We start from the raw sequence: 230,686 nt of genomic DNA, 5'->3' as shown, positions 1-230,686 counted from the left end.
TCGGCGATGATCTTGGCGGCGGCAGCGAGAATGAGGTCCAGCCTCTGGATGCTGCGCTCCTGCTTCGGCTTCCTGCGCAAGCCGATGCGTTCCATGCTTTCCGCGCCCATGTCGTTCCCACTCTTTTTGTTCACGGCGAAAGGCATGTGCCAAACCACCGCGTCGAGCCGATATGACATGCAGGCCTTCATCCGCGGTAAATGGAAACACTCGCATTTTAACGGCTGGGAAAAGCGTGCGAAAACGGTGCGCTATCGTACAATTCGAAGTGCTACGGCGTCCTGTGCACGACTGAAACAGACGCTCGGCGCCGCACGCATATCGAGTCAGAATTTCACCGGCAGCGCCGCCTGCGCCCCATGCTGCTGTGTGTTGTCTGCGATCTTGGGAATGGCCCACCGTGCGGCGGCCATCTTGCCGCCGATGCCGGCATGTTCGGTCGTCGCGCTGCAGCACTTTGAATTGCTGCAGATCTTATCCTTAGATCGATCCCGATTTAAGGAATTATGTAGCAGGTGGCGGGCAAGTGATGGGGCGGTAGCGCCTGCCGCCTCAACTCATTACCATCCATGCGCCGAGCCAGACCCACATGGCGGCAAGCACCAGGTAACCGGCGGCGAAGATCGGGCTGCGATAACGCAGGTCGTTGCTGGTGACATGGATGGCGGCGTGGGCGTAGCGCAGGGCGACGAAGGCCCAGGCGAGGCCGGCGGAAACGAGATTGTCAGCCTCGGTGATATAGAGAAGAATGCAGCAGGCGTAGAAGAGAACCGGCAGTTCGAACTGGTTGGCGAGACAGTTCTTGACGGCAAGGCTTTCGGCCGGCTCGCGGCGGTTTTCGCGATAATCCGATTTCGCGATGGTGCCGGCGCGGACCATTTTTGCGCGCCGAAGCCCAAGAAGCGCATACAGACCATAGACCAGGGCCACATGGGCAAGGAGTGGCCAGAATATTTGATAGCCGGTCATATGGCCGCTTCCTTTCTGCTTCCGCATTTGTTGCGCGTATGACAGCGCCGCGCGTCTTTCCGGCACGCAAAGGACGCTGTAATACCTTGAGTTGCTGCATAATTTTCTCCTTAAATCGATTCCGAATTAAGGACTTATGCAGTAGCCGAAAGGAGAACCGGACACCAGCGCCGCTCAGGCCGAAGGCGGCCTCAATCCTGGCGCGGCGAGAGCCAGCGACCGATGGCAAGCCGGACGATGAGGATGAAACAGATGGCGAGGCTTGCGAATTTCAGCCGCGTCATCCATGGCAGTAGCTGCGTTGCAACAGCAGAGGGCGCACCGTTGCCGAAGGCGATGAGGCTCGAGATATTCTCGCCGTAGTCGGCAATGCCGTAGATGAACGGCAGCAGGTAAACCGCTTTGCCAATGACCGGATGCAGCGATTGGCCGAACCACGAACCAACAGGACCGAGCTTGAGGAAGGCGAAGAACAGCAGCGCCGTCAGCAGTGCCGGAAAGATCAGCTCCGGCCCGAAATACATGGCGCGTAGCAGCCTGGTCGCTGTCTCGTTCTCATCGAGCAGCTTCTGCATGTGGAAGACGGCCGACTCGTCGTAACCGGCGAAATAGGTGTCGAGCACCGCCTGGCCGGTTTCATGCTTGAAGGGAACGACGAAGCCGAAGGTCGTCCAGGCAAGCACGGCAAGGCAAAGGGCTGCGAGCAGCGCGACGATCCAGAGAGGAATCCCACTGCCCGCTTTCATGATCAGAGGCCAGCGCCCGGATAGTTCGGGCTCTCGCGGGTGATCGTCACGTCATGGGCGTGGCTTTCGCGAAGACCGGCACCTGAGATGCGCACGAACGTGGCGCGGTCCTGGAATTCCTTGAGGTCCTTGCCGCCAACATAGCCCATGGCCGCCTTGAGGCCGCCGGCAAGCTGGTGGATGACGCCCGAGACCGGCCCTTTGTACGGCACCTGACCTTCGATGCCCTCAGGCACGAGCTTCAGCGTGTCGCGCACCTCAGCCTGGAAATAGCGATCAGCGGAGCCACGGGCCATGGCGCCGACGGAACCCATGCCGCGATACGCCTTGAAGGAGCGTCCCTGGTAAAGATAGACCTCGCCCGGGCTCTCATCGGTACCAGCAAGCAGCGAGCCGATCATGACGGCGGAAGCGCCGGCGGCGATCGCCTTGGCAAGATCGCCGGAGAACTTGATGCCGCCATCGGCGATGACGGGCACGTCTTGATCATTCGCCGCCTGCACCGCCGACATGATCGCGGCGAGCTGCGGCACGCCGACGCCGGCGACAATGCGCGTCGTGCAGATCGAGCCCGGACCGATGCCGACCTTGACGGCATCCGCACCGGCATCGATCAGCGCCCTGGTGCCGTCATAAGTGGCGACGTTGCCCGCCATGATGCGCACCGAGTTGGAGAGCTTCTTGACGCGGGAGACGGCATCGAGGACGCGCTGCGAATGGCCATGGGCGGTATCGACGACCAGAAGGTCGACGCCGGCTTCGATCAGGCGCTCGGCGCGCTCGAAGCCGTCATCGCCGACGCTGATGGCGGCGGCGGCGCGAAGCCTGCCCTGCGCATCCTTGGAAGCGTTCGGGTTCAGCTGCGACTTCTCGATGTCCTTGACGGTGATGAGGCCGACGCAGCGGCCCTCGGTATCGACGACCAGCAGCTTCTCGATGCGATGCGAATGCAGCAGGCGCTTGGCCTCCTGCTGATCGACGTTTTCCTTGACGGTGACCAGATTGTCCTTGGTCATCAATTCGTGGATCTTCTGTTCGGGATCGGAAGCGAAGCGGACGTCACGGTTGGTCAGGATGCCGACGAGGCGGCCGGACTTCTCGACGACTGGGATGCCGGAGATGCTGTAGGACTTCATGAGCGCGAGCGCATCGGCAAGCGTCGCATCGGGGCCGATCGTTACCGGATTGACGACCATTCCGCTTTCAAACTTCTTCACCTGCCGGACCTGCTCGGCCTGCTCGATCGGCGTCAGGTTACGATGAATGACGCCGAGCCCGCCGGCCTGGGCCATGGCGATCGCCAGGCGGCTCTCGGTGACGGTATCCATGGCGGATGAGATGATCGGGATGTTGAGTTCGAAATCGCGGGCGATACGGGTGGAGATATTCGTCTGGCCGGGCATGACCTCGGAATGTCCCGGCTGCAGCAGCACGTCGTCGAAGGTAAGCGCGTCTGCGCCGGTTGCCGTTTCAATGATGCGTGCCATGGCCAAATTCCTTCATTTAATAAAAATGCGACCCTGTCCGGAAACGAATCGTCCGCCCCGTCGGTCTGCATTGGGTTGCTTGGAAGTTGGCGAGGGCTGGTAACACGTCTATGACAGGAAGGAAATAGCAAAAAGCCCGGCATGTCAGCCGGGTTCGTCATGGGTGCCATGCGCGAGGAGCATTGCGGGAAAAGCGCTAAGCATTTTTCGGTCCGGAATGGTTTAAATACAATATGTTATAGCGGTATGTTATAGCGGTCAGCGCTTTCGTGAAAGCCTGAACCGCTTCGGATCAGATGTCGAACTGATAAGTCTTCGGTACGAAGCGATAACCGCCATCCTACCTCTCGACGAAGCCGACTGCCGGGAACGGCATGTGGTAGCCAAGGAAGGCGATCTTTTCGGTCGCGATCATCTCGATAGCGGGCATTCTTGAAGGCAGCCGCCCCGCCAGCAAGCCAAAGCCTGCGGCGAAGACGGCGCGCCGCTTCATTCGCGTCGAAATTGGCATATATCCATTCTCCCATGACGCGCGGTGTTCGCAGCCCGGCCTCGATGACATTTCCGGCCGGATTTCTTGCCCCGGCCAAGTAAACATATGTCAATCTGACGGGCGACGTTGATGCGCAAGCCGTCTCACGCAGACGTGAAGCAAAGGTGCCGTCGACCCGGATTTGGGGATTGGCAGAACTCGCAGCTGGGACTAAACAGCACGGGCCTCTCCAGCTCCAATCCGCTGCCCCATCAAGGCTCCCGCCTATGAATCGCATCGTCCCGCTGATCCTTGCCGTCGCCCTTTTCATGGAACAGATGGATTCGACCGTCATTGCGACGGCGCTGCCGGCGATTGCCGCGGATTTGCATGTCGGGCCGATCACGCTGAAGCTGGCGCTGACCTCCTACATGGTGGCGCTGGCGGTGTTCATCCCGGTCAGCGGCTGGATGGCCGACAGGTTCGGCGCCAAGAAAATCTTCCGCCTTGCCATCTCCGTCTTCGTCATCGGCTCGATTTTCTGTGCCGTCTCGTCCAACCTCGTCGAATTCGTGTTTGCCCGCTTCCTGCAGGGCATGGGCGGCGCGATGATGACGCCGGTCGGCCGGCTCGTGCTGGTGCGCACGACTAAGCGCAGCGACCTGGTCTCGGCCATGGCGCTGCTCACCATCCCCGCGCTTGTCGGCCCACTCACCGGCCCGCCGCTCGGCGGCTTCATCACCACCTATTTCAGCTGGCACTGGATCTTCCTGATCAACGTACCGGTCGGCATCATCGGCATCTGGCTTGCGACGATCTTTCTGCCGGAGGTGGAAGCGACTGCGCCGCCTCGGCTCGATTTCACCGGTTTTGTGCTGACCTCGCTATCGGCTGCGGGCGTCGTCTTCGGTCTGTCGGTGGTCAGTCTGCCGGCCCTGCCCCCGATCATTGGCGTCACCGCCACCGTAATCGGCCTCATCTGCGGCTTCCTCTACGTGCGCCATGCCAAGCGGCATCCGGCGCCGATCCTCAACCTCAACCTGTTCAAGAACCCGACGTTTCGGTCCTCCACCTTGGGCGGCACGCTGTTTCGCATTTGCGTCGGTGCCATGCCCTTCCTGACGCCGCTGATGCTGCAGCTCGGCTTCGGGCTGACGCCATTCCAATCCGGCCTCATCACCTTTGCCGGAGCGATCGGGGCGATCACCACCAAGTTCATGGCAAAGCGCGTCTTCGCCGCTGCCGGCTTCCGCACCACGCTTCTCGGCGCCGCCATGGTGACGACCCTGGTGACTGTCATCACAGGCCTTTTCACGCCGTCGACGCCGCACCTCGTCATCATCGGCGTGCTGCTGCTCGGCGGCTTCTCCCGCTCCTTCATGTTCACCGGCGTCAATGCGCTTGCCTTCGCCGATATCGATGATGCCGAGGCGAGCCAGGCGACATCGATGAGCTCGGTGATGCAGCAGGTCAGCCTGGCGCTCGGCGTTGCGGTTGCCGCCGCGATCCTGGAGAGCTCGATCCATATCAGGGGCGAAGCGCTACAGGTTGCCGATTTCCACCTTGCCTTCTACATCATTGCCGGACTGACCGTCATTGCAACCATTCCCTTCGTCAGAATGGACCGCAATGCCGGCGCAATCGTTTCCGGCCACCGCTCCAAGTCGATGACGGCAGCAACGGTCGAAGCAGAACAGCAGGCGGTGAAATAGGCAACCGCTACTCCGGGTTTTCGCAGACGGCAGAGAGCTTGTTGCCGTCGAGATCACGGATATAGGCGGCATAGAAATGGGCATGGTAGGAGCGCAGGCCGGGCTCGCCCTCATCCACGGCGCCTGCCGCAATCGCCGCGGTATGGAAGGCATCGACATCCGCCCGCGTTTCGGCCGCCAGCGCGATCATGGCGCCATTGCCTGAGGTCGCCCGGCGGTGATTGAACGGCGTCACCACCCAAAAGCGACAGCGCGTATCGCCCTCGGCGGAATAGCCGATTTCCTCTTCGGAAGAGCGCTGGCGGCGATAGCCGAGGGGAGACAGCACGGCATCATAAAAATGCCCTGCGCGATAAAGGTCGTTGGTTCCGAGCGTGACGTAAAGAAGCATGGGATCAGCGGTTCAAATCCTCACAGCGCCGCGCGACCTTTCGGACACGCAAAGGACGCGGCAACGCTTTCCATTGCTGCCTACCTTATCCTTAAATCGATCCCGATTTAAGGAATTATGCAGCCGATCGCCATCATCCGTCAGGACCGGCTTGAAGATCAAGCTTCTTCTGCTTGGCCTTCGGCCTTGCGCCCCTTGAACCCCTTGGCCAGCAGGAACATCTCGACCGATTCGGCGCGCGACGAGTTCGGCTTGACATGAACGACCTGGCGGAAGTTCTGCTTGAGCATGGCGAGCAGCTCACGCTCGGTTCCGCCCTGGAAGGTCTTGGTGAGGAAGTGCCCGCCTTCCCCCAGCACTTCGACGGCGAAATGCGCTGCCACTTCGCAGAGATGCATGGTGCGCAGATGGTCGGTGCGGTGGTGGCCGGTGGTGGGTGCTGCCATGTCTGAGATCACGAGATCGGGTGTGCCGCCGACGGCTTCCAGCAGCTTTTCCGGCGCAGTCGGATCGAGGAAATCGAGCTGCAGGATCTTGACGCCCGGCAGCTGGGTCATTTCAAGGAAATCGATCGCGGCCACACGGATGTCCTCATCGGTCGAGCCGGTGACCTTGGCGGCAATCTGCGACCAGCTGCCGGGGGCAGCGCCGAGATCGATGATGCGCTTGGCGCCGCGCAGGATATGATGTTTCTCGTCGATCTCCAGCAGCTTGAAGGCGGCACGGGCGCGATAGCCTTCAAGTTGGGCGCGCTGAACATAGGGATCGTTGATGTGGCGCTGCAGCCATTGGCGGGACGAGGCCTTCATCTTCTTGTTCTTGACGCGCTGGCCGAGCTTGCGGCCGGTGCGGTTTCCGGCGATCGGTGCCTTGGTCATGCCTTTTTCCTATCTCGCGCGCTGGCCGCGGCGGTTGCGATTGCGCCGCCACACGCCGTCATCGGCCATCATGTCGGTGAGCAGGCCTTCTCTCAAGCCGCGATCGGCAACGCGCATGCGCGGGCTTGGCCAGCGGCGGCGGATCGCCTCGAGAATGGCGCAGCCGGCGAGCACCAGATCGGCCCGGTCCGGCCCGATACAGGGATTGGCGGCGCGGCTTGCGAAATCCCAGGAGAGAAGCTTTGCCTGCATGGCGGAGACCTCGTCATCGGACAGCCAGATGCCGTCGACCTTGCGCCGGTCATAACGCGGCAGGTCGAGATGGACGCCGGCAAGCGTCGTCACCGTGCCCGATGTGCCGATCAGGTGGAAGTCGCCGGTCTGGGCGACCTCGATCTCCGGGCAATCGAAGCTTCCAAGCATGCCTTCGACTTCGCGCACCATGCCTTCGAAGGCCTCCGGCGTGACGTCGTGCCCGCCATGGCGCTCCGACAGCGTCACGACGCCGACCGGCAGCGAGGTCCAGTGGGTGATGTGATTGGCGAGGCGGCTGAAGCGATTGTCGCCGATGCGGATGACGGCGATCTCCGACGAGCCGCCGCCGATATCGAAGAGCACGACGGAGCGCGTCTCGCGACCGACCAGCGACGAGCAGCCGGAGACCGCAAGCCGCGCCTCAGTCTCACGATCGATGATTTCGAGCACAAGGCCGGTTTCGGCAACGACCCGGCTGAGGAAGTCCTCGCCATTGATCGCCTGGCGGCAGGCTTCGGTGGCGATCAGCCGCATGCGGCGGATTTCCCGGTTCCTGAGCTTGGAGGCGCAGATCCTCAATGCCTCGATCGCCCGCTCCATCGCCTCATCGGACAGACGGCCGCTGGCCGCAAGGCCTTCGCCGAGGCGTACGATGCGGGAAAAAGCGTCGACGACACGGAACTGACCAGCACGGGTCGGCTGGGCAATGAGGAGACGGCAATTATTGGTGCCGAGATCGAGAGCAGCGTAGAGCTCCTCCGGCCACACATACTCGCCGCCCTGGCGGTCACCCTGATAACCGGGATTGATATGGCCGTCTTGGCGGCCCTTGCGGCTGGCGGCCGCGCCGTTCTGCGTTTCGCGCGGGACGGCGACGCGCGCCGTCTCTTCCGCGCGGCTTTCCTGCTGCGGGACACCTGCTGGTTTTGCCGATGTCAGCGGCCGGCCCTGCAGACCGCGCTTGCCGCGATGCTTGCGGCGGTTGCGACGGCTCGGCGCCGAATCGCCATCGGACCGGGCGGCATGATCTGCCGCTCCGGCCTGTTCCAACACATGAGGTTGAGGTGAACCGTCCTGCGCAGCGCCATGGCCGCCACGACGGCGACGCTTGCGCTTGCGAGCCGGATTGCCGGCTGCATCTTCCATCGGGCGCGCAGGCTGTCCGGCACCGCCGGAAGGCTCATGCGAAGCGGGATGAGCCGCGTTGCGGGATTGCCCGCCACGTTTGCCCTTGCGGCGCCTGGACTTCTTGCCGTCCTTGCGCCCTACCGCCGACGCCCCGTCAAATTGCGGTTTTACGCCGCCTTCGGGGTCTTCCACGTTCTTTTTCCATCGCGCCGCGCAAGTCCTGGGATATGCAGCAGGCGCTCATTCGATTTTTGCGTTGCCGCAAGAATATCAGCGCCCGCCGAAATCGCCAAATTCTTTTTTGGACAGGGGATTTGCGACGGTTTCACCCTTCCGCGGCAGTACCGATTTTTTTCAAAACAGCTATTTGCAATTCCCCGGCTTTTGGTTATAAGCGCCGCACACCAGCCGACCGCCCGCCGGTTCGCTTATGCTGGGGAATAGTTCAATGGTAGAACGACGGACTCTGACTCCGTTAATCTTGGTTCGAATCCAGGTTCCCCAGCCAATTCTCCCTAAATCCCCTTAATTCCTTGATTTTCCAGTCGTGCCGGATCCCGTTTTGGCATCATTGGCGACCTGATGCCCAGAACTGATGCCCAAAGGTGATGCCCAGCCGAAATCGGCGCGGTTGAACCTTCGGGCTCGATACAGGGTCTTTTCGCCATGGCTGTGCGCCACGAGGTCGAGAATCTCATCCGCCGAGGAAACATCTTCTACTGGCGCCCCCGGGTTCCGGCCGCCTTCGTTCATTGCCAGCCCGGCAGCCGGCTTTCACTCAGCCTTCACTGTTCCGACCATAGAAAGGCTCAAGTCATTGGCCGGAAGCTCAATACGAGGCTGGCCGACTTGAAACTGCATTCGAAGGAAGCGATGTCCAAGCAGCAGCTCCAGAAACTGTTCGAGCATGAGCGCGACAAGGAGCTCGAACGGCTCGACGACATCAATATGATGGCCCGCCGCAACGGGCGCGGCGGCGATGTCGTTGAGATGGAACTTGATCTCGAAGCAGGCCGGGCCTGTCAGCTCATCGCGAAGTTCGGGAACCGGACGGAGCTGACGCTGGAGAGTGGCTGCGCGGGCTTCACCTATCTCATGAACAATGGCGTTCCGATTTCGCATATTGACGCCATCAGGGCGAACTACCGGGGCGAACTGGCCATCGCTCGCAGCCCCGGCTTCGAAGACGGCATCCGACGACTGATCTACAATTTCGAAATCGACGACACTGTCGTCAATCGCCAGCGCGCCATGTCGAAGATCTTCGAGGGTCGTGCCGCGGCTCTTCTTGATATCGACGATCGACACGAACTCGTCGACCGGACTTCAAGCGAATTCACAGGCGGCGGCAGAGCGAGCACGTCGATGGTCAGGGAGAAGCCTGCTCAAGTCGAACCTGCTGCCTCTCACTCCTCGATACTGGGCAAAGAGAGCAAGCCGGCACCGACTGTAAGGCATATCAAGGGGGCCGAGGAAATCGCATACCTCGACCTCTCGCCACGCGCAGAGCCGAAGGCAAAGGCAGCGATTGCTGAAGCGCAAGGTGCGAACCAGCGGGTCGTAGCGCTCGAAGAGTTCGAGCAGGAGTGTGAGAAGCTCATCAAGAACATGGGTGAAGATTGGACAACCGAAACCGGACGAGATGCCATGGCGCTGGTTCGGATGTTCAAGTCGGTGCTCATCGAGCATGGGGTAGAGCATTCCGGGCAGATCGAACAATACCACATTGGACAGTTGCGTCAGCACTTCAATCACATTCCGACGGACTGGGGCCGAAGCAGCAAGATGCGCGTCATGTCAGCGCCGGAACTTCGTGCTGAAGGCGACACGCTGCGTAAGGCTGCGGAGATTTCAGGAAGCAAGGCGAAGGTTGGCCTAGCTGCCGGAACGATCCGAAAGCACTTCGGAAATCTACAGCACTTCCTGAAGCATCTGAAAGGCCACGGGTTCGAAATCGAAAACTGGACCTTTGAAGGACTGCGCCCACGAAAGCCCAAAGCAGGAGACATCCGTCACCAGCAATACAAACCGAAGCCTGAAGACATCGCTCCGATTTTCGCAAGTCCGATCTATACGGGCTCACAGGATCATCTACGCGGAAAACGGAGGAAACCGGGCAAGCATGTCTTCCACGATTCGCTATACTATCTGCCTATCCTGTTCACTTACCTGGGTCCTCGACGCAAAGAGTTCGCGGGGCTCGCAGTCGACGACATTGCAAAGGACGAGGACGGATATGTCATCCTCCTTCGCACGAATGGCATTAGGCGATTGAAGACCGCGCAATCAAAACGACTGCTACCAATGCCCGACGAATTGGTTCGATTGGGCTTCCTCGACTACTATCAGGCGATCAAGGGACTCGGATACGAAGCTCTCTTCCCGGACCTGTTCTCGGATAAGACAGAAAACGATCCGGGAGATCGTTTCTACGACACTTTCACCCCTGTCATGCGGGGCGCGCTCGGCGAAAAAATGTGGGAGCGATCCATTCATGCCCTTCGCCACGGCATGGCAGACACCCTGAAGCAGGCCGGCGTCCCGTCTGAAGTGATCGATGACATTTCGGGGCGATTGAGCGAAGGCAGTGAAACGAACACGCGATACACAAATCCGGCCGGCCTTCCATTGATGCGAAGCGCGCTCAAACACTATCCGATCATTACGTCGACCGTCGAACCGAAGCCGCTGCAACTTCTGCCATGGATCGAGAACAAGCAACCGCCGCCATGGGCGCGAGAAGGCAAGAAATGAAGCCCGGGGCGGAAATGATTTCCGCCCCGGCATGCTGCGTGACTAGGCTGCTTCCCAAACCTGATTGAGAATTCGTGCCGCCAATGCCGCCTTGTCCTGCGGAAGGAAACGGCCGTAGTGCTTTGCCACCATGTCCGCCGTATCCTGGATGGCATAGCTCGCCTGCTCGTATGAGCCGGTCTGCTTCAGGATGTGGGTCGCCAGCACATCACGAACGTTGTGAGGCCCATGGGGCAACAAACCTTTGATCGCCCCACGGCCGGTGTATGGATTGTAGATGCCGTAGCGCTGGATGGTGAGCCGCCATGCCTCATAGAAGCTGGTGATGTCGTAGGCGGCGTCGGTACTTGTTGTCTTGACCGTCTTCACGAAAAACGTCCCGGGATCGACAGCACTTTTAAGAAGAACCGAACGGTGCCGCTCGACGTAATCATCAATGTGGCGGTAGAGGTCGAGCAGATCGGGCAGCACCAGCCTGAATGGTTTGTCTCCAAAGAACGACGAATGGGCGTTCTTGAAAGCCACCGCCGGGATCAACACCTCCCAGCCACCATCTCGGTCACTCCAGCGGAGTTCACCGCGCTTGAGCTTTTCGAGCATGCGTTCCGGGCGCGGCATCTGTCCGCGTGGGCATAGCATCAATTGCCGAAGATTTTTCTGGCGAAGCCCCAGATGCAATCCCAGCCTCAACATGAGGAACGAGCGAACCGCCTCGGCAGCCGGACGCGGATAGCGCTCCTCATCAGGCATCAGCCTGATGATCTCCTCGGTGATCTTTCGATATTCGCCGACAGGACTGTCAGCTTCGAGGACCGGCATGATGGGCTCGAACGGATCTCGATGGACCCTGGCGATGCGCTGGATTTCCTTCACACGGTGAGAGGCATGTTTGTGAAAATCCTCGCAGGCGCCGTGCCAATCCTCACGGGCAAAATCGATTTCGTTCTGCGAGACGAGACCGGCAATGGGCTGCACACGCGACAAGAGTTCCGGATGCTGTCGAAGCCACCCGGTGCTTTCCTTAGTGATTGCCAAGGCTATCCGCAGCATGTCGACTTCCCACGCCGTGTAGAAACCCCGGCGGCTTTCGCGCCATTGCAGATACCAGTCCCATACGCCCGGAAAGATGAGCAGTCCGAAGGTCAGTTGGCGCAGCGGCACCCCATATCCCTTGATCTCTCCCGCCTTTGACGCCGCAAGAGCGCCAAACATCAGACCGAGATGCTCGATCTTTTGGGAGGCGGTTTCCTCACCCCAGACACCGTTTCGCTGAAATCCGATCGAGGTCAATGCGGAGGTCTTAAAGCGAACCAGATCGGCCATCTCCATGGCAAGCGTCGGCGGCGCATCGATAACGCCGGACAGGAGGTCGGGATCCTCGATCCAGGTTTCTTCATAATTCGTCGGTACCGCGATCTTTCCATCACGCGGCGCGCGTCCACCATAGGATACGCCGGGAAACCGGATGGCGTAGCGCTGCTTCGCCGCGGCAGCCTGGAACTTGCGGTAGTCTGTCGACCCACTGATGATGACACGCCGGACCCAATCCAAAATCTCCTCGCGCTTGGCGAAGGGAAGCGAATTGAAGTCATCGGGTAGATGCCACGCGATCCTGCGTCTCTCAGCAGGCTCGATGCCCGAGAGATTGAACCCGGACGCCGATCGCGACTGATGTGGCAGCTTCGCTTTGAAATAGCCTTCCGGGAGGCGGTAACGGCGCTCGATACGACCAAGCACGTCGAAGCTATCAGTGCTCCGCGGCACGCGCCGGCCTTCGATCCAACTCAGTAGCGTATTCTTGTCCATGGGCTCATCAGGTCGCACCACTGATCGATAGAGAACCCAGTAGGTCTCACCGTGGCGACGCATGTGAAGCTGGAGTGCCTCGGCGAAATCGGCCGGGTCATCCCACTCGCGAAACAAGGGCTCTGGAAACTCTCCTTTCACGCCAGGCTTAGGCTCCGCCGAGGCGAGGTGAGGACGTGCCGTCTTCGAAGGCGCGGACTTGATTGTCGGTTTCGTCTTCTCGGCGGGGGTCCTTTTTGCCCTTGTCGCGCCTTGAGGCTTGCGGGTGGCCCCTCCTGCCTCTCCGGCTGTTTCCCCGCCGTCCTTGTTCCAACGAATGATGGCGTCGAACCCGGGATCGATCAAACGGTGATGCGAAGCAAGCGATCGAGCATCGATCCCTGTCGTGCGAGCAACGACATCCCATTCGGTACGGCCTGCCGTTCGAGGTGGCGCACACCGTCTTTCGATGAGCCGCCGCATATAGGCATTGAGGGCTTCGGCTTCGTCGCTGGAGAAGACAGTCGAGAGACGCAGTTCGCAATAGGCGTCGATCTTACGTTGGAAGGCTTTGATTGCAGTTAGCTTGGTCATTTCACTTCATCATGTTCGTTACTTGGACCCTCATTGCGAGGGGCCGGCCGAGCTAAGCGAAGCGAATTAACGAAGAATTGGAGCCATCTGATTCTCTGTAAATCCGATTCAGAATCAAACGGCGTTTTCGGGAGTAATGGGGGGAGAAGTCGTAAAGGAAACAAACGCCGTTAGGCGTTGGTCGGCATCGTCGAGCAAGCAGATCCGATAACAACAGACCAAGTGGACAGCGGGCGCTCAGATCTCATGGTCGGGGCCGTCGGGATAGATCAGGTGGATTTTCCTGCGAAACGGCGAGCCGCCCGTCCGGTACTTGGCGACGAGATCGTCGAACACTACGTCGCATTCGCGCTCATCGAACCCCTGATCCGCCAGCATCGAGACGATCTTGTTCTGGAATTTCTCCAGCTCCATCTGCTGACCCTTCTCGATCGCTCGCCGGATCAACCAGAACAGCGCCACCCGGGCCACATCATCTCTGTCAGGCCGCTTCGCCCTTCTGTTGGTGTCGCGAAGCGCCTTCTGTCGCTGCCTTGCTGCCTTCAGGTTCATGTCGCTCCTCCAGATCCTCGATCTCTTCAATGGTCAGGGGACCGGCCCACCGGCGCAAGCCTTGTTCGGCGGAATCGGAAATATCGAGCTTTGAATCGGCGGCGCAGAACCATGAATCAAATGACCGCAATTTGTTTCGAGTTGCGGGCACGTCATCTCACGTCAAGACGACCTATCTGGCCGCGAACGGCGTTGATGAATCATCGTATTCGAGTTCCGAATCAAAAATCCGGAATTCGGAATCAAATGAGCGCAATTTGTTTCAGGTTGCCGGAAACCTATGGTGAGTTGCCGACAACGTGCCGCACCTCGTCTTAGGTCACGTCACATCAACACGATGGTGTCCGACCAGCCTTCCCATTTGTGCACGGCAGCGATTGCCGGAATGCCTTCACCCCGCCGGCCGTCGACGACATCGAGCATGCCCAACAGTCCGATGGTAGCATCGAAACGATCCTCGTCCGCCCTGTCCGCGTCGAATCCATCATCGATGAACGGCTTAAGCAGATCGGTATCGAGATCCCGCCGCGCTGCAAGCCATGGCAAGATACTCTGTCCCATCCGTAGCCGGTCTGCCTGACGTCGCTTGCTCCAACCACTTCGGGGCATGCCGATCTGACGGTACACATCGCCAGGATAGGTCTCAGTGACGACGACTGGCTTGCAGTTGGCGAGATCGACCAAGCTTCCATCGAACGGCCACAGCCCAATCTCGTGCAGTCTCGGCACGATGATTTCCCGCTATCCCCAGATCGCACCTTTGCCGACCTGATTGCCGCCGAGTGTCCAGAACAACATGCAGGCGGCCTGCCGATCTGCGTTCGCCCGTTCGCAAACACGCAGAAGAGACGACGCATCAGAAATGCCGAGAGCCTCGAAAAGATGGGCGCGCGCCGTGCCGTCAGGGCGCGTGGGATAGAAAGGGCGATGCAGCGAGATCTGATCGCGATGATCGGCGACACTGTACCAATCTGACCAGATCCCGGTGCCGAACAATTTCAGCGCCTCGCGGAAAGAGCCAAGTCCGACTGCTCGTGCATAGGCCTCCGGTAGGCCGATGGGGAAGTCGAACCCGATGAGAAGCGAGCCAGGCTCGACGGCGCGACACCGCAGCCGGTCGAACAAGTTCGATGTATCACCGACGAGTTCCGGCTGAACATACCATCGTCCGCCGCGTTTGGTGGCCACAGCCATCCAGCGCTTTTTCTGCTCCATGCTCCAATCGCAATGGGCGACGACCGCGACACTCATCCTACACTCCGGTTCTCGTCATCATCCGCATGACTATCAGCTTCAGGGCGTCGGCTCACCGTTCGCCAAGATCTGCAGCACCGCCGCCTCATCCATTGCCTGGGCATCGAATAGGGCCTTCGCCAGCGCATGGAAGATCGGCTTACGCCTCCTGAGGATCACCGCCGCCCGGTCAAGCGCCGCTTCCAGCTTGGCATGAACACGAGCCGCCAGCTCGGGTTCACGATCCAGAACCGCGCCCGGATCGCGATGAGGACGGTAGAGCAGCGGATGTTCGGTCCCGAAGCCAAGCGTCCGCTCCATGTCGTAGGCAAGTCGCGTGGCCCGCGCCAGATCGCTGTCGTCGGCGCCCCCAGAGCCGCTAGAGACGCGCTTGAGCATCAATTGCTCGGCGGCCCGCCCGGCCATCAGCATGGTCAGCATGTTTTCGTACCAGTCACGGGTGTCGGCGGACCAGACGTGGAAGCCGACAAGATTGTAGCCGCCCTGCCCGGTGTCGATATTGAGACCGCGAACAGGTCCGAGATCAAGTGCATGATGGACGACGGCATGACCCGCCTCGTGGAACGCGAAACGCCAGCGCAGATTGTAAGGCACCGGCGGCCGATTACGGCGGATGCCGTCTTCGATGTCCTCATAGCGGATCGCCCGCTTGCCGCGGCGTGCTTTCAACCGTGCTTCCCTGACGATGCGTTCGATATCGGCGCCCGTCAGCCCCATGGCCCGCGTGGCAAGTCGCCTCAGAATGTCATTGACGGAGTGGGCATGCTGGCCGGCTGCTACGGCCGTGTTGGTGTTCTGCGGCTCGGTCATCGGCTGGCTCCTTTCCGTTCCTCTTCTGCTTCTTGCTCCAGATGATCGGCGACGATCTTCCCCAGCGAGAACCCATCATCGTTTTCCGGCTGGACGTCCGTTGCCGGCTCCGGGATCAGCGACATCGCATCGTCACCGAGGTGATGGGCAAGAATTTCCGCGAGCGTCGGCACGTCGGGCTTGGGGATTTCGATATGGGTCTCCAGCCGTCCGGATCGCTTGATGGCCTCGTCGATATCGTCAGGGCGATTGGTGGCGCCAACGATGATCAGGCCCTCGCTCCTCACAGCACCGTCGAGCAGTTCCAGAGCCTTGTTGACCACGGCATTCCAATAATCCGCATATTCGCGCTCGGCAGGCTGCCGCTTGCCGATGCCGTCGATCTCATCGATGAACAGGATCGCCGGCGCCATGGCCCGCGCCTCTGCAAAGGTCTTCGACATTTTCTCGATCACGTCGTTGAGATGTCCGCCCTGAAGCCAGGTGGACACGGACGTGACGACCAGAGGAATCTGCAGGCTGTTGCACAGCGCCCGGGCAAAGGTGGTTTTGCCGGTTCCGGGCGGGCCTGACAGCAACAGCTTGGTGCTCATCTCCGACCAAGCGAGGATGCTGGCCCGATAGTCGTCGAGGTCGGCCTTGAGATCGAGCGCCCAGTTCTTCGCCTTGCCATATCCGGAAAGGGTTTCGACGGTCAGTGGCGGCTTGTGGCCAGTCTCGTCAGGCATCGGCGAAGGATATGGCTGGATCACTTCGGCGCCCGACGGCTTGTCGCGCTTCCAGCGACCGCTGCCATCGCTTTCGGACGACTTCGGCTTTTCATCCGATCCCGACGCCTTCTCCGTGGATGAAGTGGAAGGCTTCGATCCCGATGCCTTGTCGCCACCCCCGCCGCCGCCGCCATCGCCGTCCTCTTCCTCGAAGTCGCCGCGATTGCGTTCGATGAGGATTGCAAGGACGTGAAGCACGTCTCTGATATGGCGCCCCGGACGGAAGGCAAGGACCAGATCCTCCAACGACAACCAGCGTGCATCGGAATCCGATGGCAGGCCCAGCATCTCGATTGCCTCCCGCGGGTAGAGCACCTCGACCAGATCGGTGACGAAGCTGCGATCGAGCTTTCCCGTTTCCAGCGACAGGTCGGCGGAGATGCGCAGGAGGGAGGGAATGTCCGACCGCTTTTCCGCGACGGCGAAAATTGGGAAGCCGCGGGAAAGCGCGCTAAGCATCCGCCGACGCAGAGCATTGCCGGTGACACGATGAACGCCCGCGCCCGAGAAGGTCATAAGACGTTTGCGAACCTCCCCTTCATGAACATCGAAGTGGTTGTCGTCGAACATCTGGTCCGCATCAATGATCGCGAAGGGACTGCCCGGCACCAGCCGGGATTTCTCCAGCAGCCGGAGCACTTCCCGCTCGAAGCCGTCGAGCGGCGCGTGGAGGGTGACCACCGGTGTGACACGGGTCAGCGTATAGACAAGCTCCCGAAGGGATCTTCCTCCATCCTTGACCATGCGTGCCAGAACCAGGGCAGACACGACATGAGTGACCAATGGCGCGGCGGCTGCCTGATCGACCAGGCCAACGGCGTAGCTACGCCGATCGATACCATTGCCCAACAATGCGCCCTGCACGATTGCGCCGCCGCGGTTGCGGGGAAAGGCAAACAGCGGTGAGGCCGGCAGCGCGTCGATGGCCTCCATCGCCACGACACCGTTGCCCGCAAAGCGGGTGCTTGGCGTGCTCGCCTCCTTCCGCGCAACCAACCCCGCACCAAAGTCCCGCCGGAACCAGATACCGTCACGGATCGGATCGCCGCTCAGCCTTGTCGTGTCAAAGGCCGGTGTATAGCGGCAGAGCATGTGACCATCGACCTCGACCATCTTCGCCTCGAGCAGACCGTTGCGCAGTGCGGTCCGGCGCGCCTCGCGGCGGGCGAGATGCCGAAGGCGGTGAACAAACAGACGAGCGAGCTTATCCATCGATGCGGCCTCCCTTCTGCGCGGCAATAATTGCCGTGATGGAGTTCTGCACAGGATCGCGGGGCCGCGTCCGGCCCCGCCGCCGTCCGTCGTCGGCACCAAGTTTCGTGACCTTCGCCAGCACACGCTCGCGCGGCGAACGGCGATGCCAGCCGGTATCAACCGCCGCAGCGATGACCGGGGCTGGCCTGGTCAAATGCTTGCTCGGGGACCGGCCGAGATCCCGGTTGCGGTTGCGCATCCAGTCGAGCAACAGACGGCATGCCGCATTGCCGCCGTGGGCAAGTGCATGCAACCGCAGCATCAGAGGTTCCGGCACAAGGCCATCCAGCAGGGGGCCTTGCCGAACGCAGGCGAGCGCCAGGCCGATGAGAACGGCCGGATCGTCGCGATAGCTCGAACCGTGCCTAAGGCAGGCGGATTGGATATGAGAGAGATTCGCAGACTTGCCGTGAACGCAGGGCAACGCGACGGTTTCGGTCGTGACTGCTTCGCAACGGAAGCCGGCCACAGACGGGCTGTGGATATCGATGGACATGACTGTCTCCTCGCCGGAGCGCATCGGCATCCGGCGTTCATGGAATGGAAGGATGAGGGATGCCGGCCACGCGCGTCACGGCGCGGCCGCGATCAATGCCGGGCCGGCGGCCTGTCAGTGCCGGCGCGGACGGCGGGCAAAGCCGACCCGGATGCGGACCGGTTCCGGTTCTTCGTCGTGATCCTCGTCGAAGCAGCCAAGATCGTAATGGCCATCATCGTCGTGCGGCGCGACCATCGCCTGCTCTTCTTCGTAAGCGCGAGACGGTCCGTTCAGAGCGATCAGCGGGTTTGCGACAATGGCAGCGGCAGGTGCCGTATCCGAGATGGCCATTGCCACCACACCCAGTGCCTTACGGGCTTCTGCCTCGAGAAGCTGCTGCACGCGGCGGCCGAAGCGGAGGCGCAGTTGGGCCATGCAAGCGGCAACACCGTCGATCTCCAGCAGGTCATCGATCTCGCACAAGGCCCAGATGCCGGTCGTGTGATCGCTCGGGCGGCTGGCGCCATCGACGATGGCCACTTCGACCGTGTCGACCATCATGCGCTTGTGGTGCTTGTACAGCCAGTCCGGCAGGACCATCGCCGAGGCCATCATCTTCATCTTCAGTTCTTCGAGACGGCTGGTGTCGCCATACGAGGCGAGCGACCGTTTGACGTCGAGGATATAGGCGGTGTGCCGGGCGCGGTTCACGACGATCAGGTCCGGCGTGTAGCTGCCCTTGGCGGGGGCTTCGCAGTCGAGCTTCACACCATCGAGGCTCTGCCAGTCGTTTCCGGACACGGCTTCAAGCGCCGCCTTGACCAGCGGCAGTTTGAGCGACTGCGTGAGTACGGTGATATTCGGATTGGCCTTCGCTAGACGCTCGACCGCCTGCTCCAACAGCTTGCCTTCGCGGAACGACACGGCGCGGACGAGCGAGGCAATGTGGACATAGTGCCCGAGGATCTCGTCCTCGATCGGCTCGCCGTCAGCGATTGCCGCGATGGCGCGATCGATCAGCAGGTCGAGATCGGCCTCGACATCACAGAAGCGAACGATCTGCGCATGGCGGCGCAGCGCTGCCGGCTCGATGGCCGGCGCTGCGGAACGAGCCGAAGCGCTGCCGAAGCCGAATGGGCGCTGGTTCAATCCGGAAGCCGAGGCGACTGCTTCGGTGTTGATGGTCGAATGGAGAACTTTCCCGATGGGGAGTGCAGATGTAAACGTGCTCATAGCCCGATTCCTTTGTACGAAGGTTGAGGGTCAGGCCCTTGTCGATGTTACCAGCATCGGCTTGGGCCGCTTTGTGTCCGGTCATCCGAACGGCCCTAACCTGGCAGGACCGGCGACCGGGCTCAAGGACCCGGAAGAGCAGAATTGGAACAAAGCCGGTACAAGGTTAACGATGGGCTCACGGGGGTACGAGGCCGATGAATGCCTCCAGCAGTCGACGCGAACCTGGCTGCGCGTTTCCGGTCGCCGTCCGGAAGCAAAAAGAAAAGGGCCGACATGCGGCCCTCTCGAGTTTGGCGGGAAGGCCGGTCCCCGGCCTCCAAGCCCGCGCTATCGCTAGGCTGCAGATGCGGCTCCGTCGTCGGCTTTGTTGGCGGCTGCCTTGGTGCGGTCAAGGAAGGTGGGTCGTTTGAAGGCTTTCGGCGACTCAGCCAAAGCTTCGGCCAGAGACGGGATAGAATCGTCCGACACGACCTGCCTGGATACCGCCGGCGATTCCATCGTGACTTCGGCCCCGAATGGCGCAAGCATCGCTTGAAGCCGTTTCACGGTTTCGTCTTCGACCGAGCTTGCCTTGCAATCGGCAAACTCGGAGGTCTCGTTAACTTGGCGCTGTTGCTGATATTCAGCCACCGAGCTTGCTTCGACAGACGCGAGGTTTGGCGAAGTCGATGCTGTGCCACCCAGGGGCCAGACAGGATCCTTGGTTTTCGCCGAAGCCCACTCCAACAGTGGCAAGACTTCGTTTTCAAGCCATGTCCGGAGTTCCCCCTTTTCCGGCCAGGTGTCCGTGCCACCGATCTTGTGAAGCAGATTTCCGACGTCATTCCACCGGGTGTTCGCCGGAAGCTTGGTCTCCCAGATCACGTAGTCAAAGTTCGGATTGGGCATGACAAACTGGGCAAGGCTTTCAAGCTCCTTGCGGGCAAGGCGGGCAGTCAAATGGATCTGAGCCGCAAGCGTCTTTTTGATCAACCGCTTCTCCAGAAGCGCCTCACTGACATGCGCGCGGATCTCTTCGAGGTGTCCGACGAAGGATTTGATGCCATCCCGGACCTTGATCGCGATGATTGCCTTGAGCCCGTCAAGGCCGCCGACATCGTGCGGATGGATCTGTGGCCGTGACTCTGCTTCGCTTTTCGCGCCGGCCATAATCGTTGCGACGTCCTGCACCCTGAGCTTACCGTTCTGGGCGGCAAAGCCGATAACCTGCTCGATCTGCTCGGGCTCGGCGGTACTCAGCTTTCCAAGAACCGTCGGACCGACAGCCAGTTCCACCAGAATATCCTTGTAGCGGGCCAGGTTGCGGAACACCGCGCGCTGGGTCCGGACATGGCGCGCCGTGTAGCCGCAGCGCTCCACGGCCCATTTTTCCAGTGTTCCTTCCGGGAGCAGCCCGGCTGCGCGCTCAAGATGCTCGCCCAACTTGAAGGTCTCTTCGGTCGAACGGCGCGAAACGCCGATGAGGAACGTGGCCGTCTCTTCGAGCTGGCTCTTGGTGTCCTCGGCGAGCGAGTAGGCTTCGTAGAACATGCGGGCGGCGGACGGGAGGGTGAATGCGTCGGCAGTCTTGGCCATGATTATCTCCATGCAAAAGTTATGACCGTAAAAGCACAACCGCTTTTACCCATCTATTATCTCAGAACAACTCACAAAGTTAAAGCAATCGTAAGTTTTGCAATAAATCTTATCCAAGAATAGTAATGACTAATACATCGAACAATTCTTTACGATACTATAAAATGCCTCAAATAAGCGGCGAATCGAAAAATTTTCATTTCCATGAACGCAAGCAACTGCCACAATTAATACGTGCACGCTTTCAGCTAAAGCGAGGGCTGACACGTCGGGAGTGTCCGGGCCTTTTCAAGTCAGCCTTCTGCCTGGTACCAAGATGCCGGCAACCTGATTTACAGAGGGAGCACGTCCGTCCCATGGCGAAGGCCATACTGACCACCAAGGTCGATCCGACCTACGACGACCTGCCGGAGCAGCGGTATCATTTCCCGCGCACCTATCTGCGTCAGGTCGAGGCGGCCCGCGGGGACTGGATCGTCTATTATGAACCGAGGCGTCCGAGCGGCGACCTGATGAAGACCGGCGGCAAACAGGCGTATTTCGCTACGGCGCGAATTGCCGACATCATCGAAGATCCGTCGAAACCTGACCACTTCTACGCGCTGATCGAGGACTTCCTGCCCTTCGATCATGCCGTCCCGTTCAAGGAGGCGGATCATTACTACGAGAGCGGCCTGCGCAAGGAGGACGGCTCGACGAACAAGGGAGCGTTCGGCCGCGCTGTCCGGAACATCCCCGACGCCGAGTATGACCTCATCCTCGCCGCGGGCTTCGCGCATGTCCTCGGGAAACGTGACCGCGAACGCCCGACGCCGGATCCGGCCGAAGAAGCCCGGATCGGATTTGGCGACAATCCGCAGATGCCTTACGAGATTGAGAGCATCGATCGCCGTATCGTCACGCAAGTGCTCCAGCGCCCCTTCCGCGACCATGCCTTCTCCGCTGCCATCAAGACGGCCTATCATGACACCTGCGCCGTCACCGGCCTCAAGCTGATCAATGGCGGCGGACGATCAGAGGCCCAGGCAGCCCACATTCGTCCCGTCGCCGACGGCGGCCCAGACAGTGTTCGGAACGGGCTTGCGCTTTCCGGCACGGTGCACTGGATGTTCGACCGCGGGCTGATTTCGGCTGATGACGATTACGGCCTGCTGATCGCGAGCGGCGGCGTGCCGGACACGATCACCCGGCTCATCAATCCCGAGCGGCGCCTGCTCGTCCCACTAAGGCCGGACGAGCGACCGCATTCACAGTTCCTGCAATATCATCGCGAGCGAGTGTTCAAGGGGTGAGGTTGCGGAAATGATTTCCGAAGCAGCACCTTACGGCTAATACATCCAATAGAGGACAACAATCTCAGCCTTGCAATCAATCGATGAGTCAGGAATGTATTCTCCCTGACAGGGAGAATTCACATGGCCAAATCATGGATGGTTCGCGCCGAGCGCAACGGCCGTTTGTTCGACGCCTTCAACGAGAAATCCGTCGTGGCGTCTGCTAATCGGATACAGCCCCAAGAAAACCATCCGTTGACCTTTTCTGTTCAAATTTTTCTTTTCTATTTCAAATTTTTCGGAGAGGTAGTTAGGGTGTGCACGGGACAAAGCCGGAGCACGCCTTTTTTGCCCGGTCACGGGGTTAGTCTGGTTGGTTAGTAGTACAATCTTGAAGGTCGCGGACCTGTTTGCAGGAGCCGGAGGGTTTTCGCTCGGTGCTATCGACGCCGGGTGCGAAGTCGTCTTCGCGGTCGAGTTCAACCCGCACGCCGCCCTAACCTACAAGAACAATATCGGCAAACCCTCCCGCGCTGAGAACGTGACGGTCTACAACGAGGACATCACTAAGCTCGATCCTACAGAATTGGCGAGAAAGCACTTTTCCGCCAGCGTGGAATGCGATCTGCTGCTGGGCGGCCCGCCATGTCAGGGCTTCTCGCGTCATCGTATCAAGAACGCTGGCGTTGCAGATCCGCGCAATGCCCTTATCCATGATTATTTCGGATTCGTGCGAGCCTTGAAACCCCGAGCCTTTTTGATGGAAAACGTACCGGGGATGCTCTGGCCGCGCCACAAGGACTACCTGGACGAGTTCTATGCCCAAGCCCACGCAAGCGGTTATATGATCTTCGATCCAATAAAAATCGATGCGCGGGACTACGGAACGCCGCAAGGACGCCAGCGCGTGTTCATTCTCGGGTTGCGTCAGGATGTCGCGACAGAGGGCTTCATCTGGCCACCGAAGCCGACGCATGGTGAGCGGCGCGAGAATATGTCTGCCGGTCTAACCGCTTGGGTGGATTGTAGCCAGGCTTTCCTGCCCGCCCCGGCCAATGATCCCAACGATGTCCATATGCGACATGGACAGACATTGATCGACGCCTTCGCGAGCACGCCGCACAACGGCGGTAGTCGCAAGGACTCCAACCGCGAACTGGAGTGCCACAAGGGCCATGACGGCCATAAGGACGTTTACGGCCGGATAAATCCGGCAAAACCGGCTCCCACAATGACTACCGCCTGCATCAACCCGTCGAAGGGTAGGTTCGTCCATCCCGCTCTCGATCACGGTATTACTGCACGGCAGGCCGCACGCATCCAGACGTTTCCTGACGACTTCGTCTTTGAAGGAGGTTTGATGGCTGCAGGGCAACAGATCGGTAACGCGGTTCCCGTGCTCCTCGCCAGAACGCTCGTCACACATATTAAAAACCTGCTCACGTCCAAGGAGAACATTCCCGGTCAGGCACACCTACCGATGGCGAAGGTGGGCTGATGGAGACCGTCAGCTTCAAGACACGCGCCCGGACGGTCGACCATCTCGGACGGGAGCAGATCGCGGACGTTCCCACCGCCATTTCGGAGCTCTGGAAAAACTCGTACGACGCCTACGCCCGGCAGGTCAGTCTGACGGTTTTCGATGAGTCTCCGCTTGTCATCGCCATCACAGACGACGGCCACGGGATGAATTACGAGGAGCTGGTTGACCGCTGGCTCGTCGTCGGAACCGAGTCGAAGCTCTTCGAGGACTCGCGCAGCAAGTCCGACATGGACGGGCTGCCAGCGCGCTCAAGACAAGGGCAAAAGGGGATCGGCCGTTTGTCGTCCGCCCATCTCGGACCGGTCATGTTACTGATCAGCAAGCGGCGCGACCAGCAGACTGCTGCTGCTCTTATCGACTGGCGGTTGTTTGAAAACCCGTACTTGATCCTATCAGACATTGAGATACCAGTTGTTTCGTTGCCCGATGCCAGGTCAGTCTTGGCTCGCTTACCGGAAATGGTTGAAGCCTTACTTCGAAATGTTGGCGTAGGGGGCAAGGATACTGATCGAGATCGTCGAATTCTTAGCTCCTGGACCAATTACGATCACGTCTCACGGTCGAACTCAAGCGACAAGAATTTCGTCGAGCCTTCCAAATTGATCATCGACGCATGTCGATCGTTTAGAATCAAAGATCATCACCTCGCCCTTTGGCCGGTATGGACCGGTGAGCTCGACCACGGAACCGCAATGGTTGTGTCGGGGGCGAACGAGGAGTTCTCAGTATTCCTTCCGGCCAACAAAGATCTGAAGATCGCCGAGAGCGACAGATCCCGGTTCGTTTCGACGCTCGGCGGGTTCGTCGATCCATTGTTCGACCCGAACCGTCCGGACCTTGAGGCAGTCCGTCCGGAGTTCGACTATAGGGTAGACGTATACTCCGCGGGCTCCCGCACTCCGATCATCGGTTCCGAAGATGATTTCAATCGGAAATTGACCGATCAGATGGAACACATCGTTGACGGTCGTATCGGTGCAGACGGCGTATTCCGTGGGCAAGTTAAGTCATTCGGCAAGTGGCGTAAGACCGGCAGCGACTACGTGATTCCGCCGCCAAAGGAGCTCGAAATTCCACTGGGTCCAGCGTCGCGACTGGGTTCGATGGACATTTATTTCGCGACCTTCGAACAGCAGGTTGAGAACTCCACACACACGCCCGGTGAAATCGAGCGATTCAAAGAGCATTCCATCGGCCACGCAGGCCTCATGATCTATCGGGATAGCCTGCGAGTATTGCCGTACGGACGCGAGGACAACGACTTTTTCGAATTCGAGAAACGTCGCAGCATCAATGCGGGCCGCGAATATTGGAACGCACGTCGTATTTTCGGGCGTATCGCAATCACTAGGGCAGGCAACCCGAACCTGAAGGACAAAGCGGGTCGAGAAGGTTTCATCGTCAACAAGGCTGCGAAGACGCTCAAGACCCTGGTCGTGAACATACTGACCTCCGCCGCCTATGACTACTTCGGTTCGAATTCGCCCGACAGAAAGGTTGAGATCGAAGTCACGCGACGCAATCACGCCGAGAGATTGGCGAAAGAGAACCAGGAAAAGCTGCGGAAAAAGGTACGAAACGTTTTCCGAAAGACCTTGAAAGCGAATCTAGCTTCTATCCCCTCCATCTCGGAAAATATCCGGTCCGAATTAGCCAACCGCCGGATTGAGACGGTAGATGACATCTCGACCTCACAGGAGGCCCTTGAGATCGCTCAGGCACGATTGGCCGACCTTAGGTTGCCACCTGTTCCGTCTTCGCTGGGCTCGATGGAAAATGACTACCTCAAGTACCGGGGAACGCTGAGGGAGCTCGGCCAATTCGTGGCCGGGTACGCGGAAGAGGTCGCCGCGGCTGTCGAGCGCATCGAGCCGCCATTACCCCAAGAGGTGCTTCTCAAGCAGATTCAGCGAAACGAGGCTCAGTTGGCTTCGCGGGTTAGTCGGTGGGCACGTGAAATACGCGGCCTGCAGGAGCAGGAGAGAGAGCGCATAATTGCCTTAACTGGCGAGCGCAATAAGTTGCTCAGGCAGGAAACGGCGCCGCTTCTGCAACAGGTGGAGTCCAAGGTCTTGAGCCTGACTGCTGCGTCGAAGTCCGTATCGGATGCCAAGGAACGGATCGACACGGACAACGAGCTACTGTTCAGAAACTATATTTTTGCACTCGAGAATCTGAGAGAGAGCATCGACCTTCAGGCGATCGCGGTTTTAGGCGGCGAGCAGAACGCCGAGCTCAGGCGCGAAGTCGACCGGCTGAATGGTTTGGCCCAGCTAGGTATAACCGTCGAGTTTCTTGATCACGAATTCAGAGGCTACGATCGCAGCATAGGCTTCGGCTTGGACCGATTGGCCAAAGACGCCGGCGACAGGGCCGCTCTAAATCAGGTTGAGACGGCCTATGCCGGCCTGAAGCACATTATCGACTTTCTTAGCCCGTTGCGTATGGCTGGCCGGATCGAGCCGCGAAACATCTCGGGACAATACCTTTTCGACTACGTCTCGGATTTTTTCGAAAGAATTATAAAAGACAACGGCATCCGGTTTAAAGCCGGGGAGGCGTTCTTGAAGTTCACCGTCTTCGAACAACCATCGAGACTACTACCGGTGTTCCTGAACCTTGTGAACAACAGCATCTATTGGTTGATCAACGCACGGATTGAGAACCCGACGATACTGCTCGATGTCAAGGACGGCTTGGTCATCGTCGCCGACAACGGTCCCGGTATCGACGAAATCGACGTAAAACGGCTCTTCACCTTGTTTTTCACCCGCAAAGTGGACGGTGGCCGCGGGGTCGGCCTCTATCTCTGCCAAGCGAACCTAGCCGCGGGTGGGCATCAGATCAGCTACATGCAAGACGACGACGGACTGCTTCCGGGAGCGAACTTTGCAATCAAGTTTCGAGGGGCGAACTTTAATGAATGATGTTATGGCGGCTGCCGAGCCAATTGCGAATCTTCCAATCTTGGTGCAAGAAGCATTCATCGATCCCATCCGCTCGGTTCTGATCATTGACGACCGTTATCCCACCTGGGACACGATCTTCGGGAAAGAAGGTTACGAGCGGAATGATAAGCGTTGGGCGCCCCCCGAACAGATGCATCGGGTCGTCCAGCAGTTCCGCGACAAGTCTCCCGCACTGACAGTCGATATCCACGACGGTGGCGACAATGCTGAGATCAGTCGTTACCTGCACCAATCCGACCTGTTGGTCCTCGACTATCAGCTCGAGCCAAAGGAGCCGTACGGCATCAAGGCGTCGCAGATTCTCGTGAAGTTGCTCGCCAGTACCCATTTTAATCTCGTGGTCGTTCACACCGATACCGACGACTTGGTAACCCCATTTAACACAATTCTACTCTCGTTGTTGTCGCCTATCGCAAGTGACGGGAGCAAGGTCACCATGGGATCGAAACTTCTCGAGAAGGCGCAGGAAGAGGGCGACTGGGAAGATATCGAGGCCGAAGTTGAAGAGGCGATGCGGGAGGGCTCCTACTTGGCCTATCGACGGGCACTCGATAAGAATGTCTCACCGTCTCAATTCATCGACGATTATCCCGAAGCAGCTAAGTTTAAGGCCATCTGCGAAAAGGCAGGTTGGAAAGCGGGTGAATGCAGGCTCGCGTTATACTGGGCGCTTTCCAAGCATGAAACTCGCATGGTCAAGACCGATGGAAAAACCCAATTCAGGTGGAGCTCTCCCGGAGAGTCCGACCATGCGTGGATAAGGACCAGTGGCGGTTTCATCGCGTTCGCCAAAAAACAAAACACGCAGCTTCTCGACACCCTTAGGGATGCCTTGGCCGACTGGAAGCCATCCCCCTCCCGAATGATCTCATCACGAATCCGGGCCGAAATCAGCTCGCTGGGTGTCATGGCAGAGGACACGACCTTCAGCGACCGCAGGGCATATTGGAAGTACTACCAGGAACTGTTGGCCTCCGACGTGACCGGGGAGGCTGGCGACAGTCAACGCAGAACTCTCATCGAGGCACACGCTGCGAGACATACGGAACGATTGCTCGACAAGGTCGGCGCCAAGGCTGTGGAGTTCGGGCTCAAACTCGTCAAATGCGACCCCACCTCTTCCGATCCGGCTGCACCCGGCTTCGCTTCCCACTACGAAGTGCCCCCGAGCGCTGAGGGCGGCACGGACCTCACAATCAACCACTACAACGCCTATATTTCTACTAAGCCGGTGTCGGGATGGCATCTCCAGCCCGGACACCTCCTGAAGCTCGGCCGTGAGCTTTGGGTTTGCGCTTCTCCGGCGTGCGACCTTGTGCCCGAGCAGAAGACTCAGATCGGGATAACCGGATCTTCGAAAGCCAAGACGAAGCCATTCCTCGCCGTGAAGCTGCATGTCCGAGACGACGTCGGCCGCGCGGACGTGAATTCCAACACCATGGTTTTTCTGCTCGACGAGCAGAAAAATGAGGTGGCTACTTATAGTGTTTTTGAAAAGAGCGGAGAAAACGCCTCTCCGGTATGGCGCATGATGTTTGCCGACAATTTCGGCAAGTTCAAAGTTCAGGACAAGGTTGCTGACCTGGGCATCAGCGTCATCAGCGGCGAAAGCGGTACCCTGGAGGTGAAGCCCATAAAGGCGACAATCGTCGGTCAGTTGAGATATGAGTACGCCCTCAATCTCATCAATAAGCTGGGGATCGAATTCACCCGTATCGGCTTGGATTTCGTCGCTCCGCCGGACAAAGCTATTGCGACTGCAATCGCTGCAGCTATCGTTGAGCCGGTGAAGGACGAGGCAGGTTTGAAGGATGTCGCGGCAGTGGCCGGATAAAGTTAGGGAACCCGGAGTGAAGGATGACCACGGTCTTCCGGTTTCGGCCCAGCGAAGCAGCAACATGCGCGCGGTGCGGAGCGGTGACACAAACCCCGAGCTCATCGTTCGCAAGTTGCTACACGCATTGGGCTTCCGTTTTCGCCTCAGGCGCGCCGACCTTCCGGGGAAACCGGACATTGTGCTTCCGCGCTATCAAACTGTGATCTTCGTTCACGGTTGTTTTTGGCACCGGCACACCTGTAAAAGGGCCTCGACACCGAAAACCAGAACCGAATTCTGGGAAGCCAAGTTGGCTGGGAACGTCGCCCGAGACCGACGGGTTATCGACGAGCTTCGGGCTTTAGGATGGCGGGTCGTCGTGATCTGGGAGTGCGAAACGCGGTCGCCCCTTGTCGTCGCCGAGCGAGTTATGGTGGCTACCGGCAGGGCCTGCGCTGACCCGGCGCTTCCGGCGATTGTCTGCAGAGCTATTCCGTAGCCTGGACTGACCTTGAATCAGGTATCCATCCAGCGAACCTCGGTCGCTAGGTAGTTCCAGATCACCGAGCGCACGACCAGTCCACCGTCTTCCTCGAGTGAATAGCGGTAGCGTTCCGGCTGGACGACGATCCATCCTCCGAGCATGTCTTGACCGGTAACGATGTGCTGCATCAATCGGCTTCCCGCTTCAGGCCAGCTCGCCAATGCTCCCTGAACCGCCCCTCGCTCGAACCAGACGCGAACCTGTTCCGACAGGGTCGGCAGCGGCACGGCGATGATGCTTACAGGAGCATCGGTCACGGGTTCGCCCCGCTCGAAGAAGGCATGGCCGCGCGCGTTCTTGAGTAAGACCCTGTGCACCCGCTCCACATCCGGCGACCATGTCGGCGCAGCATCCTCCCGATTTGGATCGGTCGACCTCGCGTTTTCGATCGCAGCACGCAGAGATGGACTGCTCCTAAGAGAGCGCGCGGCACTTGCAATGAATTGAACCTCAGGGTCCGTACTGCCGGCCATCACGCAACTCAGGAAGGTGACGAAATACTGCTCGTCCTTGGAGAAGCTGTTGTTGCATGCGGCGCATATCTTGATCACCGGCAAATGGTGGGGACGAGGCTTCGGCAGGAGGCTTTTGGTAGGAACGTGATCTTCAGTCCAACCGACCTTCGAAAGGTTGTCGCCGCAATGGATGCACCATGACTTTAGCCGGACATCAGAGTAGTCTTCCGTTTCTTCCATCGTCCTCTCCCAAGTTCTTCGATACACGCAACCCTAAGATGGTGTTCTGATCGGCGACCTCTTTTGCTAACATGCCGACTCAAACAGAGGTAGGCAAAGAATGGAACATTTTGATAAGCCAGCACTCGCGAAGGTGGAGATCGTTCGGGAGCTGAACATCGCTGCCATCGGACACTTAGACGATGAGCTGGCGGCCTCCGAGGACGGCATCGCGCTAAACCTCGCATATTTCGATATGCGAGGTTGGAGCGTATCGGACGCCGAGCTGATCTGTGAACAGGAGCGCGAATATCTTGGAGAGTTGGCGGAGGCGGGCTGGACCACGGACAAGGCCGAGGAAATCATCGACGAATACATGTCCGACGCGAACGAGTTGAACGGATTTGACCCCGGCATGGCGGGTGCGGTCGTTGCCCTGTCCGCAGCGGGCGCGACGCCGATCAGCTCGTGTAACGGGGGTACGATCGGGTCCAGCCATCACTCCAGCGAAGTCCCACATATTCTCTTCGCAGCCTCGGGCACTGCTGATGTCAAAGCCATCCAGCACGCGATAGAAGTGGCTGATCTGGGGTCGGTCGCCAACGGATTTTATGGTGAGATCTATGCCGATCAGGTACTGAAATTCCACGCGTTCGCCTCGTCCTTAATCAAGGAATTGCAACGAGGAAGTTGATTATTCAGGAAAAACTGGCCACTTCACGAAGTTGTCCCCTAAAAGCTTCAGTGCGAACCGAGCCGCTTTGGCTTTGATTGAATATTGCTTCGCCCATAGTCACCGACTACGTTCGACCAACGCATGGGGAATGGCGGGGAAAACGGGGGGAAGCCGTGGCGGACAGGAGGGAAGTTCCGGCGAGTTCGGCGTCGGCAATCGCGAGTGCCAAGGCTTCTCGGCCAGTGAGAAAAGCAAGGGGCACATCTGCGCTGGATCTCGTGATTGACGAACCTGACTATGTGCCGCCCGATTATGGTGCCAGCCGGCGCACGCGCATTGGTTCGAGTGTCATCGAACAATTCGTGGCAGGCCACGACGCCGGCGACGTTCTACGGGAGCTCGTTCAAAACGAGTATGACGGCGGTGGTGACAAGCTCACGCTGACGTTCGGGAGCAAATCGGTCGAGGTGATCGGTTCGGGTCGCAAGATCGAGCGCAGCGGCTGGGAGCGGCTCTCGGTGATCGTCGGGACCGGCAATGTCATGGGCACTCGCGGCGCTGAAGTCGTCGCGCCGAAGGATAATGGAATAGGTTCAAAGAATTTCGGACTGCGGTCGCTCTTCCGCTTCGGGGATGAAATCCACGTCCGATCTTCCGGGCAGGTAGCTCTCCTCGATCTGCAGACGCAAGAGACTGGTCGCGCCCCCGATCCAGAATCACGGGGTGCGAAGGGCGTCCGCCTGTTCGTGCCCTACAGGGCGCGATCGACCGAAATCTTGGAGGCGTTCACTGCAGAGCGAGAGGCGCATGCGCTGGAGCTGATGGCGACCAGCATGCCGGATACACTGCTGAAGCTGGCGCATAGCGGGAAAAAGTCTGGCCTTCGCGAAGTCAGCGTTCGTTCGATTCGAACCGGGCGCGGCCTGCGCTGGCGACAAGAGGCGTCGCCAAGTCGCTGTCGTACATCCGGAGTGTCGATGATCTCCCGCCGCGGCCGGATGACTGATGGCGGCGCCCACGTCATCACTTTCCAGGAAGAGGAGTTCTCGCGAACCGTCGAATTGCCAGCGGAATATGCGGCTCGACGGTTCCCATCGTACTACAAGGCCGCGGGCGGCAGGGTGAGGATCGCGGTCTCGGTGCCGATCACGCGACGCAAGATCGATATCGGCCATAACGGCCACTTCTATTATCCATTGAAGGCTCCGGCCTCGCGAACCGGTTGCCCGGTCAGCGTGAGCGCTCCGTTCGACCTCAATCAAGATCGCAGCGGCCTCAACGATCTCCGGTGGAACGACTGGCTAATCGATCAGGCGATCGAATTGGTGATGGACCTTCTTGTTTCCGACTGGTTCGTGCGGTACGGCGCTGATGCCTACACAATGCTTGTGGGTACCGGCACCGCCACGCCCGATCGGTTCGCGACTACGTTGGCGAAAAGGCTCAAAGAAGATGCGTGCTGGCCAACGCGCGCAGGAGGCGACAAGCGATTTGCCAAAGCGGGTGCGATCGTGCTGCCGAGCGACGACATATATGCGGGCTTCCTCAGCGACGAGCGCTATCTCGATCCCGCGCTTAGCGCTAACGAGAATCTACGCAAGCTTGCGGAGAGATGCGGGGCGGAGCGCTTTACCGTCGCATCCCTCGTTCGGCTGCGCTGCGCGGATGAAAATGAGAAGCCCCTGAAAACCACGATCGAGGGAACTGCGAACTATCATTTCACCAACTATGACAAGTCGACGCGCGAGCTGGACATGCAAAAGCGCCAAGCATCGGCGCTTTCGGCGTTCCCGCGACGGCTCTCAAAGCAGATGCGGTTCGATCTCGGCAACACGGCCTCAACGCTCAGTGCAACAGGCGACCTGAGACCAGCCATCGAGCTGATGATCGTCGACCCGGACCTCTGGGCTGATTGCCCAGAACCCGAGGCAAACCGAATTCACCCCGATCTTGTGCCGTTCAAGGCGATTTCCGAGCACTGCCGCGTCTTCGACGAAGAGCAATGGCTGATCGACGCTTCCAAGCGCGCCGCGGACGCGGCGCCGGACGACCGGGAGCGCGAAACGCTCTACCGAAAGCTGCACCGAAAGCTGCTCGCACGTGAGGCGCCGATTAGCCGAGCTGCCCTGTCGGCATTGCGCAGCAATCCTGTGGTGAAAAACCAACGTGGCGACTGGGTCGCCCCGGTGGAGATGGTCAATCTCAAGAAGACGCTCGCCCGTTTCCTTGATCCCGCGATTGACGGACCGTCCAAGGAATTGCTTGCAGCACCAAACCTGATGGCGCGCCTGCGGATCCGTGAAAACCTGAGCGGTGCCGATCTCGTTCGCTTCGCCGGCCTCGTCGAGGATCGGCCGGAGACCGCCGAGCGCTTCGAGAAGCTGCTCACCGAGAATCTCAAACTGCTGAGCACCGCGATCGTCAAAGAACTGCGCGAGATCTCCTGGCTTAGGACCAGGTCCGGACGACTCGCCGCACCCGAGACTCTCCACATAGATACTGCGACCAACCGGCTCTGCATCGGTAACGACGACTCGATTGTCGCCAGCACGAATGAGCTTCTTCAACACAAGCTCAAACTGAAGACCGCGCCGGACAGCGATACGCTGCTCGAGATCATCGAGGCGCATCGCGATCGGACCGAGCCGCTGCCGCGGCCGGACCTCGTTTATCCTGCCCTTGTCGCAGCGATCGGACGCGAACGACGCGCAAGGGCCGAGTTCGCGGACCAAAGCGTCTGCTGGGTACAAGACGACTATCACGCCCCGTCGGATATCTTGGTCGGCCCGCGGATCCCCCCGCTGTTGGCCGAAGCAATCCCGGTCTTTCGGCACGCCGACGTTGTCGGACAGGCCTATCAGGCCCTCGGCGCGCCAGCGTCGCCAACGGACGAGCATTGGACGCGCTTCTTTGAATTTGTCGATATCGAGTGGGAAATCGAGGGATCGATCGACCAGCGCCGACGTCGTATACTGCTCGAAGCATATAATCTTCGCGGTCTATTGGGATTGCCGGCCGGCTTGGAGAATGTCAGTTGCTTGCTCGACGATCGTTCTCGTCTGTTCACGCTTGCCCAGCTCCGGGCGGGGCAGCTAGTCGAGCCCGACTTTGCAGCGCTCGAACAGGAATTGCGCGCGACCCATAGCACGATCGGCATCATCGAGCGCTCAGAGCGATCGCGGGTTTTCTTTACCGCCCTCGGTATTCGACCGCTATCGGCCATCGCCGGAACAGGCCTGCCCGAGCTTGGGTTACCCGGACGACCGCATCTCTGGTACAAGCCAAAGCATACCGAGCGCGTTCTTGCGATGTTGCATCGGCCGCTATTTGCCCGCGCGCTCTATGAGGTCGCATTCCGCAACCGCCACGGGCATGCGGGGTTCGTTCCGGCGAGCCGCAGCGAGGTCGCCGAGCGCTTGGCGACGATCACCGAGATTGCGTTCTTTCAGTCGATGGGACGTCGCTACTCGGTCGGCGGCGCCAGCGTGCTGATACCGGCGCAAGTTGCCGTCAGCGAACAGCGTATCGAATTTGTGGCGCCAAAAACCAAGGGTGGCTTCCAGCTATTGCTGGCCGAGGCGCTCGCGGAGGTCGCCGGCGCGACCAGCGTGGGAACGATGCGCAGTCTTGCCAATGCCTTCCTTCCATTGGTCCTCGCAGGGACACTCGAAGAGCTTACCGACTATCTTGATCGCATGGGGATCCCGCGCGGGCGGGAATGGGAGCTCGAAGACGACGGTGATGGTGATTTCGAGGAGGAGGATGGCGACGACGACGCGGAGGAGATCGCGCTCCGCCAAGTTTTCGACAATCTCGACACCGATTGGGACAGGAGCGACTCCGAGCCGCCACCGGTCGAGCCCGCACCGCCTCCTCCCCCTAATCCCGCATCGCCACCTACGCCACCGCCTGCGTCGCCACCGTTCAAGCTTCCCGACATCGATGAAGTAGATCTGACGGTCGCGCCCGCAAAGGGAAGTCGGATCGAGCCGCAGAATTCGTCGGGCGGCGGCAGCAGCTCCGGCACGTGGCTGCCGCCGACGCTGGCGGAGGTCGAGCGCGCCGGTCTGCTCGGCAGGCGCGGCGAGGAACTGATCTATCGGATGGAGCTGAAGAAGGTCCGCGAGTTCGGCTACGACGAGCCGGAGCGCTATGTCATCTGGACCTCTTGCGACGAACCCGGTGCCGACCATGATATCCGTTCGATCGATGCGGAAGGGCGTCCGCGATGGCTCGAGGTCAAGGCCACCACTGGGACCGATGGCCGATTTGATTGGTCGCGCAAGGAATTCGAAAAGGCGTTCCGCGAGCGCGATCGTTACGAGCTGTGGCGGGTCTACCGCGTCGCGGATCAGGCGCCGATCGCGAAGTGCTTTCCTAATCCTGCGAAGATGCTCGGGACGCGACAAATACTGCTCGAGCTCGGTTTGCTGCGTGCCAAGATTGAGGATATCGGCTGAGCGCCAACATTGTCCGGCCGCGTCCCACGTCTAAGAGGCGCAAAAACCGGCGCACTGGTGAGAGAACCCGCGACGCATGCTGAGGCACCTGCTGCGGCAGCAGCAACGGCGCGACCAAGCGGCCAGCTTTCGCGATTCGAAAAGGGCGATCTTGCCGGCCTGAAGGCATTGATTAACCGCCACGCTATTTCGCGTTCCGCTGTGAGGTGGTCGCTATGCTATCGGGCATCGGGCATGCGAATCTCGCTCGGCAATTCCTAAACGTGCTGGATGCCACCGAGCTACGGCTACTTTCAGGAAGTAGTCAACCGCGGTTGAGCGACCAAAATAGCGGAGTAAGGCTGCCGAGCGCTTTATGGCCGCTCAACGCAGACTTGATGTCTCAAAGCGGAAATTATTGCCGCTCGCCCGCCCTGTTGACTGATGCCCAAAGCCAGGGCACAAAGGTGGCATCCACGGTCGCTCGCGATGGGAAAATACAGGGAATTTAAAGGGCTATTTCGCTAAGCCTCTGAAATCATGTGAGAATCCAGGTTCCCCAGCCAATTCTCCCTAAATCCCCTTAATTCCTTGATTTTCCAGTCGTGCCGGATATCGTTTTGGCGTCATTGGCGACCTGATGCCCAGAACAGTAGCCCGCAGGTGATGCCCACGCGCGAACAAGCGCGGCGGCGTCGCAGGTGGCAGGCAAGGGCAAACACCTTATGGCGGTCCGCCACGACGTCGAGAACCTTATTCGCCGCGGCAACATCTTCTACTGGCGCGCTCGTGTTACTACAACGCGACCAAGGATGCCGCCGTCGACGCGCTGGCCGAGCATAAGAGCCGGCCGAGATTGATGCGGATCGATGCTTTCGAAGCTGAAGACGAAGACGGCACGCCACTATTATTGAGGGCGAGGTCGGACCGTCTTCGGCGCGATCGGCCGCAGCTTCCGCTGCCGCTACGATCGCCGAAGACGCCTGGTCGCTGATGAGCCGGAACTCGCTGCCCTGCTGGCGACCGAGCACGATCATACCGCCGAGCAGGCCGCCGACTACCGGATCATTGCCGGGATTGGTCTTGATAGTGAGCGCCGATCCGCCGTTGAAGGCAACCGTGACAGGCGTGGTCGTGTTAGTGGCAAAAATCGGAAGCCAGATCAGCGCCGTTTCGGAGATCGGAATGTCCGTCGTCGCCTGGATCGCGCTAGCCGTGCCGGCTCCGACGTTCGAAGCCGGGATGAACGGGAACGGCAGATCGGCGACGCGCGCCCACGTGCCGAGGCCGGAAGCCCCAGACTTCTGATAGAGGCCGTTATATGCGGTCGTCGGGTCGGCGATGACCCACGCCATCGTGTTATCGTCGTGGGCCACATCGGCAAGCAGAAGAGCATTCGTCAAAAAAAACTGGGCTTTTGACGACTGATGATCCTGTGATGAAGCTTTCGAGGTAGGTGCCCCAAGCTCGGACATCCGGTTTTGATGGCTTGTGGTTTCCAGACGCCGGAATGCCGTCCGAAACGAAGTCGCGCCAAACCTGCCTTGCAGTTAATGGCATTCAATTCTCCATGAAAAAAGCCGCGCAGAGGCGGCTGTGAAACTGTGATTTTGGTGACGTGGCGTTGGGCTATGCCCAGCCGGCTCCGTCGCTGAAGGTGGTTTCGTCGTCGAAGGGAATGCCCGTGTCTTCTGTCGCCTCGGCAGGCGGCGGGTTTGTTTCGTCTTCAGCTTCGGGCGCAGGTTTTGGGTCGCTCGTTGGGGCGGTGGTGATTGTCATGGGATTTCCTTTGATTAAACTGCGAAGAGGCTCAAGCGGCCCGTGACCCCTTGGCGGGGACATGCTGAAGAAGCGACCCATGCTGGTCCAAGCCTTTTTACGGGAAATTGACGACCGACCGGGGGTGTGCGACTTTGGTGTGAAACGTGAGGGTCCGACAATGGTCGACATAGTCAGAGAAGGCTCTTTTAGAGATGGTTTCGAAGTTGGCTACAGAACCGTACGCGGGACAGCCGTAGCCCTTCCTAGTATTCCGGAACAACCTGTCACTCGCGGCAACAGCACACCGTTTCTGATGGGAGTGCGCAGAGGCATTGAGGGTGCCTTGGGTAAGGATATCGACGACTCGTCGCAGGACTAACGCCCAAAGCCACCCACGCTCTTGATAGCCTTCCGCCTGGAGTTGACTAACGACGCCGCTTGCCGCGGCGAACTGTCGGCTGCCCGAACTCTTTCAGCGCCCACGGCTCGCCTTGCTCAGGGTGGCGCGGGATTTCAAGAAAGGAGTCACCAAGTCGGCGCCAGGCTGCCTCAGCAACATCGATCGATGGACGGTGGTAGGCATTTGTCTCGATTCCGAGCTCTGCCAGTTCGTCGAAGAAATCGTGGCCGCTGGAGAACACGAAAAACCACTGATCGAGCCCATCGATCGAGCGGCGCTTGCCAGCTTTTCGTCTGACTGGCATATCCGATGCCGAATATGACGTGATCCTTGCTGTCGGCTTCGCGCATGGGAGGCGAGATCGCGAACGGCCGGCGCCGGATCTGGTCGAGGAAGCGCCCATCGAATTAGGGAGAACCCGCAGACGCCCTACGAAAGTGACATTTTTGATCGCTGTGGATCGTCTCCCAGGTTCTGCAACGCCTTTCCGGGACCGAGCGCTCTCCGCGGCCATCAAGTCGGCTTCCAGGACACCTGTACCGAGGTCATGCTTACCTATCGCATTAGCGGTGTTCCGGTCATCGACGATGCGGGTTGCCTCGTCGGGATCATCAGTGAGGGTGATCTGCTGCGCAGAACGGAATTGGGGCGGGGAACCATCGCCGAACTCGGAACGTCAGTACTTACCGCCGGGGAGCAAGCTACAGATTACGTCAAGAGTAACTCGTGGCGGGTTGCAGACGTCATGAGCCGCGCGCCAGTGGTCGTGGAAGAGGACGCGTCGCTTGGACGGGTTTCCGGGTTGATGCAAAAGCATGGCATCAAGCGCATTCCCGTTATGAGAGAGGGCGTGCTGGTCGGCATCATCAGTCGTGCAGATCTTCTGAAAGTGATTGTTAGAGCCGACCTAGACGAAACCGCGCGAGGTGACGAAGCCGTCCGTCGCAGCATCGCGATACGGCTCAGCGAAAATACGGGTCTTCTCGGAAGAGACGTGACCGTAGCCGTAACCGACGGTGTGGCTCATCTATGGGGAAACGTTGACACGGCAGAGTGCAAGAAGGCGGCGCGCGTTGCTGCCAAAAGTGTTCGCGTCGTGAGAGGAGTGGTTGAGCATTTCTCCGAAGATCCGAAAAGATCTGCGATCGCGCGTTCGGATTAAACGTCAGGCACCGTCGATTTTAACTGTGCTTCGGATGCATTTCGTGCGAGTATTAGAACGCGTGAATATTTGCAAACTGGGACGAAGCTGTTTTGGATAGCCGAGCGGGACATATGCTGGGCGATAATCACGGACGCGCCAGCGTTTCATGCTGATGTCCAAACATGCTGCTGTGGCAATATTCGGTCGATAACGACTGCGCTACGAACTGTGCCCTTGCGGCCAGCATCCCAATGCCAGGGCGTTCGCCCCAGTCGCTAGCAGTTTTGAAAATTCGACGATTTCTCACCTTGAAAGATCTTACCGCAGCAATCTGGGCTCAGAGGAGGAGGCACCCATGGTTTCGCTCAAGACGGCAGGAGACGTAAAGGTCGCCATGAAGGAGAACACGGCAGCGGGCGGCCCCCTTTCGGCGGAAGAATTGCAGTCGATGGATGCCTACTGGCGGGCATCGAACTATCTGTCGGTCGGACAGATCTATCTTCTCGACAATCCTTTGCTGAAAGAACCGCTAAAGCGCGAGCACATAAAGCCGCGACTGCTTGGTCACTGGGGCACGTCGCCAGGCTTGAACATGCTCTACGCCCACCTCAACCGCGTTATCAAACGCGATGATCTCAACATGATCTACGTCATCGGGCCGGGACATGGCGGGCCATCGTTGGTCGCGCACGCCTATCTCGAAGGCACCTACAGCGAAGTCTACCCTAACATTGGCCAAGACACGGAAGGCATGAAGAGGCTGTTCAAACAGTTCAGTTTTCCAGGCGGCATCCCAAGCCACGTTGCTCCGGAAACACCCGGCAGCATTCACGAGGGCGGGGAACTGGGCTATGCCCTCAGCCACGCCTACGGCGCGGCGTTCGACAACCCGGATCTAATTGTCGCCTGCGTCGTCGGCGACGGAGAAGCCGAGACGGGGCCGCTTGCAACAGGCTGGCAAAGCAACAAGTTCCTGAATCCTGCTCGCGATGGCTGTGTGCTGCCGATCCTGCACCTGAACGGCTACAAGATCGCCAACCCGTGCTTTCTAGCCCGCATTCCCCGCGACGAGCTAAGGAAATTTTTCGAAGGCATGGGTTACACGCCATATTTCGTCGAGGGCGATGAGCCCGCGAGCGTGCACCAGCATCTGGCAGGCGCCCTTGATACCGCAGTGGCGGATATCCAGGAGATCTGGGCAGATGCCCGCGACAGGGGCAACGTGAAGCGTCCCATGTGGCCGATGATCGTTTTCCGCACACCGAAGGGCTGGACCTGCCCGCCTGAGATAGACGGCAAGAAGTCGGAGGGCTATTGGCGGTCGCACCAGGTGCCGATGGGCGACATGGACAAGCCGGAACACCTCCGCATTCTCGAAGCATGGATGAAGAGCTACCGCCCCGAGGAACTGTTTGACGACGGAGGCCGGTTCAAACCGGAGCTGGCAGCGCTTGCCCCCGCAGGGCATCGTCGAATGAGCGACAACCCGCACGCCAACGGCGGATTGCTGCTGCAGGACCTGAAGATGCCCGACTTCCAGGACTACGCGGTATCCGTGCCGAGCCCTGGAGCAACCATCGCCGAATCGGCGCGGATGATGGGGGCGTTTCTCCGCGATATCATGAAGATGAACATGGAGAGCAACAACTTCCGCCTGTTCAGCCCTGACGAAAACAACTCGAATCGCTGGCAGGATGTGCTCGAAGTCACCAACCGCTGCTACATGGCGGATATCTATCCGGAGGACGATCATCTGGCGCCGGACGGACGGGTGATGGAGGTGCTCAGCGAGCATCAATGCCAGGGCTGGCTGGAAGGCTACCTGCTAACCGGCCGGCACGGCTTCTTCTCCTGCTACGAAGCGTTCATTCACATCATTGATTCGATGTTCAATCAGCACGCCAAATGGCTGAAGGTCTGCCACGAGATCCCATGGCGGCGGTCGATCGCCTCCCTCAACTACTTCCTGAGCTCCCACGTCTGGCGGCAGGATCACAATGGCTTCAGCCACCAGGATCCGGGGTTCATCGATCATGTGGTCAACAAGAAGGCAGATGTTGTCCGGATTTATCTGCCGCCGGACGCCAATACGCTGCTCTCCGTGACCGATCACTGCCTGCGCAGCCGCAACTACGTCAACGTCATTGTCGCCGGCAAGCAGCCTGCCCCGCAGTGGCTCACGATGGATCAGGCCATCAAGCATTGCAGTGAGGGCCTTGGCATTTGGGAATGGGCAAGCAACGACAAGGGCACCGAGCCTGACGTCGTGATGGCATGTTGTGGGGATGTTCCAACACTTGAGACGCTGGCAGCGGTCGAGCTAATCCGGGAGCATCTGCCGGAGCTGAAGGTCCGCGTCATCAATGTGGTTAACCTGATGAAGCTGCAGCCGCCGGAAGAGCATCCGCACGGGCTGCCGGACCGCGATTTCGATGCTCTGTTCACCAAGAACAAGCCGATAATCTTCGCCTTCCATGGCTATCCTTGGCTCATCCACCGGCTCACTTACCGCCGCACCAACCACGGCAATCTGCACGTCCGCGGCTACAAGGAAGAAGGCACGACGACGACGCCGTTCGACATGGTGGTGCTGAATGAGATGGATCGCTTCCATCTGGTCGAGGACGTGATCGACCGGTTGCCGCAACTCGGTGCGCGCGCAGCCTATTTCAAACAGGCTATTCACCATAAGCTGATCGAACACCGGCAGCACATCGAAAAATATGGCGACGACGTGCCCGAAATCTCGAGCTGGACGTGGGGACAGTCGGCTGCCTTGGGAGAGCTGCGATCGACAGAGGCAGACAACGTCTGAGCCAGGAGGGCTGGACGTGAAAGTATTCGTGATCAGGCATGGGGAGACCGAGTGGAGCCTAAGCGGGCAACACACGGGCATGACAGACGTCCCCTTGACCGACAACGGACGACAACAAGCGGAACGGATGCGGCCATTGTTGGCTCGGCAAACATTCGCGCTCGTTCTTGTGAGTCCGCTGCAGCGGGCACGGGAGACGTGTGACTTGGTAGGCTTCGGCACCAAGGCCATCATTGAACCAGGCCTGATGGAGTGGAACTACGGCGAATATGAGGGCCTGCTGCCCCAGCAAATTCAGGCGAAAAGACCGGGTTGGTTGGTTTTCCGTGATGGATGCCCCGGAGGCGAGACGCCGGGGCAAATTGGTGCTCGGGTGGATCAAGTCGTGGCGCGCACACGGGCTGCAGATGGCGACGTTGCGTTGTTCGCGCATGGGCACGTGCTGCGCGTGCTTGCAGCACGATGGATCGGCCTGCCACCGGGTGCCGGACAGCATTTTCTCCTGAATACCGGCACGTTGAGCATCCTTACCTACTACCACGAGATACCGGCAGTGAGGGTCTGGAATGGACAAGTCTATGAGTAGTGTGCGGGACAGCTGCCAGCAGTTGGTGATGGTCTTGCTTTCGTGGTGGGCGTCGTCGTTCTAAGTGGGAAAACGTTGATGGTAAAATCAATTCACGGCCACAGAAACCCCGAGGCGGCGGCGAGACACGATAGCGTCGCGGAAATGGCGGATCCGAGTTCCGCTGTCGCGTTGCTTTCCAACGATCGGTACAGTGTCCTGGTTACAGCCGCCGGGGCGGGTTACGGAACATGGCAAGGGCTCGACATCACCCGGTGGCGCGAGGACAGCACCCGTGATTGCTGGGGCCAATTTTGTTACGTTCGGGATCTGACTGACAACGAGCTCTGGTCCATCGGAAAGCAGCCATTGTTTCGGTCCTCGAATGTCTATGAGCACGCCTTTTACGGAGACAGGGCCGAATTCCGCTGTCATGCCGGTGACATTGATATCCTCACGAAAATCTGTGTCGTACCCGATCTGGATGCGGAAGTGCGTATGCTCACGGTCACGAACCATGGCACACGGGAGCGAATCCTCGAACTGACAAGCTATGCCGAAGTTTGCCTGAACAATCGTCGCGCGGACATGGCGCATCCGGGTTTTGCCAAGCTTTTTGTCGAAACACGATATGACGAGGCGACAGGCGCCTTATTTGCGCGCCGCAGGCCCCGTGCTGCCGAGGAGAAAGCCACATGGGCAGTTCACGTTTCTTCATCGAACCTGCCGTCTTCCCAAGCGGTCCAATATGAAACCGATCGGCTGAGATTTCTTGGCCGGGGCCGGACAACGGCCAACCCCGTCGTATTCGACGCGGGTGCATCGCTCTCCGGAACGACTGGCCCCGTCCTCGATCCGATTTTCTGTCTGCGGCGGACGGTTCGTCTGGCGCCAGGCGCCAAGGCACGCGTGGCCTTTGTCACAGGCGCTACAGATGACAAGTCAGCCGTGCAACTCATCGCCGAAAGATATGCCAAGTTCGACACCGTCGAGCGAGCGTTCTCCGACGCTTCAGAGACATACGAAAATGAGCTTCGCACGTCGAACCTGAAATCTGGCGATGTCTCGCTGTTCAATCGGCTGGCCGGGAATGTCGTATTCGCGAACCCGGCCATGCGGCAGGCGGCTGGGCAGCCCCAGAGAGATCGATTGGATCGAACCGCTCTGTGGGCCCATGGTATCTCCGGCGACCTTCCGATCGTGCTTCTCCGAGCCATTGGCGACAGGGATGATGCCTTGGTTAGCCAAGTGACGATGGGCCACGATTTCGCCGGTCGTAGGGGCCTGAGATTCGACCTGGTACTACTCGACGACAGCGCAGCCAGCGCCAAGCGACAGACTGAAACGCTGCAGTCAGGCCCGCACGCCGAAATGATCGGTAAACCTGGCGGAATCTTTGTCCTTTCCGAACCCGATACCGAAAGCGATCACGTGGCGACCATCGCCGCGGCAGCGCGCATCGTCCTGCTGGGAAGCAGCGGCACACTTGCCCATCAGCTCAACCTGCCTTCCCCCGCTCTGCCACCTCTTTCACAGACGTTAGCCGTTCGGGTGAGCGGGCAACCTGCGGCCCCACATCCCGACGCGCTCGAGGATTTACAGCACTGGAACGGATTCGGGGGCTTCACGCCCGACGGACGCGAGTATGTCGTGCGCGTGGATGCGGTCAGCCCCAGAGCCCCCGCCTTGCCACCGGCGCCTTGGACCAATGTGATCGCAAATCCTAATTATGGCTGCCTGACAACCGAAGCCGGTCTTGGCTACACCTGGTCAGAGAACAGCCAGATGAACCGGCTGACGCCGTGGTCGAACGATCCGGTTACGGATGCACCGGGCGAGGTCCTCTATTTGCGGGATGAGGAAACCGGCGATGTCTGGACGCCGACGCCCCTACCGCTCGGTCCCGGTGCGGTCGTGACTGTTCGTCACGGCCAAGGTTACAGCCGGTATGCAAGTTACAGTCGTCATCTCAAGCAAGAGCTGACGGTATCGGTCGCGCCTAACGATCCGGTCAAAATCATGCGTCTCAGGCTTAGCAACGAGGACACCCGCGTTCGGCATGTGACCGCAACCTATTTCGCCGAGTGGGTGCTTGGGTCGCAGCGCGAAGAGACAGCAACGCGGATCGTCTGCGAGCGGGATGCCAGATCCGGTGCGATCGTAGCCAACAATCCCTGGGCCGGCGATTTTGCCGGAAAGCTGGCGTTTGCAGGCGCCAGTCAGCCGGCAAGGTCGGCCACGGCCGACCGTAGAGAGTTTCTCGGCAAATATGGTTTCGTGTTTCAGCCGTCGGCCCTGGAGCGAATAGATCTGGCGGAACGTTTTGGTCCGCTACTGGATCCCTGCGCCGCGCTGATGGTCGATATCTCCCTGCCCCCCGGCGAAAGCAGAGAGGTTGTCTTCGTCCTTGGAGAGGCTGCCGGCCTCGATGAGGTCCGTAGGCTCGTCCATGAGCATAGCGACCTCGAGCGCGCAGCCGCGAGCCTGTCGGCTGTCTGCCGCCAGTGGGATGACATTCTGAACACAATTCAGGTCTCGACGCCGGACGCGGGCTTGAACTTGATGATGAACCGCTGGCTGTTGTACCAGGTTTTGGCATGCCGCGTATGGGCGCGCACGTCCAACTATCAGTCTGGCGGCGCGTATGGATTCAGGGACCAACTGCAGGACGTGATGGCACTGGTCTACAGCGTGCCGAGCGAGGCCCGCTCACACATCCTGCGATCGGCGGCGCGCCAATTTGAGGAGGGGGATGTCCAGCACTGGTGGCACCCGCCATCTGGCGTCGGCGTTCGCACCCGGATCACCGACGACTTGTATTTCCTGCCTCTCGTCGTTCACCATTATGTCTCCACGACGGGCGACGTTCAACTGCTTGACGAGACTGTTCCCTTCATCACGTCACCGGTGCTGAGAGACGACCAGGAGGAAGACTTCAACCAACCAGCGACCAGCGAACAGTCCGGCACCATCTACGAGCATTGCGTCCGGGCGCTGGAGCATGGCTACCGTTTAGGCAGTCACGGACTTCCCCTTATGGGAACAGGTGACTGGAACGATGGCATGAATAAGGTCGGCGCCGAAGGCAAGGGCGAGAGCGTCTGGAACGGCTGGTTCTTTCTCACGGTCCTAAATTCATTTGCCACGATTTCAGCGTCACGCGGAGATGAAAGCCGTGCCGCCTGGTGCCGCGAACGAGCCGAGGCCCTGCGCATTGCCTTGGAAGCCAAAGCCTGGGACGGTGGCTGGTATCGCCGGGCATATTTTGACGATGGCACGCCGCTTGGGTCATCCCTGAACGACGAATGCCAGATCGACGCCATTCCGCAAGCCTGGGCCGTCATCTCCGGCGAGGCCGATGTGAAACGCACTTCGCAGGCAATGCGTGCGGTCCACGACCGGCTGGTGCGCCAGCAAGACAAGCTGATCAAGTTGTTCGACCCGCCTTTCGACGAAGGCGTGCTGCAGCCCGGTTACATCAAGGGCTATGTCCCCGGCATCCGTGAAAATGGCGGGCAATACACGCATGCGGCAACCTGGGTTGTCTGGGCGACGGCCTTGCAGGGCGACGGCGATCTCGCGCTAAAGCTTTGGAACCTGATCAATCCGATTTATCACGGTGCAACGAAGGATCAAGTCGAACGCTACAAGGTCGAACCATATGCGGTCGCCGCCGATATCTATGGCGCGCCTCCGCACACGGGGCGCGGTGGATGGACCTGGTACACTGGATCGGCCAGTTGGTTCTATCGCGCGGCGCTCGAGGCGATCCTTGGGTTTCGCCAGCAAGGGCGGTTGCTGCGGTTTGAACCGTGCGTTCCGGAAAGCTGGCCATCCTATGAGATCACATACCGAGCTGGATCGACGACCTATCGAATCCGTTTCGACAACACAAAGGGCATCGGCCGAGGCGTCCATTCAGTCACGCTGGACGGTGAACCCGTCGCGAACGGAGCCGTCCGGCTTGCGGAAGACGGACGTACGCACGATGTCCACGTCATAGTCGGTTAGCGGCCATGCCCGAAACGCTCTCAACCGACGCCGATCTCGACCGCATGCCAACCGACCAGGATCTCGGTCGGCTGCAGTTCACCACTGTCTTATACTATCTCCACTGCACCAATCCGGACAACGGCCTCGTCCGCGACAAGACAGAACCGAACGCCCCGGCAAGCATCGCGGCGATCGGCATGGCGCTGGCGACCATCCCCGTGGTTGTGGAGCGCGGCGTCCTCATCCGCGAATTTGCGGCAAAGATCACCCGCAGCCGCCTGAGATACCTGATGGCATGCCCGCAGGGACCTGAGCCGGATTCATCAGGTTACAAGGGCTTCTTCTATCATTTTCTGGATATCGAAACGGGCCGCCGAGTTTGGCAATGCGAGCTGTCGACAATCGACTCCGCTTTCCTGTTTGCGGGCGCCTTGACCGTTGCCACCTACTTTGATCGGGATACGGCCGATGAGGCGGAAATCCGCGGGCTCGCAACGGCGCTTTACGAGCGGGCCGATTGGAATTGGGCCCGCGACGGCGGCGCAACCTTGACGCATGGCTGGCGTCCGGAGAGCGGCTTCATCCCCTATCGATGGCGCGGCTATGATGAAGGCCTGCTTCTCTACATCATTGGTCTCGGATCCCCAACTCACCCGCTGCCGCCCGAATCTTACGCCGCCTACACCGAGAGCTACGAATGGAGGAATATCTACGGCCGGGAACTGCTATATTCGGGACCGCTCTTCACCCACCAGCTGTCACATATGTGGATAGATTTTCGAGGCATACGCGATGCGTTCATGCGCGAGCATGACACCGATTATTTCGAAAACAGCCGGCATGCGACATATGTCCAGCAGGAATACGCAATTCGCAACCCGATGAACTTCGCAGGCTATGGGGAGCATTGTTGGGGATTCACCGCCTGCGATGGACCCGGCTGGGGCAAGCGAACGATCGATGGGGTCGATCGGGAGTTCTTCGACTACATTGCCCGAGGCGCCCCCTTCGGACCTGATGATGGGACCGTGGCGCCCTGGGTCGTTGTCGCCTCGCTGCCGTTCGCGCCGGAGATCGTCGTGCCGACGGTGGGCAATTTTGCGCGGATGAATCTCGGCATGAGCCGGCTTTACGGTTTCAAGCCGTCGTTCAACCAGACCTATTCCATGGAAGCCAGTCCGACCGGATGGTGGGTAAGTCCCTATCACTTTGGCATTGACCAAGGACCGGTGGTGCTGATGATCGAAAACTATCGGACCGGCTTGCTCTGGAACATCATGCGCCAATGCAAGCCCATTGTGACCGGGTTGCGCCGAGCAGGTTTTTCGGGGGGATGGCTCTAGGTCGGATGTGTGTATCGTCTCGCGCGGATAGAGCCGACTACCGCCCTCGTTTCAAAGCAGAGGATGGGCTTCAGGTGAGGCGCCCGATTTCGAGGGGTCGAACAACGCATCGCCGGCTATTTCGTTCACCACGAAATCCCGTTTTTCGGCTCCAAGCGAAAGGAAGGCGCTCTCTTGGCTAGAGACTGGTCATCGTTGACATGGCTGCGGGACATATTCCCCGCGGCTGCCCTGTTTTGCGCGCTCGGCCTTATTAGTTTGCGCCAATTAATCCCTCATGAAAATTACATGCTGAACCGCTGGGCCACGTTTATCCGGTTCCTCGATGACGGCCGCATCTGCTCGTCGAATTATTGAGCAGAGCGATCGCTGCGCGGCGTGGCTTTGGGAAGAAAAGCATGGCTGTTTGCCGGTTCTGACCGCGGTGGTCAGCGGGCCGCGATTTATAGCTTGATCGTCACAGCGAAAAATGAACCACATAATCCGCAGGCTTGGCTTGCCGATGTACTTGCCCGTATCGCCGACCATCCGGCCGGCATGACCGACGATTTTCTATCGTGGAATTGGAAGGCGCAAGGCCGGCAGCTATTGCTGCGGCCGCGTAAACAATTCCCGAAACAGCTCCTCTGACCGTTGCAGGCCTTCTTGACCGTGATTGGTCGGTAGTTCTTGCGGGCCATTTCAGTAAAGATCAGACTCGGTTCGGTGCCCACGTCCAGCGACCATCCTCACTGTACTCAAGGACCGCGTGATACAGATCACGCGCGTCGTTGGCTTCTCCGCTATTGATGCAGGTGATCGAACGGTCGGAAAGGAGGCGCAGGATCTTGCGGAGTTTTTCGGACCCCAGTGTCGTGTCGACTCGATCCAGGAAGACGACCTGCGGCGGCGCGAGCAGAACTTTCGCAACGGCTAAGAGCTGCTGCTCAGTCAGCGAAAGCGACATTTCCCAGCCTTGTTCCTTATCCAACCCGCCCGCCTGGCTCACGACCCGTTCGAGATCAAGTTCGCGCAACACCTGGAACATTCGGTCATCCGAAATTTCGCCTGCATTCTCCAGAGGCACAAGAATCTGGCGCAACGTCCCTGGCGGCAGATAAGGGCGTTGCTTGAGAAACACGATGTCGTTGGAACCAGGGCGAATTATGCGCCCTGTGCCGGGCGTCGGAATGCCCGCCGTCGCTCTGAACAACGCCGTCCCCGGAGCCTGGCTAGGTCCGGTGAGCAACACGAGGGTCCCGAGCGGGATCGATACCGACAACTCCTTCAGCAGAGGAGTGCCGTTTGATGACAGCAAGGATAGCCGCTCGTAGGCCAAACACCCCCCTCGCTCGACAATCTCGATGGTCGACTCCGCGGTTGTTTGTGATTGTTCGATTGCCTCCAGTAAGGAGTTGAGCCGAGCGACCAGTACGGCAAAGTTCGAGATAGAGTGGAACTGGGTGACAATCAGCGAGAACGCGCCTACGAGCATCGCGAAGGCTGCGGCCGACTGTGTGATCACGCCAAACTCGATGTCTCCTCTTATGAATGCCGGAGCGACGATCAGAGCCGGAATAATCTGGATTAGCCAGTTATAGCCGGTGGTGAAGAACCCCACGTTGCGATTGACGGCCGTAATTCGGCGAAAGTTTGCGACCACATCGTCAAGTCGATGCGACAGGAGAATTTGCTGTCGCCCCTCGCCGCGCTCCAGGATGATCGACTCGGCGTTTTCCCGAACATGAATGAGGCTGGAGCGGAAGTTGGCCTCCTTGTCGAGTTGATCGTAGTTCAGATTGATCAGCGGCCGTCCGAGCAGAACCGTCAGATAAGAGCCGCTAGCCGCATAGAGGACAGCCACGACAAACAGCAATGGGCTGATTGACCACAGCACGCTGGAAAAGGCCACTATCGTCAGAGTGCCGTTGAACAGTAACAGGACAAAGGAGAGCGTCGTGCTGGTGAACGCGCGAACGTCATCCGCGATCCGCTGGTCCGGGTTGGTAAGTTGCCCCGAGACATCCAGGCGGTAATAGGTGCCATTGGCGAGATAAAGTGTCACAGCGCGCCGGGCTATGAATTCGCGCCAAAGTAGTGCCAGCCGTTCTTCGACAAATCGTGCGATGACCGAAAAAACTGTCAATGCAGCGAACACACCGACGTAAAAGATCGCTTGCCGGATGAACTCGGGGGTCTGGCGGTCTGCAATCGCGGTCATGAAGTTTCGGCCGACGTAGCTGTTGACAACGTTGAGGCCGCTTACGCCGAATAACAGCGCAGCGAGCCCCGCAAACATCAAATTGGCCTTCTTGCCGACATCGGAGCTCGAAAAATCCCGGATCGCGCGCGCAAAGCGAACTGCTGTTACCTTGAGCGGAATTTTCTGGCTATTCATGTCATCCTCCCTTTGGCAAACTCAATGACTTACGACCCAGCTGCAACCGGCGAACGATCGTCTTAACTTGAAATCGTCTTGCCGCTGCTTGACCCTAGGTCTCTATCGCGATTAGCCAGCATTCGACTTACGGAATTCCCGTCTGCTGTCATTTGCCCGCTCTGCTGTCCCATCGACTCCGCGCTCGAGCGAAGAACTGCTCCTCTGGGTTTTGCGGACCTTCCCGGGCAGCAACACGAAGGTCAGGATCGGGTCGAGAGCGGCTGAAGAAGCCGCCAAGCGCAATCCCAGCGTTTGCTTTCAGGACGTTGTGATGAGCGCAAGCGTATGGCGCGCGATCATCAGTTCCTCATCCGTCGGCAGAACATAGAGTGCAACGCGGCTTGCCGGAGCGGAAATGAGAGTCGCGCCCGCTTCATTGGCCGCGGGATCGAGTTCGGCGCCGAGCCAAGCAAGCCGTTCGCTGATGCGGGCGCGAATCTGGGCTGAGTTCTCCCCGACGCCGGCTGTAAACACGAATGCGTCGAGACCTCCGAGCGCGGCGGCAAGCGTGCCGACACTCAGCCCACAGCGATGGACGAAGTGATCGATCGCGAAGGCGGCACGCGCGTCGGCGCTGACAAGAAGATCGCGCATATCACCTGAGAAGCCGGAAAGGCCCTTCAGGCCGGACGACCTGTAGAGGAGATCGGTCACCTCCGCTGCGGTCATGCCCTTTTGATCGATCAAGTACAGCACGACACCGGGATCCATCTGTCCCGGCCGGGTGCTCATCGGCAAGCCGTCGAGCGCAGTGAAGCCCATCGTCGTCTCCACGCTGCGCGCCTCCTTCAGCGCACACATGGAGGCGCCGCTGCCGAGGTGGGCAACAATAACGCGTCCACCTGCGATGCCGGGCGCGACTTCGGTCAACCGCTCGGCGATATATTCGTAGGACAGGCCGTGGAAGCCGTATCGGCGCACGCCATGATCGTAATAGGTCGATGGCAAGGCGTAACAATCCGTATGCGGGGCGTGACCGCGATGGAAAGCCGTGTCGAAACAAGCGACCTGCGGCAGATCCGGATTGATCTCCATGGCGAGCCGGATGGGCGCCAGATTGTTTGGCTGGTGCAGCGGCGCAAGCTCCTGGAAAGTGGCGAGCGTGTCCAGGATGTCGTGGTTGATCAGGATCGGTTTTGCGTAGTCCGGACCGCCATGGACGACACGGTGACCAATTGCCCGGAGCGTGAACCCCTCGAGGGTCTGCAACCAGGCACGGGTTTCGGAGATGGCCGCCGGCAGGTGGTCGACCACGTCTGGCGTATATCGGCGATCGACTAGGACCGTTCCATCGGCGGCGCTCGCCACGAGACGAGGTCGTATGCCGATGCCATCGATCTGGCCCCGGATGCAGCGTTTGGGGCCAGTGTCGGCGATCTCGAAGATCTGAAATTTCAGGCTCGACGAGCCTGCATTGATGACAAGAATTGCGTCCATAGCTCAGGCCGCCACTTCTATTTTACGCCGACGGGCGGCGGCGTAGAGCGTCGTGAGCGAGCACGATGCCAGTCGGCTGCGCACGGAAACCCGAATGCAAGATTAGCACAATTCCCGCGGCGTCGGCATGCCTCCATTGATCGTTGATCAGGGTTCTCATCTTACCGGCTGCTTTTTGTCACCGCGCATCTAAGTGGTCTCCCGGCCAGATAGTTCTCGAGGATTGGACTTGTGCCAAATGCCGGCCGCTTTTTGCGCGAAGTTGCTCCCCGTACGATGCGGAGCCGGGCTTTTATATTTGCTGAGGTCGCAGTAACGCTTCGGGTTTCGACCAATCCGCGCTACAATGAGGATACATGCACTTATCTTCTGCCCCATTTCGGGCTGCTCAGAAGGAGAGAGCTTGATGGCACGCATTACATTAAGACAGTTGCTCGATCACGCCGCAGAAAAATGCTACGGAGTGCCAGCATTCAATATCAACAATATGGAACAGGCCCTCGCGATTATGGAGGCGGCCGATTCGCTCGACGCGCCCGCGATCATGCAGGCTTCTCGGGGCGCCCGAGCCTATGCCAACGACATCATGCTGAAGCACATAATGGATGCCGTCGTCGAAATCTATCCCCACATCCCGGTCTGCGTGCACCTCGATCACGGCAACGCACCGTCCAGTTGCATAACCGCCATTCAAGCCGGCTTCACATCCGTCATGATGGACGGCTCGCTGAAGGCGGATGCCAAAACACCGGCCGATTGGGACTACAATGTCGGGGTCACCAAACAGGTGACGGAGATGGCTCATCTCGGCGGCGTTTCCGTGGAGGGAGAACTCGGCGTCCTAGGTTCGCTGGAGACCGGCATGGGCGAAGCCGAGGACGGCCACGGAGCCGAAGGCAAGCTCTCGCAAGATCAGCTTCTGACTAATCCGGACGAAGCTGTCAAATTCGTCCGCGAAACCAGGGTCGATGCGCTTGCGGTTGCGATGGGCGCATCGCACGGCGCCTACAAGTTCAGCCGCAAGCCGGACGGGTCGGTGCTGGCGATGAACGTCATCGAAGAAATTCACCGTAAGCTCCCGAACACACATCTCGTCATGCATGGCTCGTCCTCGGTCCCGATCGAACTGCAGGAGATCATCAACCAGTACGGCGGTCAGATGAAGCCGACATGGGGCGTGCCGGTCGAGGAAATACAGGGCGGTATCAAGAATGGTGTTCGCAAGATCAACATCGATACCGATGTCCGAATGGCGATGACCGGCCAGGTCCGGCGTATTCTGCAGGAAGACCCCAGCGAATTCGATCCACGCAAATATCTGAAGCCGGCGATGACGGCGCTGACGAAGCTCTGCAAGGAACGGTTCGAACAGTTCGGAACGGCGGGCAAGGCTTCGCAAATCCGGCCGATTCCCCTTTCGGAAATGGCAAAGCGTTACAACTCAGGCGCGCTAGACCCGACTTTTTATTGATAGCGAATGGGCAGCGGACGCCGGAGCGTCCGCTGCCCTGCCCTCTGCTATTTCATCCAGGCTCTGGCCATGGAAGTCTTCAACGACGTCACGACGTCGATCTCCGCGGCAAGTCGCTGTTCCGTCCATCAGAGCCCCGCTGCGGCAATCCCGCAGACCTCGCCCAAGCCTTCCATCCTCAGCGTTCCCTCAATCGCACGCGTGCTGCGCCTGAGCACGATGTCGGACAGGTGGACGACGAGTTCCTGCGTGACGGCCACACCGATCTCGCCACCTCATTGCCGCGGTGACTCGTGAGTGCCATCATGAATGCCATGTGTGTACGCAGTGTCGCTTGCATCCGGGTGGGCGAATGAGGTTAGTGCCGCGGCAGTGGTCGCTATCTCAAAAAAACAAGATAAAGTACATGCCAACATCGATGGCACGCAGCGGTAATTGACACCAATCGAATTCATGCGTCTCCAGCTAATCCTGAACTGATGCCGGATTATGTAAGGACATGACCATCAGTTCCCACTGCAATCAACAATCATCGTCAGAGCGGTCGCCGTCACGCGTCTCTCATGGCTCGCCATGTGTCAGGGCCGACAATGGCCCCTCGATGCAGAGCGCAGGTGAAGGGTAAGCATGCACCGGGGGCATTCTTGGTACGGCAACGGACAGGAACGCAATGCCGGGGCCGTTTTTCCCGGCGAGAATTCATCGGTTCTTGGGACGAGGACACGCGATGAACCTGCTCGATACCCTTATACCGGCTGTTCAGAAATCCCGAGCACGCTCTACCGCGGCGATACCGTAAGGCGTGGCAATCGTCGGAAATGCCAGCCGTGCAAGGGCCAGTTTCAGATCTGGCGGTTGGCCTGACTCAGTCGGTCGGTCCAGCAGGCCAGCAGACTGCTGCAAGACGCTGCCACGAGAAACAATCTGACGCCTCAGGCATCGCCAGTGCGGGCAAGGTGGGGCAAAAGTGCCCTTCAGCGAACGTGTCTATAAAGTCCGCTTTGGGTCGAAAGCGGAAATAATTGCCGCAATAGCCTTCCTGTTGACTGAGGCCCAAAGCCAGGGCACAAAGGTGACATCCACGGTCGCTCGCGGCGGGAAAACAGAGGGTATTTCGATAAGCCATTGACATGATGTGAGAATACAGGTTCCCCAGCCAAATTTTAAGCGTTGATTTTTCCAGTGAAACGCTTTTGCTTTTATCTGCCCTCCCCGTCCCTTCCTCCAATGCCTGCTTCCTTTTCTGCCCTGATCATTTAAATCGACGGGCGCAAGATGTCAGCGGAGCTGACATCTTGGCTCGGGCGAGCATTTACGCATTACACGCGCTTATTTCGATTTCTATTGATTTCGGCTTCGGCCTGACGTCTTGTCGCTTCTGGAACGGCCCGTAGACAAAATTGGTCAGCGACTGGGAAAACAAATGCAGACTAATGAGGTTCCGGAATGCTGATTTACAACAGCACTGATAATAAAGATTGAAATCGGCCGCGCCCGCAGATCTTATCAGGCTATACTGTTCTCCCTCCAGGATCTCTGTGTTAGGCAGCCCAAAAGCGCCAATGTTGGGCGCGACAACGTTACGCTCTGGATATCGAAGGCAGGCGCTAGCATTGAAGGTTCACAGACCAGAGATCGATGGCTTAAGGGCCATCTCGGTGATCGCGGTTATTCTGTATCACGCCGAGTTCACGGTTGCCGGCCACACGTTGCTGCAGGGCGGATACATCGGCGTCGATGTGTTTTTTGTGATCAGTGGCTTTCTGATCTCCCAAATTCTGCTGACAGAAATCGAAGCAACGGGGCGTATTGATTTCCTCAAATTCTATGCTCGGCGTGCGCGAAGAATTCTGCCGGCGTTGTTTGCAGTCGTTTTCGCGACAATGCCCTTTGCATATTACCTTTTATTACCATCGGAACTTCTGGATTTCGCGAATTCCATAGGTTCGTCGCTCCTATTCGGATCGAATATCTATTTCTATTTTACTGCGGCCCAGTACGGGGAGCCCAACACCCTTCTCAAGCCCTTTCTTCACACCTGGTCGTTGAGCGTCGAAGAGCAATTTTATATCGGGTTTCCCCTCTTATTGCTGATCGTGCGCCGATACCTGAAATCAAGGTTTTTGCCATGCGTGTTGCTTGTGGCATCCCTCAGCTTTGTGTTGTGTGTCGTGACGGTACGGTATGATCAGCAACAAGCCTTTTACTCGCCACTCACCCGCGCTTGGGAACTGCTGGCCGGAACGCTTCTCGCCTATCACGAGGTGGGGCGTGGACGAACTCGCCCTCGGCCGTTACTCGCGGCGGCCGGGCTTATCCTCGTTCTTGGTTCGCTCATCTTGTTTAGAAAGGACACGATTCATCCTGGCTTGGTAACTGTGATCCCGGTCATTGGGACCTGTCTGGTGCTCGCATTCACCAGTCAGCAGGACGCGGTCGGGCGCCTGTTGGCTTCTCGACCTGCGGCGCTCACCGGATTAGTATCCTACTCTTTATATTTGTGGCATTATCCGGTCTTCGCCTTCGCGCGGCTGACAAGCTTGAATTTCAACAATGGCGATAAGCTCCTCGCCATCGCAGCGACGGTCTTGGTCGCGGTGGTCAGCTTTGTCGTTATCGAAAAGCCCCTTCGCCGCACCAGGAGAAGCCGCGCTCTCTGGATCTACCTAAGCTCATCAGTTGTAACCATCACGGCTGCTGTTGTGTCAGCAGTCTCTATGGCCGGTTTTCCTCACAGGTTGGATCAAGTTTATCCATCTCTCGCGCAGACGAACGAAGCACGACTCGAAAGCACTTTTCTAAGCTTGAACAACAACATTCAAGCCGGGAAGCCCGTTATCTTCATAATTGGTGACTCGTACGCCAGAAACTGGTCAGTCGCGCTGAAAAGTTACATCGATGCGGACCGATATCAAGTCGTGGCAATCAGCTACTTAAACTGCATGGTGGAGATCAAGAACGATATTGTTAAGGCCCCCTCTCGCGCCAGCATTTACGACAAATACTGCATTCCCTTTGAAAAATATATCAACGACAAGTCATTGCTCAGCCGAACGAAAGCGATATTCCTGACGAGTCATCGGCCTTTTGAGTACACTGTCAACCCGTTTAGGTTTGAGCTTCTTTCCTGGATGAAAAGCCACTCGGATAACGCGCGAATTTACGTCTTCGGAGATTATTTCCAGCTAGACGACTTGCACTCGTGCCTGGGGCTAATGCTTCAGACAAAATCTGATGCCTCTACGTGCCTGCGATTGGCGACCTATCCACCAGCCAACCAGACCATAGCGCAACTGCCATTTTTCCCTTCTGATCTTGCATTCAACTACGTCGATATCATCAAGCTTCACTGCGACTACGACAAGGAGAAATGCCTCACCAGCAGCGGGGGTGTTCCGTTTATGACAGACTGGACCCATCTGACGGCAGAATTTCTGACGACCTTGATTGGTGACATTTTGGAAAAGAGAAGCGCCGACCTACGGGGCGGCGGTCTCCTCAATTTCCTGGTACTGCCGCACGCCAGGCAATCCGAACGAACTGCAAGTTCTCAGCCGAACGCTGGTCGAACGTCTTCCACCTCTCCATCAGATTAAGCGGCCAGACGCCGGGAAGACGGTGAACTACCCCATCGACTCGGTGAGTTGGTTCTCATCGCGCATGAACTGGAAGCAGACAATGAGCGCCTTCCACTTCCCGTCCTCATACCAGACGTCGCTGAGCTCGATCGAGCCGGCGTGCATTTGGGTCACGTTGATCAGACAGCGGTCGCATAGTTGCCCTGCAGCGCATCCCTGAGCGTCAGCGTGCCCGGGATTGCGTCAATGACGTTCATCTGCCAGCCTTGACGGCACGCCCGTGTAATAGAGGACGATGGGAGCGCCAACCTCTTGCTGCTATTCAAACAGGATGAGGCTTGCCGGAGTTGGCGGCAAGGGTTTGACGATGACGCCGGCAAGACCGGCCAGTCCTGCCATCTCAGTCAGTTCACTTTGCGTATAAGCCTGGCCCGCCGGCGTGCTGGCGAGCATCTCCCAAGAGAAGGCCGCAGGAAAAGGCGGCGACACGCCATCTTCGTTCGGTACGAAATCTACCGCGACGATCCGACCACCCTCTGCAAGGCTCGCGACGATCTTTCGTAACAGTTGGGCACAGGTCGGCAGATCGAAATGGTGCAGAAAATTCGGGAGCAGGACAAGATCATAACCCGTGCTCCATTCCACATCAAAGGCACTGCCGGCAATTGTCTGGTACCGGTCAGACACGCCGGCATTTTCCGCATTCTGCCTCGACAGCTCCAACACGGCGGCCCAGTCGACCGCGACGATCTCCGCCGATGGAAGGGCCTTCGCAATTTCGATCCCGAAAAAGCCTGGACCTGCAGCAATGTCCAAAACTTTCTTGGGATGCCTAGTCCAGCCGGAGATTTCGTCAGCGAGTATTTTGGCGCTGAGCCCCGTGAAGGAGCCCATGCCGCGCGCAAACTTCAACCAGACGGGATTGTCCGCCGAAAGGTTTGCAAGTCCGGCCGAACCGCCGTTTCGCACGATGGCGGCCGGATCGCACAGAAAATTGTCGAGTATTTCGGGTGCAGCGACGAACTCGACGGCAGAGCCCATATAGGCTGGCGAATTGCGATCGAGGAACATTCTGGTCGAGGGCGTCATTCGGTACTGGCCGCTCTCCTTTGTCAGGAATCCGTGGACCACGAGATAGTCGCAGAGGATGCGCACCCCACGCTCCGAGGCGCTTGTCGCCGACGCCAGCAATGCGGCCGTTTTGCCCTCGCCGATATGAGTAAAGAGATCAAGCTCAATGGCCGCCCTGATCGCTGCCGTCTTCCGGCATGCAAACAGTGCATCGACCACGAGTTCGGGCGACACGACGCCAGCATGGGCGTCCTCGACGATTGTTTCCATGGGATCCCCCCAGAGGCCCGCGACCGGTCTTGTCTGGCAGCGCCAGTCGCAGAATATGCGCATATTCGCATATTCCACAATACTTACCGCGCTAGCCCTATCGGGCTCTCCCGCCTCAATGGCGGAACTGTCCTGCCGACCGCCGCTACTCGAGTTGCTCGTCGGCAAACTGCAGATCGAACCGCCCTCTCGGCCTGATCCCGACGGGTGGTGGAGCTTCAGGCTACAAGGCCATTCCGGACCTGCTGGCCATTCTGGCGGGCAAGCCCAGATCGCTTCTGTTCAGCCGGCTCAAGCAGTTTCGGCGCATCGCCACCCGTTACGACAAAACGGAAGGTCATTCGCTGCATTCCTCGCTCCGGCTGCCGTGCGGGTCTGCTGCCATCATTCACGGGATAGCCTAGGGAATGCCGGTCATCACCGACCTGGTATCAGACCGCTGGATCAGATCTGTTTTCGAACTCAAGGAACCAAGCGTAAGTAGCGCGGATGCCATCCTCAAGCGAAATGCGCGGTTTCCAGCCCATGTCCTGCAGCTTCTGATTGCTCATCAATTTTCGCGGCGTGCCATCAGGCTTGGAAAGATCATGAATGATCTCACCTTCGTAACCGACAACGCGGCATACCAAACGCGTCAATTCGATAATTTCGAGATCTGTGCCCGAGCCGACATTGACGTGCTGCGAGCCCGAATAGGTTTTGAGGAGAAACACCAACGCGTCGGCGCAGTCGTCGACGTGAAGGAATTCTCGGCGCGGGGTTCCTGTGCCCCAGACCACCATATGCGGGTCATTGCGAAGTTTCGCGGCATGCGCCTTGCGGATAAGCGCAGGCAGCACGTGACTGGAATTCAGGTCGAAATTATCGCCTGGGCCATATAGATTGGTGGGCATGGCGGAAATGTAATCGTGGCCGTATTGCTTACGGTATGCTTCCGCGAGCTTGATACCGGTGATCTTGGCAATCGCGTACCATTCGTTGGTCGGCTCAAGCGGACCGGTCAACAGAGCCTCTTCGGGAATCGGCTGCGGAGCGAGCTTGGGATAAATGCAGCTTGAACCCAGGAACAGCAGCCGGTCCACTCCCGCCCGGTGGGCGGCTTCGAAGATGTTCGCTTCGATAATCAGATTGTCATAGATAAATTCTGCGGGATAGCTGTCGTTCGCGAGGATACCGCCAACCTTGGCCGCGGCGAGAATGATCGCGTCAGGTCGGGTTGCTTCAGCAAATTTCTCGACCTCCTCCTGCCGCGTCAAATCGACCTCCCGGCGCGTGGCCGTGATGACGTTGCAATCTTCGGATTGAAGCCGACGCACAAGAGCACTGCCGACCATACCGCGATGGCCGGCAACCCAGATTTTCTTGTTGGACAGGTCGTACACTCAGATCTCTTTCCGGCTGTTTTGAGCCTTCCAGTGCTTGACATCCTCCCGTACCATTTCAGCGGCGAGCTCGCGAACCGGCGTCTTGTGCTGCCAGCCGAGTTTCTGACGTGCCTTGGTCGGGTCGCCAAGCAGAAGATCGACTTCTGTCGGGCGGAAATATCGAGGATCGATTTCTACAAGGCACGCACCGGACGCGGCGTCATAGCCCTTTTCATCGACGCCGGACCCCTTCCATTCCAAAGCAATGCCTACGTCGGCAAAAGCCCACTCCACAAACTGGCGGACACTCGTCGTCTCACCGGTCGCCAAGACGTAGTCATCCGGCTTGTCCTGCTGCAGCATGCGCCACATGCCCTCGACATATTCACGCGCGTGGCCCCAGTCACGCTTGGCGTCAAGATTGCCGAGGAAAAGCTTATCCTGTCGCCCCAGATGGATGGCAGCCACCGCCATCGTGATCTTGCGCGTGACGAAGGTTTCGCCGCGAAGCGGGCTTTCGTGATTGAAAAGAATGCCGTTCGACGCATGCATGCCGTAGGCCTCGCGATAATTCACGACGATCCAGTAGGCATAGAGCTTGGCTGCGGCGTAGGGAGAACGCGGGTAAAAGGGCGTCTTCTCGTTCTGCGGCACTTCCTGCACAAGACCGTAGAGTTCCGAGGTCGACGCCTGGTAGAATCGGGTCTTTTTCTCGAGCCCTAGGATACGGATCGCTTCGAGCAACCTCAACGTCCCGACGCCATCGGCATCCGCCGTATATTCAGGCGTTTCGAAGCTGACGCCCACATGGCTTTGTGCGGCAAGATTGTAGATTTCATCGGGCTGCGTCTGCTGCACGATCCGCAGCAGGTTGGTCGAGTCGATCATATCGCCATAGTGGAGGATGAAACGAGGATGTGTCTCATGCGGATCCTGATAGATATGTTCGATGCGGCCGGTATTAAAAGACGACGACCGCCGCTTGATACCGTGCACCGTATAGCCCTTGCTCAGAAGCAATTCGGCCAAGTAGGCACCATCCTGACCGGTCACCCCTGTAATAAGCGCGGTTTTCGTCATTTTTTCACATCGTCTTTCGATACAATCTTCGGGTCGTGTTTATGGAAACGGCCGAACGAGTGCAACCCCCATGTAACTGCGGCCAGGCTGGCGAAATGAGTATCGTCAATCTCCGCGGTTGACGTGAGATTGGCACACATCGGGCAAGAGGTCACCTTGCCCTTCAGTTTGCTTTCCCGCTCCAGATTTTGATGGCCATTCAAGCACCATAGAAGAAATTGTCGATCACCGTCTCGAGTTTGCAACGACACCCTCCACACAGGTCCAACTTTGCTTGTGACCGGGCCGTTGTGGGTGTTGTCGTGATCGCAGGATATGCTAAGGCGAATACCAGGAATTAATTAGGTGCAACTGAATGGATGACGCGGATGCCCCTCGCGCCAATTGGTGAGAGCGCCGTTTTGCGGATCTCCCTGACGATCAATTCGTGACAGCATCCGCTGGCTGTGACCCTCTTACAATGGGGACGAGAAATTGAGGAGCGAGATCCGCAGTGTCAGATTATCTGTGAAAAAACGACGCGGTTCTCCGGCCTGATCGAAATGTGAAGTAGCCGTCTGCTGGCGCAGACGCCGAGGTTAGTCAAAGCATGAAAATTGGCATCTTGTTAGAAAACCCGATTCAGGTCGGTGGCGGATTCAATCAAGCAATCAATGCGATAGTACAACTCCAGCGTATCATCGGAAAACAGCATGAGGTCGTGGCTTTCACGACGATCAAAGCCAATCTGCAGCATCTCAAGCGGCTTGAAGTTCCCGCAGAATACCTGCCTGCCGCCGGAAGGCTATCTCGAATTGCACTCGCCGTGTTGCGCCGCCTGAGCCGCAAGGAAATTGGCAAAGCGTGGATGGCAAGCAAAATCGAAAATGCGCTGCTGAAAGCAGGCATGGATCTAGCGTATTTCGTTACCCATTCCTCAACTCCGACCTATTTCCGCAAGCTCAACTACATCACGACCGTCCTTGATCTCTGTCATCGGGACGATCTCGAATTTCCAGAAGTGAGCTCCGATGGCAGATTCGAAGAACGAGAGCGGCACTTTTCCACATGCCTGCCACGTGCCGTCGCCGTCATGGTGGCATCACATCAGCTACTGAAGAGAATCGTCGTTCGCTACGGAATTGACGAAGAGCGCATGATTGCGATGCCGTTCGAGCCCTCTCCGTTCTTAAGTGAAGCGCATTCGATCGATCGGACAGCCGTGCTCGGCAATTACGGGCTGAGGGATGGCTATTATTTCTATCCCGCGCAATTCTGGCCTCATAAGAACCATATACGCATTCTTGAAGCGGTCTCGTTGTTAAAGAAAAAGACGGCCGTTAATTCCGACATACGCGTGGTCTTTTCGGGTGCGGACAGCGGTAATTTGGCCCGGATCAAGCAGCAAGCGCAGCGGTTAGGCGTCTCTGACAATGTGACGTTTCTCGGCTTTGTGCCGGTTGATCACATGCGCGCGCTTTACGAAGGCGCTCTGGCCGTCGTGATGTCGACTTATTTTGGCCCGACCAATCTACCGCCGTTGGAAGCCTGGGCAGTCGGCCGCCCGTTGATCTATTCGGCGCATCTCAATGAACAGGTCGGCGATGCGGCGTTGTTTGCCGACGCTAATGACGCAGAGCAGTGGGCCGAAGCAATGTTGCGCATTCGGGATCCTGCGGTGGCAGTTGATCTGATCGAAAAAGGGCGTAAGCAGCTAAAGGCGATCGACACGGAGCGGCTCGAAGCCGAGACCCTATTCGTGCATAGGCTCGAGCAGTTTGCGCAACGCAGGAAATGCTGGGAATAATCATGGAATGCGCACCAGTCATACTTTTTGTCTTCAATCGTCCCATGCATATGGCACGAACCGTCGCTGCATTGCAGGCAAACGAATTGGCGGAACAGACGCCGCTGTTCATTTTTTGCGACGGTCAGCGCAATGAAAAAGAAGCGGAACGCGTGCGCCAGGTCCGTGAACAGGCAAAGGCGGTAACGGGTTTCAAGTCGGTCACCGTCGTCGAACGTGAAAGAAATTATGGCCTTGCAGGTTCTATCATCGATGGCGTGGGCCGCCTGTGCGAACAATATGGCCGCGTCATCGTCGTCGAGGATGATCTGATAACTTCGCCTGACTTCTTGCGCTATATGAACCAGGGGCTGGATCTTTATGCAGATGAGGAGCGCGTCGCCAGCATTCACGGTTACGCCTATCCAGTCCCCAATGACGATGCTCCCGAGAGCTATTTCCTACGTGGGGCGGACTGTTGGGGATGGGCCACGTGGGCCCGGGCATGGAAACATTTCGAACCCAATGGGGCTAAGCTTCTGATGGGCCTGAAAGAGAAAGGCCTTGCCAAAGCTTTCGACTACGGTGGGAACGCCTTTTTCATCGCGATGCTGCGCAATCAAGTCAAAGGCAAGAATCAATCTTGGGCGATCAGGTGGCATGCCAGCGCTTATCTGGACAATATGCTGACCCTCTATCCTCGCCAGAGCCTTGTGGAGAACTCAGGGTTTGACGACAGCGGAGTCCACTGCAGCGATGTCGATTATTACGCGGGCAACCTCGGGCATGCGCCGGGGAAATTGCAAAAGATCGATGTTGAAGTTAACGAACAAATGCGACTGCGCGTGTTGGGCTTTTTCGCAAAGATGCGCCGCCGGCGGATGAATGATTTTTACAAGCTCGTATTCTCGGCCGGGGTCAAGCGCATACGCAAAGTAGTCGGTTTGGCGACATCCTGACGCATCGGTCGATTTGGGAAAGAGAAACATGATAGAAAAGATCACGAACGGTGGCGAACTGCAGGCCATGATATTGCGGTCGAACTACACGTTCGATGGCATCCAATTCTTCACGCCGGACGAATTTTCGCAGCAACTCGCCTATATGAAGCGACCGACGGGCTATGTCATCCAACCCCATGTTCACAACGCCGTCGCGCGCGAGGTTTTCTACACGAAGGAAGTCCTGCTTATAAAGTCGGGCGTAGTCCGCGTGGACTTCTATTCCGACGCGCAGGAATATTACGAAAGCGCCATACTGCGCGCAGGCGACGTCATACTGCTCGCCTTCGGCGGACATGGTTTTGAAATTATCGAAGAAGCTGAAATCATCGAAGTCAAGCAGGGGCCTTACGCCGGGGAATCCGACAAGACGCGATTTGTACCGTCAGTGCGCGAACTGAAGATAAAGGGTGCCGAATGATTCCGGTTAATGAGCCGCTGCTGAACGGTAACGAAAGTAAGTATCTGCTGGAATGCATCGAGACCGGTTGGATTTCCTCCGAGGGCCCCTTCATCACACGCTTTGAGCGTGAGTTTGCCGCGACTGTCGGCCGCAAGCACGCAATCGCCGTTGCGAATGGTTCGATGGCTCTCGACGCTGGCATGATGGCGCTTGGCCTGGAGGAAGGCACTGAGGTCATCATGCCGTCCTTCACGATCATTTCCTGTGCCGCAGCCATCGTGAGAGCCGGTTGTGTGCCGGTTGCGGTGGACTCGGATCCCCTCACCTGGAATATCGATCCGACGAAGATCGAAGCAGCTATCACTCCGAAGACGCGCGCCATCATGGTGGTACATATCTACGGCCTGCCCTGCGATATGACCGCGATCAACGAGATCGCCCGCCGCCACGACCTCAAGATCATCGAAGACGCTGCAGAAATGCATGGACAGACATATAACGGCCAGCCTTGCGGCAGTTTCGGCGATGTCAGCATTTTCAGCTTCTATCCCAATAAGCACATTACCACAGGCGAAGGTGGCATGATCGTCACCGATTCCGACGCCCTTGCCGACAGATCTCGGAGCCTGCGAAATCTCTGCTTCCTGCCTGCCCGCCGCTTCGTTCACGAGGAACTGGGCTGGAATATGCGTATGACGAATATGCAGGCGGCTCTGGGTTGCGCGCAGCTTGAGCGCCTTGCGGAATTCGTCGAGCGCAAACGTGCGATGGGCAAACTGTATACCGATCTGCTTCAGGACCTGCCCGGCATTCAACTGCCGTTGCCCGAAACAAGCTATGCCCGGAATATCTATTGGGTCTATGGCATCGTTCTGAAGGACGAGATCGATTTCGACGCAGCCGAAGCGATGAAACGATTGGCGGCTAAAGGCGTAGGCAGCCGTCCGTTTTTCTGGCCGATGCACGAGCAGCCCGTTCTGCAGAAGATGGGATTCTTCAAGGATGCAGGTCTTCCCATCGCCGCAAAGCTTGCGCGCCGCGGCTTCTATATTCCAAGCGGCATGGCGTTGAGGGAAGATCAAATTCGCGAAGTCGCGGGTATCGTGGCGGAGGTCATCCGTTGACGACCAGTTTCGGATTGTACTCCCAGTATTACGACCTTCTCTATAAGGACAAAGATTACGAGGGCGAAACAGCTTATGTGAAAGCTCTGCTGGGGCGTTATGCCACCGGCCCGATCTCGCAGATTCTGGAGCTAGGCTCCGGCACCGGCATTCACGCCGAGAAGATCGCAGAAGACGGATATGGGGTGCTGGGGGTAGAGCTGTCGGAAACCATGCTTGCGGCGGCCATGCCGAAGGCGGCACAGTCGGGCGGCAAACTTGATTTCACGCTGGGCGATGCACGCACATTCCGGACGGATCGGCGATTCCAGGCGGTCATCTCCCTTTTTCATGTTCTGAGCTATCAGACGTCCGATGCCGATCTCGAAGCGATGATGGAGACTGTCTCCCACCATCTCGAAGATGGCGGAATTTTCATATTCGACTTCTGGTACGGACCAGCAGTCCTTTGGCAGCGGCCGAGTACCCGCGTCAAGCGCTTGGAAAACGACGAGATTTCCGTCGTTCGCGTCGCAGAGTCGGTGGTGCATGACGCCGAGAATATCGTGGATGTCAATTACACGATCTTCGCGACGGAGAAGCTGAGCGCCAAGACCGAAATGGTTTGCGAAACCCACCGCATGCGCTACCTCTTCCTGAACGAGATAGATCGTCTCCTGACGAATGCTGGGATGAGCCGTGTGATTGCCGAAGAGTGGATGTCCAGTTCGACACCGGGGACCGAAACCTGGGGCGTCTGTGTCGTAGCGCGCAAGAACGCGGGCTGACTGTTGGCGATACATTTGGACAGCCGAATTACCTTGCGTCGGAAGAGGATTGGCTTCTATCTGGGAGTAAGCCGCCATGCCGGTGGTATGTTCCAGTACGCGCAAAGCCTCGTGCAGGCCCTGTCTTCAATCGACGGCACGGACGTGGAAGTCATCGTTGCCTATGGTGACGAAGCCTGGCGCTCTGAACTTGATGCCAGCCCGCTGAAGGCCGTCCCGCTGCAGCACTGGGAGCGGGGTGAGACACTTGCCAAGCTGTTCATGGTTCTGCCCGGGTCCGTAGCGCGCGTCGTCGCGAGATGGGTGAACCCAATCGTGCGTGAATTGGCATCTCTCCAATGTGATCTGTGGATTTTTCCGGCTCAAGACGTCCTGACCTGGCAGATCAAGGAGCCCTCGATCGCAACCGTTCACGATTTGATGCACAGATATGAACCCAGCTTTCCAGAAGCCGGAAGCTGGTTGCGATTTCAACTGAGAGAAAGCCGGTTCCGTCACCTTGCGAACCAGAGTGCTGCCGTGCTCGTCGATTCCGAAACCGGGCGGCGGCATGTCATGGAAAGCTACGGCACGCCAGAAGATCACATATGTCCACTGCCTTATATCGCTCCGAACTATCTGACAGATTCGGTTGAGACGTCCGCCTTCGCCGAACACTACCGACTTCCGGAAAAATTCTATTTTTATCCGGCGCAATTCTGGCCCCACAAGAACCATGTGCGGCTCATACAAGCGCTGGCAGCCGCGCGCAGGACTCATCCGGACATGGAACTGGTCTTGGCGGGCAACACAAAGCGCGAATATGCGGCCGTCAAAGCCATGGCGAGCGAGCTTGGCCTCTCCCAAGCGGTTCATTTCGTCGGTTATGTGCCGGATTCGGATCTGGCTGGGTTTTATCGTCGTGCCCAAGGGTTGGTCATGCCGACTTTTTTCGGCCCGACAAACATTCCGCCGCTTGAAGCGATGGTGTGCGGTTGCCCCGTTTTGATATCGGACAAGTATGGTATGCGTGAACAGTGCGGCGACGCGGCTCTCTATTTCTCGCCGCAATCCGTCGAGGAAATTCAAGGGGCAATGAACCGCCTGTGGGAAGATGAAGACCTACGTTCCTCTTTGATCAAAAAGGGGCTTGAAAGAGCTTCCTTGTGGAAGCAAGAAGATTTCGACCACCGTCTGAGAGAAATTTTGGGGCGTGTCCTCGATCGAGTCGCGTGATACATGGCGTCGGTCCATGCGGTCCCCTGAGGCCCTAGAAAATATGGCACGAGCAACGGCTAACGGAGAGTTTGAGCGCATTAATATGACAGGTCACGTGACAAAACAGGAAAGGGAAAGCGGCACCGAACCCTGGGATATAGTCATCAAGCCGTCCGGCACCATCAGCGTCGGGCTGACGACTGCGTGGAAATATCGTGAACTTATCTGGATGTTCTTCAAAAGAGATTTCACGACATTCTACAAGCAAACCGTGCTTGGGCCGATTTGGTATCTTATACAACCGATACTGACGACGATCACCTATTACATCGTCTTCGGAAAGATTGCCAATCTCTCCACCGATGGAATTTCCCCGCTTGTCTTTTATATGTCCGGCACCATTATCTGGAATTATTTCTCAGCTTGCCTCACCAATAACTCAGAAACATTTTCGAAAAACTCGAACTTGTTTGGAAAAGTGTATTTCCCCCGGCTAGTCGTACCACTCGCAGTCGCGATGAGCGGCCTGGTCGCATTTGCCATCCAATTCACGCTTCTGCTTACGATCTCGTTTGTTCTCTGGCTTAGCCAGGATGCTATAGTGATCAGCCTGCGTTTCGCTTTCGCGACACCATTGATTTTGCTATATGTTGCAACGCTTGGTGTGGGAATGGGACTCTTGGTTTCCGCGCTGACAGTTCGATATCGTGACCTGGTTTATGCCGTCGGTTTCGTTACGCAGCTTTGGATGTATGCGACACCCGTCGTCTATGCTTTCAGCCAGGTTCCCGAACGATATCAATGGTTTTATTACCTCAATCCGATGACGACTCCGGTTCAGGTATTCCGTTGGGCGCTTTTCGACGCGTCGCCGCTTCCTCTGAGCATTTGCCTGGCGAATGTCGCGGCCACTTTGATTATTATAATTGGCGGCTTGATACTTTTTGCGCGGGCTGAGGCAACCGCTATGGATACCGTTTGATGAATGATATCGTTATACACGCCGAGAATGTCAGCAAACACTATCGCTTGGGTATCATCAATCACGGCACCTTGTACCGTGACCTCCAAAGCTGGTGGGCGCGGTTGCGCAATCTGCCGGACCCCAATGCCTCCGTGTCGGATTACGCTTCCGACAGACAGAACAAGGCTCGACTTAAGAACGATATTTTTCACGCCCTGGATGATGTCTCCTTCGAGATTTCCCGCGGCGATATCGTTGGCGTCATCGGTCGCAATGGGGCAGGCAAGTCGACCCTTCTGAAGCTGATGTCTCGCATAACGCGTCCAACCTCGGGCTATATTGGCATTCGAGGCAGGATTGCGAGCCTCTTGGAAGTCGGAACCGGCTTCCACCCCGAACTCACGGGCCGCGAAAACGTTTACTTAAACGGTGCCATTCTTGGAATGACACACTCCGAAGTTCGCACGAAGTTCGATGAAATTGTCGAGTTCGCAGAAATCGGCGAATTCATCGACACCCCAGTCAAACGTTACTCTTCAGGCATGTATGTTCGACTTGCCTTTTCCGTTGCGGCACATCTGGAACCCGAAATACTTCTTGTCGATGAGGTTCTGGCAGTTGGCGACGTCAACTTCCAGAACAAATGTATGGGCCGAATGCGGGAGGTGACCAAGGCGGGCCGAACAATCATGTTCGTCAGCCATAATATGACGGCTGTAAGCAGTCTTTGCCCTCGATCCATTCTGTTGTCCGACGGTCGCGTTGCTGCCGTGGGCAGTACGTCCGATGTCATTCGCGCCTATCTCGACCGGCCTGAACTGAGCGGGAAGATAGATTTTGAAATCGACCCACAGGATGTCGACGGCAAGGCGGTGATCTCTCGCCTTTCCATCCGATACGAAGACGGCGAGCTAGCACAAACCGTTGAACTCACGAAGAATTTTATCGTCGAGATGGAGTATGAACTGCGCGAGCCACTGACAGGGCTTTCCGTCGGGCTGCAGATCATGATGGAGGATGGTTATTCCCCGATCATCAGCCTGTCCGATCCGGAACTCGACGTAAGCCGCCTCGACACCCGGCCTCCAGGTTATTATCGGGCGCGAGTAGTCATTCCGGCTGGCTTGTTGAACACCGGAATCTTTTATCTCCGCGCCGGCATTTCCAGCCGTTTTTCGATCTATTCGGTGGTTGAGGGTATTCGGTTCGAAGTCGAAGACAATGTCGGGATCATCCAGATGCTGGGCCAGCAACGAAAACCATCAATTTCGGCAATCCAGCTCCCCTGGGATGTAAAGATGCTCTACCGCCGCGATTCTGAGGGCTTATTGAAATGAGGAAAGTACTTGTGACCGGCGCGGACGGCTTCATCGGCTCCCATCTCGTTGAAACCCTGACAAGGGCAGGCGTCGAAGTCCGCGCCCTTTGCCAGTACAACTCGTTTTCCAGCTGGGGCTGGCTGGACCAGTCTGAATATCGCGGCAAGTTCGAGGTCATTCTTGGCGACGTTCGCGACCCGGCGCAAATGCGTGCCATCGCAAAAGGCGTTGACACGATATTTCATCTGGCCGCTCTCATCGCTATTCCCTATTCCTATCAGGCGCCGTCCAGCTATGTGGACACCAACATTAATGGCACGTTGAATGTACTTCAGGGCGCTCTCGATGCCAGCGTTGGCCGCGTCATTCAGACCTCGACCAGCGAGGTCTACGGAACGGCTCGCTTTGTCCCAATCAGCGAAAGTCATCCGCTGCAGGCACAGTCGCCCTATTCGGCGTCAAAAATCGGTGCTGACGCGATGGCATACAGTTATCATTCGAGTTTTGACCTACCGGTGACGATCGCACGGCCCTTCAACACTTTCGGCCCGCGACAATCTGCAAGGGCGGTTATTCCGACTGTGATTTCACAGCTTCTGAGTGGACGAACGACGCTGAAGCTTGGTGCGCTCTCGCCCACCAGGGATTTCAATTTCGTCCAGGATACATGCGACGGCTTTCTGGCGCTCGCGGCCTGCGACGAAGCCATCGGACAGACGGTCAATATCGGCTCGGGCAGCGAGATATCGATCGGCGATACCGTTCGGCTGATCGCCGACGTCATCGGCGTCAGCGTGGAGATCGAATGCGACGAACAGCGTTTGCGTCCGGCAAATAGCGAAGTGGAGCGTCTGTGCTGCGACAACAGCCTGATCAAGTCTCTGACAGGATTTTCGCCGCGTTACAGCTTGGAAGATGGTCTGAAAGCGACGATCGACTGGCTGCGTCAGCCGCAGAACCTGGCGAGATACAAGGCGGATATCTTCAATGTCTAGGCGCGCAGTCATTCTGGCGGGCGGAATGGGAACGCGGTTGCGGCCCTATACCGTCGTGCTTCCAAAGCCTCTGATGCCGATCGGCGACTATCCTATTCTTGAGGTGATCATTCGTCAGCTGATATCAGGCGGATTTCAGCATATAACACTTGCCGTCAACCACCAGGCTGAGCTGATCAAGGCTTTCTTCCAGGATGGCGACAGGTGGGGTGTACGCATCGATTATTCGCTCGAGGACGAGCCTCTCGGCACCATGGGGCCGCTGCGGCTGATAAAGGATCTGCCGGAGAATTTCCTAGTGATGAACGGCGACATTCTGACGGATCTCAACTATGCCGATTTTCATGATGCTCACGTCCGCGACGGGAATATATTCACGATCTCGTCCAAGACGCGTCAGCATCGGATAGACTATGGCGTTCTTGACACCGGCGAGGCCGGGCTGCTGACCAGTTTTCGAGAGAAACCGACGGCCGAATACAAGGTCAGCATGGGCGTCTACATGGTGTCTTCGAGGGCTGTCGAGCACATACCACAAGGTGGCGCCTACGGCTTTGATCAGTTGATGCTTGATCTTCTTGCGGCCGGAAAACCGGCCACGGTTCGAGATTTTGCGGGCTATTGGCTCGATATCGGACGGCCTGACGATTATGCCTTGGCGATCGAGCAGTTCGAATCCATGCGCTCTAGGTTCCTGAATGGTTGATGCCATCGTCACCGGTGCTGGCGGTTTTCTCGGGAGCCGTCTCGTCAGACGGCTCAAGGAGGCCGGTTTTGACGTGCTTGCGCTTGACCGAACACATGGAGATATTAGCGAAGAAAAGGTTTGGCAGGAGCTTCCCCCGGCGCGCACGCTGTTTCACCTTGCCGGCAGGACATTTGTTCCAGATAGCTGGAGCCAAGGACCGAGTTTCACGGCCGCCAACGTCCTCGGAACGCACCATGCTTTGAACTGGTGCAAGCGGCACAAGGCCAAACTCGTGTTCGCAAGCGCCTATGTTTACGGAGTGCCTGACCGGCTGCCGATCCGTGAAAGCGATCTGGTCAGGCCGAACAACCCTTATGCTCTTTCCAAACATCTTGCCGAACAGCTTTGTGAGTTCGCCGCCACGCACGAGCAGATACCGGTGGTAGTATTGCGTCTTTTCAATATATATGGCGCAGGGCAGCGCCCCGAATTTCTGATACCGACGCTTCTGAACCAGATACGGACCAAGCAGGAAATACAGGTCCTGGATCTCAATCCCCGGCGTGACTATATCTTCGTTGAAGACGTCCTGAGCGCCTTTACCAAGGCCATGGACGCCGTGGAAGGCTACCATTGCATCAATATCGGCTCCGGAATGTCGTATTCGGTGCAGGAAATAATCGACATCTTGCAAGAAGCTGCCGGCGCTGCTCTACCTGTGGTGTCATCTTGCACAGTTCGGCGGAATGAAATACCTGACGTGCGGGCCGATATCACGCGGGCTCGCACGGTTCTCGGATGGCGGCCGGAATGGGATCTGCCGGCCGGGATGCGCGCGATGATGAAGGAGTCGTAAATTGAACGAACGTTACGTTCCGATCAACAAGGGCAACTACTCGATGGACACGGACGAGCGCGAAGCCGCGTTCGATAAGTTCCGGGGCGAAGGGTGGGAAGCAGAATACGCGGATTACCGTCGCAAATGGTCGGAATATGCCCTGAACCAGCAGGTTTCGGACTATCCGCTTCTGGTCGATCTCGAGCTTGCGTCGATCTGCAATCTGCGCTGCCCGATGTGCTATACGATCAGCGACGAGTTCAAGAAAAGTGTGAACACGACGCGGATGGACTGGGATCTCTACTGCCGTATCATCGATGAGATCGGCGGCAAGGTTCCTGCGATCCGTCTGTCGCTGCGAGGCGAGGCCACGCTGCACAAGCGCTTCGCCGACTGTGTGCGCTATGCCAAGGACCATGGGATCAAGGAAGTCTCGACCCTGACGCACGGCTTCAAGCTCAACAGAGACTATTTCGCTCAGCTCGTCGATGCCGGCATCGACTGGATCACCGTTTCGATCGACGGCACCGGTGAGACCTACGAGAAAATCCGCAAGCCGATCAAGTTCGAGGCGCTACTCGACAAGATCAAGGACATCAAGAAGTACAAAGACGAGCGCGGGCTCCACCGTCCGGTCATTAAGGTGCAGGGCATCTGGCCGGCGATCAGGGAAAATCCGGATCTCTATTATGAAACTTTTGCGCCTCACGTGGATCTTGTCGCCTTCAACCCGCTGATCGACTACCTCGGGAACGATTCCGACGTTCAATATCTGGATAATTTCACCTGCCCACAGCAATACCAGCGCCTCGTCATCGGGGCCGACGGGCTTGTGATGAAGTGCTCGAACGACGAGGAAAATCGCGAAGTCATTGGTGACGCGACGACGGAGACGGTACACCAGATTTGGCACGGCGAAAAAATGAATGCAGTCCGCGCCTTGCACAAAGAACCGCAGGGCTTCTTGAAAAGCGAAGTATGCCGGCGATGCTACCTGCCTCGCCTGACGGATGACGAGCCGACCGAAATCTGCGGCCGGAAAGTGATTGTCCGAAATTACGTGGATCGGGCTCAGGAAATCGGAAAATAGAGAAGCGGCAGGGAGTCGTATACCGGTCATGTGCGGGATGACATCACACAGAACTGGACTGAGCTGTGTTACCGCTATTGGAACGCCGGCTGTATAGTGAATTGCGGGAGTAGCAGATGTTCCGGAACTACCGACCTGACCGGTGTTATATTATCGCCGAAATCGGCGGGAATTTTACGACTTTTGACCAGGCAAGACGGCTGGTCGACGAGGCAAAGTCGTCCGGCGTAGACGCTGTCAAGCTCCAGACTTATCGCGCGGAGACCCTCTCGAGCCGCAACGCCATGTTCGATATGGAAAACACCGGCGTTACCTCGCAATTCGAGCTTTTCCGCAAATATGAAATCGGTCACGAGCTTCACGAAGCGATTTTCCGCTATGCCGAGGAGCATGGGCTGGACTGGTTTTCGTCGCCCTCACACGAAACAGATGTCGATCTACTGGAGAAGTGCGGGGTTGGTGCCCACAAGGTGGGTTCGGACGATGCGGTCAACATTCCCTTTCTCCGCTATCTGTCAAAAACGGGAAAGCCGATAATCCTGTCGACGGGGATGTCGACGCTCGACGAAGTTCGGGAATCCGTTGCCGCAATCAAGGAGGCGGGTAATCAGAAGCTCATTCTGCTGCACGCCATCACAAGCTATCCGACGCATCCGGAAAATGTGAACCTGCGTGCAATGCAAACGATGATGGAGGCGTTTCCGGATCTCGACGTTGGCTATTCCGACCATACATTGAACCCTGTCGCGAGCCTTTGTGCGGCCGCGATGGGCGCCCGGGTCATCGAGCGGCATTTCACCTACGACAAGGCCGCCGATGGTCCCGACCACATGCTCTCGGCCGATCCGGCGGAAATGAAATGGCTTGTGGATGCGATACGCGCGTTCGAGGTGATGAAAGGCAGTGGTCGCAAGGAACCGGCTGCAAGCGAGGCGACAACCAGATTGAACAACCGCAAGAGCGTCGTTCTCAATCGACCGCTCAAAGCCGGTGAATTCATCTCCCCCGGCGACATTTCGGTTAAGCGGCCGGGGACGGGAATCGAGCCTAAGCATCTCGACACTCTCGCCGGGCGACGATTGATAAGGGATCTCGATGGCGATGCCGTCCTCCAGTGGAGCGATCTGGCGTGAGGCTTGGAATCATCATCCAAGCGCGAATGGGATCCACCCGATTGCCGGGAAAGGTGCTTCGCGACATTTCCGGCAAGCCGCTTCTCGCACATGTCCTTGGCAGGCTTCAGATGCTGAAGCGGCCGGCCAAGATCGTCGTCGCGACATCATTGGCCGGCGAGAACGACATTATCGAAACTTGGTGCCTCAAGCACGGCGTCAGCTGCTTTCGCGGAGACGAGGCCGATGTTCTCGATCGCTATTTCGAATGTGCGAGATCGCTTGGGATGTCGGATATCGTGCGATTGACGGCGGACAATCCCTTCACTGATATCGAGGAGCTGGAGAGGCTGATCGACCTGCACCAAAAGCAGGGATTCGACTACACGCACGCGTTCGGTCAGTTGCCCATCGGTGTCGGCGCCGAGATATTTACGTTCGAAGCGCTCTCACGCAGTCATCGAGAGGGGATGCTGCCGCACCATCGCGAGCACGTGAATGAATACTTCACGGATCGGCCGGAGTTGTTCAAGATTGGCCAGCTCGATGTGCCTCCAGCCAAAATATCCCCAAATCTGCGCCTGACGGTAGATACTGAGGAAGACTGGAGACGTGCTTGTGCTCTGGCAACGCGGGGGGGTGGGAACTGGGTTGGGACAGAAGAAGCGATCAGACTATGTTCGTCTTCTGCATAGAAAGTTCACATGCACGCGGCATGGGGCATCTGTTTCGGTCGTTGACGCTCGCCACCGAACTGCGTTCACGCGGTCATCCGGTCCTATTTTTAGCGAACGATCATCCGAATTCGTTGAGGGTCATCCGAGAGCGCGGCTTTGATGTGGCGCTTTATGATCTCGCCTCCGTGACCGGATGGGAGAATGGCTTTATTGAACCCGATGCATCATCTTCAGTCTGGATTAATGACCGCCTGAACACGCAGCGATGCCACAGCGAGGCGATTAAGCGTTTGGGCGCCAAGCTCGTTACCTTTGATGATCGTGGTGATGGCGCGGAACTTGCCGACATGAATATCTGCGCTCTCCTGTTCGAAGAGACTGAGGATCTCAAGGGCAAGGATGTTCGGCTGGGGGTGGAGTATATGATACTCAATCCTGAAATCGCTAGTTATCGCAGGCTTCGGCAAAGCCTTGCATCGATCCTTGTCACGCTCGGCGGCGCCGATACCTACGGAGTGACCGTCCGCGTTGCCAAATGGCTGAGCAGCAAGTCTTTTCCCGTCACCATCGTCACTGGCCCGAGCTTCCAACACATGAGGGAGCTTGAAGAGGTCGTCGCGACCGCTGCACCGGGTCGGTTCAAACTGCTCAACCAGGTGCCATCGCTTGCGGCAGAGATGCATGGGCACGATCTGGCGATTACCGGCGGCGGTGTTACCCCATTCGAAGCCTGTGCGGCGGGCCTGCCGTGTGTGGTGATCGCCAACGAACCTTTTGAAATCCCGGTCGGGCGTGCGCTCGAAGATCTGGGAGTGGCGTTCTTTGCCGGGCATCACTCGGCGTTCGATCTCGGCATCCTGGAAACGCCGATCCCCATCCGGAGCATGAGCGAGACTGCTATGACCAAGGTCGACCTTGGCGGGGTCGGCCGCGTTGCCGACTTGCTGGAAAGATTGGCTGCATGACCATTACAGCGGTTATCCATCAACCAGACTTCGCTTCATATCTCGGCTTTTTCCAGCGTTTTCTGAACGCCGACCTCTATATCGTTCTGGATCACGTTCAGTTTGTCCATGGCACGAGCAAAAGCTGGACGCATCGGGATAAGATAAAGACGGCGCAGGGCGATCGGTGGCTCACCGTTGGCATCAGAAAGCCAAGTCTCGGCACTGCGATCAATGCCGTGGAACTGGCGCCCGGCACCGGCTGGATAGACCAAAACCTTTCCCTGCTTCGCGAAAATTATCGCAAGTCTGCCGGTTGGAGCGAGGTCTTTCCCCGTATCGAGGCCCTCTACGGCAAGCGGTTCGAGCTGTTGGCCGATTTTAACATGCATTTCCTCGAAGGCATTCTGGAGATGCTTGAGATAACCATGCCGACGGTGCGGGCGAGCACGTTAAGCCCTGAGGGGCATAAGAATGAGTTGCTTGTCGAACTGCTGCGGAAAGTCGGAGCAACGCGTTACCTCTCAGGTCTGGGCGCGCGCGACTACATGCGGCCTGAGGTGTTCGAGGCAGCCGGGATCGAGATCGAATGGCAGCATTTCGTCCATCCCGTCTATCCGCAGCCCTTCGGCGAGTTCATGCCCTATCTCAGCATTCTCGACACACTGCTGAATTGTGGTATTGCAGGCACGCGTGACCTGCTCTGGAGTTGCAAATGAATATTCTCGCGATCGGTGCCCATTTTGACGACGTGGAACTGGGCTGTGGCGGTGCACTGGCACGTCATGCTGTAAACGGCGACACGGTGTATGTCTATGTCGCGACCGTATCCGGCTTTTCAAACCAGTATGATCAGTCCGTGCGCAGCAGCCAGGTCGCCAGAGCGGAAGCGGATGCCGCGATGGAAATTCTCGGCGTCCACAAAATGTTCTGCGGCGAGTTCAAAACGCTCCAGATCGAATTCGTCGACCCGCTGAATATCGAGATCCTCAAGCTCGTCCAGGATCTGAAGATCGATATGGTTTACACCCACTGGGTCGGAGACATCCACCATGACCATCTGGCCTTGTCGCGGGCGTCACTGCACAGCTGCCGCCATGTGCCCCGCCTCCTGATGTACCGCAGCAACTGGTATCATTCGACCGTCGATTTCAGGGGGAATTTCTACGTCGACATCACCTCCCATTGGGACCAGAAGGAGAAGGCGATCCTTGCCCATGAATCCGAGATGGAGCGCACGGGGCGGAAATGGGTGAGCTTCTTCCGCAACGAAGCCGAGAATGCCGGCCAGCGCATCGGTGTAAAATACGCGGAGGTTTTTGAGGTGGTAAAGTGGCTGCAGCTTTGAGGAAGATTTTGACCTTTGGCTCCATGCTGCTCCCCTATGGTGTGCATGAGCTGAAGCGCAGGCTAAAAAATCGTCACAATCTCTCTGCTGATGTCGCGAGTTCGCTGGCAGAAAATAGACAGCTTGCTGGTCTGCACGCGGGGCAGCGCTGTTTTATTTTAGGCAATGGCCCGAGCGTCAAGGGCCTGGATCTGTCGCAACTTCAGGGCGAAACCGTTATAACCGTTTCCAATGGTTACCTGCACTCCGATTTCGACAAGTTCCAGTCTCGTTATCATTGTGTTCCGCAAATTACCTACGTATCGATGACATCGGAGGATGTGATCGACTGGTTTAAAGAGATGCATTCGCACTTGGGCGCCGCGGAACTGTTTCTCAGTTCCACTGAAGCGGAGCTGGTTCGAAAACACAATCTGTTTTCAGGGCGAACGGTTCGGTATCTCGTGCTCGGTGAAAGCTTCGACGAAAGAACATCAGAGGAAATCGTCGATATCTCTCAACCGGTCCCTCGTGTCGAGTCGGTGCCGGTGATGGCCTTGATGATAGCGATGTATCTTGGTTTCAAAGAGATCATCCTGCTCGGCGTCGACCACGATCGTTTCCTGTCGTCAACCTATAGATACGCGTTCGACCTCAAGGTGCAAAAGGGAAAAGACTTCACCGTAAATGCGGACGGCACCTTGACGAGGACCCTTCACGATGAGTTCCAACAGCTGGCGCGACTGTGGCGGCAGTATCGAGCCATCTCAAATATTGCCAAATCGAATGGTATCCGCATCGTCAATTCCACACCCGGCGGAGCACTGGACGAATTTGAGAGGCGGCCTTTCCAGGCTTGGTTCGAAGAATGAAGCGCCTTCATCCTGCGTCAATACTGGTTGATAGAACAAACGCGCGGTTCGCTGTCACCGATGTGTCTTTTGTGCAACGGCCAGATTTCTGTTGGTTCGTAACGAAAGACGACAATATTTGATGCGTGTAAACGTCCTAGTTCCGGTCTTCAACCGACTTGAGCACACTCGCAAAGTCATAGCGGCCTTGAGGGCCCAAACGGTTGTCGACAATATTCGAATTGTTATCATCGATGACGGCTCCACCGATGAAACGGCTGAGTTCCTCGCGACGCAGCCTGACGTGACGAGCATAAGAGGCGACGGCAATCTGTGGTGGGGCGGAGCCATAGAAGTCGGCCTGAAGCGGGTTCTGCCCGACTGCGGCCCCGAAGACTACATCCTGTTCGTCAACAATGACACGTGGTTTGGCCCGACCTATGTCGAGACATTGATACGGTGTTCACGCGAAAATCGGGATGCTATTGTCGGCAGCGTCGTTCACGAGGAGGAGAGCGACCCGCCTTTGACGGGCGTTGGACCGCGCTTGAACATAAATCGCATTGCAGTATGGGACATTCTCGCCGAGTTGAGCGAAGGGGAGCGCCGGAATCCTAAGCCGCTCTATCAGGCGGATGCGCTCAGCGGTCGCGGAACGTTGTTTCCCGCGGAACTGTTCAAACGGCATGGAACCATGCGTCCGCGTTTCCTGCCGCATTATATGGCCGATTACGAAATATCCATGCGCTTCGCGCGAACGGGCGTACAACTGCTTGTTTCCAGCGAAGCCATAGTTTATTCACCGCCCGTCTACGGCGCTCACGTGTCGAATACGTCTTCGTGGAAGAAACATTTTGGCCGGCGCTCGCCCCACAATGTATTTCAGCGGGTCGCGTTCTATTCTTTGATCGGCACACCCTTGCAACGGATGACAGCGCCATTGCGCATGGGGGCCTTCATGATTATCCGGACGGCCCATGCTCTGCGAGCGAAGAAATGAAAAAGGACAATAACGACGCGATGAAGAGCGATCATCAGATGCAGTGTATTGCCTGCGGTTCGAATATGGAAACATTTATCGAGCGCATATCCGACGATCGATACGGCTGCCCCGGTGTCTATTCGATCGAGAGATGCGTGTCTTGCGGTCATATGACGACGACACCGCCGCTGACGGAAGAGGACCTACCTGGGCTTTACAGTACGTATTATCCACGCCGGGAAGTTGATTTCTCCGCCATAGAGCGAGAAGCTGCGCTGGTAAACAAGCCTTTCGCCGCTTTCAATCGTTGGATGGCCGGCACCGACCACCAAGGCCACTATCTGGCGCAACCTGGTGAGAAGGTACTTGATGTCGGTTGCGGCTCATGCATTTCACTCCTTGAAATGCGCAACAAGGGAATCGAAAGCTGGGGGATCGAGGCGGATCCGAATGTGCGGACGATTGCCGATCACTTTGGTTTGCAAGTCCATATAGGCAACATTTACGATCTGCCTTTTCCCGACATGAAGTTCGACCTGATTGTATTGAATCAGGTGCTCGAACATGTGCCGGATCCCTCGGCCATGCTGCAGGCGGTAAGAGAACGTCTCACCCCCCAGGGTCGCGTGATCATGGCGTTCCCCAATACGGGCTCGTTTCATCACAAGATCTGGAAAGACCGCTGGATCAATTGGCACATTCCCTATCACCAAAATCATTTCAACCGCACCTCCTTTACCAAACTCGCCGGCAAGTTTGGTTACAAGGTCGAAAACGTCAGAACGGTTACGCCTAATCTCTGGTCGGTCCTGCAATTACGCACCGCACGCGAGCGGAAGCAGGAGGGCAAGTCATCATCCACCTGGACGCACAATGCTGATGCAATCCAAGTCAGGCCACCGTTCTTCACTCGGCTGAAGAACGTAGCCCTATCGCGCGGCGCACGTGGGGCCGGGATGGTGATGGGATTGGGCAATCGAATTCTCGATGCCGCAGGCAAGGGCGACAGCCTTCTCTTCGTGCTAAGGCCGATCTAGAAATTCCAGCCCGCTCTCCCGCAAGGTCAGGCGATCGCACTTAAGAGAATTCAACGGAACGCTCCAACTGCGTAGGAGCGGATGTGCGGGCACGGGTGCAGTTCAAGCTCACGCCGCAAGGCCTGGATACAATGAGATATGGCGTGTCAAGAACCGGAAGAAGTTGCTTCGAAACGGCGAGGGGCGCGGGATGGAGCCGAGTGCTCGAGCCCCCGGCTAGCAGGATGCCCTTGCGCAGCTTTTTCTTCGAAGACAAGGGACCTTCTGCATTGATCAAGAATAATCTGCAGTACTGGATTGCGACGCCGCCTTTCCGTCTGCTACGGGTTGGCCAGATTTCGCCCCTTAGAATGTAAGCAAGACACCCGTCAAAATGGCTGCAGACACCGCCGATGCACGTACCCCCCGGATAAGCCTCATCACTGTTTGCTGGAACGCCGAGCGGACCATTGCCGATACGTTGCAGTCCATCGACACGCAAACCTACCGCGATTTTGAGCACATCATCATTGACGGTGGCTCAAGCGATTCCACGCTCGCCATCATCGCTTTGGCGCCGGCGGACAACCGCCGCGTACTTTCGGGACGGGACGGAGGTATCTATGAGGCCATGAACAAGGGGATTGGCCTTGCGAGCGGCGACATCATCGGCTTTTTGAATGCGGACGACACTTTCGAGAGCAGCGACTCCCTCGAAACCGTGGCGGCCGCGCTGGACGATGAAGCCTATGATGGCTGCTATGGCGATCTCATCTATGTTTCCAACCAGCATCCCGATCGCAAGGTCCGTTATTGGAAATCCTGTGCGTTTGAACCCGGTTTTTTTAGAAGGGGCTGGTGTCCGCCGCATCCTACATTCTATGTTCGGCGTCGCATCTATGAACGGTTCGGGACCTTCGATCTGCGTTATCGGCTGGCAGCCGACGTCGAACTTATGATGCGATTTCTGGAAGTCACGCGCATCAGGACCCTTTATATCCCCCGCGTGTTGGTGAGGATGCGCTTGGGGGGCGCCACAAACAAAAACATTCAGAACATATCGCGTCAGAACAAGGAAGTGCTGCGTGCCCTTGCTGATCACGGCTTAAGGGTCTCGACCCTCATGTTCTGGGCATCGAAGCTTGTGAACCGCCTCGGTCAGTTCCTGAAACGAAATCGATAGCAGGATTTGTCAACCCACGATTTCAGGCCGGGCCAATAGCAGGTCAGGCCGCCACCTTCCCCCGCACCCCTTCGGCAATTGCCGTCATCCTGTCCGCCGAGGCATGGCCGATCAGCATGAAGGCGTGCGTGCCGTTCGACCAGTAGACGACGTTCATGCCCTTGCGGCTTTCGAGATCCGGCGCTTTGGGACCGGCATCGGAGCGGACGATGCAGAGCGCCATCGGGCCAGTCTCGGGGTCGAGATAGGCGACCTGGGCAAGCGGTTTGCCGTCATATTGCAGCAGCAAAGCGCGCTTGAAATCGATCCCCGGGAGCGAGACGGCTTCGGGGGAGAGCCAGAGGCCGAGCTTTTCGTCAAGTGGGCCGAGCTGGGCGGCCTGGTCCTCCCTGCCAGGGACGGGGCCAGCGAGCGTTTCCGCGGTATAGTGCGAGATATAATCGGCGACCACGGCGCGCCATTCGCTGTTTTCGTCCTTTGCCGCGAAGCCTTTGCCGATGCCGATGACGGCGCGGTCGATCGCGATGCCGGCGACGAGCGAGGCGGCGAGCGCGCCGAGGAAGCCGCGACGGCTGGCGAATGGGGGCGTGGAGGCGGGTCTTGCGCTCGGCTGCGCCGGGATGGCGGCAAGCATCGTCTCCAGCTTCGCGCGCGGGGCTTCCGACAGCAGCGGGGCGAAGGCCTGCTTGAACGGCAGGCTGGCGCGCGCCAGGAATTCCAGCCGTTCGGCGGTGCTCTCGTCTTCGTTCACAATGGCGTCAATACGCGCGGCCTCTTCGGCCGTCAGTTCGCCGTCGATGAAGGCTGTGAGCTCCTCGTCGGAGGGAATGGTGTGTTTCGTGTTCATTGCCGTCCCCCTTCCGGTCCGGCGCCGGAGAGCTTGGCGCGGGCAGCAGCCAGCCGGCTCATCACGGTTCCGATCGGGATATCCAGTATGCCTGCAACCTCGCGGTAGGAAAGTCCTTCCACATAGGCGAGGAAAACCACCGTCCTCTGCGCCTCAGGCAGCGCATTCACCTGTTTCAGCACCTGATGGGCCATCACGTGCGTTTCGGTGTCGTGTGCGCCGTCGAAGGTCAGCGTCTCCCCGGCATCGACGAAACCCTGACCCTGCCGCACCCGGCGGGAGCGGATCTCGTTCAGCCAGATCGAGTGCAGGATCGAAAACAGCCAGCGGTCGAGCCGGGTGCCGGAGATGAACTGATCGGCGCGCTCCAGCGCACGAAGGCAGGTCGCCTGGACCAGGTCGTCGGCGACATCGCGCTGATGCGAGAGAACGAGACCATAACGCCAGAGCCTTGCCAGATTTTCCGTCAGGCCGCTTCTGATATCCGCTTCGCTCGCGATGGCCGCCTCCGCCAATCCTGCATCCCTCGGAACCGCCGGATGAACCGGCGATTCCATTCTCGCGCGACTATAGGCAGGAAATATGCTGCGCGCGACTGACATTCTTACATCCCTTTTGTGGTTCCGTTTTCCCGCCCGTGACCGGCCGATCAGATCTTCGAAGGGTCGAGGATCGCGGCGTTCAAGTCCTGATATTCCTCGCAATCGGTGCCGCAGATCGCCTTGATCGTGTTCAACTGGTCCTTGGCGAGATCGAGTTGGCCCTTGATGACATAGGCTTCGCCGAGATATTCGCGGACCTTGGCATATTGCGGGTCCATCTTCACCGATTGCAGGTAGTAGGAGATGCCTTCGTCAGTGCGGCCAAGCTTGCGGGTGGCATAGCCGCGATAATTGAGAACTTCCGCCGTGTTCTGGTCCTTGACGGTGTCGAGCACGGCAAGCGCCTCTTCATAACGACCGGCCTTGGCCAGCGAATAGGCATAATCGGCGCGGTTCTCGTCGGAGACGTTGGCGCTCTGCTGCTTGACGCATTTCTTGGTCTTCTGGTCGTAGATCTCGCCCTTCTTGCAGGTTGGCGTTGTGCTACTGTTATCGCCGATCGCAAAGACCGGGCCGGAGAAAACAGAAGCGACAAGGCAGCCGCCGAGAACGATGGAAGCGATGCGGGCTGGCGTGATCGTCATGGGGAAACTCCTCTAGAAGTGACGTTGCGAGGAGAGAACACCGCTGCTTCGGGCTTTATTCGGCTGCCCCTCGCATTTCTTTCATCACGGTTTCGTGAAGCACGCTGATCCGAATAATTTCGGCGTAGGCGTGTTTTCAGTCGTTGCGCCGGGAACGACAAGGAGACACCATGACTGATACCGTGAAACTCGTCAGCCTCGCCGTTGCGACACCCGAACATGTCATTTTCCAAAGACAGGCGGTCGAAGCCTCTGCCCGCCTGTTTGCCGACCGCTTCGAGGATTTCCGGCATCTTGCCCGCGTCTTCGACAGCGCCGGTATCGAAAAGCGTCATGCGGCGCGGCCGCTTGCCTGGTTCGACGAGCCGCATGGCTGGCAGGACCGGATGCAGGCCTTTGCAGAGGTGGCGGGCAGGCTTTTTGTTGAGGCTGCCAGCTCGGCCCTTCGCCAGGCAGGGCTTGAGGCCGGCGATGTCGACTGTGTCGTAACCGTCTCCTCCACCGGTTTTACGACTCCGAGCCTCGATGCGCAGCTAGCTGGCCGGATGGGTTTCAGGCCCGATATCGAACGCGTGCCTGTCTTCGGGCTCGGCTGTGCGGCTGGCGTGTCGGGTTTTGCAATCGCCTCACGGCTTGCGAAAGGCCGGCCGGGCACTGTTGTGCTTTTCATCTCGATCGAGCTTTGCACGCTCGCCTTCCGGCTGGACGAGCTGACGCGCCCGAACATCATCGCGACAGCGCTTTTCGGCGACGGCGCAGCCGCCTGCGTGCTGCGATCAGGCGAAGACGGGCTGGCGGAGGTGGAATCGACCGGCGAACATCTCTTTCCCGACACGCTCGATATCATGGGCTGGAAGATAGACGACGGCGGCTTCGGCATCGTACTGGCGCAATCGCTGCCGCCCTTTGCCGAAAAGGAGCTTGGCCCGGCGGTGGGTGCTATTCTGGCGCGCAACAGGTTGAAGCTGGAGGATATCGACCGCTTCATCTGCCATCCCGGCGGCACGAAGGTGCTGGCAGCGATGGAGAGCGCGCTTTCGCTGTCGCCGGGCACGCTCGAACACGAGCGCGCCGTGCTTGCCGAATATGGCAACATGTCCTCGCCGACCATCCTGTTCGTGCTGGAGCGGGCAATCCGCGCCGGGTTGCCGGCGCGCTCGGCGATGATCGCCATGGGGCCGGGCTTTTCGGCCAGCTGCGTGACGCTGCGGAGGGAAGCATGATGTGGCCGTCGATCGCGCTTCTGGCATTCGTGACGCTGCAGCGGCTGGCGGAACTCGCGCTCGCCCGGAGCAACACGGCCGCGCTTCTTGCCGGTGGCGCCAGAGAGGTGGCACCCGAGCATTATCCCGTCATGGTGGCGCTGCATGCAGGCTGGATCATCGGCCTTTGGCTCACTGCACCGGGCAGGCCGATCGCGCTCTTCTGGTTTCTCGTGTTTATGGGGCTGCAGGCGCTGCGGCTCTGGGTACTGGCGACGCTGAAAGGCCGCTGGACGACGCGTATCATCATCCTGCCCGGTGCGCCGCTCGTCAGCTCCGGGCCCTATCGTTTCCTCCGCCATCCGAACTATGCGATCGTCGTCGGCGAAATCGCCGTCCTTCCCCTCGCCTTCGGCCTGCCGCTTTACGCGATTGTCTTTTCCCTTTTCAACGCGCTTATCCTCCATGTCCGCGTGAAGGCTGAAAATGCCGCACTGAAAAGCGCAATGATTTTGAAATGAATGCGATTTTCCGTTTGCGTCGCCGTATCGGCGCGGGCATTTTCACCGCGTAAGACAAAGCGGAATGCAAGCGGAAATGACGAAAAACGCAATCGTGCTCGGCGCCGGTATCGTCGGGGTTTCCACGGCCATCCATCTTCAGCGGCGCGGCCGGCAGGTGACGCTGATCGACCGCAAGGATCCGGGCAACGAAACCTCGTTCGGCAATGCCGGCCTGATCCAGCGCGAAGGTGTCATGCCCTATGGCTTTCCCCAGCAGCTCGGGCTTTTGCTGCGTTATGCGCTGAATAACCGTATCGATGCACATTATCACCTGCGCACGCTACCGAGTCAGATCGCCTTTCTCGCCCGCTACTGGTGGAATTCCAATGCGCGCCGCCACGCCATCATCACCCGGGCCTATGCGCCGCTGATCGAAAATTCGGTTGTCGAACACAAGGATCTGATCGAAGCGTCGCAGGCCGAAGGGCTGATCCGCAAGGGCGGCTGGATAAAGATTTTCCGCACCGAAGCCAAGCGCGACGCGGCTTTCGCAGAGGCAGCACTTTGGCGGAATGAATTCGGCGTGGAGTATGACAGCCTGACCTCGGCCGACATCGCCCGCATGGAACCTGATATGACCGGCGATTTCGCCGGTGGTATTCGCTGGCGCGATCCCTGGTCGGTGCTCGATCCGCATGCGCTGACATCAGCCTATCGCCGCTATTTCGAAAGTATCGGCGGCCGGTTCGTCACGGGCGACGCCGCCTCGCTCGGTCCGTTCGGCTCCGGCTGGAAAATCATGACCGCGGAAGGTGCGCTCGAAGCCGACGATGCTGTGATGGCACTCGGCCCCTGGGCGGCCGTTGCGACGCGCCGGCTCGGCTATTCCTTCCCGCTCGGCGTCAAGCGTGGCTATCACATGCACTATGCCGCCGAGGGCAATGCCGTGCTCAACAACTGGACGCTCGATGCCGAACGCGGCTATCTCCTTGCGCCGATGAACCGCGGCATCCGCCTGACGACCGGGGCGGAGTTTGCAACGCTCGACGCGCCGAAGACGCCGGTCCAGCTTGACCGCGCCGAAGCCGTGGCGCGCACGATCTTCCCGCTCGGAGGCAGGCTCGATCCCGAACCCTGGATGGGCGCGCGCCCCTGCACGCCGGATATGATGCCGATCATCGGCAAGGCGCCGCGCCATCAGGGCCTGTGGTTTGCCTTCGGCCATGCCCATCACGGGCTGACGCTCGGTCCGGTGACCGGCCGCGTGCTTGCCGAACTTATCACCGGCGAGACGCCGTTCATCGATATCGCGGCCTATTCGCCGCAGCGTTTCAACCCGTAATGCCGAGTGTTGCGAGACCTTCGAGGGCCGTTGCTGCAATGCCGTCCACCGTGTCGTCGATATCGACCGTGACGACGCCCGACTCGCCTGTGGGCACCTCAAGCGTCGCCAGCTGGCTGTCGAGCAGCGAGACCGGCATGAAATGTCCCTTGCGCTCGCCCATCCTTTTCATCAGCAGCGCCCTGGAACCTTCGAGATAGACGAAGAACAGATTGCCGCCGGCAGCAACCCTGAGCCTGTCGCGATAGAGACGCTTCAGCGCCGAGCAGGAAACGATGATGCCCTCGCTCTTTTCCAGCGAGGCCTTCATCTCTTCGCCGATGCGGTCGAGCCAGGGCATCCGGTCGTCATCGGTCAGCGGAATGCCCTTCGACATCTTCTCGACATTGGCGGTCGGATGAAGCGCATCGCCCTCTATAAACTGCAGGTGCAGCGCTTCGGCGAGTTTTTCGCCGACGGAGGACTTGCCGCAGCCGCTGACGCCCATGACGACGATCGCATGGGGTCTGTTCATCTGCTCATCCGGCATGTTTGCTCCTCAGCTTATCTCCCCGCTCAGTCGAGCGGGAAATGACAGGCATATTGTTGTGCGCCTTCTCCACTTAATTCGGGAGAAACCTGGCGGCAATAGTCCTGCGCCTTCCAGCAGCGCGGATTGAAGTGGCAGCCCGTCGGCGGCTTCAGCGGCGAAGGCAGTTCACCCTGCAGGCGAATGCGGGTCTTCGCACGATCGGGATCAGCAATCGGCGTAGCCGACAGCAAGGCCGCCGTATAGGGATGGCGCGGCCGGGCGAAGACTTCGGCGGCGGGACCGGTTTCCACGGGACGGCCGAGATACATCACCATCACCTCGTCGGCGATATGATGGACGACGGAGAGGCCGTGCGAGATGAAGAGATAGGCAAGACCCATCTCCTTCTGCAGGTCCATGAGCAAGTTCAGCACCTGCGCCTGGATCGACAGGTCGAGCGCCGAAACCGGCTCGTCGAGCACCAGCACCTTCGGCCGCAGCATCAGGGCGCGGGCAATGGCGATGCGCTGGCGCTGGCCGCCGGAGAACATATGGGGATAGCGGCCATAATGCTCCGGACGCAGGCCGACGCGGGCCATCATCTCCTCCACCTTGCGGCGGCGGGCGGCGGCGTCGAGACTGGTGTTGATCTTCAGCGGCTCTTCGAGGATCGAGCCAACCTTCTGGCGCGGGTTGAGCGAGCCGTAGGGGTTCTGGAAGACGATCTGCACCTGGCTGCGCAGGCTGCGGTCGCCGACATGGGCAGGCTTGCCATCGATCAGCAATTGCCCCGAAGTCGGATTCTCGATCATCGTGACCAGGCGAGCGAGCGTCGACTTGCCGCAGCCGGATTCACCGACGACGGCGAGCGTCTTGCCGGAATGCAGGCTGAAGCTGACGCCGTTCAGCGCCTTGACGGTGGCATCAGCTTTGAAGAGGCCGCGGTCGACGGTGTAGAAGCGGGCGAGATCCCTGCCCTCGAGAACAGCGCTCGTCATACGAGGTCTCCTGCGGTTTCAACGGCCATGATGCCGGGATGCCCGAGCGGCTTGCCGTCCTTCAAGGGATAGTTGCAGAGCGCCAGTCCAAGCTCCGGTCCCTGGCGGACCACGCCACGGTCGCATTCGACGGTGGCAAAGCCGCAGCGCGGCGCAAAGAGACAGCCTGTCGGGCGACCATGCTGCCCGGGAACGACACCGGCGATCGAGGGAAGACGCTGGCCGACCTTGGCGCGCTCGGGCAGCGCTGCGAGCAGGGCTGCGGTATAGGGATGATGCGGGTCGCGGAACAGCGCCCTCACCGGCTGTTCCTCGACCTTCTGGCCGGCATATTGCACCTGCACCCGTTCGGCGGTTTCGGCAACGACACCCATGTCGTGCGTGATCAGCACCAGCGCCATGCCCTGCTCCTTCTGCAGGCGAACGAGCAGATCGAGGATCTGTGCCTGGATCGTCACGTCGAGCGCGGTCGTCGGCTCGTCGGCGATCAAGAGCTTCGGATTGCAGGCGAGCGCCATGGCGATCATGACGCGCTGGCTCATGCCGCCGGACATCTGATGCGGGAAGTTCGACAGGCGCTCTTCCGGCGCCGGAATGCCGACGAGGTTCAAGAGCTCGATCGAGCGTTGGCGGCGCTCCTTGCGGTTGAGGCCCATATGCACGCGCAGGGTCTCGCCGAGCTGGAAACCGACCGTGAAGCAAGGATTGAGGCTCGACATCGGCTCCTGGAAGATCATCGCCATATCCTTGCCGACGATCCTGCGGCGCTGGCGGGCGGAGATGTCGCGCAGGTCCTTGCCGTCGAACTGCATCCGGTCGGCGGTGATCTTCGCCGTCCAGGGCAGAAGCCCCATGAGGGCCAGCATGGCAACGGATTTACCCGAGCCGGATTCGCCGACGACCGACAGGATCTCGCCCTTGTCGCAGGCAAGCGATACGCCGTCGACGGCGCGGAAGAGACCGGAAGAGGTCTGGAATTCGACAGTCAGATTTTCAATCTCGAGGAGTGGCATCACGACCTCTTCAGTTTGGGATCGAGTGCGTCGCGCAGACCGTCGCCCATCAGATTGATGGCGAGAACGGTGATGAGGATGGCAAGACCAGGGAATGTCACCACCCACCAGGCGCGCGATATGAACTCACGGGATTCGGCCAGCATCGTCCCCCATTCGGGTGTCGGCGGCTGAGCGCCCATGCCGAGAAAGCCGAGGGCGGCAGCATCGAGAATCGCCGCCGAGAAGGCGAGCGTCGCCTGAACGATCAGCGGCCCAAGACAGTTCGGCAGGATCGTCTTGAACATCAACCGGAAGGTGCCGGCACCGGCAACACGCGAGGCGATCACATATTCCTTCTCGCGTTCTGAAATGACCGAGGCGCGCGTCAACCGGACGAAATGCGGCTGGTTGACCAGCGAAATCGCGATCATCGCATTGGTAAGCCCTGGCCCTAGCACGGCCACCAGCACCAGAGCGAGCAGCAGTGACGGGAAGGCCAGGATGATATCCATCAGGCGCATGATCGCCGTATCGACCTTGCCGCGGAAAAATCCGGCGACGAGGCCGATCAGCACGCCTGAAATGACCGAAAGCGTGACGACGACGACGCCGATGAACAGCGAAAACCGCGCGCCGTAGATCAGGCGCGAGAGGATATCGCGGCCGACGGCATCCGTTCCAAGCGGGAAGGAGGCGCTGCCGCCCTCCATCCAGAATGGCACGGCGAGCAGTACCGCACGGTTCTGCTCGTTCGGCTCATGCGGCGCAAAGAGCGGCGCGAAGACTGCGACGATCAGGATGATGATGAAAACCACCAGGCCGATGACGGCGCCCTTGTTGCGGGAGAAATAATGCCAGAAATCCGCAAGAGCGGATGGCTGGCCGGTTTTGACGGTGACCGTGCTCATGGACCGCTCCTAATGACGAATGCGCGGATTGATGAAGCCGTAGAGAACATCAACAATCAGATTGACCAGCATGATGACGCCGGCGATCAGCAGAAGACCGCCCTGGACCACGGCATAATCGCGCTTGAAGACCGAATCGACCATCCATTTGCCGATGCCCGGCCAGGAGAAGATCGTCTCGGTGAGGATGGCGCCGGCAAGAAGAACGCCGATCTGCAGACCGATCGTGGTGATGACAGGGATCATCGCATTGCGCAGCGCATGCACGCCGACAACGCGCAGCGGCTTCAGGCCCTTCGAGCGCGCGGTGCGGACATAGTCCTCGCCCAGAACCTCGAGCATTGCCGAACGCGTCTGGCGCGCGATGACGGCAAGCGGAATGGTCGCCAGCACGATGGTCGGCAGGATGAGATAGCTGACGGCGGAGGCGAAAGCCCCCTTTTGGCCTGACAGCAGGCTGTCGATCAGCATGAAACCGGTGACCGGCTTGAAGAAATACATCAGCGAGATTCGACCGGAAACCGGCGTCCAGCCGAGATAGCCGGAGAAGAAGATAATGAGCAGCAGACCCCACCAGAAGATCGGCATGGAATAACCGATGAGGGCAACACCCATTACGCTCTGATCGAACCACGTGCCACGCTTGACGGCCGCAAAGACGCCGGCGGGCACGCCAAGACAGACCGCAATGATGATGGCACAGAGCGAAAGCTCCAGCGTTGCCGGAAACAGGGTCAGGAATTCGCCGAGAACCGGCCGCTTAGTGACGATAGAGGTGCCGAGATCGCCGTGCAGCACTTTTACGAGGTAGTCGAAATACTGCACATACATGGGCCGGTCGAAGCCGAGATCGTGCATGATCTGGGCGTGACGCTCCGGCGCCATGACACGTTCACCCGACAGGAGCATGACGGGATCGCCGGGAAGCATGCGGATGAACGAGAAGGCAATGAGGGAAACGCCGAGAAATGTCGGGATCAGCACCGCGAAGCGGCTGATGAAAAAACGCAACATGGCAGGTATCCAATAGTTTCCGGCGGTCAGGAGACCCTGACCGCCGGCTGCGCCCAGCTCTGCCGGGCATTCTTACATTATTCTTGTTATTCGGATACGTCGACGCCGTCGAAGCGGTGAATGCCGAGCGGGTCCATCTGGAAGCCGGAGACCTTCTTGCTCATCGGAACGAAGACGAGCGAGTGGTCGAGGGTCGTCCAGGGAGCTTCCTTCTTGAAGATCAGCTGCGCCTGCTCATAGGCCTTCGTACGCTCGCCGACATCGGCCGTCAGCTTGGCCTTGGTCATCAGGTCGTCATATTCCTTGTTGCACCACTGAGCACGGTTGTTGCCGCCGACGGCATCGCAGCCGAGCAGCGTATCCATGAAGTTATCGGGATCACCGTTATCGCCCGTCCAGCCGAGGATGACGGCGCCGTCGCGCTTCACGTCGGAGGAGAGCTTCAGATATTCGGCCCATTCATGAGTGACGATCTCGACCTTGACACCGATCTTGGCGAAATCCGCCTGCATCAATTCGGCGGCGCGGCGCGCGTTCAGCATATAGGGGCGCGAAACCGGCATCGCCCAGATCTTCATGCTGAGATCCTTGACGCCGGCATCGGCGAGAGCCTTCTTGGCAGCATCGGGATCGTACTTGTCGTCCTGAACAGCGTCGTTATAGGACCACATCGTCGGCGGGATCGGGTTCTTGGCAACGGCGGCAGCACCCTGGAAGACGGCGTCGATGATCGCCTGCTTGTTGATCGCCATGTTGAGCGCACGGCGAACTTCCGGCTTGTCGAACGGAGCCATCTGCGTGTTGTAGGCGAGGAAGCCGACATTGAGACCGGCCTGCTCCAGCACGGTCAGATTGTTATCCTTCTTCAGCTCGGAGACGTCGGCTGCATTCGGATAGGGGATCAGATGGCATTCGCCGGCCTTCAGCTTCTGAGCACGGACAGCCGCATCAGAGGTGATGGCGAAAACCAGATCGTCGATCTTTTCCTTGCCCTTGAAATAGGTTTCGTTCGCTTTATAGCGGATGACGGCATCCGGCTGGTAGGCGACGAAGGTGAACGGGCCGGTGCCGAGCGGCTGCTGGTTCATCTGCGCCATCTTGCCGTCGGCGGCGAGCTTGTCGGCATATTCCTTGGAGACGATCGAGGCGAAGTCCATGGCGAGGTCGGCGAGGAACGGCGCTTCGGGATGGTTGAGCGTGAACTTGACGGTGAGGTCGTCGACCTTTGCGATCGACTTGATCAGTTCAGGGAAGCCCATGCCGGCGGCGTATTCGTAGGAACCGCCCTCGACATACTTGTTCCACGGATTGTCGGACTTCAGCTGGCGCTCGAAGGAGAACACGACGTCGTCGGCGTTGAAATCACGCGTCGGCGTGAAGAAGTCGGTGGTCTGGTACTTGACGCCGGGATGAAGCTTGAAGGTGTATTCCGTGCCGTCGGCCGAAACGCTCCAGCTGTCGGCCAGACCGGGCTCGATCTCGGTCCCGCCATGCTTGAATTCGACGAGGCGGCTATAGACCGTGCGCGACGACGCGTCGAAGGTTGTGCCTGCCGTATAGAGGCTCGGGTCGAAGCCTTCCGGCGAGCCCTCGGAGCAATAAACAAGGGTCTTGGACCAGGCCGACGTCGCCATGACGGAAATCAGGGCCGTCGCTGCCAGGAGGACAGAGATCTTTTTCATAATATTGTTTCCCGGTTGTTCTTCTTGATGTTTGGAGATCGTAGAATGCATCTCGATCGACGGTTGATGGAACGATATTTATCTACTGAAAGCAACGGGCTATGCAGAAAAATTTTCCAGCTGGACAATTTTAGAAATTTTCAGTCAAAAATCAGCCGCATTTGGAAATATTCGGACAAAAATGACCGAAATTTTGTCGCATTTGGTATAAAAGCGCGCCTATCGCGACATGCAACGGGCATTTTCCCAGCATTCGGAGGCCGATGAGACGTCCGCAAAAACAAAAAACCGCGGTTGCCAGGCAACCGCGGTTCAGAAGCAAATTCTGCTCTTTAAATCAGGCGGCGGGGGCAATGATCGCGGGCTTGCGATATGCCGGCTCGCCGGTAATGCCGAGAAGGAAATTGATCTGCGGACGCGCCTTAACGAGGTCGTCGATGGAATATTCCGACAGCACGGCGAAGAAGGCGTTGAGCGCCTTGCGCAGCGCCGAATTCAAACCGCAACTGTCGACCAGCGGGCATTCGACCTCACCGTCATCCTCGAAGCATTCGGCCATCGCGAAGCTGTCTTCCGTCACCCGAACGACGTCGAAAAGACTAATGTCGGCGGCCGGCTTGCCTAAGCGCACGCCGCCATTGCGACCGCGCACGGTTTCGACCAGACCCGCCTTGTTCAGCGGCTGGAGGATCTTGAAAAGAAAGAGCTCGGAAACGCCATAGGCCCTGGCGATTTCCGGAATCCGGCTCAAGTGCCCGTCATTGGCAGCACAATACATCAACATGCGAACCGCATAGTTCGTCTGCTTCGTCAACCGCATGCCATTCTCCTGACTCGTCTGTTCAGACCTATATAGGCGGTTTGCTAGTTTTGAACAATTCCAAAATATGAAATTCGCATTCAGCTTATGAGGCCATTTGCCGCGACGTCAATCCCGCTCCAATATCCCGACGTCATCGAGGATCGCCAGCCTGCGCTCGGGCGTGCCTTGCGCATCGGTTTGACCTCGGCACTGGGGAATGGAGATGGCGAACAGACTACGCCCTTGTCTCAGAATATCCTCGATGCCGGACCGATATCGCCGACAATCAGCATGACGAAGAAAAATTCGGGGGCCGAAAGGCCCCCGAATTGCAGATTGCAGATTGGAATGTGGTGACGATCACTTCATCGTCGGCATGACGAATTCCGCGCCGCTCTTGATGCCGGAAGGCCAGCGGGCGGTGACGGTCTTGGTCTTCGTCCAGAACTTGATTGAATCCGTGCCGTGCTGGTTGAGGTCGCCGAAGCTCGAGGCCTTCCAGCCGCCGAAGGAGTGATAGGCGAGCGGAACCGGGATCGGAACATTGATGCCGATCATGCCGATATTGATACGCGAGGCAAAGTCGCGGGCAGCATCGCCGTCGCGGGTGTAGATCGCAACGCCGTTGCCGTATTCGTGCTTCATCGGCAACGACAGCGCTTCCTCATAGTTGTTGGCGCGAACGACGGAGAGCACAGGTCCGAAGATCTCGGTCTTGTAGATATCCATCTCCGGCGTGACGTGATCGAACAGGCAGCCGCCGACGAAATAGCCGTCTTCATAGCCCTGGAGCTTGAAATCGCGGCCGTCGACCACGAGCTTGGCGCCTTCTTCGATGCCGCGATCGATCAACCCGCGAACACGGGTATAGGCTTCCTTAGTGACGAGCGGGCCCATGTCGGCCTTGTCGTCGGTATAGGGGCCAATGCGCAGGGATTCGATCTTCGGGGTCAGCTTCTCGACGAGGCGGTTGGCGGTCTCCTCGCCGACCGGAACGGCAACCGAGATCGCCATGCAGCGCTCGCCGGCCGAGCCGTAGCCTGCGCCCATCAAGGCGTTGACGGCCTGATCCAGGTCTGCATCCGGCATGATGATCATGTGGTTCTTGGCGCCGCCGAAGCACTGGGCGCGCTTGCCGTTCATCGCCGCGGTGCCATAGACGTAGCGGGCGATCGGCGTTGAGCCGACGAAGGAGACGGCGCCGATATCGGGATCGGTGAGGATCGCGTCGACCGCACCCTTGTCGCCATTGACGACGTTGAGGATGCCGGAGGGCAGGCCGGCCTCGATCATCAGTTCGGCGAGGCGGATCGGCAGGGAAGGATCACGCTCGGAGGGCTTCAGGATAAAGGCGTTGCCACAGGCGATCGCCGGCGCAAACATCCACATCGGGATCATGCCCGGGAAATTGAAGGGGGTAATGCCGGCGCCGATGCCGACCGGCTGGCGGATCGAATACATGTCGATCGCAGGCCCGGCGCCCTCGGTGAACTCGCCCTTGGCGAGATGGGGAATGCCGCAGACGAATTCGCAGACTTCGAGGCCGCGAATGACGTCGCCCTTGGCATCCTCGATGGTCTTGCCGTGCTCCTTGGAAAGGATTTCGGCAAGCTCGTCCATGTGCTTGTTCAGGAGTTCGACGAACTTGAAGAAGACGCGGGCACGGCGCTGCGGATTGGTGGCAGCCCATTTCGGCTGTGCAGCCTTGGCGTTTTCGACGGCAGCGCGCAGTTCCTCGACGCTTGCGAGTGCGACCGTCGCCTGTACTTCGCCTGTTGTCGGATTGTAGACGTTGCTTACGCGGCCGCTGGTGCCGGCAACCTGCTTGCCGCCGATGAAATGACCGATCTCACGCATGGGTGTTCCTCCTGTTTTTCGATGGCCGACAATCGCACTTCAATTTGCACAAATCAATGCGCTGATATAAGCAACCGTTGTGCGTAAATTATAGCCCCTATCATTGCATCGGGCGCTGCGGCTACTTCCAAACTTGGCACCGCGCGCCAACAAGTCAAATCCCAAGGGAGGTCAAACCGATGAGCCGGAAACCCATCGTCAGAATGGCGGAGTTGGAGATCGATCCGGACACGCTTGAAACCTATCGCGCATTGCTCACGGAAGAAATCGAAGCATCCCTAGCGCTGGAAGACGGCGTCCTTTCCCTGAGTGCTGTTTCCATCAGGGACAACCCGAACCAGATCCGTATTCTTGAAATCTACGCCGACCAGGAAGCATACGAGGCCCATCTGCGAACACCGCATTTCCTTAAGTACAAGAACCAGACGGCGCACATGGTGACATCGTTGACGCTGATCGAGGTCGATCCGATCGCGATGCGTGCCAAGCCATGAACTGGGACGATGTTCGTATTTTCCTCGCCGTCGCCCGCACCGGACAGATCCTTGCCGCCTCGAAGCGGCTGGGGCTCAATCACGCCACGCTCTCACGTCGACTGACGTCGCTGGAAGAGGCGCTGAAGACGCGGCTTTTCATCCGCCGGACGAATGGCTGCGAGCTGACGGCCGAAGGCGAAGTGTTCCTGGCATCCGCAGAACGGATGGAAACGGAAATGCTGGCCGTGCAGGCGAGCCTCGGCCACACCGATACGGCAATTGCCGGGACGGTGCGCGTCGGCGCGCCCGACGGCTTCGGTGTTTCCTTTCTTGCGCCGCGCATGGGCAGGTTGATCGAGCGCCATCCGGCGCTGAAGATCCAGCTCGTGCCGGTGCCGCGCTCTTTCTCGCTGTCGCAGCGCGAGGCGGATATCGCCATCACGCTGGAGCGGCCGGACCAGGGCCGGCTCGTTTCCTCGAAGCTGACGGATTACACGCTCGGCCTTTATGCCTCACGCGACTACCTCACCTCTCAGGGCGCGCCAGGGGATATCGACGCACTGAAGGTGCATCCGCGCATCGGTTACGTCGAAGACCTGATCTTCACCGCCTCGCTGAATTTCTCCGGCGAGGTGATGCGGAGCTGGGATGCAAGCTTCGAAATTTCGACGGCGATCGGCCAGACGGAGGCGGTACGATCAGGCGCCGGAATCGGCATCCTGCACGATTATATCGCTCGGCAGTATCCGGAACTCCAGCGCATCCTGCCTGATATTTCGATCCGCCGCGCCTACTGGACGACCTATCACGAAACGGCGCGCGACCTCATGCGCGTCAGGAGCGTCGCCGATTTCCTCCAGGAACTCGTCAGCGCCGAACGGCACATCTTTCTTTAAGGTTCGAAAGTCTGTTTTGCCGGCTCGTCGTTCTCATCGGGATTGGGAACCGGCGCCTCGTCGGGCATCCGGTCCGGCTCCGGCTCCTTGATTGGAGGCACTGGCTTCCAACCGGGCGCCGGCATCGGCGGCTGATCGGGAATGGGTTCGTTGGGCACGGACATGACCGCCTCCCTTTCATGATTTCAGTTTACGCGACGTTCGGGCTATTTGTCTGGCTTCAGCGATTCGGCAGCACGCATCGGCATGCTATCGATGATAGCGAAGAGCTCGCCATTGGTAATTGGCTCGCTGGCCTTGAGCTTCACGGTGCCGTCCTTGCCGAGAAGGAAAGCGGCAAATTCGCCCACCTCCGGCGCCTCGAGATCGCGGCGCATCGCTTCGCCGTCGAGGCTGTCAGCCGCACCAAAGAGCGATCGAACGCCGGCACCGGAAACCTTGAGCACCACCAGGTCACGCTCATCGAGGGCTGAGCGATCGGCTAGCAGGTGATTTTCCTGCCGGGCGGCGCGGGAATTATCCCTGTCGGCGAAAACAACGAAGACGCGGTTCTTCCACTGAAACTGCGCGAGACTTTCGACCGGCGCATAAGCGCTGTTGGTCTCGTCGATCTTCGTCGCACCGTAGAGAAGGGTTTTCGACATGCATATTCTCCCGTTAACATGGAGAACGGTCCGAGAAGGCACGGGTTCCATCTAATCGACAGGATCCCGGTTTTCGTTCCTGTACTCGAGAGCGCTGCACGTGCGCTCCCGGATGTCACTTTGCAAACCTTATGCAGGCCGGCCGCGGCGCTGCCGTCTCAGCGGAATTGATTAACGCAGTTACCGGTTAGCCTCTTCCCGCCAAACAAGGTGCCGCGAGGTCCGAGAAAAGATCACGCAAACAAGAAGTCCCACGACTGAAGGCTTGAAACAGCAACATTCGTTAACGTTATGGTGTTGTCGGAATCGGCTGTGATAATTGTATCATTCCCGAACTGCTCGATTGCCGCAAAAAGTGATTCCCAGTCGGCGAAAATGCTGTCATCGATCGAGATCACGTCATGTGCGGAGCCGGTTGCCACGAAGTTTGTGATCGTATCATGGCCCCAGTTCGCCGAATAAACGAAGATGTCGGTTGCTGCTCCACCAGTGAGGATATCGTCGCCGGCGCCACCCGTCAGGGTATTAGAACCACTGCCGCCAATGATAACGTTGTTTAGCGCATTCCCTGTTCCGGCAAACGCCCCAGTTCCGATAAAGGTGAGGTTCTCGACATTGGTCCCCAGTGTGTAGGCCGACAGGTTCGTGCGAACCGCGTCGGTCCCTGCGTCGGCGGCTTCGGTGACGAGGTCGCCGGCATTGTCGACGATGTAGGTGTCGTGGCCAGCCCCGCCGATCAAGGTGTCCGCACCTGCCGCGCCATTCAGCATATCGTTGCCGGCGCCGCCGGTGATTGTGTTGGCGAGCGCATTGCCGGCGCCGGTGAAGTTGGCGGATCCCGTATAGGTCAGGTTCTCGACATTGTTGCCGAGCGTATAGCCGACAAGCGCCGTCCGGACCGTGTCCGTCCCCTCGTTCGCGTTCTCGATCACCAGATCGGTCGCAATGTCGACGACGTAGACGTCGTCGCCAATCCCGCCCAACATCGTGTCGGCACCAGCCCCGCCGATCAAAGTGTCGTTGCCGCCTGCCCCCATCAGCTTGTCGGCAGCAACACCACCGATGATAATGTTGTCGAGCAGATTGCCCGCCCCGGTAAAGGCTGCCGTTCCGATGTAGGTGAGGTTCTCGACATTGGCCGCCAATGTGTGGGCGGCAAGGGTCGTTCGAACCGTGTCGATCCCCTCATTGATCGCCTCGGTGACCAGGTCGCCGGCATTGTCGACGATATAGATGTCGCCACCCGCCCCGCCGATCAAACGGTCTGCCCCGGCCCCACCATTCAGCGTATCGTTGCCGACACCGCCGGAAAGCGTATCGATTGCAGCGCCACCCGTGATCGTATTGTCGAGACTATTGCCTGTTCCGACGAAGGCTACCGTGCCGATATAGGTGAGGTTCTCGACATCACTGCCAAGCGTATAGCTTGTCAGAGTCGTGCGAACCGTATCGATCCCCTCGTCGGCGGCTTCGGTGACGAGGTCGCCGGCATTGTCGACGATATAGGTGTCGCTGCCCTCACCGCCAATCAAGGTGTCGGCGCCAGTTCCACCATTCAGCGTATCGTTGCCGATACCGCCAGTGATCGTGTTATCAAGCGCATTGCCGGTGCCGGTGAAGCTGGCGGACCCGGTGTAGGTGAGGTTCTCGACATTGACCAAGGCGGCGATCGAGTAGGCTGCAAGCGCCGTGCGGATTTCGTCGGTGCCGGCGCTGTCCTTGATCACGTCGCTCGCACTGTCGACCACATAGATGTCGTTGCCAGCACCGCCGTCAAGCGTGTCATTGCCGGCGCCGCCGTCCAGCGTGTCGTTGCCGGCGCCGCCGGTGATTTCGTTGGCAAGCGTATTGCCGGTACCGGTGAAGCTGGCGGATCCCATATAGAGCAGGTTCTCGACATTGCTGGCGAGCGTATAGAGTGAAAGCGCCGTCTTGATCAGATCGGTTCCTGCATTCAGCCCTTCGGTGACCACGTCGCCAACATCATCGACAATATAGGTGTCGTTGCCGGCTGCGCCGATCAGTATGTCTGCTCCGGCGTTTCCGTCCAGGATATCGGCACCTGCCGCGCCCCGGATCGTGTTGGCAAGGTCATTGCCTGTGCCGGTAAAGGCTACCGTGCCGGTATAGGTGAGGTTCTCGAAATCGCTGCCAAGCGTATAGTTCGCCAATGTCGTGCGAACCGTGTCGCTTCCCTCGTCGGCGGCTTCGGTGACGATGTCGCCGGCATTGTCGACGATGTAGGTGTCGTCGCCCTCTCCGCCGATCAAGCTGTCCGCACCGACCCCGCCATCAAGCGTGTCGTTGCCGGCGCCGCCGGAAAGCGTGTCGGTGGCAGCGCCACCCGTGATCGTGTTGTCGAGATTGTTGCCGGTACCAGCGAAAGTTCCTATCCCGGCAAAGCTCAGGTTCTCGACATTGGCGGCAAGCGTATAGCTCGCCAGGTTCGTGCGAACCGTGTCGATCCCCTCATTGGCCGCTTCGGTGACGATGTCGCCGGCATTGTCGACGATGTAGGTGTCGTTGCCGGCACCGCCGATCAAAGTGTCCGCACCTGCCGCGCCATTCAGCGTGTCGTTGCCGGCGCCGCCGGTGATCGTGTTGGCGAGCGCATTGCCGGCGCCGGTGAAGTTGGCGGATCCCGTATAGGTCAGGTTCTCGACATTGTTGCCGAGCGTATAGCCGACAAGCGCCGTCCGGACCGTGTCCGTCCCCTCGTTCGCGTTCTCGATCACCAGATCGGTCGCAATGTCGACGACGTAGACGTCGTCGCCAATCCCGCCCAACATCGTGTCGGCACCAGCCCCGCCGATCAAAGTGTCGTTGCCGCCTGCCCCCATCAGCTTGTCGGCAGCAACACCACCGATGATAATGTTGTCGAGCAGATTGCCCGCCCCGGTAAAGGCTGCCGTTCCGATGTAGGTGAGGTTCTCGACATTGGCCGCCAATGTGTGGGCGGCAAGGGTCGTTCGAACCGTGTCGATCCCCTCATTGATCGCCTCGGTGACCAGGTCGCCGGCATTGTCGACGATATAGATGTCGCCACCCGCCCCGCCGATCAAACGGTCTGCCCCGGCCCCACCATTCAGCGTATCGTTGCCGACACCGCCGGAAAGCGTATCGATTGCAGCGCCACCCGTGATCGTATTGTCGAGACTATTGCCTGTTCCGACGAAGGCTACCGTGCCGATATAGGTGAGGTTCTCGACATCACTGCCAAGCGTATAGCTTGTCAGAGTCGTGCGAACCGTATCGATCCCCTCGTCGGCGGCTTCGGTGACGAGGTCGCCGGCATTGTCGACGATATAGGTGTCGCTGCCCTCACCGCCAATCAAGGTGTCGGCGCCAGTTCCACCATTCAGCGTATCGTTGCCGATACCGCCAGTGATCGTGTTATCAAGCGCATTGCCGGTGCCGGTGAAGCTGGCGGACCCGGTGTAGGTGAGGTTCTCGACATTGACCAAGGCGGCGATCGAGTAGGCTGCAAGCGCCGTGCGGATTTCGTCGGTGCCGGCGCTGTCCTTGATCACGTCGCTCGCACTGTCGACCACATAGATGTCGTTGCCAGCACCGCCGTCAAGCGTGTCATTGCCGGCGCCGCCGTCCAGCGTGTCGTTGCCGGCGCCGCCGGTGATTGCGTTGGCAAGCGTATTGCCGGTACCGGTGAAGCTGGCGGATCCCATATAGAGCAGGTTCTCGACATTGCTGGCGAGCGTATAGAGTGAAAGCGCCGTCTTGATCAGATCGGTTCCTGCATTCAGCCCTTCGGTGACCACGTCGCCAACATCATCGACAATATAGGTGTCGTTGCCGGCTGCGCCGATCAGTATGTCTGCTCCGGCGTTTCCGTCCAGGATATCGGCACCTGCCGCGCCCCGGATCGTGTTGGCAAGGTCATTGCCTGTGCCGGTAAAGGCTACCGTGCCGGTATAGGTGAGGTTCTCGAAATCGCTGCCAAGCGTATAGTTCGCCAATGTCGTGCGAACCGTGTCGCTTCCCTCGTCGGCGGCTTCGGTGACGATGTCGCCGGCATTGTCGACGATGTAGGTGTCGTCGCCCTCTCCGCCGATCAAGCTGTCCGCACCGACCCCGCCATCAAGCGTGTCGTTGCCGGCGCCGCCGGAAAGCGTGTCGGTGGCAGCGCCACCCGTGATCGTGTTGTCGAGATTGTTGCCGGTACCAGCGAAAGTTCCTATCCCGGCAAAGCTCAGGTTCTCGACATTGGCGGCAAGCGTATAGCTCGCCAGGTTCGTGCGAACCGTGTCGATCCCCTCATTGGCCGCTTCGGTGACGATGTCGCCGGCATTGTCGACGATGTAGGTGTCGTTGCCGGCACCGCCGATCAAAGTGTCCGCACCTGCCGCGCCATTCAGCGTGTCGTTGCCGGCGCCGCCGGTGATCGTGTTGGCGAGCGCATTGCCGGCGCCGGTGAAGTTGGCGGATCCCGTATAGGTCAGGTTCTCGACATTGTTGCCGAGCGTATAGCCGACAAGCGCCGTCCGGACCGTGTCCGTCCCCTCGTTCGCGTTCTCGATCACCAGATCGGTCGCAATGTCGACGACGTAGACGTCGTCGCCAATCCCGCCCAACATCGTGTCGGCACCAGCCCCGCCGATCAAAGTGTCGTTGCCGCCTGCCCCCATCAGCTTGTCGGCAGCAACACCACCGATGATAATGTTGTCGAGCAGATTGCCCGCCCCGGTAAAGGCTGCCGTTCCGATGTAGGTGAGGTTCTCGACATTGGCCGCCAATGTGTGGGCGGCAAGGGTCGTTCGAACCGTGTCGATCCCCTCATTGATCGCCTCGGTGACCAGGTCGCCGGCATTGTCGACGATATAGATGTCGCCACCCGCCCCGCCGATCAAACGGTCTGCCCCGGCCCCACCATTCAGCGTATCGTTGCCGACACCGCCGGAAAGCGTATCGATTGCAGCGCCACCCGTGATCGTATTGTCGAGACTATTGCCTGTTCCGACGAAGGCTACCGTGCCGATATAGGTGAGGTTCTCGACATCACTGCCAAGCGTATAGCTTGTCAGAGTCGTGCGAACCGTATCGATCCCCTCGTCGGCGGCTTCGGTGACGAGGTCGCCGGCATTGTCGACGATATAGGTGTCGCTGCCCTCACCGCCAATCAAGGTGTCGGCGCCAGTTCCACCATTCAGCGTATCGTTGCCGATACCGCCAGTGATCGTGTTATCAAGCGCATTGCCGGTGCCGGTGAAGCTGGCGGACCCGGTGTAGGTGAGGTTCTCGACATTGACCAAGGCGGCGATCGAGTAGGCTGCAAGCGCCGTGCGGATTTCGTCGGTGCCGGCGCTGTCCTTGATCACGTCGCTCGCACTGTCGACCACATAGATGTCGTTGCCAGCACCGCCGTCAAGCGTGTCATTGCCGGCGCCGCCGTCCAGCGTGTCGTTGCCGGCGCCGCCGGTGATTGCGTTGGCAAGCGTATTGCCGGTACCGGTGAAGCTGGCGGATCCCGTATAGAGCAGGTTCTCGACATTGCTGGCGAGCGTATAGAGTGAAAGCGCCGTCTTGATCAGATCGGTTCCTGCATTCAGCCCTTCGGTGACCACGTCGCCAACATCATCGACAATATAGGTGTCGTTGCCGGCTGCGCCGATCAGTATGTCTGCTCCGGCGTTTCCGTCCAGGATATCGGCACCTGCCGCGCCCCGGATCGTGTTGGCAAGGCCATTGCCGGTGCCGGTAAAGGCTACCGTGCCGGTATAGGTGAGGTTCTCGAAATCGCTGCCAAGCGTATAGCTCGCCAATGTCGTGCGAACCGTGTCGCTTCCCTCGTCGGCGGCTTCGGTGACGATGTCGCCGGCATTGTCGACGATGTAGGTGTCGTCGCCCTCTCCGCCGATCAAGCTGTCCGCACCGACCCCGCCATCAAGCGTGTCGTTGCCGGCGCCGCCGGTGATCGTGTTATCAAGCGCATTGCCGGTGCCGGTGAAGTTGGCGGACCCGGTGTAGGTCAGGTTCTCGACATTGACCAAGGCGGCGATCGAGTAGGCTGCAAGCGCCGTGCGGATTTCGTCGGTGCCGGCACTGACCGCCTCCTTGATCACGTCGCCCGCACTGTCGACCACATAGATGTCGTTGCCGGTACCGCCGTCAAGCGTGTCATTACCGGCGCCGCCGTCCAGCGTGTCGTTGCCGGCGCCGCCGGTGATCGTATTGACGAGCGCATTGCCGGTACCGGTGAAGCTGGCGGATCCCGTATAGAGCAGGTTCTCGACATTGTTGCCGAGCGTATAGAGTGAAAGCGCCGTCTTGATCAGATCGGCTCCTTCATTCGGCCTTTCAGTGACGACGTCGGCAAGGTTATCGACAACATAAGTGTCATCGCCCGCTCCGCCGATCAGTATGTCTGCTCCAGCCTTTCCGTCCAGCGTGTCGGCACCTGCCGCACCCCGGATCGTGTTGGCAAGGTCATTGCCTGTCCCGGCAAAGGCTGCCGTGCCGCTATAGGTGAGATTGTCGACATTGGCGGCAAGAGTATAGCTTGCCAGCGCCGTTTGCACCGTATCGATGCCCTCATCAGCGTTTTCGGTGACGACGTCGGACGTGTTATCAACGATGTAAGTGTCGTTGCCCGTCCCGCCGATCAGCGTGTCGGCGCCAGCCCCGCCATTCAGGGTATCATCACCGGCACCGCCCGACAAAATATCGATGGCCGCGCCGCCGGTGATCGTGTTGTTGAGGGTATTGCCAGTGCCGGCAAATGCAGTCCCGCTAACGGTAGTGAGGTTCTCGACGTTGGCGCTCAGTGTGTAGCTCGCCGCATACGTCTGAACCGTGTCGATGCCCTCGTCGGCGTTTTCAATGATAGTGTCGCCGGCATCGTACACGACATAAATATCGTTGCCGGTCCCACCGGCAAGCGAGTCATTTCCCCACTTACCATTCAGAGTATCGTTGCCTGCCCCACCGGAGAGCGTATCGTCGCCTAACCCACCAGTGATTATGTTGTCGAGGCTATTACCGGTACCGGTAAAATTGCCGTTACCTACGAAGGATAGATTCTCGACATTGGCGATGTCCGCAAGCGAATAGGCAGCAAGATCGGTCCGGATCTTGTCAGTGCCGCCGTCGGCCGCCTCGACCACGACGTCGCCGAGACTATCGACCTCATAGGTATCGTCGCCCGCACCACCGATCAGCGTGTCGTCGCCGGCCTCCCCATCAAGCCAATCAGATCCCGTCCCGCCGGTGATCACATTGGCCGCCGCATTGCCTTCACCGATGAACGTGGTGGTGCCGGTGTAGGTCAGGTTTTCGACGTTAGCGCTGAGTGTATAAGAAAGCGTCGTCCGGACCGTATCCGTCCCCTCATTGGCATTCTCAATCACGGTGTCGCTGGCATTGTCGACGATGTAGATGTCGTCGCCCACCCCGCCCGACAGCTTGTCGATTCCGGTCCCGCCGTCGAGCGTATCATTACCGGAATCGCCGGTCAGGGAATCATTTCCGGCGTTGCCCCAGAGCGTATTGTCCGCTTCGTTCCCCGTAACCGTATCGTTGCCGGAGCCGGCCTTAACGTTCTCGATCAACGATGCAACATTGTCCTGATAAAGCAGGGCGTTGAAAATGTTGCCGCGGGCATAACCATTATTCGGACCTCCTCCCAGGTCGGCCAACTGGCCCTGGGAAAAGACCGAGTAGCCCCCTGCTCGCAGGTCGATCTTGAGGGCGGTGGTATAAGCGCTCAAATCATAGGTATCGATACCGCCGCCGTCCCAGATTGTCGCGAAGATGCGGTTGGCGGCGGGTGTGATGGCCGCAACGCCGTTGACATAGGTGATGCCCTGGTTCGGATTCCACTTGTAGACGGTATTGTCACTGTTCGTCGTATAGTCCGCACCATACATTTCCTGCAGGGCGGCGATGTCGAGCATCATGAAGGTTTGCGGCGCGCCGTCATGCTCATACGTGTACCCATTCCCATTGTCTCCGACATATGTGCGGTAGGTCATGATCGTATATTCGAGCGAGTCGTAGGCGCTCGGAACGACTGTCGGATTGAGATTATACCCTTCCTGAGCATGTTTCAGTCCGAGAGCGTGACCCAGTTCGTGTGCCAAGGAATGGCCCGCGTAGTTGCCGAACCTCGGCAAGCGATAATCATCTTCGGTGCCAGCATATTCCGTGCCGAACCAAACATCGCCGCCGCTGCCGCCGATATTTGGGGTATAGGCCCATGCCGTCGGAGGTAGCCACGATTGAGCGAACCGCACCGTTGCGGTGCCAGCGCTTCCGGCCTCAAAGTTGGCGTTCGTAAACCCCTCGACGGAGAAGCCGTCATTTGCCGCACTCCCGTAGGACTGCTCCATAAAGTACAAAGCATAAGACTGCTGCTGCGTCGAAATTGAAGAGAAAGAATAGTCTTTCTCGCCGCTATAGGCATAAGATGACGAGGTGGTAGGAAACGCATAGGTTATCGTTCCGTCCCAGGCAGTGCCACTGAAGAGCCCGTCAACTTTCTCATCCCCAGTCGAGCTGACGTCCTTTGTCGAAGTAATAAGATTCGTCATAAAATATCCGTTTGCCTATTCCGTTCGGCCGTGCCTAATGCCAGTTTCCCTCTGCCCCAAACCAGAGGAAATTTCAACCAAAAGCTTTATTTCGCTTCAGGAAAGTTTTTGATCTTAGTAACCAACGCTTATGAAGCCCTTCGTCCGCAAACTCGATCAAAGGCTAGAAGCTATTCCAGGGATCCTGTGCTCAGCCTGTCCGAACCTCCGCAATTGCTGGCATGACGGCACTTAAATTGGCGTTACAGCCATCTGCTGAAATTTAATAAGTTTCCACGCTCGGTGAGATCGGGAAAGCAAGGTCCGGATGTTTTGGCGCCCGCCGAGCGATGTCTCCGCCTGGGCGGATCGTTCCGTATCGAGTGGCGAGTTGTCGCATTGCGGACCTTGCTGCTGCTGCGTGCCGCACACGCAGCTCACACAGCAGTATGGCGCATACGGACAAATGTTCGACTTTCTGTGGCAAAAAAATGTAGGTGCTCTTCAGGGCGCCGCGCCATGGGATTGGTCATGGGCACACTTCGTAGGCTATTCCACACGTGAAAGTTCGCGCTTTTGGCAAACACTGCCACATCGATGCAGGATCGTCAGACAGTTAAGCGTCTATACCGATAATTTTGGTCGAAATGGGCATTGGCTAAAACGATTCGCCTGATAGGGAGTTGACGTGTGGGGAGATGGTACGGTTGGGGGGTCTCGAACCTCCGACCTCAGGTGCCACAAACCTGCGCTCTAACCAACTGAGCTACAACCGCATAAATCGCGCTTGGCGCGATGGGGGTCACATACGAGGACTTGGCGACGAATTCAAGCCCCATTCCTCGTCAATCATACAAAAAGGCCGGACGCGAGGTCCAGCCTTTTTGTTTCTGGTCGATAAAGACCGATCAGGCAACCTTGAAGGAGGCCATGGCCTTTTCGGCGGCGTCCTTGGTAGGCTTTGCGAGCTTTTCGGCAACCTGCTTGGTGGTTTCCTGCATCGACTTCGCCTGTTCGACAGCCAGCTCGGCCTGCTTGCGCAGGAACGAGGTCTGCAGTTCGAAAAATTCGGCAGGAGACTTGACGCCGAGCAGTGCTTCCAGGTGCGAGATCGAGCTCTCGGCGTTGACACGCAGAGCGTCGATCGCCTTCAGGCCGATCTCGACTGTGCCGGCCTGTGCCGTCTGGACGGTGGCTTCGAGCGTCTTGCCGGCTTCCTCGCCTGCGGTCTTCAGCTTAGCATAGGCGTCCTTCGACTGCTGGGCGCCCTTTTCGGCGAATTCACGGAAGGATTCCGTGAACTTCGACGGGTCGAAAGAAGCGATTGAAAAAACGTCATCGGTCTTTATGGTAGCCATGGGTCGCATCCTTTGGGCTGAGGCAGTCGCTGCCTGCGGTAGTTGGGATGATGCTTATATAAGACAATTCATTGTGCATTGCAACAATTATTGTGCAACGCACAAGACGTTAACCTTTCCGGCCGAAAACCCCCTCCTCTGCTGGACCGGCATGCGCCCCGCAGTTATTAATAAGCCGTTAATTTAAGAAGGCCGACAGCGACAAGGTTCGAACATGCCCGCAGTCCAATATCCGTTCATCGACATCGCCGTGCATGCACGGGTGCGGGAACGCTTTTCACGCGGCGAGGCCATGGTGCTGTTTTCGGCCGATCTCGCCCGCCTGCTCTGGGCGAATGGTGCAGGTGCCGAGCTTTTCGGCCATTCGGCGGTCTATGATCTGCTCGATCAGGGCGTCGACCGCGCCGACATCACCTTTCGCCAGCTGGAAACGGCGGCGCGCCAGCTCACCGATATCGGCGACAGCCGCAGCCTGATGATCCGCGTTGCCAAGGGCTTTCAGCGTGCACAGGCACAGGCGGCTGCCGAACTGATCCGCCTTTCCCAGGGCGAAAAGGCCATCCTGTTTTCGGTGCCAGTCTCGGCAAAGCCGCTCGCGTCAGGCGCATCGGCGGCCCAGATGCTGCAGGGACTTGATGATCCCGATACGCATATGGCAGTGATCGGCGCCAATGGCGAGGTCATCGCGGCTTCGCCGGGCTTTGCCTCGCTCGGGATCTCCGAGCAGACGGCAAAGACCTTGATCAACCTTGCCGGCGCACATCCCGACCGGTTGGTGAAGCGTCCCGTCGCCACCGCCAGAGGCAATCTTCCGGCCGCGGTCGGCAAGCTCAGCGACGATCCGGCCCTCAATCTGCTCTTTGCTGTGGAGGCCGCGATCGGTCATCTTGACACGGTCGATACGCCCGCGCTCGACACGGTCGATGCGCCCGCACAGGAAGAAAGCGCGTCACCTGCCGAAGCGCTTCAGGACGAGCCTCTCGCCACCACAGGCTTCACCGAGATCATCGACGCCGTTTCGGGGATCGAAGAGGTCGAGGAGACGCTGGAGGAGATCGCCGGCGAAAGCGAACCGCCGACGGAGACTGCGGCGGCATCCGCTGACGAGGCGGTGGAAGCGACGCCTCCTGCCGGGCATGCGGAGCCCGAGAGCGACGGCGGCGTGATCGACGGTGGCGCGGATGAGGCCGATGAGCCCGCCGCGGTCATCGAGGACGACTTGGCCTCCATTGCCGAGACGGTGGAAACGGCGGCGACGGCGGAAGCGCCTGTCGAAACCAGCGAAACGCCTATCGACGGCACGCCGGAAGCGGTCCACGAAGAAACCGTCATCGCAGCGCCTGTCCCCGACGCGCGCCCTGCCGTTGAGCTTGCGGCTGAGCCCGGCTTCGTCTTCAGGCCGAACAGCCGCGCCACGCGCTTCGTCTGGAAGATCGATGCGGAAGGCCGGTTCAATGAGGTCAGTCACGAATTTGCCCAGGCCGTCGGCCCGCATGCGTCCGACATTATCGGCTCTGCCTTCGGCGACGTCGCCGCCCTCTTCAATCTCGATCCTGACGGCAAGATTTCCGAAGCGCTCGCCCGCCGCGACACATGGTCGGGCAAGACGATCTTCTGGCCGGTCGAAGGCACCAGCCTCGTCGTTCCGGTCGATCTGGCGGCGCTGCCGACCTATACCCGCAACCGCGACTTCGATGGTTTCCGCGGCTTCGGCGTCGTCCGGCTTTCCGATACGCAGGAAGATCCGCTGGCACTCGGCCTGACACTCGGCCCGGACGGCATCGGCCATGAGGCAGCGAGCCTCGGCCCGCCCGCCGAGACCATTGCCGAGGTGGCACACGAAGCGGAGACAGCGCTTGAAGAGCCCCTGATCGAACCTGCGTTGACGCAAGAGGTCGAGGATCAGGCGCTTGCAACAAGCGAGCTGCAGACGGAGCCAACGCCGGAAGAGATTTCTACCGAGCAGGCGACTATCGAGACACCTGCCCCGGAAAGTGCTGCAGAAAAAACGGAAGGCAGCGCCGATGCCGGCGGCGTTTCCGCCGCCGAGCCGGTAGCAGAACTTTCGCAAGAGCCGCCGGCGCTTCGGATTTCGGAAACGCCCAATCGCCGTTTCTCCGACAAGATCGTTCAGCTCCACAACAGCGGCGCCGGACTGACGGCTGCCGAACAGGCCAATTTCCGCGAGATCGCCAAACGTCTGGAAGCCTTCGGTACCCGCAAGGAAGAGCCTGCCGCCGCAGCATCGATGGAACCCAGCGCCGCGGCGCCGGCGGAACCCGCCGCCACGGAAACGGCGGGCTTCGACGAGGCCTCCGGATCCGAAGAGTTCGAGGCCGAAACGCCCACCGCCGACAAGACGGAAATACCGTCGATCGAGGAAATCGCGCCACAGGAGGCGATCTTCGAGAATGCCGTCGAGGCGCAGCGCGAAGACGACGGCGCCACCGAAGAACCGGCTGTCATCGCCGAGGACGAGGCGACGGAAGGGCTGGAGGAGACGGTCAGCCAGATCGAGGTTCTCACAAGCTTCATCCCACCCCGCGTCAAGATGACGGACGGGCTGTCGGTCGGAACGGTCGACCAGCTGCCTGTTGCCGTGCTGATCCATATCGGCGATGCACTGCTCCACGCCAATCCGGAATTCATGCGGCTGACCGGCTACAATTCGCTCGAGGCATTGCGCGAGGTGGGCGGCATCGAAGCCCTGCTGCAACGCCGCGAACTCGAGGAAAATGCCGCAGGCTCCGGCACCATGATGCTCGTTAAGGCCGATGATACGTTGGCGCCGGTGACCGCGCGGCTGCAATCGGTGCGCTGGGAAGATGCCAACGCCCTCATGCTGGCGCTGATGCCGGTGGAAGGCAAGGAAGACACGCGCGGCGAAGTAAGCCGTTCCGAGGGCCATTCCGAAGGTCGCCCCGAGCGGATGATCGAGAAGGTCGCCAAACTTCAGGTCGAAGTGGAAGAATTGCGCTCCATCCTGGAAACGGCGACCGACGGCGTCGTCGTCATCGGCACGGAGGGCGACATCCGCTCGATGAACCGCTCGGCCAGCGCGCTTTTCAATTACGACGAGCAGGAGACGCGCGGCAAACCCTTCGTCATGCTGTTTGCCCATGAGAGCCAGAAGGCGGTCATGGACTATCTGAACGGCCTCTCCGGCCATGGCGTGGCAAGTGTGTTAAACGACGGACGCGAAGTGATCGGCCGCGAGGCCGCCGGCGGTTTCGTGCCGCTGTTCATGACGATGGGCCAGCTCACCTCCTCCAATGGCTATTGCGCCGTCATCCGCGACATCACCCAGTGGAAGCGCACCGAGGACGAACTGCGCAACGCCAAGGGTGCGGCCGAAACCGCCAACGCTCACAAGACCGATTTCCTCGCCCGTGTCAGCCATGAGATCCGCACACCGCTCAACGCCATCATCGGCTTTTCCGACATGATGGCGGGCGAGCGCTTCGGCCCGATCGGCCATCCGCGTTATATCGAATATGCCAACGACATCGGCCGCTCCGGCCGGCACGTGCTCGACATCGTCAACGACCTGCTCGACATTTCGAAGATCGAAGCGGGCGAGATGGATCTCGATTTTGATGCCGTCGGTCTCAACGAAGCGGTCTCCGAGGCAGTGGCACTGATACAGCCGCAGGCGAATGGCCAGCGCGTCATCATCCGCACGGCGCTGTCGCAGGCGGTCCCCGAAGTGGTGGCCGATCTACGCTCGATCAAGCAGATCGCCCTGAACATCCTGTCGAACGCCATCCGTTTCACCCCATCAGGCGGGCAGATCGTCGTTTCCACTTCCTATGAGGCCAATGGCAGCGTCGTCCTCAGGGTCCGTGATACCGGCATCGGCATGACGCGCAGCGAACTCGACCAGGCGATGAAGCCGTTCCGGCAGGTCTCCTCGACCCAATCGCGCCATCGCGGCGACGGCACCGGGCTCGGCCTGCCGCTGACCAAGGCGATGGTGGATGCCAACCGGGCAACGTTCTCGATCAGTTCGACGCCGAACGAGGGCACGCTCGTCGAGATCACCTTCCCGTCGCAGCGGGTGCTGGCCGGCTGATCGGAGCGCAAAGAAAAGGCAGCCAGAGGCTGCCTAGAATTTAGTGCTGTTCAACAAGAGCTCAGTCGATCAACGTCATGTTTCGAAGGCCGGAAAGCCCCAGGCCGCCTCGTTCATGTGCGGCCCCCAAGTTAGCTTCACATTTGACAAACCTTTCTTAACGAAAGGTTTCCATGACAGGAGATTGATAGAGGGTGGAAGCTTGTAGTTTCCGATCGCAGTCAATCCTTCAGTTCGCTTAGCCCAGCGAAGAGCCGCAGCGCCTCAGGATTGGCAAGCGCTTCCTGGTTCTTCACCGGCCGGCCGTGAACGACCTCCCGCACTGCAAGCTCGACGATCTTGCCGGATTTGGTGCGGGGAATGTCGGCAACTGCGATGATCTTCGCCGGCACGTGCCGCGGCGAGGCGCCGGTGCGGACACGCGTCTTGATCGCCTTGACAAGATCCTCCGTCAGCGTCACACCCGGGGCAAGGCGAACGAAGAGGATGACACGCACGTCGTCGTCCCACTCCTGGCCGATGCACAGCGCCTCGGCCACCTCCTCCATCTGCTCTACCTGATTGTAGATCTCGGCTGTGCCGATGCGCACGCCGCCGGGGTTGAGCGTCGCATCCGAACGGCCATGGATGATCAGGCCGCCATGCTCCGTCCATTCGGCGAAATCGCCGTGGCACCAGACATTGTCGAACCGGTCGAAATAGGCGGCGCGATATTTGGCGCCATCGGGATCGTTCCAGAACATCACCGGCATCGACGGGAAGGCCTTGGTGCAGACGAGTTCGCCCTTCTCCCCGCGCACCGGCTTGCCATCATCGTTCCAGACGTCGACGGCAAGGCCGAGGCCGGCCCCCTGGATCTCGCCGCGCCAGACCGGCTGCAGCGGATTGCCGAGCACGAAGCAGGAGACGATATCGGTGCCGCCCGATATCGAGGCGAGCTGGACGTCCTCCTTGATGCCGTCGTAGACGAAGGTGAATCCTTCCGGCGATAGCGGCGAACCGGTGGAGGTCATCAGCCGGAGGCTAGAGAGATCGTGGCTCGCGCGCGGCGTCAGCCCGCTCTTGCGCACCGCGTCGATATATTTCGCCGAGGTGCCGAAGATGGCGAATTTTTCAGACTCGGCATAGTCGAACAGCACATTGCCATTGGGGGCGAAGGGCGAGCCGTCGAACAGGCAGAGCGTCGCGCCGCTGGCAAGGCCGCTGACCAGCCAATTCCACATCATCCAGCCGCAGGTGGTGAAGTAAAACAGCTTCTCGCCAGCCTGCAGGCCGCAATGCAGCCGCTGCTCCTTGAGGTGCTGCAGCAGCGTGCCGCCGGCCGAATGCACGATGCATTTCGGCACGCCCGTGGTGCCCGATGAAAACAGGATGTAAAGCGGGTGCGAAAAACCGAGCCGTGTGAACTCGACCTCCCTTGCCTCGTAAGGCGCGACAAAGGCGTCGAGCGTTAAAGCCCCCGGTGTCTTGAGCGCCACCGCCTCGGCATCGCCGGCGTAATGGACGATGATCGTCGGGACATCTAAGCTTTTTGCGACCGTCGCGACCTTGGCGCCGACATCCTGCAGCTTGCCGGAATACCAATAGGCGTCGCAGGCGATGAAGAGCCTTGGCTCAATCTGGCCGAAGCGGTCGAGCACACCCTGCTCGCCGAAATCAGGCGAACACGACGACCAGATGGCGCCGATCGAGGCGGCGGCGAGCATGGCGGCGACGGTCTCCGGCATGTTCGGCATCATCGCGGCGACGCGGTCGCCCTTGCCGATGCCGAGCGCTGCGAAAGCCTGCTGCAGCTTCGAGACCAGCGCGCGGAGCCGATCCCACGACCAGCGGTCCTCGGCCTTGTCCTCGCCGCGGAAGATGATCGCATCACCCTCACCGCGGCCAGACAGCAGGTTTTCGGCAAAGTTCAGCGTCGCATCAGGAAAGAAGCGCGCGTCCAACATGCGGTCACCATTGGCAAGCACCTTTGCGCCACGCTCTCCCTGCACGCCGCAAAAATCCCAGATGGTCGACCAGAAGTTCTCCCGCTCGGCCACCGACCATGCATGCAGATCCTCAAAGCCCGAAAGAGAAAGCCCGAAATCGGCATTGCAGCGCTCCATGAAGGCATGGATCGGGCTTTTTGCAATGGCATCCTGCGAGGGCACCCAAAGTGGTTTGTTATCCTGCATTCAATCCTCCTCCCCAATGCCGTCCTTATATCATGCTGCATTGCATTATAAAGCGTGGAAGCGACGCGATCCGACGCCTGGAGCATGATGCCGAAAAGTGTGAGCGGCTTTCGGACGACATCATGCTCCAACTATTTAATTGAAAGTGCTACAGCGTCCTTTACGCGTCTGAAAAGACGCGCGGCGCTGTAGGGATTTGCATATGCCCGATATTTCCTATATCCGGCGAAATCAGCGCATAACGGGATGACCGGCTGAATTTGCCGGCGGAGATCATGAGCACGTCAAGACATCGCAGGTGGCGCAGGAAGATCGGACCCGTTTCGCGCTGGCTTCCGGCCTTCGCCCGCCTGTCGACGGTAATCCTGCTGATCGCGCTCGCGCTTTTCGTGGCGCTCAGGGTTGCCGCGCCCTATCTCATTTCGACCGGCTTCGTGCGCTCCGGCATAGAGGACGCGCTGTCGAAATGGACGGGCTACCATGCAGAGATCAAGGGTAGTCCGGTTCTCGAATTCTGGCCGACACCGCGCATTACACTGAACCAGATCACCATCCGCCAGCCGCGTGAAAATGGCGATAAGCTGCTCGGCAGCATTGAAAGCCTGTCGGCCGATTTCAGCCTCATCGATGCGTTGCGAGGCCGGACGAGCTTCCACGAATTCCATTTGGTACGCCCCAATCTGGCGCTGACACGCGACGAGAAAGGCCTGATCGACTGGAGTTATGCCGGACTGCTTGCACGCGCGATCAGTGGCGTAGGCTACGAAAACGGCGCAGAGGTGCTCAATCCTGATCTCGATGCCGAGATCGGCGCAGTGACCGTCGAGGACGGCACGCTTGTGGTCACCGACGTCAAGACCGCCAAGGCCTATCATTTCGGCAGCGTCACCGCAGATATCGCCTGGCCGAGACTTTCCGGCGCGATCTCGGCGGTCGTCATCGCCCGTATCAACGGCGAGGATCTGAAGGTCGATTTCGCCTCGCGCCAGCCGCTGCTCGCCTTTGCCGGCAGGAATGCCGAGACACGGACGTCGCTGACATCAAACCTTTTGACCGCGCACTTTCAGGGGATTGCCAGCATCGCCAGCCTTTCGGCCCTTTCCGGCAATATCACCGCCAGCATTCCCGATGTGCCGGCGCTGCTGACATGGTCGGGCAAGTCGATCCCCGGTATCGCAACGCTGAAGAGCGCTTCGGTGGAATCCGACATCATGTCGTCGGGCAATGGGCTGCGCTTTAACAATCTCAGTCTCTCGCTGAACGAAGCGAGTGCCACCGGGGTGATGGACCTTTTTACTCAACCCGGCAAACGACCGAAAATCGGCGGCACGCTCGCCTTCGACCAGATGAACCTCAAGCCCTTCCTCGATGCCTTCGCGCTGAGGCTCGCCGCCGGCGAGGCAGAGGAAATCTCCGCCGGCATAGGTGGGCCGCTGCAGGCGCTCGATGTCGACGTCAGGCTTTCGGCGCGGCGCGCCCAGATGGGGCTCTTCGAGCTTTCCGACGTTGGCGCCAGCATGATCGTTGCCGGCGGCGAGGCCAAATTCGATATTGGCGACAGCCAGTTCGAGGGCGGCGAGATGACCGCGCATCTGGAAGCGACCCAGCGCGACTTCGACGGCGGCGGCAAGCTGCAGCTGTCGATTCGCAATGCCGACTTCGCAGCCCTTGCCGAGCGCCTCGCGCTGAAGGGTCCGCTGCCGCTTGCAACAGGATCGCTCGATCTCGACCTGCAGTCGCCAAAGGCGATCTGGACGACCGGCCTTGCCGACGTCACCGGCAAGCTGCACTTCTGGACGGGCGAAGGCACAATTCCCGGCATCGATGCCGCAGCACTCCGGACGCAGGCGGCCGAAAAGCCGTTCTTTCCGCTGAGCGCGGCAGCAGGCGGCGCCTTCGTCTTCAACCAGCTGAACCTTCAGGCCGATTTCGCCAACGGCACCGCCGAGATGCACGACGCCCATATCGCCGGTGCCACGCAGACGCTGACGCTTTCCGGCGTCATCACCTATCAGTCGAACGGGCTGGCGCTTTCCGGATCGCTGGAGGCAACCGATCCGGCGAAGGCCGCGGAGCTGCCGCTTCTGCCGTTCTTCATCGGCGGTTCATGGCCGAACCCGGTGATCTCGCCGGTGCCGCTGTTCGGCAATACACCTCACGCGCAATAGAGCATTTCCGTTTTTCTTCGAATCACGGAAGTGCTCTATCCCTTTGTTTTCACGCAAAACCGCCGCGCACTTTTGATCAGGCGCCGGCAGCAGCGGCGCGTTCGTCCCTCTGGCGCTGCGTTTCGCGGCGCTTGGTGATGATCGAGGCGCAGATGACGCCGACTGCGACGATGCCGATCAGGATCGTGCACACCGCGTTGATCTCAGGCGTCACGCCGAGGCGGACCTGGCTATAAATCCTCATCGGCAGCGTGGTGGCGCCAGGCCCCGACGTGAAGCTCGCAATCACCAGATCGTCGAGCGACAGGGTGAAGGCCAGGATCCAGCCGGAGGCGACGGCGGGCGCGATGATCGGCAGGGTGATCTCGAAAAAGGTGCGCACCGGCGGGGCGCCGAGATCCTGGGCCGCCTCCTCGATCGAATGATCGAAGCTCAACAGGCGTGACTGCACGACGGCGGCGACAAAACACATGGTCAGCGTCGTATGCGCAAGCGTGATCGTCCAGAAGCCGCGGTCGAGGCCGATCGCCACGAAGAGCAGCAGCAGCGACAGGCCGGTGATGACCTCGGGCATGACGAGGGGCGCATAGACCATGCCCGAAAACAGCATGCGGCCGCGAAAGCGGGTGTAGCGCACCAATGTCAGCGCCGCCATCGTGCCGAGGATGGTTGCCAACGTTGCCGACAACAGCCCGACGCGCAGCGTTACCCAGGCAGCGTCGAGCAGGGCTTGATTGCTCATCAACGAGACATACCATTTCGTCGAGAAGCCGCCCCAAACGGTCACGAGCTTGGATTCGTTGAAGGAGAAAATCACCAGAAGCACGATCGGCAGATAGAGGAAGGCGAAGCCGAGGGTGACGGAGAGGATGTTGAAGCGGGTCCATTTCAGCATGGCTTATTTCCCCCGCTCTTCGGCTTTGGCCTGGACATTCTGGAAAAAGACGATCGGAATGACCAGGATCAGCAACAGGATGGTCGCCACTGCCGAGGAGACCGGCCAGTCGCGGTTGGAATTGAACTCGTTCCACAGCGTCTTGCCGATCATCAGCGTCTGCGACCCGCCGAGCAGGTCGGGGATGACGAATTCGCCGACGGCCGGGATGAAGACCAGCATGCAGCCGGCCACCACGCCGGGGATCGACAGCGGGAAGGTGACGCGCCAGAAGGCGGTGATCGGCGGGCAGCCGAGATCCTGCGCGGCCTCGATCAGCGTGCCGTCCATCTTCTCGAGCGCCGAATAAAGCGGCAGCACCATGAAGGGCAGATAGGAATAGACGATGCCGATATAGACGGCGGTATTGGTGTTGAGGATGATCAGCGGCGTGTCGATGAGGTGCAGCGACAGCAGCAACTGGTTGAACAGTCCCTCTGGCTTCAGGATGGCGATCCAGGCGTAGACGCGGATCAGAAAGCTCGTCCAGAAGGGCAGGATCACCAGCATCACCAGCGTCGGGCGCAGGCCACGCGGCGCCTGCGCCATGCCGTAGGCGATCGGATAGGCGATCAGCAGCGTCAGGAAGGTGGAGATCGCGGCGATCACCACGCTCGACACATAGGCGTTGAAATAGAGCGGGTCGTCGGTGAGGTAGGTGTAATTGTCGAAGGAGAGTTCACCGAGCTTGCTTAATAGGCCAGCCCAGCCGTCGGCAAAAGAGAAGACGGGCTCATAGGGCGGCATGGCGATCGCCGTCGCCGACATCGAAATGCGGAAGACGATGAAGAAGGGCGCCAGAAAGAAGAGCAGCAGCCAAGCATAAGGGATGACGATGACGAGGCGATTGTAGAGGCCGGATGTAAACTTGCCCATGATGTCAATCCTTCAGCAGAACGCCGGCATTTTCGTCGAAGGAGACCCAGACGTCCTGATCGTAGGTGAAGGGGTCGTCGACCAAGCGCTGCGCGTTGAGGGAGGAGGCCTTGACGACCTTGCCGCTCTGCAATTTCACATGGAAGACGGTCATGTCGCCGAGATAGGCGATATCCCAGAGTTCGCCCCTGGCAGCGTTGACCGAAGCGTTGGCGGGGGGCGTGCGCCCGACCCGCATCTTTTCCGGCCGGATGGCAAAGCCGACGGCACCGCCTGCGGAGGGTGTCTCGGAAGCGGCGATGCGCACGCTGAAGCCGCTATCGACTGATATCTCGACGGTGCCGTTGCCCGATGAGGCAACCTTGCCATCGAAGATGTTCACATCGCCGATGAAATCCGCGACGAAACGGCAATTCGGCGCCTCGTAGATCTCCGCCGGCGTCGCCACCTGCACGACCTTGCCGTGGCTCATGACGGCAATACGGTCGGCCATGGTCATCGCCTCTTCCTGATCGTGGGTCACGACGACGAAGGTGAGGCCGAGATTCTGCTGCAGGTCCATCAGCTCGAACTGGGTTTCCTCGCGCAGCTTCTTGTCGAGTGCGCCGAGCGGTTCGTCGAGCAACAGCACCTTCGGGCGCTTGGCGAGAGATCGGGCCAGCGCCACGCGCTGGCGCTGGCCGCCGGAAAGCTGGTTCGGCTTGCGGGATGCAAATCGCTCCAGCTTGACGAGCTTCAGCATCTGCAAGACGCGGTCAGTCATCTCGTCCTTCGCCATGCCGTCCTGTCTCAGGCCGAAGGCAATGTTCTTCTCGACCGTCATGTGCGGGAAAAGCGCATAGGACTGGAACATCATGTTGACGGGGCGCCGATAGGGCGGCGTGCCGGCCATGTCGGTGCCGTCGAGCACGACTTCGCCCGAGGTCGGCTGCTCGAAGCCGGCGAGCATGCGCAGAAGCGTCGACTTGCCGCAGCCGGAAGCGCCGAGCAGCGCGAAGAACTCACGGTGATAAATATCGAGCGACAGGTTATCGACGGCAGTGAAATTGCCGAAATTCTTGGTGACGTTCTTGATTGATATGAAGGGCTTGGCGGTCGGATCGGTCCAAGGTGCGAAAGAGCGGCGAATATTGCCTAGAGACTTCATATTGTTCCCCGAAAATGCATTCTTTGCTTTTGTTATTGGCTTTTATTCCCGGTTTCACCCGGCCGGGATCGTCAAAAAAGGCCCGGACGTTTCCGTCCGGGCCACTATCAGATCATTGGCCGGTGACGACGGTGGTCCATAGCCGCGTCACGATCCGCTGGGTCTTCGGATCGAGCGGCGGAACGGTGAAGAGTTTCGCCATCACCTCGGGCGTCGGGTAGATCGCCGTATCGTCGAGGACCTCCTTGTCGAGGAACTGCTGCGACGCCTTGTTGCCGTTGGCGTAGAAGACGAAGTTCGAGGCCTTGGCGATCACTTCCGGCTTCATCATGTAGTTGATGAATTCATGGGCTTCGGCGACATGCGGCGCATCCTTCGGAATGCCAAAGACGTCGAAGAAGATCTGGGCGCCCTGCGACGGCACCGAATAGTCGACCTTTACCCCGGCATTGGCTTCCGCGGCACGGTCGCGGGCCTGGAACATGTCACCGGAATAACCGAGCGCGATGCAGATATCGCCGTTCGCCAGCGCGCTGATATATTCGGAAGAGTGGAACTTGCGGACGAAGGGACGAACAGCCGTGAGGACTTCCTGCGCCTTCTTGAGATCGGCGGGATCGGTGCTGTTCGGATTGAGCCCGAGATAGGCGAGCACCGAGGGCACGACATCAGTCGGGGAATCCAGCATGTAGATGCCGCAATCCTTGAGCTTTGCTGCTTTCGCCGGATCGAACAACGCGTCCCAATTCGGCTTTTCGTCGGTGCCGAGGGCGGCCTTGACCTTGTCGACATTGTAGCCGATGCCGGTCGTGCCCCACATGTAGTCGACGCTGTATTCGTTGCCGGGGTCGAAGGACGCCACGCCCTTCATGATGACGTCCCACATATTGACCAGGTTCGGCAACTTCGACTTGTCGAGCTTTTGGTAGACGCCGGCGGCGATCTGGCGCTGCATGAAGGATACCGTGGGGACGACAACGTCATAGCCCGAACCGCCGGCCAGGAGCTTGGTTTCCAGCGTCTCGTTGGAATCGAAGGTGTCGTAGACGACCTTGATCCCGGTTTCCTTGGTGAAATCCTCGAGGATGGAACTGTCGATATAATCCGACCAGTTGTAGACGTTGACCACACGCTCCTGCGCAAAGGCCGGCACGGCAGCAAGGAGCGCGGTAACGGCGGCGGCCGTCACGCTTAGGATGGTTGACCTCATGACTTCTCCTGTTTGTTCAAAGATTCCGCACCCTCGGAGATCTTTTCCCTCTGGTTTTCGACGCAGACTAAGAAGGAATTTCTAAGCCCACAAGCGCAAAATCCTGCGCCCTCAATGATTTCACAATCACTGGAAGTCGAAGGCGCTGAGCCCGGCGACCATCTCGTCGAGCCCGAGCGGTCTCGTCACCGGCGGCTCGGCCCGGGAAAGGCAGCCGCGCCGCTCGCAAAGGCGACAGGCCGGACCGATCGCGACCGGATCGAGCGCCGTCGCCTGCCCGTAGACCACCCCCTCGCCAAGGGCAGCGTCGCAGCCGATCAGGATCGCGGTGCGCCTGATCCTTTCGCCGAATTCGACGCTCGGCCCTTCCAGGGTTCGGGAAACCGTCAGGAAGGATGCGCCGTCAGGCATGACCACCGTTTCGGCGAGGATCTGGCCCGGCTGCAGGAAGGCGGCATGGAGATTGAGCTTCGGACAGCCGCCGCCGAAACGGGCGTGCGGAAAGCCCTGGGCGCCTGCCCTGCGCAACCGGTGGCCCGCAGCATCGATCTCGATCAGGAAGAAGGGGATGGCGGCTGCCCCCGGGCGTTGCAGCATGGCAAGACGCGCAGCCGCCTGGCCGAAGGAGACGCCGAAGCGCGCACGCAGAATATCGATATCGTAGCGCGTTGCTTTGGCCGCCGAGAGAAAGGCTTCATAGGGCATTGCGAGCGCTAAGGCCGCGATGCGGGCAAGCTCGAAGCGGGCGATGCGGCGCGCCTCGGCGGAGGAGAGCGAGAGATCGTCGAGCTCGGCATCGATTGCCGGCAACAGGGCCAGAGTCGCGGCCTCGACCGCAATCTCGTGCGCACGGTCGGCCTGCGACAGGCGCTCCGAGATGAAAAGCCGCATCGAATGGCGATCGAAACGGCGGCGCAGATCCGGCATCACATGAACGGGCAAGACGCGCACCGCGATGCCGCGCTCCGAGCGCAGCCAATCCTTCAGTCCGGCAGCAAGATCGAGGCCGCCAGGGAGCGTTGCGGCAAAAGCTTCCGCCGCCGTCTCGATCTGTCCGAAATAGCCGGACCTGCGCTCCAGCGTCTCGCGTACCTCGTCCAGGGGCAAGCGGCCGGCGGCGATCGGCGCATGCCCTTCGGCGGCCATCAGCGCCGTCAGGTCGGACAGCCTTGCCGCCTGCTCGCGATAGGCGCGGTAGAGTTTGATCATGCCGCTCGCGGCATTGGGTGCTGCCTCGGCCACCTCCACCAGTTCCTGATCTCCCGGCAACTCGCCCGACAGCAGCGGATCGGCAAAGATCTCCTTGAGCTGGTCGAGACTGCCGCCGGTCTGCCCCCGCAACTCCTCCAGATCGACCCTGTAGACGCTTGCAAGCTTGAGAAGGAGCTGCACCGTCAACGGCCGCTGGTTGCGCTCGATCAGGTTCAGGTAGGACGGCGATATTTCAAGCGCCTCGGCCATGGCGGTCTGCGTCAGCGCCAGCGCATTGCGGATGCGCCTGACTTTCGGGCCTGCGAATATCTTTCGTTCCGCCATGTCACACCCTTTGACAGGCAGGGAGCGCTGTATTTACAAAACTTTACAAATTCACAGCGCCGCTCTGTCAATCTTCGTCATCTTAACCTCTTTCCGAGCAGGAAATCAAAGGTTTTCCTGGTCATATCGGTGCAGATTGTCAATCTTGTCATGCAGCACCTTTGTCAGGCTTTTTAGTGAGGAGAGCAGCATGACGGATTTCTACAAGCTTGTTCCAAATGCATCAGCAGGCCGCTTCGATGGCATCGAGAGACCGTATTCGGCCGCGGACGTGCAGCGGCTCAGAGGCTCGGTGGCGCTCCGCCATACACTGGCCGAAATGGGCGCGGACCGGTTGTGGCGGCTCATTCACCAGGAGGATTTCGTCAATGCGCTCGGCGCGCTTTCCGGCAACCAGGCCATGCAGATGGTGCGCGCCGGACTGAAGGCGATCTATCTCTCTGGCTGGCAGGTGGCGGCCGACGCCAATACGGCGTCGGCGATGTATCCCGACCAGTCGCTCTATCCGGCCAATGCCGGTCCGGAACTGGCCAAACGCATCAACCGCACGCTGCAGCGCGCAGATCAGATCGAGACCGCGGAAGCCCAGGGACTTTCCGTCGAGACCTGGTTCGCACCGATCGTTGCCGATGCGGAAGCAGGCTTCGGCGGACCGCTCAACGCCTTCGAGATCATGAAGGCCTATATTGAGGCGGGCGCTGCGGGCGTCCACTTCGAGGACCAACTCGCTTCGGAGAAGAAATGCGGCCATCTTGGCGGCAAAGTGCTGATCCCGACGGCCGCCCATATCCGCAATCTCGATGCCGCGCGGCTTGCCGCCGACGTCATGGGCGTTGCGACGCTCGTCATCGCCCGCACCGACGCGGAAGCGGCAAAGCTTTTGACGTCGGACATCGACGAGCGCGACCAGCCCTTCGTCGACTATGATGCCGGCCGTACGGTCGAAGGTTTCCATCAGGTGCGAAGCGGCATCGAGCCCTGCATCGCGCGCGCCGTCGCCTATGCGCCTCATTGCGATCTCATCTGGTGCGAGACCTCGAAGCCGGACCTCGATCAGGCGCGGCGCTTTGCAGAAGGCGTACACAAGGTCCATCCCGGCAAGCTGCTCGCCTATAATTGCTCGCCTTCCTTCAACTGGAAGAAGAACCTCGACGAAGCGACGATTGCGCGGTTCCAGCGCGAACTCGGCGCAATGGGCTACAAGTTCCAGTTCATCACGCTCGCCGGCTTCCATCAGCTGAACTACGGCATGTACGAACTGGCGCGTGGCTACCGGCAGCGGCAGATGTCGGCCTATTCCGAGCTGCAGCAGGCGGAATTCGCCGCCGAGGTCAATGGCTATACCGCGACCAAACATCAGCGCGAGGTCGGCACAGGCTATTTCGACGCCGTGTCGCTCGCCATCACCGGCGGCCGGTCTTCGACCACGGCGATGCACGGTTCGACCGAACATGCGCAGTTCAAACCGGCTGCGGAATAACTCGAAGAGGAGGAGAAGATCATGGCATCAATTACACGCGTCAGGGAACGGGCCGAGGAACAGGCAAGCAGCATGAGCGAGGATCAGCAGACGACGATCCGCATGCTCGCCAACGACCTGCATCGGCTGAACCAATCGGTCATGAAAGCCGTCGAGGCCGGTGTCTCGGTCGAACTGGTGCGCTCGGCCCGTCATCATGGCGGCGACGGCCACTGGGGCGACCTGCTGATTCCCGTCGTCGTCACCAACCGGCATTGACGAAAAGGCGACCGTTGGCGGGCCGGTGAAGTCGGCCCGCTTCTTCAATCGCCGCGCGACCTATCGGGCGCGGCGATTTACGTCTCGATTTGATGCATGTTGTGGCGCCAAAGCCGCTGCACAGTTCTGGGCGACACGCTTCAGCCGCGACTCGGTCGTTTTCCGGCGAAGAGATCGGCATAACTTTTGATGAGCTTGGTCATGCGGTCGGCGACTGTGCGGATCTCCGGGCGGTGGCGGTCCTCGGCATTCATGACGATCCATTGCCGGTGGCGCAGTTCCGGCAACTCGCCGCCCTGCCGCTGCAATTCGGGTTGGAGATCGCCGACGAAACAGGGAAGCACGGTCTTGCCGGCGCCGGCGCGCACCAGATCCGGCAGCGAACGCGGCCGGTTGACGGTGGCGACGATTGCCGTCCCGGCATGGGCGTGCGGCCAGCGCAGATAGGCCGATATCGCCTCGTCCTCGGCGACTGCAATCCAGCGCTCGTCGGTCTCGGCGGCGTTGCGCCTGATATAGACGGCGTAGGCCACCTCCCCGAGCTGACGTGCGGCGAGATTTGCCTCCTCGGGCTCGAAGGCGCGAATACCGATATCGCTCTCGCGATAGGCAAGGCTTGCCCGCGCCTCGCCGATGGTCAGCGAAATGGCAAAGGCATCGCCCGGCATGCGGATTGCGGCGAAATTCTCGGTCAGCAGCCAGGCGAGCCAGGTGCCGGCGGCGACCCTGACGGTGGTGCCGCCCTCACCGGATTGCCGCCACGCCGCCACCTTGCGGGCGGCGGCCTCCATCTCCTGCAGGTGATCGAGCAGCGCCTGGCCATCCTGGGTCAGACGGTATCCGGTCTGGCTGCGCGAAAACAAGGCGCGGCCGATCTCCTGCTCGAGATCGAGCATGCGCCGGCCGACGGTCGCCGGGCTGAGCCCGCTTGCGGTGCTTGCCCCCGTCAAACCGCCGAGCCGGGCGACCTGCAGGAAAAGCTGATAGGAATCCCAACTCGCATTTTTCATGGATGAAAAACATAGCGGGATTTTCCCCGTTTATAAAGAGAAATTCGATGCCTAAATCAGGTGATGTCTGACATAGGAAAGGACATTGTCATGATCGACATGCTCACCATCGCAGTCACCATCGGCTATCGGCACTATCCCCAACGAAGCGGTGGCAAGGCGGAAGAGGACCGATTTTATGCCGAATTCGGAAACAATAGCCTTATTGACTTTGCCGCACGGCTGACGTCGCTCGACCTCAACCTCGGAAGGCGCCGCAGGGCCACTGCGCAATCCCGCAGCCGCTGCGGCTGCGCAGTTCAGGCGACTCTTCTTGCTCCGAGATGAGCCGGTGTCGATTCTGCGACGATGCGGAACCGCTCGATCAGCGCCATCAGCGTATCGGCTTCGCCGGCAAGCAGGCGGCTTGCCTGGGTCGTCTCGGCAACCATCGATGCGTTCTTCTGGGTCATCTGGTCCATGGCGTTCACGGAACCGTTGACCTCCTGGAGCGCGGCCGACTGATCACGGCTGGCGGTGGCGATGGTCTCGACATGGACGCTGATCGCGATGATCTCCTGGCTGATCGAGGCAAGGACGCTGCCGGTCTTCTGGACCAGTTCGGAACCTGCCGTCACCTCCCGGCTCGATGTCTCGATCAGCGACTTGATCTCGCGCGCCGCATCGGCCGAACGCTGGGCGAGTTCGCGGACCTCCTGGGCGACGACGGCAAAACCCTTGCCCGCCTCGCCGGCCCGCGCCGCCTCGATGCCGGCATTCAGCGCCAGAAGATTGGTCTGGAAGGCGATGTCGTCGATCACCTCGATGATCTGCTCGATGCGCTGCGAGGCCTGCTCGATGCGATCCATGGCGGCGACGGCATCGCCGACGACGGCGCCGGAACTGTCGGCCGTTTTCTTGGTCGTAGCCACGACATTGTTGGCTTCACGGGCACGCTCGGCGGAGGAACGAACCGTCACGGTGATCTCTTCCACCGCGACCGCGGTCTCCTCGAGGTTGGCCGCCTGCGCCTCGGTGCGTTTCGAAAGCTCGCCGGCAGAGGCGGAGACGGCGCCGCTGTTGCGCTGGATCGTCGAGGCACTGTCGCGGATACCGGACAGCGTGTCCTGGAGCCGCAAGAGAGAAGCGTTGAAATCGACGCGCAGCTGCTCAAGCCGGCCGACGAAGGGCGTGCCGATCGTTTGCGAGACGTCGCCCTGCGACAGGCGCCCGAGACCGGCGGCAAGCTGGTTGACGGCAAAGTCGATCTGGCCGTCGAGCGAACGCTTGTCGGCGTCGTTCCTGGCGCGTTCGGCATCGCTCAAGGCGCGCTGTTCGCCAGCCTGCGTTTCCAGACCGCGCCTTGCGCGGGCGCCATCGCGGAAAAGCGCCAGAGCACGGCCGATATCGCCGAACTCGTTCTTCTTTTCGATACAGGGAATCGCTCCTTCGAGATCGCCCGCGGAAATCGAGTGGACCCTCGCGGTCAGCGCCTGCAAAGGCTTCACCGACAGGCGGATCGCATAGAAGGCGAGAACACCGACGATGAGCATGACGATGAAGCCAACGCCGAGAACCAGCATCTGCAGCTCATTCACGCGCTGGTAATAGAGCTCCATCGGAATGCCGATGAAGAGAATGCCGACATTGGCGTTCGACGCATTCTTGATGGGGAAATAACCAGTCATGAACTTGCGGCCGAAAAGCTCCGCCGGACCGTAGTAGGCCTCGCCCCTGGCGAGAACCGGCTGGGCCGGATGATCGGCGACCAGCTTGGTGCCGACGGCGCGGTCGCCGTTTTCCTTCTTGACGTTTGTGGAGATGCGGACGTAGTCGCTGCCCTGCTTCTGGAAGATGGTCGCAACGCCGGCGATCGATTGCGCAGTGCGATCGACCAGGGAATGGTCGGGAAGGGCCGGGATGGCGTCTTCCGTGACAGTCGAAAGCTGATTGTCCTTCAATTCGATCTTTGCAACCTGATCGGCAGCACCGTAGAGGACGGCCATGGCGCGAGTGGCATCCCGGGCGTCGGAGACAGCCCCGTCCATGACCTGACGGCTCAGATTGTAGTAGGTCACGCCGACGATGGCGGCCGTGCTGATGGCCAGCAGAAACAGCGTGATCGCAACGATCTGGCGTACGATCGACGTAGAGAAAAGGCGTAGCATCGAGACCCCCGGGGAGATAGACCAAGGTTAAATTAGATTAAAAGCATTAAGGAAGATTCTCCGTAAATCTTGGCTGTCGGAGATATTCATCGCCTCGTTTGCGAGCGTTTCCCGATGATCCCGGCGTGATAGGCTGCGTCATTCGACCTATTCTTCCATCGTTCAAACCCTCTTAATCGAGGTACTATTTTGATCGAGGTACTATTTTGCAGAATAAGTGGAAACGGCCCCGGAAACTCCGGGGCCATTCGCATGAAGACGGATCGATCGACGATCAGGCGGCGCGGTAGGTCGGCGCCGCGGCGGCCTCGCCGTCGATCTTGAACTGCTGGATGAGGCGGCGCAGCGAACCGGCCTCGTCGGCTAGTTCGCGGCTGGCGGCAGTCGTCTCCTCCACCATGGCGGCGTTCTGCTGCGTCATCTGGTCCATCTGGTTGACCGTCGCATTGACGCTCTGCAGCGCGTTGGACTGGTCGTGGCTGGCGCGGGCGATCATCTCGACATGCTGGCTGATCGTGACGATCTGGGCGCTGATCTTGGCGAGCACCGTGCCGGTCTCCTGCACGAATTGTGAGCCGGAATTGACCTCGTTGGTCGACTTGTTGATCAGCCCCTTGATCTCCTGCGCCGCGGCTGCGGAGCGCTGGGCCAGTTCGCGGACTTCCATCGCGACCACCGCGAAGCCCTTGCCGGCTTCACCGGCGCGCGCCGCCTCGATGCCGGCGTTGAGCGCCAGGAGATTGGTCTGGAAGGCGATCTCGTCGATGACGCCGATGATCTGCTCGATCTGGCGCGAGGCATCCTCGATGCGACCCATTGCGTCGATCGCATTGCTGACGACGACGGCGGAATCGTCGGCGCTGCGCTTGGCCTGGCGGACGATCTGGTCGGCATCCTTGGCGCGTTCGGCCGACGAACGGACCGTCACGGTGATTTCATCGACGGCAGCCGCGGTCTCTTCGAGCGATGCAGCCTGCTGTTCGGTGCGCTTGGAGAGGTCCTCGGCCGACTGGGCCATCTGGTTGCCGTTGCCCTGGATCAGTTCGACATTGTCGCGGATCTGGCTCATCGTCGCCTGCAGGCGCATCATCGAACCGTTGAAATCCTGGCGCAGCTGTTCGAGACGGCCGATGAAGGGCGTTTCGATCGTCGTCGAGATATCGCCCTGCGACATGCGTTCGAGGCCGGCGGCGAGCGCGTTGACCGCGAATTCGATCTGACGATCCATCTCGCGCTTTTCGGCGTCGTTGCGCAGGCGCTCATGTTCGGCGGCGGCGCGTTCCTCGTCGCTCTGCTCCTCGATACGGATCTTCGAGATGGCATTTTCCTTGAAGATGCCGAGCGCGCGGGCCATGTCGCCGATTTCATCGTGGCGCTGCTCGCCGGAGATGCTGGTATCCAGCGCTCCTTCGGCGATGCGGCGCATGGCGGCGGTGATATGGCTGATCGGGCGCTGCAGCGTCAGCACCAGGGCAATGCCGCCCAAGATCGACAGCAGGATGCCGAGACCGGTGGTCATGACTGAGATGCTGTTTGCCTGGGTGCGCTCGGTGCCGGCCGTCTGCTTCTGCAGTTCGGCGAAATCGGTCAGCTTTTTCCAGATCTGGTCGAGCTCCTGGCGGGCCGCGGCATAGGCCGTGACGCGCTCACCGATCGTGTCGACGATCTTCGAACCGCCACCGGAGATGACGTCGAGCGCCGGCTGGATCGCACCTGATATGCCTTCGGCAAAGCCCATGCCCTTGGCGCTGGTGACCAGCACCTGCATGTCCTTGCTGAGCGTGCCGGCCTGCTGCTGCAGGCGAACGAGATTTTCCTTGCTGGAGTCGGCGAGAAAGTCGGAAAGAACGATCTGCAGCGAATAGACGGAATTTTCGAGGCGCCTCGTATCCTGCAGGACCGAGTTGGCCTGGGCGATCCGGCCGTCGAGCGCGGCGAATTCCTGGGTCGCGTCACGCATTTTCTGCGTGGCGGTCAGCTGTGTATAGGTCGAGGTCTGGCGGAAGCGCGAAACGAGACGGCCGAGTTCCGTGGCGGTTTCATCGGTCGGATTGGGTGTCTGCACGATCGCCTTGATGCCGTCGATGGTCGCAGCCAGTGCCTCGATGACATTCTTCTGATTGCTTGGAACCGAGATGGCGATCAGCCGCTGCGATTTGATGATCTCCGGCATTTGTTCGTTGATGAAGGCGATCTTGTCCTGCGGTGTCTGCGGCTTGCTGAAGCCGCTGGCGACGGTGCCGAGGAAATCGCCGCCCTTCAGCAGGCGGTCGGCGGTGCGAAGGGTGCTGGTGGCGGCACTCTCGTCACTCTGGACGGTGCTCTGCAATTCCTCGGCCTGGTAGGACACGGTGAAGCGGGTGCTGATCACGCTTTTTTGCGCCGCGTCGATCTGCTCATGCAATGCTTGCTCCTGCTCGTGCAGCGCCCAGAGCTTGTCGACGACGCCCGAAATCTCTTTGGTGCGGCGCGAGGCCTCCGCAAGGCTGTCGCGGCCGGCGGCCTCGTCACCAACCTGGTTCAGCGTCTGGTCGAGCACGCCTTGCTGGGTCTTCAGATCCGCGATCAGCTTGTCGCGCGCCTCAGGACTGGTGACGCGCAGGAAATCGTCCATCGAACCATAGAGATCCTTGAAGCCGCTCAGCGATTGCAGCACGCTGTTGGATATTTCCATGCGGCCCTGCAGAAGTCCCGAAGCGTAGAGGCCCGTCAGACCCACAGCCGAAATGGTGACGACGAAAGGCAGAACGAAGATCAAAACCTTTGTCTTGATCCTGAAGCGGGAAAGAATCTTGTCAATCAACATGGCGTTCCGGGCCTTTCATACACCACTCCTCCCGCAGGCAGCCACATGGCGCCAGCCGGGTGCACATCGAGCTATTCTTATTTTACATTGGGAACCCGGAGGCCAGGCGGCAGTCATTGCCAGTTCATGTCCAAACAACTTGGAGATGCCCAAATATTCGCGAGCAATTGTGTCAGATTAGATATTAATTTTCGGATAAGCTGTTATGGCGGGTTAAGCCAAGGCAGTGAAATAGTTGCAATTTATGAACCGCGACGCCGCGGTGCGACAATTGGCATGTCGCAACGTTGGTTCCAGGTCTGCGGACAGGATCAGATGAAGTGCGAGAGCAGCAGCGCGAGGGCGGCGGCGGTGGCGCCGGCGGCGAGCATCAGATAACGCAGGGCGACCATCCGGGCGTTCGGCTTTGCCTCTGCGATTGCGATGGCGCGGGCGCGTCGTGTGTTTCTGCTCATGGTCGAAACCTCACTTCTCTCTGACACAACAACAATCCAACAAAACGGCTTGCCGGTAAAGCTTAATTTAGGAACAGCTTCGCAAACCGCCAATTGAGACAGGATGGCGCACCTCTATTAAGAAGTCTTGAATCGGCTTTCTAAGTGACCGTCCAAAACGGCGGCTGGTCTTGAGGAGTGGCTTAATAGCGGTGATCAGCTTCTGGACCCGCACAATTGTTTAGGGATGTTCTGCGGGCCTAAACCGCCGCCCATCGAATTCAACTAAGACGACGCCATGGAAGGGAAGCCCAGCCGTCACCAACTCAGAGGTTAGGCCATTGTCACAAACTGCCAATTTTCGCTGATCATCAAATTCGCAAGACACTTCGGCTTGACCGGGAGCCCGGTACTTAAACTTTTCACCCTTGAATAAAATAGTCGCGCCATCATCCGAAAATACCGGTGGCATTCTGGCGCAGCCAGAGAGCAGCCCTGATGCCAACACCGTCAACACACTAAGGAACTTGGGGATTTTGAGAGCAGCATAGGTCATTGATCTGATTTCCTGCCATAGGGCGTCTCATGTCGTATTCCTTAGCGAATGCAATAATTCCAAAACCGCTGCGTATTTTTGGGCGATATGCATTAGACGCATTCGCCCGCGGCAAAACCAGAAGCCCAGGCCCATTGGAAATTATAGCCGCCGAGCCAGCCGGTGACGTCGACGCACTCGCCGATGAAATAAAGGCCGGGCACGGCTTTTGCCTCCATGCTGCGTGAATCGAGCGCTGCCGTGTCGATACCGCCGAGCGTCACCTCGGCGGTGCGATAACCTTCCGAGCCGGACGGTTTGACGGCCCAGTTCTGGGCGCCGGCGGCAAGGCGCAGCAGCGCCTTGTCAGGCAGGTCGGCCATGTTGCCGGAGATCTTTTCTCGCTCTACGAGAAATTGTGCCAGCCGCTTCGGCAGGAGGTCGCCGAGGGCTGTCTGCGGCGACTGGCGGCCATTGAGTTGCTTTGCCGCCTTCAGATGCGCCGCAATGTCGATATCCGGTTCGATCGCAACCACGATCTCGTCGCCTTCGCGCCAGTGCGAGGAGATCTGCAGGATCGCGGGTCCGCTCAGCCCGCGATGGGTGAACAGCAGCGCTTCGCGGAAGGCGGTCCTGCCGTGACGGATTTCGGCCGGGGCGGCAATGCCGGCAAGCGGCGCGATGCTCTCCAGCAGGCCAGGATCGAGCGTCAACGGCACGAGGCCGGGGCGGGTTTCGAGCACGGCCAGCCCGAACTGCTCGGCGAGGCGATAGGCAAAGCCGGTGGCGCCCATCTTCGGGATCGACTTGCCGCCGGTGGCGACGATCAGCGACGTTGCTTCACAATGGCCTTCGCTCGTCGATACCCGGAAGCCGGCTTCGGTCTTTTCAACGCCTGATATCTCGGTGCCAAGATGCAGTACTACGCCGGCCATGCGCATCTCAGCCAGCAGCATGCGGATGATGTCTTTGGCAGTATCGTCGCAGAAAAGCTGGCCCAACGTCTTCTCGTGCCAGGCAATGCCATGGCGGTCGACCATGGCGATGAAATCGGCGGGCGTGAAACGGGCGAGCGCCGACTTGCAGAAATGCGGGTTGGCGGAGAGGAAATTCTTTGGTCCGGCATGGATATTGGTGAAATTGCAGCGGCCGCCGCCTGAAATGCGGATCTTCTCACCAGGCGCCCTGGCATGGTCGAGGACCACGACCGAGCGGCCGCGTTTTCCCGCGCGGATGGCCGCCATCATGCCCGCCGCCCCGGCGCCGATGACGATGACGTCGCTTTTGCGCTGCAAACCCGTTTCCCCGATCAAAATCACGTCTTCTTTTTCCATCGGAGGTCGAAAGTCAACGTTCTCAACCCCTCGCCAATTGGCAAAGTCTGGTTATGATGGCGCCACGATCAACGCAAACCGGTGTGTCATGTCCCCAAAAAAGACGACGCTGAAGCCTGCCAGAAACGTACCCGCCTCGAAGAAAACTCCCCCGGAGCCCGGATCCCTGCGCGGCGTTGCGAACTGGAAGGAAGCAGCGCGGTGGCTGAGGGACAGGGGCATCGAAGACATCGAATGCATCACGCCGGACCTCGCCGGCGTTGCGCGCGGCAAAATGATGCCGAGCTCGAAATTCACCTCCAACACCTCGCTAGCACTGCCTTCAGCGATCTACCGGCACACAATTTCGGGCGAATATCCAGACGAGACGGAGAGCTTCCGATACGAGCCGCGCGACAGCGACCTGAAGCTGATGCCCGACCTTTCGACGCTTTCGGTCGTGCCCTGGGAAACCGACCCGACGGCGCAGGTGATCTGCGACATCGTCGATTCGGATGGCGGCGAAGTGCCTTATACGCCGCGCAACGTGCTGAAACGGATCATGAACCTCTATCACGAGCGCGGCTGGAAACCGATCGTGGCGCCCGAGATCGAATTCTATCTGGTCGCCAAGAACGACGATCCCGACTATCCGCTACACCCGCCCAAAGGCCGGTCCGGCCGCTCGATCCTCGGCGGCCAGGGCTATTCGATCGCCGGCATCAACGAGTTCGACGAGTTGATCGACGACGTCTACCACTTTTCGGAGAAGCAGGGGCTGGAGATCGATACGCTGATCCATGAAGAGGGACCGGCGCAGATGGAGATCAACCTGCGCCACGGCAATCCGATCGAGCTTGCCGATCAGGTGTTCCTGTTCAAGCGGACGATCCGCGAGGCGGCGCTGAAACACGACATCTACGCGACTTTCATGGCCAAGCCGATGCAGGGCCAGCCGGGTTCGGCGATGCATATCCATCAGTCGGTGGTCGATATCGAGACCGGCAAGAACATCTTCTCCAATCCCGACGGATCGGCTTCGAAGGAATTTTTCCATTTCATCGGCGGCATGCAGAAATTCGTGCCAAGCGCGATGGCGATGCTTGCACCCTACGTGAATTCCTACCGACGCCTGCAGCCCGATATGTCCTGCCCGGTCAACAATGCCTGGGGCTACGACAATCGGACGACGGCGTTCCGCGTGCCGGTTTCCGATCCGCAGGCGCGTCGCGTGGAAAACCGGCTGCCGAGCTCGGACGCCAACCCCTATCTCGCACTCGCCGCTTCGCTCGCCTCCGGCCTGCTCGGAATCATGAACGAGATCGAGCCGACGGCGCCGACGGAGGATTCGGCCAATGAGGGCTCGATCGACCTGCCGCGCGGCCTGCTGGAAGCCGTGGCGCTGCTCGAGGACGAACCGGCCTTCGAGGAGATGTTCGGCAAGCAGTTCATCGGCCTTTATGCCGGCGTCAAGCGCGGCGAGTTCGAAACCTTCATGCAGGTGATCAGCCCTTGGGAGCGGGAATTCCTTCTGCTCAACGTGTGAGGGACCATCATGGCATCGCAGGAGACATGGCAGAGCCCGATCGCGCCCGGGCTGTCCTGGTATCAGGCAACCGTCGGCGAGCGGCCCACCTATGCCGCTCTCGACGGCTCGAAAACATGCGACGTCGCCATCGTCGGCGGCGGCTATACCGGCCTGCAGGCCGCCTATAATCTTGCCAAGTCAGGCGTTTCAGTGGTGCTGATCGAGGCCTGCCGCTTCGGCGACGGGGCGTCCGGGCGCAATGGCGGTCAACTCGGCACCGGCCAGCGATGGTGGCCGGAAGAACTCGAGGAGAAGATCGGCTACGAACGCTCGAAGGCGCTGTTCGACCTTGCCGAGGCGGCCAAACGCCATCTCATCGATTTCGCCCGCGAGCATCAGATCGAGATCGACTATGTGCCCGGCCAGCTCAATGTCGCACACAAGGCGAGCTACAAGCGCGACTACTATGAAAATGCCGAAATCGCCGCCTTACGCTACGGCTATCCGCATCTCAGCTTCATGGACGAGGAGGAAACGCAGCAAAGGCTCGGTTCGAAGCGTTTCCACTGCGGCGTGCGCGATGTCGGCACCGGCCACATTCATCCACTGAAGCTGCTGGTGGGGCTGGCGCGGGTTGCTGCCAATGCCGGCGCTGAAATCTTCGAAATGACCAGAGCAACGGCGATCCGCCAGGGCGGCGGCAAGGTGACGATCGAAACCGAAAGGGGAACGATCACCGCTGAGCGCGCGCTGATCGCCTGCAACGGCTATATCGGCAATCTGGAGCCGGTAACGGCAAGCCATGTCATGCCGATCCGCTCCTTCATCGGCGCCACCGCGCCGCTTGACGGGCATCCCGATGTGCTGCCCGGGGGCGAGGCCGTGGCCGATTCGCGTTTCGTCGTGCGCTACTTCCGCAAATTCGGCGACGGCCGTCTGCTCTTCGGCGGACGCGAGGCCTATACGTCGGACAATCCGCGGGACATTTCGCAACACATCCGCCGGCAGATCGCCGAGGTCTATCCTGATCTGAAGGACATCGAGATCACCCATGCCTGGGGCGGCAGCGTCGGCATCACCCTGCCGCGCCAGCCTTTCGTGCGCGAGGTCATGCCCGGCGTCATCTCGATCGGCGGTTATTCCGGCCATGGCGTCATGCTGTCAAAGTACTGTGGCAAGCTCTATGCGGAAACGGTGCTTGGAAAATCGCGCGATCTCGACCTCTTCACGTCGCTCGATATCCCCGCCTTTCCCGGCGGAGCCCGCATGCGCGCACCGCTGCTTTTCCTCGCCTTGTCGTGGTTTGCGCTTCGCGACAAGTTTTAGTCCGATTGCGGATTTCCTCTTCCGGAAATTCGCTCTAAAACCGGTGCCTGACAGATTCATTGCACTGCACACTGGCTTTTTTAAATCGATTAGATTAAAAGAGCCGCCAACCAGCCTGATTGAGAGACAAGCTCATGAGCAGCCAAATCATTCCCGTTGAGCCTTTTGATTATGTCGTCTTCGGCGGCAGCGGCGACCTTGCCGAACGCAAGCTTCTGCCCGCTCTTTATCATCGCCAGATCGAAGGCCAGTTTACGGAACCGACCCGCGTGATCGGCGCCTCTCGCAGCCCGCTGACCCATGAGGAATATCGCAAATTCGCCAGGGACGCGCTGAAGGAGCACCTGAAGAAGGGGGAATATGACGAGGCTGAGGTGGAGAAGTTCTGTGCCCGCCTCTACTACGTCTCGGTCGATGCCCGCACGGATGCCGGCTGGGATCAGCTGAAGAAACTGCTGGACGAGGGCAAAGAGCGTGTGCGCTCCTTCTATCTGGCGGTCGCGCCCGGCATTTTCGGCGACATTTCGCAGAAGATCCACGACCATAAGCTGATCACCAAGTCGACCCGCATCGTCGTCGAGAAGCCGATTGGCCGCGACCTCGCCTCGGCGCTGCAGCTCAATGACACGATCGGCCGCGCCTTCAAGGAAGAGCAGATCTTCCGGATCGACCATTATCTCGGCAAGGAGACGGTGCAGAACCTGATGGCGCTACGCTTCGCCAACGCGCTCTACGAGCCGCTCTGGAACGCCAACTACATCGACCACGTGCAGATCACCGTGGCTGAATCGGTCGGGCTTGAGGGCCGCGCCGGCTATTACGACACGGCAGGCGCACTGCGCGATATGGTGCAGAACCACATTCTGCAGCTGCTTTGTCTGACGGCGATGGAAGTACCCTCGTCGATGGATTCGGAAGCCGTTCGCGACGAGAAGCTGAAGGTGCTGCGCGCGCTGAAGCCGCTCAATGCCTCCAACGTCGAGCAGGCGACGGTGCGCGGCCAGTATCGCGCCGGCGCATCTGGCACCGGCCCGGTCAAGGGCTACCTCGAAGAGCTCGAAGGCGGCGTCTCGAACACCGAGACCTTCGTTGCCATCAAGGCCGAGATCAACAACTGGCGCTGGGCTGGCGTTCCCTTCTATATAAGAACCGGCAAGCGCCTGACCGGGCGCATGTCCGAGATCGTCATCACCTTCAAGCCGATCCCGCACGCGATCTTCGACCAGGCGGCAGGGCGCATCGTCGCCAACCAGCTGATCATCCGCCTGCAGCCGGATGAGGGCGTGAAGCAGTCGCTGATGATCAAGGATCCGGGTCCGGGCGGCATGCGCCTGCGCAATGTCTCGCTCGACATGAGCTTCGCCCAGGCCTTCAACGTCCGCAATCCCGACGCCTACGAGCGCCTGCTGATGGACGTGATCCGCTCCAACCAGACATTGTTCATGCGCCGCGACGAAGTCGAAGCCGCATGGAGATGGGTCGATCCGATCCTCAAGGGTTGGGAAACGACCGGCCAGCAGGTGCAGGGCTATACGGCCGGCACCTGGGGCCCGAGCCAGGCCATCGCGCTGATCGAGCGCGACGGCCGCACCTGGCATGACGAGATCTAGGACGCAACCGATGGCATCGACCCTGCATTCCTTCGCCAGCGCCGCAGACCTCGCCAGCAGTCTCGCCGACAAGGTCGCCGATACGCTTGCAGCGGCGATATCAGCCCGCGGAACGGCGTCCATCGCCGTTTCCGGCGGCTCCACACCGAAGGCCTTTTTCCAGGCGCTTTCGACACGCGACATCGCCTGGGAAAAAGTGACGATCACGCTTGTCGACGAACGCTTCGTGCCGGCCGACAATCCGCGCTCGAACCATCTGCTGGTCGACGCCAACCTTCTTCAAAACAAGGCAAAGGCGGCGCGCTTCGTGCCGCTTTACCAGCCGGCACCATCCGTCGAGGAAGCTGCAAGACTTGCGACGGCAAAAAGCGCCGAGATCGGCATCCCCTTCGACATCGTCATCCTCGGCATGGGTGGCGACGGACACACCGCCTCGTTCTTTCCTGGCGGCAGCAATCTTGCCAAGGCGCTCGATGCATCGACGCAGCGCGGCATCATCACCATGGAAGCGGAAGGAGCCGGCGAGCCGCGCCTGACCTTCACCTTCTCCAGTCTTGAGGATGCCGCACTCCTGGTTCTCCATATCGAGGGCGAAGGCAAAAAAGACGTTCTCGCCAAGGCGGAAGGCAGCGGTGACGAGGCAGAAATGCCGATCCGCGCCATTCTGCGCCGGGCCACTTCCCCGGTCGAGATCTACTGGGCTCCCTGATCCGCCGTCATCCGGATTGAGATTCAGGCCAGAGCCGCCGAAACAGATAGAGACAACGAACAAGGCAGGGATTTTCCATGTCCGCTCACGCACGCATTTCTGCAATCACCGATCGTATCGTCGAACGCTCGAAGCCAAGCCGCGAGCGCTACCTGGAACGCCTGCGCGCCGCCGCCTCGCAGGGCGTGCAGCGCTCCGTGCTTGGCTGCGCCAATCTTGCCCATGGCTTCGCGGTCTGTTCCCCCGCCGACAAGGATGCGCTCGCCGGCGACCGCATTCCCAATCTCGGCATCATCACCGCCTATAACGACATGCTCTCGGCCCACCAGCCGTTCGAGACCTATCCGGCGATCATCCGTGAGGCCGCCGCCCAGGCTGGCGGCGTGGCGCAGGTGGCCGGCGGGGTGCCGGCGATGTGCGACGGCGTCACCCAAGGACAGCCGGGCATGGAGCTCTCGCTGTTCTCGCGCGACCTGATCGCCATGTCGGCGGGCGTCGGCCTGTCGCACAATATGTTCGATGCCGCCCTCTTCCTCGGCGTCTGTGACAAGATCGTGCCGGGCCTGGTGATTGCAGCCCTGTCCTTCGGGCACCTGCCGTCGATTTTCGTTCCGGCCGGTCCGATGACGACAGGCCTGCCGAACGACGAGAAGTCGCGCGTGCGCCAGCTCTTCGCCGAGGGCAAGGTCGGACGCGCCGAACTGCTGGAGGCGGAATCGAAATCCTATCACGGTCCCGGCACCTGCACCTTCTACGGCACTGCCAATTCCAACCAGATGCTGATGGAGATCATGGGCTTCCACATGCCTGGCTCGTCCTTCATCAATCCCGGCACACCGCTGCGCGAAGCGCTGACGCGCGAAGCCGCCAAGCGGGCGCTGGCGATCACCGCGCTCGGCAATGAATTCACGCCGGCGGGCGAGATGATTGACGAGCGCTCGGTCGTCAACGGCGTCGTCGGCCTGCATGCGACCGGCGGCTCGACCAACCACACGCTGCACCTTGTCGCCATGGCACGGGCGGCCGGCATCCACCTCACCTGGCAGGACATTGCCGAGCTTTCGGAAATAGTCCCGCTGCTTGCCCGGGTCTATCCGAACGGACTTGCCGACGTGAACCATTTCCAGGCGGCCGGCGGCATGGGCTTCCTCATCAAGGAACTCTTGAAGCACGGACTGGTGCATGACGACGTGCGCACCGTCTTCGGCCAGGGCCTCCAAGCCTATACGGTCGATGCTCGTCTCGGCGGAAACGGCGCCGTCCTACGCGAGCCGTCGCCGGAAAAAAGCGTCGATCCTAAAGTGCTCTCCAGCATCGAGACACCGTTCCAGGCCAATGGCGGGCTGAAGATGCTGCGCGGCAATCTCGGCAAGGCGGTCATCAAGATATCGGCCGTCAAGCCGGAGCGTCACATCATCGAGGCGCCGGCGATCATCTTCCACAGCCAGCAGGAGCTGCAGGACGCTTTCAAGGAAGGCAAGCTCAACCGCGATTTTATCGCCGTCGTGCGCTTCCAGGGCCCGAAGGCGAACGGCATGCCGGAACTGCACAAGCTGACGCCGCCGCTTGGCGTGCTGCAGGACCGCGGCTTCCGCGTGGCGCTCCTCACCGACGGACGCATGTCCGGCGCATCCGGCAAGGTGCCGGCAGCGATCCACGTCACGCCGGAAGCGGTTGACGGCGGTCCGATCGCCCGCATCCGCGAGGGCGACATCATTCGCCTGGACGCGGTCAAGGGCACGCTCGAGCTGCTCGTCGATGCAGCTGACATGGCCGAGCGCGAGCCGGTGACTGTCGATCTCTCCGACAATGAATTCGGTATGGGCCGCGAACTCTTCGCCCCTTTCCGCCGCGCCGTTGGACCTTCGGACCAGGGTGCGAGCGTGCTCTTCCACCACTGAGCGGGTGGCTTCTGGCAAACAAAAACCCGCGGGGAGCTTGAAGCCCCCGCGGGTTCTTGTTTTCAATCCACCGATGGTGCCGCTCCTGGCGGACGCGCGGCTTCAGGCTCGAATATCGAGAACGTAGTCGCGGTGCGCCGGATGGGTGCTGTAGACGAAGATTTTGTTCAGCTCCTTCTGCGTCAGCAGGCGCAGGAAGCGGACGTCGATCGTATTGTTGGCGTTGACCTTCATCAGCAGGCAGCCGACCTTGGTGATGCGGGCATCCGGAATATCCAGATAAAACTGCTTCGGCAGGCTGAACTGGGTCAGGATCGCGAGCGTCGCGCTGCTCATCGAAATACGGACAATGTCGCAGCGGCGCGAAGCCGCGTGCATGACGCCCTTTTCCGTATATTCGATGCGCGCGGCGTTCATGGTGTCCTCCATCTTGAACCGCGCCTCGCGGTCATACATGAAGGATTCTTCCTTGCTCAGGAAATGAGATTTTGGCTGTGACGGATTGGAAGCGGCCACGTGCTTATCCCCCTCATAAATTGACGAGGAAAAGGTAGCAGCCGATCTTTAACAGAAAGTGAGAATTCGGCCCTTCCCGCACAATTCTTGCGACCATCACCCCAAAAATGGCCGCCTCACTTCCGGTAGGTATGGCCGGTTGCGTCAAACAGATGCAACTTCTGCCTGTCGGCGGCAAACCGCATCCTCTGTCCCTTCTTCACATCATAGATGCCGGGCAGCTTGACGACGATCGGCTCGCCCGGGACCAGGCCCTCGATATAAAGCAACGTCACTTCGCCGAGCGCTTCGACGATCGACACTTCACCTTCGAAAAGGTAGTCGGCGCCATCGGCAACCCGGAGATCCTCCGGACGGACGCCGAAGCTTGCCTGCTTGCCGGTTTCCGACGCGTCGGTCGCCACATCGAGGGTCACCGACATGCCGCCGGTCAGCGTCACCGTCGTCTGGCTTCCGGTTCCGGCGACCGTCGCCGGAATGATGTTCATGGCCGGCGAGCCGATGAATTTCGCGACGAAGAGGTTTGCCGGGCGCTCGTAGAGGTCCAGCGGCGCGCCGACCTGCTCGATATTGCCGGCGGAGAGAACGACGATACGGTCGGCAAGCGTCATCGCCTCGACCTGATCGTGGGTGACGTAGATCATCGTCGTATCGGCCATCTGTTCGTTCAGGCGGGCAATCTCGATGCGGGTCGCGACGCGTAGCGCGGCATCGAGGTTGGACAGTGGCTCGTCGAACAGAAAGACCTTCGGATCGCGGCAGATGGCGCGGCCGATCGCCACGCGCTGGCGCTGGCCGCCGGAAAGCGCCTTCGGCAGGCGATCGAGATAGTTGGTCAACTGCAGGCTCTCGGCCGCCGCACGGACGCGGCGGTCGATCTCCTGGCGGCTTTCGCCGGCGATCTTCATGCCGAAAGCCATGTTATCGAACACGGTCATATGCGGGTAGAGCGCATAGGATTGGAAGACCATGGCGATGCCGCGCTTGGAGGGCGGCACGTCATTGACGAGATGGCCGTCGATATACATCTCGCCGCCGGTGATCGCCTCGAGACCGGCGATCATGCGCAGAAGCGTTGACTTGCCACAGCCGGATGGACCGACGAAGACGATGAATTCGCCCTGCTTGATATCGAGGTCGATGCCATGGAGAACGTCCACGGAACCGTAGGATTTGCGGATATCCTTCAGCGTCAGTCCAGTCATTTCTCTCTCCCCTTAGGCGAGACGGGCGAAATACGCCCCCCAGGCCGGAATGTCGATCTTGTCGCCATAGTTGTTGCTGGTAAAGCCATGCCCCGTCAATGCCTGCCATTCTCCCGCCGGCAAGGCGACGCCGGCCTCGGCCGGGCTCATGTTGAAAATGCAGAGCAGCTTCTCGTTGCCGTATTCACGGGTAAAGACCAGGCTATCTCCCTGCGGCTCTTCGAATTCGATCTCGCCCATGGCAAAAGCGGGGTGCAGCTTGCGGAAGGCGATGAAGCGGCGATAGTGCTCCAACACCGAGGCCTCGTCGCCCTGCTGGACGCTGGCGGCGCGCAGGATATGCTCGACCGGCACCGGCAGCCACGGTTTGACCGTGGAAAAGCCGCCCTGGGCGACCTGGCTGTCCCAGACCATCGGCGTGCGGCAGCCGTCGCGGCCCTTGAATTCCGGCCAGAACTGAATGCCATAGGGATCCTGCAGATCCTGATAGGCGAGATCGGCCTCGGTCAGCGCCAGCTCCTCACCCTGATAGAGGCAGACCGAGCCGCGTAGCGTCATCAACAACGAGGCATAGAGCTTGGCGAAGGCATCGTGATCGGCGACCAGCCCGCCCCAGCGGCTGACATGGCGCATGACGTCGTGATTGGAGAAGGCCCAGCAGGCCCAGCCATCGGGTGCGGCAGCTTCGAAATCCTGCATCACCTCTTCGACGCGCTCCGCCGTCAGCGGATCGGGCGACAGGAACTCGAAGGCGTAGCACATGTGCATCTTGTCGTTGCCGGAGGTGTATTCGCCGACGATTTCAAGGCCGCGCTGGCTGTCGCCGACTTCGCCGACGGCGGCGATCGCCGGGAATTCTTCGAGAACGGCGCGGAAGCGCTTCAGGAAGGCAAGGTTCTCCGGCCGGTTCTTGTCGTAGATATGCTCCTGGAAATTATAGGGATTGACCGCCGGCGCCGTCGAGGCGTTGCGGCGCTCAGGCGCAAGCGCCGGATTGTCGCGCAATTGCGTATCGTGGAAATAGAAGTTGATGGTGTCGAGGCGAAAGCCGTCGACGCCGCGGTTGAGCCAGAAGCGGACGACATCGAGCAGACGGTCCTGCACCTCAGGATTATGCAGGTTCATGTCCGGCTGTGATGTCAGGAAGTTGTGCAAGTAATATTGCATGCGCGTCGGATCCCACGCCCATGCCGAGCCGCCGAAGATCGACAGCCAGTTGTTCGGCGGCGTGCCATCCGGCTTGGCGTCGGCCCAGACATACCAGTCAGCCTTGGCGTTGGACTTGCTCGAGCGGCTTTGTACGAACCAGGGATGCTGATCCGAGCTGTGGGAGATGACGAGGTCGATCATCACTCGGATGCCGAGACGATGGGCCTCTGATATCATCGTGTCGAAATCCACCAGCGTGCCGAAGATCGAATCGACATTCTCGTAGTCGGAAACGTCATAACCGAAATCGCGCATCGGCGAGGTGAAGAAGGGCGAGATCCAGATGGCATCGACGCCAAGGCTTGCCACATGCGGCAGGCGGGCGGTGATGCCCTTCAGGTCGCCAATGCCGTCGCCGTTCGAATCCTGGTAGGAGCGCGGGTAGATCTGATAGATCACCGCGCCACGCCACCAGTCCTTGTCGGGGGTCGAAATCGATAGGGGAGCCACGTTCATGGAATATCCTGTTTGAAGTCACGTTCGGAAATGGTCAGCCCCCTTTAACCGAGCCCGCCAGCAGGCCACGCACCAGATAACGCTGCAGCCCAAAGAAGACGAGCAGCGGCACGATGATGGTGACGAAGGCCGACGCCGTCAAAATCTCCCAATTGCCGCCGCGTGAGCCAAGCAACGCGTTGAGGCTGCCGGTCAGCACGAGGTGGTCCTTGTCGGTGCCGAGAAAGACCATGGCGACGAGCAGGTCGTTCCACACCCACAGGAACTGGAAGATGGCGAAGGAGGCGAGTGCCGGAAAGGACAGAGGCAATACGATGCGGACGAAGATCTCGAAGTCGCTGGCGCCGTCGACGCGGGCGGATTCGATGATCTCCTTCGGCAGGCCGGCGATATAGGCCCGCAGGAGGTAGATGGCGAGCGGCATGCCGAAGGCGGTATGGGCCATCCAGATGCCGGGATAGGTCTTGGACGGCTGGCCGAGCAGGTTGCCGATCTCGTTGTAGAGGCGAAGCAGCGGGATCAGCGACATCTGCAGCGGCACGACGATGAGGCCGACGACGAGGGCAATCAGCAGCCCGCGGCCGGGAAACTCCATCCAGCTGAGCGCATAGGCTGCGAACGCGGCGATCAGGATCGGAATGATCGTCGCTGGAATCGTCACAGTCAGGGAGTTGATGAAGGACTGACCGATGCCCTCGCCGGTCAGAACCGTTTTATAGTTCTGCAGCGTGAATTCCGGCGGTGCGGAGACGGACGCATAGATGCGCCGCGGGCGTTCGTCGGGCGAGAAGGCGACGTTCTTCATATAGCGATAACTGCCGTCGCTGTTGATCTGCAGGCTTTCGCCATCGCCGAGATCGGCCGTCATGCCGGCGTCGAAAGCGGCCGGCTGCTGCACCCGGTTGCCGAAGGCCTTCACCGAGCGGCCGGTCTGTCCCTCCAGCACGTTGCCTGTGATGACGTAATTGGCGCCTTCCTGCCGTTGCTGGTCCGGCGTGCCCAAGCGCACGGCGACGGTCTGCGTCGAGCCGACGAAGGCCGTCCACCAGCCGGAGACGACGATCTGGTCCTTGTCGCGCAGCGCGCTGACAAAGATTCCGAGCGTCGGGATCAGCCAGACGATGACGATGAGCAGAACGGCGGCATGAACAAAGAGACGGGCGGGGCCGATCTTGAAATAGCTTCCAACAGCGGTCATCTCAGTGGCCCTTCAGTTCGCGATTGGCGCGCCGCACATTCCAGACCATGATCGGCGTGACGGCGAGCATGATGATGATGGCAATGACGGCGCTTCGGCCGGAATCGCCGCCGCCGCGAAACAGCCAGTTGAACATCAAATTCGCCAGCACCATCGTCTGCCACTGGCCGTTGGTCATGGTCAGCACGATATCGAAGACCTTGAGGACGAGGATGGTGATCGTCGTCCAGACGACCGCGATGGAGCCCCAGATCTGCGGCACCATGATGCGCCAGAAGATCTGCCAGCCATTGGCGCCGTCGATGACGGCGGCCTCTATCGTCTCCTCGGGAATGCCGCGAAGGGCAGCCGACAGGATGACCATGGCGAAACCGGTCTGGATCCAGATCAGGATGATCATCAGGAAGAAGTTGTTCCAGAAGGGAACCGAGATCCAGACCTCAGGTGTGCCGCCGAACGTCTGGACGATGGCGTTCAGCAGGCCGATCTGGACGTCGTTGCCGCCGCGATATTCGTAGATGAATTTCCAGATGACCGAGGCGCCGACGAAGGAGATCGCCATCGGCATGAAGACGATGCTCTTGGCGATATTGCCCCACCAGATGCGATCGGTCATTACGGCGATGACGAGGCCGAAAAAGGTGCAGGCGGCCGGCACCACGGCAAGCCAGAGGATGTTGTTGAAGATCGACTGGCGGAATTCGCGGTCGCCGAGCGCCCATTTGTAATTGGCAAGGCCGACGAACTGCAGACCGGCACGGTCGTAGAAGGAGAGGATGAAGGTCGCAACGACGGGATAGACGAGATAGACGATCAGCAGGAAGAGCGCCGGACCAATGAACAGCCACGGCCGGACGAGCGCCCGGCGGTTGAGATTGCGGGATGCGGCGCGGATGTCGCCGTCCTTCACCGGCAGAGCGAGGTCCAGGATCTTGTTCGAAAAATAGAAATAGGCCGAGCACGCGACAACGGCGACGACCACGACGCCCAAAGCGGACACTATCTGCGACAGCATTTCGTCCCTCCCCTGCTTCCCCTGATCTTGTTCCGACCGGTTGTTATTCTGACGGGTCAGCGCCGGTCATCGTCAATCTATTTGTATTGCCCAATCACAATATATCCTGCGATGGCCGGGCTCTTTGCGAGCCCGGCCAGTCATGCAAGCCATGCCGCCGGCAAGCCGGCGGCATAATTTTAAAAGATTACTTGATGCCGTCCCAGGCGCTCTGGATCTCGCCTGCAGACTCTTCGGCCGACTTGCCGCCGACGAAATCGACCATGCCGGTCCAGAAGGCGCCGGCGCCGATCTTGCCCGGCATCAGGTCGGAACCGTCGAAGCGGAAGGTGGTGGCGGAGGTCAGGATCTCGCCTTCCTTCTTCATCTGCGGGTTGGCATAGGCCTCGGTGCTGACGCCCTTATACGGCGTCAGGAAGCTCGACTGCGCCATCCAGACCTCATGGGCGATCGGGGTTTTCAGGAAGTCGATGAAGGCGCGGGCCGTCTTCGAGTCCTTGGCGATCGAGACGAGCGTGCCGGCGCCGAGAACCGGCTTGCCGAGTTCGGGATGCGAAGCAAAGGTCGGCATGTAGAAGAAGTCGGCATCCTGGCCGAGCTTCGTGCCCTCGGGGAAGAAGGACGGGATGAACGAGGCCTGATGGTGCATGTAGCACTTCGGCGGAACCGCGAAGAGGCCCTTCGGGCTGTCGCGGAAATCGGTCGAGGCCACGGCCGCGACGCCGCCATCGACGTATTTCGCGTTCTTGGCGAATTTGCCGAACTCGTCGATCGCGGCGACGACGGCCGGATCGGTGAACTTCAACTCGTTGGTCGTCCACTTGTCGTAGGCTTCCGGCGGCTGCATGCGCAGCATGATGTCCTCGACCCAGTCGGTCGCCGGCCAGCCGGTGGCGCCGCCGGAACCGAGACCGATGCACCAGGGAACGCCGCCATCCTTGACGATCTGATCGGTCAGGGCATGCAGTTCTTCCATGGTCGTCGGGATCTTGTAGCCGGCTTCCTCGAAGTTCTCCGGAACATACCAGACCAGCGACTTTACGTCGGCCTTGTAAGGGAAGGCGTAGAAGGCTTCCTTGCCGTCCTTGCCCTTATAGGTGCCGTAACCGACCCAGCTGTCGCCGGCGCCGTAATTGTCCTTGATCCACTTGGAGTTGTCATCGCCGAGCGGCGTCAGGAAGCCCTTGCTGGCGAGATCGGCCAACAGGCCCGGCTGCGGCAGAACGGCAATGTTCGGCGGCGAGCCTGCCTGCGTATCGATGACGATCTGCTGTTCGTAGTTTTCGGAAGAGGAGTATTTGGCATCGATGCCGGTGGCTTCGGTGAAATAGGCAAGAACGCTCAGGAAGAACGCCTCGTCCTCGCCGCGCCACGGCCCGAAGATCGTCAGCGGCTGGCCCTTCAGATCGGCATGAGCAGCCTTGAACTCGTCATAGCTCTTCCAGTTGAACTTGGAATCCTGTCCCGGGGCAAATTTCAAATCGGCCGCGGACGCAGCACCGGCAAAAAGCGCTGCCACGGCAACGCCCATCAAAAATGACTTTTTCATGTGATCAACCTCCCATCACAATCCGCGCCGAATTCCCTCCAAAAGAAATTTCAAAGCGCTTTGACACCCAACTCATTCCACTGTCGGTGGAATGGAGTCAAGTCAATTCGCGAAAACCCGCCGTATACATGCTGGATATCGCGGCGCAGCAATGCCTATCGGGAAATATGGAGCGATTTTTCTTGAGTCAAGCGCGCCAGATGATACATAATTGAAAGCGCTTTGGATGCCACTGGGAGGCGACAGGCCTTTTCAGGACGGCTGACAGGCGGGCCGGGAGGAAGCATAGCAGGTGAATCTCAAACAGCTATCGGAATTGCTGGGACTGTCGCAGACGACGGTGAGCCGAGCGCTGAACGGCTATCCCGAGGTCAACGAGGCGACCCGGGAGCGTGTGCTCCAGGCTGTCAAGGAGACGGGCTACCGGCCGAACAAGGCAGCGCAGCGGCTTGCGACCGGCAAGGCAGGCTCGATCGGCCTCGTCATGCCGACGGCGCCCGGCCACCAGTCCGACGTGCATTTCGGTGAATTCCTGGCCGGGCTCGGCGAAGAGGCCGTCCGCCACGATTTCCACTTCGTCATCATGCCGGCCGACCCGGATGACGAGGTAGCGGCCCTTCGCCGCCTTGCGATCAGCGGCAATGTCGATGCTCTGTTCGTCGCCTATATGCGCGGCCACGACCCGCGGCTCGCGATGCTGAAATCACTGTCGATGCCCTATGTCGTGCACGGCCGCTCCTTCGGTTCGGAGCCGGACTATCCCTATCTCGACATCGACAATGAAGGCGCCTTCTACGATGCGACGCGGCTCTTGCTGCAGCTCGGCCATACCCGCTTTGCGCTAATGAACGGACCGATGCATCTCGATTTCGCCATCCGCAGGAAGAACGGCGTCATATCAGCCCTTGCCGAACGCGGGCTCGCGCTCGCGGAGGGTTGCATGAGCCACGCGCTGATGACGGACGAGCGAGGCCTGCTGGCGATGGAACATTTTCTGCAATTGCCGGAGCGGCCAACAGCGATCCTCTGTTCCAGTACGGTGCTGGCGCTCGGCGCGATCCGCGCGGTCAACCAGGCCGGATTGCGGCTGGGCGAGGATATCTCGCTGATCGCTCATGACGACGTGCTGCCGCTGCTGAAACCGGAAAGCTTTTCCGTGCCGCTGACGACGACGCGCTCTTCATTGCGGGCGGCGGGTGTGCGCATCGCGCAGCGGCTGATCGGCACCGTGAAGCAGGCCGGCCCCTTCCCCGACCAGGAGCTCTGGAAGACCGAGCTGATCGTCAGGGCTTCGACCGGCCCTGTTCCCCAGGCCTAGAACAGGATGATTTTAGGCCGGATCGGACTAAAATCCGAATCCTGCTCTACATCATATAGTTAGAGCATGATGTCGTCCGAAAACCGCTCACACTTTTCGGCATCATGCTCTCATCAAAACTGTGGCGGTGTCTGCCCTGCAGTGCGGTGGGCGGCGATAACCGTGTTGGCCATCAGCATGGCGATGGTCATCGGTCCGACGCCGCCGGGAACCGGGGTGATGGTGCTGGCGACCGCCGAGACCTCCTCGAAGGCGACATCGCCGACGAGCCGGGTCTTGCCCTCGCCTCTTTCGGGGGCTGCCACCCGATTGATGCCGACGTCGATGACCGTCGCACCGGGCTTGACCCAATCGGCCCTGACCATCTCCGGCCGGCCGACGGCTGCCACCAGGATATCGGCGTTGCGGCAGACCTCGGCGAGATTCCTGGTCCTGGAATGCGCGATCGTCACCGTCGCATTGGCGTTGAGCAGCAATTGCGCCATCGGCTTGCCGAACAGGTTGGAGCGGCCGATGACGACGGCGTTGAGGCCGGAGAGATCCTCGCCGTGGGTGCGGCGGACGAACACCATGGCGCCGGCCGGGGTGCAGGAGACCAGCCCGGTCTTCAGGTCGCCAGTGGCGAGCTTGCCGGCATTGACGACGCTCAGGCCGTCGACATCCTTTTCCGGCAGGATCGACTGGATGATCGCCTCGCTGTCGAGCGGCTTCGGCAAGGGCAACTGCACCAGAATGCCGTGGATCGACGGATCGGCGTTGAGGGTGGCGACAAGGGCTGCCAACTCCTCCTGCTTCGTTTCGGCCGGCAGCGTGTGCTGAACGGACTTGAAGCCGCACTCCTTGGCCATGCGGCCCTTGGAGCCGACATAGGCGTGGCTTGCCGGATCGTCGCCGACGATGACGACAGCAAGGCCGGTGGTGACGCCGGTACTTTTTTCCAACGCTGCCGTCGCACTCTTGACCGTCTGAATGACCGATGCAGCTACGTTCTTGCCGTCGATTACTGTCGTCACGCGTCTCTCCGCCCTGTTTCGCGTCAATCTATGGATAGTTGACGAGCTTCAAATGCTCGCTAACGCCCTATCCTGTCGGAAAGCAGCAATGCAATATCAAAAATGCAAGGAAATGTTCCTTCAACGCAGCGGCTGTCGCGCTTCGAACGCATGAACACGAAGCCGGTCGCGCAGGCCGGAGATCTCGGAGCGCAGCACCTCCATTTCGTCGACTGGCGCGGGGTCCTGCGCGGGCATCGACGGCAGTGGAACCTGTGGCCGGGGCGCCTGCGTTTTCTTCCTTGCGGGATCGGCGACGGGCCGACGCAGCCGCAGCAGGAAAGCCGCGGCAATGCCTATCGCAAGGCCCGCCGCGGCACCAGCCAGCCAACGGCCGGTCGGGCCATCGGTGCCCAAGACTGCGGTTGCCAATGCCGGCTTCAGGAGAACGATACGACCGTCGGTGGCGGTTTCCACCGCCGCGGACGTCGCCTCTTCGAGGCGCGAGCGCGCGGCATTGGCCTTTTCGCTAAGCTCGGTCAGGCGTGACAAATCGACGCCGGTGTCCCGGCTCTGGGCGATCAGCGTATTGCGGCGGTCGTTCAGGCCCTTGCGCGCATCAACGGCGGCCTTGGCAGCGAGGTTGGCAGCCTGGGCAAGACGGGTCAGCTCCTTGCCCATATTGTCCTTCAGACCGTCGGTTTCGGCCTGCTGCTGCAGGAGGCGCGGATGGCGCGGGCCGAGCTCGGCCGAAAGCTGCGCAAGCGCTGTCCTGGCGACGGCATATTTGTCGCGCCAGCTCTGCAGCGCCGGCGAAAGCATATCGGAGGGAAGCGAACCGTCGAGCACTTCGGCAAGTTTTGCCGCCTTGAGCCGGTCGGTCTGCGCCTTGGCGGCAAGAATATTCTGGTCGGCCGCTTTCAGATCGGCATCGAGCTGGTCGATCTGGCGGCGAAGATCGATCGCCACCTTGACGTTGCCCTCGCCACTCTTTGCAGTGAAGGCGGCAAGCTCCGCCTTCGCCTCGTCATAGGTTTTGCGCAAGGCGGCATCGGTTTCGACGTCGCGGGGTCCGTCTGCCGTAGAAACCGCTTTGGCAAGCCCTGCGGCGATGCGCATGGATTTGCCGCTGTCGCCGGTCGTCACCCTCACGAGGATCGTGCCGGCAGCGGCATCGGGCAGTATCTCGACCGCATGCTTCAGCGTCGCCTCGGCGCGCGAGGCCGGATCGGCGGCAGCACCGGTCGCCGAGAGGAGATCGAGCGCGACGCCGAGCGCATTGGCGCTGGTGCCGGCAAATTCGGGATCACGATCGAGTTTCAGGGCGGCGACCGTCGATGCAACCATGCGCGCCGACAGCAGCCCTTTTGCCGCAGCCTGGGTGAAGGCAGCGCGGCTTGCAGCATCACTCTTCACCGCAAGTGTCGCCTCGGCACGGTAGAGGGCCGGCGAAGCCGGCATCAGCGCCGGCAGGCCCGCGCCGACGATCGTCGCGGCGGCCACCATCATCGCAAGACCAATGCCGCCGACGCGGCGGCGCGGCGCGGCCGGTCGGGGCTCGACGGGTTCTTCACGAACCGCGGCCAGCGGTTCGGGTGAGATCACAGGCTCGTCGGCCACAACACTCAGCTCTTCATCGCCCGCCGGCTCCTGAAGAAGCGGATGGCCGACGTCGTTGGCGGCCCGGAGGCGGTTGCCGAGGATGGTTTCGATGCGGTCGACCAGAGGTGCCGTGCGCACCGTCCTGGCGCGCTGCTCCTCCAGCACGCGGCCGATGGCGCGCAACAATTCGGCCTCGGGCGGCGCGATATCAGGCCGGCTCGATCGGGGCGCCGCATAGGAATCGTCATGGGGGCGCGGTCCTGTGGCTGCGCGATCCTGGAAGTTGTTTCTAGCCCTGATATCGTACATTTGCGCCACATCTCATGCACATGATGGCCGGGTTCGCTCATCCGCACGGACGCAGATGATTAAGCCACTCTAAATATTCATGGCAAAGAAATGGTTAACCGCAGCGGGCAAGAATTGTTGAGTCGCGCGACGCTATGAGGTCAGCTTGCCCTCTTATGGTCCGACCGCGGCTGCAGCGCGCTGCCGTGCTCTTCCGGATGGCTAAGGATCCTTTCGCGTCGGCGGAAGCGGTAGCGCAGGACATGGAAAAGGAAGACCGGGATGCCGACAACGTAACGGCGCCAGAGGCGCGTCGGCTCCTGCAGCAGGCGATAGGCCCATTCCAGGCGCATCATCCGCACCGTCCTCGGCGCACGCGGGACGGCGCCGGAGACGAAGTCGAAGAGAGCGCCCACCGTCAACACCAGGCGCGCATGATCGGCGCGAATATGATCGTGAACCCATTTCTCCTGCAGCGGCGTCCCCATGCCGACGATCAGGATATCGACCTTCTGGCGCTCGAGCTCCTCGATGACATCCGTAGGATCGACCTTGTCGAAGTAACCGTCGGAAACGACGACGAATTCGTGCCAGGGCGTGTGCCTGCGGAAGTTTTCCGCCGCCGCCTCGACGACCGAACGCTCGCCGCCGATGAGGCCGATGCGACGCGGCGCCTCCATGAAGGTCAGGAAGGCCGGCACGAAATCGGTGCCGTTCAGATTGGCGGGAAACGGCGAACCATGGGCGATCTGCGATGCGATATTGAGGCCGATGCCGTCCGGCAGCACCAGATTGTGCGACATGATCCGGTAGTATTCGTCGTCGCGCAGCGCGGTCAACATGTTGTGGGCGTTGACGAAGCAAACCACGGTCTGGCCGACGGGAATGGAGGCCAGCTCGTTGATGAAAACGAGGGCGTCGTCCCAGCCGAGATCGCAGACCGGCAGATCGAAGATCGTCCGCCGCGATGCGAGCACCGCGAAGTTTGCAATCAGATTCATTCCTACCTCCTGCCGAGGGTGCTGCATGCGCCCGACATCCCGGAAAACAAGCCCATATTTCCGCACCGGAGGTCTCGAAAGGACCGGTCGCGTCCCGCCGGACGGCGTCGCTCCGATCTCGGATAAGCGGCGCATGCCAAGCTGTGACTCCTGATATAACAGGACGGCTTCAAACAACCCTTAGGAAAATTCCTTGGATTTCCATGCTCGTATAAGTAGATTATTAACCACATGCGCCAACGACAAGCGGCGCCCTCGGGCGCCGTTTGTCGTCGATGAGCTAATGATGCTTAGTGGGTCGCCGGCGTCGGTGCTTCGGCGGCCGGTGCGGTCTCGACGATCTTGACAGGTGCACTCACCTTCTTCGGCTGGCCGGCGGAGCTTTCCTTGACCTCTTCCTTGGAGAGATAGTCGAGCTGTTCCAGCATCACGTCGGCAACGTATTCGCCGCCGAGGCGCTCGTTCATGCCCTTCTTGATTTCCTCGCGGAAGGCCTTCGGATCGAAGGACTTGATGTGGGCGATATCGACCATCTTGTTGCCGACGAGCAGGCTGAAAAGCTCGTCCGTCGTCATCTCGCTCAGCGGCAGCGTCACGCCTTTCAGCATGTCCTTGTTCATCATGAACGAAACGCGGCCGAGGAAGTAACCGGTGATCGCACCGTTGCCGATGATCGGCACCGTGATCGTTTCGCCCTTCACCAGTTCAAGAGCGCTCTGCTTGGAATCCGTTGCTGCGGGCGCCGGCGCCGTCGCCAGGTACACCGAGAAATAGACCGATGCCAAGGTGATGGCGCAAACCCAGACACCGGTGAGGACGAGCTTGATCATCAGTTTCCACGCGCGGCGAATTGTTCCTGGGAATAGGTGCCGTCGGCATCGGCGTCCTGAACCGCGTTCTTCAGGAGGTCGGCGACGGCGCGAACCGCTTCGAGATGCGCCTCGACGCGACGGGCATTCAGAACCAGTTTCTTCTTCAGTCCGTGCAACTGATCGAGATGGGCAGCGGCAAGCTCGGACGGATCGGTGTCGCGGAAAAGCATCGACAGCTCGTAGAGGCAGCGGCTCTTATGCGCGTTGGAGACCTTGAGATCGAACTGCGGATCATTGCCGATCCGGGTGTTCTCATTGTCGATGATCATTTCGAGGCGTCCGAGAACGGATTTGATCCTGTATTCGTTCGAAACTATTTCCATTGTAACCCCGGTTATGCGTCGTTTGGAGCATGATGCCGAAAAGTGTGCGCGGTTTTCGGACCACGTCATGCTCTAACTATTTAATTGAGAACAGGATTCGGATTTTAGGCCAACGGGCCTCAAATCATCTTGTTCTGTCGGTCTTGGCTTCGGCGGTCGGCGTGCCAAAGGTCTTGCGCTGGAAGTCGTCGATCATGCTGAGCGCAGTGTTGCGGTCATCATCGTTGGTGGAGGCATTGATGACTTTGCCTTCCTGCCGGCGCAATTGCTCGCTGTACATCTGCTTGGCGATACCGATGCCGTCTCCCTTGGCCATGGTGTTGCCGAGCTGTTCGGCCATCATGCCCTTCCAGATATCGCCGGTCGCGCCCTTGCCGTATACGTCTTCACTTTCGCTCGGCAGCATGGACTTGACGAAATTCTGCAGGACCATGGCCTCGAACTTCCGGTAGCTTTCCGGAACGTCCTCCGCCTTGGTGCGGTTCTGGATGTTTGCGAGGCCGCTCTTCTGGCCGATATGATCGAGAACGTCGACCGTATTGGAGAAGCCCTTGCCATTCTCGGCGAGGCTTGTTGCGGCAAAGGCCGCACGATTTGCCTTCAACTTTTCCTGGGCTGCCTGAACCTCCATGGGGTCGGCAGCTTTGACAACATCCAGGACCAAATCACTGGGGGGCGAAATAGCCACGTTACAATCCTCTGAATTTAAGATCGTAACGACTATGGTTTTTGAAGCTTGCTGGAGGCTGGCGTTGCGAATTGCTGATCGATGACATCGTAGATGGCGTTGTCATCTGCCTCGCGGCGCTCGGCCTCGAGAGCTTCCTTCATGCCGTCTTCGAGGCGGTCGCCCTTGGCCCGCTCGCGTGTCAGCCGCATCTCGTGGACCTGCTGCATGCCGGTCAGCTGCTGGTCCTTGATGGTGAGCCTGCCGAATCGATCGGCGTAATTCTGCGAGAAGGCGTGGTGGACGGGGTCCATCGAGCCGAGCGCCAGGATGACATCGTCCATCGCCACATTGACCTCGACACGCTGACGGCTGGTTTCGGCCAGGTCGTTCTCGGCCATTCTTTCGATATGCCGCTGCACTGAGAGCAGCCGCTTGAGCTTTTGGGAGCGCTTCTTTTCGATCATCGCCTCATCGCCCGATATAGATCGAGCCGAAGGACTGGCCGAACTGGTTGATCAACGCCGCGATCGAGAAATAGATCAGGAAGAGCCCGCCCATCAGCAGATAGGGCGTGGAAATGAAGTAGACCGGGATCTGCGGCGCCAGCTTGTTGATGAAACCGATCGAGACGTTGAAGATCATGCCGTAGATCAAAAACGGGCTCGACAGCCGCAGCATGATGTAGGTGGTCTGCTCCAGCGTGTCGGTAAAGGAGATCAGCGTCGCGCGCATCTGCATCAGGCCGCCGAAGGGCATGGTCGTGTAGGAATCGATCAGCGCGCGGAAGACGATGTGATGAAAATCCATGATGAAGAGAATCATGATGCCGGCAAAGGTAATGAAGCCGGAAAGGCTGGTCTCCGGCGTGTCTTCGAGGATGTCGGCGGAACCCGGCTGGGTGTAGCCGACCATCATCGCGATGATCGTCGCGGCGAACTGCATGCCGATCGTGTAGATCCTCGCCAGCATGCCGTACATCACGCCGATCAGCGATTCGCTGAAGATCAGGCCGATATAGGTTCCGGCACCGGTGTGAACGGCCGGATAGACGGTGTCCCAGAGCAACGGCATGACGGCGATCGAGAGCGCGCCGGCGATGAAGACGCGCAGCTGGTCGGGCACGCGCGCCGAGGAAAAACCCGGAAGAGCCAGCACACAGCCACCGATCCGGCAGAAAACCAGAAACAGCGCGAGAACGGTCCCTTGCGGGTCTGCTATCATGAAATAGAGCCCAAAATCTTTATCTCGATGCCCTTGGCCAGTTCGACATGCGACAGGACCGGGAGCGTGGCGAACAGCCGTTCGATGATCATGCGCACATAGGAGCGTGTTTCCGGCGATGTGACAAGGGCGAATGGCAGGCCCCGATCCATGAACTCACGGATAACTTTGGTGGCCTGCTCGCTGAACTCTTCCAGGCTGCGCGGATCGATGTCGAATTCGATCACCTCGCCCTTGGCGTCGCGCTTCAGCGCCTGGTGGAAAGCCAGATCCCACTTGCTGCCCAGCCGCAGCACACGCAGCACGCCGTTGTCGGCGAGGTCGCCGCAGAGCTGCTGCGCCATGCGGATGCGGACGTGCTCGACAATCTGCTCCGTTTTCCTGACATGCGGGGCAAGCTCGGCCACCGCTTCGAGAATGAGGTGCAGGTTGCGGATCGAGACGCGTTCGGCAAGCAGCAGCTTGAGCACCGCCTGCAGGCCCGAATAGGACATGTGCGACGAGCAGATCTCGTCGGCAAGCTTCTTGTATTCGGGATCGAGCCGATCGATCAGCACCTTCACGTCCTTGTAGGACAGAAGCTGCGGCAAGTTGTTGCGGATGACCTCGCTCATATGGGTCAGCACGACGGAGACGTTGTCGATCGGCTGGAATCCCTCGCGTTTCAGATCGTCGGCGAAGTTTTCGAGGATCGAGACGGCAGGCATACCGAAAGCGGGTTCACGGATTTCGTCGCCGGGAATGCTCGGCCGGCGGCCGGCGCCGGTCACGACGAGAACTTCGCCGACGCGCAGCAGGTTGGAGGCGACCGTCGTGCCGTGGATGCGGATCTGATAGGACTTCTCGGCAATGGCGATATCGTCGGTCACCTTGATTTCGGGCACGACGAAACCGTATTGTGTGGCGAACTTCTTGCGCATCTTCCCGACGCGGAAGGCGAGCTCCTGGTGGGCGCCAAGCAGGCGCGTCGAGACCATCTTGCCGAGTGCGAGCTCAATCTCCGAGGTGCGCAGCACCGACTTGACCGAATCCTTTTCCAGCTCCTTGCTCTGGACGACCTTCTTTTCTTCCTGCTCGCGGCGAAGCTTGTTTTCAGCTTCGACCTGACGCGGGATGAACCAGGCGCCGAAAGCGAGAAGACCGCCGAGGATTACGAAGGGGACAAACGGCAGGCCCGGCATCAGGGCCAGCACGAACATCAGCACGGCCGAGACGGAAAGCGCGCGGGGATACCCGCTCAACTGGTTGACGACCGCCTGGTCGGTCGAGCCAACGGTGCCGCCGCGAGAGACGAGAAGGCCGGCGGCGAGCGAAACGATGAGGGCCGGCATCTGCGAGACGAGGCCGTCGCCGACGGAGAGCTTGACGAAGACGTCGGCCGCTTCGCCGATCGGCATGCCGTGGCGGAAGTAGCCGATGATGATGCCGCCGAAGACGTTGATGCAGGTGATGATGAGGCCAGCGACGGCATCGCCGCGCACGAACTTCGACGCACCGTCCATCGCACCGAAGAAGGAGCTTTCCTCCTCGAGTTCCTTGCGCCGGCGCTGGGCTTCCTTTTCGTCGATGATACCGGCCGAGAGATCGGCGTCGATCGACATCTGCTTGCCGGGGATGGCATCGAGGGTGAAACGCGCACCGACTTCGGCGATACGCGTGGCGCCCTTGGTGATGACGATGAAGTTGATGGTGATGAGGATCAGGAAGACGATCAGACCGATGACGAAGTCGCCGGACATCACCAGGCTTGCGAAACCGGCGATGACGCCGCCCGCTGCTTCATGGCCCTCATTGCCGTGGGACAGGATGACGCGTGTCGTCGCGATGTTCAGCGCCAGCCGGGTCATCGTCGCGATCAGCAGAATGGTCGGGAACGACGAGAAGTCGAGTGGTTTCTGGATCCACAGCGAGACCATCAGGATCAGCACCGAAAAGGCGATCGAGAAGGCCAGTCCCATATCGATCAGGAAAGGCGGGATCGGCAGAAAGAGAATGCAGATGATGCCGATGATGCCCAGGGCAAAACCGACATCGCGCAGGCTCGGGGCGACTTTTGGAAGGGGCAGTGCAGGTGGTTGCGCCATGACGATTCCGTCTCTTCATGAGAGGAGGCGGACATGCGGCCCGCCCAATTCGGATCGAGAGTTAAATGGCGAAGCTTGCGCGAAGGTGGCCCGACCGTTGCGCACTTTTGCTGGAACTGCTCCAGAGCATGATGCCGAAAAGTGTGAGCGGTTTTCGGGCGACATCATGCTCTAACTATAAAATGTAGAACAGGATTCAGATTTTGGGCCGACCCGGCCTAAAATCATCCTTTTCTAGAAGCCGGACTGGATGCGCGAAAAGACCAGATTGGTGAAAATGGAGATCTGCGAGCCGGCGAAAGGTGCGGTGACGCCGACCGTGATCAGCACCGCGACGATCTTCGGCACGAAGGTCAGCGTCGCTTCCTGCACCTGGGTCAGCGCCTGGATCAACGCAATGATGAGACCAACTGCCATCGCGACGATGACGGCGGGACCCGCGGCAATCAGGACGGTCCAGATCGCCGCCTGGAACAGATCCAATGCATCAGCTTCATTCATTTGAAGGCAACCTCATATCGCCTTGAAGTGGCCCCGCCGTGGCCGGACCGCCATTGATTGGTATCAAGCGCGCCATACGGCGCACCGGCGCCGTTAGTATCAGGTATCGCTGGTCGGCGCCTTGTCGGCAACAGTGATTCCCGCCTGCACGAGTATATTACCGCCAGCCGAGGTTGTCGCAATGATTCCATCGGAATAAACCTTGACGGATTCGATGGTGCCTTTGACGGTGCCGTCGGCGCTTTCCATGTATTTGCCGACGTAGCCGCTGGCCTGGGTGAGGCTCGAGCTGGCGAGCAGCGTATCCAGCTTGGTGTTGGTCTGGATCGTCTGCTCGACCTGCGAGAAGCTCGCCAGCTGCGACATCTGCTCGCTGGCGTCGACCGGATCGGTCGGATCCTGGTTCTTCATCTGCGCGATCAGCAGCTGAAGGAAATTGTCGTAGTTCAGCGTCGCCTTCTGCTGGGCCGTGTTCGTCGTACTCGTCGAACTCGTTTTGGCCACGCTTGACGTTGCATCTACCGCCATGGTGCAATCTCCCTGCGAATCTGCTCGACCATCGTCGGCGGCATTTCGTGGTTGTTGAGGATATTGTCTTCGATCGCGTAGAGGCCGCGGATCGCCTTCAACGCATCGAAGGCGCGGCCCGTCGAGACGAGTGCATCGATGCGCTTCAGTTCGGCGAGGATCTCCTCGTTCTTGAAGCAGGAGAGCAGCATGGTGATCGACTTGCGGAACAACGCCGTCGAGTGATCCTTGCCCTCAGGGTTGATGAGGATCATCTGCGCAATGAAATAGAGCTGACGCAGCGGCGTTGTGGCGCCCTCCGGCTGGAGGACGTGATTTTCCAGAAGGAACGTCACATCATTCAGGAATTCCAGCGCGACCTTGCGGTCGACGCGCAGGACAGCGCCGTTGATGAAGATTCTTTCTCCGGCTTTCAGAGAAATGCGAAGTGTACTTTTCATTTAAGTCCATCCCTGATGATGGTGGTAACGTCGATGATGCCCTGGTAGTTATTGGACTGACGTTTTCTGATCCTGTCGCATTCCTTCAATATCCAGATTGCGATCGAGATGAGGTTGGCCCTGAGCCCGATCTCCAGCTGGTTGTCGGGATGTTTGAGATCCTCGATGAAACTGATCCACACCCGGCGGGTATAAAACAGGGCTTCAATGGCTTCCCGGCCGTATTTTTCCTTTTCGCGCGCCAACGACAGCAGGTCTATGGACCGGTCGAGAACCTGCCATTCCCGCTCTTTCGCGTCGGCCACCGAGTCCTGCATGACTTCGGCATATGAGAACTGATACATTCATGCATCCTTCTTTATTGCGCGCCTTTGCTCATCAAAGGTAGTTTACTAGACTCAACTGCTGGATCTTCGAGACGATCGTGTAAGCGGTTTCAAGCTGCGTTTCCAAAGTCTTGACGAGGGTCGAGGCTTCGTAAGGATCGACACCCTGGAGATCGACGAGCTTGTTCTTGATGATATTCGACTGGGCATCGAGGGCGTCGTTGGACTTCTTGACGCGCTCCTGCGAAAGGCCGAGCTGGCTTGCCTGCGTCACCAGGCCGCTGGTTGCCTTCGTCGTATAGCTGATCGCCTGCTTGGACACCGTGCTCATCGCATCGCTGCTGAGATCCTGGCCCAACAGCGCCGAGGTCATCACCGAGGCGAGCGCGAAGTAACGCATGCCCTCGGAATTGGCATTGGTCGAGGATTCGATCACTTCGGAGTTGCTGATGCGGCTCGTCATGTTCTGGTTCGATGCCTGCGACCAGCCGGTCGTCGCGTTGGTCCAGTTGGCCTGGCTAAACATCGGCTCCACCGTCGTGGTGATGAAGGTGCTCATTTCGGCGCCAGTCAGATCTTTGACCGCCTTCGGGAGTCCTGCCGCATAAGCGTTCAGGGCCGTAACGATGGCGGCACTCGTCGCGGTGGTCTTGTCGGTCAGCGGCTGCACATCGGTATTGATGCCGGAGAACAGATATTCGCCGTTCACCATGGTATTGGCCGTGTCCATCATGGTGGACAAGGCGCTGGTGGCGGACTGGATGGCGACGGTGATGCTGCCGGGGTCGTGGCTGCCCTGGAGCGCCGTCAGCTTCGAAACCAGGCCATCGCCGCCATCCTTCATCTTGGAAAGGCCGAGCTGCGAGGATTCCATGCGCGCAGTGACGAGCGAATTGCTTGCTTTGATCGAGTCTATCCTGTCGACCTCGCGGCTGAAGTCGACGCTCCTGGCAGCGTTGCCGCCGAGCGAGATACCGATATCCGCATAGACGCCCGTCGTCGCTTCCATCGTTGCCTTGGTCATCTGGTTCTGCCCCTGACGGATCGTCAAGCGCATCGCGTTCTGAATGGCCGAACTTGAAATAAAAGAGCTCTTCATGGCTTAACTCGCAATATCCAGCAATGACTTCAACATTTCGTCAACGGCGTTCAGGATCTTGGTCGCCGCCTTGTAGGACTGCTCGATATCGAGGAGCAGCGTCAGCTCCTCGTCGAGGTTGACGCCCGTCTCATTCGAATAGGCTTCGTCGGAGCGTGACAGCGCCGCCGAGGTGTTTTCCGCCGCCGTCGTGGCGTTGCTGCGGTACTGCTCGAGCCAGCCGAGCGAATTCGTCGCGAATTCCATGATGCTGACGTTCGAATCGATGCCCGTCGTGGCGTCGAAGCCGACCGTCGGTCCCGCCGCCGGATCGAAATCGATGTCGGAGCCCAAGGCGGTATAGAGACGATCGAGGTCCGTCGTGTAGCCGCTGAGGTGGGTAGGATTGTTGACGAGGCCGGTAGCATTGATGCCGCCATCGCGCAGGCGCATCGGATCGCCGCCCTGCGAGGTGATGACGGTGCTGCTGACGCTGATGGTCGACGCCATGCCGGCAACCGCGGTGGCGCCGGTATCGACCGTGCCGCCGCTCCAGGTGAAGAGACCGGGCACATAGGCCGGGCCGGCCGCCGTGTTCTGCTCCTTGAAGAGCGAGACCAGGCCGCGGGCGATTTCGTCGAGCTGCTTCTGGAAGTTCGGGGCGATCTCGTCGCGGACCTGGAGGAGAGACTGAAGGCTTCCCTGCCCTGTCGTCGTCGATCCGCTGCCGCGCGGAAGGGCCACACCGTCAACATAAACCGAATTGCCGACAGTGGTGGCGGTATAGATATCCTGAGACTTGAACGTCACGGTGCGCGGAACCGTCTCGAAGAGGATCGTCCCGTCAGACGTGCTCAGCACCATGTCGTTATTGTCGCGTGTCGTCGTGTTGACGCCGACGATCTGCGAAATCTGCTTGAGAGCCTTCTCACGTTCGTCGAGAGCTCCGGATGCATCCGCACCCGAGGCCGTGGCGGTCTTCACCGCATTGTTGGCCTTCTCGAAGTCGCTGAGGAGCGTGTTCAGCTTATCGACCGCGGTGGCGATCTGCTTGTCGGCGGTGGCGCGAACGTCCTGAACGGATTGCGAGGCATTGTTCAGCGAGTTGGCGACGTCCTGGGCGGCGGTGATGGCGCCCTGGGCGGCGACGGTGCTGCCCGGCGTCGTGCGGAAGGCCTGAAGCTTCTGCTGAAAAACACCGAGATAGGTGGATGGCGACGTTTCGTAGTCGTTGCCACCCACGATCGACTTCAGGTCCTCGAGACCGCCGAGCAACGCCTGCTGGGCGCTGTCCTGAGAGGATGTCTTCAGGTATTGACGCAGCAGCGCATCTTCCTGCGCCCGGTCGATCTTGACGACCTGGGCACCGTTCAAGGACGTAGTGAGCATCGCCTGCCGGCGCACATAATCTTTGTTGCCCGCATTGGAGATATTGTTCGATACCACGCTGCTCTGAGTGCCGGTATTGTTGAATATGTTCTGCGCGGTATTAAGTGCGGATGTGAGCGACATGGCTTACCCGGTACCTTGCTTATCTCTTGAGGTTGACGAGGACGTCCATAATGTCGGACCCCGTCTGGAACACCTTGGAATTGGCGGTATAGCTGCGCTGCGATTCGATCATCTCGGTCAATTCGCCGGCAAGGTCGACGTTCGAGCCTTCGAGGGCGCCTGACTTGATGGTGCCGAGACCGTTGGTCTGCGGGAAGCCGGTAACGGTGACGCCGGACTGACCGTTGGCGCTGTAGACGTTGCCGCTCTGGAGCGTCAGCTTGTCGGGGCTGGCGACGTTGGCGAGCGGGATACGGTAGAGCGGCTTGTTGGTGCCATCCTCGTACTTGGCGTAGACGATGCCGTCGCCATCGATCGTGACGTCCTTGACCGGGCTTGCCGCCTGGCCGTTCGGCGTACCCGTGCCGGCAAAAGCGGCGCCGAGCTGCGTGAAGCCGGAGAGATCCATTTTGATGGTCTGACCGGTCACAGTATCGGCGATGTTAACAGAGCCCGTAGAGTTGGTTATTTTACCGTTGGCGTCGAAATCGAGCGTGGTTGTGCCAACGGCGCCGCCAGCGCTGTAGGGAAAGGAGGTCGTGCCGCCCGTTGCCGCATTGGCGTTGCGGAAGATCGCAACTTGCCAGCTGCTGTTAACGGCAGGAGGTGCCGGCGGAGGCGTCGCCGCGACCGAAGTCTTGGTGAAGTAGAAGTCGTACATCACCTTGTTGCCGAGCGTGTCGTAGGCGACCATCGAGAACTTCTTGGTGTCGGCCGTCGTGGTGGCGGCGTTGGCGCTCGGCAGCGTCGCAGGAGCGACCGGGGCGATGTTGGCGCCGGAATCGAGATTGCCCTTGAAGACCCCGGATGTCGAGGCGATGGCGGTCAGCCCTTCCTGGTTGACGTTGACAGGAACGAGGCCATCGAAGCCGTTGACGACGACAGCGGGAGAGCCGGCGTCGTAGGAATAGCCCATCAGCATGAAGCCGGCGGCATTGACGAGATTGCCTTCGTCGTCCTTGGTGAAGTCGCCGGCGCGGGTCAGAACCGGCGTGCCGTCCGCACCCTGAACGATGAAGAAGCCGTCGCCCGAGATCGCAAGGTCGGTGCCCGAGGTGGTGTAGGAAATATCGCCCTGGTCGGAGACAGACTGGCGGACCGAGGACTGAACGCCGCCGGAATTGTAATTGCCGCCCGAGGAAGGCAGAACAAGCGACGAGAAGCTCGTCGACACGGACTTGTAACCGGTGGTGTTAACGTTGGCGATGTTGTCGGCGACCGTGCTCAAGCGGTTGGCCTGAGCGTTCATCCCCGATACTGCCGTCTTCATGCTGCCGAAAATGCTCATCTGAAAACCTCGTTTTACCTGTTATGCACGAGAGTATTTGTCGGGCCTTGCGTGAAGCTGTCTGTCATGGCGAGTTGCGAGGCCAACTTTGAGGTTCAGCCGGGCGCCGCCGCCCGACCGGGAAAATCAGGCCCAATCGATGCAGTAGCCAAGGAAGCGCTTGGAATCGACCGGATCGACGCCGAGCTTCTTGCGCAACTTCTTGCGCAGCTTCGAGATGTGGCTTTCGACGACGTTCTCCTCGACCTCTTCATCGAAGATGCCGTAGATAGCGTTGAAGATCTGGGTCTTGGTGACCCGGCGACCGCGATTGGCGATCAAATATTCGAGGATGCGGCGCTCGCGCCGGGGAAGTGCGAAGACTTCGCCGTTGATCTCGGGGTCACGACCATCCGAGTAGACGCGGATCCCGCCGATCTCGGTGTAATTGGTGATCGCCTTCAGCCGGCGCCGGATCGCAGCCGCCCTTGCGAGGATCTCGCGGGGATGCACCGGTTTGCGCACCACGTCGTCGACGCCGCAGTCGAACAGCGCAAGGGTGTTTTCGAGCGAGTGCTGGTCGCTGACCGCAATCACCGGAGCCATCGACCGATCCCGGATCGCCCGGGGCAGTTCGAAGTTGCGCTGGCCCTGACCGATCAGAAAGGCCTCGACTGCAGCTATATCGGAATCAGCGGCGGTCTGTACCCACTCGGCGAATTCCGCCGGATCAAAGCCGGTAGAGGGAATGCCCTCACGCCCGAACAGAGATGTGTATCCATCTTTCACGAGCTCACGCTCATCAACCACTACGATCATTCGTCCGCCTCCGAATCAGTGTGGCACTTCGATGATCTATGGGTACGAATCGCACGAATCGGCGACAACTCGTTAAAGTTAATGGCAGAAACTAATAATTGATTAAGATCTGTGTAGCGATTTGATCTATATCTAGTGGGTACGCCTGATTATGCACACCAAAATTTCGTGGAAAAGTTAACGGTCGGTTAAATATAACTTGCGCAGGGATTCACGCCGGATTCCTGCCACATTGTGACACAGTTTCGTCACAATACGGCTCTTCCCTCTTTGGTTGAATCAATTTTGACAAAAGTTACTCGCATTGGGAGTCCACTTGCCATAGCCCGTGGCGACCAGATTGGCGATGACGCGGCAGACATATTGCTTCTGTGCCGGATTGTTGTTGGGTCCGGCGTGGTATCTGGCTACCGCCATCGTCCATGTCTCATGACGGTCATGCAGGTTGCGAAGGAATTTTGCAGCATACTCCACGTTGCGATGCGGGTCGAACATCTCCTCGGCGGAGCCGAAGTTTTCGCCGTGATAATAGTGGTTGATCTGCATGCAGCCAATGTCGATGAGCTTGGCACCGCTGTTGCGGGCGACATCGAACTGCCTCATGGCGTCCTGCTCCGAGGGCGGAAAGATCGCTTTGCCTTCGACGTTCATGGCATAGGGATAGAGCGAGCCTTTGCGGCCGGTCTCCGTCAGACCGACCGAATAGAGGATGCCTTCCGGGATGCCGTATTTAGCCGCTGCCGACTGGATTTCGCGTTCGCAGGCGCCGGTGGAGGCAACCGCCTCAGAGGTAAACGCCGCCAGTGCCGCTGCTGCCACCAGTACGAGCGTCCTCAATACCAGTCTCGCCTGCACCATTGAAGCCTCCGTCCGTCCGCTGTGCCGTCTGATTGTGGCGCTCGCGCGCCTCGCCGCCCTGGCCCTGCTGGGGAGGCGATTGCTGCTGGGAGGCCTGGCCCTGGTTGCCGGCGTCGGGACGCTCGACCGGCGCCATGCTGATGGTGACGTTTTCGACTGCGTAACCCTGGCTGCGCAGAGCTTCGAGAATCTTGCCGTGATCTTCCTTCATTTGACGGTAAGCCGCCCCGGTTTCGACCTTGAGGTCGACGTTCAGGGCGTCGCCGGACAGGCGCATGGTCGCCGTCACCAGGCCGAGATCGAGCGGGTTCATCTGGATCTTCAGCGTATTGACCACCTTGCCGGTGCTCGTCCATTCCGCTGCGTTGGAGAGCGCCGAGCTCGGCTCCATGGCGCGCGCCCATTCGGAATCGCCCGAGAGAGCAGCGGTCACGGCGGCGGAATTCGAATTCTGCATCAGGCCGATATAACGGCGCGATTCGAGCACCGAAACGTTTTCGACATCGGTTTTCTTCGAGCCATCTTTCTGACCGGCCTGATCGGTGCCGATCTGGACATCCATCGAGACGCCGCGGCCATCGGCACGGCTGATCCTAAATGTTTTGCCATCGGCAGCTTCGGCAGCCTCCGATCCGGGAACCTTGATATTATCTGCCGTGCCACTCTCGACGTTGCCGCTGACTGCGGCAAGAGCGTCGGACGCATGGCCGCCCGCCGTATCGAGTTTCTTGTCGGCCGTTCCAGCCTCATCGACCTTGGCGGAGACGTGATGCGCGGCTGCCGCCGTCGGCAAGGTCACTGCACCATCGGCAGGTTCCTGCTTCAGCAGGCCGAGAACATCGGAAATGCCGCCGTCATCATCGTCGCTGGCGTTGTCCTTATCGGTTTCCAGCGCGTCGGCCTTGGTGTGTTTGCCGCCCTTGGCTGCCGGAGAGACCTCGTCTGCGGGACTGTCCTTCGGATCGAGCTTGCCGAAGGCGAGATCGGCCGGCATTTTGATCTCAGCCTTTACGGGCTTTGCCGCGGCCTTTTCAACACTGGCAATCGTTTCCGGCTGAACATCAGCCTGCGCCCTCAGAACGGCGTCGCCAAGATCGATCAACGGCTTTGCGCCGTTGCGGCCGCGGATCGTCTGCGCCGCTTTCTCGGCGCTGCCATCGGCAACCACGCCCTGATCCGGCTGCGCATCGTCGGCATCGTCATTGGCAGCACTGCCGCTTGCCTTGGCCAGCGCGTCGGAGAAGCCGTTCTTTTGGCCGGCGGCATCGTCTTTTCCGGCCGGTCGCGCAGATTTCGCAATCGCGGCGGACTCCGCACCGGGGGCTCCGCCCGAGACGCTCATATCCATCATTGTTCGTTGCCTTCCTGCGCCAGAAGACCGTCGATCTCGTCGAGCTTGGATCGATTGGTCGTCACAAATGCGTTGAATGAGGGGTCGGTATCCCGGCTTTGGCCAGTCGATGCCACACCTCCTGGAACAGGCTCGGGAAGCGCGCTTGGCGTTCCCGGTTGCGTAGCTATAGCCACAGCCTTTTCAGAAGTGATTTCTTGATGGTCAGTGTTAGGATCCGAGGCTTGCGTCAGGCTTGCCGGGTCGGGAGCGCGCAGGATCTGCTCGGCAACCGATCGCGCCGCCTCCTGCAGCGCCTGATCCCGCGGCGAAAGCGCGTTGCCGTCGATGCCGCTGACATTCTTCGCTGCCCGGTCGATATCCTCTGTCGGAAGGCCGGCCATACCGCCATAGAAATCCGCGAGCGGACCGAAGGCATTGTCGGTGCCGGCGCCCAGCGACTGCACACGTTCGACCGCCATGCGCGCCAGTTCCGGCTTGCCTGATATCGCGGCTGCGCGGGCAATACGCAAATAGACCTCGCGCTGGCGCGGAGCGTCCATGAACGACAGGATGTCGATGACGTCCTGTGGTTTCACGTCGTGATCGTGACCGACGACGAGCGTGACGAAAAGATCGGCGAACTGGCTGGCATAGGGCGAATGCAGGAAGCGTCTGACATAACGCTGCGAATAGGCCATTCCCTTATCAAGCATTCCCTTGTCGACGCAGATGGCAACGGAGCGGCGCAACGCCGCCTCCTCGACGATCGTACCGGGTGCTGCAAGACGCGCCTGGTCGTAGAGATCCAGCGCGTCAGCCGGTTTCGTCGCGATCAACACGTTGCCGCCGATCAGCGCAAGATAGGGGCCGATCTTCTTGTCGCGATATTCCCTGGCCGTATCCACGAGCGTCTTGGCGACGAGGAGCCCCTTGCCGCTCAGATATTTGCGCAGCACATCGGTGACGCGGTTGTCGAAATAGCCGTTGACGTCGTGGGCAATCAGATATTCGAGCGTCTGGGGATTGCCGCCGCTCATCGCGTAGATCAGCGCTGCGTCGACATTGCGGTCGTCGTCGAACGTCGAAGGATCGACGGTGCGCAGCCGTTCGTCGATCGTGCCCAGCATGAAGCGCTGCATCTCGCCGGCCGAATGATCGCCACTGACGACGGAATCCTGCACGAATTGCAGCGACCGCAGCATCTTGTACGGCGCGAGATCATCCGGATCCTGTGCATTGCCTGCGGCCGGCGAAAACATCGCCAGGCCAAGGGCCACAAATCCGACGTAGCGATGCTGCCGACGCGCCATTCGACTATCCTTGATCCGCCTGCACCAGAATCTCGATCCGGCGGTTGGTCGCGTTGAACGGGTCAGACGGCAGCTTCAGCCGACGGTCGGCGAAGCCGGAGACCTGCGAGATGCGTTTCTCGTCGAGCCCGCCGCGCACAAGCATGTAGTAGGCGCTCTGGGCACGATCCATCGAAAGCCGCCAGTTCTCGTTCTGCGTGCCCTTATACTGGCGCCCGTCCGTGTGGCCGCGGATGGCAACCGCACCATCCCTCGCCTTCAGGATCGCGCCGATCTTTTCCATGGCGAGCACCATTTCCTGGCGCGGAACTGCAGAACCGATATTGAACATCGAATCGTCGGTCTGGTCGGAGATGCTGACCAGCAATCCGCCCTCGGACGCCGTCACGCTCAGGCCTTCGGCGAGCTTGCCTGCAACGCCGCCGATCTGCTGGGCGATCTCTGCCTGCAATTGCTCGGCTTCCTTCTGCTGCTCGGTCTCGGCGGCGCGCTTGTCCGCATCCTTCTGGTGATCGGCGTCTTTCTGAGCTTCGGCCTTCTTGTTCTCGGCCGACTTGCCGGCCGGCGCCTTGCCGTCCCTGGCGTCGACCGCGCCCTTGGTTTCCTTGGTTTCCTTGGTCTCCTTGGTTTCCTTGGCGGCCTTCTGATCGGTGGTCAGCGGTAAAGGCTTCATATCCTCGACCTTGGCGATCTCGCTTGTCTCGCTCTCGACCGCCTGCTGGTCGCTCTTGCCGGGCGGCAACGTCTTGCCGGCCGTCGTGACCTCAACCTGTTTCGTCCAGAAATCCGGATCGAAGGGATCACGATAGGCCTCGCCGCCATCGGCGCCGGTGGCCGGGCCGGAATCGGCGGCGCCGCCGTCGCCCTTGGCGCTGACATTGGCCTGCTGGCCGACTTCCTGGGCGATTTCGGCCAGAACCGAATAAGGATTTTCGAAGAAATCGGCCTCGGAATAATTGGTTTGGTCGCCTGATGTCGATGTCTGGTCGTCACCATCGGCCGCAGCCTTGCCGTCGTTCGGATCTTTTTCCTTCTGTTTCGACTTCTCCTGCTTCTCCTCGCCCTCGGCGTTGTCGACGGGCTTCTTCAGGCCCTTCTCGGTCGGCTTTTCGTCGGAGAGTTTGATCGGATTGAAATAGGTCGCGACCGAGGCCTTGGTCTCCTCGTTGGCGGCATTGACCAGCCACATGACCAGGAAGAACGCCATCATCGCCGTCATGAAGTCGGCATAGGCAATTTTCCACGCACCGCCATGGGCGCCATCGTGATCACCGCCGCCATGTCTCTTGACGATAATGATCTCGTTCTTGCCGTGGTGGTGGTTTTCGCCTTCGCTCATTCGAGAACTTTCTTCAAGCTGGCCGCCCAGGCGGACATACGGGTGACGATAACGGAATCACCGATTTCGACGGCAAGATCGATATCGTCGGTCTCAATGTGGCGAACCGCGCTGGCATGTTCACCGAGCTCGGCCTTCAAGATGTCGAAAAGCCGGGTCGGCCCCCTGACGACGACCGCTCCAGCCGCGCCTTCGAGGATCGCGTCACGCAGCAGAGAGGCGAGGCTCTCGGCAGCCTTGGCGGCAAGCGCCTCGGTCATCACAGGCGCGATGGCAACGGCGGCGCCGGCGCTGACCAGCTGCGCGACCTCTTCGGCGATATCGCGGATGCGGGATGCAATGACCGCCGCCGCCTCGACTTCGTAACGCAGCTTCAGCTCTTCGAGTTCACGCGCATGGACTTCCGCCAGCATCCGCGTCTCGAGTTCGTATTTCTCAGTCAGTTTCACGGTCGCTGCAGCATGACCTTCCGCATAGGCTTCGCGGCGCTCCGCCTCGACGTCGATCGCCGGTTCGCTCGGCATTTCGGGGAAAGCGTCGCCGCCGAAATCGTCCATATCAAGGATCGGCGCTGACGATTCCGGTTCACCGAAATCCTTCAAATACCGGGAAAGCGTAATGCTCATAAAAAACCATCCAGCATTCGGGAGGCATGCAGCATGCCCGCCCCCGCCCAAAGTGACCTTGCGCGCCGGCATCTCCCTTCGAAACGGGCAAGGGCCTGACCCTGCGCCGGCACGGATTCGAACGATGCCTTCATGCCGGAAACTAAGAAGTCAAACTTGCGCGAGGATGAATGGCGCCGCCACCCGTGATCGCGCCCACCCCCTACTCCAGCAGGATCAGGACCTTGCTGGCGGCGGTGTTGAGGATCGAGATCGCTTCGACGGCCATCTGCTTCTGGGTTTCGATCGCCTTCTGCCGGATCGAAGCCTCGTCCATGTCGGTATCAACGAGCGCACCGACGCTCTTGTCGATCGAATCGGACAGATCGGCGGTATAGTCGATCTGATCGTCGATGCGGGTCTTCATCACGCCGATGGACGCGGCCGTCGTCGTCAGCGAGGAGAGCAGCGCGTCGGTGACGTCAAGCATGTCGGTAAGTTGCGCATCGGTCGTGCTCTTGCCAATCGCAATTTCGGTACCGGTCGCCGGCGTGGTGGAATTGGCGTTCAGCAGATAATAATTCCGCGACGTCGTGCCACTGTTATTGATCGCATTGGCATCGACCGCCTTGGTGAACAGGCCGCCGCTCGCATTGTTCTTGTCGACGAGAATGGTCTGCGAGGATGGGAAATCGATGGTCTGGGCCTGATATTCGCCGGTCGGAGCGCGCACGAAACCAGAGATGACCTGCCAGTTCGGCGGCGCGGCGGTATCGCCGTTCAACAGCCAATTTTCACCCGCAAACGACGTCGATTCAACGACCGTCTGCAGCTGTTCCTTGTACTCGCCGATCTCGGCGTTGATCTTGTCCTTGTCGGCGCCCGGCTCTCTTGCCGAAACCAACTTGGCGCGAATGTCGCCTATGAGATCGATCGCCGAGTTCATCGCCGTGTAGGTGGCATCCACCTTGGCAGCGCCGAGACCGAGCGCATCTCCGATCGTTCCGAGATTGGTGCTGTCCGAGCGCATGACGGTCGCGACCGACCAGTAGGACGCATCGTCGGCGGCCGTCTCGATACGATACCCCGAGGACACCTGTTGTTGGGTCTGGTTGGCTTCTTTGTTGATGCTGCGCAGCACCGCAAGCGCATTCACCGCGGCCGCGCTGGTAATCTTAACGGTCATCGACAGGTCTCGGAATCGGGGTGATAGGGCAGGCCGGATTGCCGGCGGCGACTGAAGTGGCGTCATGCCTCCGGCAGAGTTTCTACCGGCGTGTCGCAAAAGCAAATCAACTCGAGGCGAAGTTAACTCGATAACAACCTGTTGGGCAAGAGCGCAGCACTGAGCCTGGCGCAGCGATCGAAGTGCCGACCAAGGCTTTGATATAAAAGAATAAACCGCGCCGTTTCGGGCGCGGTCCAGGAGGGTTTTCGATTGCTGCCAGACGATGGCGCAAGATTCGGTCCAGCTTCAGCGTCTGATTTAGCTGCGGAACAGCGTGAGGATGTTCTGAGCGCTGGAGTTGGCGATCGACAGTGACTGGATGGCCAGCTGCTGCTGCGTTTGCAGCGCGGTCAGCTTGCTCGATTCCTCTTCCATGTCGGCATCGACGAGGCGGCCGACGCCCGAGTCGATCGAGTCGCTGAGCGCGCCGACGAAGTTTTCCTGCAGCTCGATGCGAGTGGAAATCGAGCCGAGCTGCGACGCAGCCTTGGTCATCGCTTCGAGGCCGGCCTCGATTGAGGTCAGGGCCATGGCGATCTCAGGTGAGCCGAAGGTGCTGATATCCATCGAGTAGATCGAGCCGATTGTACCGGATGATGTGCCGAGAATGCCGGAGCTCGTCTCGATCGTGCCAGTCGTGGTCATGCCGAAGAGGACGTTGCCCGCGGAGCCCGAGTTCAGAATGTAGTCCGTTGTCTTGACCGAGACATTGCCGTTGCCATCGCGCACGAAGGTGGAAACGACGCTCTTGGTGCCGTCAGCGCCGGCAACCCAGTTTTCACCGGAGAAGGAAGCCGATTGCGCGATGCTCAGGAGCTGCTGCTGCAGCTGGCTGATTTCTTCCTGAATCTTGGTCTTGTCGACGCCCTTTTCGGTCGCGGCAACTATCTTCGCCTTGATTTCGCTGATGATGTCGATGGCGCTGTCCATGGCAGAGTAAGCGGTGTCGACCTTGGCGGCGCCGAGGCCGAGAGCGTCGGAAACGGCGGAAAGTGCCTTGTTGTCCGAACGCATGGTCGTTGCGATTGACCAATAGGCGGCGTTATCGGCGGCCTTTTCGACGCGGTAACCCGACGATACGTGGTTCTGCGTCGTCTCAAGGCTGTCGTTGATGCCGCGGAGTGTCTGAAGAGCGGCCATCGCCGCGACGTTCGTCAAAATGCTGGTCATAAAATGATTGCCCCTTGTTGGCAGATGGAAAAAAGGGACATTCCGGAAAGCTACCGGGAACGGGGACCAGCCTCATGCCTGTTAACCGGTTCTTAAATTTGGTTAACCCGCCGTCTCGTTGACCGCAGAAGACAGCATTATGGTTAATCAACAGTTAACGGAAATTAAAAAAGCCGCGCTCCATAGAAGCGCGGCTCGATTCCTGGCTGCCCGCCGGAGACCGGCGGGCCGACGTTTCCAAGGGTTATTAGCCGCGGAACAGCGTGAGGATGGTCTGCGAAGAGGAGTTCGCGATCGACAGCGACTGGACCGCCAGCTGCTGCTGGGTCTGCAGGGCGCTGAGCTTGGAGGACTCTTCTTCCATGTTGGCATCGACGAGACGGCCGACACCGGAGTCGATCGAGTCGCTGAGAGCGGATACGAAGTTTTCCTGCAGTTCGATGCGCTTGGAGATCGAGCCGAGCTGAGCGCCGGCGCTGGTCATGGCCTTCAGAGCCGATTCAACGTTGGTCAGAGCCGACTGGATCTGGCCGAGGGTGAAGGTGGTGATGTCCATTGCGTAGACAGAACCGGTCGCACCATTCGAAGTACCGAGGATACCCGTGGAGGTTTCGACCGCGCCGCCGCTCATGCCGAACAAAACGTTGCCCGTGGAGCTGTCGTCGAGAATATAGTCGGTCATCACAACCGAAACGGCGTTGGAGCCGTCGCGGACGAACGAGGAAACAACGTTCTTGGTGCCGTCAGCGCCAGCAACCCAGTTTTCACCGGAGAAGGAAGCCGACTGAGCGACGCTCAGGAGCTGCTGCTGCAGCTGGCTGATTTCTTCCTGGACCTTGGCCTTGTCGACGCCGTTTTCAGTGGCGGCAACCAGCTTGGCCTTGATGTCGCCGACGACGTCGATGGCGCTGTCCATGGCGGAGTAAGCGGTGTCGACCTTTGCAGCGCCGAGGCCGAGAGCGTCGGAAACGGCGGAAAGTGCCTTGTTGTCAGAACGCATGGTCGTTGCGATCGACCAGTAAGCGGCGTTGTCGGAAGCCTTGCCGACGCGATAGCCGGACGAAACGTGGGCCTGGGTTTCCTGGAGACCCTGGTTGATGCCACGGAGAGTCTGGAGGGCTGCCATTGCAGCGTTATTGGTGTTGATGCTCGTCATAGTTTGCTTGCCCCTTGTTGGCAGATTTTAAGAAGGGACATTCCGGATTTTCGGCCGGCCCACAGCGATCAGCATCATGCCTGTTAACCATCTCTGTTAGGGTTAACTCGCCGTTTCGATGGGCCTAGAAAACAGCAAGATGGTTAAGGAAAGCTAAATCAGGATCGGAAATTAATCAAAAATATCTGAGGCTTAGAAGGTTTTTCATTAACCTTATATTAAAACATTTCGCGGCCGGGGATGACCCGGCCGCGAAACTTGAAACCTTGTGCCGGCCGGTCTTAGCGGAAGAGCGACAGGATGTTCTGCGAAGAGGAGTTCGCGATCGACAGCGACTGGATCGCCAGCTGCTGCTGGGTCTGCAGGGCGCTGAGCTTGGAGGACTCTTCTTCCATGTTGGCATCGACGAGACGGCCGACACCGGAGTCGATCGAGTCGCTGAGAGCGGACACGAAGTTGTCCTGGGCGTCGATGCGGCTGGAGAGCGAACCGAGAGCAGCGCCGGCGCTGGTCATGGCCTTCAGAGCCGCTTCAACGTTGGTCAGAGCCGACGCGATCTGGCCGGAGGTGAAGTTGGTAATGTCCATTGCATAGACAGAACCGGTCGCACCGTTCGAAGTGCCGAGGATACCCGTGGAGGTTTCGACCGAGCCGCCGCTCATGCCGAACAGAACGTTGCCCGCAGAGCCGCTGTTGAGAACGTAGTCGGTCGTCTTGATCGAAACGGCGTTGGAGCCGTCGCGGACGAACGAGGAGACGACGCTCTTGGTGCCGCTAGCGCCGGCAACCCAGTTTTCGCCGTTGAAGGAAGCCGACTGAGAGATGCTCAGGAGCTGCTGCTGCAGCTGGCCGATTTCTTCCTGGACCTTGGCCTTGTCGACGCCGTTTTCAGTGGCGGCAACCAGCTTCGCCTTGATGTCGCCGACGACGTCGATGGCGCTGTCCATTGCGGTGTAAGCGGTATCAACCTTGGCAGCGCCGACGCCGAGCGCGTCGGAAACAGCCGAGAGAGCCTTGTTGTCCGAACGCATGGTCGTTGCGATCGACCAGTAAGCGGCGTTGTCGGAAGCCTTTTCGACGCGATAGCCCGACGAAACGTGGTTCTGCGTCTGGTTGAGGCCCTGGTTGACGTTACGCAGCGTCTGGAGAGCGGCCATTGCGGAAGTATTCGTGTTAATGCTTGTCATAAGTCTGTCCCCTGGAAAACTAGATACAAAAAGGAGGACATACCGGACTATAGTACCGGCGATGACGGACCAGCTTCATGCTACTCGGCGCCTTTTTTTGTTTGGCCCAAACCCGTCATGTCCAGGGCAATTTCGCAGCCAATGCTTGCCAACTCCTTAAAAATACGGGGCCCAGACCGGCTCCTCGCAGGGCATAGTTAATGCTTGCTGAATATATTCCTTGGCATCCTATCGTCCTTGAAAACCAAGTGTTTTCCCTAGGCTAAGGTCGGCATTTTCCCGCAAATACAGAGGCTCATTAAGCGCACCGGTTTCAAGCAAGCTTCGTATGCCAATGTGGCAGGCACCGGGATAGCACCATCGGACCGATCCGCCGTTTTTGCGGAGGACGGCCTGTCCGTGCCTCGGCGATCGACGCCAGAACATTTCCTTCACGGAGTTGGGTTTTGAACAGCAAAGTTTCGTTCTCTGCGGCATCCAAGGACTACCAGATGGGCCGCTACACACAGTCTTTGGCGACGCTCAATCAGCTGATGGATGTTCAGCAAGACGCCAAGACCTATGCGCTGCTGGCCAAGAACCTCGTGCAGCTCGGTTTCAAGGCCGATGCCGCGAAAGCCTATGGCCTGGCCGGCAGCTGTGAAGGACCGAATTCCTACGAATACCAGAAGCAGGCGGCCAAGCTGCACTACGAGACCGGCAGCGAGGACGATGCTCTGCTGATCGCCATGCGAAACCTCAGCAAGGCGCAGGAAGACCCGGAACTCGCCTTCATCATCACCGCGATCTATCTGAAGCGCCAGCAGCGCGATATCATCCGCCCGTTCAAGACGGTGCTGTCGCAGAGTGCCAATCCCGATCATATGCGCCTGGCGGCGCTGCTACTGAGTGACGACCTGAACGACGCAACCAACCAGAGCCTGTCGCGCAACCTCTTCAAGCGGTTTCCAGGCAATCTCGCATTCCGCTTCCTGCATCTGGTTTTCGCTCGCGAATTCAATGAGTTCGAGGAGGCAAGCAAACATCAGGCGGTGATCGATGCCTCACTCGCAAAGGGCGATGTCGAGATCCTGCGCAAGGATAACCCGTTCTATCATCTGCACTGGTGCGGCAACGAGGATTTCAACCGATATGCGACGATCGGCACCACCCCCCTCGACCCGGAACGGGTGGCCTTCCGCCGCAACCAGCCGCACAGCTGGTCGGACAAGATCCGGATCGGCTACATGTCATCGGATTTCTGGGATCGGCACGCGACGATGAAGCTCTTGCAGCGCATCCTCGAACTGCACGACAAAGACCGGTTCGAGGTGACGCTCTTCTGCCATACAGGACCTGAGTACCTCAAGCATAACAATACCGACCGCAGCCGCTGGGGCCGGGTCGTCACCGTTCACGGCTTCTCCGACCAGGGGATGCTCGCAGCGGTACGCGAGCATAATATCGACATCATGGTCGACCTGAAGGGCCATACTTCAGGCAGCCGCGCGTCGGCCTTCAATTTGCCGCTCGCGCCGGTGCATGTCGGCTGGCTCGGTTTCCCCGGCAGCACGGTCAATATCGATCTCGACTACGTCATCGGCGACCATTCGGTATTACCCGAGGTGGCCAAGCCCTTCTACCATGAGAAATTCTGCCGGCTGCCGGAGAGCTACCAGCCGAACGACCCGATGCATCGCCCGAAGCCGCGCCCTGTCACCCGCGAGCAGCTCGGCCTGCCGGAACACGCCTTCATCTTCGCGTCCTTCAACGGCAACCGCAAAATCACACCGGAGACGATCGACAGCTGGTGCCGCATTCTCAAGCGCGCGCCGAACAGCGTGCTCTGGCTGATGGCGAACACGCCGCGCAACCAGGCGAACCTCCTGAAGCAATTCCAGACGGCAGGGATCTCCGCCAAGCGGATCATCTTCTGCCCGCGCGCGCCCTATGAAGAGCACATCGACCGTCAGCAGGCGGCCGACATCGGCATCGACACCTTCCCCGTCAACGGCCATACGACCACCTCGGAGCAACTCTGGGGCGGCCTGCCGGTCCTGACCGTCAAGGGCACCAACTTCGCCTCACGCGTCAGCGAGAGCCTGCTTAGGGCCATCGACCTGCCCGAACTCGTTGCAGCCGACCTGCAGGCCTATGAGGATCTTGCCGTCGAACTGGCGCAGAACCCCGTGCGGATCGCGCAATACAAGGCGCATCTCAAGGAGAAGCGCTATATCGCGCCGCTCTTCGATGCCGAACGGTTCTGCGACCATCTGGAGCAGGCCTATGAAGTCATGGCCGACCGTGCCAAGCAGGGTCTTGCACCCGATCACATGGACATTCCGGCGCTGCCGCCGCGCACGGCGCCGTTCGCGGCCGAGTGAGGGCTTTTCGACCAACTACGCAGCGCCGCGCATCCTTCGGACGCTCAAAGGACGTTTTAGAGCGGGATTGTTTTAGTCGGAATCGGAACAGGGATTCCCTTTCTGGTGCAAATCAGATTCACCATTCTGGCCGGTGCAGGAGGCCGGTCTGGATGGCGAAACCTTTTTCGGATGATCTTCGGGAACGCGTTGTTGGCGCAGTAACGCGCGAGGGCCTGTCGTGTCGAGCGGCGGCAAAGCGCTTCGGCATTGGCATCAGCACCGCGATCGACTGGGTCCGGCGCTTGCGTGAGACGGGCAGCGCGGCTCCCGGCCAGATGGGCGGGCACAAGCCACGGGCGATCTCAGGTAAACATCGGGTCTGGTTGATCGATCGCTGCCACATGCAGGCGTTCACCTTGCGCGGGTTGGTGGCGGAACTCGGAGAGCGCGGCCTGAAAGTGGATTACAGCGCCGTCCGGACCTTCGTGCATGAGGAAGGGCTGAGTTATAAAAAAAGACGTTGGTCGCCAGCGAGCGCGAGCGGCCCGATGTTGCCGCCCGGCGGGCGCGCTGGCTGAAGCATCGCCATCGCATCGATCCATCTCGCCTTGTCTTTATCGACGAAACCTGGACGAAGACGAATATGACGCCGCTCAGGGGCTGGGCGCCGCGCGGCGAACGGCTGTTGGGCCATGCGCCCTTCGGCCACTGGAATACCATGACTTTTGTCGCAGCCCTCAGGGCCGACCGCGTCAGCGCACCGTGGATCATCGACGGCCCGATCAATGGCGAACGCTTTCGCATCTATGTCGAGAGGGTGCTGGTACCGGAGCTCAAACCCGGCGACATCGTCGTCATGGATAATCTCGGCTCGCACAAGGCCGGCGCTATCCGTGCCGCCATCCGCAAGGCCGGCGCCAGATTGTTCTTCCTGCCGCAGTATTCCCCCGATCTCAATCCGATCGAAAAACTCTTCGCCAAGATCAAGCACGAGCTGCGCAAGGCGCAGGCTCGAACCCGACAGGCCATCGACGACGCGCTGGCAGCCACCCTTCAAACCGTCTCGCCGAAAGAGTGCCAAAACTACTTCAAGGAAGCCGGATATGAACGGACATAAAACAATCCCGCTCTAGCATCTCGAATTGCGGCATAATTAAAGAACCCGCCGGAGCGATCCGGCGGGTTTCTCATTGGCGAATATCAACCGGCGGCAGCCGGTCAGTTGAACGAACGCACCAGGCTGCCGACCAGCAGGTTCCAGCCGTCGATCAGCACGAAGAAGAGAATCTTGAAAGGCAACGAGATTGAGGTCGGCGGCAGCATCATCATGCCCATCGCCATGGTGATGGTCGCGACGATCAGGTCGATGACGAGGAACGGCAGCACGACGAGGAAGCCGATCTCGAAGCCGCGGCGAATTTCGGAAATCATGAAGGCCGGGATCAGCACCCGATAGTCGATCGGATTGGTCGTCTGGATATTCTGTCCGCGTTCGCGCGCCAGATCGACGAAAAGCGCCAGATCCTTGTCGCGGGTATTGGCCGCCATGAAGGTGCGGAAGGGTTCGGCGATACGCTGGACCGCCTCGGTCTCATTGATCTGATTGGCAAGCAGCGGCTGCACGCCGTTCTGCCAGGCCTGATCGAAGGTCGGCGACATGACGTAGAAGGTCATGAACAGCGACAGCGACAAAAGGATCATGTTGGAAGGCGTCGAAGAGAGGCCCATCCCTGAGCGCAGGATCGAGAAGGCGATGACGAAGCGCGGGAAGCTCGTCACCATGATCAGGATGCCCGGCGCGACCGAAAGAATGGTCAGCAGGCCGAATGTGCGGATGATCCAGGCGGCGACGGAGCCATCGACCGGGATCTTCAACAAGTCAGTCGGCAGCTGCTGTGCCACCGCCAGTTCCGGTACCGCCATCATGGCGGCAAGGAAAACTATGAGACGAATCATTCGATGACAAATGTCCTGAACATGACCTTCGATACCCGCCCTTGCGAGCGAAGGTCAACACGTTCCTGTATGTCATCCTTGAGATATTGAAAGCCGCGCGGCCCCTCGATCTGCTGAAGGGAAACGGTTCTGATATAGGCGAGGATATCCTGATGAATATCCTCTGAAACCTTGACATCCGGCGGCCCGTTGAACAGCAGCGCGACTTCGAGTCGGACCCAGTTTTCCGAGGGGTAGGCGAGGTTCGAGGTGATCGGTTCGAGTTGGACGACGTTGTTGGCCTCGGTCGAGATCCGCGCCAGACCTTCCTCGGCCTTCTTCTTGGCCTCGGCGTCCTTGGCCTGCTCGACCTCCTTGGCGCCCTTGACGTTGGGTGCGACGATCGTGCCGACCGCCCAGCCGCCGCCGGCGCCGACGAGGGTCAGGACGGCGATGCCGATGATCGTCATCAACGAGCCGGATTTCTTGTTCGGTTGACCTGCGCTTACGTCTGGCTCTGCCATCGTCGTTCAGCCTCAAAGCGGCGAGAAAAGATCGACGGCCTGCTGGCCGCGCGGAGGCTGCTGCACTTCCATCAGACGGCCGCGGCCACCGTAGGAGATGCGGGCTTCGGCGATCTTGTCATAGGAGATCTGATTTTCGGCATTGACGTCCTGCGGACGAACAATACCGGCGACGTTCAGGATGCGCAGTTCCTGGTTCAGGCGGACTTCCTGCGAGCCCGATATGACGAGGTTGCCGTTTTCGAGAATGCCGGTGACGACGGCGGCGACCAGAAGGGTGAGCTTGTCGGTGCGCTCGATCTTGCCTTTGCCGTCGGTGCTGGTGTCGGACCCATAGGTCAGGTCGGTCTTGGACTCGGGCGTCCAACCGAAGATCTGGGCGTTGACGTCCCAGTTCATGCCGCTCGAATTCTTGCGGCTGCGGTTGGTCTCGTTGTCGAAGGAGCCTTTGTCGTTGATCTGGATATCGACGGTCAGGATGTCGCCGACGTTGAGCGCGCGCGCGTCCTTGAAGAGGGCGGCCTGCGAATCGCTCCACAACGAATAGCCCTGCGCGACGGCGCGCGGCTGCTTCGGATAAAGCGCCATCTGCGGCGTCTGGCCATAGGCGAGGCCGCTGCCGATCGGGCTCATGGCGGGCGCACGGCCGATCTCGCTGACCGCCGTCGGAGACTGGCAGCCTGCAAGGAGTGCGAGGGCGGCGATCGCGGCCGGGAAACGCATATTCATGAAGGATCCTTCGACGTATTGGGATCGGACGCACTGGCGATGACGCTGGCGATGACCGCGGCCTTTTGCGGGTCCATCTCGTTGAGGATGAGGCTCGACTGCCGCGGGCCGAGCCGCATGATCACGGCAGAGGCCACCTCGATCTTCATGTCCTGCAACTGGAGCGCGGCCGCATCCGGTTTCATCTTCCTGTAGATCTCGGTGAGGCCGGCTTCCGCCTGCTTCAGGAAATCGTCGCGCCGCTTCAGCCAGTCCTGGTATTCGGCCTTACGCTTGTCCATCTCCGCCATGCGAGCGTCGATGTCGGCGCGAAGCTTTTCCAGTTCCTGCTTCTGCAAGAGGTAACGCTGGTCGCGGGCGGGATCGGCAATGTTGGTGCAGAACTGCTTGACCTCGTCCTGGGAGGTGATGTCGCCAGCCGGCGCATGTTCCTGCGCGAAGGCGCCGGGGATCGACAGAAGGACGAGGCCCGCGGCCGGCAGCGCCAGCCGGCGCAGCAGTTGCAGAACCGTCATGTCACGGTTGATGATATCAATCATTGCAGCACAAGCTCCGCCTGAAGGGCGCCCGCCGACTTGATGCCCTGGAGAATGGCGATGATGCCATCCGGTTTCACGCCGATATTGTTAAGGCCGGCGACGAGAGTCCTGAGGTCGGGGCCGTCGATGATGGCGACGCGCCCGCCGGTCTGCTCGGCGGCAATATCGGTCTGCGGCTGGACGGCGGTCCGGCCTTGCGAGAAGGGTTCAGGCTGAATGATCTGCGGCGTCTCGGTGACCTGAACCGTCAGCGTGCCGTAGCTGACGGCGACCGGCGAGACGCGGACGTCCGAGCCGATGACGATCGTTCCGGTGCGTTCGTTGATGACCACCTTGGCCGGCGTGTCGGTCTCGACGATGAGGTTTTCGATATCGGCCATCAGCCGGGTGAGATCGGCCGTGCGCGGCTTCTGGATCACGACCTCCTGCGAATCCTTGGCTTCGGCAACCGGGCCGCCGAAGCGCGCCGAGGCATAACCGTTAACGATGTCGGCGATACGAATCGCCGTCGAGAAGTCGGGGTTGCGCAGTTGCAGGACGAGATTGACAGAGTCCTCGAAGCGGGACGGCAGCTCGCGCTCGATAATCGCGCCGCCCGGAACGCGGCCGGCAGTGGTGACGCCCTCGGTCACGGTCGCCGCCTGGCCCTGCGCCTGAAAACCGGAGACGATGGCGGCACCCTGCGCAACGGCATAGATTTGTCCGTCGGCGCCGGAAAGCGAGGTCATGACGAGCGTGCCGCCGCGCAGCGACGTCGCATCACCGAGCGAGCTCACCGTCACGTCGATACGGCTGCCAGGGCTTGCGAAAGGGGGCAGGTTGGCGGTGACCATCACGGCTGCAGTGTTCTTGGCATTGGACTGGCCGCCCTGCGTCGAGATGCCGAGATTCTGCAGCATCGCGCGCATCGACTGTTCAGTGAAGGGCGAGGACCGGAAGCCGTCGCCGGTCCCCTGGAGGCCGACAATGAGTCCATAGCCGATCAGCTGGTTATCGCGGCCGGCCTGAAGGGAGGCGATGTCCTTGATGCGGGAGGTCAGCGCCCAGGCGGGCGCGACATCAGCCAAACTCATGGCGAGAACCGCGACAAGAGTGACGAAACGGAAGAACAATTTCATTTTGCCCTCACATGGACCGTGCCGTCCGCAAGCACCGTGCCGCTGACGATGACGCCGGAATCCATATTGCGGGCGCGGACGACCTGCCCGGTTGCGCCGTCTTCAAGCGGCGTGCCAGCGGCGGAAATCGTCATCGCACCGAGCGAGAAGACCAGGCGGATCGAAGAGCCGCGGGTCACCGTATAGGCCTCGCGCAGGGCCGAGACCGAGATCGTGCGGCCCGGTAACAGCGTGCGCTTGGAAACCATGCCTTCGACCTGCGAAACGGACTTGGCATAATCGCCGGCGAGGTTAGGGTTGGTGACCTCGACCTCCTGGAGCTGGCTGGCCGACAATGTGTCGCCGGGGTAGATGATCGTGGTCGGGACGACGGCATAACCCATGCCGGCGTCCGCCGACGCGGGCAAGACAATGCCCGCGACTGCGATCGTGGCTGCCGCCACCCATCCTGAGATGTGTGCTGCCCGGCAAAACATCATGTTTCGGCCCTTCCCTTACTTCAGGTTCTTGCTGACGATGGAGGCCATTTCATCAGCGGTGGTGATCACCTTGGAATTCATTTCGTAAGCGCGCTGGGCCGAAATCAGCTCGGTGATTTCCTTCACCGGGTCGACGTTCGAGGATTCCAGATAGCCCTGTTTCATGTAGGCGAAACCTTCCTCATCGGGATTGCCGATGACGGCTTCGCCGGAGGCCGCCGTCTCCTGGAAGAGATTGTCGCCGAGCGGCTGGAGACCCGCCTCGTTGACGAAGTCGGCAAGCGTCAGCTGCCCGAGTACGGTCGCGTCCGCCGCACCCGGCAGCTTGGCCGAAACCTGGCCGGAGCGGCTGATCGTCAGCTCGGTCGAGCCCGTCGGAATAGTGATGCCGGGAAGGACCTCGTAGCCATCGATGGTGACGAGCTGGCCCTGGTCATTCTTGTTGAAGGCGCCGGCGCGGCTGTAAAGCGTCGTACCGTCGGTCGACTGGATCTGGAAGAAGCCCTTGCCGATCAGCGCCACGTCGAGATCGTTGCCGGTCTGGGTCAGTTCGCCCTGGAGATGCAGGTTGCGGACCGCCGAGGTCTGGACGCCGAGGCCGATATTGGCACCTTCCGGAACGACGGCCTGGTTGGCACGGTTGGCGACACCCTTGGCACGTTCGGTCTGGTAGAGAAGATCGGAGAATTCGGCGCGGGCGCGCTTGAAGCCCGTCGTATTGATGTTCGCGATATTGTTCGCGATGACTTCCAGGTTGGTCTGCTGGGCATCCATGCCCGTTGCTGCAATGGCGAGCGCTCTCATGTGTTCGTCCTCAAATCAGTTACATCTGCATCTTGGTGACTTCGAGAAAGGCCGAGACGACCTTGTCGCGGATGGAAATCGCGGTCTGCAGCGTCTGCTCGGCCTGGAGCATGGAATCGACGACTTCACGCGTCGTCGCCGTTCCCTTGATACCGGCAAAGGACATGCTTTCCGCACCCTTCAGGCTGCTGACCGCATCGCTCGCCATGTTGCCCATGACGGAGGCGAAGCTCATGCCGTTGGCGGCACCCGCGGTGCCCGGCATGGCGGCGGCAGACGAGGAGGCGGAATTTTCGGTGTCGACGGCGCCAAGCGCACGGGTCATCGACAGGTTGCTGACATTCTGGACGCTGCTGATCATTGATTATTGGCTCTTCAGGAGGTCGATCGTGGAGGAGATGAGATCGCGGGTCTGTTTGATGGTCTGCAGATTGGCGTCATACGAGCGATTGGCTTCGCGCATGTCGGCCATCTCGACCAGGATGTTGACGTTCGGCAACTTGACGACGCCCTTCTTGTCCGCAGCCGGATTGCTGGGATCGAATTCGGTGCTGAAGTCGCCTTCGTCGACGCCGACCTTCTTGACGCCGACCGTCTCGACGCCGCTGGTGCGATCCATCTGCTGGCCGAAGGTGATCGTCTTGCGCCGATAGGGCTCGGCGCCGGGTGTGTCGCCGGTCGAGCGGGCGTTGGCGATGTTTTCCGAGACGATGCGTAACCGCGTCGACTGGGCCTCGAGCCCGGAACCGGCGATTTTCATTGCTGCTGAAAGCGGATCCATGACTTTTACTTCCTGACGGTCATCAACATCATGCGATTGAAGGAACTAACCAGCGAGGTGTTCAAATCGTACTGGCGCTTGATATCGCCCGACTTGGAAAGCTCCTCGGCCAAACCGACTGTATTGCCGGATTCCTGGACCCCGATTTCCTGGTCGAGTGCGGCCTCCTTGACGTCGATATCGCCGCTGTTGCTGAAATCGTTACCGCTGAAATGCGCCGGATTGGTGCGCGCCATGGCGATGTCGGACTTGTCGAGCACCGCGTCAAAGGGCGTGACGTCCTTCGCGTGGAACTTCGGGGTATTGGCATTCGCGATGTTGCCGGCAACAACCTGCTGACGGATCGTCAGCCATTCCGCCTGTCGCGAAGCCAAGTCGAAAAGTTGGATTGGTTGCATGAAACTCTCCGTTTTTACTGTCCCGAACCTAGTGCGGTAATCTTGCGTGGGACTTACGGGAATTCAGGCTTCGAGAGGCTTTTCTGCGAACGCCGCCGCTATCGAAAGAACAGGGGCAAAAGAACAGGGGCTCCGGCCGGTTCGCGGCGGAGCCCCTGTTGCCAGGATTTGCGGTCAGGCTCAGTTGTTCTGGTAGGTCTCACCCTTTGAGGTGACGATCACCCATTTGCCATCGCGCTGCTCAAGTGTCGCAAGGCGGCTTTCATCGGGCAGGATCGAGCCGATGCGCACCACATACATGCCGGAGGGATCCTCGATCAGCGCCCGGCCGTTGGAGACATGCAGCAGGCGAAAAGAAGACTTCCCGGGGAAGGGCTGATCCTCCAATATGGGGCCGCCATCGCGCTCCTTGCCGAGATCGGACACCGTTGCGGTCGTCAGCGGATCGATCGGCGGGGCCTTCTTGTCCCCCTCGTTCTTGTTGACCATGGCAAGCGGCGAGACGCTGAAGACATTGCGGGCCGGCCAATCCGGCAGTTCGCGCGAATTGCTGCTGGTGGCAACATTGATGCCGAACTTGTCCGCGTTGAAGAACACGTACCAGGGGAAAAAAGCGGAGGCGCCGGCAAGCGCCAGGCCGCTGAAGGTCAGCACACGATCCAGGATGACGGTTTTCCTGCGCTGGTTCAGGGAAGCGATGCGTTCGTCGTCGAATTCAGCCACGTCTAGCCTCTCCTCTGAATGGGTGCGCCCTGATTGCCCATGCCGGCCGCAGCCTTGAGTGCGCCGGCGAGATCGGCGAAGGCATCAAGCGAGTCGCGATCGCCCGGAGACTGTTTCAGAACGTCGTAAATGATCGGCACCTGCTTGATCGCCATGTCGAGATCGGGGTCGGCCCCCTGGCGGTAACCGCCGATCATGCGCAGGTCGCGCGTCTCTTCGAAACGATGGATCAGTACCTTCAGCCGCGACACCAGCTTTTCCTGATCCGGCGTCCAGGCCTTGCGGGCAAGACGCGAGATCGAGGCGAGCGGATCGATCGGAGGATAACGCCCTTCTTCGGCGAGACTGCGCTGCAGGACGATATGACCATCGAGGATGCCGCGCGTCGAATCGGCAATCGGGTCGTTGTGATTGTCGCCGTCGACAAGGATCGAGATGATCGCAGTGATGGTGCCGGCGCCCTCGGGGCCGGGGCCGGCGCGTTCCAACAGGCGCGGCAGCTCGGTGAAGACGGAAGCGGGATAGCCGCGCGCGATCGGCGGTTCGCCGGAGGCGGTCGCCACCTCGCGGATCGCATGGGCGAAACGCGTGACACTGTCGATGATGAAGAGAACGTTCTCGCCCTTGTCGCGGAAATGTTCGGCGATGGTGACGGCCGTCAGCGGCGCCATCTTGCGCAGCATCGGGCTCTCATCGCTGGTTGCGACGACGGCGATCGCCTTCCTCATATTGCTGCCGAGCGTATCCTCGATGAATTCCCGCACCTCGCGGCCGCGCTCGCCGACGAGCGCAATGACAACCTTGTCGAATGCATCGGCGCGGGCGAGCATGGACAGGAGCGTCGACTTGCCAACACCGGAGCCGGCGAAGATGCCGAGGCGCTGCCCGAGGCAGAGCGGCGAGAAGATGTCGATGGCGCGAACGCCAGTCTTGAAGCCGGTCTCGACACGTTTGCGGGTCATCGAGGGCGGCGCGGTATTGGAGATCGAGCGGCGATCGAGCCCCTCAGTGATCGGACCCAGCCCGTCGATCGGCTCGCCGAGCGAGTTGACGGTGCGCCCACACCAGCTGTCCGACGGCGAAATGCGGAAGGCGCCCTTGCGGATCACGGTATCGTGTATGCCGATCGGCTCGCCGGGTTCGATCGGGCAGACATAGATCAGCTCCGGTTCGACGCGCACGACTTCGCCGAGATGGATGCCGGTCGCGGATTTATGGGCCACGAACTCGCCGAGACGAACATGGCGGGAGAGACCGTGAACCGTGTAGTGGCCGGCGGCGATGGTCTGCACGCGACCGCCATGGGCAACCGCAAATTCCGGCGATGCGTATCGGTCGACGAGGTGCGCCAGGTGCGCCAGCTTCGGGGAAAGGCCGTCCTCAGACAGTAGCGTGGTTCTCATGCTTTAACTCTCGCCCTAAAATACGCCGCGTGCAGCTTGCTGCATGCGACGTATTTTTGGTCTTTGTTCTTGTGCATGTCGTCCTTCCAAAACCGCCGGACACTTTTGGGCGACATGCATTAGCGGCTGCCCCCAAGTGTCTGGACGGCTTCCTTGAAGGAGTCTTCGCTGTCGCGCATCAGCGACGAGACGCTTTCGAAGGCGCGGTTGACTTCGATCAGCTGGGTGATCTCACGCATGGCGTTGACGTTGGAATTTTCGAGATAGCCCTGCTCGACACCGACATTGAAGCGGTCGACGACGGCGCGCGGCTGGTCGGTGGTCATGATGCCGCTGTTTTCGTAGCGCAGGTAACCCTTGCTGATATCGGCCTCGAACAGGCCGAGGGAGCCGACCTGGCGGCCGCCCTGATAGATGATGCCGTCGGTGCCGACGGCGGGCTCGCCCCCTTTGGTGTTGAGCTGGATCGGGGCACCGCCGGCATCGAGAACCGAGTATCCCCGGATCGAAACAAGTTCGCCGGTTTCCTTGATGGTGAAGCGGCCATCCCTCGTCAGCACGCGGCCGGCCGGCGTATCGAGCGAAAACCAGGCATCACCCTTGATGGCGAAATCGAGCATGTTGCCGGTGTGCTGCAGTTCGCCGTTTCCCTCGTTCAGGTAGTCGTTGCCTTGGGAAACGAAGGCGACCTTGGTGTTCAGCTTGTTCTTGGTATTCGCCACCATTTCGTCAAACTTCACCTCAGTGGCGCGAAAACCGGTCGTATTCACGTTCGCCATGTTGTCTGCGATGGTGTTTAGACGCTTTTCGAGGGCCATCTGCGACGACAGAGAAACATAAAGACCGGATTGCATGTCGGTAAGCTCCAAGCATTGGCGATGAACGGGACGAAAAGCCGGGCGTCGTCACATCTGGTTCGGCCGGGATTTCGCTGAGGCAGCATCTCAGAAACGGGTGCGGGCACCCATTCGTCTCCTTTAGACTGACGGCAGATGCTTGCGCGAAGCTGGCACGCGGAAATGCTTGGCGACCGGGCCTTTCATCAGCCTCACGCAAGGCAGAAACCCTATCCGTCTCAAAGAAAAGCAACGTTCAGATTGGGCTGACGATGAATATCATTATCGGATTTATAGTGACTTGCGGCTGTATCGTCGGCAGCTTCATGGCGATGGGCGGCGAAGTGGATGCGCTGCTCCAGCCCTTCGAATTCCTCATCATCGGTGGCGCCGGCCTCGGCAGCTTCATCATGGCGAACCCGATGAAGGTGGTGAAGGATTCCGGCAAGGCGCTCAGCGAAGCCTTCAGGCACGCCGTGCCGAAGGAACGCAACTATCTCGATACGCTCGGCGTGCTCTATTCGCTGATGCGCGACCTGCGCACCAAGTCGCGAAACGAGATCGAAGCCCACATCGACAATCCGGCCGAATCGACGATTTTTCAGTCGGCTCCGACGGTTCTGAAGAACAAGGAGCTGACGGCGTTCATCTGCGACTACGTCCGCCTGATCATCATCGGCAACGCCCGCAGCCACGAGATCGAGGCGCTGATGGACGAAGAGCTCAACACCATCATGCACGACAAGATGAAGCCCTACCACTCGATCCAGATCATGAGCGATTCCTTCCCGGCGATCGGCATCGTTGCGGCCGTTCTCGGCGTCATCAAGGCGATGGCGCACATCAACGATTCGCCTGAGGTGCTCGGCCACCTGATCGGCTCGGCGCTCGTCGGCACCTTCCTCGGCATTCTCTTGTCCTACTGCGTCTGCTCGCCGCTGGTCTCCCAGATCAAGGTCGTGCGCAACAAGCAGCACCGTCTCTACGTCATCGTCAAGCAGACGCTGCTTGCCTATATGAACGGCTCGGTGCCGCAGGTCGCGCTCGAATACGGCCGCAAGACGATCTCGGCTTACGAGCGTCCGTCCATCGATGCGGTCGAGCAGGAAATGATGAACCCAGGTGGCGAAAACAAGGCGGCTTAAATGACTATGAGCAATGCTTCGCACGACAAACCGGCAATGGATCCTGCCCTCCTTGCCAAGCTGACAGGCGGGCTTGGCGACAGAGGCAGGGTCGCCAAGATCTGCAGTTCCTTCGGGGAAATCTACAGCGAATTCTTTCCCGACGTCATCAAAAGCGAGACCGGCCTCGACGTGACGGTCAACTATCTCGGCTGCGAGATCGGCTACAAGAACCACCTCATCGAAGACCTGAGCGCGAACGTCACACTCGTCGACGCGACGCTGCGCAACTGGTCGCAGAACATTACGCTTGCCTGCGGAAACGGCTTCGTCATCACGCTGATGGAGCATCTGCTCGGGGCCACAGCCGATACGATCGAGGAACCGGCCGAACGGCTGCTTTCGATCATCGAGCTCGATCTGGCGGTCATGGTCTTCGACAAGATTGCCAAGGTGCTGCGCTCGGCCGTCAACGCGCCGGGCGGTTTCGAACCGAGCCTTTCGGCCCCGCACGCCCATGACATGCGCGCCCGGCCGCCGGAGGATCGTCCGGACGAATTCGCGGCTGCCATCAACATGTCGATCACGCTTGCCGGCATCGTTTCGGAATTTTCGTTGATCGTTCCGCAGACGGCACTGCTCAAGACCAAGGTGACACCGCCGAAGCCGAAACGCCAGGCCAGCAGCAACTCAGCGGAATGGACCGAACAGCTCGGCGATCAGGTCCGCCGCTCGCATGTCACGCTCGAGGCCAAGATCAGGCTGCAGGACTTGACGCTGCGGACAATATCGAAGCTGATGGTCGGCGACGTCATTCCGTTCCGCGATCACGGCGATGTGCGCGTCGACGTCAGCGCCAACACCAAGGAATTGTATGTGTGCGAGTTCGGGCGTTCAGGCGAAAATTACATGGTCCGCGTCAAGGATACGATGAACTCGGATGATGAACTCATCCGTCATTTAATGAATTAATCGGTTCTCTGGCTTTTGGGCTGCAAAGGCAGTTTGAGGCAAGTTTCAACTGGAATAGTGATTTCATGGCGACGAAGAAAACACAGCAGAACAGCGACCTCTCCCTGGATCTTCCGGGCAGCGAAGCAGATCTCGACCAGGCGATCGACGATCTGCGCGGCGTGCTGAAGCAGGATGCCGATGGCGACCTGTCGCAGTTTGGCGACGACCTTCAGAGCGACCCCTTTGCAGCAGGAACGGACCTGGCTGCCTTTGGCGGCGAGACTTCGGAAACCCCCTTTGGCAGCGACGATTTCGGCGGCGACTTCGGCGGCGATGCCAGCCCGGCTGCCGGCATGGATTTCGGCAGCAGCTCCTCCTTCGAGGCGTCGCCGGCCCCACTCGGCAGCGCTTTGAACTCCAACTTCGACCTGATCATGGACATCCCGATCGACGTCCAGATCATGCTCGGCACCAGCCGGATGCAGGTCTCCGGCCTAATGAACCTCAATGAAGGGGCGACGATCGCCCTCGACAAGAAGATCGGCGAACCGGTCGAGATCATGGTGAATGGCCGCAGGATTGCCCGCGGCGAGATTACGGTGCTTGATAACGACGACACACGATTCGGTGTGAAACTGATAGAAGTTTTGAGTACGAAAAAAGCCTGATCCCTGTGTGGGACGGAGAGGTTAGACCATGATGGACTTTGACGATTTCGGCGGCGCGCTAGCCGGGAAACCGTTGACCCAGGCTGAAAAGGCAGCGGCTGTTCTTCTCGCTATGGGAAAGGGAGTCGCCGGCCGGCTGTTGAAATATTTCACCCAGGCTGAACTGCAGACCATTATCTCTTCCGCCCAGTCGCTGCGCGCCATTCCGCCGGACGAACTGCTGCTGCTCGTCTCCGAGTTCGAAGACCTCTTCACCGAAGGCGCCGGACTGATGGACAACGCCAAGGCGATCGAGGCCATTCTGGAAGAAGGCCTGACGCCCGACGAGGTCGACAGCCTGCTCGGCCGCCGCACCGCATTCCAGGCCTACGAAACCTCGATCTGGGATCGCCTCAGCGAGGCGGAGCCGACATTCGTCGCGCAGTTCCTGCTCCGCGAACATCCGCAGACCGTTGCCTATATTCTTTCGATGATGCCCTCCTCCTTCGGCGCCAAGGTGCTGCTGCAGCTTCCCGACAATCGCCGCGCCGACATCATGAACAGAACGGTCAACATGAAGGCGGTCAGCCCGAAGGCTGCGCAGATCATCGAAAACCAGGTCATGACGCTGCTTGCCGAGGTCGAGGCAGAGCGCAATGCAGCCGGCTCGACGAAGGTCGCCGATCTGATGAACGAACTCGACAAGCCGCAGGTCGACACGCTGCTCACCTCGCTCGAATCGATCAGCCGCGAGTCGGTCAACAAGGTTCGCCCGAAGATTTTCCTGTTCGAGGATCTCATGTACATGCCGCAGCGCAGCCGCGTCATGCTGCTCAACGACATCTCGACGGATGTGCTCACCGTCGCGCTGCGCGGGTCGCCGCCCGAGATCCGCGAGTCGGTCCTCTCCGCCATCAGCCCACGCCAGCGCCGCATGATCGAATCGGATCTGCAGAGCGGCATGGGCGGCGTCAATCCGCGCGAGATCGCGATTGCCCGCCGCGCCGTGGCACAGGAAGCGATTCGCCTGGCCAATTCCGGCCAGATCGAGCTCAAGGAAAAGGAAGGCGACGCTTCGGCAGCCGCCTAAAGCGCGTGCGATCTTTCGGATTCGCTCCTCGCGCCTTAGGTCTCTAGTTTACGCATGTCGTTGTCGCATCGCTGCACACTTATGCGCGACATGCTTTGGCTCTTCGAGACTGTTGACAAATCCGGCATGCCGAAAGGCCGCTGTTGATCGCCGTGCCACAGGCGACTACCCTTCCCGCAACAGGCTCCGCTCTAAAGCGCGTCGCATAGAACTCGGTTCGTGCGACGCGCTTTAGATCTTTGTTTTGATGCATGTCGTCATCCCAAACCGCTGCACGTTTTTGGGCGACATGCATTAGCTGCGGCCTATTTCTTTGACGGAGAGCCGCGACTTGGCAGACGATGACAAGGACAGCAAAACAGAAGCCCCAACCGCGAAAAAGCAAAGCGATGCCGCGGAAAAGGGCAACGTGCCGTCTTCGCGCGAACTTTCGATTTTTGCGACGATCCTCGCTACCTTTATTTATCTCGTATTCTTCCTTCCCGACAGCGTCGGGCGCATGAGTGAAACGCTACGCGACATCTTCGAACAGCCCGACCAATGGAAGATCGAGACGGGACCGGATGTGCTGGCGCTGTTCGGGCGGCTCGGCTGGGCAAGTGCGGCGCTGGTGGCGCCCGCCTTCATCCTGTTTATGGTGTTCGGCATCGCCTCCTCGGTCTTCCAGAATCTGCCGACACTGGTGCTTGAACGCATCCGCCCGCAGGCCTCGCGTATCTCGCCGATCAAAGGCTGGTCACGGCTGTTCAGCGTGCCCGGCCTGGTCGAATTCGGAAAATCGCTGTTCAAGGTCGTCGTCGTCGGGGTGATCCTGTTCTTCGTGCTCAGGAGCGAATATTTCGGCTCGATCGACGCGATGTTCTCCGATCCGCAGACGATTCTCGTGCGAATAATGGCAGCGATGCGCAAGATCATCATCGTCATGCTGATCGCCACCGCGATCGTGGCCATCGCCGATCTTTTCTGGACGCGCCATCACTGGTTCACCGAGTTGAAGATGACGCGGCACGAAATAAAGGAAGAAAACAAGCAGGCGCAGGGCGACCCCTTCGTCAAGAGCCGGCAGCGCTCGCTGATGCGCGACCGCGCGCGCCGGCGCATGATCGCCAACGTGCACAGGGCGACGCTAGTGATTGCAAACCCGACGCACTTTGCGGTGGCGCTGCGTTACGCGCGTGAAGAGAACGATGCGCCAGTGGTGCTGGCCAAGGGTCAGGACCTGATCGCGCTCAAAATCAGGGAGATTGCCGAGCAGAACGGCATACCGGTGTTCGAGGATCCGCCGCTTGCGCGCTCCATGTTTGCGCAAGTCTCGATCGATAGTGTCATCCCGTCAGTCTTCTATAAGGCGGTTGCGGAGCTGATCCACCGGGTCTATGCCGCGGACGCCAAGAACAAACGGGTCAGATAAGCCGAATGAAAAAATGTCCCCACTCTACCCAGCGTGAAAAGATCCTCGCAGACGCCATCAGCCCGGTCGCCACTGAACTGCGCCTTCTGGATGCTTCTGACCTTATTTCACTGCTGCGCTTCGAGTATTACGGCAATCTTTCCGATCTCGTCGCTTCGGCGGCGGAGCTTTTCTTTCATCCGGGCACCGTGAATTTCGGCCTGGGCGGCAATTATACGCTGGAGTGGGGCGGCAAGCCCGAAGTCGTTCTCGACCTGGAAATCAAGCCGCGCGGCGTCACCGTCTACGCCCAGCTCACCCTTGCCGAAGATCACGCCGGCATCGAGATCAATCATATCGCTTTCCAGGATCCCTCGGTCGATCCCGACGAGAACACCATCTTCCTCAAAAAGAGCCTTCGGGAAGCGCGTTACAGCGTCAACCAGCCGCCTCAGGCGCTGGCCGGCTAACCTCTTTCATGACAACCAAGCTTTCATTCGCCTTGCAATTCGAAGCGTTAAAGCGTCCTAAAGCACATCGCGATTTTTCAGATTCGCTTGTCGCGCTTTAGAGCATTTCCGTTTTTCTCCGAATCCCGGAAATGCTCTACCTCTTTGTTTTCACGCAATTCCGACGCAAAACCACTACGCACTTTTGCTGGAATTGCTCTAGGTCTTTGTTTTACGCCTGTCGTTATCGCAAAGCCGCTGCACACTTTTGCGCGATATGCTCTCGCGGGTCCGAAGGACGCGCGACGCTGTAAGCGATGGCACGCGTTCAGCTGATATAGCCGAGCCGGATCGCCTTGGCGATCGCCTGGATGCGATTGACGGAATCGAGCTTGATGGTCGCCGAGCCGAGATAGGCGTTCACGGTGTGCACGGACAGGCCAAGCTTGTCGGCAATCTCTTCGCTGATGCGGCCGTCGCCGGCAAGCTGCAGACAGGCGATCTCGCGTTCGCTGAGCGCCTCGGCGGCAGCCGTGCGGCGTTCGTCGAGCGAGAGAAGATCCATCATGATGTGGCAGCAGCGACCGTGCAGCTCGACGATGGTATCGCTCGAGGGATCGAGTTCATCACCGGTGAAAAGGATGAAGCCATTGCCGACGGCGCCGAGCCGCACTGGAAAGGCAAGGCCGGAGAATGGCAGAATACCGTCCTGCAGCCGCGTCATGAACGGCGAGAAGTCCGCCGGTCCGGGTGCCGTGCGGTCGTAACCGCCGGCCCATGAGAGCGGCAGCAGCGACTTGTCGATATGGTCGAGAAGAATATCGCCGTAAGCATCCGTGAAGGCCTTGTTGAAACCGGCGTTGGAAGGCCCCCAGTTCTCGAGCTCGCAGATAAGGCGCTGCTTTGCCGGAAGACCCGAGCCGCTGACGCGGAAGATTGCGAACCCTTGCGCATCGGTGAGCTTCTGCATCGCAATCAGCCGCGGAAAAAGATCGGACCGACTGGAAATCCTGTTCACACGCACCATGCGCAGCTGCTCAGCACTGCTCATGGTCCTGCCTGCTGGATACGCCATAGATCCCCCTATACGAGATTATTGCGGACGGCGAAGGCAATGGCCTCGGACCGGGTCTTGGTCGCCGTCTTGCGCATCACGCTGGTGATGTAGTTGTTGATGGTATTGCGAGAGATTCCGAGGATCATCGCGATCTCGTCGCTGGTCTTGCCCTCGGCGATCCAGAACAGGCATTCCAGCTCGCGGTCGGTCAATTCGAAATCGCGATCGACCTTCGTACCACCGCAGCGCAGGAAGCTCGCGACATAACCTGCAAGCAGGCCTACATCCCGCAGGCGCTCCGGCGAAAGGATGAACCCCTCGCCGAACAGGAACATCAGAGCCAGCCGCGACCGGCCGACATTGAAGGTCACCGAACAATATTGGCGGCTAGCGCCGTCCGGAATCTCGGCACTGTCAGGCAGGAGGGCAAAATTCGGCTGGAAAACCTGCATGCATTTTTCCAACTCGGTCGAGCGGGCATAACCGCGGACCAGATCATTGGCGATGTCCCTGACCAGGTCGAAGGGCCAGTCCGACGAGACGATGAAATCGAGGCCACTTTCCTGGAGGAGATCGCAGCGCGCCAGAAGGTAGTGCGAAGCACCCACGTAATCCGTCAGTGCGCGCAAACCAGACTGCAACCTACCGGTGCTAGCGACACCGTGAAGGCGCTGGAGTAGCTCATCACGCGGCAGCAGATCCGGCACCACTGCACTCGCGAAATTCGCCATATGCCTCTCGCCTTTGCTCGCCTGAATTACATTCATATCCATTGGCAATGTCCTGCGGCTGAGAAACGATCGAACTCGGTGCAACAGCAATTTTTCTGTAGGGGATTCAACTCAAGTCCCACTCGAATCCCATTTCGAATCACCCAAGGGTAAGCCAGTCGATGCAAATCACCATCTCCGACTTCTAGGGATTTACTTTCGCCGTCGCCAATGCACTGATTCGACCATTCATTCCAGCCTTCAAGATAGAGGGAGGCTAAGGTGATTCTGGCGGAACCGCAACTTGCTTCGCGTTTTACGCGAGTCGATCTCATCGAGTCTCTCTACAGTCGCATTTCAATGCGGTCCGTTATACGGTCCTGTTCGGATTCTTGACCCAGTCGTGCCTAGTCTCTCGCAGCTCCCGTCACGGCTTTTCAGCAAACAGCGGTTAGGGAATCAAACCTCGGTACCTACATTAAAAAAGGCCGGTTGCCCGGCCTTTTGTTTTACGCTGCCTCGTCGATCGCCCATTTCCTGAGGATTTTCGCTGCGCGTTCCTCGTTGATCTCGACCATCCGGGAAAGCTTGCGTTCCGGGCCTTCCTTGACGCGCCGATTGAAGTTTCCGTCGTCGTCGCCGAGGCTGAGCAGGTCCTCGGTACTGTCGAAGCCGAAATCGGACCCGAAGCCGTCCATGAGAGCGCCCCCGGCTGCTCCCGATGCCGGCGCGAAGTCCGGAAGTTCGAGGCCGGCCGCTTCCGGCGTGGCGTCGCCGAAAGCCGTAGAGCTGCCGTTGCTGCTGACGCTACGCACCAGAGGCCGCAGGCCCATCCAGACGACCACGAAGGCGACCGCGACAAAGGCGAGCGAGTTGATGATGCCGGCAAGGTTGCGGCTCAGCATGTCCATGACGCGGACACCGCCGGTGGCGTCTTCGAGCAGCTGGTTCTCGAGGAAGTCCATAGCCGTGACGGTGACGACGTCGCCGCGCTTGGCGTCGATGCCGGCCGCCGAGGCGACGATCTTCTGCATTTCGGCAAGATAGGCGTCGACCTTGGTCTGGTCGGCGGGTTCTCCGACCATCTTGGCGATACGGCCCTTGTTGACCACGACAGCGATCGAAAGCTTCTCGACCTTATAGCTGTTGCGGGTCGTCGCCGTTGTCCTGCTGTTGATTTCGTAGTTGGTCTGCTCTTCGCGCTTGTCGGATTTGTCCTGCGATTCGGGCCCGGCGGAACCGCCGGCCGCAGGGGCCGCCTGCGGAATGTTCTGCTCGACCGTCGTCGCGCTATCGGACTGCTTCTGCTGCGACTGCTGGGCTTCCTTCGTCGAGCGAACCGAGCGTTCGACCTTGGATTCGGGATCGTAGGTCGTTTCCTGGATCTGCTGGGCGTCGGTGTTGAGATCGGCGGTGACGCTGGAGCGGAAGTTGTCCATGCCGAGGAAGGGTGCCAGCGCCTTGTCGATGTTGGATTCGACTTCCTGCTGAACGTTCTGGACGATGTTGAGCGAACGATTCAGCGAGCTGTTGCTCGCCTCGTCGCCGGAAGCGAGCAGCTGGCCGGCGGAATCGAGAATGGTCACGTCATCGACGTCAAGCCCCGGCACGGCCGAGGCGACGAGGTGGCGAATCGAGGTCGCTGCGCTGCGTCCAGTTGTGGCGGTGGCGCGAATCATGACGGAGGCAGTCGGTTTCTGCTCCGCCTTCCGGAAGTTCCCGACCTCCGGCATGACGATATGGACGCGTGCGGCCGTTATACCCGAGATCGACTGGATGGTGCGGGCGATTTCGCCTTCCAGAGCGCGAACCCGCGTCACCTCCTGCATGAAGGAGGTCAGGCCGAGGGAGCCGACATTGTCGAAGAGTTCGTAACCGGCGTTGGCGCTGTTCGGCAGGCCGCGCTCGGCAAGCATCAGGCGGGCCTTGCCCGTCATCCCCGCGGGGACGCTGATGCTGGAGCCGTCCGTGCCGACCTGGAAATCGACGTTGGCTTCGGCAAGCGCCATGCTGATCTGGTTGAGATCCGGCGAGTCCAGACCGACGTAGAGCGTTTCCTGTGCCGGCTTGTTGACGAAAAGGGCGGCCGCAAGGACGATTGCGATGGAGACGGCACCGACGCCTCCGAGAATCATCAGGCGTGTTCGGCCAAGGGAACCGAAGTTCTTAAAGATCTGAACTAATTGATTTAACAGATTCATTCTGTTCTCGCACAATCCGTCAAAGACAAAGCAGGCTTATTGCCTCATCTGACGAATAGTCGGCGAAACTTGTGCGAGCGTTTCGTGAAGCGGGTGCGGGCCGAAAAGACCCTAGAAGAAATCGAAGTCGCCGGCTGCCTTGCTTAATGGCTGGGAGTGGCCGTGGCGCGTAGCGCCGCCCAATGCCTTCTGCATCTCGGCCAGCTTGACGAGGCTGAGCGCGGTCGCGACGTCGACTGCCCAGCCGTGCGGGATTTCGCCGGTGATGGTGTCGATGAATTCTGCAAGGCCGCGCGATTTCTGCACAGCCAAATCGATGCCCTGCATGACCTTCATGGCATCCGGCGAGTTCAGGATTTCGGCGCCGCCGAGGTCGAGAAGCTGCGGCTCGATACGCTCGATGAGATAGGCGACATCGTGCAGTTCGGACACGATGCGCATCAGGATGTCGCTCAGCGCTTCGACAGGCGCAGGCGGCTCCATCATCTGGGTAAATGTCATATGAAAATCCTCGCCATCAAAAAAATTCGATACTGGTTTCGACGGGCTTCTGCGGAGCGGCGGGGCGCTGCTCGAGAGCGACGGTTCTCTGCGTTTCGGCACCGGTCAGGGGGTATTGCCGGGCACGACCGGAGACCGGCCAATATTCAAGCTTGCGTCCATGCTCTCCGCCTGTGGAGGAGCCGACCACCGGAATGCCTTCATCCCTCAGGAACTGCACGGCGAAGGCCGCGTTCTGCTCACCGACATTGGAGAATGTCGAGATCGTCTTCGCGCCGCCGAAGATCTTTGCCTCCAGTCGATCACGCCGGGCGCCCTGCTTCAGGAGACCGTTGATCAGCAGTTCCATCAGATGCACGCCGTACCGCGTGGCATCGCCACCTGTTGTCGGCGACGTCGCCGAACCGGGCAGCAAAAAGTGGTTCATGCCGCCGACACCGGCGACAGGATCTCTGAGGCACGCAGCCACGCACGAACCGAGAATGGTCGAGAGGACCGCATTCGGATCGTTCAGGACCTTGTACTCGCCCTGAATGATGTGCACGCGGCGGGCTGCCCCCTCAGTGATCATTTCAGGGCTCCAAACACGGCTTCGATGGCCGCTTTCATCTTCTCGATCGTGAACGGCTTGGCGAGCACGTTGTTGGCGCCGAGCTGGGCCGCCTTCTGCACCAGTGCGCGGTCGCCCTGGGCGGTGAGGATGATGAAGGCCGCCTTCTTGGTGTTCGGGTTGGTGCGCACGGCCTGAAGGAAGCCGATGCCATCCATCTTCGGCATGTTGAAGTCCGAGATCACCAGGTGGTGCGGCTGCTCGGCCATGATCTTCATGCCCTGCTCGCCGTCGCCGGCCGACGTGATCTGCTTGAAACCGAGCTGGGTCAGCGCATCGCTGAGCAGCAACCGGCTCGTTACCTGATCATCGACGATCAGAACTTTGATTTTCTCCGCGATCGACATTTATTCGGTCCCTTCCTTTCGGGCGGCTGTCATTTTCAATATTTCTTCACCGATGGCAGACAGCGGAAGCTGCTGCTCAACGGCGCCAAGTTCGTGAGCAACCCTTGGCATTCCGTAAACGACACAGGTTTTTTCGTTCTGGCCGAGCGTTCTGGCGCCTGCGTGGCGCATTTTCAACAATCCGGCGGCGCCATCGCGGCCCATGCCGGTCAAGATCACGCCGACGGCGTTGCGGCCCGCCAGTTCCGCGACCGAATCGAAAAGTACGTCCACCGAGGGGCGGTGACCGTTGACCGGCGCACGGTCGATGAGACGGCAGCACGGCGCCGAGGCACCGCTGACCTGCAGATGACGCTCTCCGCCGGGTGCCAGATAGATCTTGCCGATTTCGAGACGGGCACCATCGGTCGCTTCCTGCACCACCGGCGCACAGAGGCGGTTCAGCCGTTCGGCGAAGCTCTTGGTGAAGGTCGGCGGCATATGCTGGGTGATGACGGTCGGCGGGCAGTTCGCCGGGAATTTCTGCAGCACGGCAATCAGCGCCTCGACGCCGCCGGTCGACGAGCCGATCGCGACGATCTTGCGGCCGACGCGGAAATCGGCGACCGAGGGCGGTGGCACAGCGGCAACAGGCTGGGAATACTGGCGTTGCGTGCGCGCGGCGGCCTTGACCTTCTCGGCGAGATCGCCGAAGGGCCTGGTTTCGCCCGGAGCCGGCTTGCCGACGCAGTCGAACGCGCCGATCTCCAGCGCCGCAAGCGTCGCCTCGGCGCCGCGATGGGTCATTGTGGATACCATGATCACCGGCATCGGACGCAGCGTCATGATCTTTTCGAGAAAATCGAGACCGTTCATGTTCGGCATCTCGATGTCGAGCGTCAGGACGTCGGGGTTCAGCCGCTTGATTGCCTCGCGCGCCTCCAACGCGTCGCCGGCCTGGCCGATGACGTTGACCTCCGGGTCGGAACTCAGAACAGCGGTGATCAGGCCCCGCATCGTCGGGGAGTCGTCAACAACGAGAACCCTTGCCGGAGCGCTCATGCCTTCCTCCCGAGACCTTTGGCCGTATAGCGATAGGTCGTGATGCCGATATTGTCGAAGACGTGTTTTGCCTCACCCGAAACACGTTCCGAATGGCCGATATAGAGGTGGCCGCCTTCCGGCAGCAGGCCGGCGAAACGCTGCCAGATCTTCGTCTGCGTCGGCTCGTCGAAATAGATGACGACGTTGCGGCAGAAGATGACGTCGAACTTGCCCTTGAACGGCCATTGCGCCATCAGGTTCAGCTCGTTGTAGGTGATCAGCCGCTTTACGCGGTCGTCGACCTGAAACTTCCTGCGGCCCTGAACCTCGACTTCGCTGAACCATTGCTTGCGCATGGCCGGCGAAACGGTTTCGAGCGCGCTCTCGTCATAGGCGCCGGCCCGGGCGATCGCGAGGATCTTCGGGTCGATGTCGGTTGCCAGGATCTTGAAGTCGTAGTCCGCGACATTCGGCATCAGCGACAGCACCGTCAGCGCGATCGAATAGGGCTCCTGCCCATCGGAGGAGGCGGCCGACCAGATGCGCACTCTGCCGCCCGATCTCGCCCGCTGCAGAAGTTCCGGCAGGACATGGTCGCGCAGGTGGTCGAAATGGTGGTTCTCGCGGAAGAAGCGGGTAAAATTAGTGGTCAGGTGCGAAAGCATCTCGCGGCGCGCTGCGGCGCCGGCCGGCGAAGCGACGAGGTCGCAATATTCCCGAAAGCCGGACAGATCGAGATTGCGGATATGCTTCGACAGGCGCGAATAGACGAGCGACGCCTTCGTCTCGTTGAGGAAGATGCCGGCATCCGAATAGATCATTGCGGCGATCTCAGTGAGGTCGCGGCGCGTCAGCGGATATTCTCCGCTCGCCAGGACCTCGTCGGATCCCTGTCTCTGATCTTTTGCGCCCATTACACTCATGCGGCTTCGCTTTCGGTCTCTGGAAAGAGGGATTCGAGTTCGATCAGGCAGATCATGCGCTTCTCGATCGCGAGAATGCCGCGGGCAAATTGACGCTCGAGTTCGGAGGAGATTTCGGGCGTCGGCTGGATGGTTTCGTCGGTCACCGTCAGGATATCGGAAACGGCGTCGACCAGCAGGCCGACGACCTTACGCCAGACCTGGGCGACGATGATGACATGACGGGCTGTGGGATCAGCCGGCTTCATGCCGAGCCGAGCCGCAAGATCGATGATCGGCAGCACCGCGCCGCGCAGGTTGATGACACCCAGCATATAGCCAGGCGAATGCGGCATCGCGGTCGCCGGGGTCCAGCCCCGGATTTCGCGAACCGACATGATGTTCACGCAAAATTCCTGATCCCCGATGCGGAACGCGATCAGCTCGCGATCCCCCTCGTTCAGATTTTTTACCGTGTACGACATTCGCTTATCCCACCGCTGCTAGCGACATTTCCGCTTTGAGCGACTGGCCGCGCGAGGCGCCGACAACCGCGTCGACATCGAGGATGAGAGCGACGCGGCCGTCACCGAGAATGGTGGCGGCGGCAATGCCCGGCACATGGGTGTAGTTCGCTTCCAGGCTCTTGATGACCACCTGGCGCTGACCCTGAATGGCATCGACCATCAGAGCCCGCTGGCCGCCGCCTTCGGATTCCACCAGAAGCGCCACGCCCTCCACCGGATTGGCCTGGGTGGCGCGGAAGTTCAGGATGCGGCCGACATCGACCAGCGGGCAAAAGCTGTTGCGGATCGAGATCAGCCGGTGGTTCGCACCGAAGGAGTGGATCGCGGCAGCTTCCGGCTGCAGGGTTTCGACGATTGCCGTCAGCGGCACGACCAGCGTCTGGCCGGCGACGGTGACCACCATGCCGTCGAGGACGGCGAGCGTCAGCGGCAGGCTCATGGTGAAGACCGAGCCGTGGCCCGGTTTCGAGGTGATGTTGATGCGGCCGCCAAGCGCCTGGATCGAGCGCTTGACGACGTCCATGCCGACGCCGCGGCCGGAAATGTCGGAGATCTTGTCGGCCGTCGAGAAGCCCGGCAGGAAGATCAGGTTGTCGATTTCCTCGTCGGACAGGTTGGAATCGGCCGGGATGAGGTCGTTGTCGATCGCCTTCTGGCGGACCTTCTCGCGGTTGATGCCGGCGCCGTCGTCGGCAAGCTCGATCAGGATGCGTCCGGAACGATGCTTGGCGGTGAGGCGGACCGTGCCCTCGGTGTTCTTGCCGGCGGCTGCACGCTTTTCGGGCGTTTCGATGCCGTGGTCGACGGCGTTGCGGATCATGTGAGTCAGCGGCTCGGCCAGCTTGTCGATGACCGTCTTGTCGACTTCGGTGTTTTCACCTTCGGTGATCAGGCGGATCGACTTGCCGGTCATGTCGGCGATTTCGCGGACGATACGCGACATGCGCTGGAAGACCGGCTTTACCGGCTGCGCGCGGATCGCCATGACCGAGTCCTGGATCTCGCGGGTGAGCTGCTGCAGCTCCTCGAGGCCCATATTGATCGAGGAGGTGCCGGTCGTGTCGTTCTCGATGACGCTCTGCGACAGCATCGCCTGGTTGATGACCAATTCGCCGACGAGGTTGATCAGGCGGTCGACACGGTCGAGATCGACGCGGATCGTCTGGCCGGCACCGGCGGCATTGTTCTGGGCGGCAGCACTTGCAGCGGCCGCTGCGGCGGCTGCCGATTCCTTCTTCTCGACGCGGGCGGCGACCATCTGCGTGACGTTGGAGGCAGTCTCGGCGGCGGCAACGGCGGCGGCCGTCTCTTCGGCGCGCGCGTCTGAGGGGGAAAGCTCTTCCGTTGCGCCCGTTTCATCGAGGATCGACAGATCGAAGGGAACCGGCACCATCGGCAGTTCGTCGTTGCTGGTCGCGTCGGTCCTTGCTTCTTCGACCGGCTTCACGGTCAGTTCGCAATCCCACTCGGCGAATTCGAAAACGGTGCGAATGGCGTCCTCGCCCTTGTCCGTCTTGATCGTGATGTTCCAAAAGAAATAAGCGCCTTCCGGATCGAGTTCCTCGAGACCCGGCAGGTCACCCGCATTGCAATAGATCGTCATTTCACCGAGGCGCGAGAGATCACGCAGCAGCAGGGTGGCGTCATTGCCCTTGGAATAGAGTTCGTAGCGCGGCTTGAAGATGACTTCATAGGCCGGCATGCTACCCGCATCGTCCTCGCCGCCAAAATCGTCGAAGGAAAAGGGGACTGGCTGGAAGCCGCTGTCGTCCGTCGGCTTGGGGGTCGGCGCCGGAGCGGCCTTTGCGGCGGCCCTCGGCGCAGGCGCCTCGGCTGAGGCCGAGGGAGACGGCATTTCACCGTTGGCCAATGCCTCGAGCTCCCTGACGAGGCCGCGGCTGCGGCTTTCATCGACGCTGCCGCCGTCGCGCGCAACGTTCGTCAGGTCGGCGAGCACGTCGGCCGACTTCAGCATCACCTTCAGGACATCCTGGTTCGGCTCAAGCTTGTTGGATCGAACGCAATCGAGAGTGGTCTCGAAGACATGGGCGAAGGCTACCAGATCGTCAAGGCCGAAGGCGCCGGCGCCACCCTTGATCGAATGCACGGCACGGAACACCGCATTGACGGTTTCCGGATCGCGATCGCCATCATTCATTTTCAGAAGACCGGATTCCAACTCGGCGAGCTGTTCCTCGCACTCCTGGAAAAAGATCTCTTTGATTTCGTTCATATCCATAGGAGCAAATCCTGGGTTTAAGCGGTTACACGCTCAATGGCATCGATCAGCTTGGCCGGGTCGAAAGGCTTGACGATCCAGCCCGTGGCACCGGCCTGGCGGGCGCGGTTCTTCTTTTCCGCGTCGCTTTCGGTGGTCAGAACCAGGATCGGGATCGCCCGATATTTCTCGTTGCGGCGGACACCTTCGATGAAGCCGAAACCGTCGAGGCGCGGCATGTTGATGTCGGTCACGATGACGTCAGGGTTGGACTCTTCGAGGATCTCGAGGCCCTCGATGCCGTCTTCCGCCTGGATCGTCTCGAAGCCGGCATTGTTCAGCGTCACGAGAAGCATGTTTCGGATTGTGCGGGAATCATCCACGGTCAGCACTTTTTTCTTCATTGCCGAATCTCCTTGGCAAGCAGGTGGTCAATATTGACGCCCACCAACTGCATGGTTTTCTGAAATGCGTCGGACACCTTGGTGAAGGTGAACGGCTGCTTGTCCTGTTCCCAGGTCTTCTCGGCGGACATCAGAACCTGGGCGCAAAGAGCACCGATCCGTTCAACGCCGGAAGCGTCTATCGAAAGACCGCTACCCCTGAGAGAGAGGAGCTTATCGCGCAAGGCGGAAGCCTCGTTGAGGTCGAGCACCGCTGTCAAATCCAGCGTCTTGCCACTCTTCTTTGCTGCCATCAGCTTTTCCTTGTCCCCTTATCCCCGGCCCGAGAAGACGAGCTGAGGCGATCATCCGATAGGTTAGTAAACATTCCGCCCACGTCCGACGCTTGCGAAGGGCTGCGGAAGGCTAAAATCGTCATTTTCGTATCCGTCCTCGGCCAGTGCCGGACGAGCGGCGACCTCGATGGCGCGCGGCGGCGTCACGCGAACCGGCGCAGGGCGCCCGGCAGCGGCGTTTTCCCGGGCGATGCGGAATTCGCGAATCGTCTGGCCGAGTTCGAGAATGACGGTGTGGAGGTGGTCGGCGCCTTCAGCCGAGCGCTCCGCAAGGCCGGCACTATCGGCCACCTCGCCACCCAGGCCCTTGATGTCGGCTGTTACGCTGTCGAGGCTTTCGGCATGTTCGCCGGTTCGGGTGGCGATGCCTGATATGGCGGCGTTGATGTCGGTGACCTGACGTACGATGCTGCCGATCGAATCCTGTGTGCGGCCGACCATCTGCACGCCGGCATCGACCTGCGCCTTGGTCGTCGTCACCAGCGTCTTGATCTCGCGGGCGGCTTCGGCCGAGCGCTGGGCAAGGGCGCGGACTTCCTGGGCGACGACGGCAAAACCGCGGCCGGAATCGCCGGCGCGAGCAGCTTCGATGCCGGCATTCAGCGCCAGGAGATTGGTCTGGAAGGCGATCTCGTCGATCGCACCGATGATCTGGCCGATCTTTTCGGCCGACTGCTCGATATCGGCCATGGCGCTGATCGCGCGGCCGACGACCTCGCCGCTTTCCTCGACGACAGCGCGCGTCGTGGCGGCCGCTTGTTGGGCAGCGCGGCTGTGGGCGGCGCCATCGCGGACGCTACCGGCGATGCCGGCAAGGGCCGCGGCGGAAAGCTGCAGCCGCTCGGTCTGGCCGGAAGCCGTGCCGGCAAACTGCCGTGACAGGCCGGCAAGCGCGCCCGTCGCCGCTTCGGCCTTGACCGTGCGCTCGGTAATGGCGGTGAACTCAGCCTGGAGGCCGTCCAACGCGCCGTTCAGCGCGGCGGCGATCCCGCCATAGGCGCCATCGCCGTCGACAGGCGCGCGTCGCGTCAGGTCGCGTGCGGACAGGCCCTCGATGACGTCGCCGAATATCCGGGCGATCTCGGCTTCGTTGTCGACGCGCTGATCGGCGAGCGCGCGCTGCTCGCCGGCACGCAGCGCATTGAAGCGAAGCGAGACGGCAATTTCCACATCGACCATGACGATACGGATGATCGCTGTCATCAGATCGGAGATCTCACGGGTGCGGCGTTTGGCCGACGGCAGCAGTGGACGGCCGGCAATCTGCTCGGCGAGGCCGGAAACGACATGCTCCAGCATGACGCCATGGCCGGCCACGTGCCAGCGCGGGTCAAGACCCATCTTGCTTTCGGTATCGGAGAGAACCTTGACGCGCTCGGCATAGAGGCTGTCGAATCGTGCGTCCGTCAGCACGTCCCAATGCGAGGACTGCAGATCATGCAGGCGCTCGACCTGGCGCTCGCTCTCGAAATTGCGCGAGGCGTCGGGGAATGACTGGAACCTGCGGAAGAGATCCCCGAGGCCTGCCTTCAGATGCGCTTCGAGGGCTGGCCGGTTACGGCGCACCAACTCGCACTGTTCGGCATCGAGACCGGCAAAGCGCAGGCGGTCGCGCAAGCTGCCTGCCTGCGCGCCACGAGCCTGATCTGATGGCATGTCCTGCCTCAACGCCTGTCCCCAACCACTTTCCGGGCGAAGGCCCGGCCAAAAACTTGCGCAGCATCCGTTGAACGCGAAGCGTGGAGACGGTCCTCACCACCGGTTACAACCGGCGGATCGAGCCCCCTGATCAGCTATGTTTCGGAGCTGTCTGAAGAGATGGATACCGGATCAACCGGTACGGCGGGACGGCGTCATGCCTGGTGGGAACGAGTGCATCTTCCCATTCCGACGTGTAAACCAATGTTTATGGTTAATTCCTTGCCTGAAGGTTAATAAGCCTTTCGCGGTGCAGGCTTTTGAAGCAATTCAACGCCGTTCACAGCAAATACTGCTGCGGAGTTGCACGGCTGCTACAAGGCACACGCAAGCTCCGTGTTATATGCCGGTCGATAACCAAGACATGACGTCGACAAGGACTGAGCAATGATTGTTCTCGGATTGGGTTCCTGCTTGATTGCAATGACGCTGCTTGCCGCCGTCGCCCGACTCGATTTTCTCGCTGCAAATCGCGATCTCCGCGCACTTCGGGTGTTCTGAAGCGCGTCGCGATCTTTCAGATACGCTCTTCGCGCATTGGATTTTTACTTTTACGCATGTCGTTACCGCAGCTGCACAGTTTTGCGCGCCATGCTTTAAACTGATCTCCGCCCTTCCCCGTTGGCAGTCCGGCACCTTTGGTGTATCGCACTCGCGCCTTTCATGTCAGCGGAACTATCGGTTCATGTCCCCCAGATCTGGTCTCCTCATCGTTCTTGGCTTCACGCTCTGGCGCGTGGTCACGCTCAATTTCGATGCGACGGACCTTTTCGTCGACGAGGCGCAGTACTGGTTCTGGTCGCAGAATCTCGATCTCGGCTACTATTCCAAGCCGCCGATGATTGCCTGGGTGATCCGGGCGATGACCGAGCTTTCCGGGTCCAACGCCATCTATTGGATCAGGCTGCTCGGACCGCTGATCCACATGGCGGCCGCACTGGTGCTGATGAAGACGGCAAAACGTTTCGTCGGGCCGGAGATCGAAGGCTGGACGGGCGCCACCTACATCACGCTTCCGGGCGTGGCGCTTTCTTCGGTGTTCTTCTCGACCGACGTGATCCTGCTGTTTTTTATCGCGATCGCTTTGCTTGCCTATTTCGGCTTGACGCAGCGACGCTCGGTCGGGCTGGCGCTCGTCATGGGCCTTAGCGTCGGCCTCGCCTTCCTGACCAAATATGCCGTGCTGTTCGTCGTTCCGGGCGGCGCGCTTGCCCTCCTCCTCATTCCGGCGGCGCGCATCGCCATTCGGGATTTCATCATCGCGGTCGCGGTCGCGGCGGTCGTCGCCTTGCCGAACCTCTGGTGGAACCTGCAGCACGACAACACGACGGTGCGGCATACGCAGGACATCGCCCATTGGAGCGAACTCGGTATCAACTTGCGTCGCGGGCTTGAATTTTTCGCCGCCCAATTCGGCGTCGTTGGGCCGATCATCTTCTTTGCGATGCTCTGGGCAGTCTATCGCATGATCAAGGGTAGGAGCGACGATCGCGAGAAGATACTGGTCTGGCTGTCGATACCGGTGGTGGTGCTGATCACGCTGCAGGCAACGGTCGCCAAGGCCTATGCCAACTGGGCCGTGACTGCCTATGTCGCAGGGACCATCCTTGCCGTCTGGCTGCTTTACCGGATGTGGCCCATGGGGCTCAGGCTGTCGCTGGCCATCAACGGCATCGCCAACCTGCTCTTTCCGCTGGCGACGATCTTTCCGCATCAGTTGCTGCTGCCGAACGGCGACGCGCTGATGAAGCGCTATCTCGGCCGTGCCGAAGTCAGCCGCGAGGCGGCCGCTCTCGCAGCTCAGGCCGGCACCGACATCATCGTCACCGACAATCGCGACATGGTCGCCGATCTTTTCTATACGCTGCGCGATCAATCCTATCGGATCTATGCGCGGGCGCCCGCAGGCCTTCCGGAGAGCTATTACGAGCAGGAATTCGCTCTGCCGGCCGACACCACCGGCAAGGTGCTTTTCCTGACGGACGGACCCTTCACCTGCGCCACCGAGACGCCCGAGGTGCTGAAGAACTGGCAGCCGACGGAAGGCAACTATAAGGGCAAAGCGCTTTCCGCCTACAAGGTCTCTGCCGCCTGCCTGGCGCCTGAGCCGGTTCAGCCTGCCCGATGACAGAGCTGCCACGTCTTTTCGAGAGGCGCAGCGGGCACTGTAGCCCTTTGAATTATGCACGCGCCGCGCGGCAGAGAGCAGGAGTGAGAATTGTTTCCCTTGCGCCTTGACCCATGATTTCAAGCCTCCTCGTCGCCCGCGCTCATTCCGATGCCGAGGTCGACGAGCTGAATCACTATGCGCCGACACCGTCATCATGGGTGAGCGTGAAATCGCGCTGGGCATGGTTGACCGGCTCGCCCAAGTGCATCATGAGAGTGTGCCCTATGAAGACGGGCATGGGCCTGATACAATTATGCCGACGGATGACCCTCCGCCGGGAAGAGAATGAGAGATTGGCGCGCTTTTGAGCCGATACGGGAGTGACATCGCCGGGACGGAGAGGATGGAGCTGGACCAGCGCCGTCTGACGAGCCGTATCGCCGCTTCCCTTCTCGTCGCTGTCCTTGCCTATCTCGGCCTGCTTTTCGGCGGCAATCTGGTGATCTCGCCGGCCGCCGCCGTCAATACGCTTTCCTCTTCCGATCGGGATTTGCAGCCGCCGCAGCTGACTGCGCGCGATGCCGTGCGCGGGCTGCTTGCGACTGAACGCAAGCTTGCACCGAAGCAGGCGGCGCATGACGCCGGACCGCTTGCCCTTGCCGCCACCCCGGTTGTCGATTTTTCCGGCTGGACCATGGCCGCGCCTTTTGCGGCATTTGAAGCTTCGCTTCATGCCGCAGTCTCCAGGACCCATCAGCCGCGCGCACCGCCGGTCGCTGCCTGACGCTCGCGCCGATCGGCGCTTCCGACCATTGACGACATGCCGCCAGCGCCCGAGCGCCGGCCCTCGATATCAAGGAATACAACATGCGTACTTCACGATGGCTGGTGGTCACCTATACGGTGATCATCCTACTCGGCCTATTGATCGCCCTGCCGAACGCCCTGCCGCAATCCGTCCTCCAGCGCGTGCCGGCCTGGCTGCCGCATCAGCAGGTGTCGCTCGGCCTCGACCTTCGCGGTGGTTCGCACCTCGTTCTGGAAGTCGACGAAGCCGACCTGACCAAGGAGCGGCTGCAGTCGCTGCTTCAGGACGCGCGGCGCGTCCTGCGCGAAAAGGGCATCCAGCCGAAAGCCGTGGTCCGCAGCCAGAACCAGATCGTCGTGACGCTTGCCGATGCCGCGCAGAGCGATGCTGCCGTCACCGAGCTCAAGACGCTTGCCAACCCGATCAGCACCGGCCTCAGCGCCGGCCAGTCGGATCTGGCTGTTACTGCGAACGGCGCCACCATCACGGTCGGCTTCTCGCCGGCCGGCATCTCCGCCAATGTCGACAATGCCGTCCAGCAAAGCCTTGAAGTCATCCGCCAGCGTGTCGACCAGGTCGGCGTCTCCGAGCCGACCATCCAGCGCATCGGCGCCAATCGCGTGCTCGTCCAGCTTCCGGGCGCACAGGATCCGTCACGCCTGCGCGAACTGCTCGGCTCCACCGCCAAGATGTCGTTTCACATGCTGTCGCCGAACAATGCGCCCGGACCCGGCGTGACCATGCTGAAGGACGATGAAGGCAGGTCCTATCCGGTCCTCGACCGCGTCGAAATCTCCGGCGACCGCCTTTCGGATGCCCGCGTCAGCTTCGACCCGAACACGCATGAGCCGATCGTCAGCTTCCGCTTCGACAGCGCCGGCGCCAGCCGCTTTGCCGAGATCACCCGCCAGAACGTCGGCAATCCCTTCGCCATCGTCCTCGACGACAAGGTGCTGAGCGCGCCTGTTATCCGCGAGCCGATCACCGGCGGTTCCGGCCAGATCTCCGGCAGTTTCTCGGCCGATAGCGCCACGACGCTGGCCGCCATGTTGCGCGCCGGCGCCCTGCCCGCCAAGCTGACGGTCATCGAAGAGCGCACCGTCGGCGCCGATCTCGGAGCCGATGCCATCAAGATGGGCATTTATTCCGGCATCGTCGGCTTTGTGCTCGTCGCAGCCTTCATCTTCGTTCTCTATGGCACCTGGGGCTTCCTGGCGAATATCGCGCTGTTGATCCACACGATCCTGACCTTCTCGGCGCTGACGCTGGTCGGTGCGACGCTAACGCTGCCGGGCATTGCCGGTGTCGTTCTCGGCATCGGCCTTGCTGTCGACGCCAACGTTCTGATCAACGAGCGCATCCGCGAAGAAACGCGCAAGGGCAAGAGCGCCTTCGCCGCCATCGACACCGGCTTCCGCCGTGCCTATTCGACCATTATCGACGGCAACATGACGGCCCTGATCGCTGCGGCCATCCTGTTCTTTTTCGGCTCCGGACCGGTTCGCGGTTTTGCCGTGACCATGGCGCTCGGCCTGATCATCTCGATGTTCACATCGGTCGCCTTCGTGCGTGTCGCGATGATCGAGATCACCCGCCGCAGCAAGCTCAAGGTGCTGAACATCCGGCCGTTGATCCCGTTCAGCCCCTATGACAAGCACATCCAGTTCATGAAGGCGCGCTTCTTCGGCCTCACCGTTTCAGCGCTGCTTTCGATCGCCTCCGTCGTGCTCTTCATTCATCCGGGCCTCAACTACGGCGTCGATTTCCGCGGCGGCATCCAGATGGCCGTCAAGACCACCGGCCCGGCCGATCTCGGGACGTTCCGTGAAGGCTTGAACACGCTTGGTCTCGGCGAAATCTCGCTGCAGTCCTTCGGCGACAAGAACAGCATTCTCGTTCGCGCTCAACGGCAGGAAGGCGGCGAAGAGGCGCAGACGGCAGCGGTGACCAAGCTGAAGGCCGAGGTCGCCAAGATCGATCCGACCGCTACCGTCGAAGGTACCGACGTCATCGGTCCGAAGGTCAGCGGCGAGCTTGCCTGGGCCGGTATCCTGTCAGTGGTGATCGCAAGCTTCGCGATGCTCATCTATATCTGGGTGCGGTTCGAATGGCCGTTTGCCGTCGGCGCCATCATCACGCTGGTGCTCGACGTCACCAAGGCGATTGGCTTCTTCGCGATCACCGGCCTCGACTTCAATCTGACAGCGATCGCCGCCATCCTGACGCTTGTCGGTTATTCGGTGAACGACAAGGTCGTCGTCTATGACCGCATGCGCGAAAACATGCGGCTCTACAAGTCGATGCCGTTGCGCGAGATCATCGACAAGTCGATCAACGAGACGCTGGCGCGAAGCCTTTACACCAATGCGACGGCCTTCCTCGCGCTGGTGCCGATGGCGATCTGGGGCGGTAGTGCTGTCTCGAGCTTCGCAATCCCGATGGTCTTCGGCATTCTCGTGGCCGGCGCCTCGTCAATCTTCATCGCGGCACCTATCCTGCTCTTCCTCGGCGACTGGCGCCGCCGCCATGCCAAGGCAGCGGCAACCGATACGGCAGTTGAGATCATCCCCCCGGAACAGGGTCGCCCGCGCAAGTCCGCGAGCTAGCGCATAACCCCGAAAATCGGAATCGATTTTCGGGAAGGATTATGCGCAATTCAAAGTGATAGTGCGTCCTTTGCGCGTCTGAAAAGACGCGCGGCGCTCTATTCCGTCTTTAACGCATCCTTGAAGAGGGCGCCGGTTGCAGAGCCGGCGCCCTCTTTCTATTGTCGGCTGCTGCATTATGTTTTAATTCAAAGTGTTACAGCGCCCTTTGCGCGTCTGAAAGGACGTGCGGCGCTGCAATTGAGATCGGGGAAACCGCCAGATGTCATCCAACCCGACAAGACCGCCGGAAACCACCGTTGCCGGACACAGCGAGGAGCGCATCAAGCGTTTTCTCGCGACCGCTTCGCACGACCTGCAATCGCCGCTCCGCCATATCGCCATGTATGCCGAGCTGCTGCTCGACGATCTCGAGGAGACGCTCGACGGCGAACAGCTTCAGAGCCTCCGGATGATCCTGGAAAAGGCGCAGACGGCGCAGCGGCTCACCAAAGCGTTGATGAGCCTTGCCGGCGGCACACCTCAGGTGACGCCTGAAGAGGTCGATCTGCAAGCGCTGGCCGAAAGTGTCTGGGGTGAACTGACCGACGAGACGGCGGTTCGCGAGGCGACGCTTGAAAGCGACGGCCTGCCCTCCATCCGTACCGACCCTGCCCTCTTCGGTCTGGTGCTGCGGCATCTTTTGACCAATGCCCTCACCTATCGCGGGGAAGCGCCGCCGCATGTCGCCATTGTCGCGGAGCGCGCGGGGACGGACTGGTTTTTCCGGATTTCCGACAATGGGATGGGCATCGATCCGGCTTATCGGGAGCGAATATTCGAGCCGTTCTGGAAATTGCCGAAGGCGGGAGCGGTCCAAGGCGCCGGTCTCGGATTGACGACGGCGCGGGAGTTTCTAACGGCGCTTGGCGGCGATATCAGCCTTGAACATTCGGATGCGAGCGGCAGCTGTTTCATAATCCGCCTTCCGATTGCCTGATGGTTAGATACTGTAATCGTCCTTCCAGAAATCCGGGACGTCATAGGTCACATATTCGCGGATGATGTGCTGCAGCGCCTGGACATCGATTTCGTCCTTGCCGATGCGGAAATCGACGCCGTAATCCGGGAATTCCTGGAAATAGCCGCCGGATATGTCGGTCGAGACGACGCCAATCGGGCCAGTGTAACCGATGCCGCGCAGCTCCGGCACCGTTTCGCGGAAATCGGCATTGGGCAGCAGGCGGTTGTCGAGCAGGATGAGATCGAAGCGCGCCAGGCGGATCTTTTCCAGCGCGTCACCGATCGATGGCGAATATTCAACCTCGACGGCCGGCTCGGAGAGATCGGCGATCTTCTTCTTGAGCGCGCGGAATTCGATGAATTCGTCATCGACAAAGAGAACTTTGACGGTGTTCCTCCCGCCCGTTTCGGTGATCATCGTCTCATTTCCCCAATCCGAAACCAATTTCACGAAACCAAACCATTCCTCAAGGCGATCGCCACCATATGAACGCGGTTGACGGCGTCAAGTTTGCGCGCGGCCGCAGTGATGTGCGAATTGACCGTGTGTTCGGAGAGACCGAGAATAATGGCGATTTCCGCCGACGTCTTGCCTTCGCTCGTCCATTTGACGATTTCCGATTCGCGCTGGGTCAGCCGTCCGGACATTTCCGACGCCAGGATTTCCTCGTACAGCTTGTCGAAAATGCGCATGGCGTCGAGAAGCATGTCGGCGATCTCACTCTGATCCGGCTCCTGACGCTCGCCGCTGAGCACGAGGCAGTATCGCCGCCCTTCCGGCGTAAACAGCGGGATGAAGAGAAAGACGCCAGCGAGGAATTCGTTGAAAACAAGATCGGACGGATAAACTTCCGGCTGTGCGCTCCTGCCATGGACCGGCGTTGCCAGGAAATGGGCGGTCTTTGCCCGGACAGTCCCCAGCGCTTCCTTCAACGTCGTGATGAAAAGGCCGACACGCCGCTCAGCGACATTGGTGATGACGATATCGCGTTCACCGAAAGGGGCCGAAGCCTCGGAAATGCGGGCAAGCGCGAAATTGTCGAAGTTGTAATGTTGCGCCGCCGACTTCAGCAGGCGGAAAAAATCGGTGCGGTTGATCGCCCGGCTCAACTCCGGTCCGGCATGAAAGGGAATTGCCGGGGCATTGTTCATTCCCACTCTTCCTCTCCTCCCGCCAATGCATCCGATCCCTAAATCTTGGGATATACGTCTTAAAGGCGAAGAGCTACAAAAATTGCGAGACAGGTTGATGAGAGATATCGAAAACGGGGACTTTCGGTATGCAAGGCGGAAATCATCAATTATCTCAACTTGAGGTGATGCACGGGCAGATTTTACTGAGGGGCAGTAGTTCTTACCTGGGTATCGTATTCTTCCTGCATTCAACATCCATGAATGCGAGAAGGCAGTGCCAGACGTAAGCGCGAGAGAGCCGATAGACCCATTCAGCTAAGGGGTTGGCTGATGTTCGTGGCGGCGAACGCGGGTTGATCGGTTCTCTCAGCGCTTTTTTTGCGTTCCATATTCTTCGCTCCGGTTGCATCTTGTGATGCGTCCTCGACCTTGTCAATTGCGGTTTGTCATATGGCTTGGACGAATGAGGCGGAGCAGGTCATCCGGCTTTCGCCGTTTTCTACATCTCGAGATTGTGAATGATCGCGGCAAGGTCAAGTGGCTTTTCCATATAGGCATCGGCGCCGGCCTCGAGCGAACGCGCGCGATCCTCGGCAGCATCCGATCCGCTGCAGATAGCAAGCCGCATCGCCTTGAAACGATCATCCAGGCGCAACCGAGTGATCAGGCCGATGCCGCTATCGAGTGGCATGTAGAGATCGGCGACCAGCAGGTCAGGCGAGGTCTTGCCTTCCGCCGCGCGCATCTCCAGCGCTTCCAGCGCCATTTCGGCCGTGGGAAAACAGAATAGATCGACGTCTATCTGCTGCCTTCTGCAGATATAGTCGAGATAGAAGAGATCATCCTTGCTGTCGTCGACATAAAATAGGGTGGTCATCTAGCACCGTAATTTGGATATTGTTCGAATGAACCTCGCTGTCCTTCGACATCACCATATCGCGATTCCACTGAAATTCGATATACCTTATCGCAGATCATTTCGCAAAAAGCGTGGCACCGCCCCGCCTTGCCTATTGAGTATTCCTCGATTTCGGAAAAAATGGCCGCGCGAACCGAAGGAGGAGACACGGGTGCAGGATCAGGGCAACGTGGACCTGCAGGACCAGCCAAGGCGGCACTACCGTGCCTTTGCGATTGCGGTCGGCTGCCTGATGTTCCTTCTCGGGGTGACGGCCCTTTCCGGCTGGCTACTGCAGGTCGAGATTGTCATTTCGCTGGTTCCCGGCTTTCCGTCGATGGCCTTCAACACTGCTCTCTGCTTCGTGCTTTCCGGCGTGGGGCTTGCCGCCTCGACACTGCCGGCCAGCCGTTTTCGCGTAACGGCAACGATCCTGGCGGGGCTTGCGGCAGCGATCGCTGCGGCCCGGCTCGTGGAAATCGTCACCATCGGGCGGGCTTTTCACAATGTCGACATGTCGATCACGCGCTTCCTGGTTCCGCCCGATTTCATCGCCAAGATCGGCGGCGGCATGGGGCCGAACACCGCTTTGGTCTTCCTGATCGCCAATCTTTCGCTGCTGCTCTCGCTCCACATGGAGAAGTCGATAAGCCAAGTGATGCAGGAACTGACGAGCTATGTCGTCATCACGCTCGGCATGATCGCGCTGGCCGGCTATGTCACCGATGCCGAACAGGGTTACCGCTGGGGACCCTATGCGGCGATGGCGCTGCATACGGCGATCGGCATAGTGATCTTCGGCTCGGGGCTTCTCGCCCGCTCCTGGTGGATGCAGCCGACAAACCGGGCGCAGATCCCGCTGTGGATCCCGGCTGCGGTCTGCTTCACTGGCATTCTTGTCGATCTCTATACGCCGCTGGGTGTCGCCAACGGCATTCTCTATGTGCCGCTGGTGTTGACGGCCCTCTGGTTCGGCAACAGAAATGCGCCGCTTTTTTTCGCCTTTGCCTGCACCGTGCTCCTGATGCTCGGCTTCTTCGCCGTCAAGCACAACGAGACGGCGTTCTGGCAGGAAATCGCCAACCGCACTATTACGGCTGCCACGCTTTGGCTGATCGCGATCCTCGTCTTCTATTTCATGCGCAACAACTATAACCTGGAAAGCGAGCGCGTCCGCTTCGGCGCGCTGGTGCGCGGCACGCCTGATGCCGTCGTCGTCATCGACGAGCGTGGAACGGTCAAGAATTTCAATCCGGCGGCTGAAAGCATGTTCGGTTACTCCCCGCAGGAGACGATCGGCAAAAACATCAAGATGCTGATGCCCGAACCCTACCATTCCGAGCACGACGGCTATCTCGCCCATCACCGGCAGACCGGCGAGGAGCGCATCATCGGCACGACCCGCACGGTTTCCGGACGACGCAAGAACGGCATCGTCTTTCCGATCGATGTTTCCATCAGCGCAGTCGTCACCGGCCAAACGAAGACCTTTGTCGGTATCGTGCGCGACATCAGCGAACGCGTCCGCCAGGAGGAACGGATGAAAACGACGCTTTCCCAGCTCGAGGCCTATACGGCCGAGCTCGAGCGCAGCAACCACGACCTCGATGAATTCGCCTATATCGCCTCGCATGATCTCAAGGAACCGCTGCGCGGCCTGCACAACCATTCCCGCTTCCTCCTGGAGGACTATGAAGACAAGCTCGACGAGGACGGCGTGCGCCGGCTGAACCGGCTCGTGCGCCTCAGCCAGCGCATGGAGAAACTCGTCAACGACCTTCTTTATTTCTCCCGGCTCGGGCGGCAGCAACTGGCGGTCAAACGCACCGATATCGGCCTGATCGTCAAGGACGTCGTCGCAACCATGGAGCTGTTGCTGGAGGAGCGGCATGCCAAGGTCATCATCGACGGCCGGCTGCCGGAGGTGGTCTGCGACGCGCCGCGGCTGACCGAAGTCTTCCGCAATCTCATCACCAATGCGATCAAATACAATGACAAGCCGGCGCCGCTCGTCTCGATCGGTTACCTCGATCGGTTCGTCGGCAAGGACGGCACGGTTGCCCGCAACGTGTTTTTCGTTAAGGATAACGGCAAGGGCATTCCGCAGGAATTCCACGAGGATATTTTCCGCATTTTCAAGCGGCTGGAAAAGTCGCAGGATTCCGACGACGGCACCGGAGCAGGCCTTACCTTCGTCCGCAAGATCATCGCGCGGCACAATGGCGATATCTGGCTGGAATCCGAAGTCGGCACCGGCACGACATTTTATTTCACCCTGGGAAAAAAGCGCGAGGGGCAGAATGCAGCAGCGTGACACGCAACCGATCCTGATCGTCGAGGATAGCGAGGACGATTTCGAAGCGACGATGCGCGCCTTCAAACGCACCAACCTGCGCAACTCGATCCGCTGGGCGGCCTCCGGTCAAGAAGCGCTCGACATGCTCGCCTCGATGGTGCCGAAACCTGGACTGATCCTGCTCGATCTCAACATGCCGGGTCTTGACGGCCGCAAGACGCTGGAGGCGATCAAGTCGAACGCCGGCTGGCGCAAGATCCCGGTGGTGATCCTCACGACCTCCGACGACGAGCGCGATATCGACGGCTGCTATGCGCTCGGCGCCAATACCTATGTGCAGAAGCCGGTCGATCTCGACGGGCTCTTCGCTGCGATCCAGCGGCTGAAGGAATACTGGTTCGAAATCGCGATCCTGCCGCTCGAGGACTGACAGATTGGCGGAACACTGCTGCATTCTCATCATCGACGACAACATCGACGATCGCGAGGTCTATCGCCGCATATTGGGCCGCGTCTCCAGTACTGCCTATACCGTCGTGGAGGCGGAGACGGGCGAAGAGGGCCTTGCACTGAACGGACGGAAACGGCCGGACTGCATCCTGCTCGACTATTCGCTGCCGGGTCGCGACGGGCTCGGCGTTCTCGCCGATATCCTGGAGGATGATCCCGCCGCCAACGTCATCATGCTGACCGGCCAGGGCAACGAAACCGTGGCCGTCGAGGTGATGAAGAGCGGCGCGCGCGACTATCTGACAAAGGATTCGCTGTCGCCTGAAACACTGCACCGCTGCATCCAGAACGCCATCATGCATGGCATGCTGGAAGCAAAGCTGGAGCAGAAGCGGCAATCGCTTGAGATCTTCACCCGCGCCATGGCCCATGATCTGAAGGAGCCGCTCCGGACGATCAAATCCTTCAGCCGCATCCTGCACGGTTCTGCCGCGCTTCCGGCCGAAGACCGGGAACTGCTCGATTACGTGCTCAGCGCCGCCGATCATATGGAAGACCTGATCGTCAAGGTCTCGGGCTTCACCAGGCTGGAGGCCTCCGGCGGGCTGGAGCTCAGGCCGGTCTCGCTCTCTGATGTGCTCGACCAAGTGGAAGACAATCTGCGTCAGCAGACCGAAAGCCGTGGCGCCATCATCATCCGCGGGGCACTGCCGGAGGTGATGGGCGATGCGACGCTGCTGACCCAGCTCCTGCAGAACCTGGTGTCGAATGCCATCCGCTATTGCGAGCAGAAAGTTCCGGAGATCAGCATCGCAGGCGAAACGCAGGGCGATATCTTCCGCCTCACCGTGCGTGACAACGGGCCCGGCATCGATCCTGAGCATCGCGAGCTGATCTTCCAGCCGTTCAAGCGCCTCGTCGGCCGCGGCATCGAAGGCACCGGGCTCGGCCTTGCCATCTGCCGCCGCATCGCACAGATGCATGGCGGCTCTATCTGGTGCGAGGCAGAAAACGGGCCGGGCGCCACCTTCATTCTCGAAGTGCCGCGCGCCGAGGCGAGGTCCACGCCGCCTGCCGCATCGGCCATCCCGCACAGCGCCAGGCCGGCGGAGCAGCCAGGCGAAGGTTCGGGCAGGCTGGCCGAAGTGCTGCTGGTGGAAGACAGCCCGGCCGACATCCAGATTCTGAAGATCAAGCTGATGCGGCGGGAGAAGGTGAATTTCAACCTGCATGTCGCCACCAATGGACGCGAGGCAATGCGGCTGCTCGAAGAACGCGCTGGCATCGCCGATGTGCCGCAGATCGACCTGATGCTGCTCGACATCAACATGCCGATCATGGACGGCTTCGAGGTGCTGCATGCGCTTTCAGCCGATGTCCGCCTCAAGCAAATTCCCGTCTGCATTCTCAGCACATCAAGCGACGAGAGCGACATGCGGCGGGCCAGAAGTCTCGGCGCGCGCGCCTATATGGTCAAGCCGCCGACCCTGCAGCAACTGGAAGAGGCGCTCGAAGATGTCGAACATTTGGAGTTGTTGCAGCGCGGCGATTCGCTTGCGCTTTGTGCGGAACAAAACTAAGCGATCGTCATTGGCAACGGTATGACCTTTGCAGCTCTCATACTGGCGCTCCTGACGACGCCGCTTCAATCAGGACTGCTCTCGATGGTATCAGGCATACATCACGTCACGGCCGTCACCCGAAAGGTGCAGGCGAACGTGGACTTCTACGCTGGATTTCTCGGCATGCGGCTCGTCAAGCAGACGGCCGGTTACGAGGACGCGACGCAACTTCATCTTTTCTATGGCGATGCTGCAGGAACACCAGGTTCTCTGCTGACCTTCCTCGCCTGGGAAGATGGTACGCCCGGCCGGGCCGGCTATGGCCAGATCAGCGAAATATCGCTGTCGATAAACCCCGCCAGCATAGGCTACTGGCTGACGCGCGCCATGAGCTTCGGCCTGCGTTCGGAAGGACCGGCCGACGAATTCGGCGAGCCTGTGCTGCGGCTGAAGGACCCCGACAACATCATCCTCAAGCTCGCAGGCGCAAAGAACCTGGTATCGCCGGCCGCCTGGGATGGCGCCTCGATCCCAGTCGAGCATGCCATCCAGCGCGTTCGTGGCGCGACCATGCTGACGGAGAAGCCCGCCGAAAGCCGCAGCTTCATCGAGAGCCATTTCGGTTACCGTTTCCAGGCCAACCGCGGCACGATCGACAGGCTGGTGTCGCAGTCCGGCGACATCATCGACGTGCGCGATGCGCGCGGCTTCTGGTCCGGCGCGCCGGGCACCGGCACGGTCGATCACGTCGCCTTCCGCGCCGCCGACGAGGAGACGCTGCTTTCGGTGCGCAAGGCGCTCGAGGCGACCGACGCGTCACCGACCAACATGCACGACCGCAAATATTTCCGCTCGCTCTACGCCCGCGAGCCCGGAGGCACGCTGGTGGAGCTCGCGACCGACAAGCCGGGCATGACCGTGGACGAAGAGCACGCCGCCCTCGGAGGCAAGCTGTTCGCGCCACCCGAAGCCATCACCAATCTCCATGACCTGAAGGTGATGCTGCCGCAATTTTCAATGCCCGGTCAGCCGCGCATCAATTATCGCGAGCTGCCATTCGTCCATCGCTTCTATACGCCCCCCGACCCAGACGGCAGCGTCTTCGTGCTCCTGCACGGATCCGGCGGCAATGAGACGACGCTGATGCCGCTCTTGAACAAGGTGGCGCCGCGGGCAACGCTGCTCGGCGTGCGCGGCCGGGCGACGGAGGAAGGTTTTCCGCGCTGGTACAAGCGCATTACCCCCTTTTCCTTCGACCAGAACGACATCAAGACCGAGGCCGAGGCCTTTGCGGCCTTCATCGAGGGGGCCGTCAAATCCTACGGGCTCGATCCTGATAAGGTCGTCTATGTCGGCTACTCCAATGGCGCCAATCTTTTGAACTCGCTGCTCTATCTGCATCCAAACCTGGTTCATAAGGCGGTGCTGCTGCGCTCCATGCCCGTTCTCAGCGACTATCCGCATGCCGATCTGAAGGGCACGGACCTGCTCGTCATCAGCGGCAAGACGGATGCCTACGGCAAATATGCGAGCGAGTTGGAGGAGAGGCTGAAGAGTTCGGGCGCCACCGTCGATTCCGACGTCATCCCCGGCGGCCACGATCTCGGTGATGCCGATGTGCCGATCATCCAGAAATGGCTGCTGCAGGAAAATCGCTGACGATCGGGCTCGGCTTCACACCTGAACGCGGGATGTCCGGGCAACCATGATGCCGGCAAGCACCACGGCGCCGCCGAGCGCCTGCATCGTCCCGATCGCCTCGTTGAGCAGCGCCCAGGCAAGGATGGCCGCGACCACCGGCTGCAGCAGCAGTGTCAGCGAGGAGAAGGCTGGCGGCAGATAGGCGAGCGCATAGGTGATCGCCACCTGCCCGCCGGCATGGCTGATAAAGGCGAGGCCGAAGACGATCGACCAGCCATAGACGGTCGCGGGCAGCATGTGACCTTCGTAGAAGGAGCCGACCGGAAAGATGAAGGCGGCAGCCGATGCCGTGCTCCACAACATGATGCGGATGGTATCGAAGCGGCTGCGCAGCCTGCCGATTGCGAGGATGTAGCAGGCATAGAAGAAGGCGGCGATCATCGCGATGCCATCGCCGCGAAGGTCGCCATTGCCGATGGCTGCCGGTCCACCCTTCAGAATGACGACGCCTGACAGCGCCAGGACAAGCCCGAACAGGAAGATGCGGCTGATCCTCGCGCTGAAAAAGAGGAAAGCGATCAGCGTAACGAAAACCGGTGCGAGGTTGGCAAGCAGCGTTGCGTTGGCGACCGACGTCATGGTGAGCGAAAGATGCCAGGCGCCGAGGTCGAGCGCCAACATCACGCCTGGCAGGACCAGCATGCCATAGTCGGAAAGGCTTTGCGGCTTCGGCCCCGCATCCTTCTTCATGAGCGAGACGATGACGATCGGGATCAGCGCCAGCGCCACGCGCCAGAAGGCCGTCGCCATCGGGCCGACCTCAGACAGCCTGACGAAGATCGGCGAGCCGCCGATCGCCGCCCCGCCGAGAAGAAGCGACGCAAGGGCGAAACGATTGGAAGGCGGGGCTTCGGAAAGGGTGGAGGCAGCCTGCGACATAGTCTCGATATTTCTGGTCGCCCGAATGCCGGGCCGGCGAGATATTACAGCGCCGCGCGTCTTTCCAGACGCGCAAAGGACGCTGTAACACTTAAAATTGCTGCATAATTTTATCCTTAAATCGATTCCGATTTAAGGAATTATGCAGTAGTGGCCGAGTGACTATCAGAAGTCGATGACCGACGACAGTCGAAGAGCGACATATTGGTGGAGAATCAGGCAGGATGCCTATTCGTCGCGCTCGTCCGTAGCTTTTCGGCGATCTCGCCGGCGACGAAGAAGGCATGCTCGGTCACCTGCGGCAGTCCCATCAGCTCGCCGAAGGTGCCGCGCGCCAGCGGGCCGGAGATCAGCAGCGAAGGGTCTGTCGTTCCCGACGGGCCGATCGCCTCAGAACGCTCGGTGCAGGCAAGGCCAAGGCCGGTGGGATCAAGCGACAGGTGACCGCTTGCCGCGAGTGCCGCGAGCCACGGCTGGGTCTCGAGAATGCCGCCATGCGCCGGGCCGGTGGTGACGACGACGGCGTCATAGCGCCGCTCCAACGGCTGGCGCTGATGACGCGGCTGCAGGATGCAAAGCATGAACTCGCCTTCGATGCGGGCATCGGCGACCGAGCCGGCCAGGATATCGAGGCGGCCCGAGGCAATCGCCGCGTCGAGCACGACCTCTACCTGCGGGGCGATACGGAAACGGTGCACGTCCCAATAGGGACGCAGATGGCGGACGAGGCGGCGTCGTTCGGCAACCGGCAGCACCTGCCAGAGATCGTATCCCTGCGCCCGCACTTGGTCGATCACACCATGCCAGCTTATGCCCTCTTCCTTCGCGGCTTTTATGGCGGCGCGGATCCCTCTCAGCAGCGACACGGCGGAATGGGTCGCATCGGAGACGAAATCGCCGAAAAGCTGCTGCGGCACCGGCGCATGCCCGCGAGACCGCAGACCGCGGCGCGAGATCGCGGTTACCGGACCGTCATGCCCGCGCCCAGCAAGCGAGGCAATGACATCGGCAGCCGTCAGGCCGTTGCCGATGACCAGCACCCGATCATGCGGACGGATCACCTCGATCGCGCCGGGCTTGGTGGTATCGGCGATGAAACGGGGATGGGCCGCAAGCCGGCTTGCAAGCCGGCCGGGGGCTGCCGGCGCCGGATGGCTGGTGGCGATCGCGACAATATCGGCCTCCGTCACGCCGCCTCTGTCGTCGAGGATCAACCAGCGGCCGGCACCGCGCTCGACCCCAGTCACTGCGGCGCGGCAATGACGCACGGCACCATCTTCCAGCAGCGGCTTCAGCAGCGAGGCGACATAATCGCCGAACAGCCGGCGCCGGGGGAAGAGCAGGCCCTCGGGCTGCTTGGCCTCAGGGTCGTCGGCGACGGCGTTGCGGGCTTCGATCCAGGCCTGGAATTCCCCCAGGTCGTCGGGCTGCAGGCTCATCTTGGCGGCAGGAACATTGATGCGGTGGGCCGGATCGGCGGTGTCATAGGCAAGGCCGTGGCCGAGCTCGGCGCGCGGCTCGAAGACCACGATGGCAGGGCGCTCGCCGCAGTCGGCTCTCGCGAGATGATAGGCCACGCCGGCGCCGGAGACACCGCCGCCTATGATGGCGACGACGGGCTGTTCAGACGTCGGGAGAGGCTTGGGCTGCATGATGGCCGGGATCATTGCTTTCGATGCCCGAGCATAGAAGCGGGGCATTGGTCACGCAATCCTCCTCCTCCAGTTGTCTATAATTATTATATGATTTAGCCCGATATCGTCGTCGAGAACTCGGGATCGCCGCGGATGGTGTTGCTCACCGTGCAGATCTCGTCTTCGGCGGCATGGGCGATTTTCTGCCGGGTTTCCTCATCGATATCGCCCTTGATGGAGAAGGCGATATTGAACTTGGCAACGCGCGAAAGGCCTTCCGTCGCCTTCTCGCCGGTGACCTCGGCAGTGATCTCGCTGATCTTGTCGAGAATGCCCATCTGGCTGGCGGCGATGCGGGCGCTGAGCACCAGGCAGGCCGAGAGCGAGGAATAGAGCAGATCGAGCGGATTGAAACCCGGCTGCGACGGCGCGGTGACGATATCGATTTCGCCCTTGGTGGCGGAAGTGACGTGCGGGAAACCCGTCCGGCCGAGAACGGCGGTAGCGCCGGTCGGGCGGGGACGAGCCTTGAGATCGGCCATGTTGAAATCCTCTTGCGAATATCCTGCAGATGGTGATTTCCTCCCAGCGCGGCAATGGCAATGGCCCGCCCATCGGTTTCGGAACCTTTCCATCCCTCATCAGTTGAATACACCTGAACGAAATCAGTGACAAAGGTGGATTGCGATGCCTGATGTCCGCAGCGTGGATAACCAGAGCCGGCGGATGGATGCTCGCGATCGTCTGATCGTTGCGCTCTATGCGCAGCTGAAGGCCGAGCGGGCAACGCGCGAAACGCTGGAATGGGCGATTCGCAATGGCGCGATCTCGCGAGAGGTGCTGGAAGCCATCGCTGCCGATCCGGTTGCCGTCGTCACCAGCGAGGACATCGCATCGCTGGAGAAGATCATTGCGCTCGACGAACGGCGCAAACCACATCGGAAGTAGAACATGATACCGAAAACCGTGAGCAGTTTTCGGCATCATGTTCTCACTGTTGAATAAAAGAGGAGATCCGAAATGGCCGATATCACCTATCAGGTCGTGCCGCATGACAATGGTTGGGCCTATAAGCTCGGCGACACACTTTCGGAAACCTATGCGACAGCGGATGAAGCAATTATCCATGCCAAGGACGCTGCATCGAGGCAGAAGATCGGCGATGGCGATGCGCTGCTCGCCTATCCCGCGCCTGATGGCGGCTGGGAAGTCCAGCCAATCGACACCGACAAGAGCGGCAGCCGGCTCTGATTGGCCGCGGAGGATGGAATGGCCGCCCGGGCAAGCTGGAAAGGTCATCTCAAGGTGGGCGACCTTGCCTGCGCCGTCGGGCTCTATACCGCTGTTTCCTCCTCCGACCGTGTCTCTTTCAATATCATCAACCGCAGGACCGGCCACCGGGTAGAACGGCAATTCGTCGACAGCGAGACCGGCAAACCGGTTGAGCGGGGCGACCAGGTCAAGGGCTACCAGATGGAGAATGGCGATTACATCGTCATCGAGGGCGACGAGATCGCCGAAATCATGCCGGAAAGCGACAAGGTCCTCAATATCAAGGCTTTCATCGCCTATGACGATATCGACAAGCTTTATTTCGACCGCCCTTACTATCTCGCGCCCGTCGACGAACACGACGAGAAGGCGCTGTCGCTGATCGCCAGGGGCATGCGTGACGGCAAGGTCGCGGCGCTGGCCGAAGCCGTGCTTTTCCGGCGCAACCGGACGCTGCTGATCCGTCCTCATGACGACTACATCGTCGCGACCATGCTGAATTTCGACTACGAGGTGCGCTCGGCCGATACCATCTTCAAGGACATTCCAGACATCAAGTTCGACAAGGAGATGCTCGAACTCGCAGGCCATATCCTGGAGACCAAGCGTGGCAGCTTCGAACCGAGCGAATACGAAGATCGCTACGAGGCTGCCCTCGTCGAACTGGTGAAAGCGAAGATCGAGGGCCGGGCACCACCGAAGAAGAAAGAGCCGCCGGAACGCAAGGTCGTCGACCTGATGGAAGCGCTGCGACAGAGCGCGAAGATGAGCGGCAAGGCTCCAACAAAGAAGGCCCTGGCGAAGAAGAAGGCGCCGGCGCGCAGCGACAGCCGCAGCAAGAAGGCAAGCTGAGATGGCCTCGCCCGTTGGCGGGCGATAGGCATCTCAGGCGCACCCGACCTCGCGCGAATGCATCAGCTTGTCGTGCCGGCGAAGCCGCTGGACCTGAAGCGCGTCAAAGTGGATTCCCGCAGTGCGTTTTAAGTCTTTGATTTAGAAATGTCGTTTCCCCAAAATTGCTGGCCGCTTCTTCATTGGCGCGACTTCTGGCCGCCTTCCGCGGCCAGGCTCTTTTTCAGCGCATCCATGATATTGATGACATTGCCCGTCGATTTCACGGGTGCAGGTTTTTTCGCGGGCGCGGCCTTCTTCAAGCTCTTCTGCTTGCCACGGAGCATCGATTTCAGGCGTTTCTGGGTCCTGCACCATGATGGGGCTCCAATCCTTCGTCTCTTCCTTCACAAGTTGCGTCATCAGCGTCAGCAGCTTGCTGTCGATCTCGGTCTTCTCGTCGAGTTCAGCCACGGGTTCACGCACCTCGTCGCCATAGCGCAGGGTCCAGAGAACGATGCCTTTGCCTTGCGGCTCCAACAGCACGGCACGCTCACGACGGTAAAGGACAAGGCGGGCGATGCCGACCACGTCATTCGCCTTCATCGCCTCGCGGATCACGCAGAAGGCTTCCACCCCGACCTTGTCCTCGGGCGCCAGAAAATTGCGGTTTGTCGTACCAGATCCAATCGATCGATCCGCGCGGCACGAAACTGTCGATCTCGATGGTGCGGGTGCTTTCGAGCCCGACTTCCTCGATCTCCTCGTCTTCGAGAAGAACATAGTCGACCTCGCCGCGCGGATAGCCCTTCACCTGGTCCCGCTCGGCCACCGGTTTATGCGTGACGCTGTCGACATAGCGGCTTTCGACGCGGTTCTTCGTCTGGCGATTGAGGACATGGAAACGGACCTTGTTGCTTTCGGTCGTCGCCGGCGTCAGCGAGACGGCGGCAGTGACGAGCGAGAGCTTGAGATAACCTTTCCAGAATGTCTGACGTGCCATGTCTGTCCTGTCTCCCGCGCACAGTTGGGCATGGCAATCAACGGGCTGGTTCGATCTTTGGTTCCGGCAATTGAAGACTTCGTTGATCAGTTGCGGTCAGTGATTTCCATTTCATGGATCGGCTGCCAACGGGGCCGAGCATTGTGGGCGGAGAGACACAGCCACTCTTTCCTTGCCACCGCCATTTTCCTCTTCAATAATGAAAGCCCCAAGACGTCAGGATATCGGTAATCTGAATGTTGCGACTCTTCGCCAACCTTGTCATCGTCCTCGCATTGAATTTCCTTTTCATTGTCAGCAATGCTGGCCCGTCCTTCGCACAGGAATGCCCCGACCCTGCAAAAGCGTCGAATGTGTCGGCTCAACAAAAGCCGGCAAACAAGAGATATGATCGAGCTCTTCCCAGCTACCGCGACAAATCGGCCCGATACAATCTGGCTCTTGTCGGCGATTCACTTGTCGAGCTCTGGCAGCCTTGGATCAAGGACAGCTTTCCCACGCGCCCAGTGATGAACCTCGGGGTCGCTGGCGATACCACGCAAAATGCACTGTACCGCCTCGATGGTCTAAACCTTCCGGATTTCCATCCCGCCGATGTCGTCGTGCTTATCGGCACGAACAATCTGGGGGCGAAAACTGCGCCATGCGCCGTGGCAGCTGGTGTTGTCGCTGTTGTCAGCAAGGTTCGCGCTCTTTGGCCAGGCGCCCACATTTATGCTTTGTCCATACCGCCCCGGGGCAAGCGCTATGCCTTCTACGAGAATGTACGAATTCCGGCCAACCAGCTTGTCGCATCGTCATTGGCTGAAATGCCGGGTGTCACGTTTGTTCAAATGAACGATGATATGTTGCGGTGCGGTAAGCCAAGCGATAAAGAATGTTCCAACTACAAGCCTGACCATCTTCATTTTAATGAAGGGGCATACAAGCTGATCACGAGCTTCCTCGCCGCAGCGGGTCTACAGCTTTGATTTTTGCCGCTCAGGTGGTTACCAAAACGCAAGGCGGAATGTCATGAGCACCTCATTTGACAGCTACCAACCGATTGGCCTGCAAAGACATAGACCCAGAGCTCGCGCGCAATATCGCATTCGGCGTGAAACCTTCGTGCGGATCGTCCTCTCGGCAATATTTTATATTTCCCTCTGGAGAGCGACCGGCATGTGGTATGGGCTGCCGGCCGACTTCCAGGAGGGCGTCGGCAAAGACCCCATGCCGATGCGACTGTTGCTGATGTCGCTCGTTCCACTCATTGGCCTCTACTGCATCCTGGAGCCCAGGCGCATCTTCGAATTGATTCGCAGCGCCTCGCCGCTGGTCGGCATAGTCTGCTTATGCGTCTTTCTCTCGATTGCTTTTTCCGTCAGCGTCGGAGCCTCGCTCCGAGCCCTCGTCGCCGTCGCATTGCTGACAGCTGGACCCATTCTTTACCGGGCCCGTTACGGAGCCGTTGACACATTTGAAAGCCTGGCGAAGTTTGCGATTGCAACGGCTTTCATCAATATTCTTTACACAGCAGCCTTTCCGCGGTTCGCGGTGATGAGAGGCAGTTATGCCGGGATGGTGAAAGGGGCCTTTTACCACAAAAACATGCTCGGCCAGTTCTCGGCAACAAACTTCATCTTGCTGCTGCCGGCCCTGCCGATGTGGCGTCTGCGCTACTATGATCTCCTGCGATGGGCGGCAATGCTGCTCTACCTCGTGCTGATCGTGCTGGCGAAATCATCGACGGCGATCATCCTGCTTTCGATCGGAATAGCCGTATACTATGGAATGAGCTGGATTCAGCGCTTTCCAGGCCGGATTTTCAGATCCTTCGTCGTTCTTCTTGCATTCGCCCTGCTGGGCTTTGTCGTCTCCGTCGCGTTGATGGGTGTGGCACAGGCGATTGCCGAGTCATTCGGGAAAGACCTTACGCTCAGCGGACGTACGAATGTCTGGGAACAGTTGCTGCCGTTGATCTTCGAGCGGCCCCTTACAGGCTGGGGATTTGCCTTGTTCCGACAGCCCGAAATCATGGAGCAATATGTTCGCCTTACCTGGGACGCTCAATCCACCCACAACACCTATATCGAACTTGCGCTGAACATGGGCATACCCGCCACCATCATCTGGACGTCGTTCGTGGTGGTGCGGCTCGTGGGGAAGATGACCTCGTCACCCCTCAATCAAGCGCTCGCCATCACCAAGAGGAAGGAGGTTGTCATTATCCTCCTGATCCTGATCGGCGCGTTCACCGAAGCCGGAATGATGCTGGCCCCCTTCATCCTATGGCCCCATACCGTGATTGCACTGACGAGCCTCGGCCCGGAGTTCCTGTCCCGCTTCCGCAAACCGACCCAGGCAGGAGCGCAACATGCATCAGGCTAAAAAGATGAGTTCAAATAATCGTAGACTGGTTGGCCTCGATGGAATTCGCGGCCTGGCGGCTATTTGTGTGGCAATGCATCACACCGAAGGGTTTGTCGGCTTTGATGCAGCACCTGCTGCCTACCTCGCCGTCGACCTGTTTTTTTGTCTGAGCGGCTTCGTGATCGGCCACGCCTATGAGAGGAAACTCATTCAGGAGTCTACGCTCTCTGCCAATGATTTCGCCATCAAGCGTCTCATCCGCTTGTATCCCCTCTATCTGCTCGGATTGTTGCTCGGCGTACTCGCATATGCAGGTATGTCGCTCAGCAGAAATCAGCAAATGGATCCCATGCTGTTTGCCACCTCGTTGCTTGCCTCGATGTTCTTCCTGCCGGCGATCGGTGGAACATCGCTGAAGGCGCCGAACTTGTTCCCCTTCAACGGTCCGTCATGGTCCCTGTTCCTGGAGATCGTGATCAACCTCGCCTACGGCTATGCGGCGAGAATGCTGTCCAGCGGCGTGCTCGCACTCATCCTGCTGGCGTCATGGGTTTGGCTGGCGGCGCAAACGCTGGCCCATGGAAGCGCCGACCTGATCCCGCTCGACGGCGCTTTGCTCTCCGGTTTTCCCCGCGTTCTCTTTTCCTTCACCCTCGGCATCTTGATGTACCGCTACCGTGAGCGGCTTTCCCCTTCAGGCATCGGAAAAGCAGTAGCAGTGGCTGTCATCGTCGTCGCGACTGCACTTCTCGTTTTCCAGGCGCCCGCCGCCTTGGTTGGCATTAAGGACCTGATTGTCATCACTGCTCTATTTCCGATCGCCGTGCTTGTCCTTTACACAGCCAACTTCGATGGCGTGCTGCGACAGCCGCTTCTTATTGCGGGAGAGGCGTCTTACGCGCTCTATGCAATTCATGTTCCGCTGCTCGGCTTGCTATTGGGAGCATTGAAAGCCGCTGGCCTGGGGCAACCGCCGGCTTGGGCGATCTTTGCCATCGTTCTTCCATTGATCGTCCTATTGGCCATCATCGTCACCCGCCTCTACGATGAACCGGTGCGCAAAGCGCTCAGCGCCGGAAAGGCCATGAGACTTCGCTGGCGTCGATCCTGATTTTGGCGCGATCAGGGTCACCGGTCACACCGCTTAAATCGAGAGATAGCGCTTCTGCCAATGCAGCCTATGTTCTTGCCATGCGCGCGGCGTGAAGTCGTCATAGGCAGTCTCAGCGATCGCCAGCATCCAGTTCTGCGCCTTGCGGGCCAGCAAGACGCATGACAATTCCATGCCAGGCTCAACCGTAATGGAAGGCCGATTGGCACCTGGAATGTCGATCCCCTTGTCACGCCACTGGATGCGGATTTCGTCGGGCTCGGATGTCCACTCGCCGGAGGCAACGGAAGCCTTGCCGTCAGGCTTCAAGCGAAGTGGCGGCGGGGTGACATTCAGAAAGCTGCCATCGTTGCGATAGTTGCCATCGATATCACCCGCAGTCGCTCTGCCGTTTCTCTCGAGAACGATGTCCTGTTCGCACCGCAGGAATATGTTGCGCCGAAAGCTGCCGGACCACGGTCGATTGGCGAAGAAGGCGATGTCGCATTGGCTGATGACGTTGTCGTGGATATCGATGTCTTTGCGAAATGCCAGCTCCTGATCCGAAAAGCCGCTCATGCTGACGCCACGATTGGTGTTTTCGATCCAGTTGTCGTAAACGTGATGCCCGGCGTGGTCCGCCTTGTCGCCGATGCCGTAGCCGAAGGAATAATCATTCATCCTGCCATCGCGCATGATATTGCTGCGCACCACGGCGTCATCCCCAATCGACGAAAAGGAGAAATTCTTGCCGCCGATGAAATTGTATTCGACCAGGTATTTGCGAGTTCTGTCGCAGACCAGCGCGCCCTTGTTCGATGCGCTCGCCGGCGACTGCAGGAAGAGATTGCCGCGGATCACGATATCGGAGCTGATATTGTCGTCGCTGTTTTGATAGGCGAACTGGCAGCAGTCTGCTCCCTCGCCCGGCGCCGCGCCGATGCGATTATTCTCCAGCAACACGTGCGTCGTCTTTGTCAGGTAGATGCCGTCGCCGTTTACATTCTCCGTTTCACAGCGCCTGACGGTGAGATTCTTGCCATTGTGAAATTTGAAGCCTCGAGGAGAATTCTTGACGATAACGTCTTCGATCACCGTATCGGAAAACACCTGATAGGCGACGCCGACATCGGGCGCACCATCGATGACCTGTCCGCGTGTAGACGCGCCGTGAACTTTCTTTCGCAGGATGGCGGTCATTGCATTTCCTTCGATACCGGTGCCGCGGGGAATTAAGCAGAGGGCATGTGGCGGATGTTTGAATATGTGGATATTCAGCTTGTAAACCGCCCATCTTGCAAAAACGACAGTGTCTGGCTCCACATGGTCTTGTTGACGGGTAAGAAAGTGTGGTTTGCCGGAATGACGATATGCGCCGACGCGCCGTCGAGACGGGTGCTCTCCACCGAAACCTTTCCATCATTCGGAACCCTGAGGCCGATGATAAGGGAGGAGACCGGGTCGATGGTCCGATTCCCGGCGATGATGCCAAGTTCATAATCCACAGTGCCAAACAGCTCCGTCATCGCGGTTTGATCGGTGATCAGCTGCTGTCCTGCCGGTCCATAGACCTTCCTGAACAGGGGCCAGTTCTTGAGGAAATCGGCAATCTGACTGCCGCTGTTCGGCGTTCCGACCATCACAACTCTCCCCAGGTTGGCTGGGCGATAGTTCCTAAGAAAAGCGCGGACAATCAGCCCGCCCATCGAATAACCGACGAAATGGACCCGGCCGTCGCCTGCCTCCTTCGCAGCGCCGTCGATCTCAGGTCGGATGATGTCGACGAGGTCGCTGATCGAAAACTTGGTGGAGGGGTAACCGACGTTCACAACCCGATACCCGTGGGCCGACAGGAAGCCGGCGAGCTTCGCCATGCTTTTCTTCGTCCGGGCAATTCCGTGAAACAGGAGAACTGTGTCGTTCATCAGTATCCGCTCAACGGGCTGCTATCGATCAGGCGCCTATCCTTCTAGCTCTCACGGTGAAGCTTGTCACGACAGCCGGCCTTCTCGAATAGCGGCGCGCTTGATGCGGCGTCCCGCTAGTGATCTAGTGGATGCTGAAATGAAGGTGAACTTCAGCAGTCCTTCTGATGAATGTTCGACCGCTCCTGTGCTAGCCTCCTATGCGCGTCTTAAGACGCCGGCGCTGTAGAGAAAGAAATGCGTGTACGTGACGACCAGCATCCGACATATCGCTAAGCTTGCAGGAACGTCAGTCTCTTCGGTCTCGCGCGTGCTCAACAACAGCGGTTATGCCTCGCCAGAGCTCAGGGAGCGGGTCGAGGCGGCCATCCGAACGCTGAACTACACGCCCAGCAAGGGTGCCCGTATGCTGCGCGGTGCACCAAGCCGGATGGTCGGACTGATGCTGCCGTCGATCGAGGTGCCTTTCTTCGGCATCCTCGCCCATGCGATCGAACAGGAACTGTTCCAGCACGGCTATCAGACGCTGATCTGCAGCACGGCGGAAAACGTGGACCATGAGGTGCGCTACATCTCCATGCTGCTCGCCCAGCGCGTCGACGGCGTCATCGTGGCAAGCGCCTTCGGCAGCATCGAGCATTTCGGGGTGCTGCGGGACGCTGGCATTCCAATCATCGCCATTGACCGCGAGCTGAACGGCATCGCTGACGGCGCTGTCATGGCCGATCACGAGGAAGGTGGACGGCTGATGGCGCGCCATCTGATGGGCCTCGGCCACCGGGCAATCGCCATCGTCGGCGCGCCGGCCCACAGTCAGCCGATCCAGCTTCGCCTTCAGGGCATCACGGCGGAGATGGCGAAAAATGCGATCGCGCCTGCCACCGTGGCGATGGCGGAAGAGCACAGCTTTGCAGAGACCTACCGGCTGGCGCGGGAGCTGCTGGCCTCTCGACCTGAGGTCACCGCGATCATCGGCACGACCGACGTTTCGGCGATTGCCGCAATCCATGCCATCCAGGATCGCGGGTTTTCCGTTCCGGGCGACTATTCGGTCGTGGGCTTCGACGATCTGCCGGAGGCTGCCTACGTCTTTCCACGGCTGACAACGGTCGCGCAGCCGATCCGCGATGTCGGACGGCAGGCAGCACAGCTGCTGGAAGCGCTGATCGAAGAGCACCAAACAGGGTACGAATCTCGGCAAGGCGCGATCGTAAAAGTGCCGGTCACGCTGATCGAGCGCGATTCCACCGGCATTGTTCGCAGGACGCGGCCAAGCTAGGGCCGGACGATGACCTTGATCTCGCCTGGCAATGGCGCGTTGCCCACCACGTCGGCGACCTCCTCGAGACTTATGGTTTTGGTGACCAATGCATCCAGTTCCAACGCCCCGCTCGCGACCATTGCCGCAGCACGCGAATGGGTGAAGGGATTGAGGTAGGCCGGCCTGATATCGACTTCGTTTACCAGCAGATCGAAGGGCAGAACCGGCACCTCGACACCTGCCGGCGTCACCCCGAAAAGCACGAAGGTGCCACCGCGCCGCGCCATTTTCAGACCGCTTTGCAGCGTCTCGCTGACGCCGGCGCACTCGATGACCACGTCGGCGCCGCCTTTGGTGACCTCCCGTACAGCAGCGATTGTGTCTGAAGAAGCCGGGTCGAAGGCGTGCGCCGCCCCCAGGCGCAGAGCGGTTTGGCGTCTCGATAGCTGGCGCGTAATCAAAATGATCTCGCCTGCCCCAGCAAGGCGAGACAGTTGCACCATGAGCAGGCCGATCACGCCCCCGCCGAGGATAGCAACGCTGTCGCCCTGACGGATCCTTGCCTTGTCGATGGCGTGGATGCAGCAGGCCAGCGGTTCACTGAAGGCGCCGTGAACAGGATCGAGGTCGGCCGGCAGGACGAAGGCCTGGGCGTGCGGCACCACCACATATTCGGCAAAGCCGCCATCCCGTGTCACGCCGATGGCGGTCAAGCTCTCGCACAAGTTCGGCCGCGCCTGCCTGCAGGCCCGACAGGTGCCGCAGGCAATATTCGGGTCGACCGTCACCAACTCGCCGCCGGTAAACCGTGTCACCCCATCGCCGATCCTTTCGACGATGCCGCAGAATTCGTGGCCAAGCGTGACGGGGATCGCTGTCGGATATTCGCCCTTGTACATGTGGCGATCGGAACCGCAGATGCCGGCCACCGCAACCCGGACAAGCAGCTCGCCCGGCCCGGCAACCGGCTTCTCGACGCTGCACATGGTCAAAGACCCGATCGACTCTAAACGTACAGCCCTCATTTCACTCCTCCAGACCTCAAGTTCGATTGCCTATCGTGCTGATGAAGCCGCCTGCGGGATCATGCGCCCGCGACGCGCGGCTCAAGCGCTCAGCTCATGACATTGCCGCCATCGACATTGTAGCACTGCGCCACGATGTATGCTGCATCTGGCCCGGCCAGGAAGGCGGCCATGGCAGCTTGTTCGTGGGGAGCGCCGAATCGTCCGGCGGGGACGGCGGCGGCCACGCGGTGCTTGACGTCACCGGGTTTCAAACCTTCCCGGCTGCCTAGTTTTGCGTCGACGACGTCCCACATCGGCGTATCGACGACGCCGGGAGCGATGGCGTTGACGTTGATTCCATAACGGATCAGTTCCAGAGCGCAGCTTTGGGTGATGCTGATGACGGCCGCCTTGGAAGCGCAGTAAGCCACCGCCGGTCCTTCGCCCCGGCGCCCGGCCTGGGACGAGAAGTTGATGATGCGTCCACCTTCCCCTCTCTCCACCATGTGCCGGGCAACGGCCTGCGTCATGAAGATCAGCCCTTCGATATTGACCTGAAATACCCTTGCGGTGCGCTCTCGGGATATTTCCAGAATGGACTCGACGTCGTAAATGCCTGCAGCATTGACCAGGATATCGATCTGACCAGCGGTTGATATGGTGAAGCGTACAGCTTCTTCGATGCTGTCTTGGCTGGTCACGTCAAGCGCCACACCCCGGGCCTGCGGGCCGATCGCTTCCGCCACCCCTGCGCATCGTTCACCGTCGAGGTCCGCCACGACAACCCTCGCGCCTTCGGCGGCAAAACGTTCGCAGACCGCCTTGCCGATGCCGCTCGCTCCTCCCGTGACCAATGCCACCTTGCCGGAGAGCCGCGCCGTTTCCGTATGGGTCATCGCACTGCCTCCCCGGCCGCGGCTGCCGTAACGAATAGCTTCATGTT

The 230,686-nt window shown here is 59.8% G+C and carries 199 protein-coding genes, 2 tRNA genes and 5 pseudogenes (1 of these 206 running past the window's edge); 80 read left to right on the top strand and 126 right to left on the bottom strand.

All coding sequences use genetic code 11. The features are described from left to right. The 5 genes from N2A41_RS02445 to N2A41_RS02425 form a co-directional block, all read right to left on the bottom strand. Positions 1-110 carry the start of a TetR family transcriptional regulator gene (locus N2A41_RS02445; RefSeq protein WP_260110171.1) on the bottom strand. 532 nt of this gene lie to the left of the window's left edge, so only the first 110 of its 642 coding nucleotides appear in the window; it begins with the start codon at positions 108-110; its stop codon lies off the left edge, out of view. A 442-nt stretch (positions 111-552) separates the two neighbouring features. Further along, positions 553-969 carry an MAPEG family protein gene (locus N2A41_RS02440; protein WP_026154447.1) on the bottom strand — a complete coding sequence of 139 codons (417 nt, stop codon included), beginning with the start codon at positions 967-969 and terminating at the stop codon, positions 553-555. Positions 970-1,160: 191 nt separating this feature from the next. Then, positions 1,161-1,715, bottom strand: a complete 555-nt coding sequence (locus tag N2A41_RS02435) for a hypothetical protein (protein WP_162119341.1) — start codon at positions 1,713-1,715, stop codon at positions 1,161-1,163. A gap of 2 nt (positions 1,716-1,717) precedes the next feature. After that, positions 1,718-3,202: an IMP dehydrogenase gene (gene guaB / locus N2A41_RS02430; RefSeq protein WP_017967142.1), complete on the bottom strand. Its 1,485-nt coding sequence runs from the start codon at positions 3,200-3,202 to the stop codon at positions 1,718-1,720. A gap of 340 nt (positions 3,203-3,542) precedes the next feature. After that, positions 3,543-3,713: a hypothetical protein gene (locus N2A41_RS02425; RefSeq protein WP_222281679.1), complete on the bottom strand. Its 171-nt coding sequence runs from the start codon at positions 3,711-3,713 to the stop codon at positions 3,543-3,545. A 248-nt stretch (positions 3,714-3,961) separates the two neighbouring features. On the opposite strand from N2A41_RS02425, the gene N2A41_RS02420 reads away from it, so the two are divergent. Further along, a complete protein-coding gene (locus tag N2A41_RS02420; protein ID WP_222281640.1) occupies positions 3,962-5,386 on the top strand; it encodes a DHA2 family efflux MFS transporter permease subunit in 1,425 nt (474 codons plus the stop codon). A 7-nt stretch (positions 5,387-5,393) separates the two neighbouring features. On the opposite strand, the gene N2A41_RS02415 is transcribed toward N2A41_RS02420, so the two are convergent. The 3 genes from N2A41_RS02415 to N2A41_RS02405 all read right to left on the bottom strand — a co-directional run bounded on the left by N2A41_RS02415 (position 5,394) and on the right by N2A41_RS02405 (position 8,230). Beyond that, positions 5,394-5,777 carry a VOC family protein gene (locus tag N2A41_RS02415; RefSeq protein WP_170256214.1) on the bottom strand — a complete coding sequence of 128 codons (384 nt, stop codon included), beginning with the start codon at positions 5,775-5,777 and terminating at the stop codon, positions 5,394-5,396. Positions 5,778-5,935: 158 nt separating this feature from the next. After that, complete coding sequence (locus N2A41_RS02410; RefSeq protein WP_170256215.1) at positions 5,936-6,655, bottom strand: RlmE family RNA methyltransferase; 720 nt, start codon at positions 6,653-6,655, stop codon at positions 5,936-5,938. Positions 6,656-6,664: 9 nt separating this feature from the next. Further along, positions 6,665-8,230 carry a Ppx/GppA phosphatase family protein gene (locus N2A41_RS02405; RefSeq protein ID WP_260110169.1) on the bottom strand — a complete coding sequence of 522 codons (1,566 nt, stop codon included), beginning with the start codon at positions 8,228-8,230 and terminating at the stop codon, positions 6,665-6,667. Positions 8,231-8,472: 242 nt separating this feature from the next. On the opposite strand from N2A41_RS02405, the gene N2A41_RS02400 reads away from it, so the two are divergent. Together N2A41_RS02400 and N2A41_RS02395 are read left to right on the top strand one after the other, a co-directional pair. Then, a tRNA-Gln gene (locus N2A41_RS02400) sits at positions 8,473-8,546 on the top strand. 158 nt (positions 8,547-8,704) lie between these two features. Next, a complete protein-coding gene (locus N2A41_RS02395) occupies positions 8,705-10,792 on the top strand; it encodes a DUF6538 domain-containing protein (RefSeq protein WP_260110168.1) in 2,088 nt (695 codons plus the stop codon). A 42-nt stretch (positions 10,793-10,834) separates the two neighbouring features. Here N2A41_RS02395 and N2A41_RS02390 read toward each other — a convergent pair whose 3' ends face one another. The 9 genes from N2A41_RS02390 to N2A41_RS02350 all read right to left on the bottom strand — a co-directional run bounded on the left by N2A41_RS02390 (position 10,835) and on the right by N2A41_RS02350 (position 21,100). Then, positions 10,835-13,171 (bottom strand): hypothetical protein, encoded by a 2,337-nt coding sequence (locus tag N2A41_RS02390; RefSeq protein ID WP_260110167.1) that lies wholly within the window; start codon positions 13,169-13,171, stop codon positions 10,835-10,837. A gap of 237 nt (positions 13,172-13,408) precedes the next feature. Next, entirely contained in the window at positions 13,409-13,723 is a 315-nt protein-coding gene (locus N2A41_RS02385; RefSeq protein WP_260110166.1) for a hypothetical protein, read from the bottom strand. A gap of 324 nt (positions 13,724-14,047) precedes the next feature. Further along, on the bottom strand, positions 14,048-14,452 hold the full coding sequence (locus N2A41_RS02380) for a hypothetical protein (RefSeq protein ID WP_260110165.1): 405 nt from the start codon (positions 14,450-14,452) through the stop codon (positions 14,048-14,050). A 12-nt stretch (positions 14,453-14,464) separates the two neighbouring features. After that, the gene (locus N2A41_RS02375) at positions 14,465-14,974 is read right to left on the bottom strand and encodes a hypothetical protein (RefSeq protein ID WP_260110164.1); all 510 of its coding nucleotides are present in this window, start codon (positions 14,972-14,974) and stop codon (positions 14,465-14,467) included. 42 nt (positions 14,975-15,016) lie between these two features. Next, a complete protein-coding gene (locus N2A41_RS02370) occupies positions 15,017-15,787 on the bottom strand; it encodes an ATP-dependent Zn protease (RefSeq protein ID WP_260110163.1) in 771 nt (256 codons plus the stop codon). Then, on the bottom strand, positions 15,784-17,769 hold the full coding sequence (locus N2A41_RS02365; RefSeq protein ID WP_260110162.1) for an ATP-binding protein: 1,986 nt from the start codon (positions 17,767-17,769) through the stop codon (positions 15,784-15,786). The genes N2A41_RS02370 and N2A41_RS02365 overlap by 4 nt, the downstream gene beginning before the upstream one ends. Continuing rightward, positions 17,762-18,307, bottom strand: coding sequence for a hypothetical protein (locus tag N2A41_RS02360; RefSeq protein ID WP_260110161.1), 546 nt, complete (start codon positions 18,305-18,307; stop codon positions 17,762-17,764). The genes N2A41_RS02365 and N2A41_RS02360 overlap by 8 nt, the downstream gene beginning before the upstream one ends. A 114-nt stretch (positions 18,308-18,421) precedes the next feature. Further along, positions 18,422-19,522: a hypothetical protein gene (locus N2A41_RS02355; protein WP_260110160.1), complete on the bottom strand. Its 1,101-nt coding sequence runs from the start codon at positions 19,520-19,522 to the stop codon at positions 18,422-18,424. Positions 19,523-19,858: 336 nt separating this feature from the next. Then, on the bottom strand, positions 19,859-21,100 hold the full coding sequence (locus tag N2A41_RS02350; protein WP_260110159.1) for a hypothetical protein: 1,242 nt from the start codon (positions 21,098-21,100) through the stop codon (positions 19,859-19,861). Positions 21,101-21,456: 356 nt separating this feature from the next. Between N2A41_RS02350 and N2A41_RS02345 the strand changes: the two genes are divergently transcribed. The 6 genes from N2A41_RS02345 (at position 21,457) to N2A41_RS02320 (ending at position 29,201) form a co-directional block, all read left to right on the top strand. Beyond that, complete coding sequence (locus N2A41_RS02345; protein ID WP_260110158.1) at positions 21,457-22,392, top strand: HNH endonuclease; 936 nt, start codon at positions 21,457-21,459, stop codon at positions 22,390-22,392. A gap of 123 nt (positions 22,393-22,515) precedes the next feature. Beyond that, the gene (locus N2A41_RS02340) at positions 22,516-22,755 is read left to right on the top strand and encodes a hypothetical protein (RefSeq protein ID WP_260110157.1); all 240 of its coding nucleotides are present in this window, start codon (positions 22,516-22,518) and stop codon (positions 22,753-22,755) included. 10 nt (positions 22,756-22,765) lie between these two features. Then, on the top strand, positions 22,766-23,872 hold the full coding sequence (locus N2A41_RS02335) for a DNA cytosine methyltransferase (RefSeq protein WP_260110156.1): 1,107 nt from the start codon (positions 22,766-22,768) through the stop codon (positions 23,870-23,872). Continuing rightward, entirely contained in the window at positions 23,872-26,844 is a 2,973-nt protein-coding gene (locus tag N2A41_RS02330; RefSeq protein WP_260110155.1) for an ATP-binding protein, read from the top strand. The genes N2A41_RS02335 and N2A41_RS02330 overlap by 1 nt, the downstream gene beginning before the upstream one ends. Further along, positions 26,837-28,720 (top strand): response regulator receiver domain, encoded by a 1,884-nt coding sequence (locus tag N2A41_RS02325; RefSeq protein WP_260110154.1) that lies wholly within the window; start codon positions 26,837-26,839, stop codon positions 28,718-28,720. Before N2A41_RS02330 ends, N2A41_RS02325 begins: the two co-directional genes overlap by 8 nt. Beyond that, complete coding sequence (locus tag N2A41_RS02320) at positions 28,698-29,201, top strand: very short patch repair endonuclease (protein WP_311202876.1); 504 nt, start codon at positions 28,698-28,700, stop codon at positions 29,199-29,201. Before N2A41_RS02325 ends, N2A41_RS02320 begins: the two co-directional genes overlap by 23 nt. Positions 29,202-29,218: 17 nt before the next feature. Here the strand turns inward: N2A41_RS02320 and N2A41_RS02315 are convergent, their stop codons facing one another. Continuing rightward, positions 29,219-29,941, bottom strand: a complete 723-nt coding sequence (locus N2A41_RS02315; RefSeq protein ID WP_260110153.1) for a hypothetical protein — start codon at positions 29,939-29,941, stop codon at positions 29,219-29,221. A 100-nt stretch (positions 29,942-30,041) separates the two neighbouring features. Between N2A41_RS02315 and N2A41_RS02310 the strand changes: the two genes are divergently transcribed. Further along, positions 30,042-30,614: a hypothetical protein gene (locus tag N2A41_RS02310; protein WP_260110152.1), complete on the top strand. Its 573-nt coding sequence runs from the start codon at positions 30,042-30,044 to the stop codon at positions 30,612-30,614. 260 nt (positions 30,615-30,874) lie between these two features. Next, positions 30,875-35,056: a DUF3883 domain-containing protein gene (locus N2A41_RS02305; protein ID WP_260110151.1), complete on the top strand. Its 4,182-nt coding sequence runs from the start codon at positions 30,875-30,877 to the stop codon at positions 35,054-35,056. A gap of 605 nt (positions 35,057-35,661) precedes the next feature. On the opposite strand, the gene N2A41_RS02300 is transcribed toward N2A41_RS02305, so the two are convergent. The 3 genes from N2A41_RS02300 to N2A41_RS02290 form a co-directional block, all read right to left on the bottom strand. Then, the gene (locus tag N2A41_RS02300) at positions 35,662-36,510 is read right to left on the bottom strand and encodes a hypothetical protein (RefSeq protein WP_260110150.1); all 849 of its coding nucleotides are present in this window, start codon (positions 36,508-36,510) and stop codon (positions 35,662-35,664) included. Positions 36,511-36,664: 154 nt separating this feature from the next. Beyond that, positions 36,665-36,814, bottom strand: a complete 150-nt coding sequence (locus tag N2A41_RS02295) for a hypothetical protein (RefSeq protein ID WP_222385716.1) — start codon at positions 36,812-36,814, stop codon at positions 36,665-36,667. A 407-nt stretch (positions 36,815-37,221) separates the two neighbouring features. After that, positions 37,222-37,500, bottom strand: a complete 279-nt coding sequence (locus N2A41_RS02290; RefSeq protein WP_260110149.1) for a hypothetical protein — start codon at positions 37,498-37,500, stop codon at positions 37,222-37,224. Between the two features lie 258 nt (positions 37,501-37,758). Between N2A41_RS02290 and N2A41_RS02285 the strand changes: the two are divergent. From N2A41_RS02285 to N2A41_RS02260, 6 genes and pseudogenes are all read left to right on the top strand, one after another. After that, positions 37,759-38,358, top strand: a pseudogene (locus tag N2A41_RS02285) (CBS domain-containing protein); the annotation flags it as partial. A gap of 337 nt (positions 38,359-38,695) precedes the next feature. Next, positions 38,696-41,155, top strand: coding sequence for a phosphoketolase family protein (locus N2A41_RS02280; protein WP_260110146.1), 2,460 nt, complete (start codon positions 38,696-38,698; stop codon positions 41,153-41,155). Between the two features lie 16 nt (positions 41,156-41,171). Further along, entirely contained in the window at positions 41,172-41,741 is a 570-nt protein-coding gene (locus tag N2A41_RS02275) for a histidine phosphatase family protein (protein WP_260110145.1), read from the top strand. A 78-nt stretch (positions 41,742-41,819) separates the two neighbouring features. Further along, complete coding sequence (locus N2A41_RS02270) at positions 41,820-45,731, top strand: GH36-type glycosyl hydrolase domain-containing protein (protein WP_260110144.1); 3,912 nt, start codon at positions 41,820-41,822, stop codon at positions 45,729-45,731. Positions 45,732-45,736: 5 nt separating this feature from the next. Continuing rightward, positions 45,737-47,056 (top strand): glucoamylase family protein, encoded by a 1,320-nt coding sequence (locus N2A41_RS02265; protein ID WP_260110143.1) that lies wholly within the window; start codon positions 45,737-45,739, stop codon positions 47,054-47,056. A gap of 282 nt (positions 47,057-47,338) precedes the next feature. Beyond that, positions 47,339-47,661: pseudogene (locus N2A41_RS02260) on the top strand (IS66 family transposase); the annotation flags it as partial. A gap of 86 nt (positions 47,662-47,747) precedes the next feature. Here the strand turns inward: N2A41_RS02260 and N2A41_RS02255 are convergent. Further along, positions 47,748-49,433 carry an ABC transporter ATP-binding protein/permease gene (locus N2A41_RS02255; RefSeq protein ID WP_260110142.1) on the bottom strand — a complete coding sequence of 562 codons (1,686 nt, stop codon included), beginning with the start codon at positions 49,431-49,433 and terminating at the stop codon, positions 47,748-47,750. Positions 49,434-49,733: 300 nt separating this feature from the next. Continuing rightward, the gene (locus N2A41_RS02250; protein WP_222385709.1) at positions 49,734-50,912 is read right to left on the bottom strand and encodes an acetate/propionate family kinase; all 1,179 of its coding nucleotides are present in this window, start codon (positions 50,910-50,912) and stop codon (positions 49,734-49,736) included. Positions 50,913-51,318: 406 nt separating this feature from the next. Here N2A41_RS02250 and fba point away from each other — a divergent pair, with 406 nt between their 5' ends. After that, complete coding sequence (fba, locus tag N2A41_RS02245; protein ID WP_260110141.1) at positions 51,319-52,383, top strand: class II fructose-bisphosphate aldolase; 1,065 nt, start codon at positions 51,319-51,321, stop codon at positions 52,381-52,383. 128 nt (positions 52,384-52,511) lie between these two features. Here the strand turns inward: fba and N2A41_RS33290 are convergent, their stop codons facing one another. After that, positions 52,512-52,643 carry a hypothetical protein gene (locus N2A41_RS33290; protein WP_311202875.1) on the bottom strand — a complete coding sequence of 44 codons (132 nt, stop codon included), beginning with the start codon at positions 52,641-52,643 and terminating at the stop codon, positions 52,512-52,514. 1,353 nt (positions 52,644-53,996) lie between these two features. Between N2A41_RS33290 and N2A41_RS02235 the strand changes: the two genes are divergently transcribed. Next, entirely contained in the window at positions 53,997-55,979 is a 1,983-nt protein-coding gene (locus tag N2A41_RS02235; RefSeq protein WP_260110140.1) for an acyltransferase family protein, read from the top strand. A gap of 300 nt (positions 55,980-56,279) precedes the next feature. On the opposite strand, the gene N2A41_RS02230 is transcribed toward N2A41_RS02235, so the two are convergent. The 4 genes from N2A41_RS02230 to gmd form a co-directional block, all read right to left on the bottom strand. Next, positions 56,280-57,302: a class I SAM-dependent methyltransferase gene (locus N2A41_RS02230; protein ID WP_260110139.1), complete on the bottom strand. Its 1,023-nt coding sequence runs from the start codon at positions 57,300-57,302 to the stop codon at positions 56,280-56,282. A 218-nt stretch (positions 57,303-57,520) separates the two neighbouring features. After that, positions 57,521-57,643, bottom strand: a complete 123-nt coding sequence (locus N2A41_RS02225; RefSeq protein ID WP_260110138.1) for a hypothetical protein — start codon at positions 57,641-57,643, stop codon at positions 57,521-57,523. A gap of 90 nt (positions 57,644-57,733) precedes the next feature. Then, a complete protein-coding gene (gene fcl, locus N2A41_RS02220; RefSeq protein ID WP_311202874.1) occupies positions 57,734-58,684 on the bottom strand; it encodes a GDP-L-fucose synthase in 951 nt (316 codons plus the stop codon). Continuing rightward, a complete protein-coding gene (gene gmd / locus N2A41_RS02215; RefSeq protein WP_017967134.1) occupies positions 58,685-59,746 on the bottom strand; it encodes a GDP-mannose 4,6-dehydratase in 1,062 nt (353 codons plus the stop codon). Between the two features lie 589 nt (positions 59,747-60,335). On the opposite strand from gmd, the gene N2A41_RS02210 reads away from it, so the two are divergent. From N2A41_RS02210 to N2A41_RS02115, 20 genes are all read left to right on the top strand, one after another. Next, entirely contained in the window at positions 60,336-61,532 is a 1,197-nt protein-coding gene (locus N2A41_RS02210) for a glycosyltransferase family 4 protein (RefSeq protein WP_260110137.1), read from the top strand. 2 nt (positions 61,533-61,534) lie between these two features. After that, positions 61,535-62,470, top strand: a complete 936-nt coding sequence (locus N2A41_RS02205; protein ID WP_260110136.1) for a glycosyltransferase family 2 protein — start codon at positions 61,535-61,537, stop codon at positions 62,468-62,470. 28 nt (positions 62,471-62,498) lie between these two features. Continuing rightward, positions 62,499-62,933 (top strand): hypothetical protein, encoded by a 435-nt coding sequence (locus tag N2A41_RS02200; protein ID WP_260110135.1) that lies wholly within the window; start codon positions 62,499-62,501, stop codon positions 62,931-62,933. Further along, positions 62,930-64,039, top strand: coding sequence for a DegT/DnrJ/EryC1/StrS family aminotransferase (locus tag N2A41_RS02195; protein ID WP_260057355.1), 1,110 nt, complete (start codon positions 62,930-62,932; stop codon positions 64,037-64,039). Before N2A41_RS02200 ends, N2A41_RS02195 begins: the two co-directional genes overlap by 4 nt. Further along, positions 64,036-64,806 (top strand): class I SAM-dependent DNA methyltransferase, encoded by a 771-nt coding sequence (locus N2A41_RS02190; protein ID WP_260110134.1) that lies wholly within the window; start codon positions 64,036-64,038, stop codon positions 64,804-64,806. The genes N2A41_RS02195 and N2A41_RS02190 overlap by 4 nt, the downstream gene beginning before the upstream one ends. A gap of 15 nt (positions 64,807-64,821) precedes the next feature. Continuing rightward, complete coding sequence (locus N2A41_RS02185) at positions 64,822-66,021, top strand: glycosyltransferase family 4 protein (protein ID WP_260110133.1); 1,200 nt, start codon at positions 64,822-64,824, stop codon at positions 66,019-66,021. An 85-nt stretch (positions 66,022-66,106) separates the two neighbouring features. Further along, entirely contained in the window at positions 66,107-66,985 is an 879-nt protein-coding gene (locus N2A41_RS02180; protein WP_311202885.1) for an ABC transporter permease, read from the top strand. Beyond that, a complete protein-coding gene (locus N2A41_RS02175; RefSeq protein WP_260110131.1) occupies positions 66,985-68,304 on the top strand; it encodes an ABC transporter ATP-binding protein in 1,320 nt (439 codons plus the stop codon). Before N2A41_RS02180 ends, N2A41_RS02175 begins: the two co-directional genes overlap by 1 nt. Next, positions 68,301-69,281 carry an NAD-dependent 4,6-dehydratase LegB gene (locus tag N2A41_RS02170; protein ID WP_260110130.1) on the top strand — a complete coding sequence of 327 codons (981 nt, stop codon included), beginning with the start codon at positions 68,301-68,303 and terminating at the stop codon, positions 69,279-69,281. Before N2A41_RS02175 ends, N2A41_RS02170 begins: the two co-directional genes overlap by 4 nt. Beyond that, positions 69,274-69,987, top strand: a complete 714-nt coding sequence (locus tag N2A41_RS02165; protein ID WP_260110129.1) for a nucleotidyltransferase family protein — start codon at positions 69,274-69,276, stop codon at positions 69,985-69,987. The genes N2A41_RS02170 and N2A41_RS02165 overlap by 8 nt, the downstream gene beginning before the upstream one ends. Further along, the gene (locus N2A41_RS02160) at positions 69,980-70,825 is read left to right on the top strand and encodes an NAD-dependent epimerase/dehydratase family protein (protein WP_260110128.1); all 846 of its coding nucleotides are present in this window, start codon (positions 69,980-69,982) and stop codon (positions 70,823-70,825) included. The genes N2A41_RS02165 and N2A41_RS02160 overlap by 8 nt, the downstream gene beginning before the upstream one ends. A gap of 1 nt (position 70,826) precedes the next feature. After that, positions 70,827-71,897 (top strand): radical SAM/SPASM domain-containing protein, encoded by a 1,071-nt coding sequence (locus N2A41_RS02155; protein ID WP_025393231.1) that lies wholly within the window; start codon positions 70,827-70,829, stop codon positions 71,895-71,897. Positions 71,898-72,013: 116 nt separating this feature from the next. Next, positions 72,014-73,030, top strand: a complete 1,017-nt coding sequence (locus N2A41_RS02150) for an N-acetylneuraminate synthase family protein (RefSeq protein WP_260110127.1) — start codon at positions 72,014-72,016, stop codon at positions 73,028-73,030. Further along, the gene (locus N2A41_RS02145) at positions 73,027-73,704 is read left to right on the top strand and encodes a glycosyltransferase family protein (RefSeq protein ID WP_260110126.1); all 678 of its coding nucleotides are present in this window, start codon (positions 73,027-73,029) and stop codon (positions 73,702-73,704) included. Before N2A41_RS02150 ends, N2A41_RS02145 begins: the two co-directional genes overlap by 4 nt. Continuing rightward, positions 73,686-74,651 carry a PseG/SpsG family protein gene (locus N2A41_RS02140; protein ID WP_162119357.1) on the top strand — a complete coding sequence of 322 codons (966 nt, stop codon included), beginning with the start codon at positions 73,686-73,688 and terminating at the stop codon, positions 74,649-74,651. The genes N2A41_RS02145 and N2A41_RS02140 overlap by 19 nt, the downstream gene beginning before the upstream one ends. Continuing rightward, positions 74,648-75,349, top strand: coding sequence for a WbqC family protein (locus tag N2A41_RS02135; RefSeq protein WP_222281630.1), 702 nt, complete (start codon positions 74,648-74,650; stop codon positions 75,347-75,349). Before N2A41_RS02140 ends, N2A41_RS02135 begins: the two co-directional genes overlap by 4 nt. Next, positions 75,346-75,978, top strand: coding sequence for a PIG-L deacetylase family protein (locus N2A41_RS02130; protein WP_260057347.1), 633 nt, complete (start codon positions 75,346-75,348; stop codon positions 75,976-75,978). The genes N2A41_RS02135 and N2A41_RS02130 overlap by 4 nt, the downstream gene beginning before the upstream one ends. After that, positions 75,963-76,829 carry a hypothetical protein gene (locus tag N2A41_RS02125; protein ID WP_260057346.1) on the top strand — a complete coding sequence of 289 codons (867 nt, stop codon included), beginning with the start codon at positions 75,963-75,965 and terminating at the stop codon, positions 76,827-76,829. The genes N2A41_RS02130 and N2A41_RS02125 overlap by 16 nt, the downstream gene beginning before the upstream one ends. 121 nt (positions 76,830-76,950) lie before the next feature. Next, on the top strand, positions 76,951-77,808 hold the full coding sequence (locus N2A41_RS02120; RefSeq protein WP_260110125.1) for a glycosyltransferase family 2 protein: 858 nt from the start codon (positions 76,951-76,953) through the stop codon (positions 77,806-77,808). Then, positions 77,805-78,827: a class I SAM-dependent methyltransferase gene (locus tag N2A41_RS02115; RefSeq protein WP_138390730.1), complete on the top strand. Its 1,023-nt coding sequence runs from the start codon at positions 77,805-77,807 to the stop codon at positions 78,825-78,827. Before N2A41_RS02120 ends, N2A41_RS02115 begins: the two co-directional genes overlap by 4 nt. 133 nt (positions 78,828-78,960) lie before the next feature. On the opposite strand, the pseudogene N2A41_RS02110 reads toward N2A41_RS02115, so the two are convergent. Further along, a pseudogene (locus N2A41_RS02110) lies at positions 78,961-79,083 on the bottom strand (sugar phosphate nucleotidyltransferase); the annotation flags it as partial. A gap of 117 nt (positions 79,084-79,200) precedes the next feature. Here N2A41_RS02110 and N2A41_RS02105 point away from each other — a divergent pair. Beyond that, complete coding sequence (locus N2A41_RS02105; protein ID WP_260110124.1) at positions 79,201-79,989, top strand: glycosyltransferase family 2 protein; 789 nt, start codon at positions 79,201-79,203, stop codon at positions 79,987-79,989. Between the two features lie 43 nt (positions 79,990-80,032). On the opposite strand, the gene N2A41_RS02100 is transcribed toward N2A41_RS02105, so the two are convergent. From N2A41_RS02100 to N2A41_RS02090, 3 genes are read right to left on the bottom strand one after another with little or no spacing between them, the layout of a single operon-like run. Then, positions 80,033-80,836: an anti-sigma factor family protein gene (locus N2A41_RS02100; RefSeq protein ID WP_260110123.1), complete on the bottom strand. Its 804-nt coding sequence runs from the start codon at positions 80,834-80,836 to the stop codon at positions 80,033-80,035. Then, positions 80,833-81,438, bottom strand: coding sequence for an RNA polymerase sigma factor (locus tag N2A41_RS02095; protein WP_260057343.1), 606 nt, complete (start codon positions 81,436-81,438; stop codon positions 80,833-80,835). Before N2A41_RS02095 ends, N2A41_RS02100 begins: the two co-directional genes overlap by 4 nt. Before the next feature lie 47 nt (positions 81,439-81,485). Further along, positions 81,486-82,022, bottom strand: coding sequence for a tetratricopeptide repeat protein (locus N2A41_RS02090; RefSeq protein ID WP_260110122.1), 537 nt, complete (start codon positions 82,020-82,022; stop codon positions 81,486-81,488). A 170-nt stretch (positions 82,023-82,192) separates the two neighbouring features. On the opposite strand from N2A41_RS02090, the gene N2A41_RS02085 reads away from it, so the two are divergent. From N2A41_RS02085 to N2A41_RS02075, 3 genes are all read left to right on the top strand, one after another. Further along, positions 82,193-83,245 (top strand): type III polyketide synthase, encoded by a 1,053-nt coding sequence (locus N2A41_RS02085; protein WP_260110121.1) that lies wholly within the window; start codon positions 82,193-82,195, stop codon positions 83,243-83,245. Beyond that, on the top strand, positions 83,242-83,745 hold the full coding sequence (locus N2A41_RS02080; RefSeq protein ID WP_260110120.1) for an isoprenylcysteine carboxyl methyltransferase family protein: 504 nt from the start codon (positions 83,242-83,244) through the stop codon (positions 83,743-83,745). The genes N2A41_RS02085 and N2A41_RS02080 overlap by 4 nt, the downstream gene beginning before the upstream one ends. Positions 83,746-83,821: 76 nt before the next feature. Beyond that, a complete protein-coding gene (locus N2A41_RS02075) occupies positions 83,822-85,069 on the top strand; it encodes an NAD(P)/FAD-dependent oxidoreductase (protein ID WP_260110119.1) in 1,248 nt (415 codons plus the stop codon). On the opposite strand, the gene N2A41_RS02070 is transcribed toward N2A41_RS02075, so the two are convergent. From N2A41_RS02070 to N2A41_RS02035, 8 genes are all read right to left on the bottom strand, one after another. Beyond that, on the bottom strand, positions 85,059-85,598 hold the full coding sequence (locus N2A41_RS02070; protein WP_260110118.1) for a gluconokinase: 540 nt from the start codon (positions 85,596-85,598) through the stop codon (positions 85,059-85,061). The two genes, N2A41_RS02075 and N2A41_RS02070, sit on opposite strands and share 11 nt — an antisense overlap. Positions 85,599-85,624: 26 nt before the next feature. Then, complete coding sequence (locus N2A41_RS02065; protein ID WP_260110117.1) at positions 85,625-86,578, bottom strand: peptide ABC transporter ATP-binding protein; 954 nt, start codon at positions 86,576-86,578, stop codon at positions 85,625-85,627. Next, positions 86,575-87,591 (bottom strand): ABC transporter ATP-binding protein, encoded by a 1,017-nt coding sequence (locus N2A41_RS02060; protein WP_162119480.1) that lies wholly within the window; start codon positions 87,589-87,591, stop codon positions 86,575-86,577. The genes N2A41_RS02065 and N2A41_RS02060 overlap by 4 nt, the downstream gene beginning before the upstream one ends. After that, entirely contained in the window at positions 87,591-88,481 is an 891-nt protein-coding gene (locus tag N2A41_RS02055; RefSeq protein ID WP_017967110.1) for an ABC transporter permease subunit, read from the bottom strand. Before N2A41_RS02055 ends, N2A41_RS02060 begins: the two co-directional genes overlap by 1 nt. 9 nt (positions 88,482-88,490) lie before the next feature. Next, positions 88,491-89,495: an ABC transporter permease subunit gene (locus N2A41_RS02050; protein ID WP_017967109.1), complete on the bottom strand. Its 1,005-nt coding sequence runs from the start codon at positions 89,493-89,495 to the stop codon at positions 88,491-88,493. A gap of 86 nt (positions 89,496-89,581) precedes the next feature. Beyond that, positions 89,582-91,177, bottom strand: a complete 1,596-nt coding sequence (locus N2A41_RS02045; RefSeq protein WP_260110116.1) for an ABC transporter substrate-binding protein — start codon at positions 91,175-91,177, stop codon at positions 89,582-89,584. A 337-nt stretch (positions 91,178-91,514) separates the two neighbouring features. Beyond that, positions 91,515-91,997 carry an iron-responsive transcriptional regulator RirA gene (gene rirA / locus N2A41_RS02040; RefSeq protein WP_260110115.1) on the bottom strand — a complete coding sequence of 161 codons (483 nt, stop codon included), beginning with the start codon at positions 91,995-91,997 and terminating at the stop codon, positions 91,515-91,517. A gap of 342 nt (positions 91,998-92,339) precedes the next feature. After that, positions 92,340-93,836: a CoA-acylating methylmalonate-semialdehyde dehydrogenase gene (locus N2A41_RS02035; RefSeq protein WP_260110114.1), complete on the bottom strand. Its 1,497-nt coding sequence runs from the start codon at positions 93,834-93,836 to the stop codon at positions 92,340-92,342. A gap of 179 nt (positions 93,837-94,015) precedes the next feature. Between N2A41_RS02035 and N2A41_RS02030 the strand changes: the two genes are divergently transcribed. Together N2A41_RS02030 and N2A41_RS02025 are read left to right on the top strand one after the other, a co-directional pair. Then, entirely contained in the window at positions 94,016-94,330 is a 315-nt protein-coding gene (locus N2A41_RS02030) for a putative quinol monooxygenase (protein WP_260110113.1), read from the top strand. Beyond that, positions 94,327-95,208 carry a LysR family transcriptional regulator gene (locus N2A41_RS02025; RefSeq protein ID WP_162119475.1) on the top strand — a complete coding sequence of 294 codons (882 nt, stop codon included), beginning with the start codon at positions 94,327-94,329 and terminating at the stop codon, positions 95,206-95,208. Before N2A41_RS02030 ends, N2A41_RS02025 begins: the two co-directional genes overlap by 4 nt. Here the strand turns inward: N2A41_RS02025 and N2A41_RS02020 are convergent. The 5 genes from N2A41_RS02020 to N2A41_RS01990 form a co-directional block, all read right to left on the bottom strand. After that, a complete protein-coding gene (locus tag N2A41_RS02020; RefSeq protein WP_017967102.1) occupies positions 95,205-95,372 on the bottom strand; it encodes a hypothetical protein in 168 nt (55 codons plus the stop codon). The genes N2A41_RS02025 and N2A41_RS02020 overlap by 4 nt on opposite strands. A 42-nt stretch (positions 95,373-95,414) precedes the next feature. Beyond that, positions 95,415-95,852, bottom strand: coding sequence for a DUF4174 domain-containing protein (locus N2A41_RS02015; protein ID WP_260110112.1), 438 nt, complete (start codon positions 95,850-95,852; stop codon positions 95,415-95,417). Between the two features lie 233 nt (positions 95,853-96,085). Then, a complete protein-coding gene (locus tag N2A41_RS02010) occupies positions 96,086-104,395 on the bottom strand; it encodes a M10 family metallopeptidase C-terminal domain-containing protein (protein WP_311202873.1) in 8,310 nt (2,769 codons plus the stop codon). 678 nt (positions 104,396-105,073) lie between these two features. Further along, a tRNA-His gene (locus tag N2A41_RS01995) sits at positions 105,074-105,150 on the bottom strand. 132 nt (positions 105,151-105,282) lie between these two features. After that, positions 105,283-105,732, bottom strand: a complete 450-nt coding sequence (locus tag N2A41_RS01990; protein WP_164576245.1) for a phasin — start codon at positions 105,730-105,732, stop codon at positions 105,283-105,285. 214 nt (positions 105,733-105,946) lie between these two features. Between N2A41_RS01990 and N2A41_RS01985 the strand changes: the two genes are divergently transcribed. Then, on the top strand, positions 105,947-109,804 hold the full coding sequence (locus N2A41_RS01985) for an ATP-binding protein (protein WP_260110111.1): 3,858 nt from the start codon (positions 105,947-105,949) through the stop codon (positions 109,802-109,804). 221 nt (positions 109,805-110,025) lie between these two features. Here N2A41_RS01985 and N2A41_RS01980 read toward each other — a convergent pair whose 3' ends face one another. Further along, positions 110,026-111,978, bottom strand: a complete 1,953-nt coding sequence (locus N2A41_RS01980) for an acetoacetate--CoA ligase (RefSeq protein WP_260110109.1) — start codon at positions 111,976-111,978, stop codon at positions 110,026-110,028. 275 nt (positions 111,979-112,253) lie between these two features. Here N2A41_RS01980 and N2A41_RS01975 point away from each other — a divergent pair, with 275 nt between their 5' ends. Further along, the gene (locus N2A41_RS01975; RefSeq protein ID WP_260110108.1) at positions 112,254-114,146 is read left to right on the top strand and encodes an AsmA family protein; all 1,893 of its coding nucleotides are present in this window, start codon (positions 112,254-112,256) and stop codon (positions 114,144-114,146) included. 76 nt (positions 114,147-114,222) lie between these two features. Here N2A41_RS01975 and N2A41_RS01970 read toward each other — a convergent pair whose 3' ends face one another. From N2A41_RS01970 to N2A41_RS01950, 5 genes are all read right to left on the bottom strand, one after another. After that, entirely contained in the window at positions 114,223-115,041 is an 819-nt protein-coding gene (locus N2A41_RS01970; protein WP_260110107.1) for an ABC transporter permease, read from the bottom strand. Between the two features lie 3 nt (positions 115,042-115,044). Then, positions 115,045-115,956 carry an ABC transporter permease subunit gene (locus N2A41_RS01965; protein WP_017967095.1) on the bottom strand — a complete coding sequence of 304 codons (912 nt, stop codon included), beginning with the start codon at positions 115,954-115,956 and terminating at the stop codon, positions 115,045-115,047. A gap of 4 nt (positions 115,957-115,960) precedes the next feature. After that, positions 115,961-117,103 (bottom strand): ABC transporter ATP-binding protein, encoded by a 1,143-nt coding sequence (locus N2A41_RS01960; RefSeq protein WP_260110106.1) that lies wholly within the window; start codon positions 117,101-117,103, stop codon positions 115,961-115,963. Between the two features lie 112 nt (positions 117,104-117,215). Continuing rightward, positions 117,216-118,313 carry a polyamine ABC transporter substrate-binding protein gene (locus tag N2A41_RS01955; protein ID WP_017967093.1) on the bottom strand — a complete coding sequence of 366 codons (1,098 nt, stop codon included), beginning with the start codon at positions 118,311-118,313 and terminating at the stop codon, positions 117,216-117,218. A gap of 126 nt (positions 118,314-118,439) precedes the next feature. Further along, the gene (locus N2A41_RS01950; RefSeq protein WP_017967092.1) at positions 118,440-119,849 is read right to left on the bottom strand and encodes a helix-turn-helix domain-containing protein; all 1,410 of its coding nucleotides are present in this window, start codon (positions 119,847-119,849) and stop codon (positions 118,440-118,442) included. A 190-nt stretch (positions 119,850-120,039) separates the two neighbouring features. Here N2A41_RS01950 and aceA point away from each other — a divergent pair, with 190 nt between their 5' ends. Next, positions 120,040-121,329, top strand: a complete 1,290-nt coding sequence (aceA, locus tag N2A41_RS01945; RefSeq protein WP_260110105.1) for an isocitrate lyase — start codon at positions 120,040-120,042, stop codon at positions 121,327-121,329. Positions 121,330-121,350: 21 nt separating this feature from the next. Continuing rightward, entirely contained in the window at positions 121,351-121,587 is a 237-nt protein-coding gene (locus N2A41_RS01940) for an SMc00767 family acetate metabolism repressor (protein ID WP_003545603.1), read from the top strand. A 140-nt stretch (positions 121,588-121,727) separates the two neighbouring features. On the opposite strand, the gene N2A41_RS01935 is transcribed toward N2A41_RS01940, so the two are convergent. Next, positions 121,728-122,597, bottom strand: coding sequence for a LysR family transcriptional regulator (locus N2A41_RS01935; protein ID WP_162117798.1), 870 nt, complete (start codon positions 122,595-122,597; stop codon positions 121,728-121,730). Between the two features lie 90 nt (positions 122,598-122,687). On the opposite strand from N2A41_RS01935, the gene N2A41_RS01930 reads away from it, so the two are divergent. Then, positions 122,688-122,924, top strand: coding sequence for a hypothetical protein (locus N2A41_RS01930; RefSeq protein ID WP_260110104.1), 237 nt, complete (start codon positions 122,688-122,690; stop codon positions 122,922-122,924). Here N2A41_RS01930 and N2A41_RS01925 read toward each other — a convergent pair. From N2A41_RS01925 to N2A41_RS01905, 5 genes are all read right to left on the bottom strand, one after another. Continuing rightward, positions 122,897-124,744: a methyl-accepting chemotaxis protein gene (locus N2A41_RS01925; protein WP_260110103.1), complete on the bottom strand. Its 1,848-nt coding sequence runs from the start codon at positions 124,742-124,744 to the stop codon at positions 122,897-122,899. The two genes, N2A41_RS01930 and N2A41_RS01925, sit on opposite strands and share 28 nt — an antisense overlap. 274 nt (positions 124,745-125,018) lie before the next feature. Continuing rightward, positions 125,019-127,550 (bottom strand): methyl-accepting chemotaxis protein, encoded by a 2,532-nt coding sequence (locus tag N2A41_RS01920; RefSeq protein ID WP_260110102.1) that lies wholly within the window; start codon positions 127,548-127,550, stop codon positions 125,019-125,021. Positions 127,551-127,861: 311 nt separating this feature from the next. Beyond that, positions 127,862-128,005, bottom strand: a complete 144-nt coding sequence (locus tag N2A41_RS01915) for a hypothetical protein (RefSeq protein WP_260110101.1) — start codon at positions 128,003-128,005, stop codon at positions 127,862-127,864. A gap of 220 nt (positions 128,006-128,225) precedes the next feature. Beyond that, a complete protein-coding gene (locus tag N2A41_RS01910; protein ID WP_222294958.1) occupies positions 128,226-128,540 on the bottom strand; it encodes a hypothetical protein in 315 nt (104 codons plus the stop codon). A 92-nt stretch (positions 128,541-128,632) separates the two neighbouring features. Then, positions 128,633-129,853 carry an NAD(P)/FAD-dependent oxidoreductase gene (locus N2A41_RS01905; RefSeq protein WP_260110100.1) on the bottom strand — a complete coding sequence of 407 codons (1,221 nt, stop codon included), beginning with the start codon at positions 129,851-129,853 and terminating at the stop codon, positions 128,633-128,635. 88 nt (positions 129,854-129,941) lie between these two features. Between N2A41_RS01905 and N2A41_RS01900 the strand changes: the two genes are divergently transcribed. The 5 genes from N2A41_RS01900 (at position 129,942) to edd (ending at position 136,906) form a co-directional block, all read left to right on the top strand. After that, a complete protein-coding gene (locus N2A41_RS01900) occupies positions 129,942-131,378 on the top strand; it encodes a glutamine synthetase family protein (protein ID WP_260110099.1) in 1,437 nt (478 codons plus the stop codon). Positions 131,379-131,387: 9 nt separating this feature from the next. Further along, on the top strand, positions 131,388-132,686 hold the full coding sequence (locus tag N2A41_RS01895; RefSeq protein ID WP_260110098.1) for an NAD(P)/FAD-dependent oxidoreductase: 1,299 nt from the start codon (positions 131,388-131,390) through the stop codon (positions 132,684-132,686). A gap of 134 nt (positions 132,687-132,820) precedes the next feature. Next, entirely contained in the window at positions 132,821-134,296 is a 1,476-nt protein-coding gene (zwf, locus tag N2A41_RS01890) for a glucose-6-phosphate dehydrogenase (protein WP_260110097.1), read from the top strand. Positions 134,297-134,306: 10 nt separating this feature from the next. Continuing rightward, positions 134,307-135,005: a 6-phosphogluconolactonase gene (pgl, locus tag N2A41_RS01885; protein ID WP_260110096.1), complete on the top strand. Its 699-nt coding sequence runs from the start codon at positions 134,307-134,309 to the stop codon at positions 135,003-135,005. Between the two features lie 77 nt (positions 135,006-135,082). Continuing rightward, complete coding sequence (edd, locus tag N2A41_RS01880; protein ID WP_260110095.1) at positions 135,083-136,906, top strand: phosphogluconate dehydratase; 1,824 nt, start codon at positions 135,083-135,085, stop codon at positions 136,904-136,906. Between the two features lie 102 nt (positions 136,907-137,008). Here the strand turns inward: edd and N2A41_RS01875 are convergent, their stop codons facing one another. From N2A41_RS01875 to N2A41_RS01850, 6 genes are all read right to left on the bottom strand, one after another. Beyond that, positions 137,009-137,362: a hypothetical protein gene (locus N2A41_RS01875; protein WP_018445791.1), complete on the bottom strand. Its 354-nt coding sequence runs from the start codon at positions 137,360-137,362 to the stop codon at positions 137,009-137,011. 176 nt (positions 137,363-137,538) lie between these two features. Further along, positions 137,539-138,627, bottom strand: a complete 1,089-nt coding sequence (locus tag N2A41_RS01870) for an ABC transporter ATP-binding protein (protein WP_018486417.1) — start codon at positions 138,625-138,627, stop codon at positions 137,539-137,541. 12 nt (positions 138,628-138,639) lie between these two features. Beyond that, complete coding sequence (gene bglA, locus N2A41_RS01865) at positions 138,640-140,292, bottom strand: beta-galactosidase BglA (RefSeq protein WP_260110094.1); 1,653 nt, start codon at positions 140,290-140,292, stop codon at positions 138,640-138,642. Between the two features lie 34 nt (positions 140,293-140,326). Next, positions 140,327-141,490 (bottom strand): carbohydrate ABC transporter permease, encoded by a 1,164-nt coding sequence (locus tag N2A41_RS01860; RefSeq protein ID WP_017967065.1) that lies wholly within the window; start codon positions 141,488-141,490, stop codon positions 140,327-140,329. Between the two features lies 1 nt (position 141,491). Then, positions 141,492-142,505, bottom strand: a complete 1,014-nt coding sequence (locus N2A41_RS01855) for a carbohydrate ABC transporter permease (RefSeq protein WP_162117808.1) — start codon at positions 142,503-142,505, stop codon at positions 141,492-141,494. Positions 142,506-142,692: 187 nt separating this feature from the next. Further along, a complete protein-coding gene (locus N2A41_RS01850; protein WP_017967063.1) occupies positions 142,693-144,054 on the bottom strand; it encodes an ABC transporter substrate-binding protein in 1,362 nt (453 codons plus the stop codon). A 292-nt stretch (positions 144,055-144,346) separates the two neighbouring features. Between N2A41_RS01850 and N2A41_RS01845 the strand changes: the two genes are divergently transcribed. Continuing rightward, a complete protein-coding gene (locus tag N2A41_RS01845; protein WP_260110093.1) occupies positions 144,347-145,372 on the top strand; it encodes a LacI family DNA-binding transcriptional regulator in 1,026 nt (341 codons plus the stop codon). A gap of 113 nt (positions 145,373-145,485) precedes the next feature. Here the strand turns inward: N2A41_RS01845 and folD are convergent, their stop codons facing one another. The 26 genes from folD to N2A41_RS01715 all read right to left on the bottom strand — a co-directional run bounded on the left by folD (position 145,486) and on the right by N2A41_RS01715 (position 171,121). Continuing rightward, complete coding sequence (gene folD, locus N2A41_RS01840) at positions 145,486-146,385, bottom strand: bifunctional methylenetetrahydrofolate dehydrogenase/methenyltetrahydrofolate cyclohydrolase FolD (protein WP_017967061.1); 900 nt, start codon at positions 146,383-146,385, stop codon at positions 145,486-145,488. Positions 146,386-146,505: 120 nt separating this feature from the next. Beyond that, positions 146,506-148,275, bottom strand: a complete 1,770-nt coding sequence (locus tag N2A41_RS01835) for a succinoglycan biosynthesis protein exop (RefSeq protein ID WP_260110092.1) — start codon at positions 148,273-148,275, stop codon at positions 146,506-146,508. Positions 148,276-148,415: 140 nt separating this feature from the next. Further along, positions 148,416-149,255: a WecB/TagA/CpsF family glycosyltransferase gene (locus N2A41_RS01830; RefSeq protein WP_170262887.1), complete on the bottom strand. Its 840-nt coding sequence runs from the start codon at positions 149,253-149,255 to the stop codon at positions 148,416-148,418. A 290-nt stretch (positions 149,256-149,545) separates the two neighbouring features. Continuing rightward, positions 149,546-150,085, bottom strand: a complete 540-nt coding sequence (locus tag N2A41_RS01825) for a hypothetical protein (protein ID WP_260110091.1) — start codon at positions 150,083-150,085, stop codon at positions 149,546-149,548. Next, positions 150,085-150,450, bottom strand: coding sequence for a hypothetical protein (locus N2A41_RS01820; RefSeq protein WP_130715633.1), 366 nt, complete (start codon positions 150,448-150,450; stop codon positions 150,085-150,087). Before N2A41_RS01820 ends, N2A41_RS01825 begins: the two co-directional genes overlap by 1 nt. Positions 150,451-150,574: 124 nt before the next feature. Continuing rightward, positions 150,575-151,138 carry a rod-binding protein gene (locus tag N2A41_RS01815; protein WP_260110090.1) on the bottom strand — a complete coding sequence of 188 codons (564 nt, stop codon included), beginning with the start codon at positions 151,136-151,138 and terminating at the stop codon, positions 150,575-150,577. 32 nt (positions 151,139-151,170) lie between these two features. Further along, the gene (locus N2A41_RS01810) at positions 151,171-151,584 is read right to left on the bottom strand and encodes a hypothetical protein (protein ID WP_222386371.1); all 414 of its coding nucleotides are present in this window, start codon (positions 151,582-151,584) and stop codon (positions 151,171-151,173) included. A gap of 4 nt (positions 151,585-151,588) precedes the next feature. Beyond that, entirely contained in the window at positions 151,589-152,341 is a 753-nt protein-coding gene (locus N2A41_RS01805) for a flagellar biosynthetic protein FliR (RefSeq protein WP_017967054.1), read from the bottom strand. Beyond that, positions 152,338-154,425 carry a flagellar biosynthesis protein FlhA gene (gene flhA, locus N2A41_RS01800; protein ID WP_017967053.1) on the bottom strand — a complete coding sequence of 696 codons (2,088 nt, stop codon included), beginning with the start codon at positions 154,423-154,425 and terminating at the stop codon, positions 152,338-152,340. The genes N2A41_RS01805 and flhA overlap by 4 nt, the downstream gene beginning before the upstream one ends. Before the next feature lie 234 nt (positions 154,426-154,659). After that, the gene (fliQ, locus tag N2A41_RS01795; protein WP_017967052.1) at positions 154,660-154,926 is read right to left on the bottom strand and encodes a flagellar biosynthesis protein FliQ; all 267 of its coding nucleotides are present in this window, start codon (positions 154,924-154,926) and stop codon (positions 154,660-154,662) included. 99 nt (positions 154,927-155,025) lie between these two features. Then, entirely contained in the window at positions 155,026-155,454 is a 429-nt protein-coding gene (gene flgD / locus N2A41_RS01790) for a flagellar hook assembly protein FlgD (protein WP_260110089.1), read from the bottom strand. Further along, a complete protein-coding gene (flbT, locus tag N2A41_RS01785; protein ID WP_003556571.1) occupies positions 155,445-155,894 on the bottom strand; it encodes a flagellar biosynthesis repressor FlbT in 450 nt (149 codons plus the stop codon). The genes flgD and flbT overlap by 10 nt, the downstream gene beginning before the upstream one ends. Next, positions 155,891-156,238: a flagellar biosynthesis regulator FlaF gene (gene flaF / locus N2A41_RS01780; RefSeq protein ID WP_027666404.1), complete on the bottom strand. Its 348-nt coding sequence runs from the start codon at positions 156,236-156,238 to the stop codon at positions 155,891-155,893. The genes flbT and flaF overlap by 4 nt, the downstream gene beginning before the upstream one ends. Positions 156,239-156,272: 34 nt before the next feature. Next, a complete protein-coding gene (locus N2A41_RS01775; RefSeq protein WP_260110088.1) occupies positions 156,273-157,319 on the bottom strand; it encodes a flagellar hook-associated family protein in 1,047 nt (348 codons plus the stop codon). A gap of 3 nt (positions 157,320-157,322) precedes the next feature. After that, positions 157,323-158,810 carry a flagellar hook-associated protein FlgK gene (gene flgK, locus N2A41_RS01770; protein ID WP_260110087.1) on the bottom strand — a complete coding sequence of 496 codons (1,488 nt, stop codon included), beginning with the start codon at positions 158,808-158,810 and terminating at the stop codon, positions 157,323-157,325. Between the two features lie 19 nt (positions 158,811-158,829). Then, positions 158,830-160,137, bottom strand: coding sequence for a flagellar hook protein FlgE (locus N2A41_RS01765; RefSeq protein ID WP_017967047.1), 1,308 nt, complete (start codon positions 160,135-160,137; stop codon positions 158,830-158,832). A 126-nt stretch (positions 160,138-160,263) separates the two neighbouring features. Then, positions 160,264-160,935, bottom strand: a complete 672-nt coding sequence (gene rem / locus N2A41_RS01760; protein ID WP_260110086.1) for a transcriptional activator Rem — start codon at positions 160,933-160,935, stop codon at positions 160,264-160,266. A gap of 279 nt (positions 160,936-161,214) precedes the next feature. Then, complete coding sequence (locus N2A41_RS01755) at positions 161,215-161,772, bottom strand: lytic transglycosylase domain-containing protein (RefSeq protein WP_260111095.1); 558 nt, start codon at positions 161,770-161,772, stop codon at positions 161,215-161,217. Beyond that, on the bottom strand, positions 161,720-163,144 hold the full coding sequence (gene fliK / locus N2A41_RS01750) for a flagellar hook-length control protein FliK (RefSeq protein WP_260110085.1): 1,425 nt from the start codon (positions 163,142-163,144) through the stop codon (positions 161,720-161,722). Before fliK ends, N2A41_RS01755 begins: the two co-directional genes overlap by 53 nt. Beyond that, positions 163,141-164,436: a chemotaxis protein MotC gene (gene motC, locus N2A41_RS01745; RefSeq protein WP_260110084.1), complete on the bottom strand. Its 1,296-nt coding sequence runs from the start codon at positions 164,434-164,436 to the stop codon at positions 163,141-163,143. Before motC ends, fliK begins: the two co-directional genes overlap by 4 nt. Positions 164,437-164,440: 4 nt before the next feature. Further along, entirely contained in the window at positions 164,441-165,775 is a 1,335-nt protein-coding gene (locus tag N2A41_RS01740; RefSeq protein WP_260110083.1) for a MotB family protein, read from the bottom strand. Continuing rightward, positions 165,772-166,401 (bottom strand): hypothetical protein, encoded by a 630-nt coding sequence (locus N2A41_RS01735; RefSeq protein ID WP_260110082.1) that lies wholly within the window; start codon positions 166,399-166,401, stop codon positions 165,772-165,774. The genes N2A41_RS01740 and N2A41_RS01735 overlap by 4 nt, the downstream gene beginning before the upstream one ends. Before the next feature lie 202 nt (positions 166,402-166,603). Then, the gene (locus tag N2A41_RS01730) at positions 166,604-167,566 is read right to left on the bottom strand and encodes a flagellin N-terminal helical domain-containing protein (protein WP_170281090.1); all 963 of its coding nucleotides are present in this window, start codon (positions 167,564-167,566) and stop codon (positions 166,604-166,606) included. Between the two features lie 300 nt (positions 167,567-167,866). After that, positions 167,867-168,778 carry a flagellin N-terminal helical domain-containing protein gene (locus tag N2A41_RS01725; protein ID WP_017967039.1) on the bottom strand — a complete coding sequence of 304 codons (912 nt, stop codon included), beginning with the start codon at positions 168,776-168,778 and terminating at the stop codon, positions 167,867-167,869. Positions 168,779-169,025: 247 nt separating this feature from the next. Continuing rightward, the gene (locus tag N2A41_RS01720; protein WP_222299321.1) at positions 169,026-169,934 is read right to left on the bottom strand and encodes a flagellin N-terminal helical domain-containing protein; all 909 of its coding nucleotides are present in this window, start codon (positions 169,932-169,934) and stop codon (positions 169,026-169,028) included. Between the two features lie 281 nt (positions 169,935-170,215). Beyond that, positions 170,216-171,121 (bottom strand): flagellin N-terminal helical domain-containing protein, encoded by a 906-nt coding sequence (locus N2A41_RS01715; protein ID WP_222386379.1) that lies wholly within the window; start codon positions 171,119-171,121, stop codon positions 170,216-170,218. Positions 171,122-171,567: 446 nt separating this feature from the next. Between N2A41_RS01715 and N2A41_RS01710 the strand changes: the two genes are divergently transcribed. Together N2A41_RS01710 and N2A41_RS01705 are read left to right on the top strand one after the other, a co-directional pair. Then, a complete protein-coding gene (locus N2A41_RS01710; protein WP_222386380.1) occupies positions 171,568-173,484 on the top strand; it encodes an O-linked N-acetylglucosamine transferase, SPINDLY family protein in 1,917 nt (638 codons plus the stop codon). Between the two features lie 152 nt (positions 173,485-173,636). Next, a protein-coding gene (locus N2A41_RS01705; RefSeq protein ID WP_222282285.1) for an IS630 family transposase occupies positions 173,637-174,583 on the top strand; the annotation gives its coding sequence in 2 pieces (ribosomal slippage) (positions 173,637-173,975 and positions 173,978-174,583; 945 coding nt in all). A gap of 101 nt (positions 174,584-174,684) precedes the next feature. Here N2A41_RS01705 and fliP read toward each other — a convergent pair. From fliP to flgF, 13 genes are all read right to left on the bottom strand, one after another. Beyond that, positions 174,685-175,422 carry a flagellar type III secretion system pore protein FliP gene (gene fliP, locus N2A41_RS01700; protein ID WP_260110081.1) on the bottom strand — a complete coding sequence of 246 codons (738 nt, stop codon included), beginning with the start codon at positions 175,420-175,422 and terminating at the stop codon, positions 174,685-174,687. Then, on the bottom strand, positions 175,419-175,925 hold the full coding sequence (locus N2A41_RS01695) for a flagellar basal body-associated FliL family protein (protein WP_222386382.1): 507 nt from the start codon (positions 175,923-175,925) through the stop codon (positions 175,419-175,421). The genes fliP and N2A41_RS01695 overlap by 4 nt, the downstream gene beginning before the upstream one ends. A gap of 12 nt (positions 175,926-175,937) precedes the next feature. Next, positions 175,938-176,654, bottom strand: coding sequence for a flagellar basal body L-ring protein FlgH (gene flgH, locus N2A41_RS01690; RefSeq protein ID WP_003556536.1), 717 nt, complete (start codon positions 176,652-176,654; stop codon positions 175,938-175,940). Next, positions 176,651-177,193 (bottom strand): MotE family protein, encoded by a 543-nt coding sequence (locus N2A41_RS01685; protein WP_064249915.1) that lies wholly within the window; start codon positions 177,191-177,193, stop codon positions 176,651-176,653. Before N2A41_RS01685 ends, flgH begins: the two co-directional genes overlap by 4 nt. Next, entirely contained in the window at positions 177,190-178,311 is a 1,122-nt protein-coding gene (locus N2A41_RS01680) for a flagellar basal body P-ring protein FlgI (RefSeq protein ID WP_017967032.1), read from the bottom strand. The genes N2A41_RS01685 and N2A41_RS01680 overlap by 4 nt, the downstream gene beginning before the upstream one ends. Continuing rightward, positions 178,308-178,790, bottom strand: coding sequence for a flagellar basal body P-ring formation chaperone FlgA (gene flgA / locus N2A41_RS01675; RefSeq protein ID WP_222294975.1), 483 nt, complete (start codon positions 178,788-178,790; stop codon positions 178,308-178,310). The genes N2A41_RS01680 and flgA overlap by 4 nt, the downstream gene beginning before the upstream one ends. A gap of 15 nt (positions 178,791-178,805) precedes the next feature. Continuing rightward, positions 178,806-179,594, bottom strand: coding sequence for a flagellar basal-body rod protein FlgG (flgG, locus tag N2A41_RS01670; RefSeq protein ID WP_222294976.1), 789 nt, complete (start codon positions 179,592-179,594; stop codon positions 178,806-178,808). A gap of 19 nt (positions 179,595-179,613) precedes the next feature. Then, complete coding sequence (locus tag N2A41_RS01665; protein ID WP_162117825.1) at positions 179,614-179,955, bottom strand: flagellar hook-basal body complex protein FliE; 342 nt, start codon at positions 179,953-179,955, stop codon at positions 179,614-179,616. A 3-nt stretch (positions 179,956-179,958) separates the two neighbouring features. Beyond that, positions 179,959-180,375, bottom strand: a complete 417-nt coding sequence (flgC, locus tag N2A41_RS01660; protein ID WP_017967028.1) for a flagellar basal body rod protein FlgC — start codon at positions 180,373-180,375, stop codon at positions 179,959-179,961. Positions 180,376-180,380: 5 nt separating this feature from the next. Beyond that, entirely contained in the window at positions 180,381-180,773 is a 393-nt protein-coding gene (gene flgB, locus N2A41_RS01655; protein WP_260110080.1) for a flagellar basal body rod protein FlgB, read from the bottom strand. A gap of 180 nt (positions 180,774-180,953) precedes the next feature. Then, complete coding sequence (locus tag N2A41_RS01650) at positions 180,954-181,496, bottom strand: flagellar protein (RefSeq protein ID WP_222386383.1); 543 nt, start codon at positions 181,494-181,496, stop codon at positions 180,954-180,956. A gap of 2 nt (positions 181,497-181,498) precedes the next feature. After that, on the bottom strand, positions 181,499-182,899 hold the full coding sequence (gene fliI, locus N2A41_RS01645) for a flagellar protein export ATPase FliI (protein ID WP_260110079.1): 1,401 nt from the start codon (positions 182,897-182,899) through the stop codon (positions 181,499-181,501). A gap of 119 nt (positions 182,900-183,018) precedes the next feature. Beyond that, positions 183,019-183,753 (bottom strand): flagellar basal-body rod protein FlgF, encoded by a 735-nt coding sequence (flgF, locus tag N2A41_RS01640; RefSeq protein ID WP_260110078.1) that lies wholly within the window; start codon positions 183,751-183,753, stop codon positions 183,019-183,021. Between the two features lie 254 nt (positions 183,754-184,007). On the opposite strand from flgF, the gene motA reads away from it, so the two are divergent. The 6 genes from motA (at position 184,008) to N2A41_RS01610 (ending at position 189,410) form a co-directional block, all read left to right on the top strand. Next, entirely contained in the window at positions 184,008-184,880 is an 873-nt protein-coding gene (gene motA, locus N2A41_RS01635) for a flagellar motor stator protein MotA (protein ID WP_017967022.1), read from the top strand. Continuing rightward, the gene (locus N2A41_RS01630; protein WP_260110077.1) at positions 184,881-185,831 is read left to right on the top strand and encodes a FliM/FliN family flagellar motor switch protein; all 951 of its coding nucleotides are present in this window, start codon (positions 184,881-184,883) and stop codon (positions 185,829-185,831) included. Between the two features lie 65 nt (positions 185,832-185,896). Continuing rightward, positions 185,897-186,481, top strand: a complete 585-nt coding sequence (gene fliN / locus N2A41_RS01625; protein ID WP_017967020.1) for a flagellar motor switch protein FliN — start codon at positions 185,897-185,899, stop codon at positions 186,479-186,481. A gap of 28 nt (positions 186,482-186,509) precedes the next feature. Further along, positions 186,510-187,550, top strand: a complete 1,041-nt coding sequence (fliG, locus tag N2A41_RS01620) for a flagellar motor switch protein FliG (RefSeq protein ID WP_003556501.1) — start codon at positions 186,510-186,512, stop codon at positions 187,548-187,550. Between the two features lie 331 nt (positions 187,551-187,881). Further along, positions 187,882-188,961 carry a flagellar biosynthesis protein FlhB gene (gene flhB / locus N2A41_RS01615; RefSeq protein WP_026154437.1) on the top strand — a complete coding sequence of 360 codons (1,080 nt, stop codon included), beginning with the start codon at positions 187,882-187,884 and terminating at the stop codon, positions 188,959-188,961. A gap of 5 nt (positions 188,962-188,966) precedes the next feature. After that, positions 188,967-189,410, top strand: a complete 444-nt coding sequence (locus tag N2A41_RS01610) for a hypothetical protein (RefSeq protein ID WP_017967018.1) — start codon at positions 188,967-188,969, stop codon at positions 189,408-189,410. 307 nt (positions 189,411-189,717) lie between these two features. Here the strand turns inward: N2A41_RS01610 and visR are convergent, their stop codons facing one another. The 13 genes from visR to N2A41_RS01545 form a co-directional block, all read right to left on the bottom strand. Next, positions 189,718-190,464: a transcriptional regulator VisR gene (visR, locus tag N2A41_RS01605; RefSeq protein WP_222294979.1), complete on the bottom strand. Its 747-nt coding sequence runs from the start codon at positions 190,462-190,464 to the stop codon at positions 189,718-189,720. An 8-nt stretch (positions 190,465-190,472) separates the two neighbouring features. Then, entirely contained in the window at positions 190,473-191,219 is a 747-nt protein-coding gene (gene visN, locus N2A41_RS01600) for a transcriptional regulator VisN (RefSeq protein WP_026154436.1), read from the bottom strand. A 446-nt stretch (positions 191,220-191,665) separates the two neighbouring features. After that, positions 191,666-193,357 (bottom strand): flagellar basal-body MS-ring/collar protein FliF, encoded by a 1,692-nt coding sequence (gene fliF / locus N2A41_RS01595; RefSeq protein ID WP_260110076.1) that lies wholly within the window; start codon positions 193,355-193,357, stop codon positions 191,666-191,668. A gap of 111 nt (positions 193,358-193,468) precedes the next feature. After that, the gene (gene cheT, locus N2A41_RS01590; protein WP_017958978.1) at positions 193,469-193,858 is read right to left on the bottom strand and encodes a chemotaxis protein CheT; all 390 of its coding nucleotides are present in this window, start codon (positions 193,856-193,858) and stop codon (positions 193,469-193,471) included. A 16-nt stretch (positions 193,859-193,874) separates the two neighbouring features. Continuing rightward, on the bottom strand, positions 193,875-194,429 hold the full coding sequence (gene cheD, locus N2A41_RS01585) for a chemoreceptor glutamine deamidase CheD (protein ID WP_017967014.1): 555 nt from the start codon (positions 194,427-194,429) through the stop codon (positions 193,875-193,877). Continuing rightward, positions 194,426-194,815, bottom strand: a complete 390-nt coding sequence (locus N2A41_RS01580; RefSeq protein WP_003556488.1) for a response regulator — start codon at positions 194,813-194,815, stop codon at positions 194,426-194,428. Before N2A41_RS01580 ends, cheD begins: the two co-directional genes overlap by 4 nt. After that, the gene (gene cheB / locus N2A41_RS01575) at positions 194,816-195,856 is read right to left on the bottom strand and encodes a protein-glutamate O-methylesterase CheB (protein ID WP_017967013.1); all 1,041 of its coding nucleotides are present in this window, start codon (positions 195,854-195,856) and stop codon (positions 194,816-194,818) included. Continuing rightward, positions 195,853-196,761, bottom strand: a complete 909-nt coding sequence (gene cheR, locus N2A41_RS01570) for a protein-glutamate O-methyltransferase CheR (RefSeq protein ID WP_260110075.1) — start codon at positions 196,759-196,761, stop codon at positions 195,853-195,855. Before cheR ends, cheB begins: the two co-directional genes overlap by 4 nt. After that, entirely contained in the window at positions 196,758-197,225 is a 468-nt protein-coding gene (locus N2A41_RS01565) for a chemotaxis protein CheW (protein ID WP_017967011.1), read from the bottom strand. Before N2A41_RS01565 ends, cheR begins: the two co-directional genes overlap by 4 nt. Positions 197,226-197,229: 4 nt before the next feature. Further along, on the bottom strand, positions 197,230-199,506 hold the full coding sequence (locus N2A41_RS01560) for a chemotaxis protein CheA (protein ID WP_222386387.1): 2,277 nt from the start codon (positions 199,504-199,506) through the stop codon (positions 197,230-197,232). Between the two features lie 17 nt (positions 199,507-199,523). Further along, complete coding sequence (gene cheY1 / locus N2A41_RS01555) at positions 199,524-199,889, bottom strand: chemotaxis response regulator CheY1 (RefSeq protein ID WP_017958972.1); 366 nt, start codon at positions 199,887-199,889, stop codon at positions 199,524-199,526. Beyond that, positions 199,886-200,182, bottom strand: coding sequence for an STAS domain-containing protein (locus tag N2A41_RS01550; RefSeq protein ID WP_017967009.1), 297 nt, complete (start codon positions 200,180-200,182; stop codon positions 199,886-199,888). The genes cheY1 and N2A41_RS01550 overlap by 4 nt, the downstream gene beginning before the upstream one ends. A 63-nt stretch (positions 200,183-200,245) precedes the next feature. Next, entirely contained in the window at positions 200,246-201,880 is a 1,635-nt protein-coding gene (locus tag N2A41_RS01545; protein WP_260110074.1) for a globin-coupled sensor protein, read from the bottom strand. 727 nt (positions 201,881-202,607) lie between these two features. On the opposite strand from N2A41_RS01545, the gene N2A41_RS01540 reads away from it, so the two are divergent. The 5 genes and pseudogenes from N2A41_RS01540 to N2A41_RS01520 all read left to right on the top strand — a co-directional run bounded on the left by N2A41_RS01540 (position 202,608) and on the right by N2A41_RS01520 (position 208,425). Beyond that, positions 202,608-204,050 carry an ArnT family glycosyltransferase gene (locus N2A41_RS01540; protein ID WP_260110073.1) on the top strand — a complete coding sequence of 481 codons (1,443 nt, stop codon included), beginning with the start codon at positions 202,608-202,610 and terminating at the stop codon, positions 204,048-204,050. 119 nt (positions 204,051-204,169) lie between these two features. Beyond that, a pseudogene (locus N2A41_RS01535) lies at positions 204,170-204,381 on the top strand (sodium:proton antiporter); the annotation flags it as partial. Positions 204,382-204,435: 54 nt separating this feature from the next. Beyond that, complete coding sequence (locus tag N2A41_RS01530) at positions 204,436-204,816, top strand: hypothetical protein (protein ID WP_260110072.1); 381 nt, start codon at positions 204,436-204,438, stop codon at positions 204,814-204,816. An 83-nt stretch (positions 204,817-204,899) separates the two neighbouring features. Next, positions 204,900-207,446: a protein translocase subunit SecD gene (gene secD / locus N2A41_RS01525; RefSeq protein ID WP_260110071.1), complete on the top strand. Its 2,547-nt coding sequence runs from the start codon at positions 204,900-204,902 to the stop codon at positions 207,444-207,446. Positions 207,447-207,708: 262 nt separating this feature from the next. Beyond that, positions 207,709-208,425, top strand: a complete 717-nt coding sequence (locus tag N2A41_RS01520) for a sensor histidine kinase (RefSeq protein ID WP_260110070.1) — start codon at positions 207,709-207,711, stop codon at positions 208,423-208,425. 3 nt (positions 208,426-208,428) lie between these two features. Here N2A41_RS01520 and N2A41_RS01515 read toward each other — a convergent pair whose 3' ends face one another. The 3 genes from N2A41_RS01515 to N2A41_RS01505 form a co-directional block, all read right to left on the bottom strand. After that, complete coding sequence (locus N2A41_RS01515) at positions 208,429-208,866, bottom strand: response regulator (RefSeq protein WP_260110069.1); 438 nt, start codon at positions 208,864-208,866, stop codon at positions 208,429-208,431. A gap of 29 nt (positions 208,867-208,895) precedes the next feature. Next, positions 208,896-209,600, bottom strand: a complete 705-nt coding sequence (locus N2A41_RS01510) for a helix-turn-helix transcriptional regulator (protein WP_260110068.1) — start codon at positions 209,598-209,600, stop codon at positions 208,896-208,898. Positions 209,601-210,081: 481 nt separating this feature from the next. Further along, positions 210,082-210,459 carry a response regulator gene (locus N2A41_RS01505; RefSeq protein ID WP_170276774.1) on the bottom strand — a complete coding sequence of 126 codons (378 nt, stop codon included), beginning with the start codon at positions 210,457-210,459 and terminating at the stop codon, positions 210,082-210,084. 28 nt (positions 210,460-210,487) lie between these two features. On the opposite strand from N2A41_RS01505, the gene N2A41_RS01500 reads away from it, so the two are divergent. The 4 genes from N2A41_RS01500 to N2A41_RS01485 are packed head-to-tail and all read left to right on the top strand — an operon-like array spanning position 210,488 to position 216,447. Continuing rightward, positions 210,488-212,794, top strand: a complete 2,307-nt coding sequence (locus tag N2A41_RS01500) for a sensor histidine kinase (RefSeq protein WP_260110067.1) — start codon at positions 210,488-210,490, stop codon at positions 212,792-212,794. After that, the gene (locus N2A41_RS01495) at positions 212,781-213,206 is read left to right on the top strand and encodes a response regulator (RefSeq protein ID WP_017966997.1); all 426 of its coding nucleotides are present in this window, start codon (positions 212,781-212,783) and stop codon (positions 213,204-213,206) included. The genes N2A41_RS01500 and N2A41_RS01495 overlap by 14 nt, the downstream gene beginning before the upstream one ends. Positions 213,207-213,210: 4 nt before the next feature. After that, positions 213,211-214,806: a response regulator gene (locus N2A41_RS01490; RefSeq protein WP_260110066.1), complete on the top strand. Its 1,596-nt coding sequence runs from the start codon at positions 213,211-213,213 to the stop codon at positions 214,804-214,806. Positions 214,807-214,827: 21 nt separating this feature from the next. Further along, a complete protein-coding gene (locus N2A41_RS01485) occupies positions 214,828-216,447 on the top strand; it encodes a VOC family protein (RefSeq protein WP_260110065.1) in 1,620 nt (539 codons plus the stop codon). Between the two features lie 15 nt (positions 216,448-216,462). On the opposite strand, the gene N2A41_RS01480 is transcribed toward N2A41_RS01485, so the two are convergent. The 3 genes from N2A41_RS01480 to N2A41_RS01470 all read right to left on the bottom strand — a co-directional run bounded on the left by N2A41_RS01480 (position 216,463) and on the right by N2A41_RS01470 (position 219,544). Then, the gene (locus N2A41_RS01480) at positions 216,463-217,368 is read right to left on the bottom strand and encodes a DMT family transporter (RefSeq protein ID WP_260110064.1); all 906 of its coding nucleotides are present in this window, start codon (positions 217,366-217,368) and stop codon (positions 216,463-216,465) included. 215 nt (positions 217,369-217,583) lie between these two features. Beyond that, the gene (locus N2A41_RS01475) at positions 217,584-219,068 is read right to left on the bottom strand and encodes an FAD/NAD(P)-binding protein (protein WP_260110063.1); all 1,485 of its coding nucleotides are present in this window, start codon (positions 219,066-219,068) and stop codon (positions 217,584-217,586) included. 47 nt (positions 219,069-219,115) lie between these two features. Beyond that, entirely contained in the window at positions 219,116-219,544 is a 429-nt protein-coding gene (locus N2A41_RS01470) for an OsmC family protein (protein WP_017966992.1), read from the bottom strand. A gap of 145 nt (positions 219,545-219,689) precedes the next feature. Between N2A41_RS01470 and N2A41_RS01465 the strand changes: the two genes are divergently transcribed. The 3 genes from N2A41_RS01465 to ku (N2A41_RS01455) all read left to right on the top strand — a co-directional run bounded on the left by N2A41_RS01465 (position 219,690) and on the right by ku (N2A41_RS01455) (position 221,126). Continuing rightward, on the top strand, positions 219,690-219,950 hold the full coding sequence (locus tag N2A41_RS01465) for a hypothetical protein (RefSeq protein WP_222386397.1): 261 nt from the start codon (positions 219,690-219,692) through the stop codon (positions 219,948-219,950). Positions 219,951-220,022: 72 nt separating this feature from the next. Then, positions 220,023-220,253, top strand: coding sequence for a DUF2188 domain-containing protein (locus N2A41_RS01460; RefSeq protein ID WP_222386398.1), 231 nt, complete (start codon positions 220,023-220,025; stop codon positions 220,251-220,253). Positions 220,254-220,271: 18 nt separating this feature from the next. After that, on the top strand, positions 220,272-221,126 hold the full coding sequence (ku, locus tag N2A41_RS01455) for a non-homologous end joining protein Ku (RefSeq protein WP_260110062.1): 855 nt from the start codon (positions 220,272-220,274) through the stop codon (positions 221,124-221,126). Between the two features lie 179 nt (positions 221,127-221,305). Here ku (N2A41_RS01455) and ku (N2A41_RS01450) read toward each other — a convergent pair. Beyond that, positions 221,306-222,108, bottom strand: a pseudogene (gene ku / locus N2A41_RS01450) (non-homologous end joining protein Ku). Positions 222,109-222,344: 236 nt separating this feature from the next. Between ku (N2A41_RS01450) and N2A41_RS01445 the strand changes: the two are divergent. The 3 genes from N2A41_RS01445 (at position 222,345) to N2A41_RS01435 (ending at position 225,571) form a co-directional block, all read left to right on the top strand. Beyond that, a complete protein-coding gene (locus N2A41_RS01445) occupies positions 222,345-223,079 on the top strand; it encodes a GDSL-type esterase/lipase family protein (RefSeq protein ID WP_260110061.1) in 735 nt (244 codons plus the stop codon). A gap of 43 nt (positions 223,080-223,122) precedes the next feature. Further along, positions 223,123-224,478 (top strand): O-antigen ligase family protein, encoded by a 1,356-nt coding sequence (locus tag N2A41_RS01440; RefSeq protein ID WP_017966986.1) that lies wholly within the window; start codon positions 223,123-223,125, stop codon positions 224,476-224,478. Positions 224,479-224,545: 67 nt separating this feature from the next. Next, positions 224,546-225,571: an acyltransferase family protein gene (locus tag N2A41_RS01435; RefSeq protein WP_311202884.1), complete on the top strand. Its 1,026-nt coding sequence runs from the start codon at positions 224,546-224,548 to the stop codon at positions 225,569-225,571. Positions 225,572-225,604: 33 nt separating this feature from the next. Here the strand turns inward: N2A41_RS01435 and N2A41_RS01430 are convergent, their stop codons facing one another. Continuing rightward, complete coding sequence (locus N2A41_RS01430; RefSeq protein ID WP_260110059.1) at positions 225,605-226,750, bottom strand: right-handed parallel beta-helix repeat-containing protein; 1,146 nt, start codon at positions 226,748-226,750, stop codon at positions 225,605-225,607. Positions 226,751-226,824: 74 nt separating this feature from the next. Next, the gene (locus N2A41_RS01425) at positions 226,825-227,475 is read right to left on the bottom strand and encodes an esterase/lipase family protein (RefSeq protein ID WP_162117852.1); all 651 of its coding nucleotides are present in this window, start codon (positions 227,473-227,475) and stop codon (positions 226,825-226,827) included. 247 nt (positions 227,476-227,722) lie between these two features. On the opposite strand from N2A41_RS01425, the gene N2A41_RS01420 reads away from it, so the two are divergent. Next, positions 227,723-228,754, top strand: a complete 1,032-nt coding sequence (locus N2A41_RS01420; protein ID WP_260110058.1) for a LacI family DNA-binding transcriptional regulator — start codon at positions 227,723-227,725, stop codon at positions 228,752-228,754. On the opposite strand, the gene N2A41_RS01415 is transcribed toward N2A41_RS01420, so the two are convergent. Further along, complete coding sequence (locus tag N2A41_RS01415; RefSeq protein WP_260110057.1) at positions 228,751-229,761, bottom strand: zinc-dependent alcohol dehydrogenase family protein; 1,011 nt, start codon at positions 229,759-229,761, stop codon at positions 228,751-228,753. The genes N2A41_RS01420 and N2A41_RS01415 overlap by 4 nt on opposite strands. An 89-nt stretch (positions 229,762-229,850) precedes the next feature. After that, a complete protein-coding gene (locus N2A41_RS01410) occupies positions 229,851-230,639 on the bottom strand; it encodes an L-iditol 2-dehydrogenase (RefSeq protein WP_260110056.1) in 789 nt (262 codons plus the stop codon). Positions 230,640-230,686: the final 47 nt, after the last annotated feature.

The organism is Rhizobium sp. SRDI969 (assembly GCF_025152725.1).
Classification (GTDB): domain Bacteria; phylum Pseudomonadota; class Alphaproteobacteria; order Rhizobiales; family Rhizobiaceae; genus Rhizobium; species Rhizobium leguminosarum_I.
The sequence above is the reverse complement of the archived record's forward strand: the minus strand, read 5'-3'. Positions and strand labels throughout refer to the sequence as shown.

Bases quoted from the DNA above. Each gene is read 5' to 3' on its own strand.
- N2A41_RS02440 (WP_026154447.1), bottom strand. From the start codon at position 969: ATGACCGGCTATCAAATATTCTGGCCACTCCTTGCCCATGTGGCCCTG.
- N2A41_RS02435 (WP_162119341.1), bottom strand. From the start codon at position 1,715: ATGAAAGCGGGCAGTGGGATTCCTCTCTGGATCGTCGCGCTGCTCGCA.
- guaB (WP_017967142.1), bottom strand. From the start codon at position 3,202: ATGGCACGCATCATTGAAACGGCAACCGGCGCAGACGCGCTTACCTTC.
- N2A41_RS02425 (WP_222281679.1), bottom strand. From the start codon at position 3,713: ATGCCAATTTCGACGCGAATGAAGCGGCGCGCCGTCTTCGCCGCAGGC.
- N2A41_RS02420 (WP_222281640.1), top strand. From the start codon at position 3,962: ATGAATCGCATCGTCCCGCTGATCCTTGCCGTCGCCCTTTTCATGGAA.
- N2A41_RS02415 (WP_170256214.1), bottom strand. From the start codon at position 5,777: ATGCTTCTTTACGTCACGCTCGGAACCAACGACCTTTATCGCGCAGGG.
- N2A41_RS02410 (WP_170256215.1), bottom strand. From the start codon at position 6,655: ATGACCAAGGCACCGATCGCCGGAAACCGCACCGGCCGCAAGCTCGGC.
- N2A41_RS02395 (WP_260110168.1), top strand. From the start codon at position 8,705: ATGGCTGTGCGCCACGAGGTCGAGAATCTCATCCGCCGAGGAAACATC.
- N2A41_RS02390 (WP_260110167.1), bottom strand. From the start codon at position 13,171: ATGACCAAGCTAACTGCAATCAAAGCCTTCCAACGTAAGATCGACGCC.
- N2A41_RS02385 (WP_260110166.1), bottom strand. From the start codon at position 13,723: ATGAACCTGAAGGCAGCAAGGCAGCGACAGAAGGCGCTTCGCGACACC.
- N2A41_RS02375 (WP_260110164.1), bottom strand. From the start codon at position 14,974: ATGAGTGTCGCGGTCGTCGCCCATTGCGATTGGAGCATGGAGCAGAAA.
- N2A41_RS02370 (WP_260110163.1), bottom strand. From the start codon at position 15,787: ATGACCGAGCCGCAGAACACCAACACGGCCGTAGCAGCCGGCCAGCAT.
- N2A41_RS02365 (WP_260110162.1), bottom strand. From the start codon at position 17,769: ATGGATAAGCTCGCTCGTCTGTTTGTTCACCGCCTTCGGCATCTCGCC.
- N2A41_RS02360 (WP_260110161.1), bottom strand. From the start codon at position 18,307: ATGTCCATCGATATCCACAGCCCGTCTGTGGCCGGCTTCCGTTGCGAA.
- N2A41_RS02355 (WP_260110160.1), bottom strand. From the start codon at position 19,522: ATGAGCACGTTTACATCTGCACTCCCCATCGGGAAAGTTCTCCATTCG.
- N2A41_RS02350 (WP_260110159.1), bottom strand. From the start codon at position 21,100: ATGGCCAAGACTGCCGACGCATTCACCCTCCCGTCCGCCGCCCGCATG.
- N2A41_RS02345 (WP_260110158.1), top strand. From the start codon at position 21,457: ATGGCGAAGGCCATACTGACCACCAAGGTCGATCCGACCTACGACGAC.
- N2A41_RS02340 (WP_260110157.1), top strand. From the start codon at position 22,516: ATGGCCAAATCATGGATGGTTCGCGCCGAGCGCAACGGCCGTTTGTTC.
- N2A41_RS02330 (WP_260110155.1), top strand. From the start codon at position 23,872: ATGGAGACCGTCAGCTTCAAGACACGCGCCCGGACGGTCGACCATCTC.
- N2A41_RS02325 (WP_260110154.1), top strand. From the start codon at position 26,837: ATGAATGATGTTATGGCGGCTGCCGAGCCAATTGCGAATCTTCCAATC.
- N2A41_RS02320 (WP_311202876.1), top strand. From the start codon at position 28,698: ATGTCGCGGCAGTGGCCGGATAAAGTTAGGGAACCCGGAGTGAAGGAT.
- N2A41_RS02315 (WP_260110153.1), bottom strand. From the start codon at position 29,941: ATGGAAGAAACGGAAGACTACTCTGATGTCCGGCTAAAGTCATGGTGC.
- N2A41_RS02310 (WP_260110152.1), top strand. From the start codon at position 30,042: ATGGAACATTTTGATAAGCCAGCACTCGCGAAGGTGGAGATCGTTCGG.
- N2A41_RS02300 (WP_260110150.1), bottom strand. From the start codon at position 36,510: ATGTCCGAGCTTGGGGCACCTACCTCGAAAGCTTCATCACAGGATCAT.
- N2A41_RS02295 (WP_222385716.1), bottom strand. From the start codon at position 36,814: ATGACAATCACCACCGCCCCAACGAGCGACCCAAAACCTGCGCCCGAA.
- N2A41_RS02290 (WP_260110149.1), bottom strand. From the start codon at position 37,500: ATGCCAGTCAGACGAAAAGCTGGCAAGCGCCGCTCGATCGATGGGCTC.
- N2A41_RS02280 (WP_260110146.1), top strand. From the start codon at position 38,696: ATGGTTTCGCTCAAGACGGCAGGAGACGTAAAGGTCGCCATGAAGGAG.
- N2A41_RS02270 (WP_260110144.1), top strand. From the start codon at position 41,820: ATGGTAAAATCAATTCACGGCCACAGAAACCCCGAGGCGGCGGCGAGA.
- N2A41_RS02265 (WP_260110143.1), top strand. From the start codon at position 45,737: ATGCCCGAAACGCTCTCAACCGACGCCGATCTCGACCGCATGCCAACC.
- N2A41_RS02255 (WP_260110142.1), bottom strand. From the start codon at position 49,433: ATGAATAGCCAGAAAATTCCGCTCAAGGTAACAGCAGTTCGCTTTGCG.
- N2A41_RS02250 (WP_222385709.1), bottom strand. From the start codon at position 50,912: ATGGACGCAATTCTTGTCATCAATGCAGGCTCGTCGAGCCTGAAATTT.
- fba (WP_260110141.1), top strand. From the start codon at position 51,319: ATGGCACGCATTACATTAAGACAGTTGCTCGATCACGCCGCAGAAAAA.
- N2A41_RS02230 (WP_260110139.1), bottom strand. From the start codon at position 57,302: ATGGAAACAATCGTCGAGGACGCCCATGCTGGCGTCGTGTCGCCCGAA.
- N2A41_RS02225 (WP_260110138.1), bottom strand. From the start codon at position 57,643: ATGACCTTCCGTTTTGTCGTAACGGGTGGCGATGCGCCGAAACTGCTT.
- gmd (WP_017967134.1), bottom strand. From the start codon at position 59,746: ATGACGAAAACCGCGCTTATTACAGGGGTGACCGGTCAGGATGGTGCC.
- N2A41_RS02210 (WP_260110137.1), top strand. From the start codon at position 60,336: ATGAAAATTGGCATCTTGTTAGAAAACCCGATTCAGGTCGGTGGCGGA.
- N2A41_RS02205 (WP_260110136.1), top strand. From the start codon at position 61,535: ATGGAATGCGCACCAGTCATACTTTTTGTCTTCAATCGTCCCATGCAT.
- N2A41_RS02200 (WP_260110135.1), top strand. From the start codon at position 62,499: ATGATAGAAAAGATCACGAACGGTGGCGAACTGCAGGCCATGATATTG.
- N2A41_RS02195 (WP_260057355.1), top strand. From the start codon at position 62,930: ATGATTCCGGTTAATGAGCCGCTGCTGAACGGTAACGAAAGTAAGTAT.
- N2A41_RS02180 (WP_311202885.1), top strand. From the start codon at position 66,107: ATGACAGGTCACGTGACAAAACAGGAAAGGGAAAGCGGCACCGAACCC.
- N2A41_RS02175 (WP_260110131.1), top strand. From the start codon at position 66,985: ATGAATGATATCGTTATACACGCCGAGAATGTCAGCAAACACTATCGC.
- N2A41_RS02170 (WP_260110130.1), top strand. From the start codon at position 68,301: ATGAGGAAAGTACTTGTGACCGGCGCGGACGGCTTCATCGGCTCCCAT.
- N2A41_RS02165 (WP_260110129.1), top strand. From the start codon at position 69,274: ATGTCTAGGCGCGCAGTCATTCTGGCGGGCGGAATGGGAACGCGGTTG.
- N2A41_RS02160 (WP_260110128.1), top strand. From the start codon at position 69,980: ATGGTTGATGCCATCGTCACCGGTGCTGGCGGTTTTCTCGGGAGCCGT.
- N2A41_RS02150 (WP_260110127.1), top strand. From the start codon at position 72,014: ATGTTCCGGAACTACCGACCTGACCGGTGTTATATTATCGCCGAAATC.
- N2A41_RS02140 (WP_162119357.1), top strand. From the start codon at position 73,686: ATGTTCGTCTTCTGCATAGAAAGTTCACATGCACGCGGCATGGGGCAT.
- N2A41_RS02135 (WP_222281630.1), top strand. From the start codon at position 74,648: ATGACCATTACAGCGGTTATCCATCAACCAGACTTCGCTTCATATCTC.
- N2A41_RS02130 (WP_260057347.1), top strand. From the start codon at position 75,346: ATGAATATTCTCGCGATCGGTGCCCATTTTGACGACGTGGAACTGGGC.
- N2A41_RS02120 (WP_260110125.1), top strand. From the start codon at position 76,951: ATGCGTGTAAACGTCCTAGTTCCGGTCTTCAACCGACTTGAGCACACT.
- N2A41_RS02115 (WP_138390730.1), top strand. From the start codon at position 77,805: ATGAAAAAGGACAATAACGACGCGATGAAGAGCGATCATCAGATGCAG.
- N2A41_RS02105 (WP_260110124.1), top strand. From the start codon at position 79,201: ATGGCTGCAGACACCGCCGATGCACGTACCCCCCGGATAAGCCTCATC.
- N2A41_RS02100 (WP_260110123.1), bottom strand. From the start codon at position 80,836: ATGAACACGAAACACACCATTCCCTCCGACGAGGAGCTCACAGCCTTC.
- N2A41_RS02095 (WP_260057343.1), bottom strand. From the start codon at position 81,438: ATGTCAGTCGCGCGCAGCATATTTCCTGCCTATAGTCGCGCGAGAATG.
- N2A41_RS02090 (WP_260110122.1), bottom strand. From the start codon at position 82,022: ATGACGATCACGCCAGCCCGCATCGCTTCCATCGTTCTCGGCGGCTGC.
- N2A41_RS02085 (WP_260110121.1), top strand. From the start codon at position 82,193: ATGACTGATACCGTGAAACTCGTCAGCCTCGCCGTTGCGACACCCGAA.
- N2A41_RS02080 (WP_260110120.1), top strand. From the start codon at position 83,242: ATGATGTGGCCGTCGATCGCGCTTCTGGCATTCGTGACGCTGCAGCGG.
- N2A41_RS02075 (WP_260110119.1), top strand. From the start codon at position 83,822: ATGACGAAAAACGCAATCGTGCTCGGCGCCGGTATCGTCGGGGTTTCC.
- N2A41_RS02070 (WP_260110118.1), bottom strand. From the start codon at position 85,598: ATGCCGGATGAGCAGATGAACAGACCCCATGCGATCGTCGTCATGGGC.
- N2A41_RS02065 (WP_260110117.1), bottom strand. From the start codon at position 86,578: ATGACGAGCGCTGTTCTCGAGGGCAGGGATCTCGCCCGCTTCTACACC.
- N2A41_RS02060 (WP_162119480.1), bottom strand. From the start codon at position 87,591: ATGCCACTCCTCGAGATTGAAAATCTGACTGTCGAATTCCAGACCTCT.
- N2A41_RS02055 (WP_017967110.1), bottom strand. From the start codon at position 88,481: ATGAGCACGGTCACCGTCAAAACCGGCCAGCCATCCGCTCTTGCGGAT.
- N2A41_RS02050 (WP_017967109.1), bottom strand. From the start codon at position 89,495: ATGTTGCGTTTTTTCATCAGCCGCTTCGCGGTGCTGATCCCGACATTT.
- N2A41_RS02045 (WP_260110116.1), bottom strand. From the start codon at position 91,177: ATGAAAAAGATCTCTGTCCTCCTGGCAGCGACGGCCCTGATTTCCGTC.
- rirA (WP_260110115.1), bottom strand. From the start codon at position 91,997: ATGCGGTTGACGAAGCAGACGAACTATGCGGTTCGCATGTTGATGTAT.
- N2A41_RS02035 (WP_260110114.1), bottom strand. From the start codon at position 93,836: ATGCGTGAGATCGGTCATTTCATCGGCGGCAAGCAGGTTGCCGGCACC.
- N2A41_RS02030 (WP_260110113.1), top strand. From the start codon at position 94,016: ATGAGCCGGAAACCCATCGTCAGAATGGCGGAGTTGGAGATCGATCCG.
- N2A41_RS02025 (WP_162119475.1), top strand. From the start codon at position 94,327: ATGAACTGGGACGATGTTCGTATTTTCCTCGCCGTCGCCCGCACCGGA.
- N2A41_RS02020 (WP_017967102.1), bottom strand. From the start codon at position 95,372: ATGTCCGTGCCCAACGAACCCATTCCCGATCAGCCGCCGATGCCGGCG.
- N2A41_RS02015 (WP_260110112.1), bottom strand. From the start codon at position 95,852: ATGTCGAAAACCCTTCTCTACGGTGCGACGAAGATCGACGAGACCAAC.
- N2A41_RS02010 (WP_311202873.1), bottom strand. From the start codon at position 104,395: ATGACGAATCTTATTACTTCGACAAAGGACGTCAGCTCGACTGGGGAT.
- N2A41_RS01990 (WP_164576245.1), bottom strand. From the start codon at position 105,732: ATGGCTACCATAAAGACCGATGACGTTTTTTCAATCGCTTCTTTCGAC.
- N2A41_RS01985 (WP_260110111.1), top strand. From the start codon at position 105,947: ATGCCCGCAGTCCAATATCCGTTCATCGACATCGCCGTGCATGCACGG.
- N2A41_RS01980 (WP_260110109.1), bottom strand. From the start codon at position 111,978: ATGCAGGATAACAAACCACTTTGGGTGCCCTCGCAGGATGCCATTGCA.
- N2A41_RS01975 (WP_260110108.1), top strand. From the start codon at position 112,254: ATGAGCACGTCAAGACATCGCAGGTGGCGCAGGAAGATCGGACCCGTT.
- N2A41_RS01970 (WP_260110107.1), bottom strand. From the start codon at position 115,041: ATGCTGAAATGGACCCGCTTCAACATCCTCTCCGTCACCCTCGGCTTC.
- N2A41_RS01965 (WP_017967095.1), bottom strand. From the start codon at position 115,956: ATGGGCAAGTTTACATCCGGCCTCTACAATCGCCTCGTCATCGTCATC.
- N2A41_RS01960 (WP_260110106.1), bottom strand. From the start codon at position 117,103: ATGAAGTCTCTAGGCAATATTCGCCGCTCTTTCGCACCTTGGACCGAT.
- N2A41_RS01955 (WP_017967093.1), bottom strand. From the start codon at position 118,313: ATGAGGTCAACCATCCTAAGCGTGACGGCCGCCGCCGTTACCGCGCTC.
- N2A41_RS01950 (WP_017967092.1), bottom strand. From the start codon at position 119,849: ATGGCGGAACGAAAGATATTCGCAGGCCCGAAAGTCAGGCGCATCCGC.
- aceA (WP_260110105.1), top strand. From the start codon at position 120,040: ATGACGGATTTCTACAAGCTTGTTCCAAATGCATCAGCAGGCCGCTTC.
- N2A41_RS01940 (WP_003545603.1), top strand. From the start codon at position 121,351: ATGGCATCAATTACACGCGTCAGGGAACGGGCCGAGGAACAGGCAAGC.
- N2A41_RS01935 (WP_162117798.1), bottom strand. From the start codon at position 122,597: ATGAAAAATGCGAGTTGGGATTCCTATCAGCTTTTCCTGCAGGTCGCC.
- N2A41_RS01930 (WP_260110104.1), top strand. From the start codon at position 122,688: ATGATCGACATGCTCACCATCGCAGTCACCATCGGCTATCGGCACTAT.
- N2A41_RS01925 (WP_260110103.1), bottom strand. From the start codon at position 124,744: ATGCTACGCCTTTTCTCTACGTCGATCGTACGCCAGATCGTTGCGATC.
- N2A41_RS01920 (WP_260110102.1), bottom strand. From the start codon at position 127,550: ATGTTGATTGACAAGATTCTTTCCCGCTTCAGGATCAAGACAAAGGTT.
- N2A41_RS01915 (WP_260110101.1), bottom strand. From the start codon at position 128,005: ATGAGCAGAAACACACGACGCGCCCGCGCCATCGCAATCGCAGAGGCA.
- N2A41_RS01910 (WP_222294958.1), bottom strand. From the start codon at position 128,540: ATGACCTATGCTGCTCTCAAAATCCCCAAGTTCCTTAGTGTGTTGACG.
- N2A41_RS01905 (WP_260110100.1), bottom strand. From the start codon at position 129,853: ATGGAAAAAGAAGACGTGATTTTGATCGGGGAAACGGGTTTGCAGCGC.
- N2A41_RS01900 (WP_260110099.1), top strand. From the start codon at position 129,942: ATGTCCCCAAAAAAGACGACGCTGAAGCCTGCCAGAAACGTACCCGCC.
- N2A41_RS01895 (WP_260110098.1), top strand. From the start codon at position 131,388: ATGGCATCGCAGGAGACATGGCAGAGCCCGATCGCGCCCGGGCTGTCC.
- zwf (WP_260110097.1), top strand. From the start codon at position 132,821: ATGAGCAGCCAAATCATTCCCGTTGAGCCTTTTGATTATGTCGTCTTC.
- pgl (WP_260110096.1), top strand. From the start codon at position 134,307: ATGGCATCGACCCTGCATTCCTTCGCCAGCGCCGCAGACCTCGCCAGC.
- edd (WP_260110095.1), top strand. From the start codon at position 135,083: ATGTCCGCTCACGCACGCATTTCTGCAATCACCGATCGTATCGTCGAA.
- N2A41_RS01875 (WP_018445791.1), bottom strand. From the start codon at position 137,362: ATGTATGACCGCGAGGCGCGGTTCAAGATGGAGGACACCATGAACGCC.
- N2A41_RS01870 (WP_018486417.1), bottom strand. From the start codon at position 138,627: ATGACTGGACTGACGCTGAAGGATATCCGCAAATCCTACGGTTCCGTG.
- bglA (WP_260110094.1), bottom strand. From the start codon at position 140,292: ATGAACGTGGCTCCCCTATCGATTTCGACCCCCGACAAGGACTGGTGG.
- N2A41_RS01860 (WP_017967065.1), bottom strand. From the start codon at position 141,490: ATGACCGCTGTTGGAAGCTATTTCAAGATCGGCCCCGCCCGTCTCTTT.
- N2A41_RS01855 (WP_162117808.1), bottom strand. From the start codon at position 142,505: ATGCTGTCGCAGATAGTGTCCGCTTTGGGCGTCGTGGTCGTCGCCGTT.
- N2A41_RS01850 (WP_017967063.1), bottom strand. From the start codon at position 144,054: ATGAAAAAGTCATTTTTGATGGGCGTTGCCGTGGCAGCGCTTTTTGCC.
- N2A41_RS01835 (WP_260110092.1), bottom strand. From the start codon at position 148,275: ATGTACGATATCAGGGCTAGAAACAACTTCCAGGATCGCGCAGCCACA.
- N2A41_RS01830 (WP_170262887.1), bottom strand. From the start codon at position 149,255: ATGAATCTGATTGCAAACTTCGCGGTGCTCGCATCGCGGCGGACGATC.
- N2A41_RS01825 (WP_260110091.1), bottom strand. From the start codon at position 150,085: ATGATCAAGCTCGTCCTCACCGGTGTCTGGGTTTGCGCCATCACCTTG.
- N2A41_RS01820 (WP_130715633.1), bottom strand. From the start codon at position 150,450: ATGGAAATAGTTTCGAACGAATACAGGATCAAATCCGTTCTCGGACGC.
- N2A41_RS01810 (WP_222386371.1), bottom strand. From the start codon at position 151,584: ATGATCGAAAAGAAGCGCTCCCAAAAGCTCAAGCGGCTGCTCTCAGTG.
- N2A41_RS01805 (WP_017967054.1), bottom strand. From the start codon at position 152,341: ATGATAGCAGACCCGCAAGGGACCGTTCTCGCGCTGTTTCTGGTTTTC.
- flhA (WP_017967053.1), bottom strand. From the start codon at position 154,425: ATGGCGCAACCACCTGCACTGCCCCTTCCAAAAGTCGCCCCGAGCCTG.
- fliQ (WP_017967052.1), bottom strand. From the start codon at position 154,926: ATGAATGAAGCTGATGCATTGGATCTGTTCCAGGCGGCGATCTGGACC.
- flgD (WP_260110089.1), bottom strand. From the start codon at position 155,454: ATGGCGGTAGATGCAACGTCAAGCGTGGCCAAAACGAGTTCGACGAGT.
- flbT (WP_003556571.1), bottom strand. From the start codon at position 155,894: ATGAAAAGTACACTTCGCATTTCTCTGAAAGCCGGAGAAAGAATCTTC.
- flaF (WP_027666404.1), bottom strand. From the start codon at position 156,238: ATGTATCAGTTCTCATATGCCGAAGTCATGCAGGACTCGGTGGCCGAC.
- N2A41_RS01775 (WP_260110088.1), bottom strand. From the start codon at position 157,319: ATGAAGAGCTCTTTTATTTCAAGTTCGGCCATTCAGAACGCGATGCGC.
- flgK (WP_260110087.1), bottom strand. From the start codon at position 158,810: ATGTCGCTCACATCCGCACTTAATACCGCGCAGAACATATTCAACAAT.
- N2A41_RS01765 (WP_017967047.1), bottom strand. From the start codon at position 160,137: ATGAGCATTTTCGGCAGCATGAAGACGGCAGTATCGGGGATGAACGCT.
- rem (WP_260110086.1), bottom strand. From the start codon at position 160,935: ATGATCGTAGTGGTTGATGAGCGTGAGCTCGTGAAAGATGGATACACA.
- fliK (WP_260110085.1), bottom strand. From the start codon at position 163,144: ATGATGGATATGAGCGTCTCGGGCGGAGCCCCCGGTGCGGAGTCCGCC.
- motC (WP_260110084.1), bottom strand. From the start codon at position 164,436: ATGGCGCGTCGGCAGCATCGCTACGTCGGATTTGTGGCCCTTGGCCTG.
- N2A41_RS01740 (WP_260110083.1), bottom strand. From the start codon at position 165,775: ATGAGCGAAGGCGAAAACCACCACCACGGCAAGAACGAGATCATTATC.
- N2A41_RS01735 (WP_260110082.1), bottom strand. From the start codon at position 166,401: ATGAGCATTACGCTTTCCCGGTATTTGAAGGATTTCGGTGAACCGGAA.
- N2A41_RS01730 (WP_170281090.1), bottom strand. From the start codon at position 167,566: ATGACCGTTAAGATTACCAGCGCGGCCGCGGTGAATGCGCTTGCGGTG.
- N2A41_RS01725 (WP_017967039.1), bottom strand. From the start codon at position 168,778: ATGACCAGCATTTTGACGAACGTCGCGGCGATGGCCGCTCTTCAGACA.
- N2A41_RS01720 (WP_222299321.1), bottom strand. From the start codon at position 169,934: ATGACGAGCATCAACACCAATAACGCTGCAATGGCAGCCCTCCAGACT.
- N2A41_RS01715 (WP_222386379.1), bottom strand. From the start codon at position 171,121: ATGACAAGCATTAACACGAATACTTCCGCAATGGCCGCTCTCCAGACG.
- fliP (WP_260110081.1), bottom strand. From the start codon at position 175,422: ATGATTCGTCTCATAGTTTTCCTTGCCGCCATGATGGCGGTACCGGAA.
- N2A41_RS01695 (WP_222386382.1), bottom strand. From the start codon at position 175,925: ATGGCAGAGCCAGACGTAAGCGCAGGTCAACCGAACAAGAAATCCGGC.
- flgH (WP_003556536.1), bottom strand. From the start codon at position 176,654: ATGAATATGCGTTTCCCGGCCGCGATCGCCGCCCTCGCACTCCTTGCA.
- N2A41_RS01685 (WP_064249915.1), bottom strand. From the start codon at position 177,193: ATGATTGATATCATCAACCGTGACATGACGGTTCTGCAACTGCTGCGC.
- N2A41_RS01680 (WP_017967032.1), bottom strand. From the start codon at position 178,311: ATGAAATTGTTCTTCCGTTTCGTCACTCTTGTCGCGGTTCTCGCCATG.
- flgA (WP_222294975.1), bottom strand. From the start codon at position 178,790: ATGATGTTTTGCCGGGCAGCACACATCTCAGGATGGGTGGCGGCAGCC.
- flgG (WP_222294976.1), bottom strand. From the start codon at position 179,594: ATGAGAGCGCTCGCCATTGCAGCAACGGGCATGGATGCCCAGCAGACC.
- N2A41_RS01665 (WP_162117825.1), bottom strand. From the start codon at position 179,955: ATGATCAGCAGCGTCCAGAATGTCAGCAACCTGTCGATGACCCGTGCG.
- flgC (WP_017967028.1), bottom strand. From the start codon at position 180,375: ATGGATCCGCTTTCAGCAGCAATGAAAATCGCCGGTTCCGGGCTCGAG.
- flgB (WP_260110080.1), bottom strand. From the start codon at position 180,773: ATGCAACCAATCCAACTTTTCGACTTGGCTTCGCGACAGGCGGAATGG.
- fliI (WP_260110079.1), bottom strand. From the start codon at position 182,899: ATGAGAACCACGCTACTGTCTGAGGACGGCCTTTCCCCGAAGCTGGCG.
- flgF (WP_260110078.1), bottom strand. From the start codon at position 183,753: ATGCAATCCGGTCTTTATGTTTCTCTGTCGTCGCAGATGGCCCTCGAA.
- motA (WP_017967022.1), top strand. From the start codon at position 184,008: ATGAATATCATTATCGGATTTATAGTGACTTGCGGCTGTATCGTCGGC.
- N2A41_RS01630 (WP_260110077.1), top strand. From the start codon at position 184,881: ATGACTATGAGCAATGCTTCGCACGACAAACCGGCAATGGATCCTGCC.
- fliN (WP_017967020.1), top strand. From the start codon at position 185,897: ATGGCGACGAAGAAAACACAGCAGAACAGCGACCTCTCCCTGGATCTT.
- fliG (WP_003556501.1), top strand. From the start codon at position 186,510: ATGATGGACTTTGACGATTTCGGCGGCGCGCTAGCCGGGAAACCGTTG.
- N2A41_RS01610 (WP_017967018.1), top strand. From the start codon at position 188,967: ATGAAAAAATGTCCCCACTCTACCCAGCGTGAAAAGATCCTCGCAGAC.
- visR (WP_222294979.1), bottom strand. From the start codon at position 190,464: ATGGCGTATCCAGCAGGCAGGACCATGAGCAGTGCTGAGCAGCTGCGC.
- visN (WP_026154436.1), bottom strand. From the start codon at position 191,219: ATGGATATGAATGTAATTCAGGCGAGCAAAGGCGAGAGGCATATGGCG.
- fliF (WP_260110076.1), bottom strand. From the start codon at position 193,357: ATGAATCTGTTAAATCAATTAGTTCAGATCTTTAAGAACTTCGGTTCC.
- cheT (WP_017958978.1), bottom strand. From the start codon at position 193,858: ATGACATTTACCCAGATGATGGAGCCGCCTGCGCCTGTCGAAGCGCTG.
- cheD (WP_017967014.1), bottom strand. From the start codon at position 194,429: ATGATCACTGAGGGGGCAGCCCGCCGCGTGCACATCATTCAGGGCGAG.
- N2A41_RS01580 (WP_003556488.1), bottom strand. From the start codon at position 194,815: ATGTCGATCGCGGAGAAAATCAAAGTTCTGATCGTCGATGATCAGGTA.
- cheB (WP_017967013.1), bottom strand. From the start codon at position 195,856: ATGAGCGCTCCGGCAAGGGTTCTCGTTGTTGACGACTCCCCGACGATG.
- cheR (WP_260110075.1), bottom strand. From the start codon at position 196,761: ATGAGTGTAATGGGCGCAAAAGATCAGAGACAGGGATCCGACGAGGTC.
- N2A41_RS01565 (WP_017967011.1), bottom strand. From the start codon at position 197,225: ATGTCGTACACGGTAAAAAATCTGAACGAGGGGGATCGCGAGCTGATC.
- N2A41_RS01560 (WP_222386387.1), bottom strand. From the start codon at position 199,506: ATGGATATGAACGAAATCAAAGAGATCTTTTTCCAGGAGTGCGAGGAA.
- cheY1 (WP_017958972.1), bottom strand. From the start codon at position 199,889: ATGAAGAAAAAAGTGCTGACCGTGGATGATTCCCGCACAATCCGAAAC.
- N2A41_RS01550 (WP_017967009.1), bottom strand. From the start codon at position 200,182: ATGGCAGCAAAGAAGAGTGGCAAGACGCTGGATTTGACAGCGGTGCTC.
- N2A41_RS01545 (WP_260110074.1), bottom strand. From the start codon at position 201,880: ATGCCATCAGATCAGGCTCGTGGCGCGCAGGCAGGCAGCTTGCGCGAC.
- N2A41_RS01540 (WP_260110073.1), top strand. From the start codon at position 202,608: ATGTCCCCCAGATCTGGTCTCCTCATCGTTCTTGGCTTCACGCTCTGG.
- N2A41_RS01530 (WP_260110072.1), top strand. From the start codon at position 204,436: ATGGAGCTGGACCAGCGCCGTCTGACGAGCCGTATCGCCGCTTCCCTT.
- secD (WP_260110071.1), top strand. From the start codon at position 204,900: ATGCGTACTTCACGATGGCTGGTGGTCACCTATACGGTGATCATCCTA.
- N2A41_RS01520 (WP_260110070.1), top strand. From the start codon at position 207,709: ATGTCATCCAACCCGACAAGACCGCCGGAAACCACCGTTGCCGGACAC.
- N2A41_RS01515 (WP_260110069.1), bottom strand. From the start codon at position 208,866: ATGATCACCGAAACGGGCGGGAGGAACACCGTCAAAGTTCTCTTTGTC.
- N2A41_RS01510 (WP_260110068.1), bottom strand. From the start codon at position 209,600: ATGAACAATGCCCCGGCAATTCCCTTTCATGCCGGACCGGAGTTGAGC.
- N2A41_RS01505 (WP_170276774.1), bottom strand. From the start codon at position 210,459: ATGACCACCCTATTTTATGTCGACGACAGCAAGGATGATCTCTTCTAT.
- N2A41_RS01500 (WP_260110067.1), top strand. From the start codon at position 210,488: ATGAACCTCGCTGTCCTTCGACATCACCATATCGCGATTCCACTGAAA.
- N2A41_RS01495 (WP_017966997.1), top strand. From the start codon at position 212,781: ATGCAGCAGCGTGACACGCAACCGATCCTGATCGTCGAGGATAGCGAG.
- N2A41_RS01485 (WP_260110065.1), top strand. From the start codon at position 214,828: ATGACCTTTGCAGCTCTCATACTGGCGCTCCTGACGACGCCGCTTCAA.
- N2A41_RS01480 (WP_260110064.1), bottom strand. From the start codon at position 217,368: ATGTCGCAGGCTGCCTCCACCCTTTCCGAAGCCCCGCCTTCCAATCGT.
- N2A41_RS01475 (WP_260110063.1), bottom strand. From the start codon at position 219,068: ATGCCCCGCTTCTATGCTCGGGCATCGAAAGCAATGATCCCGGCCATC.
- N2A41_RS01470 (WP_017966992.1), bottom strand. From the start codon at position 219,544: ATGGCCGATCTCAAGGCTCGTCCCCGCCCGACCGGCGCTACCGCCGTT.
- N2A41_RS01465 (WP_222386397.1), top strand. From the start codon at position 219,690: ATGCCTGATGTCCGCAGCGTGGATAACCAGAGCCGGCGGATGGATGCT.
- N2A41_RS01460 (WP_222386398.1), top strand. From the start codon at position 220,023: ATGGCCGATATCACCTATCAGGTCGTGCCGCATGACAATGGTTGGGCC.
- ku (WP_260110062.1), top strand. From the start codon at position 220,272: ATGGCCGCCCGGGCAAGCTGGAAAGGTCATCTCAAGGTGGGCGACCTT.
- N2A41_RS01445 (WP_260110061.1), top strand. From the start codon at position 222,345: ATGTTGCGACTCTTCGCCAACCTTGTCATCGTCCTCGCATTGAATTTC.
- N2A41_RS01440 (WP_017966986.1), top strand. From the start codon at position 223,123: ATGAGCACCTCATTTGACAGCTACCAACCGATTGGCCTGCAAAGACAT.
- N2A41_RS01430 (WP_260110059.1), bottom strand. From the start codon at position 226,750: ATGACCGCCATCCTGCGAAAGAAAGTTCACGGCGCGTCTACACGCGGA.
- N2A41_RS01425 (WP_162117852.1), bottom strand. From the start codon at position 227,475: ATGAACGACACAGTTCTCCTGTTTCACGGAATTGCCCGGACGAAGAAA.
- N2A41_RS01415 (WP_260110057.1), bottom strand. From the start codon at position 229,761: ATGAGGGCTGTACGTTTAGAGTCGATCGGGTCTTTGACCATGTGCAGC.
- N2A41_RS01410 (WP_260110056.1), bottom strand. From the start codon at position 230,639: ATGACCCATACGGAAACGGCGCGGCTCTCCGGCAAGGTGGCATTGGTC.